The sequence below is a fragment of the Rhodococcus sp. X156 genome (assembly GCF_004006015.1).
GTDB lineage: Bacteria > Actinomycetota > Actinomycetes > Mycobacteriales > Mycobacteriaceae > X156.
The window spans coordinates 2,076,353-2,303,779 of sequence record NZ_CP034766.1; the positions used below are offsets into that span (position 1 = coordinate 2,076,353).

Below are 227,427 nucleotides of genomic sequence, written 5' to 3' on the forward strand. Positions count from 1 at the left end.
GGCCGCGGGGAAGGCGGCGTCCACCCCGAGCGCGTCCGGGTCGCCCAGCAGGTTGCCGCCGAGCGCGCCGATCACCGTGCCCAGGTTCCAGGCGAGGAACAGCAGCACCCCGGCGACGGCGAAAGCCAGCCGGGCGTGGGCGCGGTCGGGCTGGGCGCGGGTGAACGCGGTGGCCTCGTCGGTCATCAGGTGCGCACCCAGCAGGCGCCGCCACTTTGAACCGGAGAGCACGTCGGCCAGCACCAGGCCGTAGGGCAGGTGCCGGGCGTTGAGCACCAGGCCGCCGACGATCATCGCCACCGGGCCCGCGCCACCGGCCGCGGCGGCGAGCACCAGGAACTGCGCGCCCCCGGAGTACAGCAGCAGCGACATGGCCACCGTCTTGGCCACCGAGAGCCCGGTGGCCACCGCGACCGTGCCGAAGGACAGCCCCACCAGCGCGATGGCCAGCAGCAGCGGGGAGAGCCGCCTGGCGACCTGCCAGGGTGTCGGCAGGTCACCAGGGTGGTCGGGCGTCCTCGGCTGCTCGGGTGAGGCTGGTTCAGACAATCCGGAGGGGGCTACCAGCCGCGGGTGGACAGCCGGTGATCCACCGGCAGCTGCTCCACGTTGATGCCGACCATCGCCTCGCCCAGGCCGCGGGAGACCTTGGCCAGGGTGTCGGGGTCGTCGTGGAAGGTGGTGGCCTTGACGATGGCCTCCGCGCGCTGCGCGGGGTTGCCGGACTTGAAGATGCCCGAGCCGACGAAGACGCCGTCGGCGCCCAGCTGCATCATCATGGCCGCGTCGGCCGGGGTGGCGATGCCACCGGCGGTGAACAGCGTGACGGGCAGCTTGCCCGCGGCGGCGACCTCGGCCACCAGCTCGTAGGGGGCCTGCAGCTCCTTGGCGGCGACGTAGAGCTCGTCGGCGCGCAGCGTGGACAGCCGGCGGATCTCCGCGGAGATGGTGCGCATGTGCATGGTGGCGTTGGAGACGTCCCCCGTGCCGGCCTCACCCTTGGAGCGGATCATGGCCGCACCCTCGGTGATGCGGCGCAGGGCCTCGCCGAGGTTGGTGGCACCGCAGACGAAGGGCACGGTGAACTGCCACTTGTCGATGTGGTGGGCGTAGTCGGCCGGGGTGAGGACCTCGGACTCGTCGACGTAGTCCACGCCCAGGCTCTGCAGGATCTGCGCCTCGACGAAGTGACCGATGCGGGCCTTGGCCATCACCGGGATGCTGACCGAGGAGATGATGCTGTCGATCATGTCCGGGTCGCTCATCCGGGAGACGCCGCCCTCGGCGCGGATGTCGGCGGGGACGCGCTCCAGGGCCATCACGGCCACGGCGCCGGCGTCCTCGGCGATCTTGGCCTGCTCGGCGGTGACCACGTCCATGATGACGCCGCCCTTGAGCATCTCCGCCATGCCGCGCTTCACGCGGGCCGTGCCGGTTCCGCCTGCGGTGGACGGCTGAGGGGTGCTGGGCTGAGCGGTGCTCACGGTGTACTCCCGATCTCCTGCTGAGGCTTGGTGCCGGTCAGGCTCCATCGTAGGGGTTGGCGCCGACGTCCTCCGCCGACGTCCTCCGCCGGCGTCCGGCTCAGGGAATGCGCCTGAGCACCGGGCCCGGGGCGTCCGGTCCGGCCGCCGCCGCCGCGAGCGCCTCCGGCAGCAGCGCGGGCAGGCCCGGGGGGTACACCTGCTCCCCGCGGCCCTCCAGCTCGACCAGCTCCTCCGGCGTGCACCAGCGCGGCTGCGCGAACACCCGCTGCTCCAGCTCGGTGTAGCCGTCGGTGTGCGGCAGGAACGGCGGCACGCACGCCGCGAAGTACGTCTCGGCCGCCTCCACGGTGCGGCCCTCCAGCTCCAGCACGGTGCGCCGCCACCACAGCGGTCCGCGCAGCGCCGCGACGTCCAGCCGGTGACCGGTCTCCTCGGCCACCTCGCGCACCCCCGCCTCCACCAGCGACTCCCCCGGCTCCAGCCCCCCACCGGTGGTGATCCAGTAGTGGGTGTCCGGGGCGGTGGTGCTGGCCCCGCGCAGCATGAGCACCCGGCCGTCCGGGTCGAGCAGCAGCACCCGCGCGGCCGGGCGCTGGGGCGGGGCGGTCGCGTCGGCGACCTCGGCCTCGGCGATCTCGAAGTAGCGCGGTTGCGGCGCGGTGCCGCCCAGGCGGAACCAGCGCACCAGCCGTCGGCTGCGCAGCGCCTGGGTGTCGCGCACGGCGTCGTTGTAGAAGCGGCGGGCCAGCAGCACCCGGGTCTGGGCGTCGGCCAGCTCGGCGGCCAGCTGCGGCGAGAGCTGGTCCACCGGCACCTGGTCCAGCGCCACCGACAGCGCGTTCTCCACCGTCTCGCGGCGCTCGCGGTCGGTGCGCTCGGCCCCGGCGGCCAGGCTGGTGAGCCGGCGACCGTCCACCCGGGCACCCGGGGGCACCGCGAGGGCCACCGAGCGGGCCACCACGGCGCGCCGGGACAGGGCCGCCTCCAGCGCGATCCACGCCGAGTCCAGGCGCACGTGCAGCCGGTCGAGGCGGTGGGCGGTGCCGTAGCTCCACAGGGCGGCCAGCGCCACCAGCACGACCAGCGCCACGACCAGCAGCAGGGTCCAGGTGCTCACTGGTCCACCTCGTGCACCCGGTCGCGGCCGGCGGTGACGGTCTCGTAGACCTGCATCACCCGCTGGGCCACCACCTGCCAGTCGTAGCTCTGCACCGCCTCGCGCCCGGCGGCGACCAGCCGGGCCCGGCCCGGGGCGTCGCCGAGCATCTCGTGCAGGTGCCGCGCCCAGGCGGCGGAGTCGCCGGTGGGCACCAGCCGTCCGGCGGCCCCGTCGTTGAGCACCCGGCGGAAGGCGTCCAGGTCGCTGGCGGCCACCGCGGTGCCCGCGGACATGGCTTCCACCAGCACGATGCCGAAGCTCTCGCCGCCGGTGTTGGGTGCGCAGTAGACGTCGGCGCTGCGCAGCGCCGAGGCCTTCTCCTCGTCGCTGACCCGCCCGAGCAGCACCATCCGGCGGGACACCGCGCGGCCGGCGGCCTTGCGCAGCGCCGCCTCGTCGCCACCGCCGACCACCAGCACCTGCAGGTCGGGGTGGGCGGCCACCAGCTGGGGCAGCGCACCCAGCAGCACGGGCATGCCCTTGCGCGGCTCGTCGTAGCGACCGACGAAGGCCAGCGTGCCGCCCTCGCGGGGGAAGCCCGGCAGCGGCTGCGCGTCGGCGAAGGCGCGCACGTGCACGCCGTTGGGGATGAGCACTGCGTCGGAGCCGAGCGACTCCACCTGCCAGCGCCGGGCCAGGTCGGACACCGCGATGCGGCCGCTGATCTTCTCCAGGAACGGCTGCAGCACCGGCTGGAAGGTGCTGAGCACCCGCGAGCGGGTGGTGGAGGTGTGGAAGGTGGCGACGATGGGACCGTCGGCCACCGCCATCGCCCACATGGACAGGCTCGGCGCGTTGGGCTCGTGGATGTGCAGCACGTCGAAGGAGTTCTCCCCGATCCAGCGCCGCACCTTCGCCCAGTGGCTCGGCCCGAAGCTCAGCCGCGCCACCGACCCGTTGTAGGGCACGCCGATGGCCTTGCCGCCGTTGACCACGTACGACGGCAGCTGCGTGCCCTCCTCGGCCGGGGCCAGCACGCTGACCTCGTGGCCCTGGTCGATGAACACCGCGGCCAGCTCGGCGATGTGCGCCTGCACGCCGCCGGGCACGTCGAAGGAGTACGGGCAGACCATCCCGATCTTCATCGCTTCCCCGCCGCCTGGTCGGCGTGCCACAGCGGTTGCAGCATGTGCCAGTCGGCCGGGTGGGCGGCGATGCCCTCGGCGAAGCGGTCGGCCATGGCCTGCGTGGCGGCCTGCACGTCCAGGGCGGGGTCGACCGGCGGGTGCACCCGCATCCGCCACCCGCGCGGGGTGTACCAGCAGTGCGCCGGCAGCAGCGCCGCCCCGGTGCTGCGGGCCAGCCGCGCCGGACCCGCGGGCATGGTGGTCTTCTCGCCGAAGAAGCTGACGGTGATGCCCACGCCGCTGAGCTCGCGGTCGCCGAGCAGGCAGATGACGCCGCCGGAGCGCAGCCGGCGGACCAGCCCGCGCACCGGCGACTCCGCACCTCCGGTGAGCGGGAGGATCTCGAAGCCGAGGCTCTCCCGGTAAGCCACGAAGCGCTGGAACAGCCGCTCCGGCTTGAGCCGCTCCGCGACGGTGGTGAAGGTGCCGTGGGTGGCCGCCAGCCACACCCCGGCCACGTCCCAGTTCCCGCTGTGCGGCAGCGCGACGACGACGCCCTTGCCCCGGGCCAGGGCCGCGTCCAGGTGCTCCCGGCCCTCGATGTCGGCGGTGATGCTCGCGGCCAGCGCCGCCTTGTCCATGGCGGGCAGCCGGAACGCCTCCCGCCAGTAGCGGCCGTAGGAGCGCAGCGACTCGCGCACCAGCTGCTCGGGCACCTCCTCCGGGGTGACGCCCAGCACCCGGGCCAGGTTGCGGCGCAGCTGCTGGGTGCCCGGACCGCCCCAGCGCGCGGCCAGGCCCGCGCCGGCGTCGGCGAGGCGGGCGGCCACCGGCTCCGGCAGGGCGCGCACCACCCGCCATCCCGCCGCGTACCCCAGGTCGGCGGCGCGCTCAGCTGCCCGCACGGGTCAGACCGGGATCTGGTCGCGGGCGCCGTCGGCGTTGCGCACCGCCAGCAGCCGCTGAACCACGGTGAGCACGCTGGCCGCGGCCAGGAACCACACCGCGACGTGCACGGCCCACGGCAGACCCATCCCGGTGAGCCCGGCGCCGGTGAGCACGATGATCAACCGCTCGGGGCGCTCGATGAAGCCGGCGTGCGCCGCGAAGCCGCTGGCCTCGGCCCGGGCCTTGACGTAGGAGGTGACCTGGGAGGTGATCAGGCACAACAGCGCCGCGACGGCCAGCGGCCGGCTGTCCCCGGTGGTGAACGCCCACCAGGCCAGCGCGGCGAAGATGGCCCCGTCGGCGATGCGGTCGCAGGTGGCGTCCAGCACCGCCCCGAAGGGGGTTCCGCCGCCGCGCACCCGGGCCATCGCGCCGTCCAGCATGTCGAACATGACGAAGAACCAGATGACCAGCGCAGCAGCGAGCAGGTGGTCGGTGGGGAACAGCACCAGTGCGGCCACCACGCTGGCCACGGTGCCGATGATGGTGACCGCGTCCGGGGTGAGGCCGATGCGCACCAGCGACCGGGCCAGCGACATCGTGCCCTTGGACAGCGCCGACCTGGCGTACGTGCTGAACGCGCTCAACGTCTCATCTCCGCATCAGTGGATCCACCCGGGTTCTGCGGGGCGGCTGCGAGCAGGATAGTCGTTGACCTCACGCCAGTCGGCGCACCAGTGTTCGCTGCAGCACCTGCCGGCCCTGCTCGTCCACGGACGCGTGCTCCACCTCGACGCTGGCCTTGCGCCCCTTGAGCACCACCGTCATCACTCCGTTGTCGAACCACGGTCCGCCCTGCACGTCCCAGCGGATGGCGGGATCGCGCACCCCGGCGGCCCGGGCCAGCAGCCGCAGCGTCCCGGCCACGGCGGGGCGCTTGACCAGCTTGTTGACCACCTGGATGGGCTTGTTCAGCGGGTTGCGGAACGGCGACATGGTCAGCTGGTGCACCGCGGTGTCGCGCGGTTCCACGTCCTGCACCTGCGCCTCGGCCAGGTAGGAGCAGTGCACGTCGCCGGACAGCCACAGCACGCTCGCGGGGGGCTCCGGCAGGTGCGCGACGTCGGCGACGAGGGCCACCATGTCGTCGAAGGACTGCCGGAACGCCGCCCAGTGCTCCAGGTCCACCGCCAGCCGGATCTTCTCCCCCACCTTGGAACCCAGCTTGCCCCAGGCCCCCTGCGCGGTGGCCTCGTTCCAGCCCTCCAGGTGGTGCAGGCCCGGGAGCATGAGGAACGGCAGCGTGGACCCGATGAGCAGGTGCTGCACCGGCTTGCCCGACGGCAGCGGCTGCAGCGCCTGCTGCCGCGCCCACTCCCACTCGGCGGTGTCCATCATGGCGCGGTTGGCCGGGTCCAGCCGGCGTGAGCAGCGGGAGTCCAGCACCACCAGGCGGTTGCGCCCGAAGTCCCGGTGATAGCTCCACTGCATCGACTGCGGCTCGGTGTCGGCGCGCCAGGCGAAGTCGGCCAGCAGCTGCACCCGCTCGGCGTCCCCGGGGGCCTCGCGCACCGCCTGGTAGAGCTTGTCCTCGGCCAGCTCGGTGGGCGAGAGGTTGCCCAGGTGCTGGTACACCCAGTACGAGGAGAAGGCGCCGATCACGCGGGAGCGCCACCACGGCTCGGTGATGATCTGCTGGCGCCACGACCACGAGCTGTTCCAGTCGTCCCGCAGGTCGTGGTCGTCCAGGATCATGCAGGTGGGCAGGGTGGAGAGCAGCCAGCGGACGTGCTCGGAGCCCCAGGACTCGTGGTAGAGCCAGGTGTACTCCTCGAAGTCGCAAATCTCGTCCACGACCTCCTCGCCACCGGCGTCCACCCCGGGCGGGCCCTCGCCGGCGGCGCGGCGGGCGTGCAGCTTCTCCAGGATCGCCTCGGAGGGGTCGTCGGCGTACACCTGGTCGCCCACCAGCAGCAGCGCGTCCGGCCACTGGGCGTGGTCGAGCTCCTGCATGCGCAGTGCCATGGCCACCAGGGCGTCCGCGCCCAGCGCCGCGAGCTGGTCGGGGGTGTGGCCCTCGCCGCGCCGGCAGGACCCGAAGGCCAGGCGCACCGACTCCTCGTCGGAGGTGGTGCGCACCAGGCTCGCCGGCGCCCCGGGCAGCGGCCACACCTGCTGGTCGTCCAGCGAGACCGTGTAGGGCAGCTCGGCGTCGGCGGGCAGGCCGTCGAGCACCACCAGGGCGTAGTGGTGGCCGTGCAGGCTCCAGGTGGGCTCGGTGCGGCGGACGCCGTCGCACTCCACCGTCACCTGCACCGCGGTGTCGGTCTCCACCCACACGGTGGCCTGGTGGTCGTCGACGAACCGCAGCAGCGGCCCGAGCACGATGCCGGCCCGCTCGGCGGCGACGTCGGTGGTCTGCTCGTCGGTGTTCTGCTCGTCGTGGTTCACCAGGGTCACCCTAGCGACCGACGCTCGGGCGCTCAGTTCGGCGCGGGCCAGGCCTCGGCGAGCAGCTGCCGGGTCTCCCCCAGCAGCTGGGGCAGGACCTTGGTACCGCCGAGCACCGTGATGAAGTTCGCGTCGCCGCCCCAGCGGGGCACCACGTGCTGGTGCAGGTGTGCGGCAAGCGATCCCCCCGCCACCGAGCCCAGGTTGAGCCCCACGTTGAAGCCGTGCGGGCGGGAGACCTGGCGGACCACCCGGATGGCGTCGCGGGTGAGCGCCATCAGCTCGGCCGACTCCGCATCAGTGAGGTCCTCCAGCTCGGCCACGTGCCGGTAGGGCAGCACCATGAGGTGGCCGGGGTTGTACGGGTAGAGGTTGAGCACCGCGTACACGTGCTCACCGCGGGTCAGCACCAGCCCGTCCTCGTCGCTCATGGTCGGGATGACGCACAACGGGCACTCCGGCGCGGGAGCGCGCTCGCCCAGGTCGTCCTCCCCCACCGGGCTGGCGATGTAGGACATCCGGTGCGGGGTCCACAGGCGCTCCAGGCGATCGGGGGTCCCCACCCCGTGCTGGCGCAGCTCGGTCACTCCGCCTGCACCAGCTCGGTCTGTGCCTGCTCCCCCTGCGCCAGCTCGGCCTGCACCACCTCGGCAGTGGGCGAGGCGTTCTCCCGCCGCGCCACCCAGTCGGTGATCAGCGCCACGGCCCGCTCCACCGGCACGCCGTTGACCTGGGTGCCGTCGCGGAACCGGAAGCTCACCGCGCCGGCCTCCACGTCGCGCTCGCCGGCCAGCAGCATGAACGGCACCTTCTGGGTGGTGTGCGTGCGGATCTTCTTCTGCATCCGCTCGTCGCTGAGGTCCACGTCCACCCGGACGGCGTGGGTGCGCAGCTGCTTGGCCACGTCCAGCAGGTGGTCGGCGAAGGCCTCGGCCACCGGGATGCCCACCACCTGGACGGGGGCGAGCCACGCCGGGAAGGCGCCGCCATAGTGCTCGGTGAGCACCCCGAAGAAGCGCTCGATGGAGCCGAACAGGGCGCGGTGGATCATCACCGGACGCTTGCGGGAGCCGTCGTCGGAGGTGTACTCCAGCTCGAAGAGCTCGGGCAGGTTGAAGTCCACCTGGATGGTGGACATCTGCCAGGTGCGCCCGAGGGCGTCGCGCGCCTGCACGGACACCTTGGGGCCGTAGAAGGCCGCGCCGCCCGGGTCGGGCACCAGGTCCAGGCCGGAGCGCTCCGCGGCCACCCGCAGCGCCTCCGTGGCCTCCGCCCAGTTCTCGTCGGTGCCCACGTACTTGTCCTCGTTGCGGGTGGACAGCTCGAGGTAGAAGTCGTCCAGGCCGAAGTCGCGGAGCAGGCCGAGGACGAAGTCCAGCAGCGACGTCAGCTCTTCCTGCACCTGCTCGGGGGTGCAGAAGATGTGTGCGTCGTCCTGGGTGAAGCCGCGGGCGCGGGTGAGGCCGTGCACCACGCCGGACTTCTCGTTGCGGTAGACGGTGCCGAACTCGAACAGCCGCAGCGGCAGCTCGCGGTAGGAGCGCCCGCGCGACCGGAAGATCAGGTCGTGCATCGGGCAGTTCATCGGCTTGAGGTAGTAGTCCTGGCCCCGCTTGCGCAGGGTGCCGTCCTCGTTGTACTCCGCGTCCAGGTGCATCGGCGGGTACATGCCGTCGCGGTACCAGCTCAGGTGCCCGGAGACCTCGAACAGGCTGCCCTTGGTGATGTGCGGGGAGTAGACGAACTCGTAGCCCTCCTGCTCGTGCCGGATGCGGGAGTAGTCCTCCATGGCCCGGCGGATGATGCCGCCGCGGGGGTGGAAGACGGCCAGGCCGGAGCCGATCTCGTCCGGGAAGCTGAACAGGTCCAGCTCGGTGCCCAGGCGGCGGTGGTCGCGGCGCTCGGCCTCGGCCAGCAGGGTGAGGTGCGCGTCCAGGGCCTCGCTGGACTCCCAGGCGGTGCCGTACACGCGCTGCAGGCCGGCGTTGTTCTGGTCGCCGCGCCAGTAGGCCGCGGAGCTGCGGGTGAGTTTGAAGGCGGGGATGTGCTTGGTGGTGGGGATGTGCGGGCCGCGGCACAGGTCGGTCCACACCAGGTCACCGCTGCGCGGGTCGAGGTTGTCGTACATGGTCAGCTCGCCGGCGCCGACCTCCATGACCTCCGGGTCGTCGATGCCGGACTTGTCGCGGATCAGCTCGAGCTTGAACGGCTCGCCGGCCAGCTCCTGCTCGGCCTCGTCCACCTCGATCACGCGGCGGGAGAACCGCTGGGCGCCCTTGATGATCTGGCGCATCCGCTTCTCCAGCGCCGTCAGGTCCTCCGGGGTGAAGGGCCGTGGCATGGCGAAGTCGTAGTAGAAGCCGTCGGTGATCGGCGGGCCGACGCCCAGCCGCGCGTCCGGGAAGAGGTCCTGCACGGCCTGGGCCAGCACGTGGGCGCAGGAGTGCCGGATGACCATGCGGCCCTCGGGACTGCCTGCGGCGACGGCCGCCACCTCGGTGTCGGCGTCCGGGACCCAGGACAGGTCGCGCAGCTGGCCCTCGGCGTCCTTGACCACCACGATCGCCTCGGCACCCTTGCCCGGCAGTCCGGCCTCACGCACCGCGGTCCCGGCCGTGGTGCCCGCCGCAACTGTCACGTGCTGCGGGGCGGACTCGACTGGATGTGCCACGGTGCTGGGCTCCTTGTGCTGAACGACGCGGGGACCGGCGACGGGGTGCGTCACCGTTGTGTGCCCCGATGCTATCGGTGCCCGTCCGGGCGCCCGGCAGCAGACGCACGGGAGGCGGGAGCGAAGGTGGCGCGGAGGTCGGCAGGAGCCTGCCGGAGAGGTGAGGGTGGTCCCGGCTGGGTTCGAACCAGCGACCTTCCCGGTGTGAACGGGACGCTCTTCCACTGAGCCACGGGACCGTGCCTGACCCGGGTGAACCCTGGTCGGTCGGTGCGGTTGGGAACATTAACACGTCCCGCGGAGGGCCCTTGCAAGGGCCCTCCGCGGACGCCCTTGGGGCGGTCGGCTGGTCGGGTTCCAGACCCCGCTAGAGGGGTGACTGCACCCACCCGGCGTCATAGCCGACGAGGTCCGCCATGAGGGCCAGCGCGCCGATCAGCCACAGCGTGGTCAGCACGATCGCCGCAGTTCCCAGCCACGCCAGGGCCTGGATCCAGCGTGGCTGCGACGCCAGCCAGCGCGTCCAGCCGTAGTAGAACTTCTTGACCTGTGCCAGCACGCGCTGCGCCCAGGAGAACTCGCTGGCCAGGATGGCCAGCCCGGCGATGACCACGGCCCACCCCGGTCCGGGGTAGGGAATGAGGAGGATGCCCAGGCAGAGCACCAGCGTGCCCACCACGCCGGTGCTGATGCGGTACACCAGGTTCGCCGTGCGCCGGTGCCGCAGCCGCTCACGCCACCGTCGGTGCTTCTTCTGGGTGCGCACGAGCCAGCCGTCGTCGGGCTGCTCGACGCCCCGCTCCTCCCGCTCGTGCCGCGCACTCTCCTGCGCCGCAGTCTCCTGCCGCACAGTCTTCTGCGGCACGGTCTCCTGCCGCGCATCCTTCTGCGGCGGGGTCTCTGCTGGCACGGTCTGCTCGGTCATGGTCTCCTCTGGCAGGGCGTCCTGCCGCTCTGGTTGTCCGCTCACGCCGAGACCTGTCCGATCGCGACGATGGTGCCCGGGCTGGCCGGTTGGGCTCCTGCGGGCTCCACGGACACCGCGAACATCGGGAAGCTGGTGGGGTCGGACGTGGTCATCGGCGCCACCCCGAGGGCACCGGCGGGCGCCCCGGTAGTGGTCACTGGACCCAGCATCACCGGGCTGGTGTCACCGAGGCCGTTCATCCCCCACAACACGTACTGGCTGTTGGCGGCGGCGCCGGGCATGTTCATGGGCACCACCATGGTGCCGGAGTCTCCGGCCAGCAAGAGGGCCATCGGCGCACCGGTGAGGTCCTTCTCCCGCAGCGCCACCTTGCGCACCGACGGGTCGGACAGCGCGCTGACCACCTGGGGCTGGTCGAAGGCCGACACCGTGGGGGTGGTGCTGGTCGAGCCGTCGAAGACGTTCGCGCCGGCCCAGCCGGCCACCACTCCCACGCCGAGGACCAGCACGGCCGCCGCAGCGAGCAGCGCGCGCCGCGAACCTCCGAGCCAGCGCCCCGGTCCACCCCGGGTGGCTCCCCGCCCGCGCAGCGGGCCGCCGACGGGGCGGTGCGCGCCCGGGCTGCCGGGCGTGGTGCTGCCGCTCGGGCCTACACCAGGGACGCTCGTGGACGGCGCCGGCGAGGTCTGTCCGCCGCTGGTGCCTGACCCGCGCGCCAGCTCCAGCACCGAGGCCCGCAGGTGCTCGGGCGGATCAACCTGCTCCACGTCCGCGGCCAGCAGCAGCGCGATCTCCTCGGTCGCCTCGACCTCCTCCGCGCACTCCGCGCAGCCGGGCAGGTGGCGGGCGAAGAACGCCTCGTCCTCCGGCTCGAGGGCGTGCAGCGCCCAGCCGGTCGCCAGCTCGAGGTACTCGCAGCTGCCCTCTGCTTCGGTGCCCGTCCGGTCTGCGCCCATCCCGTGTGCGCCCATTCCCTCTGCGCCCATCCCCTCTGCGCCCATCCCCTCTGCGCCCATTCCCTCTGCGCTCACAGGCCCTGTCCTTCCACACGTGCTCCGCCGATGCCGAAGTCCAGCGCCATCGGGGCGAGCACCCCGCGGAGTCGTTGCGACGCCGCGAACATTCGTGACTTCACCGTGCCGAGCGGCACGCCGACGATCGAGGCGACCTCACGCTGGGTGTAGCCGCCGTAGTAGGCCAGCAGCATGGCGCGCGCCTGGTCCGGCGGGAGCGCTCCGATCGCTCGGCGCACGTCGTCGCCGAGCACGTTGTCGATCGCGCTGTGGTCGGCGCCGGGGTCGGCCAACCCCGTGGGCTCGGGGACCTCGTCGTCCATCACCACCTGGCGCCGACGGTGCACTCCCTCGCGACGGACCGCGTCCACCGCCTTGTGGTGCACCACCGTCAGCAGCCACGAGGCGAATGCCCCGCGGCCGGGCACGTAGCTGCCGGGCTCGCGCCACACCGAGAGGAACACCTCCTGCACGACGTCCTCAGCCAGCACCTCGTCCACGCAGATGCGTCGAGCCAGGGAGTAGGCCGGCTTGGCGTAGCGGTCGTAGAGCTCGGCCAGCGCAGACTCGTCGCCGGCGCCGATGCGCTCCACGATCCGCACGTCCTGGCGGGCCCGCTCCGGGTCCGGTGCCACTCGAGGTCGGCGAGGCGCAGCCGTGCGTGGGGGCTCCGGATCGTCTCCGTGCCCACCACGGGGGCTGCTCTCCACCACAGGCATGTTCCTCACGTCATGTCTTCGCACACAGGCAGTCCGATGGTTCACCCGCCGCGAGCGCGCCGGGTCTCCCCGGTTTGATCACCAGGGTACGGGGATCCGCCAGAACCACGACAAATGCACCAGCGGCGCGCAGGACCCGCCCCTGACCAGCACCAACTCGCGGGGGCCGGTCGTCGTCCATCCGCACGCCCACCAGGCCCGCAACACGGAGTGGCGCAGGCCATAATCGCGCCGTCGCGGCTGGTCAGCGGGGCGTTGGACCCGGCCGACGAACCGTGCGCCCCGGGAGGGGGCACCCCCGGTTTGGATATCGCTGGACCCCTCAGTTACTGTTCCTCTCGCACCGCCAAGCAGGGCCAACGCCCCGCAGGACGGAGCGAGTGCGGATGTAGCGCAGCTGGTAGCGCACAACCTTGCCAAGGTTGGGGTCGCGGGTTCGAATCCCGTCATCCGCTCGAGAGGCTGTAACTCGGGCTCTCCCGGCGGAGTGGCCGAGTGGCTTAGGCAAGGGCCTGCAAAGCCCTGTACACGGGTTCGATTCCCGTCTCCGCCTCGATCGAACGTTTACCTTAGGGCGATTAGCTCAGTGGGAGAGCGCTTCCCTGACACGGAAGAGGTCACTGGTTCAATCCCAGTATCGCCCACCATCTAGAAAAGCCCCTGACCTGCAGAAATGCAAGTCAGGGGCCTTTTTTGTTTGGCCCCGTGTCGGATACGTGTCGGATGGCACCTGGATCCGGTGGCTGGCCGCAGGCCTTCCGCCTCACCCGCCCGCGCGCCAAACAGGACGGGGCCAGCCCCGCTCCGCAAGGTGCGAGGCAGGCTCCGTCTGTGGGTGGCGCGCTCTGTCGCAGCTGGCGCACTTACCCCCTGTAGTTCGGGCAGACCCGCGTCACCGCCAACGACGACAGCCCGGGTACCTCATCCGTCGGCTGTACCTTGTCCGCCTTGAACGACAAGAACATCGGCACCACCGCGGACCCAGGCGTCGAGCCCGACTTGATGGCTGTGCATGTGTTCTGAAAGGCCAGGACGATCTCGTTATCAGTCCGCGCTACAGACAACGCAGGGAACCGCAAGCGAAACACCTCAACCAATGCAGACAGCGACTCGCTCGTCATGTCTAGTTGCGGATACTCGTCGACCTCGGCGACAGCGGTTGGCGTGGCCGCAGGCGGTGGTGCAGCCTCTTCCGAACTGCCGCCGCATCCGGCCACCATAACCCCAAACGTGCACAGCAACAGCACCATTCCGCGACGCATCCAACACTCCCCTTTGACAATAAGTGGCGCCGATGCGGGCGCACGGGCGGATGGGGTGCGGACGAACGCCAGTTCAGCCGGGCCTCCGTATCCCCGCGACTTAGCGGCGCCCGCCACGACAAGGAGGGGTAGTCATGGTGGGCGCCGCACGTCCGCCACAGGCAGAGCCAGTAGCGGCCGCTGCATCGTCGCACTGTGCGAGCGGTCGGTGCAGTCGTTTCGTGCCATAGCCGGCACAACGCGGCTGGTGGCCATCCCGAATGTCACCTGCGGATCGCCTGGGCCCACGACAGCCCCGCTCTCCGCGTGACCGGCGGACCCCGCCTCCCACCTCCGCGAGGGAAGGTCGTTTGCGTTGTGCCCCATGCCACAATGAGCCCCCAGCACACCCAGGGGAGCCCATGGACCGCACCAGCACCGTCGCCACACTCCTCGCCGAGGAGGAGGACTACTCCATCGCCCTCGCACGAGCAGAGACCCACAACCTGGCCCAGGCCGCCGAGGTATTCCGTGCGGAGCTGGAGCGCGTGCGCCGCGAGCTGACCAACCTCAGGGACCGGGCCGCCGCCGCCCAGCTCAAGGCCGACCTCGACCACGCCCTCGGAGATCTCGCCGACGCCGACGCCGACCTCATCCTCGTGATGCGCCGCCCGGATCAGACCGAGGCACTAGTCGACGAGCACGCACGTACCTCCGCGGCCGCCCGTCGCCGGGTCGCCCAGATCGGCGCAGCCATCCACGACCACTTCAAGCGCTGACGACCGACAGCTCACCTTGTCAACGCTAAACGACCTGAACATCGGCACCGCCGCAGCACCCGGCAAGCCTGACGTCGCTATCCGTGCTGAGGCCAGATTCTCTTGAGTTGCGACCGCACCCCGCCATCAACGACCTGAATACGCAGAGCGACAGCACGCGGACCCTTCAGCGGGGTCACGTTAAGGCGATGGTACGAAAGACTTTGAACCATCCGCGCCGTTTGCTGCCCTCAACCACGGCCACGGGCCGGGGGTGGCCGAGGTGCATCCCCCTGGGGGTGGGGTGCCTCGCCTCGCGTCGGAATCCTGGAACCGACGCGAGGCGGGCTAGACGCTGGCCACGGGGCGACCCAGCCGTGACCAGCGTCGGTCTCAGGCCGGTGGGGTCACGGTCATCTTCACGATGCGCGCCGGGTGCACAACGTTGGCGCCGAAGCGGAAGGTGCAGCGCAGCCCGATGCTGTCGGAGCCGAAGTACGCATGGTCAGACTGGGCCAAAATGACCTGCCCAACTGCGCTCACCACTGCCGCCTTGTCCAGTACCAGCAGCTTGCCGGTGCCTACGCTAGGCGAGACCAGCACGGGCACACCCAACAGCTGACGTGCGCCCGCCTCCACACCAGCACCGAGCAGGGCGGTGGCCGCGCCCGTCTGGGACTTGAGCTTGCTCAACGATGCCCAGGCGGTGGGGTCACAGACGATGTGAGTCGCGGTGCCGTAGTCAGCCTCAATGCCGGCGATGGCATCGACGAGCGTGTCCAGATTACTGGCGACCGCCCCACCGTTGGTGATGCCGGCGACGTTCAGCAGCCCGGCAGGCGGGGTGACCGCGGGTGAGGTGGGTGCCGCCTGGCTAATGAATGCAGCGTTGGCGGCGCGGGTCACCGCACGCGACAGGGACGCGGTGAGCAGGGTGCTGGCATCGGCCTGAGCGAGCTGCTCCCGGGAGACCCTGACGAGCTGGGCGACCTTGCCCGTCATTACGACGACCTCGGCCAGCTCGGGGTCGGCCTCGGCGATGTCGGCGCCCTCGGCGACGAACTGGGCGGTGGCGTCGTTGGCGTACGGCACGCGGACGGCAACGTCGTCACCTTCTACGGCGCCGGCCACGGTGGAGGCTTGCAGGATCAGGGCGTCTGGGACGACGTCGACCGCAGGGAAGCCTCGGACGTCCATGCTCCAGGCGGGCGAGCTGGTGCGGGTGGTCTCAACGGTCATGGTGGTGCCTCTCGTGGGTGGGGTGTGTTGTCACGCGGGAGGCTCTGCCTCTACCACGGCGCCCACCGGGGGCTAGCGGTGCCGGGGGGTGGTCCCAGACCACCGTTCCCGACACCGCCAGCATAGTCCTTTTAGGACCGGAGCGCGCTGTCCCACGCGGCGCGGCCTGTGGGGGCGGCCCCGACGCCGTGTGAGCCTTGGGAAGGATCGGCCTTGGGGGTGCGCGGCACGCGGGTGAGTCCCAGAGCGTCAGCCGCGGTGGTCACCGCCGTGGTGAGAGCGTCCGTGTCCAGGTGCCCATCGGTGAACAGCTCATCAACTGTGATACCCGCAGCCCACAGGGCTGCCGGCTTGGTCAGCCCGGCGGCGTCCTCGACGATCTGCTTGTGCGCGGCGGTGAGCTGGTCGCGCAGAGCGTCGCGCTCAGCCTCGGCCTCACGAAGCTGGCGGCGGTAGCGGGCTGCTTCCCGGCCGGGCTTGGCCTCCTCGCCGGTGTCCTCGGTGGGGGTCTCAGGCCCTGGCGTGTCTGTGTCCGCCACGGCCCCTTCCACGGGTGCTTCCACGGGCGGGGTCTCGTCCTGGGGGGTGCTGGGTGCTGGGGCGGTGTGGGTCATGGCTTGCTCCTTCTGGTTGATGACTGCGGTTGTGAGTGAGTCGGTAGGCCGGCGCCGTGGGGTCATTTCAGGGCTCTGGACAACGAGGCACCTCCCCCACGGCCAAGTGGTGTGGGCGGGTCGAGGTGCATCCCCCTGGGGGTAGGGGAAGCACGGCGGCCGTCCAGGCGTGAGTCAGTCACTGCTGGTCCGCTCGGTGCGGTGGCTCCACGATGCGGACGTGTGGAAGCTCGCCCGCAGCCACGTCGAGCGCGTCGGCTTCTCCGCGGGTGATGGTCACCCGGCTGGCGAACATGGTCATGGTGGTGGCTGGTCCTACCGCAATGGGCAGCCCGTCGGCGTCGCACACAACCTCACCGGGCACCGTGACCGGCATCGGCTGGTGGGCGCTGGCGTTGGCGTTGGCGGTGCGCAGCCACTCCCGGCTGAGCCCACCACCTCCCACCACGTCCCGGGGTGGGAGGTTGTTGAGCAGCGTGGCCAGCGCGTCGCGGGCGGGCTCGTGGTGTTCGTGGTCGGTCATCGGGTCACCTTCGGTTTGGTGTTCGGGGCAGTAGCGGGCTGGGGTGAGGAACGCGCAGCGAGGTGCGGCGCGGACGCTTGGGCGGTCACTCTGACCTAGGAGCCGCTCGCACACCGCGATGCGTGCGTCCAGCGAGTCCAGCCGGGCAGACAGCGCGCGGAGAGCTGCATCGCGGTCAGTCACGCAGCCGCCCCTGCTGTCTTACGACGCGCCGACTCCGTGGCGCATTGCCAGTGCATCTTGGTACTGCCAGTGACGGGATCTCCACACTCAGGGCAGGGGCGGGACGGCGCCGCCGGGTCGATCAGACGCTGGGCTTCCTTCGCACGAAAGCACTCGGGGTGACGCACCTTCCCGGCCGGCAGCCGCTCCCCACACTCGGGGCACAGGTTGCCGACGACGGGCGCCGTCGAGGGCACAGCGGAGCGACTGTCATGCCACTGGCGCCCGTGCGTGGCACGGCTGGAGCCACTGTCCTGACTGTCATCACTGGGGCTGTCACAACAAAGGTCAGCGCCAGTTGTGACAGTCGTGCCACCCCCACGTGCACGGGCGTCACCATCGGTGGCACCACTGTCGGGCAGCGACCAATAGGTCACCCGCGGGAATCCTTCGTCCGCGATCTTCACCCGCAACTTCTTGCGCGCCCGTTGCAGGGTGCGGTCGCTGAACCCGGCGACCTGCCCGGCCTTCTTGACCTCTGCGGACTTGGGGCGGGAGGTAGCGGTCAGGTACTCGCGGAGCCAATCGGCAGCATCATCACGTTCAGTGCGATCGTCGTCGGTGCCGCGGAGCAGTTCGCGGGCATCGTCGTCGGTGTCTCCGAGCCACTCAATCCGGCCGACCTCGGCGTCCCCATCCTCGGTGGAGACTGTCGCCGAGACGATCCGCGCCGCCGCGGACGAGGTGGTCGCGGCCAGGTTTTTCTTGGTGTTAGTGATGACCAGATCGCCGCTGTCCTCATTCTGCGCAACGGCCAGCACCGATCGCGCCACCTGTGACCACGCCACTGAGCCGAGGATCAGCTTCCCGGTGTCGGCGCCATCTCGTTTCCCGAAGTGACAGATGCCGATGACCGCGTAGCCGTTCTTCGCGGCCGATTGTGCAATCGGCTCTAGGAACTGGCGGACCTTTCGGTCATCGTGACCGTCGAGGCGAGAGTCCATCACCGACGTCGCTGCGTCTAGCACCACCATCTTGATCTGGTGCTGACGGATCACGTCCTCGACGGCGGCCATGTCCATCGGCAACACCACGTTGCCGTCGTCGGTGGTGTCTGTGTGCACGCCGAGGAAGAACACCCGGTCCATGTCCGCGCCCGCGGCCTTAAACCTCGGGGCGATGGTGTAGCCGGGGTCGTCCTCTGTCGCCACGTAAAGCACGTTCGCCGGGGTGCCCAGTAGCTCCCCCGCGAGAGCGCCCGTGGTGGCCTGAGCGCCGATATGCACGGCTAGCGTCGACTTGCCGAGGCCCTCCCGCCCCGCAAGCAGGTTCAGCCCCGCTAGCACCAACCAGTCCGTCATCAGCCACCGGACTCGCTTCAGCTTCACCTGCGACGCTGGAGTGACCACCAGACGCCGAAGGGGTAGCGCCTTCTGCGCAGCGGGAAGATCCGCCACGAGCACGAAGTCCGACAGCATGTGCCCGGCGGCCACATGGTCCGCCGCATCCTTGCCCGCCTTCGCGTGCACCACCTCGACCGTGCAGCCAAGATCGAGCAGCGTCACCCGTGCCGCGGCGGCATACTCACGGCCGGGCGCATCCTTGTCCGCGACGACCACCACCTGCGCACCGGCCAGCGGTGACGGGTCTACCTTGGCCCAGCTACTCGCCCCCATTGGCGAAGTAGTGGCCACGGCCCCCAGTGACTCGAGGGCGTGTACATCCTTCTCGCCCTCTGCCAGATAGATCGTGCTGCCCGCGGTGATCGCTGCGCGAACCTTGTCCAGCCGGTACAGCTCGCCCCTACCCTGAGGCACCCGGGACTGCCGGAAGTTCTTGTCCGGGCTGCGGTGCACCACCCGGCCGTCCCCGTAGGTGTACCTGACGCCCGCGGCCTCGTCGTACAGGTCGCGCATGGTCAGGTTCAGCGCGGCGAGTACATCGACGGTCTCGCACCCAGCGTGGCAGTGCACTAGGGCCTGCCCTTCGATCCCTCGCACGCTTAACGAAGGTGCGCGGTCCTCATGGGCTGGACACCGCGACGACCACGATCCACCCGACTGGCGAGGATCATGACCAGCGCAGCTGAGCGCGTCGACCACCCGTTCAGCGGCTACGCTCATCGGAGGCCACCTCCCCCTGGGTGCCGACCGCAGCCAGCACCTTCCCCTGCTTCGCGCAAACCGGGCCGAGCTGGAGGGCGACCGAGCGCGGAGAGGTGAGCGGCGCACCGCACGAGCGACAGGCGGTGACGATGATGTACCCAGACCTAACGAGACGGTGCGGGCCATCCTCTCCGATGATGCTGTCCGGACGGGGCCTTCCTATGGGTATGGTGAGCGCGGTTCCTACTTCCTCGCGGAGGTCTGATCCATTGCCCTCGCCGTCCCGCGTGTTGGCGCACGCGGATTCAGCGGCGAGGGCTTCTACGTCAATTGGCATCACGCGACCACCGCCGCGGGGATCGGTCGCATCATGGCGTCGATCTCATCCAAGCTCACCCTGATCAGCCTGGGCCCTGCGCGGAATCCCTGAATGTGCCCAGCCGCGATCCATCGACGAATTGTTTTGGGGTCCACGCCGACATACGCGGCAGCTCCCTGAATCGAATCGATCCGCTGGCCGCTGACGGTTCTGCTGTTTCGCATCGTCTTCTCCGTTGAGTTCGTCGGTGCCCAGGACCTCCGGGACATTCCAAGACAATCACGGACTCTGGCGCTACGGAACCGCCTTTGCGGCCCGTCCACAGAAGCGAACAACCTTGTGGACGGGCGTTCACAGCCGAAAAGACCGCGGAAACTACGCCTGCACTACCGCGAAGTACGTATCGGTACAGGCCCACGTCTACGGAAAGGGGGGTTTACGTGACTCCGCGACTATCGATGCCCCGCCCAGGGGGCACTTTTCTGATCCCCCTTCGGACACACGATCTACAGCAGTCCAGTCGCTGCCCGAATTGTGATGTAAGTCACTTGATAGTGATAGGTCGCCGGAGGCCTCAGACCGTGGCGGTACCGCTCGCCAGGGCTGACAGGGCCGCGGCAATTTGCGCATCTCTACCCTTGGCGGCGTGCTGGTAGCGCATCGCGGCCTGCGGAGTGGAGTGCCCCAGTCGGCCCATCAGCTCGGCGAGGGACGCGCCAGTCTGCGCGGCTAGCACCGCCCCGGTATGACGCAGGTCGTGCCAGCGCAGGTCGTCCCGCCCGGCAATCTTTCGGGCCCGGTAGAACACCTTGTAGAGCGTCGCGGGCGCCATCGTGCTCGTCCCATCAGCGGCCGGGAACAGCAGGCCATCCTTGCCGCCGGCGATGTTCTTTCTCAGATGCTCGCGAACCATCGGCATCAGGTGCGGCGGGATTGCCACGTCTCGCACTCCCGCTTCAGACTTGGGCGGGCCGATAATGACCTTTCCCTCTGCACGCACCGCTCCCCGACGGACATGGATCACGCCATTATTCAGGTCAATGTCTTTGCGGCGTAGCTCGACCAGCTCACCAAAGCGCAGCGCGCACCAGGAAGCGAACATCACCATCAGTCGGTAGCGCTCGGGCACCTCCTGCGCAATCGTCGCCAGCTCGGTCAAGGTGGCGGGCTCGACCTTCTTGACCCTGGCCGTCGTGCCAGCGCCCCGGATGTGACAAGGGTTGAGCGGGATCTTCTCGTCAGTGACGGCCGTGGCGAGGATCGTCCGCAGCAAGCCATAGGAGTGGCTGCGGAGCGTCGGCGTCTTCTTGTCCAGATCGGCGTACCAGTCGCGGACCGACTCGGAGGTGATCGCCTTCAACGGACGTTCGGCGAACGTAGGAAGGATCAGGTTGTCGAGCAGGTTCCGGTAGTGGGCGCGGGTGCGTGGCTTCAGGTCGCGGTGCTGCAACCACCTGCCTGCATATCCGCCGAACGTCAGCTCCCGGGGTGCATCGCTGAGCTTGCGCGGCGGGGTCCACTCGTCGCGGCTGATCTTGCGACGCTCCCCCACCAGCCAGGCCTCGGCGTCACCCCGGGTCTCATAGGTCACTGGGGCGTTGTGCAGGAGACCGTCGGGCCCGGTGTAACGGGCGCGATACCGCTTGCTCGGTAGGCGGGCGATCTGACCGAATCCGCGCTTGTCCCCTGCCATGATGGCCCCATCCGTGTCGGATACGTGTCGGATGAGAGTCTAAACCTGTCTCATTGCGTCCACTAGTGACAGCGCTACTGGACTCAATATCCCCTGGTCAGACGCCTACTGTGCAGGTCGGGACCAGTAACGCCAGCGTCCGCAAGAACTGGTTCAATCCCAGTATCGCCCACCACCAAGAAGACCCCCCGAGCTGCAGCAATGCGGTCGGGGGATTTTTTTGTGCCGGTGGCGTGCCTCGTAGGTGTCTCAGCGGAAGCGCAGCCTGTCTGATCGCGTGCTCTGACCGTGGGCACCACAATCCAACCAGCCCCTGGCAGCGTCGCGATGTCGACAGCGCCAGGGTGCATCGGGATGTACGCGCCGAGGGCCCCGGTCGCGCCGCGCTGACCGCGGGGTCACCGCCCGCCCAGGGCTCTGTGACACTGCGCCGCAACGGGACCGTGCCCCCCCGCCAGAAGCGCTCCACCCCACGCCCTGCACCCGGCCCCGCAGCCCGGTCCAGTTCGCGCTGGGTGTGTGGCTGCTGGCCTGCCTCCTGTCGCTGATCGCCGCCTGGCGTGCATCGCGACACCACTGGGAGTGGTCGAGGTAGCCGGCTCGGGCGACCGCTGGCAGTTCTTGGCCATCTTTCGCGACGACTCGCTCGTCCGCGGCCTCCACGGCGGCGTCGGCCAACGTCTCTCGGGTGACGGTGCCGTGGGTGCGGGTGCGCCCGTGCTGGACGACGTTGGAGCCGACGGTCAACATGCGGTAGGGCTAGTCGCTGGTGCCCCGGACAAGGGACAGCTCGCGGAGGGTGGCCTCGGCCTGTGCGCCCATGCCCTCATGTGGGCGGCACCCCCTGCCCATTGTCCCGCTCAGCTCCATCAGACACCGCAGGCCCGAACAATTCTCGCCAGGCGTGCACGAGCGCCGACACTTCGACACAGTGTGCGCCCACGAGGTTCGTCCACGAGACCCTGAAGAATGCTTTGCAGAACACCCCTTGCGATTCTCACATCATCGCGTAGAGTACTGAACAGCAGCACGCCACTGTGCCGCCGAATCCGACCTGAAAGGCTTTCCTGATGTTCGCGACCACCACGCAGTCGAAGCGCCTCGAGCGCTCCTTCGGCATGGCCGTGTGCTCAGCGAAAGCCCGCGTCACCCCGTTGAGCATGAGCGAGCTCGGCATCCGCCAGAACGAGACCATTCCGCACGCGGGGCGGCAGCATAGCGGCTGGCTGGAGGCAACCTGAATGCGAACCTGAGTGAGAAACCCAGGGTCACGTTCAGGACCGCCCCCAGCCGGGGGCGGTCCTTTTGCGTTGGGCAGAACCGACAGTCGGTAGACCCAGCGAAGGCCCCACGGGTGCACATAGTCCCAGGTCAGACCCCCACTCAGGCCATACCACCTGCTCCCCCGGGAATCCCTCCCGGCCACCACGACGAAAGGATCCGCTCTCGGACACCGCAGGACATGACCGCCCCCGGCCACACCGAGGAAATGCCTCGGTCGCATGACGCGCAGGGCTGCGTGAACGCCCCGAACATAGCTGCTTTGCTGCTGGGGAACATTGGTCGGAACGACTGCGAAAGAATCGTCCACGATCATCGGCAGGCCACGTGAACGTCGCCCCGTGAGGCCAGTCATCGGTGCTGAATGGTACGCATTACCCTAGGGCGTACTCCCTGGGGGAAGAAGGCACACCACGTGCCATTCTTCAGGGCAAGAACAACGTACAGACCGAATTGCTTCCTGCCATTGTTCAGCACGCCCTGCAGCGCCTCGGCATTGCGGGGTCAGGGGTTCAGCTCCCCTCCTCTCCACTCCCTGCCGTCCGCACCCGCGGTGGCACGGGCAGCGCCGTTGCCGGCGCTGCATTGCATCTCCGTCGTCCAGAGGTCAGGGCGCCGCACTTCACTGCGGAGACACGGGTTCGAGTCCCGTCGGAGATACCGACCGGCGTCCGTAGGGCGTCCGGTACTGGCGCGTAGCTCAGATGGATAGAGCGCTTCCTTGTTGAGGAAGAGGTCGGCGGTTCAAGTCCGTCCGCGTCAGCGTCGCCCGGGGGTGGCTGCACCCAGCAGCCACCCCCGGGCGCAACACGCCGCACTGTCACTGCGGAGAGGCGGGTTCAGCACCCGTCGGAGGTACCCCGGGGCGGCCGGGGACCGCAGCCACTCGTGCACACCAGTACCGCTCACCGCCAAGAAGACCCTCGGGCTGCAGGAATGCGGCCGGGGGTTTTGTCGTTTCCGGCGGCGTGTCTCGCCGTTGCCGACCACCCCAGCCGGGGCACCCGCTTAACGGAGTCCCCTCGCCTGAAGGCATCGAGGTGCGCCGCACCGCGCCACCACTCTGCGGTCCGGGCCGCTCGAGTCCGTACACTCCCCCGCCGAGTGCATCGGCGCCCGCAGCAGTGCACTGCAGTCGCCGAGCAGAGCGGCCTGCGGCGCCGCAACGAGCAGGGCGCGCCCTGCACCCCCACGGAGAACCGACATGACCCACGACGACCGCCTCCTCAGCAGGGTCCGCGCGATGCTCGCCCAGGCTGAGCACCCCAACACCGGCCCGCAGGAGGCTGAGGCCTTCACTGCCCGCGCCTTGGAGCTCATCGGCAAGTACGGCATCGACCAGGCCCTGCTCACCGCCGCCGACTGGGGACGCGAGCGGGTCGAGAGCCGCACGATCGGCCTCGCGGCGCCCTACGCCAGGCAGAAGGGCATGTTGCTCACCGTCGTCGCCAGCGCCTTGGGCGGCCGGGCAGGGTTCCGCAAGGCCCAGCGCGGACGCGAGGCCAGCGCGGTGGTCTACGCGATGACCGCGGACATGGAGCGCATCGAGCTGCTGTACACCTCGCTGCTGCTGCAGTCCGCGCGAGAGATGGCTCGCCTGCAGGTGCCGGCCGAGGAGAACCCGATCCCCTACCGGCGAGCCTGGCTGACCGGCTACGCCTCCACGGTCCTCACTCGCCTGGTGCAGGCGGAGAAGACCTCCCGGGAAGACGCCAAGTCCGGCGGCGCCACGGGTGTCGAGCTGGTCCTGGCCGACCGGTCCGCGCTGGTGGAGCACGCGATGAACGAGGCGCACCCGCAGCGGGAGACCACACGGCAGCCACGCCTGAGTGCCGCCGGCCTCAAGGCGGGCCGGCGAGCGGGTGCACGCGCCAACCTCGGCGGGCACGCCGTGCTCGACGACTCCCGCTCGACGCCGAGCGCTCGCTGACACCGAATCCTGATCAGCAGCACAGGGATCGGCGAGCCGGCGCACCTGCCCTCGACCGGGGGAAGTGTGAGCTGACGCCTGTAAAGTTCCCGGCGAACCACCGGACAACCGCAGCGCCGGCCGCCCTCAGCGTCACCGCGCACCCGCGACGTCTGCGTCGCAGCGCGAGCCTCGCCGTCGGTCGCACTCGTCTCTGTCCCACCTGCGGGGAACAGCTGGCTCCTCGCCGCACACCCGGTGGTTCGTCCACGTCCGACGAACCCGCCAGGAGACCTCCACGTGTGCATGGGCCGAACCCACGTGCTCAGCTCGACGGCCATCGGGCTGGCGTGCGCCGCTCCGCTGGCCCGCCACGTCGGGGAGCACCCGATGCCGGTGGCCACCCTGCTCGCGTTCGCCGCCATCGTCGGTGGCTTCGGAGTGCTGCCCGACCTCGACCACCCCCACGCCACCCTGGCGCGGACCCTCGGCCCGGTCACCAAGGCACTCTCCCGGGTCGTCAACAACCTCTCCGGCGGTCACCGCAGGGGCACCCACACCGTGTGGATGGCCCTGCTCATGGTCGGACTGGCCACGACGCTCGCCACCCGCTTCGGGCGGGACGCGCTGGTCCCCGTGGTGTTCGTCGGCTACTACCTGTTCGCGATGATCCTGCGCCTGTCCCCGAACCACCGCTCGGGCAAGGCCGAGCTGCTGTACGTGGTGGAGGCGGCCGCGGCGACCGCCGCGACGTACCAGCTGATCGAGGACTGGTGGTGGGTGCCCTACGCCGTGGGGTTCGGGGTGATCGGCCACATCGTCGGTGACATCCTCACCGTGGACGGCGTGCCGATCCTGTACCCGCTGCTGCCGAGGCTGGTGGTGCGCCTGCCGCTGCTGGGGCGCACCGACTCCGCCCTGGAGCGCAGTTTCGCGACGCTGCTGGTGCCGGCCATCGCGTGGATGGCGTTCGCCCTGTTCTTCGGCCAGCAGTGGTGGGACCTCGACTGGCTGAAGTCCCCACCGCAGACCTGGCAGGTCGCGGCCCTGCACTGAACGCGGCCAAACCTACCGCCGGACGCCCACATAAGTCGCAGGGGTTCCATCGCGGTCCGGGAAGCCGTCTGCACCGTGCAGACGTCGACGAAGCGTTCAAGGCATTTGTGCGCCACGACCGGGAGATACGCGGTAGCGACCACTTCAACGGAACCTTCGCCACCGAGTGCCAGGCGCACCTCGTCGGGGTGACATCCCCCAAGCGCGCCGTCAGCGAACGTTGGCAGCAGGTGTTGCTGTAGCCGCCTCCCGCACCACCGGCAGACCTCACGCTCCACCGCGCCCAGCCAGACCTCGATGAACTCCCCGCCCAGCCTCCGCGAGTTCGCTTGGCCACTCCAATCCCAGGGACTTCGCAACCGAGCAAGACGGTCCGCCAGCCCAGCAACGCTTCACCCGGGAGCCGGTACCAACCCAACGGTTAACCGCCGCATTGCGTGCCACAACCACGGACGTCTCTACTGAAGTTAGTCCTGCGGCACAGAAAGTTGAGAGCCGCCCGACACCGTGTCCCCACTGCAATTCCCCAGGATTTCCTCACCTAACATCAGTCAGCGAACCAATTTCCTACGGATGGGAAGCAAATCGAGGGGCTCACTGGAACCGTGCAAATCGAACATGGAAGTCGAGGGTGTGCGAATCGTTTGCGCGCCGCTCGCCCGTCAGCCCAGCCCAGGTCAACGGCCTGTTTGTCCGACTTGTCCAGAACGAATTCCAGGGCAGGAGAGGGTTAGAACAAGTACAGAGCGAGTCTGACGACTCCAGAGACACGAACTTCAGGTAGGGGCGGGGTGGATGTAGCGTCGAGTTCCTTTCCTGGCTCCGCTCCGGTGCCGGGCACCGGGAGACGCGGGATCCCCTCATTGGTGAGTCGAAGACGCCGACGCTGAAGCATATGCCCGGGCGACGACTCGGACATTTCTGTTGCCCCCTCGTGAGGGGAGGCCCTGCCCACACTCCACTGATCGCCGACTACACTCAAATCACACTCCCGGGGGCTCCGCGCTAACGTGCGGTAAAGAACTCGACTGCCGAATGGACCGCCTTGAGGCCCTCGAGAGTTACGGTGCCTCCCCGCGACTCGTAAGCCTGAAGCCAAACCGCCCCCGATGCCTCGACAATGCCACGCGCGAGTTCCGGTTTCGTCGCAGCCCGAGGTAGTCCTAACCCCAGTTGATCGTCCACCGATGCGAACAATTCCCGGGGCTCAGTTGAGCCGCTTGACATGTGGGGAGGGTCAACCTCGATGAGGACGGCGATAGCGTGCACGTAGTCAACCTTGTACCTCACCCGGCGCGCTCCGCAAGCTGGTCTCGGTATTCGAGCTCCAGGGACGCGATCAGGCTGGCCCACCGGTGCTCGGACAGGACCGGCAACTGCGACGGAAGCAAACCAGCAATTCGCACGCGCTCGAGCAAAATTGCCCGCGTTGCAACCTCCGCCCACCGCTTATCCTCAGGAAGGGTGCGCGGTATTGCCAGGACCGCTGTGGGATCGACATCAAGTCCCAGGAGCAGGCTCCATAGACGGGAATTGATGTCCCCGGCCTTGTGAGAAAAATTCTTTTCGAGGGTCACCTGGACAAGGTGTATCGGGAAGCCTGGGCGCCCGTCTGGAAACGGTCGCCACGCGACGACATCGACTCCCCCGTCCTTGCGCGCTGGGTCGCGGTACGCAGTTCCACCCTTGAGCCTCATCAGGTCGACGAGCCAGGGAATTGCCTGCGGGAACTCTGGTGGCCGCCCTGGCTCACCTGGGTAACCAAATCGAACGGCCTCGGCGCCCTCACCCAGAAGACTCCGGGCCGACTCGGTCACAACGATCTCGAATAGCTGCGCCGCCTCGGCCAACAGTTCGCGAGGAAGGACAACCAGCGGAATCCCAGTAGTTACAAGCAGCATGGCCCCGTACGGCGTGCGCTCCATCCCCGATCGCCTCTTGAAGCCAGAGTTCGTCACCTCGATGGGGTATCTGTCACCCAAGACTCTCGCCCGCCGGGCTACCGTCGACACCGCCAGTACCAGATCCGCGGGCCTCACGTTTAGCGAGGTGACCGATTTTTCATGCACCCAACTCATCGGACGAGCTCTCGACGTGCCGACGAGCAGCTCCAGTTCCAAGCAATCTGCAACCAGTTCTGACTCCACGGGCTTAGTGCTCCCCGCCGCCGCCTGACGATGAACTGCGCAAAGAGTCGACCGAGGTCTGCAACTCCTCGAGCAAGACTTGCACATCGCCGTCGTCGGCATGGTCGGCGATGTCAATCTCGGCTGCCTGGAGCGAGTTGCGGGCGGCACGCAACCGCTTGAGCAACCGCGCGCGCGTGTCCATGTCCGCATCGTCAATCTTCTGGAGCGCTACGGCCAAGGAGTTGCCCGCACGCAGTGCCGCGAGCCCGACGGGCGAACTGATCGCCCCTCCGAGCTTGTTGATGTCCCGCGAGTCCATCAGAACCTTGTCCGCCTTCGTGGTCCCGAACACCCACCCCAGCAGTTCCTTCAACTCGCTCGCCCGTTCGGAAGGAACTGGCTCCGCACCAGGCGAAAGGCGCGACCCTAACGGCGCACCAACAAAATCTCGCAACTTCGTGTTGCTCATTGCGACGGTTAGCAACGAAAAAGCCTCCTCCACGGGACCAGTCTCGATGCCGAGGCCGGCTGCTTGCTTTGCGATAGCCTGCTCTCGATACAGATTTCCGGCGCGGGTCTTCTCGATCCCAATCATCTTGGCTACCGCTGCGAAGGGGAGGCCATCGTCGTCAACTAGCTTCGCGACATATCGCGCTTGGGCGAACGGTGTCCAGCTCAAGATGCCTGAGATGTGCCTAAATCCGATGATGGGGACCACGGTTTCCCGTGACTCTACAACCACGACGGGTACCGCGGTCGCCAAAGACAACTCAGCCTTCATGGCGAGAAGGTCCCAGCGATCGGGGCTTGGAAACTGGCTTCGGATGGAAGCGTTTGCCAGTCCGATCAGTGCGGTAAGACGCCGGTTACCCTCAACGACGATCCACGCACCGTCCTCCGATTCGCTTGGTACGGCGATCAAGGGCTCGGATGCAAAGAACCCGTGACTCGCGATTGATTCAGCTACCGCGTAGGCTTCGAAACCGAGCTCGAGGTCTACCGCGAGGTCTTCCTGTGACGCACCCTTCAACATCTCAGGCAGCCGCGGGTTTTCAGGATCGAGCCGCAGGTCTCTGATTGCGATGTGCTCCTGCGTGCCCAATCTTCGATCCACCGCGTCAGTCATCTTCCTGCCTCCGGGCTGTCTGCATATCGGTGAGACGAATTGCTAAAGTGTGGACAGGAGCCATGTCTTGAAATTTCGGCACAACGAAGTGGACTTGAACGGCAACGGACGACGACCCACCTGGCGGTGTGGCGCGATCCCCGGGATATCCGTCCATCCGATGCGAGGTATCCCTGCCTTGGAACAGGTTTACGAAGCCTAGCTCGTCCCACTTGCGGGCGCGCGGGCCATCCCTCTGATCATCCATGAGCAGAACTGGAACGGTGGTCCCCCCGTCCATTCTTTTCAGGTGATCAAGTATGTCTTCACGGCGCCAACCCGCGCTGTACGAACTAAGCCGCCAAGGCTCAAGCAGATCGCTCAATATCTCATCCAGGGTCGCGTGAAGCGTTCGAAAAGCAAGTCTGCCAAACTGCACCCGATCGGCCTTGAGCAAGCCTAGCCTGCTGATGAGCGCCCCATTTACACTCCGGTCGGCCGGGGCCATGCTGGGTTGCCGCAGCGAGTGCCAGCCGTCGCCCGAAGCGTTGAATCTGTTTAGCGCACCAATAACGCCCGCCCGCGTGGGCTGCGCTTGGGTCGGTAGAAGAAGCCCGACTTCTCGTGCCCACCTGTGGACCGATCCTCCCCTGTCCAGGACGTCACGCAAACGCGCCCGCAAGTCGTACTCCGTGAATACGGTCTCCCGGAGGACCTTTAGCGTGCGCGGTGTGGCAAAAAACTGGCAGTAGGGCAGCAGCTCACCCCGGTACCCAAAGGCTCGGGCCCGCTGCTCCAAGGTGTCGACCTGGCTACTGGCTGGTCGGTTCATATACGTGACAGTGAGCCCCTCGACGGTAAAGCCCCGGTCAAGTTTGCTTCCACCGACGAGAATGTGAACAGGAGAAGCATTCCACTGGATCGCCTTGACGGCCGACTCCGAGTTCACCAGCCAACAGGTAGCCTCTCGCAGGGCGCGCCGCAGGTGAGGCAGCAACTGAACCGGATCCGGCAGGAGGGCACCCACCGTGACCAAGCGTGCGTACTCGTCGCGAAGGCCCCTCTCCACGTCGCCGAACACAACTGCGGCGTCGGTGCTCGCTGTCCACTTCTTCAGCACGCGCTGAAGAAGAAAGAAGTATCGATCCTGGACGTTGTTCCGTTGGGTGGAGTGGACAAGGAGACTCACCGGCTCCAGTCCTTCGTTCCGCCAGAGCAACGACGCAGCGCCAACCAGAAAGTTGGCGAGTGCGGCTTCAAGGCTGCGTGGCAGTCGCTGCGGGAGAACCTTCGGGGCCTGCTCATCGCTAGTCGGGATCGGCCTAATAACTGTCGGGGCGTGATCGACGAAAAACTCGCGTCCCCCCATGTACCCCGGACCCGGCTGCAAGAAGGTGACAAAATGAGGGAGTAGATGGTCATTGAGGTCGAGCAGCAGTGGCGCGTACGGCGTTGCTGTGTACTGGATGTACATATGAGTGTCGAGTACTGAGCGCAGCCCCGAGATCGCAGCATATGTGGCACTCTCCCCGCCCTTCTTCACCGCGGTGTTGAGGGATGCCTGATCCGCCTCGTCATCGATGACCAGCACGGGGCAGTCGGTAAGGTTCGCGTGGCCGAACGCAGAGGCAAGGTCGCTTATACGTTTAGCGTGCTTAATGGTTGGTACTAGAAGAATCCGACCGCGAGCCAACTCGCTGGCGACTCGCTGCCCGCCGGATGACCCCTTGAGCCCTCCAACCTCCTGCCACTTGTAGTCGCGTCGCCCTTCTATGAGCGCGTCACGGATTCGTCTTCCATTCTGATCGACAAGAATGTTCGTTCTGCCGAGAAGGGCGACGATGATCCGGTAGCCGGCGTCTGCTGCTGCCGCCGCTAGGCCGATGATGTTGGTGGTCTTGCCCGACTGGACGTATCCAAGGGCGAGCCCAGTGATCATGTCCGGCTTCTCACCAAGGGGCCCATGGGACAACACCTCATCCACGGACTCCCACAGTGCAACTCTCGCCGGCTCCGTGATGAACTCCGCGATTATTCGGTCGTAACGTTCACGTTCAGGTGCTCCCCTACCCTGAGGGCTCACAGCAGGGTATCCGCGTGCCGGGCCGCGGAGTCTCGGGATCTCGCCGCAGCGAAGACGAGTGCTCGGTCTACAGAAGAAGGCACGACAAATAACCTATCCGAACAGCGTTCATACCCCAAGCCGGTCGGCCCCCGTCGCACGAAGAGTAAGTACGAAGCCTGCCAACTGATCCCAGCGCCGCGAACAAGCCCCACCAACGTCAGGGTGCCTAGGTGTTGCGATGTCGGTCCCGCCGGTATCCCGTGAGCCACTACGGATCGAATCTTCACTTCGGAGTTTGACGAAGAGCGTCGGGATTGGGGGCGAGCATCTCTGGCTCATCGCTCGTCTGGAAACGGCGACCTAACGGCGGGCCAGCAGCCCCAGTACTTTCTACCACGGCGGTTACGGCACCCCGTGGGACAGGATGTGTAAGCGGAGACCGAGATTGCCCGGTTGCGCGCCCACCGTTTCGACGCTTCGGGGACAAGACCTAAGGGGTTGAACGGCCAAGGTCTCGGTTCGGCACAGGAGTCGACCAGTCGGGTCCAGCAGCTGATCACCGACCCACCCCGCACACTGGGCGCATGACTGACCTCTCCCCGCGCACCTTCTCAGCCGCATCCTGATCAACCGCTCCCCCGCCGACGTCTACGACCTGGTCGCCGACGTCGCCTGCACCGGCGAGTGGAGCCCCGTCTGCGTGGCCTACTGGTGGGACGAGGCGGGCCCGGCCGAGGTGGGCAAGTGGTTCAGCGGGCGCAACGTCACCCCGGAGCGCACCTGGGAGGCCCGCTCGCAGATCACCGTCGCCGACCGCGGCCGCGAACCGGCCTGGGCGGTCGGCGCGCAGATCGCCGACCGCACCGCGGCCGCGCACCGGGGCATTCCCGTCACCCTCGCGGCCATCAAGAACGTCGCTGAACGGGGCTGAGCCGGGACCGCCTTGGTGCACCGGCAGGGCGCGCATCCCCTACTGTGCCTGCATGGCAGCCGATGAGCAGGTTCTCGCGTCCTACATCCAGGCGTGGCGCAGCAGCGCTGACGACGTGCTGGAGCTGCTGCGCTCCCTGGACGCTGACGACTGGAGCCGGCCCACCGACCTGGCCGGCTGGGACGTGCACGCCGTCGCCGCGCACCTGGCCCACATCGAGGCCGAGCTGGCCGGTGTGCCGCAGCCGCGGGTGGACGTGCCCGACCTGCCGCACCTCACCGGGAAGATGTCGCGCTACACCGAGTCCGGCTGCATCGCGCGCGTCGACTGGACGCCGGGACAGATCATCGACGAGCTCGACTCCTCGGTTCAGGCGCGCGCCAAGAGCCTCGCCGCCAACCCGCCCAGCGACGCCGCCTCGCCCGCAGCGGTGACCCCGGGCGGGACCCCGTGGAGCTGGGAGGTGCTGCTGAGCAACCGCGTGGTGGACATGTGGATGCACGAGCAGGACATCCGGCGCGCCGTGGGCCGGCCGGGCCACCTGGACACCGCTGGTGCCGCGCACTGCGTCGGGGTGTTTTCCCGCGCCCTGCCCGTCGTGGTCGGCAAGCGGGTGGCACCCCCCGCCGGCACCGTCGTGGCGCTGGAGGTGTCCGGTCCGCACGGGTTCACCGCCGCGGTGGAGGTCGGCGAGGACGGCCGCGCCCGCACTCCGCAGCAGCCGCCCAGCTCGCCCACCGTCAGCCTGGCCATGGACACCGAGACCTTCACGATGCTCGGCGGTGGGCGCCGCAGCCCGGACGCGATGTCCGACCGCCTCACCATCGGCGGCGACCAGACTCTCGTCCTGCAGGTGCTCACCGCGCTGGCCGTGACTCCCTGACGGCAGGCTTTCGAGACGCTGACCAGCAGGAACACAGAAAACCGGATCTTCGGACACCTTCCGCGCAGGGGTCGCCATTCGTGTGGGCAACCGCTGCGAGCCTCCGTAGCCTCGACCGCATGCAGCGACCCAGGGCAGTCGGGGCCGGCCTTGCCGGTTGTGCACTTCTCACCGCGGGCCTTCTCGCAGCGGCACTGCTCGCCGCGATCCTGCCGCAGGCACGCTCGGCCGCCCCCGCGGATCCCGCCCCGCCCCGGGCCGGATCCAACCCCGTGACCGCTGCCGCTGCCGGTCCCCTGGCGGGCAAGCTCGTGGTGCTCGACCCCGGACACAACGGGGGCAACGCGGACAACCCCGACCCCCTCGACGAGCGGGTGCCCAACGGACGCGGCGGCACAGCCGGGTGCAACAGCACCGGGACCTCCACCGACGACAACTACGCCGAGCACGCCTTCAACTGGTCGGTGGCGCAGCACGCCCGGTCCCTGCTGGAGGACCAGGGGGCGTCCGTGCGGCTCACCCGGGGCGACAACGACGGCGTGGGCCCCTGCGTGGACCGCCGGGCCGCGATCGGCAACACCGCCGGCGCCGACGTGGTGGTGAGCATCCACGCCGACGGTGCCGACTCCGACGAGCACGGCTTCCACGTGATCTACAACGACCCGCCGCTCAACGACGCCCAGGCCGGACCCGCGGTGCGGCTGGCCTCCGTGCTGCGCGACGCCATGGTGGAGCAGGGCCACCAGCCGGCCACCTACCTGGCCGGTGCGGGCATCGCCACCCGCGACGACCTGGCCAACCTCAACCTCTCCACCCGACCCACCGTCCTCATTGAGTGCATCAACATGCGCAACCCGGTGGAGGCCGAACGGGCGGCCAGCGAGGAGGGTCGCGCCGACTACGCCCGCGGCATCGCCGAGGGGATCCGGCAGTACCTGGCCGGGGGCTGAGGCGTCGACCCGTAGTGTCCCCCGCGTGCTGACCAGGCGCGGGGCGGGCGGGCTCGTGCTGGCGGCCGTCCTGCTCACGGGCTGCCAGGGCGCGCAGACCCCCGCACCCGCCGAGGCACCGGCTCCGCTGACGACGGAGCTGTCCGTCCCCGCACCCAGCCCGCCGCCGGCCCCTGCCGCAAGCTCCGCCGCGCCGGCCGTGCGTCCGCTCACCGGAAAGCTGGTGGTGCTGGACCCGGGGCACAACGGCGGCACCGACCCCGCCGCCCTCAACGCGCAGGTGCCCAACGGTCGCGGCCGCACCAAGGCCTGCAACACCACCGGCACCTCCACCGCCGAGGGTTACGCCGAGCACGCGTTCACCTGGGCGCTGGCCCAGCAGGTGCAGCAGCTGCTGACCGCCCAGGGCGCGACGGTGCGCCTCACCCGCGACAGCGACAGCGGGCTGGGCCCGTGCGTGGACCAGCGCGCCGCCGCCGGTGCCGGTGCGGACGTGGTGGTGAGCCTGCACGGCGACGGGGCACCGCCCAGCGGCCGCGGGTTCCACGTGGCGTACTCCGCCCCGCCCCTGAGCGCCGTGCAGAGTGGCCCGTCGGTCCGGCTGGCCACCACGATGCGTGACGCGATGGTGGCCGGTGGGCTCACCCCGTCCACCTACCTGGGCAGCGACGGGCTCAACCCGCGGTCCGACCTCGCCGGGCTGAACCTCGCCACCGGCCCCGCCGTGCTGGTGGAGTGCGCCAACCTGCGCAACCCCGCCGAGGCTGCCGCGGTGTCCACCCCTGCTGGTCGCACGCCCTACGCGCGGGCCATCGCCGACGGCATCACCCGCTTCCTGACCACCGGCTGACCCCTGAGCGCGAGGAAGCCCCCCGCCGCGTTCGGCAGGGGGCTTCCTCGTGCAGTGCTCAGACCAGAGTGGTCAGCTCACGGCGACCGAGGGCGGGAAGCGGTCCCACACGCGGTGGGCGGAGAGCAGCTCCAGCACCCCGGCCAGCACGGCCTCGGCGTTGTCACCGACCACGACACCGGGCGTGCCCGGGACGCAGCCGGCCAGCGCCAGCGCCTGCTCGGCCTGGCCCCAGCCACCGATCGCCTTGGCGTGGCGGAAGGCCTCGCCCAGCATCAGCGTGACCCGGGGGTCGACGGTGTCGCTGAGGTGCGCCGGGTCGCCGGCCTTGGCGTCCAGGTTGTCCGTCGCGTCCGGAGCCACCGCGGGCGCACCCGCCAGCAGGATCGCGTCGAACTCGACGGAGCGGGCGGTGAGGAAGGTGCGCTGCGGCACGATCGTGTCCTTGCCCGTGCCCACCGCCCCGCCACGCGGGCCGATGACCAGCGGGACCATGCCGGCCTGCTGGATGGCGTCGCGCACCGTGGCGACCGCACCGAGGTCGCTGCTGTCGTCGGCGATGATGCCGATGATCCGGCCGTCAGACGGCCAGGTCTGGCCGATCTGGCTCAGCGCCGGGCTGGCCACCACGTCCGGCAGGTCCGCCGTCGGCGACGGCACGGGCATGCCGAGGCCGGTGGCCACGCCGGCGCACAGCACCGGGTCGACGTTGGCCAGCACCTGCAGGGTGCGCTCACGGACCGGGGTCTCGTAGCACTTGCCCAGCTCGAAGGTGAAGGACTGGATGATGTGCTCCTGCTCCACCGCGCTCATGCTCTTCCAGAACAGCCGAGGCTGGGTGAAGTGGTCGTCGAAGGACACCGGCAGCGCCCGGACCTTGGTGGCGTCGGGGGCCATCGGCTGCGGCACCTCGATGAAGGCGCCGCTGGCTGCGTCCGCCTCGGCGGGGTTGCCGCCGTCGAGGGAGTTGGGCCGGTAGGGCGCCACGCCACGGTGCACGGCGTGCTGGTGGAAGCCCTCCCGGAACATGTCGTTGACCGGCACGTGCGGCCGGTTCACCGGGATCTGGTTGAAGTTCGGTCCGCCCAGCCGGGTCAGCTGCGTGTCCAGGTAGGAGAAGTTGCGGCCCTGCAGCAGCGGGTCGTCGGTGCCGTCGATGCCGGGCACCAGGTGACCGGTGTGGAAGGCGATCTGCTCGGTCTCGGCGAAGAAGTTCGTGGTGTTGCCGTTGAGGGTCAGCTTGCCGATCGGCTGAACCGGGGCGAGCTCCTCGGGCACGATCTTCGTCGGGTCGAGCAGGTCGATGCCCTCGAAGGTCTGCTCCGGGGTGTCCGGGAAGACCTGCACGCCGAGCTCCCACTCGGGGAACGCGCCGCTCTCGATGGCGTCGGCCAGGTCGCGACGGTGGAAGTCGGGGTCGACACCGGCCGTCAGCTGCGCCTCCTCCCACAGCTGGGAGTGCACGCCCAGCTTGGGCTTCCAGTGGAACTTCACCAGCGTGGTCTCACCCTCGCCGTTGAGCAGGCGGAAGGTGTGGACGCCGAAGCCCTCCATGGTCCGGTAGGAGCGCGGGATGGCGCGGTCGGACATCTGCCACATGACGTGGTGGGTGGCCTCGGTGTGCAGCGAGACGAAGTCCCAGAACGTGTCGTGCGCGCTCTGGGCCTGCGGGATCTCGCGGTCCGGGTGGGGCTTGGCCGCGTGGATGATGTCCGGGAACTTGATCGCGTCCTGGATGAAGAACACCGGGATGTTGTTCGCGACCAGGTCGAAGTTGCCTTCCTGGGTGTAGAACTTCGTCGCGAAGCCTCGGGTGTCGCGCACCGTGTCGGCGGAGCCGCGGTTGCCGACGACCGTGGAGAAGCGGACGAAGACCGGGGTCTCCACGTCCTTGGCCAGGAAGCCGGCCTTGGTCAGGTTGGTGGCGGTGCCGTAGGACTGGAAGACGCCGTGCGCTCCCGTGCCGCGGGCGTGGACCACGCGCTCCGGGATGCGCTCGTGGTCGAAGTGCATGATCTTCTCGCGGAAGTGGTGGTCCTGCATGAGCAGGGGCCCACGCGGCCCGGCCTTGAGCGAGTGATCGGTGTCGGGCAGCCGGACGCCGGTGGCGGTGGTGAGGTACTCCCCGCCCTGCCCGCGCGCGTCGGCGGGGCCGTCGAGCGGCTTGCCGGTGGGCGAGCCCAGCGCGGGCTCGGTCTGGTCAGGCTTGGTGGGAAGCGGCGGCACCGGAGCGGTGGGCTCCTCGACCGTCGGCACTCCGCTGCCCGGCGCGCCGGGAATCGGCTCCGGGGGTACTGCCTTGGACTTGTCGAACATCAAGACCTCCAGCTCTCAGGCATGTCAGGGACATCTCTGGGGACAGTCAATGAGCGTTAGTCCGCACGTCCGATGACGGACGCGGCAAACGTGGGGACGCTGTGTGCTCAACGTCGGCTCTGATCAGATCACAGATCGACCGGGCGGACCCAGCGAAGCCCGACCGGAAGTGTTGCGCCACACGCGTGAAGTCGAGTCAGCGCCGGCCGGCGAGCTCGGGGTAGCGGGGGCCGGGAGGCGGCTGGATCCCGGCGGCCGGACGCCCGGGAAGGCACGCCACGGCAGCCAGCGCCACCGAGGCGACGTCCTCCACCAGCGCGGCCTGCCAGTCCGGCATCCGCCCCGCAGCCCAGCTGCGCCAGGCCGCGCCCGCGTGCGAGCCGGCGAAGGCGCCCAGTGCTCCCACCGTCGCCGGCACCAGCGGTTGCGCGTGCTCCCGCCGGGACAGGGCGACCGCCCCCGCGCCGCCGCTGGCCACTCGGCCGGCCAGTGCGGGAGGCGCCAGCCGGCTCGGTGTGGTGGGCAGCTTGTCCATCACCATCTCGCCGGCCACGCCCAGCACGGCGCCTCCGCGAGCCAGCCCCCCGGTGCGACGGCTGGACAGGGCCGGCCCGGCCAGCCCGAGCGAGCTGCGCCCTCCTGCCGCCACACCCAGCAGGGCCGAGCGGGTGAGCAGGCCGGCGGAGGCCCTGGTGGGGGCAGTGCCGACGCGCTCGGCAGGGGTGGGCTGGGCGTGGATCACCGAGCGCACCGCCAGCCCGTAGGCCAGGTGCGGCACCACGTCGCTCGCCCAGTCGCGGCCGCTCCAGGTGCGCGGGTCGCTCACCCGCAGCGCCGCCATGCCCAGGTCGCTCACCGCCATCGCCGCCGCGCCGGTGGCCACCGCACCCAGCGGCGCCGGGGGCGCGAAGCCGGCTGCCCGCGCCACGCTGGCCGCCACACCCACCGCCACGCCGGTGGCGATGCCGCTGAGCGCCCCGAGGGCGGTGCGGCGGTTGTCCCTGGTGGGCGCGTCCCCGGGGATGACCAGCCCTGCCTTGTCGGTGAGCGTGTCCACCGTGCGCTCGGGCGTGCTGCTGGCCGGCCGCCCGCGCACCGCCATGTCCAGGTAGGTCACCGCGTTGAGCGCGGCCACGCCGGCGCCTCCGGCCAGCAGCCCGCGCTTGATCACTGTGGCACCCATGGACGTGCTCCTTCTCCTCGGCGGGGGCCAGGCCCGGTGGAGACCGGACCCGGTGGTGCCCCACACCTTGCCCGGCGCCCTCGGTGCGCGCACGCCGACACGGTCGCCGCCCACAGGATCCACAAAGGACTGTCGGGGGGACTCAGGCGGGCCGTGGTGCCCTCACCCGGCGCTGCGGCACAGGGCGTCGGCGGCGTCCAGGGCCGCGCCCAGCCGCTGCGGCTGCAGCTGCACCAGGGTGGTCGAGCCATCGGCGCCGCTGGGCAGCCGCGCGACGGCCTGGGCGTCGAGGTCGTCCACGGCCGCCACCACCTCACCGAACACCGGCGCCGCCGTGGGGGCCGCGGCCGCGGCGTCGGTGGCGCCCTGGCGCACGCCGAGCAGCACGAACGCCGGAGCCGACGCCAGCACGGGCTCGGCCGCCGAGGTGACCACCTGCCGAGCGATCGTCGACGCCGCTCTGTAGCGGGCACAGGCCTGGGGCAGGCCCGGAGCGGCGGTTGGGCTGGTGGTGGGTGCAGCGCTCGCGGGGGCGGGTTGGCTCGTCTCCGAGCCGCCGCTGCCACAGGCCGACAGCACCACGAGCCCAGCCACCACCGGCAGGAGCACTCGTCCGTCCATGATCCTCGGTCGCCGCATGATCATTGTTCGCGGCGAGGACCCGCAGCGGTTCGGCGAGCAGGCTGCTCCCCGCACGCAGCCACCTGGACGGCGGCGCCCAAATCCCCAGCGCCTAGACGGCAGCCTCGAGGCGAGACAGCGCGACCAGCCGCGACGTCGCCCGCAGGTACTTCTTGCGGTAGCCGCCGTTGAGCATCTCCTCGGTGAAGATCTTGTCCAGCGGGGCACCGGAGACGGTGACCGGGATGTCGGCGTCGTAGAGCCGGTCGGCGAACACCACCAGCCGCAGCGCCATCGCCTGGTCGGCAGCGGCGTGCACGCCGGAGAGGTGCACAGCCGGCAGGTCGCGGACCAGCGCGCCGTAGCGGGAGGGGTGCAGCGTGGCCAGGTGGGCGCACAGGTCGTCGAAGGAGTCCAGCGTGGCGCCGGGGATGGCCTCCGCGGCGGCCACCAGCTCCTCCTCGGAGACCGGGTCGGGCGCCGGCGGCAGGTCGCGGTGGCGGTAGTCGGGCCCGTCCACGCGCAGCACCGTGAAGCGGTCGGACATCGTCTTGATCTCGCGCAGGAAGTCCTGCGCGGCGAAGCGGCCCTCACCGAGCTGGCCGGGCAGCGTGTTGGAGGTGGCCGCGACGTTGACGCCGGCGGCGCTCAGCTCGGCGAGCAGGCGCGTGATGACCATCGTGTCGCCCGGGTCGTCCAGCTCGAACTCGTCGATCGCCAGCAGGCGGTGGGTGGACAGCCGCTCCACGGTGGCCGCGAAGCCGAGCGCCCCCACCAGGTGGGTCAGCTCGACAAAGGTCCCGAAGGTCTTCGGGCTGGGCACCTCGTGCCACAGCGAGGCGAGGAGGTGGGTCTTGCCCACGCCGAAACCGCCGTCGAAGTACAGACCCGCACCGGTGACAGTCTTGGCCTTGCGGCCGAACAGACCCCGCTTGCCGGTCTGCTGCTCGTTGATCTGCCGGGCGAAGGCCTGGGCGGCCTCCACGGCCGCCGTCTGGCTCGGCTCGTCCGGGTCGGGGCGGTAGGTCTCGAAGCGCACGTCACCGAAGCGTCCCGGGGGCACCATGGCGGCGACCAGCTCGTCCTGGTTCAGGTGCGGACGGCGGTCGACGAGGTGGTCAGGCATCCACCCAGAATATCGGCGTGGTGTGATCAGGGACGTGCGAAAAATGCTGTCCGCCGGTGAGTCGTTGACCACACCAGGCGCTGCCGACTCAAACCAGGCCGACCTGTCCGACGCCGAGCTGCGGGCGCTCTACGCCTACCCGCCGGAGCTGGTGCGGCCCTGGGTGCGGGTGAACTTCGTGAGCAGCGTGGACGGCGCGGTGAGCGTGGACGGTCGCACCGCCGGGCTGGCCACCCCGTCGGACCAGAAGGTGTTCGCGCTGCTGCGCGAGCTGGCCGACGTCATCGTGGTGGGTGCGGGCACCGCGCGGGCGGAGGGCTACCGCGGGGCCCGGACCAACCCGGAGCTGCGCCGCGCCCGGGAGGCCCGCGGCCAGGCGCCCGTGCCGCCGATCGCTGTGGTCACCGCCAGCGGGAACCTGGCCGCCGATGCCCCGCTGTTCACCGACACCACCGTGGCGCCGCTGGTCATCACCACCACCCGCGGTGCCGAGGCTCACGGCGACGCGCTGCGGGCCGCCGGTGCCCAGGTGCACACCGCCGGGGTGGAGCGGGTGGAGCCGGCCACCCTGCTGGCCGTGCTGGCCGAGCAGGGCCTGTACCGGGTGCTCTGCGAGGGCGGACCAACCCTGTTCGGCGACCTGGTGACCGCCGACCTGGTGGACGAGGTGTGCCTGACCACCGCACCGCTGCTCGCCCTGGGCGGCGCCGGGCGCATCGCCACCGGCCCCGCCGGCGAGCCGCGCGGCCTGTCGCTGGGGCACGTGCTCTGCGACGACGACGCCACCATGCTGCTGCGCTGGGTGCGCCGACGCTAGTCTCGGTCGGTGATGGACGAGCCCACCGGCGACCGGCGCCGCAGCAGCCTGCGGGCCCAGCTGCGTGCGCTGCACCCGGACGTCGGTGGTGATCCCGAGCGCTTCGCCGAGGTGCTCGCCACCTACCGCCGCCTGTACGGCCCGGCCGCCGCCGAGCACGACCAGCGGGACTTCCGCGGCGACGTCCAGTTCACCTCCCGCCGCCGGGGTGCCCGGGCGGTGCTGGACGCCTGCGCCCACCCGGTGCGCACCCTGCACCGCCGGCGCCACGCCCCGCCTCGCGTGCGCTGAGCGCTCACCGCGGGCACACCCACGTTCTGGCATGCTGCCGGCGTGAGACGCGTCCCCGTGATCGTGCTGGCGGCAGCGCTGGTGACCGCCGCCGTCGCCGGGTGCAGCGCCGGCCCCTCCGACCGTCCCACCATCGCCGTCCGCAGCGATGCGCCGGCCTCCCCGAGCCCCAGCCCGAGCCCCGCCGCCGTCCCGCCGCTGCAGGCCCCGGTCACCGACCTCACCTGGCGCAGCTGCTCCAGCACCTGGCTGCAGCAGACCTCCCCCGCGCCGCTGCCCGCCGGGGTGACGCTGGAGTGCGCCACGCTCACGGCGCCGGTGGACGACCAGCTGCCGGACAGCCTCAGCCTGGGACTGGTGCGGGCCCGCACCGCCGACACCCCCCGCGAGGCGGCGCCGGTCGTGCTCACCACCGGCGCGGACGAGCCCTCCGGCACCGCCCTGGCGCGGTGGGCCCGGGCTGACGGAGCCGCGCTGCTGGCCCAGCACCCGGTGGTGGCGCTGGATCGTCGCGGCCTGGGCACCTCCGACCCGGTGTCCTGCCTGTCCGCCGCCCAGCGCACCGACATCACCACCGTGGACGCCTCCGGCCCCGACCCTTCCGCGCTGGACACCATCCAGCAGCTGGGTCGCACCAGCACCCAGTCCTGCACCGACGTGCTGAGCCCGGCGGAGCTGGGGTACGACGCCGCCCACGCCGCCGGCGACCTGGAGGTGCTGCGGACGGCATGGAAGGTGGACCGGCTGGCGCTGCTGGGCCTGGGCGACGGCGCCGCCGTGGCGCTGCGCTACAGCATCGCCCACCCCGACCACGTGTCGCGGCTGGTGCTGGACTCCCCCGCCTCCTACGGAGCCGACGCCGCCACAATGGCCAAGGAGCAGGCCACCGGCGCTGAGGCGGCGCTGCGGGCGTTCAGCACCCAGTGCGCGGCCACCCAGTGCCCCGCCGGGCCGGACGCCACCGCCACCGTGCTGGACGTGCTCAACCAGGCGCGCGCCCGCAACGGCCTGCCGGCGGCCGGGGGCAGCCTCGCCGCCGGGGCCATCCCCGGCCTCCTCGCTCGGGCGCTGTCCAGCCCCGACGGGGCGCGGGCCCTGCCGGCGGCGCTGGAGCGGGCCCGGGCCGGCGACGGCACCGCGCTGGCACAGCTGGGCTCCACCGGCGCGCCGCCGGGGCAGGTGGACGCCGAGCTCGTCGCCCGGTGCAGCGACGTGGCGCTGCGGCCCTCCGCCGAGCAGGTCTCCACCCTGCTGGCCCAGTGGCGCACCGAGATGCCGGTGTTCGGCGCCGACGCAGCGGCCCGGCTGCTGCTGTGCCTGTCCTGGCCCACCCCCGCCACCGCCCCACAGGTGCGTGAGCTCGGCGCCGTCCCGCCGGTGCTGGTGCTGGCACCCGCCGCCGACCCCGTCGCCGGGCCCAGCGGCGCCCCGGCCGCAGTGACCAGCGTGCAGCAGGCCGGCAGCGACGCCACCCTGGTGCGCTGGCAGGGCTACGGCCACCCGGTGCTGCCGGCGTCGGCCTGCGCACGCACTGCCGTGGCGGCCTACCTGGCTGACGGCACCCGCCCGCAGGCAGGCACCATCTGCCCGGCGTAGCGCTACGGTGGACCGCATGAGCGTCACCGGCCCCGACCCCGGCCGGGACGAGGACTGCCCGCTGGACCCACCGCTGCCGCCCGGCCGGTTCGCCGACGACCTGGTGGGCCTGGATCCCGACGACCCGGACGCGCAGGCCTTCGCCGCCCACCTCGACCGCATCGAGCGCTCCCGCCCCAGCTTCACCGTGGAGGGCTACCTCGCCGGGGTCGGCGACTTCGCCACCTCAGCCAACCGGGCGGGTGGGCTGCGGCGGCTGGTGGCCGTGACGGTGGTGGCGCTGGTGCTGCTGGGCGTGCTCTACGCGGTGTGGAACGCCCTCGTCGCGATCTCAGGGATGCTCTAGCGGCCCTGGGCCGTTTGCGCGGCCATCGATCGGCCCGATTGCGCCCAGAGTGAAGCGCCCACCTCCCCGGTGCGCGCACCGCGACGGCCGGACTAGCGTGGTCGCCATGAAAGACACGCACGCCACCCCTTCCGTCGTGCTCTCCGAGCAGGAGTGGAAGGAGAAGCTGACCCCCGCCGAGTACGAGGTGCTGCGCAAGGCGGGCACCGAGCGCCCGGGGGTGGGCGAGTACACCGACACCACCACCACCGGCGTCTACGAGTGCCGCGCCTGCGGCGCCGAGATCTTCCGCAGCGACACCAAGTTCGAGTCGCACTGCGGCTGGCCGTCCTTCTTCGCGCCCTCGGGCACCGACGCGGTGATCCTGCGCGACGACAGCACCCTGGGCATGAAGCGGACCGAGGTGATCTGCGCGTCCTGCCACAGCCACCTGGGCCACGTCTTCGAGGGTGAGGGCTACGCCACCCCCACCGACCAGCGCTACTGCATCAACAGCATCTCCATGCGCCTGGTGCCCAAGGAGAACGCCCAGCAGACCCCGGAGGCCTAGCCGGTACTCCCCAGAAAGACACAGCACCGCGCGGCAGGCCCGCGCGGTGCTGTGTTGTCTGGAGGCTGGCGGCGAGTGGCGCCGCTCAGGGCAGGTGCGAGACCAGCTCCGCCACCGGCACGCGCGGTCCGGTGAAGAACGGGACTTCCTCGCGCACGTGGCGCCGGGCGTCGGTGGCGCGCAGGTCACGCATGAGGTCCACGATGCGGTGCAGCTCGGGAGCCTCGAAGGCGAGCAGCCACTCGTAGTCGCCCAGTGCGAAGGAGGGCACGGTGTTGGCGCGGACGTCGGCGTAGCCGCGGGCGGCCTTGCCGTGGTCGGCCAGCATCTGGCGGCGCTCGGCGTCGGGCAGCAGGTACCACTCGTAGGAGCGGACGAACGGGTACAGGCACAGGTACTTGCCCGGCTCCTCCCCGGCGATGAAGGCCGGCAGGTGGCCCTTGTTGAACTCGGCAGGGCGGTGCAGGGCCGCGTTGGACCACACCGGGTCGCTCGCCCGGCCCAGCGCGGTGTCCCGACGCAGCCCGGAGTAGGCCTCCTGCAGCTGCTCGATGGTCTCGGCGTGGGTCCAGATCAGCCAGTCGGCGTCGGCCCGCATGCCGGCGACGTCGTAGATCCCGCGGACCACGACGCCCTTGCCCTCCAGGGAGTCCAGGAACTCCTGCGCCTCCTGCGCCACGGCGGCGCGGTCGTCCCCGAGAGCACCGGGGCGCGTCTTGAAGACCGAGAACATGGTGTAGCGGATCTGCGAGTTCAGCGCTGCGTAGTCGAGGTGTGCCATGGGGCCTATCGTGCCACCGCGGTCGAGCCCTCGGCACAGGTGGTGACGTGCTGCACGACACGCTCGGCGGCCGCCCGACCGGTGGCGATGCAGGCGGGCACGCCCACCCCGTGCAGCATCGATCCCGCGACGGCCAGCCCGGCCACCGCCGCCACCGCGTCCTCGATCTCCGCCACTCGGTCCAGGTGGCCGGGTCCGTACTGGGGCAGTCCCCCGCCCCAGCGCTGCACCACGGCGCCCAGCGGGACCGCGGTGATGCCGTGCACCTGCTCGAGGTCGGCCCGCACCTGGGCCAGCAGCGTGGCGTCGTCCACCTGCAGCGCCGCGGCGTCGCCGTAGCGACCCAGCGACGCCCGCAGCCGCAGCACCCCGTCGCCACCCAGGTGCGGCCACTTGCGGCTGGAGTGGGTGAAGGCCTTGGCGTGCAGCGCCTCCCCGGTGGCCACCAGCAGCCCCGACGTCGGCGGCAGCTGGGCGTCCACCTGCTCCCCGTCGTAGGCCAGCCCCACCACCACGCAGGAGGCGAGGGGGATGCCGGCGGCCGCGTGGGCCGCGCGCGGCGCCACGTCGGTGAGCAGCCGGCGGGCGGCGGGGGCGGGCACGGCCAGCACCACGGCGTCGAAGCGCTCGCGGCCGGCGTCCGCGGTGTCCACCCACCAGCCGGTGGCGTCGGTACCGACCGCGGTGACGGTGCAGCCGGTGCGCAGCCGGGCGGCGGCGGCCTCGCGCAGCGCCTCGAGCAGGCTGGTGTAGCCCTCGCGCAGCGCCCCGAACACCGGAACCCCGGGCTGGGGCTGCGGTGCCGCCTGCGCGGCCGCGGCGGTGAGGCTGGGGGCACCGGCGTCCAGGGCCGCGGCCACCGCGGGCACGGCGGCGCGCAGGCCGAGGGAGTCGGCGCTGCCGGAGTACACCCCGCCCAGCAGCGGGTCAACCGAGCGGGCCACCACCTCCGCACCCAGGCGCTCGCGGACCAGCTGCCCGACGGCGACGTCGCTGCCGGGCTCCCAGCGCAGCGGACGCTCGGGCTCGGCGGCCACCTGGCGCAGCGCGTCGTCGCTGAGCAGCCCGCGCACGGAGTCCACGCTGGAGGGGATGCCCATGACGCTGCGCGGGGGCAGGCCGTGCGGGCGGCCCCCGGCAAGCACGCTGGCCGGCACCGCTGCCGGGTGCACCAGCTGCTCAGCCAGACCGAGCTCGGCCAGCAGCGCCGGCACCTCGGGGCGGCGGGTGAGGAACGCCTCCGCCCCCACGTCGAAGCCACGTCCAGCCAGCTCCACGGTGCGCAGCACCCCGCCGATCCGCGCGGACTGCTCCAGCACGGTGATCTGCGCCCGCGGTCCCAGCAGGGTGCGCAGCCGCTGCGCCGCGGCCAGGCCGGAGATCCCAGCACCCACCACGGCGACCGAGGCTGAGCCGTGGTGGGTGCTGGGCGCAGACGGGGTGGTCATGCCCCGTGCACCAGCTCCACCACCCGGGTGAGCACGTCGGGGTCGGTGCTGGGCAGCACGCCGTGCCCCAAGTTCATGATGTGGCCGGTGGCCCCGGCAGCGAGCGCGGCGTCGGCGTCGGCCAGCACCCGCGCGACCTCCCGCTGCACGGCCTCGGGACCGGCGAAGAGCACGGCGGGGTCGAGGTTGCCCTGCAGCGCCTTGCCCGGCCCCACCCGGTCGACGGCGGTGCGCAGCGGCACCCGCCAGTCCACGCCCACCACGTCAGCGCCGGCCTCACCCATGGCCCCGAGCAGCTCGCCGGTGCCCACGCCGAAGTGGATGCGCGGCAGCCCGGCGGTGCCGACCGCCTCCAGCACCCGCGCGGAGTGCGGCAGCACGAACTCGCGGTAGTCGGCCAGCGACAGCGCACCCGCCCAGGAGTCGAACAGCTGCACCGCGTCCACGCCGGCCTCGACCTGGGCGGAGAGGAACGTGATGGTGGAGTCGGCCAGCCGGCCCAGGAGGGCGTGCCAGGTGGTGGGGTCGGCGTACATCAGCGCCTTGGTGCGCTCGTGGTTGCGGCTCGGCCCGCCTTCGATGAGGTAGGAGGCCAGGGTGAACGGGGCGCCGGCGAAGCCGATCAGCGGGGTCTCGCCCAGCTCGCCGACCAGCAGCCGCACGGCCTCGGCCACCGGGGCCAGCTGGTCCGGGGTGAGCGGGGGCAGCGCGGCGACGTCGGCACTGGTGCGCACCGGCTCGGCCACCACCGGACCGGTGCCGGCGACGATGTCCAGGTCAATGCCCGCGGCCTTGAGCGGCACCACGATGTCGGAGAACAAGATGGCGGCGTCCACGTGGTGTCGGCGCACCGGCTGCATGGTCACCTCGCACACCAGCTCGGGCGTGAAGCAGGCGTCGAGCATGCCGATGCCCTTCCGCGCCTCGCGGTACTCCGGCAGCGACCGGCCGGCCTGGCGCATGAACCAGATGGGGCGGTGGCTGGGCTGCTGACCGCGCGCCGCCGCCAGCAGCGGTGCGTCCGGCAGCGTGCGGCGGGCCCCGGTGGCGGGGATGACTGAGGTACTACCGTGGCTGTTCATCTCGGGGTCCATGCTGCCATGACGCGAGCCCGGCCCGGCGCCGCCACAGCCCCTCCGGCGCGACGGGTCCGACCGGCGCGCCTCCGGTCCGCGGGACCAGCCCGCGGCTAGCGTCCGTTCGTGTGACGATGTCCGGTGTGCTGGCCCAGCCAGAGGAGTTCCGCAAGGCAGTGTCCGCGCTGTCCGCTGCCTCGGCACGGGACGAGATCGAGCTCGGCCCCATCCGCCCGCCGCAGAAGCTGGCGCCCTACACATACGCCATCGGTGCCGAGGTCGAGGGCGCCGACGGCGAGCACAGCGAGGCGAGCGGCCGCCTGGTGCTGCTGCACGACCCGGACGGCCACGACGCCTGGAACGGCACCCTGCGCCTGGTCGCCTACATCCAGGCCGAGCTGGACGCCGACACCGCCAACGACCCGCTGCTGCCCGACGTGGGCTGGACCTGGCTGCTGGACGCCCTGGTGCAGAGTGGGGCGGACTACACCGCGCTGGGCGGCACGGTCACCGTGACGTCCTCGGTGCGCTTCGGCGACCTGGCCGGTCCGGCCCGCACCAACCAGCTGGAGCTGCGCGCGTCGTGGACGGCGAGCACCCCGGCGCTGGCCGCGCACGCCGACGCCTTCTGCGCTGCGCTCAGCTCGGCCGCCGGCCTGCCCCCGCTCGGCGTCCACTCCCTCCCGCCGCGCCGCGACTGACGCCCCGCACCGTGGTGGCCCCGCACCCGCCCGCAGCGTCGGGCGGCTCGCCCCGCGCCGTAGGGTCTGGTGCCGTGGTCGACAACCCTGAGCAGGCACGCACCGAGACCGACCCGTCCGCGCAGGAGCTGGCGCCCGACGCGGCGCTGGTGCCCAGTGCGGTGCCGCTGCTCACCCCCGCCGACGGCGTGCCCGACCTGGTGACGTCCGCCGGTGCGCTGACCGCGGTCGCCGAGCAGCTGGCTGCCGGCACGGGCCCGGTGGCGCTGGACGCCGAGCGAGCCTCCGGCTTCCGCTACTCCCAGCGCGCCTACCTGGTGCAGCTGCGCCGCCGCGGCGCCGGCTCGTTCCTGGTCGACCCCATCCCCGTTGCCAGTGACATGGCGCCACTGGCCGCCGCGCTGGACGGGCCCGAGTGGGTGCTGCACGCCGCCAGCCAGGACCTGCCCTGCCTGGCCGAGCTGGGCCTGCACCCCGCCTCGGTGTTCGACACCGAGCTGGCCGGGCGCCTCGCCGGCTTCGAGCGGGTGGGGCTGGCCGCGATGGTGGAGCGGGTGCTCGGTCTGGCGCTGACCAAGGGCCACGGCGCCGACGACTGGTCCAAGCGGCCGCTGCCGCACGACTGGCTGGTGTACGCCGCGCTGGACGTGGAGGTGCTGCTGGAGCTGCGCGACGCCCTGGCCGCCGAGCTGGCCGAGCAGGGCAAGACCGAGTGGGCCCGCCAGGAGTTCGAGCACGTGCGCACCGCCGGTGGCCCCAAGCCCAAGCCCGACCGGTGGCGGCGCACCTCCGGGATCCACAAGGTGCGCAAGCCCCGTCAGCTGGCCGCGATCCGCGAGCTGTGGCTGGAGCGGGACAAGGTGGCCGCCGCCCGTGACATCGCCCCGGGCCGGGTGCTGCCCGACGCCGCGATCGTCAGCGCCGCGGTGGCCGATCCCACCGACGTCGGCGCGCTCACCACGCTGCCGGTCTTTGGCGGTCGCGCCCAGCGGCGGCAGGCCCGTACCTGGCTGACCGCGCTGGAGCGGGCCCGCGCGCTGCCCGCCGACCAGCTGCCCACCGTCACCGCCCAGCACGAGGGCCCGCCGCCGGTGAGCCGCTGGTCCGACCGCGACCCCGACGCCGCAGCCCGGATGACCGCCGCCCGCAGCGCGCTCACAACCCTCAGCGAGCAGCACCGGGTGCCGGCGGAGAACCTGCTGCTGCCCGACCTGCTGCGCCGGGTCTGCTGGAGCCCGCCCGCCGACCTGGACGTCGCCGCGGTGGCGGAGGTGCTGCGCGCCGGTGGCGCCCGGCCGTGGCAGCGCGAGCTGCTGGCCGAGCCGCTGGCCCAGGCGCTGCGCAGCACCGCCGACACCGCCGAGGCTGTCCCGGGCAGCAGCTAGCCAGCCGTTTCGGAGCTGCCGGCCGGTCCGGTCGGTGGCGCGGGCGGCAGCGTCACCGTCACCTCCAGGCCCCCACCGGGCACGGGCGCCCCGTGCACGGTGCCCGCGTGCGCCTGCACCACCGCGGCCACGATGGCCAGGCCCAGGCCCGACCCCCGGTGCGCGGTGCGGCCGGTGCCCCCGCGGTGGAACGGCTCGAACAGCGCGGCCACCTCGTGGGCGGCCACGGGCGGCCCGGACGAGGTGACCGTCAGCACCACCGCGCCGGTGGCCGCCACCTCGGTGCGCACCCGCAGCCACCCGCCGGGGACGTTGTGGCGCACCCCGTTCTCCACCAGGTTGCCCACCACCCGGGCCAGCAGTGCCGGGTCCCCGATCGTCGTCGCCGGCTGCAGCTGGCGGGTGACGGTGACCTGGCGCGCAGCCCGCTCCGGCTCCACCGCCGCCAGCGCCGGCGCCACCAGCGGGACCAGGTCCACCCGCTCGTGCACGGCCAGACCTGTCGCGCTGGTGCGGGCCACCATGAGCAGGCCCGCCACCATCGCCTCGGCGCGGTCGGTGGCGTCGCGCAGCACCTCCCCCATCCGGCGCAGCTCGGCGGCGTCGGCGAACGGGTCGGCCAGCGTCACGTCCACCTCGGTGCGCATCACTGCCAGCGGGGTGCGCAGCTCGTGGCTGGCGTCGGCGACAAACCGCTGCTGGGCCTCGAAGGACTGCTGCAGCCGATCGAGCATCCGGTCGAAGGCCTCGGCCAACCGGCCCACCTCGTCGCGGGGACCGGCGGCACCGGCGAGGCGGGTGCGCTCGTGCAGGGTGGTCTGGGACAGCGCCTGGGCCGTGGCGGTCACGTCGGTGAGGGGCCGCAGCACCCGACCGGTCAGCGTCCACGCCAGCAGGGCCGCCGCGGCGACCACCAGCAGCACCGCCACCGAGCCGTGGCCCAGGACGTCGGCCTGGGCCTGGTCGCGCACGGTGGCCAGCAGCACCTCGGGGGTGGTGACCACGCCGTCCACCACCACGGGCGCAGACGCGGGCAGCACCGCCACCGGCGACGAGGTGCGTCCGGCCAGCACCCAGGCCAGCAGCACCAGCACCAGGCTCATCCCCGCGACCAGCGCGGTGGCCAGCAGCGTCAGCCGCAGCCGCAGACCCACGGGGGGCTCAGTCCTGCACGGGCAGGCGGTAGCCCGACCCCACCACCGTGTCGATCACGCCGGGCTCACCCAGCTTCTTGCGCAGGGTCATCATCGTCACCCGCACCGTGGTGGTGAACGGGTCGGCGTTCTCGTCCCACACCCGCTCCAGCAGCTCCTCGCTGCTCACCACCGCGCCCTGCGCGGCCATGAGCACCTCCAGGACGCCGAACTCCTTGCGCGTGAGCTCCACCAGCCGGCCGTCGCGGTGGATGGTGCGACGGGCGGGATCCAGCTCCAGGTCGCCCACCACCATCGTCGGCGGGGTGGCCGGGGTGGTGCGCCGGCCCAGCGCCCGCACCCGGGCCACCAGCTCGGGGAACGCGAAGGGCTTGGTGAGGTAGTCGTCGGCACCCATGGCCAGCCCGGACACCGTGTCGGCCACGCTGTCGCTGGCGGTGAGCATCAGCACCCGGCTGATCCCGCCGCCGGCCACCAGCTCCTGGCAGAGCGCGTCGCCGGAGACACCGGGCAGGTCGCGGTCGAGCACCACCACGTCGTAGCGGGTCACCGACGCCTTCTCCTGGCCGGCGAGGCCGTCCAGGGCGACGTCCACCGCCATGCCCTCACGCCGCAGTCCCCTGGCCACGGCCTCAGCCAACGGCTCCTCGTCCTCCACCACCAGAATGCGCACCCGCCCAGACTGCCACGTCAGCCTGTGACCTTTCTGAGACGCACCTGCGCAGGGGTGCCGGAGAGCCCTGCGGGCTAGTGCCGCTCGGACTCGCCGGTCTCCTGCTGGTCGCTCTCCGGGGCGCCGGAGAGCACGTCGGTGGACATCGCGGCGACCCAGCCGGTGATCTTGCGGGACAGGTGCTGGGCGGTGAGGTCGACGTCGGCCAGCACCTGCCCGCGCGAGGCGTGGTCCTGGAACTGCTGCGGGACGCCGAGGTCGCGGCAGGGCACGTCGACCTCCGCGGTGCGCAGGCGCTGCGAGACCGCCGAGCCGACGCCGCCGTGCACGCCGCCGTCCTCCAGCGTCAGCACCAGCCGGTGCCCGCGGGCCAGCTCCACCAGGTCCTCGCTCACCGGCAGCACCCAGCGCGGGTCCACCACGGTGACGCCGATGCCCTGCTTGGCCAGGCCCTGCGCGGTCTGCAGCGCCAGGTCGGCGAAGGCACCGACCGCCACCAGCAGCACGTCGCGGGCGTCGTCGGTGTCCGGGCGCAGCAGCACGTCCGTGCCGCCGGGCAGGCGCTCCAGGGCCGGCACCTGCTCGGGGACGGCGCCCTTGGGGAAGCGCAGCGCGGTGGGCCCGTCGGTGACGTCGAGCGCCTCGGTGAGCTCCTCGCGCAGGGTCTGCGCGTCCCGCGGGGCGGCCACCTGCATGCCCGGCACCACGCCGAGCAGGGAGAGGTCCCACATGCCGTTGTGGCTGGCCCCGTCGGAGCCGGTGATGCCCGCCCGGTCCAGCACCAGGGTGACCGGCTGGCGCAGCAGCGCGACGTCCATCAGCAGCTGGTCGAACCCGCGGTTGAGGAAGGTGGCGTAGACCGCCACCACCGGGTGCATGCCACCCAGGGCCAGGCCGGCCGCGGAGGTCATCGCGTGCTGCTCGGCGATGCCCACGTCGAAGCACCGGTCCGGGTACTTCTCGGCGAACGGGGTGAGCCCGGTGGGACCGGGCATGGCGGCGGTGATGGCCACCAGCTCCGGGCGCAGCGCGCCGTGGGCGACCATCTCGGCGGCGAACACCGACGTCCAGCCCTGCGGTGCGGTGCCCACCGGCGCGCCGGTGATGGGGTCGATGATGCCGGTGGAGTGCATCTGGTCGGCCTCGTGGTTCTCCGCGGGGGCGAAGCCCATCCCCTTGCGGGTGACCGCGTGCACGATCACCGGGCCGCCGAAGGCCTTGGCGCGGCGAAGCGCGGCCTCCATCATCTGCTGGTCGTGCCCGTCCACCGGACCGAGGTACTTGATGCCCAGGTCGGCGAACATCGCCTGCGGGCTCACCGCGTCCTTGATGCCGACCTTCATCCCGTGCAGCAGCGCGTAGGCGGAGCGACCCACCCAGGGCAGGCGCTGCACGGTCCTGCGGCCGGTGGCCAGCGCCTTCTCGTAGGCCGGCTGCACCCGCAGCGCGGCGAGGTGGTTGGCCAGCCCGCCGATGGTGGGCGAGTAGGAGCGGCCGTTGTCGTTGACCACGATGACCACCGAGCGGTCCTGGCCGGCGGCGATGTTGTTCAGCGCCTCCCAGCACATGCCCCCGGTGAGCGCGCCGTCACCGACCACCGCCACCACGTGCCGGCGCTGCTTGCGCAGCTGGAAGGCCTTGGCCAGCCCGTCAGCGTAGGACAGCGCCGCCGAGGCGTGGCTGGACTCCACCCAGTCGTGCTCGCTCTCCGCGCGCGAGGGGTAGCCGGACAGGCCGTCCTTCATGCGGAGGGTGTCGAAGCCGCCTTGGCGGCCGGTGACGATCTTGTGCACGTAGGCCTGGTGACCGGTGTCGAAGATCAGCGGGTCCGACGGGGAGTCGAACACCCGGTGCAGCGCGAGCGTCAGCTCCACCACACCGAGGTTCGGCCCCAGGTGGCCGCCGGTGGCGGCCACCTTCTGCACGAGGAACTCACGGATCTCGGTCGCGAGCACGCGGAGCTCGGCCAGGTCCAGGCGCCGGAGATCGGCGGGCGACTGGACACCTCGCAACAGGCTCACAGCACTCACAACCCTCCGAGAAGACGACAGAACCCGTCCCACTCTACGTAGCGCTGGAGCGGACGGCCCCCGCCGCCAGCAGCGCGTCAACCTCGTCCGTCCCTACGCCCCAGTCGATCAAAGCGGCCCGGGTGTGCTGGCCCGGGTGCGGTGCCGGAGAGCGCACCGAGCTGGGGGTGCGGGTCAGCCGGGGGGCCGGTCCGGGCTGCGTCATGCCGGCGACCTGGACGAACGAGCCCCGAGCGACGGCGTGCGGGTGGGTGACGGCCTCGGCCGGGGAGAGCACCGGCGCCACGCAGGCGTCGGTGCCGTCGAAGACCTTGGTCCACTCCTCGCGGGTGCGGCTGGCGAAGATCGTGGTGAAGGTCTCGGTCAGCGCGGGCCAGCTGGACGGGTCGTTGCGGTCGGCGACGTCGCCGGCGCCCAGGCCCAGCCCGGTGAGCAGCTGGTCGTAGAACTGCGGCTCGATGGCCCCGACGGCCATGAACTGCCCGTCGGCGCAGGTGTAGCAGCGGTAGAACGGGGCGCTGCCGTCGAGCATGGCGCCGCCGCGCTCGGTGGGCCAGAAGCCGCTGGCCTGCCAGCCGTGCAGCATGGAGGTGAGCATGGCCGCGCCCTCGCTCATGGCGGTGTCCACCACCTGGCCGCGCCCGGAGCTCTGCCGCTCGTACAGCGCGGCGAGCACGCCGGCCACCAGCATCATCGCGCCGCCGCCGAAGTCTGCCACGTAGTTCACCGGCGGCACGGGCGGACCGTCCATCGGACCGATCGGGTGCAGCGCCCCGGAGTAGGCGAGGTAGGTGAGGTCGTGCCCGGCGGCCTGGCTCAGCGGACCGTCCTGGCCGTAGCCGGTGAGCCGGGCGAAGATCAGTCCGGGGTTGCGCTCGGCGCACTGCTCGGGGCCGAAGCCCAGCCGCTCGCAGACACCGGGGCGGAAGCCCTCCACCAGGACGTCGGCCTGCGCGGCCAGCTGCAGCACCACCTCCACGCCGGCGGGGTCCTTGAGGTCCACCGCCACCGAGCGCCGGCCGCGGCCCAGCGGGTCCAGCGGCGGGTCGGCGGGAGCGGTGCCGCCGACCGCGGTCGCGCGGTCCACCCGCAGCACCTCCGCCCCCATGTCGGCGAGCATCGTGACCGCGAACGGCCCCGGCGCCAGGCTGGCGATCTCCAGCACCTTCAGTCCCTGCAGCGGTCCGGCCACGATGTGATCCCACTCTCGTTCAGGCAGCACTTACGGTCAGCGCAGACGGTATCTGGTGTGACCCACGCCGCTGTCAGGCACCTCCACTGAGCGGACTGCCTTGGTAGCGGTTGCCGACGCAGCGGGCTCCGCTTGGGCGTACTTGCAGACGCCCCACGGAGTCAGCGCTGGAACAGGGCGATGCACTCCACGTGGTGGGTCATCGGGAAGGCGTCGAAGGCGCGCAGCACGCTCAGCCGGTAGCCCTGCGCGCCCAGGAGGGCCACGTCGCGGCCCAGCGCCGCCGGGTCGCACGCCACGTAGACGATGCGGGTGGGCTCGGCCGCGGTGATCGCCTCCACCACCGATCGTCCGGCTCCGCTGCGCGGCGGGTCGAGCACCACCACGTCCACCGGCACGGGCAGCGTCCGCAGCTGCTGCTCCACCTGCCCGGCCACCATGCGCACCTGCGGCAGGTCGGCCAGCGCCGCGGTGCCGTCGGCCACCGCCTGGCGGGAGGACTCCACCGCCACCACGGTGCCCGCAGCCCCCACCTGCTCGGCCAGCACCGCGGAGAACAGGCCCACCCCGCTGTAGAGGTCCCAGGCCGTGCCGCCCGTCGGGGCGTCGGCCAGCTCGGCAACCACCTGCGCGTAGACCTCGGCCGCGCCCACGTGGGCCTGCCAGAAGCCGTCGGCGGACACCGCCCAGGTGCGCCCCGCGGCCTGCTCGGTGGCGGTGGCGCTGCCGCGGCGCAGCTGGGCCACCGGGCGCGGCTTGCGCCGGCCGCGCTGCGGGCGCTGCGGGGTGGTCAGCTCCACCACGTGCTGCTCCCCCGCGCCGTCGCGCACCACCTGCAGGTCCGCACCGGGGGTCCACTGCTGGCCCACCACGTCGTCCAGGGCGTGCGGCACCGCCTGCGGGCAGCCCAGCACCGGGATCACGTCGTTGCTGCGGTGTGGGTGAAAGCCCGGCTGTCCGTCGGCGGTCACCGCCATCCGCACCCGGCTGCGCCAGCCCAGGCCGTCGGGCGCGCCGGGCAGCTCCTCCACCACGACGTCCTCGGCGGTCAGGTCCAGCCCGCCGAGGCGGCGCAGCTGCTCGGCCACCACCATGGCCTTCATCTGCCGCTGGGCGGGCAGCGCGGCGTGCTGGAAGTCGCAGCCACCGCAGCCGCCGGGACCGGCCACCGGGCAGCGTGGCACCACCCGGTCGGGCGAGGCGGTGAGGACCGCCACGGCGTCGGCACGACAGAACGACCCGCCGCGGTCCTCGGTGACCAGCGCGCGCACCCGCTCGCCGGGCAGGCCGTGGCGGACGAACACCACCCGACCCTCGTGCCGGGCCACGCAGAACCCGCCGTGCCCGGGGGCGCCGAGCTCCAGCTCCAGCGTCTCCCCCGTCCAGTCCAGGCTCTCCCCCGGTGCTGCCGTGCTGCTCATCGTGGTGCCGTCCTGCTCGTCGTGGTGCTCATCCTGGAGCTCATCGTGGTGCCGTCCGCTCGTCGAATCCGCGCCGGGACGCCCCCGGCGTCACCGACGGTGAGTCGGTCTTGCCGCCCTTCTGCGACGACGTCAGCTGCCACGGCACGCTGGTCACCATCACGCCGGGCTGGAACAGCAGCCGGCTCTTCAGCCGCAGCGCGCTCTGGTTGTGCAGCAGCTGCTCCCACCAGTGCCCCACCACGTACTCCGGCACGTACACCGTCACCACGTCGCGCGGGGACTCCCGGCGCACCCGGCTCACGTAGTCCAGGACCGGTCGGGTGATTTCCCGGTAGGGCGACTCCACCACCTTCAGCGGCACCGGGATGTTGCGGGCGTTCCACTCCCGCACCAGCGCCCGGGTGTCCTTGTCGTCGACGTTCACCGTCACCGCCTCCAGCACGTCCGGCCGGGTCACCCGGGCGTAGGCCAGCGCCCGGATGGTCGGCTTGTGCAGCTTGGAGACGAGCACGATGGAGTGGTTGCGGCTGGGCAGCACCTGTTCACCCTCCGCCGACTCCAGCTCCACCGCCACCCGCTGGTAGTGCCGGTGGATCATCGTCATCATCAGGTAGAGCATGCCCATCGCCAGGATCGCGATCCACGCACCCGCCAGGAACTTGGTGAGCAGCACGATCACCAGCACGGCACCGGTCATGGTCATGCCCACCGCGTTGATGGTCTGGGACCGCCGCATCCCTCGACGCGCCATCGGGTCGGTCTCCACCTGCATCAGCCGGCTCCAGTGCCGAACCATGCCGAACTGGCTCACCGTGAAGGAGACGAACACCCCCACCACGTACAGGTTGAGCAGCGAGGTGACGCTGGCCTGGAAGGACACCACCAGCACGATCGCGGCGGCGGCGAGGAAGACGATGCCGTTGGAGAAGGCCAGCCGGTCGCCACGGGTGTGCAGCTGGCGCGGGAGGTAGCGGTCCTGGGCCAGGATCGAGCCGAGCACCGGGAAGCCGTTGAACGCGGTGTTGGCCGCCAGGGCCAGCACCAGGCCGGTGACGGCCGCGATGAAGTAGAAGCCCGGGGAGAAGCCGGAGAACACGGCCTGCGCGATCTGCGCCACCAAGGTCTTCTGCTCGTAGCCGGCGGGGGCTCCGTGCAGCTGGGTGGCCGGGTCCTCGGCGATGCGCACGTCGGTGAGCACCGCCAGGCTGACCAGGCCCAGCAGCATGGTCACCGAGATGACGCCGAGCAGCAGCAGCGTGGTGGCCGCGTTCTTGGACTTGGGCTTGCGGAAGGCGGGCACCCCGTTGCTGATGGCCTCCACCCCGGTGAGTGCCGCCGAGCCCTGGCTGAACGCGCGCAGTAGCAGGAAGGCCAGCGCGAACCCGGTGAGCTCGCTGCCGTGCTCGGGGACCAGCTCGAAGCTGGCCGACTCCGCCTGCACGTCGTCGCCGAGCAGCAGGATCCGGCTCAGTCCCCAGGCGATCATCACCAGCATGCCGCCCATGAAGGCGTAGGTCGGCAGCGCGAAGGCGGTGCCGGACTCGCGCAGCCCGCGCAGGTTCACCGCGGTGAGCAGGATGATCGCCGCCACGGCGAAGGTCACCTTGTGGGTGGCGATGAACGGCACGGCCGAGCCGATGTTGTCCGCGGCGGAGGAGATCGAGACGGCGACGGTGAGCGTGTAGTCGACCAGCAGCGCGCTGGCGACGGTGAGCCCGGCCGGCTTGCCGATGTTCACCGTGGCCACCTCGTAGTCGCCACCGCCGGAGGGGTAGGCGTGCACGTTCTGGCGGTAGCTGGTGACCACCACGAGCATCACCACCGCCACCACGAGGCCGATCCACGGCGCGTAGGTGTACGCCGCCAGCCCGGACACCGAGAGCATCAGGAAGATCTCTTGCGGTGCGTAGGCCACCGACGACATGGCGTCGGACGCGAACACCGGTAGCGCGAGCCTTTTGGGCAGCAGCGTGTCGCTCAGGGTGTCGCTGCGGAAGGGGCGGCCAAGCAGCAGGCGCTTGGCCACGCTCGAGATGGTGGGCACGAGGGTGAAGCGTAGGCCCCCAGCGCGTCAGCACCGGCCGGGCTGGCCACGGTTGCGCAGCGGCTGGCTGTAGCGTTCGCTACTTCCGGGAGCCACCAGCTGGAGGTCAGCACAAGTGCACGTCGTCATCATGGGCTGTGGGCGCGTCGGGTCGTCGCTTGCGGCCGGGCTCGAGCGCCTCGGCCACGACGTCGCGGTGATCGACCGCGACGCCCTGTCCTTCCGTCGCCTCGGCGCCGACTTCGCCGGCCGACAGATCACCGGCATGGGCTTTGACCGGGACGTGCTCATCGCCGCCGGCATCGAGCGGGCCGGCGCGTTCGCCGCGGTCTCCAGCGGTGACAACTCCAACATCATCTCCGCCCGGGTGGCCCGGGAGAACTTCGGCGTGGAGCGGGTGGTGGCCCGGATCTACGACGCCAAGCGGGCCGCGGTGTACGAGCGGCTGGGCATCCCCACCGTCGCCACCGTGCCCTGGACCACCGACCGCTTCCTGCGCACCCTGATGCAGGACAGCAGCTCCACCGCCTGGCGTGATCCCTCCGGCACCGTCGCGGTGCTCGAGGTCACCCTGCACGAGGACTGGGCGGGCCGGCGCGTCACCGACCTGGAGCAGACCATCGGCGCCCGCGTCGCGTTCATCCTGCGCTTCGGCGTCGGTGTGCTGCCCGACCGGCGCACGGTGGTGCAGGCCGACGACCAGGTGTACGTGGCCGCGGTCGCCGGCACTGTCGCCGAGGCCTCGGTGCTCGCCGCCGCGCCGCCGCCGGAGGAGTGAGCGCATGACGAGCCAGCCGAGCACGGGCAGCCACGACCACCGACAGGAGCAGGACACATGAGGGTCGCCATCGCCGGAGCAGGCAAGGTGGGCCGCTCGATCGCCAGGGAGCTGGTGGAGAACGACCACGAGGTGATGCTCATCGAGCGCGACCTCTCCCACATCGACGGCAGCGCGGTCCCCGCCGCGGAGTGGGTGCATGCCGACGCCTGCGAGCTGGCTTCCCTGGAGGAGGCGGGGCTGCAGGACTGCGAGGTGGTCATCGCCACCACCGGTGACGACAAGGCCAACCTGGTGGTCAGCCTGCTGGCCAAGACGGAGTTCGCGGTCCGCCGCGTGGTGGCCCGCGTGAACGAGCCGCGCAACGAGTGGCTGTTCACCGAGGCCTGGGGCGTCGACGTGGCGGTCTCCACCCCGCGCATGCTGGCCGCGATGGTCGAGGAGGCGGTGTCCGTCGGCGACCTGGTGCGCCTGATGACGCTGCGCCAGGGCCAGGCCAACCTGGTGGAGGTGACGCTGCCGCTGGACACCCCGTTGGCGGGCAAGCCGGTGAGCAGCCTGCAGCTGCCCCGCGACGCCGCGCTGGTGACCGTGCTGCGCGGCGGCCGGGTGATCGTGCCGCTGCCCGACGACTCCTTCGAGGGCGGCGACGAGCTGCTGTTCGTGGCCTCGGTCGAGGTGGAGGACCAGATCCGCACCGCGCTCAAGCGCTGAGCGAGACCCGGGGCGTCAGTCTCGCTGCTGCGGCCCCGCGCTGGGCTGGCCCGGCGGCTCGGGGGGCGCTGGTGCGACCGGGGGCGTCCCAGCCTCGATGATGCGGTCGGCTCGGCGCACGCAGGCGAAGGTCACCAGCAGCGCCAGGCCGTACAGCGGCAGGCCCATGCCGATCCGCGCGGTGGCCAGCCAGCCCTCCTGGTCGTTGCCGTAGAGCCACTGCTGCACCACGAAGCGCGCTCCGAAGACCGCCACCCAGGCCAGCGTGGCCACGTCGTAGGCGCGGACCGCGCCCCGGTGCGCGCGCCAGGCCCAGCCGTGCCCGTTGAGGAACGACCACACCACGCCCACCAGCGGCCACCGCACCAGCACCGACAGCGCGAAGAGCGCTCCGTAGACCAGGCTCGTGTAGATGCCCAGCAGGAAGTAGCCCTTGGCCGTGCCGGTGCGGTGGGCGATGTAGGCGGCGATGGCCACGCCGAAGAGTCCGGAGATCGCCGGCTGGACGCCTTCCTTGCGCACCGCCCGCAGCACGGCGATGGCGGCCGCGGTCCCCACCGCGGACCAGATGGCCGGGGTCAGGCTCGTCAGCGAGTTCACGACGACGAAGACCACCACGGGCAGGCTGGAGGCGAGCACTCCGCTGGTGCCGCCCATCTGCTCCAGCAGGGTCTTCTGGACCGGCGACGTCACCGGCGGTGCCGGGGGCTCGGGAGGTGTGCGGGAACCAGCAGCTGGATCGCTACTGCCCACACTGCAGCTCGTAGTGCGGGTTGTAGAGCACCTTGGCGCCGTTGCGCTCGGCGAGGCGACCGCGCACCTGCACGGTGCGGCCCGCCTCGATGCCGGGAATGCGGCGGCGGCCGATCCACACCAGGGTGATGCCGTCGGTGCCGTCGAAGAGCTCGGCCTCCAGGCTGGCGTCGCACCCGGCCGGGCTGCCCTCGGTGCTGCGGAGGCGCCCGAGCACGGTGACCTCCTCGCCCCGCGAGCAGTCGCAGGCCCGGCGAGCGCCGGCGGCCTCCGAGGTCTGGGTGATCTCATGGGCGTCGAGCTCGGCGACGTCGGTGGTGAGGCGGCGGGCGAGCCGCCGGAAGTAGCCGGCCTCGGTGCTGGCCATGGGGCGCTCCGTTGCGCTTGAGGAGGTACCTGGGACGGTCCCAGGTGTTGGGCTTGGTGAGCCTAACGCTCCCTGTGTACACCGCGTAACCCCAACCGGGAAGGATCGGGTGCATGCCCGAAATCGGACACCGTCCCCCGCCCCGCGCGGTGCTGCTGCCCGGCACCGGCTCGGACGCCGACTTCGTCCGCCGGGCGTTCGGAAAAGCGCTCGCCGCCTGCGGGATCGACCTGGTGGCGGTCGAGCCCGACCCGGTCGACGTGGTGGCCGGCTACCGCGCAGCACTGGACGCTGCGGCGCGGGACTGTCACGGAGCGCTACTTGTGGGGGGCGTCTCACTTGGGGCCACCGTGGCGGCAGGCTGGGCCCGGGAGCACCCAGGAGTCCTCAGTGGCCTGCTGGTCGCGCTGCCGGCGTGGCTGGGCGAGCCGGGTGACGCGCCCGCCGCGCTCAGTGCCCGCTTCTCCGCCCGGCGCCTGCGGGAGCACGGTCTGGAGGCGGTGCTGGCCGAGGTGAACGCCTCCACACCGCCGTGGCTGTCCGCGGAGCTGAGCCGCGCCTGGCGCCGGCAGTGGCCCGCTCTGCCCACGGCCATGGACCACGCTGCCACCGCTGTGGGGCCCACGGCGACGGAGCTGGCCGAGCTGGGTGTGCCGACGGGCGTGGCGGGCGCGGTGGACGACCCGGTGCACCCGCTCGCGGTGGCCCAGCAGTGGGTGGCCTGCGCCCCTGCGGCCGTGCTGGACACGGTGACGCTGGCCGAGCTGGGCGCCGACCCCGGGGTGCTGGGGACCGCGTGCGTGCGGGCCTGGCAGGCCGCCCGCGCGGTGTCGGCAGCGCGGGCCGTCCGCTAGCTGTTCTGGGGGGAGCTCGGCTGACCGGACGAGTCCGGAGCGTCCGACTCCTCACCAGCCGGTCCCTGGGCGCCAGCGTCCTGCTGGGCGCGGGCCGCCTCCAGCTGGTCGGCCAGCACGGTGGGCAGGCGCACCGGCAGCGGCGAGCGGACCGGCAGCGGCTCGGTGCCGCGCACCACCACGGTGTCCCGCAGCAGCGCACGGGCCACGTCGGCCAGCTCGGCCTGCTTCTCGTCCGGGCCGGCGGCGACGCAGCGCACCATCCAGCGCGGACCGTCCACGCCGATGAACCGCATGGTGGCGCCGGCGCCCACGCCGATCACCTCACGGCCCCAGTGGCCGTCCTCGAGGCGAACCTCGGCGCCGTCGTCCTTGAGGGACTGGGCCAGCTCGCCGAGCACCTCGCGCCACATGCCCTCGCTGCGCGGCGCGGCGAAGGCGGCGATGGTGATGCGGCCGACCTCGGTGAGCAGGTGCAGCGCCCGCAGGGTGCCGTCCTCCTCCATCTCCACCTGGATCTGGGCGCCCTCCAGCAGCGGCACCCGCACCGACCCCAGGTCGAGGCGACCGTCGGCCTCCGGCTCGGCGTCGACCTCGCTGCTGTCGTAGGGGCCGTCGGCGGGGATGTCCGCGTCGTCGTCCGCCTGCTCGGCCAGCAGGTCCTCGGGAATGTCGGTCACGGTGGCCTCGGCCTCCGCCTCGCTCGCCCGCTTGTTGCGCCGCCCAAACATCGTCACTGCCCCTCAGTCGTGGTGCTACCCAGTGTGCTCATGCCGGTGGAGCCGTGCCCACCAGCTCCGCGTTCGGTGTCAGCGAGCTCGTCCACCTCGACGAAGCTGACCTGCGCCACCCGCTGCACCAGCAGCTGGGCGACCCGGTCTCCGCGCTGCAGCTCGATCGTGGCGGAACGGTCGTGGTTGACCAGGCACACCTTGATCTCCCCGCGGTAGCCGGCGTCGATGGTGCCTGGTGCGTTGAGCACGCCCAGTCCCAGGCGGGCCGCCAGGCCGGAGCGGGGGTGCACCAGGCCCACGTAGCCGGGCGGCAGCGCCAGAGCCAGGCCGGTGCCCACCAGCACCCGCTCACCCGGCTCCAGCCGCACCTCGTCCAGGGTGCACAGGTCCACGCCGGCGTCGTCGGCGTGCGCCCGACGGGGCACCACCGCGTCCGGGTGCAGTCGCCGCAGCGCGACCTCGAGCTGCTCGGGAGCGGCATGGACGGCAGAGGGGGATGGCACGGCGGCCGAGACTACCCTGGGGACCATGGCCGAACCTGCATCACCAGCCAGCTCCACGACCGGAGCGGGCGCAACCACCCGCGGCGCCTACACCGAGCGGCTGTGGGTCCCGTGGTGGTGGTGGCCGCTGGGCATCTTCGTGGCCGCCCTGCTGGCCGCCGAGGTGCACATGGGCGCACCGGGAGTGCGTGCGTGGCTGCCCTACGTCGTGCTGGTGCCGTTCGCGGCCTGGACGCTGGTCCGCATGGGCTCGCTGCGGCTGTCGGTGCGCGACGGCGAGCTCCGGGTGGGCGACGCCCACATCCCGGTGTCGCTGATCGCCCGTGCGGCGCCGGTGCCGGCCACCGCCAAGCGCGCCGCCATGGGCCGCCAGCTCGACCCGGCGGCCTACGTGCAGCACCGCACCTGGGTGCCCACCATGGTGCTGCTGGTGCTGGACGACCCCGACGACCCGACGCCGTACTGGCTGGTCAGCACCCGCCACCCGGACCGCGTCATCGCCGCGCTGCAGGAGGCTGGCCTGGGCGCCGAGCGCGACTGAGCACACCCGCACGACAAGAGGGGGAGGCCTGCAGCTGCAGGCCTCCCCCTCTTGTGTGCGCCGTCCCTCGGTGGTGCAGGGCGCGGGCGGCAGTGCGCCTCAGGCCGCGCAGTCGCGGCAGATCGGCATGCCCTTGCGCTCGCCGGCGAAGCGGCTGCGGTGGTGCACCAGGAAGCAGCTGGAGCAGGTGAACTCGTCCGCCTGCTTGGGCACCACCCGCACCGACAGCTCCTCACCGGAGAGGTCTGCGCCGGGAAGCTCGAAGGACTCCGCGGTGTCGGTCTCGTCGACGTCGACGGCCGAGGACTGCGCCTCGTTGCGTCGCGCCTTGAGCTCCTCGAGCGAGTCCTCGGATATGTCGTCGGACTCCGTGCGTCGTGGAGCGTCGTAGTCTTGTGCCATCTTTGTTCCCCTGTCCTGCCTGTCTCTCGTGCTGCCCGTGTGTTGCCCGGCCGTGCTGGTGGTGCGCCCGCTGGGGAGTTGGTGCCCGGTGCGGTGGTGTCCTGAGCTGGTCTCGCGAAGCTGACACCTCAGAGCAGGCTCGTCACCTGTTCGGCGTTCGCCAGGTGTGGCTGCTCAACGTTCAGGTGACCTTCCTTGTGCCCGGCCGCCAGTGTGATCTACGTCACGCTTTTCGCGTGCTCGGGGAAGACATCGTGGCGGGCGGAGCGGCTGGACCATAGCCGACGAACCTGAACGGCAGGTGAGATGTGCCCGATTCCCGGCCAGAAGAGCCTGTGTTTCGTGGCACACCCGGTTCCCGGCGGTGGACGGGGCGCGGTTGTACGGTGCGCGGATGAGCAGCGAGCAGACCGCCCAGCCCCGTCCGCCGGCCGTGGACACCGTGCGCGAGGGCGCTCCCCCGGAGGTGGTCGGACCCTGGCTCGCCCAGCAGCTGGACGACCCGCGGTGGGCCACCTGCGACGTCACGCCCATCGGCGACGGCCGCTCCAACCTCACCTTCGGCGTGCACAGCCCGGCCGGCTCGGTGGTGCTGCGGCGGCCGCCGCTGGGCTCGGTGGCCGCCACCGCGCACGACATGGGCCGGGAGCGCACCGTCCTCACCGCGCTGGCCGGAACCGCCGTGCCCGTCCCCCAGGTGCTGGCCGGGCAGCGCGAGGCCGACCTGCTCGGCGCCCCCTTCTACGTGATGGAGCTGGTCGAGGGCACCGTGCCCACCGGCGCCGAGGGCGACGCCTGGGCTGATCGGCCGGGCGTCCGCGCGCGGGCGGGTGCGGCGATGGTGAACTGCCTGGCCGAGCTGCACAGCATCGACCCGTCCTCGGTCGGGCTGGCCGAGTTCGGCCGGCCGGAGGGCTTCATGGCCCGGCAGCTGCGCCGCTGGAGCGCCCAGTGGGAGACCTGGCGCGACGGGCTGGCCGCCGCCTCGGGCAGTGACAGCCCCCGCCCGGAGCTCACCCGGCTCGCCGAGCGCCTCAGCGTCGCGGTGCCCACCTCGGCCGGCGCCAGCATCGTGCACGGCGACTACCGGCTGGAGAACATGATCTTCGCCCCCGAGGACCCCGCCCAGGTCCGCGCGGTGCTGGACTGGGAGATGTCCACCCTGGGGGATCCGCTGTCCGACCTGGGGCTGATGTTCATCTACTGGCACCAGGCCGAGGAGCAGGACGTGTGGCGCGCGGCCCAGGTGCTGCCCAGCGTCACTCGGCTGCCCGGCTTCCCCACCCGCATCGAGCTGCTGCACCACTACGCGCACCGACGCGACCTCGACCCGCAGGCCCTGGAGCAGGACATCCAGTTCTACGTGGCGTTCGGCGCCTTCAAGCTGGCGGTGGTGCTGGCCGGCGTTGCCGCCCGCGCCAACGCCGGCGCGGCCGACGCCCGCACCGCCGCCGGCATCCTCACCGCCCTGGACCCGCTGGTGGCGCTGGGCCACCACGTCCTCGACCACGGCGTCCGCTAGACACGCCCGGACGGGCCCGCGCCGGGACACTGCGCCGGCCCGCGCCCGCGGCCACCTAGTCTGGTCGCGGGAACCGCGGGTACCTGGCCCTGCGCCGGCACCGGGCGGACCCTTCACCTGGCCGTGGCGGGGGCAGCGCTGCTCAGCAGCGGTCTGTCGCAGCAGCCCTCACGCGGCGGAACGAAAGGGCAGGACACGCGGTGGTTTCGCTGAGCACGGGAAGTCGGTCGCCGGGCGGCCCTCCGGGAGCGCACGACGGGTACCAACGTCGTCGCCCCCTGCCGGCCATTGCGCTGCTCGTCGTGCTGAGCGTGCTGGTGCTGGTGGTGTGGGTGCAGGTGCTCACCCAGAGCAGCACGGCGGCGGACACCTCGGTCTGCCCCGAGCCCACCCCCGCCGGGGACAACGCCGGCATCGAGGTGGGTGTGCCGCAGACCGAGCAGGGCACCAAGATCACCTCGGCCGACCTGGCCGCGGCTCCGCCGTCCGCGCCCCAGGCCGCCCAGGTGCGGGTGCTCAACGCCAACGGTCAGCGCGGGCAGGCCTCGCTGGTGGCCGCGCAGCTGGCCCAGCTCGGCTTCACCCCGGCGCCGGACATGGCCTCCGGCAACGACACGGTGTTCACCGCGCAGGACATGCGCTGCCAGGCCCAGGTCCGCTTCGGCGAGGCCGGCAAGCCGGCGGCACGCACCCTGCAGCTGCTGGTGCCCTGCGCCGAGCTGGTGCAGGACGACCGCAAGGACCAGACGGTCGACCTGGCGCTGGGCACGGTGTTCAGCTCGCTCAGCTCCGACGCCGACGTGACCGCGGCGCTGACGGCGCTGTCCAAGCACGCCGCCGACCCGCAGACCCCGGCGCCGGACTCCACCGAGCTGGCCCAGGCCCTCTCGGTCAGCTGCTGAGACCAGCCCCGGTCAGGGCATCGGGCCGCTCCAGGCCCGCTCCACCAGGCTCAGCACTGCCGCGGACACGCCCGGGGCCGCCGCGAAGGTGAGCTCGCCGTGGCTGCCGGGGGCGGTGGCCGGGGGCGGGCGCACGTCCGCGCCGGCCTCGGCGGCGATCAGCACCCCCGCCCCCCAGTCCCACGGGCTCAGCCCGTGCTCGTAGTAGGCGTCCAGCCAGCCCGCCGCCACCGCGCACAGGTCCAGCGCCGCCGAACCCACCCGGCGCACGTCGCGCACCTGCGGCAGCAGCTCGGCCACCACCGCGCCCTGGGTGACGCGGCGCCTGGCCTGGTAGCCGAACCCGGTGGCCACCAGGGCCAGCGCGGGGTCGGTCACGTCGTTGCAGCGCAGCGGCTGGCCGTCCAGGGTCGCGCCGGCCCCCAGCGCCGCGGAGAACACCCGCCCGCTGCTCACCTCCACCACTGCGCCGGCGATGCTCTGCCCGTCGCGCTGCACCGCCACCGACACCGCGTAGAAGGGCAGCCCGTAGAGGAAGTTCACGGTTCCGTCGATGGGGTCGATCAGCCAGCGCAGACCGTCGACGGCTGCATCCCCGCCCTCCTCCTCGCCCAGCACCGCGTCCCCGGGTCGCAGCCGCCCCAGCTCGGACCGGATGAGCTGCTCGGACTCGGTGTCAGCCAGCGTCACCGGATCGGTGCCGGAGGTCTTGGTGCGCACCGTCCCGCTGCCGAGCACCTCCGCACGGCGGCGGGCCACCAGCTCGGCGGCGGCGGTGGCGACCTGGACGGCGACCTCGCGGAGCTCGACCCCCAGTGGATCGGGGCGCTGGGAGCCGGCGGTGGGGTGAGTCATGCCGCCATCGCAGCACACCACGGGCCAGCGCGCCCTGACCTGGCCCTCGTGGTGCGGGCGACGACGGGCCCGGCACGAACTAGGGTCAGGGCGACCACACCTGCACCGAGGAGCCGATGACGATGACGACCACCACGGCGGACGTGCCCGCGGACCAACGGGCTTTCGGTATCGACGTCGGCGGCACCGGCATCAAGGGCGGCATCGTCGACCTGTCGACCGGCGCGCTGATCGGGGAGCGGCTCAAGATCGCCACCCCCCAGCCCGCCACGCCAGCCGCGGTGGCGGAGACCGCCGCGGAGCTGACCCGCCGGTTCGAGTGGGACGGCCCGGTGGGGCTCACCCTGCCGTCGGTGGTCAAGGACGGTGTCGCGCTGACGGCAGCCAACATCGACAAGGCGTGGATCGGCACGGACGCCCGCGCACTGTTCAGCGAGGCGCTGGGCGGGCGAGCGGTGCGGGTGCTCAACGACGCCGACGCCGCCGGGCTGGCGGAGTACCACTACGGCGCGGGCAAGGACGTCAGCGGGCTGGTGATCCTGCTGACCTTCGGCACCGGCATCGGCTCGGCGATCATCCACGACGGGGTGCTGCTGCCCAACACCGAGTTCGGCCACATGGAGCTCGACGGCGACGACGCCGAGCACTCCGCGGCCGCGTCGGTGCGAGACGAGCGTCACCTGAGCTGGGACGAGTGGACCCCCTACGTCTCGCGGTTCCTGCGCAAGATGGAGGACCTGTTCTGGCCCGACCTGTTCATCGCCGGCGGCGGGGTGAGCCGCAAGGGCCACAAGTGGATCCCCCTGCTCGACAACCGCACGAACGTGGTGGCCGCGACCTTGAAGAACACCGCGGGCATCGTGGGCGCGGCGATGGCGGTTGCGGCGGACCTCCCAAACTGACCGGAGCGGGTAACCAGCCAGGAGTCGCTACAATGGGTTGATGTCTGCGGCCGACGCCGGGACACACCCACATGACCTCTCCGCCGAAAGCACCTCGGCGTGACGCCGCACGAACAGTCGCGAAAGGGCATACGTGGCAGCCACAAACACCCGTCAGACCGCAGCGGAGACGAGCGCGGCTGAGCCGACCGCCGTCAAGGCACCCGCGAAGAAGGCGGCCCGCAGCACGACTGCCTCGAAGCCTGCGGCGACCGCCAAGGCCGCGGCCGGCGCCAAGGCTGCGGCCGGCGCCAAGGCCCCCGCCAAGGCCCCCGCCAAGCGGACCGCCAAGGCCAAGGCCACCGCCGAGAAGCAGGCCGACGCCGGACCCAAGGTCGTGGACCTGGCCGCCGGTCGCTCCGCCGACCTGCCGGACAGCGACGTCGCCCCGGAGAACGACGTCGTCGAGGTGCTCGCCGTCGGCGCTGCCGGTGACGACGACAAGGACGAGGTGGACCTCGAGCCGTCTGCGGCCGACAAGGCCTCCGGCGACTTCGTCTGGGACGAGGAGGAGTCCGAGGCCCTGCGCCAGGCGCGCAAGGACGCCGAGCTCACCGCCTCGGCCGACTCCGTCCGCGCCTACCTCAAGCAGATCGGCAAGGTCGCCCTCCTCAACGCCGAGGAGGAGGTCGAGCTGGCCAAGCGCATCGAGGCCGGCCTGTTCGCCGTCGAGCGCATGCGCCTCATCGCCGAGAAGGGCGAGAAGCTCCCCGTCGCCCAGCGCCGTGACCTGTCCTGGGTGATCCGGGACGGCAACCGCGCCAAGAACCACCTGCTCGAGGCCAACCTCCGCCTGGTGGTCTCGCTGGCCAAGCGCTACACCGGTCGCGGCATGGCGTTCCTGGACCTCATCCAGGAGGGCAACCTCGGCCTGATCCGCGCGGTGGAGAAGTTCGACTACACCAAGGGCTACAAGTTCTCCACCTACGCCACCTGGTGGATCCGCCAGGCCATCACCCGCGCCATGGCCGACCAGGCTCGCACCATCCGCATCCCGGTGCACATGGTCGAGGTCATCAACAAGCTCGGGCGCATCCAGCGCGAGCTCCTGCAGGACCTGGGCCGCGAGCCCACTCCGGAGGAGCTGGCCAAGGAGATGGACATCACCCCGGAGAAGGTGCTGGAGATCCAGCAGTACGCCCGGGAGCCCATCAGCCTCGACCAGACCATCGGCGACGAGGGCGACAGCCAGCTCGGTGACTTCATCGAGGACTCCGAGGCCGTGGTGGCCGTGGACGCCGTCAGCTTCACGCTGCTGCAGGACCAGCTCCAGTCGGTGCTGGCCACCCTCAGCGAGCGCGAGGCGGGGGTGGTGCGGCTGCGCTTCGGCCTCACCGACGGCCAGCCCCGCACCCTGGACGAGATCGGCCAGGTCTACGGCGTGACGCGTGAGCGCATCCGCCAGATCGAGTCCAAGACCATGTCCAAGCTGCGCCACCCCTCCCGCTCCCAGGTGCTGCGCGACTACCTGGACTAGCCCCCTTGGGGCGTCTGCAAGTACCACCCAGCGCGCCCCACCCGGTCTGCACCCGCTACCAACCGTCGTCCGCGTCCCGCGGGCGGCGGTTGGCTGCGTGTGGGGGCAGATCGCCCGCGCCAGCCGTGCACCGGGGACCCCGGTCGCCGCTGCGGCCCGCCGCCATAGGATGGGCCCATGCCTCATTTCGACGTTGTAGTCCTTGGTGCCGGTCCCGGCGGGTACGTGGCGGCCATCCGCGCCGCCCAGCTCGGCAAGAGCGTGGCCGTGATCGAGGAGAAGTACTGGGGAGGGGTCTGCCTCAACGTGGGCTGCATCCCCTCCAAGGCGTTGCTGCGCAACGCTGAGCTGGCCCACCTGGTCACCAAGGAGGCCAAGACCTTCGGCATCAGCGGCGAGGTCTCCTTCGACTACGGCGTCGCCTTCGACCGCAGCCGCAGCGTCGCCGACGGCCGCGTCAAGGGCGTCCACTTCCTGATGAAGAAGAACAAGATCACCGAGCTGGACGGCATCGGTCGCTTCACCGACAAGAAGACCATCGAGGTGGAGCTGTCCAAGGGCGGCACCGAGACGGTCACCTTCGACGACGTGATCATCGCCACCGGCGCCTCCACCAAGCTGCTCCCCGGGACGTCGCTGTCCGAGCGCGTGGTCACCTACGAGGAGCAGATCACCAACCGCGACCTGCCCGGCAGCGTGATCATCGCCGGCGCCGGGGCCATCGGTGTGGAGTTCGCCTACGTGCTGTCCAACTACGGCGTGAAGGTCACCGTGGTGGAGTTCCTCGACCGGCTGCTGCCGCTGGAGGACGTGGACGTGTCCAAGGAGCTGGGCAAGCGCTACCGCAAGCTCGGCGTCGAGGTGCTCACCTCCACCCGGGTGGAGAAGATCGACGACTCCGGCGACCAGGTGACGGTCACCGTCACCGACAGCAAGGGCACCCGCGACCTGCAGGCCGACAAGGTCATCCAGGCCATCGGCTTCCAGCCTCGGGTGGAGGGCTACGGCCTGGACACGCTGGGCGTCAAGCTCACCGAGCGCGGCGCCATCGAGATCGACGACTACATGCGCACCAACGTCGAGCACGTGTACGCCATCGGCGACGTCACCGCCAAGCTGATGCTCGCCCACGTCGCCGAGGCCCAGGGTGTGGTGGCCGCGGAGACCATCGCCGAGGCCGAGACCATGACGCTGGAGTACCCGATGATGCCGCGGGCCACCTTCTGCCAGCCGCAGGTGGCCAGCTTCGGCTACACCGAGGCGCAGGCCCGCGAGATGGCCGACCAGAAGGGCTGGAAGGTCAAGGTCGCCCAGTTCCCCTTCACCGCCAACGGCAAGGCCCACGGCCTCGCGGAGCCCAACGGCTTCGTCAAGGTGATCGCCGACGAGACCTACGGCGAGCTGCTGGGTGCGCACCTGATCGGACCCGAGGTCACCGAGCTGCTGCCCGAGCTGACCCTGGCGCAGAAGTGGGACCTCACCGCTGCCGAGCTGGCCCGCAACGTGCACGCGCACCCGACGCTCAGCGAGGCGCTGCAGGAGACCTTTCACGGCCTCACCGGGCACATGATCAACTTCTGAGCTCCGCTCGCCACGCAGCAGGCGGCGCACCCCATCCGGGTGCGTCGCCTGCTGTGCTTCCGGGGACCCGGCACCACAGGGTCTGGCGGCTACGGCTCGGCCGGCTCAGGGGCGCCGAAGCGCCCGTCGGGGCCCGGCCGGTACGCGAGGACCCCGACCACCGCCGAGACCGGCAGCGGGGCGTACAGGTGCGGGAAGCGCATCGACTCGGGGTCACCCGGCACCCCCGGCTCCCAGCGCACCTCACCGGTGAGCCGCTGGGGGTCCACCCGCAGCAGCAGCACGTCCGCTCTGCCGGCGAAGAGCCGGTTCGCCGGCAGCGCCACCTGCTCGGGGGTGGACAGGTGCACGAACGGGCCCGGGTGGGCAGGGATCTCCCCCACCTGCTGGGCACGCACCCAGTCGTCCTCGAGCACCAGGTGCAGCAGCTCGCGCTCGGCCACCTAGTCGGCCCCGTGCCCGGGTGCGATCTCCTCGCCGGCGCGCACCGGTCCGGGCGGCGTGCCGTCGCCGAAGGGCCGCCCGCCCAGCTCCTCGCGGTGGTGGGCGGTGAGCCAGCCGCGCAGGTCCGGGCCCTGCGGCACGACCTGGGTGGGGTTGAGGTCGGTGTGCACCACGTAGTAGTGCTGCTTGATCTGCACGAAGTCGATGGTGTCGCCGAAGCCCGGTGTCTGGAACAGGTCGCGGGCGTAGCCCCACAGCGCCGGCATCTCGCTGAGCTTCTGCCGGTTGGCCTTGAAGTGCCCGTGGTAGACGGGGTCGAAGCGCGCCAGGGTGGTGAACAGCCGGACGTCGGCCTCGGTGATGGTGTCGCCGACGAGATAGCGCTGCCCGCTCAGGCGCTCCTCCAGCCAGTCCAGCGCCGTCCACAGCCGGTCGTACGCCTGGTCGTAGGCCTCCTGCGAGCCGGCGAAGCCGCACCGGTACACCCCGTTGTTGACCTCGGTGAACACCCGCTTGTTCACCTCGGCCAGCTCGTCCAGGTGCTCCTGGGGCAGCAGGTCGGGGGCGCCGTCGCGGTGGAAGTCGGTCCACTCGGTGGAGAAGTCCTCGGTGATCTGCGGGTAGTCGTTGGTGACCACCTTGCCGGTGGGCACGTCCACGATGGCAGGCACGGTGATGCCCCGCGCGTAGTCCGGGAACCGCGCGAAGTAGGCCTCCTGCAGGCGCTCGATGCCCAGCACCGGGTCCTTCCCGCCGGGGTCGAGGTCGAAGCGCCAGCTGCGCTTGTCGTGCGTGGGTCCGGGCAGCGCCAGGGAGATCGCGTCCTCCAGGCCCAGCAGCCGCCGCACGATGACGGTGCGGTTGGCCCACGGGCACGCCCGGGCGGCGACCAGCCGGTAGCGCCCGGCCTCCACCGGGTAGCCGTCGCGGCCGTCCCGGGTGATGCGCGTCTGGATGTAGGCGGTGTCGCGGGTGAACTCCTTGCCGCCCGTGACGTAGGCGCCGGCCGTGCTGTGCTCGTCCCTGGTGTCCCGGTCGTGCTCGCTGGACACGGTCTCGCTCATGGCCTGCTCCTGTGCTGGTCGCCGGAGGTGGCCGCCGCGTCGGCAGCCCCCTGTACCGCGAACCTACCGGTGCCGGCTGTCGGCCTGCGGGGGCGTCCGGAGGTTGCGCTGAGAGCGAAACGCGCACGCGTGCGCGAGCCCCTCGACGGACCACAAGTTGGTGGTCTCGGCCCCCTGACGGCGCTCCGACCTGGGGTTTCGCCCCCGCCGGACAGTGGGACCCCGGTAGGGCGTGCGACCGGCCACAACACGACGAGCGGGGGAACAGAACACGCCGGCCGAACGTCTGACAGAGTGCAAGGACATCAGAACGACTGTCACGAGCTTCCATGGGTGGCTACTGGTGGTTTGCAGCGAGCACACTAGGGCGTCTGCGCGAGCGGGCGTCAGGACGGAGGACACATGACCGGGACCTTGACGATCCCCGAGATCACCGCCACCGACCGGTGCGACCGGTGCGGTGCGGGCGCACGTGTCCGCGTGATGCTGCCCTCGGGCGGCGAGCTTCTCTTCTGCGGGCACCACGGTCACGAGCACGAGGCGCGTCTGCGCGACATGGACGCGACCATCGTGGAGGGAGCTCCGGTCTCCTGACCAGAGCCTGAACCAGCAGGGGCACCCACCGACGCGGTGGGTGCCCCTGCTGCTGTCTGCGGACCCGCTTCCCTGGCAGGCCGGCGGGCGCGGCTAGGCCGGCTCGTAGGTGAGGCAGCTGGCCATGTCAGCGCCGCCCTCGGCGCCGATGCGCACGGCGTCGGCGCTGCACTCCAGGTTGGTGTTGTGCGTGCAGTCCACGCGTTGGCAGGCACCCACCTGGGCCTGGGCCCGCGGCAGCCCGCCCTTGGTGGTCAGCGGGATGAAGGTGCCGCAGTCGGCGGTGCCGTTCTGCCCGTGGACGTTGATGGCAAAGGCGTGACACCCGTGCTCGTTGTAGGAACAGCTGCTGACCGTGCAGTCGGCGACCTGGGGCATCTCGAGCGTGGCCATGGGAACCTCCGAGCGGAGAACGTCGGGTGAGCGTGCGACCTCCTCGACGGTAGCCACGCCCACCGTCGCCCACCAGCAAGGTGAGCCTCCCCTGACCAGCAGGTTCACTCCACCCGGAGTGCAGCTACCACTTGCGCAGCAAGGCGATTCGCTCGTTCAGCTGCTCCACGGTGGCCATCGCGGTGGGCGGCCCGCCGCACTTCTCCCGCAGGTCGCGGTGGATCACCCCGTGCGGCTGCCCGGTGCGGTGGTTGCGCATCGCCACCAGCGTGTTCAGCTCGCGGCGCAGCGCGGCCAGCTTGGCGGCGGTGTCAGCGGTGCGCACCGGCGCCGGGGCGGGTGCGGCCGGCTCGGGCGCGCGGCTGTCGAGCTGCTCGCTCTGCCGCTTGCGCAGCAGGTCGCGCATCTGGGTGGGGTCCAGCAGGCCCGGCAGCCCCAGGTAGTCGGCCTCCTCGTCGCTGCCGGAGAACGCCGCGGTCCCGAAGCTGGAGCCGTCGTAGATCACCTGGTCCAGCTCGGCGTCGGCGCCCAGGGAGGTGAAGGACTGCTCCTCCTCCCCCGGCTCGTCCTGCTGCTTGTTGGCCTGGGCGAGCAGCTGGTCGTCCAGCCCCTCCGGCTCGCGGTGCGGCTTGCCCAGCACGTGGTCGCGCTGCGCCTCCAGCTGGCTGGCCAGGTCCAGCAGCACGGGCACCGAGGGCAGGAAGACGCTGGCGGTCTCCCCCTTGCGGCGCGAGCGCACGAAGCGGCCGATGGCCTGGGCGAAGTACAGCGGCGTGGCCGCGGACGTCGCGTAGACGCCGACGGCCAGGCGGGGGACGTCCACGCCCTCGCTCACCATCCGCACGGCGACCATCCACCGCTCGTTGCTCTGCGCGAAGGAGGAGATGCGCGCCGAGGATCCCGGGTCGTCGGAGAGCACCAGGGCGGGAGCCACGCCGGTGATGGCGGTGAGCAGCTCGGCGTAGGCGCGGGCCATGGTCTGGTCAGTGGCGATCACCAGCCCGCCGGCGTCCTCCATGCCGCCGGCGCGCAGCTGGCCCAACCGGGTGTCGGCGGCGTGCAGCACCGCCGGGATCCAGTCGCCGCCGGGATCCAGCGCGGTGCGCCAGGCCCGGGCCGTCTGCTCGGCGGTGAGCGGCTCGCCCAGCCGCGCGGTGAACTCCTCGCCGGCACTGGTGCGCCAGCGGGCCTCGCCGGAGTACGCCAGGAACACCACCGGGCGCACCACGCCGTCCTTGAGCGCGTCGGCGTAGCCGTAGGTGTGGTCGGCCTTGGATCGGTCGAAGCCGTCCGGTCCGGGCTCGTAGGTGACGAACGGGATGGGGCTGTCGTCGCTGCGGAACGGCGTACCGGTCAGCGCCAGGCGCCGGGTGGCGGGGTCGAAGGCCTCCCGCACCGCGTCGCCCCAGCTCTTGGCGTCGCCGCCGTGGTGGATCTCGTCCAAGATCACCAGGGTGCGCCGGCTGTCGGTGCGGGCGCGGTGCTTGAAGGGGTGCGCGGCCACCTGGGCGTAGGTCACCACCACGCCCTGGTAGTCGCCCGACGTCTGACCGGTGGAGTTGCTGAAGCGGGAGTCCAGGGCGATGCCGGCCATCCCGGCGGCCGCGGCCCACTGGTGCTTGAGGTGCTCGGTGGGCGCGACCACGGTCACCTGGTCGATGGTGCGGTCGCGCAGCAGCTCGCTGGCCACCCGCAGCCCGAAGGTCGTCTTTCCGGCGCCCGGGGTGGCCACGGCCAGGAAGTCCTGCGGCTTGGTGGCCAGGTAGCGCGACAGCGCGCGTCGCTGCCAGGCACGCAGCGGCGCCGCCTTGGGCTGCACGTCAACGACGTCACCTACGTCATCGGCATCCAGCACGGTGACAACCAACTCCCTCACGATCACGACATGAATTCCCGGCGCGGTCCGCGCTGCGCAGCAGCACCCGGCGCCGTGCAGAGGGTAGTCGTCGACCGGCAGTGGTCCCCGTCACGACGCCCGTGCCCGCGGTGATCGTGGCGCGGGTCGTGCCTGCAGCGGTCCGGCGGGCGACACGACGGTGCGTAACCGGCCAACCGCGGTGCGGTAGTGAATCCTGGGGGGATCATGGACTCCCCCACCAGCCGGCCCAGCGACCTGTCGGTGCGTCCCGCCGCGCGCGGACCGCACCGGCTGCTGTGGCGAACCGTGACGAAGGCGTGGGGCGACTCGATCTTCGGCCGCGCCGCACAGGCGGCCTTCTGGCAGACGCTGTCGCTGCCGCCGCTGCTGCTGGGCCTGCTCGGCTCCATCGGCTACATCGGTGGCTGGTTCGGCCCCGACACCGTCGAGGTGGTGCAGTCCAAGATCCTCACGTTCTGCCGCAGCACGTTCAGCCCGTCGGTGGTGGACCAGATCATCGCCCCGACCGTGAGCGACGTCCTGCTGCGCGGCCGCGCCGACATCGTGTCGCTGGGCTTCCTGCTGTCGCTGTGGGCAGGGTCCTCGGCGGTCTCCTCGTTCGTGGACTCCATCGTGCTGGCCCACAACCAGCACAACGAGCGCAACCCCGTGTGGCAGCGGATCTTCGCGCTGCTGCTCTACGTGGTGGCGCTGGTGCTGGCGGTGTTCACCGTGCCGCTGCTGGCCCTGGGGCCCGGCCTGGTGTCGGAGCGGGTGCCCGAGACGTGGCGGCAGACCACCGAGACGCTGATCCAGTCGGTCTACTACCCGACGGTCGGGGTGATCGCCCTGATTGCGCTGGCCACGCTGTACAAGTTCGCGCTGCCGCGCTCGCTGCCGTGGCACCGGATGATCCCCGGCGCGATCTTCGCCGGGGCGTTCTTCCTGGCCGCCGCGGCGGGGCTGCGGATGTACTTCAGCTGGGTGACCAGCACCGGCTACACCTACGGCGCGCTGGCCAGTCCCATCGCGTTCCTGCTGTTCACGTTCTTCTTGGGCTTCGCGGTGGTGCTGGGCGCGGAGTTCAACGCCACCGTGCAGGAGTTCTGGCCGGCCAAGGCCACCCGCCTGGACCAGATGCGCGAGCGCATCCAGCTGCGGGGCCGCTCCGACGACGGTGACGGCCCCGAGGAGGACGGCCCCGAGGAGGCTGGCACGGCGGAGGACAGCACGGCCGGTCCGGGAACCCACGTGTCGGTTCCGACAGACGGTGCCTCGCCAGTGCCCGAGCCCAGCGACACGGCCCGAGTCCGAGCGGCAGGCGGCGGTCCGGCTGCCACTGCGTCGTCCCGGGTGCGCGTCGCCGGCCGAGGCGGCGCCCCCACCGCCGCCCGAGACGCGACCACCAGCACGCTGGGGCGGCTGGGCACGCGCATCACCACGCCGCGCACCCTCAGCTTCACGCCCTCAGGCGTGCCGAGAGCTCAGTCGTCGCCGCCGGGACGCAGGCCCTCGTAGACCTTCTTGCAGTCCGGGCACACCGGGGAGCCCGGCTTGGCCGACCGCGTGACCGGGAAGACCTCGCCGCAGAGAGCCACCACGTGGGTGCCCATGACGGCGCTCTCCGCGATCTTGTTCTTCTTGACGTAGTGGAAGACCTTGGGCGTGTCGTCGCCGGTCGTCTCGCGCTCGCGGGTGTCCGGCGCGACCGTGGTCTGCGTGGACAGGGTGGGGTTCAGGGTCTGGGTGCTCACAGCGACCATGATGCCGCACCCAGGCACCAGCGTCACCCCTCGGTCAGGCGTCGCGCACGCCCCATCCCGCCGTGGCTGGAGCTCAGCCCTCGATGACGTCGCGACGGGCGGGCTCGATGGCCGGACGGTCGCTGCCGTCGCCGTAGCGGTAGTGGTTCAGGTACTCCTGCTTCTGCGCCGGACCGTCGTTGGCGATGAGCACGGCCATCCACGGCAGCGGCACCGAGATGAGGATGACCGCCAGGGGCAGCCAGGGATTCTCGAAGATGGAGTACAGGACCGCGGCGATGACCAGGGCCGGGATGCGGAAGGCCATCATGATCGCGTACTTGCGGACGCGGGCCTTGTGCTGCTCGTCGTAGGAGCGCTGTGCGGCGGTGATGAGCACCGCGTCGTCGCGGCCACCGCCTCGTCCGGCAAATCCGTGTTCGGCCATTGGTTCAGTGTCCCACCGCGCCGAGAAGATCGCACCCGTCAGGGGCATCACAGCACCGGCCCCGGGGCGGGCCGCGCTCCCCGGGTGCGCGCTGAGCACAATGCGCCCATGAGTGATGCCCGCACGAGCGCTGCCCCCGTCCCGGACCTGGTGCCCCTGTGCGCCGACCTGCGCACCGCGTTCCTGCGTGCCGGCTTCCACACCGACGGCGTGCTGGCGCTGCTGGGCGCGGACGTCAACGCCGCCCTCGGCCGCAACGAGGCGGTGCCGGTGCGCCGGGTGCTGGACCGCCAGGGCTCCACCGATCCCGGCGGGCAGTCCCTGGCCACGCTGGTGCGGCTGTTCCTGCTCGGCGACACCTGCCCCGAGTCGGCGGCCGCGGCGGCGCTGGCGCCGCTGGACCTCGACGCCGCCGTGGCCGGCGGGCTGCTGCAGCGCCACGGAGGTGCGGTGCGCGCGGCGCTGGACGTGCGGCCGCTGGACACCGGGGCGGGCACCCGCTGGGTGGTGTCGGACCTGGACGCCGACCGGGGTGAGCTGGCCGGGGACCGGGAGTACGTGCCGGGGGTGGGGCAGGCCTCGGTGTCGCTGCTGCAGGCCATCCCCGCGCTGGCACCGGCCACCGCGCTGGACCTGGGCACCGGCTGCGGGGTGCAGGCCCTGCAGGTGGGCGAGCACGCCGGTGCCGTGACCGCGACCGACGTCAGCCCGCGCGCCCTGGCCATGGCCGCGGCCACCTTCGCCCTGAACCAGGTGTCGGTGGAGCTGTTGGCCGGGTCGTGGTTCGAGCCGGTGGCCGGGCGCCGATTCGACCAGGTGGTGGCAAACCCGCCGTTCGTGGTGGGCCCCGCCGAGGTGCACAGCGTCTACCGCGACTCCGGGCTCGACCTCGACGGCGCCAGCGAGCTGGTGATCCGTGGCATCCCCGAGCACCTCAACCCCGGGGGCACCGCCACCCTGCTGGCGTCGTGGGTGCACGTGCGCGGGCAGGACTGGCGGCAGCGGGTGGCGTCGTGGCTGCCTGAGCACGGCATCGACGCCTGGGTGGTGCAGCGCGACGTCGCCGAGCCCGCCCTCTACGTGAGCACCTGGCTGCGCGACGGCGGGCTGGACCCGCGCACCGGCGAGGGCGCCCGCCGCTACGACGCCTGGCTGGAGCACCTGGAGCGCTCCGAGGTCACCGGCATCGGGTTCGGGTACGTGACGCTGCGGGCCACCGACGCGCCGTCGGACGTGCTCGCCGAGGACCTGCTGCACCCGTTCACCGACCCGCTGGGCCCCGAGGCGCAGGCGTACCTGGCCCGGGTGGCGTGGCTGCGCGAGCACGACCTGCTCGACGCGCAGCTGGCCGTGGCGCCCGGGGTGGTGCTGCAGCGGGTGGCTGTCGCCACCGATGAAGGATGGAAGCCGTTGGTGGCCAGGGTGACTCGCACCGACGGTCCGCGCTGGGAGCACGAGGTGGACGAGCTCGCGGTCTCGCTGCTGGCGGGGCTGCGCCCGGACGGGCTTCCGCTCGGGGAGCTGGTGGGGATGTTGGAGCTGGCTCACGGCGAGGACGAGGGCGCGCTGACCGGCCCCGCCACCGCCCTGGTGCACGACCTGCTGCGACACGGCCTGGTGCTCCCGGCGGACCTGGCTGGCGACACACCGACCCGGTGATGGTGGTGATCATCTGCGGCGCGTCGTTGTAGCGTGAGCCGCCTTACGCCCGGCTCAGTCAACGTCGACGAGCGCTCTGCGCGTCTCGGCGACAGCTGTGCCCGGCACCATTGACTTGATCGTCAGGAGCTGCGGAATGGCTGGGCTCACCCTGTCGGGGATCGGCAAGGTCTACGACGACGGCACCCGTGCGGTGCGCGACCTCACCATCGACATCGCCGACGGCGAGCTGATCGTCTTCGTCGGCCCCTCCGGCTGTGGCAAGACCACGGCGCTGCGGATGGTCGCCGGGCTGGAGAACATCAGCGAGGGCGAGCTGCGCATCGGCGACCGGGTGGTGAACTCGGTGCCGCCGCGCGACCGCGACGTCGCCATGGTCTTCCAGTCCTACGCGCTGTACCCGCACCTGTCGGTGCGCGACAACATCGCGTTCGGCCTGAAGCTGCGCAAGATGCCCAAGGCGGAGATCCGCAAGCGGGTGGAGGAGGCGGCTCGGGTCCTCGACCTCACCGACTACCTCGACCGCAAGCCGCGCAACCTCTCCGGTGGCCAGCGCCAGCGGGTGGCCATGGGCCGGGCGATCGTGCGCGAGCCCCAGGTGTTCCTGATGGACGAGCCGCTGTCCAACCTCGACGCCAAGCTCCGGGTGCAGATGCGCACCGAGATCGCGCGGCTGCAGCGCGACCTGGCCGTGACCACCATCTACGTCACCCACGACCAGACCGAGGCGATGACGCTGGGCCACCGGGTGGCGGTCATGCGCAAGGGCGAGCTGCAGCAGATCGCCCCGCCCCAGGAGCTCTACGACCGCCCCCGCAACATCTTCGTGGCCGGCTTCATCGGCTCCCCCGCGATGAACCTGCTGATGGGCACCCTCTCCCGGGGTGCCGACGACGCGCTGCAGCTGCAGCTGGGCTCGCAGTCGCTGCCGCTGCCCGCCTCGGTGCTCGCCGCGCGACCGGCGCTGGCCGAGCACGTGGACCGCAAGGTGGTGGTGGGCGTGCGGCCGGAGGACCTGGACGACGCGTCGCTGCGCCCCGGTGCCGACGAGGCGACCCTGCAGGTGGTGGCCGAGCTCATCGAGCCGCTGGGCTCGGACCTGGTGGTGCACCTGGGCCTGGACGCGGAGTCCGCGGCCACCGTCGCCGACCTCGCGGACCTGGCCGACCTCGACGAGCTGCCCGGTGGGGACTCCTCCGTGGGCCGCGACGGTGCAACCGCCACCATGGTCGCCCGGTTCAACCCTCGCAGCGACGTCAGCGTCGGCACACCGGTCACGGTGCGCGTCGACACCGAGCGCCTGCACTTCTTCGACCCGAGCAGCGGACTCGGAATCTGGGCAGCCGAGCCCGACCCCGGACCCGGCGCCGACACTAGGGAGGAAATCGCATGAGATCGCACCGCAAGAGATTCCTGGCGCTGGGAGCGCTCGTCACCGGGGCTGCGCTGCTCGCCGCCTGCTCGTCGAGCCAGGAGTCCTCCTCCAGCTCGTCGTCGGCCAGCCCCACCACGTCCTCCAGCGCCTCGGCGCTGCCGCAGCTCAACGGCCAGGAGTTCGCCATCCTGGGCCCCTGGACCAAGGACGAGCAGGTCACCTTCCAGAAGGTGATCGACGACTTCAACGCCAAGACCGGCGCCAAGGGCACCTACACCTCCGGTGGCGACGACGTGCCGACCATCCTGGGTACCAAGGTCGCCGGTGGCGCCCCGCCGGACGTCGCGGTGATCGCCTCCCCCGGCACGGTGGAGAAGTTCGCCAAGGAGGGCAAGCTCAAGCCCGCCAACCCGCAGGTGCAGGCGGCCGTGGGCGCCAACTACAGCCCGCTGTGGACCGAGCTGGGCAGCGTCGACGGCAAGCTCTACAGCGTCTACGCCGACGCCTCCAACAAGTCCACCTTCTGGTACTCCACCAAGGCCTTCGAGACCGCGGGCGTCACCGACGAGCCGAAGACCTGGGACGACCTGGTGAAGACCGCCCAGACGCTGGCCGACTCCGGCGTCCAGGTGCCGATCGCCGTCGCCGGTGGCGACGGCTGGACCCTGACCGACTGGTTCGAGAACGTCTACATCCGCACCGCGGGCCTGGACAGCTACGACAAGCTGACCAAGCACGAGATCCCGTGGACCGACCCGTCGGTGACCAAGGCGCTGGAGACCCTGAAGAAGATCTGGGGCAACAAGGCGCTGGTCGGTGACCCGGCCACCGCGCTGCAGACCAGCTTCACCCAGTCGGTGGCCAACACCTTCAAGAACGACGCCCCCTCGGCCATGGTCTACGAGGCCAGCTTCGTGGCCACCCAGATCGGCCAGGAGGTGCCCACCGCCAAGGTCGGCACCGACGCCAAGTTCTTCCCGTTCCCCGAGATCGACGGCTCCCCGCAGTCGGTCGTCGGTGGCGGTGACGCGGTGGTGGCCTTCACCGACAACCCCGCCGCGCAGGCGTTCCTGCAGTACATGGCCTCCACCGACGCCGCCAAGCTCATGGTGTCCAGCGAGGGCAGTGGCTTCGCCTCGGCCAACAAGACGCTGCAGGCGTCGGACTACCCGAACGAGACCCTGGCCAAGGTCGGGGCGGACATCGTCGCCGCCGGTGACAAGTTCCGCTTCGACATGTCCGACCAGACGCCCTCGGCGTTCGGCGGCACCAAGGGCCAGGGGCAGTGGAAGGCTCTGCAGGACTTCCTGGGCAACGGTGACGTCGCCGCCGCCCAGGCCCAGCTGGAGTCGGCCGCCAAGGCCGCCTACAAGTAGCTCCTCCCCGCTGCCGGTGAACCAGCCGGCAGGACATCCGATCACGAGGCAGGACGAGCACCGATGAGCCAGGACGCAGGGACGACGAGCGCTGACGTGCTCGTCAGGGCGGAACCAGACGTCGTCCCTGCGTCCCGGTCTCGGGGCGCAGGGCGCGGCAAGCGGGCGCACCCGCCCGGCGAGGGGCGCTGGCTGGCCTACGCGTTCCTGGGGCCGGCGCTGGTGCTGCTCGCCGCGGTCCTGCTCTACCCGATCGGCTACTCCCTGGCCCGCAGCTTCTTCAGCGACGCCGGCGGCGGCTGGGGCGACTGGGTGGGGCTGGACAACTACACGGCCCTGTTCACCAACCCGGACAACTTCACCGCGGTCAAGAACAACATCATCTGGATCGTGGTGGCGCCCACGGTGGTCACCATCGTGGGCCTGCTCTTCGCGGTGCTCAGCGAGCGGGTCCGCTGGGGCACCGCGTTCAAGCTCATCCTGTTCATGCCCATGGCCATCTCGTTCCTGGCCTCGGGCATCACCTTCCAGATGATCTACTCCGACCAGCCCACCCGTGGGCTGGCCAACGCGGTCGCGGTGGGCGTGCACGACACGTTCAGCCCGGCCGCCTCCTACCCCACCGTCAAGCCTCGCCCGGTCGCCGGGCTCGAGGGCGCGGAGGGAAGCGACTACACCTCCACCGCCGCCGTCGCCGCCGGCACCCCGGTGCTGCTGCCGATGGTGGGGCTGCCGGTGGCCAACCCACCCGCCGACGCGGCCCCGGCCGCACCGGCCCCGAACGGCGCGGGCCTGCACGGCACGGTGTGGAACGACTTCGCCGCCGGCGGTGGCGGCACCGTGGGCAGCATCGACTCCGGCGAGCTGGGCCTGCCGGGCCTGGAGATCCAGGCCGTCCGCGACGGCGCAGTGGTGGAGACCGCCACCGTCAGCGCCGACGGCACCTTCTCCTTCCCCTCCCTCACCGAGGGCAGCTACCAGCTGCGCCTGCCGGCCAGCAACTTCGCCGCGCCCTACGGTGGGCTGAACTGGCTGGGGCCCGACCTCATCACCCCGGCCATCCTCATCGCCTACCTGTGGGTGTGGGCCGGCTTCGCCATGGTCCTCATCGCCTCCGGGCTGGCCGCCATCCCCCGCGACGTGCTCGAGGCCGCCCGGATCGACGGCGCCACCGAGTGGCAGGTGTTCCGCCGGGTCACCGCGCCGCTGCTGGCCCCGGTGCTGATGGTGGTGTTCGTGACGCTGGTGATCAACGTGCTCAAGATCTTCGACCTGGTCTACGTGATGACCCAGGGCACCGGCAGCGGTCCGGCCGCCACCGTGCTCGCCGTGCAGATGTACAACCTGTACGCCAACGGCAGCTACGGCAGCTCCAGCGCCATCGGCATCGCGCTGGTGCTGCTGGTGCTGCCCGCCATGCTGTTCAACATCCGCCGGTTCCGAACGGAGCAGAGTTGACCACCGCAGGCACCGACCTCGTCACCGGCCGCGGGCGCACGCTGCCCCAGCGCATCGTCGCCCGGCTCACCAGCGGCACGGCCACCATCGTGCTGGTCGTCATCGCGCTGGTCTGGCTGCTGCCCACCTTCGGGCTGCTGGTCCAGTCGGTGCGCAACAAGGAGTTCTACTCCTCCGGCGGGTGGTGGCAGGCGCTGCTGCACCCCGCCCAGCTCACCGCCGACAACTACTCGGCGCTGCTGTCCACCTCGGCGATCACCGACTCCTTCCTGAACACCGTCAAGATCACCGTCCCGTCCACCCTGCTGGTGGTGCTCATCGGCGCCCTGGCCGGCTACGCCTTCGCGTGGCTGGAGTTCCCCGGCCGCGACTGGCTGTTCATCGCCGTCATCGCGCTGCTGGTGGTGCCCATCCAGGTGGCGCTGATCCCGGTGGTCAAGCTGTTCAGCACGGTGGGCATCTACGGCTCGGTCACCGGCCTGGTGGTCTTCCACGTGGCGTTCGGCCTGCCGTTCGCCATCTTCCTGTTCCGCAACTACTTCGCCGGCATCCCCAAGGACCTGCTGGAGGCGGCGCGGATGGACGGCGCCGGCGAGCTGCGCATCTTCCTCACGGTGATCCTGCCGCTGGGCCTGCCGGCCATCGCCTCGCTGGCCATCTTCCAGTTCCTCTGGGTGTGGAACGACCTGCTGGTGGCGCTGGTGTTCTCCGACTCCTCCACCCAGCCGCTCACCGTGGCGCTGTCCTCCCAGATGCGGGCATTCGGCGCCAGCATCGACATCCTGGCCCCCGGCGCGTTCCTGTCGCTCATCGTCCCGCTCGGGGTGTTCTTCGCCTTCCAGCGGTACTTCGTGCAGGGCGTGATGGCGGGCTCGGTCAAGTAGCCGGACGGGACCAGGAGTGCGCGCCGTCATCTCCCGGGTGAGCAGCGCCTCGGTCACCGTGGACGGCGAGCTGGTGGCGGAGCTGGCGGGCCCGGGGCTGCTGGTGCTGCTGGCCGTCGCCAGGGACGACCAGCCCGCGGCAGCGGCCACCATGGCCCGCAAGATCGCCGAGCTGCGCCTGCTGCGCGAGGAGCGCTCGGTGGCCGACACCGGCGCCGGGGTGCTGGTGGTCAGCCAGTTCACCCTCTACGGCGACACCCGCAAGGGCCGGCGCCCGTCCTGGTCAGCCGCGGCCGCCCCCGAGCACGCCACCGCGCTGATCCAGCGGGTGCTCGCCGAGCTGGCCCAGCGCGGGGTGCCCGCCGCCACGGGTCGCTTCGGCGCCGACATGGCGGTGGCGTCGGTCAACGACGGCCCGTTCACGGTGCTGGTGGACTGCTGACGCACGTTCGCCCGGCGGCGGCAAAGATCGTCCGCGTGCCGCGGTGCGTCTCACAATCGGACTCTCAGGAACTTCTCAGCCCGAGCGAGCGTTTGCCCAGGTCACAGCGGGTGTGACGCGGTGAGACAGGGAACTAATCACCGCCGTCCCGTCGTTGAAGTCAGTGAGAACCAACGACACGGAGGCGCACCATGACATCTGCCACCACCACCTCCACGGGAACCGCAAAGTCCATGTCCGACGGCGACCTGGACGCCCAGAGCCCCGCAGCCGACCTGGTCCGCGTGTACCTCAACGGGATCGGACGCACCGCGCTGCTGACTGCTGCTGACGAGGTGGAGCTGTCGAAGCGCATCGAGGCCGGGCTCTACGCCCAGCACCTGCTCAGCGAGGGCACCAAGATCAGCCCGGCCCGCAAGCGAGACCTGAACACCCTGGTCCGCGAGGGCCACGCCGCCCGCCAGCGCCTGCTGGAGGCCAACCTGCGGCTGGTCGTCTCGCTGGCCAAGCGCTACACCGGCCGCGGGATGCCCCTGCTCGACCTGATCCAGGAGGGCAACCTCGGCCTCATCCGGGCGATGGAGAAGTTTGACTACGCCAAGGGCTTCAAGTTCTCCACCTACGCCACCTGGTGGATCCGCCAGGCCATCACCCGCGGCATGGCCGACCAGAGCCGCACCATCCGGCTGCCCGTCCACCTGGTGGAGCAGGTGAACAAGCTCGCCCGGATCAAGCGGGAGCTGCACCAGCAGCTGGGCCGGGAGGCCACCGACGAGGAGCTCGCCATTGAGGCAGGCATCCCGGAGCACAAGATCGCCGACCTGCTCGACCACAGCCGGGACCCGGTGAGCCTGGACATGCCGGTGGGCAGCGACGAGGAGGCCCCGCTGGGAGACTTCATCGAGGACGCCGACGCCACCGACGCGGAGAGCGCGGTGATCTCCGGACTGCTGCACTCCGACATCTTCTCGGTGCTCGCCACCCTGGACGAGCGCGAGCAGCAGGTCATCCGGCTGCGCTTCGGCCTGGACGACGGACAGCCCCGCACCCTGGACCAGATCGGCAAGCTCTTCGGACTCTCCCGGGAGCGGGTCCGCCAGATCGAGCGCGAGGTGATGGGCAAGCTGCGTGCCGGCGACCGCGCGGAGCGGCTGCGCTCCTACGCCAGCTAGCCAGCACGGCCCGACGAGGCCGGGACCCGCACGGGCCCTGGCCTCGTCGGCCGTCCGTGGCCGTGCGGGAGGCCTCCGCCGCTCCGGTAGCGTGCCTGTCCATGACGAGCGTGCCCCCCTTCACCGAGCTGCTGCCCCTCACCGACAACGGCACCGAGTACCGCCTCGTCAGCACCGAGGGGGTGCGCCGGGTGGACACCGAGCTGGGCTCGTTCCTGCAGGTGTCCCCGGAGGCGCTGACCACCCTGGCCAAGGCGGCCATCACCGACATCCAGCACCTGCTGCGCACCAGCCACCTCAAGCAGCTGCGCGCCATCGTGGACGACCCGGAGGCCAGCGGCAACGACCGCTTCGTGGCCATGGACCTGCTGCGCAACGCCTGCGTCGCCGCGGGCAAGGTGCTGCCGATGTGCCAGGACACCGGCACCGCCATCGTGATGGGCAAGAAGGGTGAGCGGGTGCTCACCGGCGGTGGGGACGAGGCCGCGCTGTCGGAGGGCATCCGGCAGGCCTACGCCGAGCTGAACCTGCGCTACTCGCAGATGGCCCCGCTGACCATGTGGGAGGAGCGCAACACCGGCACCAACCTGCCCGCCCAGATCGACCTCAACGCCGTCGACGGCGACGCCTACCACTTCCTGGTGATGGCCAAGGGCGGTGGCAGCGCCAACAAGACGTTCCTCTACCAGGAGACCAAGGCGGTGCTCAACCCGCGCCGCCTGGCCATGTTCCTGGACGAGAAGCTGCGCTCGCTGGGCACCGCGGCGTGCCCGCCCTACCACCTGGCCATCGTCGTCGGTGGGCTGTCGGCCGAGCAGAACCTCAAGGTGGCCAAGCTGGCGTCGGCGCGCTACCTGGACACCCTGCCCACCGAGGGCTCTGCGGCCGGGCACGCCTTCCGGGACACCGACCTGGAGGAGCAGGTGCTGGAGATGACCCGCCAGTTCGGCATCGGCGCCCAGTTCGGCGGCAAGTACTTCTGCCACGACGTCCGGGTGATCCGGCTGCCCCGCCACGGCGCCTCGCTGCCCATCGGCCTGGCCGTGAGCTGCTCGGCCGACCGCCAGGCCAAGGCCAAGATCACCGCCGACGGCATCTTCCTGGAGCAGCTGGAGCGCGACCCCGCGCAGTTCCTGCCCGAGGTGACCGACGAGGACCTCTCCGACGAGGTCGTGCAGATCGACCTCACCCGCCCCATGTCAGAGATCCAGGCGACGCTGAGCGCACTGCCGGTGAAGACCCGGCTGTCGCTGACCGGCCCGCTGGTGGTGGCCCGGGACATCGCGCACGCCAAGATCGCCGAGCGGCTGGAGGCCGGCGAGCCCATGCCGCAGTACCTGCGCGACCACCCGGTGTACTACGCCGGCCCGGCCAAGACGCCCGAGGGCTACGCCTCCGGGTCCTTCGGCCCCACCACCGCGGGCCGGATGGACGCCTACGTGGCGCAGTTCCAGGCCGCCGGCGGGTCCATGGTGATGCTGGCCAAGGGCAACCGCAGCAAGCAGGTCACCGAGGCCTGCTCCACCCACGGCGGGTTCTACCTGGGCTCCATCGGTGGCCCGGCCGCCCGCCTCGCCCAGGACTGCATCACCTCGGTGGAGGTGCTGGAGTACCCCGAGCTGGGCATGGAGGCGGTGTGGAAGATCGAGGTGCAGGACTTCCCCGCGTTCATCGTGGTGGACGACAAGGGCAACGACTTCTTCGCCGGCACCTCCCAGCCCACCCTGCAGATCAGCTTCCGCCGCTAGTCGAGCAGCACGCCGCTAGCCCAGCACCGGGGCGCTAGCGCAGCCGGCGCGGGCCCAGGTCGGCCCGCGTCGGCTCCGGTCCGATGCGCACCCGGGCCGCGGTCACCGACGCGCCGTCCGGCGAGGCCAGGATCGGGCCGCAGGAGAGCTCGCGGATCTGGCTGACGTGCTCGGCCAGCGCGGCCACCTGGCCCACCACGAGGGCCAGGGAGTCCAGGTCCGCGGGCTCGCTGCCCCGGTAGCCGGTGAGCAGCGGCGCAGCCTTGGGCGCGCGGATCAGCTCCTCCGGCGAGGTCAGGGGCAGCACCCGGTACGCGCGGTCGCCCAGCAGGTCGGAGATCACCCCGGACAGGCCGAAGGAGATCAGCGACCCGAACGACGGGTCGTCCTGCACCGCCACCGTGCAGTTGATGCCCTTGCCCGCCATCTGCTGCACGTACACCGAGCTGTTGCCGGACACCTCCCGCAGGTCGTCGTAGGCGATGCGCACCGCGTCGTCGCTGCTCACGTCCAGGCGCACCCCGATGAGGTCGGAGCGGTCGCGCCACTGCTCCCCCATCGCCTTGACCGCCACCGGGAAGCCCAGCTCGTGCGCGGCGGCGACGGCCTGGTCGGCGTCGTGGGCGACCCGGAAGGCCGCCACCTCCACCCCGTAGGTGTCCAGCAGCGCCGCGGCCTCGTCGTCGGTGAGCCAGCGCCCCTCCGGGGCGTCGGCCAGCCAGCCCTGCACCAGCTCACGGGCCCGGGCCACGTCCACCAGCTCAGGGTGGGCCAGCGGCTCCGGGTCCGGGCCGGGGCGCTCGCGCCACTGGGCGTAGCGCACCGCCCGCGACAGCGCCAGCGCCGCCCGCTCCGGGCCGGGGTAGGAGGGCACCGAGCCGCGCGCGGGCTGCCCGTCCGCGCCAAGCACGGCCAGGGAGTCCGGAATGCCCTCGGCGGCGAGGAAGGTGGTGACCACCGGCTTGCGCGAGCCGGCCAGCGTCTCCCGCAGGGCGGTGGCGAACTCGGTGCCGGGGATGGCCACCGGCGGCACGAACACCGCGATCAGCGCGTCCACGTCGTCGGCGGCCAGCGCGTCGCCCACGGCCTTGGCGAACTCCTGCGGGGTGGCGCTGGCGCCCACGTCCACCGGGTCGCCCACCACGGTGAGCCCGCGGCTGCGGGCGGCGTCGGCGCCCAGCACACCCAGCGCCGTGGAGTTGCCCACCACGGCCACCCGCGGACCCGCAGGCAGCGGTTGGTAGGCGAGCAGCAGGGCGCAGTCGAAGAGCTGGGCGATGGACTCCACCCGGATGACGCCGGCCTCCTCGAACAGCGCCTGCACGCTCGCCTCGTCCACCTCCACGCTGGTGGCCGCCAGGCCGGCGGGCACCGCGTGGCGGCCGCTCTTGACCACGATCACCGGCTTGTTGCGGGCCAGGCGCCGGGCCAGGCGGGAGAACTTGCGCGGGTTGCCGAAGCTCTCCAGGTACAGCAGCACCACGTCGGTGGCCGGGTCGGAGTCCCAGTACTGCAGCAGGTCGTTGCCGGAGATGTCGGCGCGGTTGCCGGCCGAGACGAAGGTGGACAACCCCAGGCCACGCTCGGCGGCGGCGGCGAGGATGGCGATGCCCAGGGCGCCGGACTGGCAGAAGAAGCCCACCCGCCCGGCCGGCGGCAGCACCGGGGCCAGGGTGGCGTTGAGCGCCACCTCGGGGTCGGTGTTGGCCACGCCGAGGGCGCTGGGGCCGACCACCCGCATGCCGTGGGCGCGGGCGGCCTCCACCATGCGTCGCTCGGCGGCCAGGCCCTCGGGCCCAGCCTCGCTGAAGCCGGCGGAGATCACCACCAGCGCCTTGACGCCCTTGGCCAGGCAGTCGTCGAGCACGGCCTCCACCCCGCTGGCGGGCACCGCCACCACCGCCAGGTCCACCGGGTCGGGGATGTCGGAGACCGCGGCGTAGGCGCGGATGCCCTGCACGGAGCGGTTCTCCGCGTTGACCGGGTACACCGGCCCGGTGAACCCCGCCCGCAGCAGGTTCACCAGCACCGCGTGGCCCACCTTGAACCGGTCGGTGGAGGCGCCGATGACCGCGACCGAGGACGGGTGCAGCACGTTGTGCACGCTGCGGGCCTCCGAGGCGCGCTCCCGGAAGTTGCGCACGGTGAGCAGGGCCTCGGAGGGGTCGACGGCGAACTCCAGGTGCAGCACACCACCGTCGAAGGAGCGCTTGATCTGGTAGCCGGCCTGCTTGAACACCCCGAGCATGCTGCGGTTCTCCGACAGCACCTCCGCCACGAACGTGCGGATGCCGCACTCGGCCGCCGCCGCGGCGAGGTGCTCCAGCAGCACCGACCCCAGCCCGCGGCCCTGGTGGGCGTCGGCCACCACGAAGGCCACCTCGGCGGAGTGCCCGTCGCCGACGTTGGTGAGCCGCTCGTAGCGGCCCACGGCGATGATCTCCCCGCCCAGCAGCACCACGAACGCCACCCGGTCGTGGTGGTCGACGGTGGAGAAGCGGGCCAGGTCGCGGGCCGACATGGTGGGGTACGGACCGAAGTAGCGCAGGTAGCGGGTGCGCTCGGAGAGCTGGCTGTGGAAGCGGACCAGGTCGTCGGCCAGGTCCGGGGTCATCGGCCGCAGGTGCACCGTGCCGCCGTCGGAGGCCAGCGCGTCACCCTCCCAGTGCTTGGGGTAGTGGTAGGGGTCGATCTCCTCGGCCACCTCGACCTTGTCATCCATGGTGGACATCCTTACTCCTCAGTCCCCCTGCTCGGTCCCGCGATCTCAGTCTCGAGGGTCCTCCGGGTCCAGCCCGAGAAGCGGGAACACCGCACGTCGCGTGTCGCGAATCATGGTGTCCACCTTGGTCGTTGCTGGATCTCCGCTGGCAGCCACGCCGTCCCAGGGCTGGTGGGTGACGTCGGTGCCGTCACCCATGGTGGTGGGTACCGGCACCTGCGGCGAGAGCGTGGCCACGTGGGCGGTCCAGTCTGCGGGCACCTGCCGCTCCACGGCGACGTCGCGGTCGAGCACCGCGGCGAGCAGGTGCGTCCACGAGCGGGGCACCACCCGCAGCAGCCCGTAGCCGCCGCCGCCCATCGCCAGCCACCGCCCCTCCGCAGTCTCCTCGGCCAGCGCCCGCAGCGCCTGGAAGATGGCCCGGTGCCCGTCCACGCTCAGGCGCAGGTCAGCCAGCGGGTCCTCGCGGTGGGTGTCCACCCCGCACTGGGTGACCAGCACCTGCGGGCGGAAGGCGCGCAGCACCCCGGGAACGACGGCGTGGAAGGCCCGCAGCCACGACTGGTCGTCGGTGCCGGGCATCAGCGGCAGGTTGACGGTGCTGCCGGCCGCCTCGCCCCGGCCGACCTCCTGGGGCCAGCCGGTGCCGGGCCACAGCGTGGCGGGGTGCTGGTGCAGGGACAGGGTGAGCACCCGCGGGTCGTGCACGAACGCCGCCTGCACCCCGTCGCCGTGGTGGACGTCCACGTCCACGTAGGCGATGCGGTCGTAGCCGTGGTCGAGCAGCCAGGAGATGGCGATGGCGGGGTCGTTGTAGACGCAGAACCCGGAGGCTGCGTCGGCCATGGCGTGGTGCAGGCCGCCGCCGAGGGAGACCGCCCGGCGCGTGCGGCCGGCGGCGATCTCCCGCGCGGCGGCCAGCGAGCCGCCGGTGAGCAGCGCGCTGGACTCGTGCATGTGCTCGAAGATGGGGTTGTCCTCGGTGCCCAGGCCATGGTTGACCGCCTGCAGCTGGGTGGGCGCGCCCTTGACCGCCGCCAGGTAGGCCGGGGTGTGGATGCGCAGCAGGTCGTCGTCGGTGGCCGCCTGCGGCCGGATGGTCTCCACCCCGTCCAACAGACCCAGCCCGCGGGACAGCCGCATGGTCAGGTCCAGCCGGATGGGGTCGAGCGGGTGGTCCTCGCTCAGCTTGTAGCTGAGGTAGTCACTGGTCCACACGACTGCAGCTGGCGCCTGGCTCATGCCGGCGACGCTACTGTCTGGCAGCCGCCAGCGGGATCGCGGCGTGCCGGGCGAGCGTCTCGCCACAGCCTTCGTCGGATGACCACCCCGGTACATATACTCGTGGACAACGAAGGGGTGTGAGCGTGAACGACCTGGTCGACACCACGGAAATGTACCTGCGGACCATCTACGAGCTCGAGGAAGAGGGCGTCACCCCGCTGCGCGCCCGCATTGCCGAGCGCCTGGAGCAGAGTGGCCCGACCGTGAGCCAGACCGTGGCGCGCATGGAGCGGGACGGCCTGCTCGCCGTGGCCCAGGACCGTCACCTGGAGCTGACGCCCGAGGGCCGTGCCGTGGCTATCGCGGTGATGCGCAAGCACCGGCTGGCCGAGCGACTGCTGGTGGACGTCATCGGGCTCGCCTGGGAAGAGGTGCACGCCGAGGCCTGCCGCTGGGAGCACGTGATGAGCGAGGGCGTGGAGCGCCGCCTGGTGGAGGTGCTCGACCACCCCACGACCTCCCCCTACGGCAACCCGATCCCCGGCCTGGCCGACCTCGGAGGCACCCCGAGCCCCGTCAACGGCGCCACGCTGGTCCGGCTCACCGACGCCGCCGGCAAGGCCCCGGTGGCCGTGGTGGTGCGCCGCATCTCCGAGCACGTGCAGACCGACGCCGGGGTGATGGCCCAGCTGCGCCAGGCCGGCGTGGTGCCCGACGCCCGGGTCACCGTGGAGCGCACCCGCACCGGGGTGGAGATCACCGTCACCGGGCACACCACCGCCCACCTGCCCACCGAGATGGCGCACGCCGTCCAGGTGGAGCTGGTCGACGCAGCCGCTCCGGCCGCCAGCTAGCCCGCGACACCGCTCACCGCGACGCCGCTCGCCGCCGGGGCACCGGCGGGGCCACCCAGCCACGCCAGGAACCGCAAGCCCGCCCGTCCCACCAGGAAGTAGGTCGTCGTGAAGCTGCTCGTCACCGGAGGGGCCGGCTACGTCGGCAGCGTGTGCACCGACCTGCTGGTGGAGCGCGGTCACGACGTCACCGTGCTGGACAACCTCTCCACCGGGCACCGCGACGCGGTCTCCCCCGCCGCCCGCTTCGTGGAGGGCGACGTGGCCACCGACGCCCACGCGCTGCTGGCCGAGGGCATGGACGGCGTGCTGCACTTCGCCGCCAAGTCGCTGGTCGGCGAGTCGGTGGAGCGCCCCGAGCTGTACTGGTTCGGCAACGTGGTGACCAGCCTGCAGCTGCTGGAGGCGGTGCGGGCCACCGGCGTGCCGCGGCTGGTGTTCTCCTCCACCGCTGCCACCTACGGCGAGCCCGAGACCAACCCGATCACCGAGGACGCGCCCACCCGGCCCACCAACCCCTACGGCGCGAGCAAGCTGGCGATCGACCACGCCATCACCTCCTACGCCAACGCCCACGGCCTGGCGGCGGTGAGCCTGCGCTACTTCAACGTGGCCGGCGCCCACGGCGGCTACGGCGAGCGGCACACCGTGGAGACGCACCTGATCCCGCTGGTGCTGCAGGTGGCCAGCGGCGATCGCGAGCACATCACCGTCTACGGCGACGACTGGCCGACCGCGGACGGCACCTGCCTGCGCGACTACATCCACGTGCGCGACCTCGCCGAGGCGCACCTGCTGGCCCTGGAGCACGCCGAGGCGGGGCGGCACAGCATCTACAACCTGGGCACCGGCACCGGTTTCTCCGTGCTGGAGGTCATCGAGGCCTGCCGCCGGGTGACCGGCCACCCCATCCCCGCGCAGGTGGCTGCTCGCCGCGCCGGCGACCCGGCCGTGCTGGTGGCCTCCAGCGCGCGAGCGGCCGCCGAGCTCGGCTGGAAGCCGTCGCGGCCCGAGCTGGACACCATCGTGGCCGACGCGTGGTCCCTCATCCAGCAGCGGACGGCCCAGCCGGGAGCGTGACCCCGAGGTCGGCGGCGACCTCGATCGCGGTGTCGGCCAGCTCGCGCACCGCCTCCGGGCGCAGACCCCCGGCCAGGGCGGCCTCCAGCAGCCCCGCCATGCGGTGCCCGGGGTCGGCCTCCAGCGCCGCGCGCAGCGCGACCCCCGCCAGCGGGCCCTCGCCGCGCACGTAGCAGCCGTAGGCGACCAGCACCGCCGGCTCCGCCTTCTCCGGCGCGGGCAGCAGCCGGCACAGCTGCAGCCACAGCGACTCGGCCGCCGCGGCGTGCTCGCCCACCGCCAGGGCGAAGCAGGCGTCGCGCACCAGCGGATCCGCCAGCGCCACCCCCAGCCGGGCCGCCTCGTCGGCGTCCACCGCGGCACCGTCCTCGGTGCGGGCCACCGCGGCCAGCACCGCCTCCAGGTCCTCCCGCACCGCCCGCTGGCCCCAGGTCTGCCGCGCCTGCAGCGACTCCTCCAGCGCCCGGTCGACCAGCTGGGCGCACCGCCGGCACTCGTCGGCGTCGCCACCACCCAGCAGCGCGTCCAGCTCCTCGCGGCCCCCGTGGATCACCCGTCCGTGCGCCACGTGCGCGGCGGCGGCCGGGCAGCTCTGCGGGTCGGGCAGCACACCGGCATCCGTTCGCCACCGGCCATCGACACCGCCGGACGTCCGGTCCCGGCTCCACCACGGTGCACCGGCCGCGACGACCGCCACGCCGTGCACCCCCAGCACCGCCGTGCCCACCGCCTCGCAGGCGGGCACCAGCTCAGCCAGGAGGTCGGCGTGGGCGTCCGGGCGCCGGGACCGGTCGTCGACCACCACCAGGATCACCGCCACCGTGCCGCGCCGGGCGCACTGCACCGACAGCTCCTCGGTGAGCGCCAGGACGTGCCCCGGCTCGGCCTGGTGCGGGTGCGGCAGGTCCACCCGCATCACCAGTCCCACCCGGGCGCCGGTGGGCCCCTCCAGGCAGAGCAGGACCAGTGAGCGCTGGGGCACGAAGCCCAGCAGGGCGGGCAGCGAGGCGATCAGCTCGCCTGGCTCGGCGATGCGGATGGTGCTCGGGGGCGAGTCGGCTGAGGTGGTCATGGCGTGACCCTGCCGCCCGGGCACGACGGGCAATGGCCACCCACCCCACGCTGTGGACACTCCGGGCGGAGTGTGGACCACAGTCGTGGCGGGGGCGGCCGTTGCGGTGACGTGTCGGGCCTGCCTGCTAGCCGGGCGAGACCCGGCAGGTGGCCTCAGCTGCCGCGGGCGATCCACTCCTGCAGGTGTGGGGCCTCGCTGCCGATGGTCGTGCCGTCGCCGTGGCCGGTGAGCACCGTGGTGTCCTCGGGCAGGGCGAACAGCCGGTCCCGGATGGAGCCGATGATGGTCGGGAAGTCCGAGTACGACCGCCCGGTGGCGCCGGGGCCGCCGGAGAACAAGGTGTCGCCGGTGCACAGCACGCCCGCCTCGGGCAGGTACAGGCACGAGCTGCCCGGGGAGTGCCCTGGCGTGTGCAGCACCTGGATCTCGGTGCCGGCCACCGAGATGCGCTGCCCGTCGGACAGCTCGCCGTGCTGCACGCCCGGGTGGGTCATGTCCCACAGCACCTGGTCGGCCGGGTGCAGCAGCACCGGGGCGTCGAGCTGCTCGCCCAGCTGCGGTGCGACCGTCACGTGGTCGTCGTGGCCGTGCGTGCACACCACTGCCAGCACGCGGCGGCCACCCACGGCGTCGATGATCGGCTGGGCGTCGTGGGCGGCGTCGACCACCACCACCTCGGAGTCGTCCCCGATCAGCCAGATGTTGTTGTCCACGTCCCAGGTGCCGCCGTCGAGGCTGAAGGTGCCGGAGGTGACCACGTGGTCCACGCGCACGCTCACAGCATCACCACCGAGCGCAGCGCGCCGCCGGAGTGGATGGTGGTGAAGGCCTGCTCCACGTCCTCCAGGCTGATCCGCTCGGTGACGAAGCGCTCCAGCGGCAGCCGGCCCTGCTGGTACAGGTCCACCAGGACCGGGAAGTCCCGCTCGGGCAGGCAGTCGCCGTACCACGACGACTTCAGCGAGCCGCCGTGGGAGAACAGGTCCACCAGGGGCATCTCGATCTGCATCTCCGGCGTGGGCACCCCCACCAGCACCACGGTGCCGGCCAGGTCACGGGCGTAGAAGGCCTGCTTCCAGGTCTCCGGACGACCCACCGCGTCGATCACCACGTCCGCGCCGAAACCGTCGGTGAGCTCCTGCACCGCGGTCACCACGTCGTCCACGGCGGAGGCGTCGATGGTGTGGGTGGCACCGAGGTCGGTGGCCCACTCCAGCTTCTTGGGGTCGCGGTCGATGGCGATGATCTTCGACGCCCCGGCCAGGCGGGCACCGGCGATCGCCGCGTCGCCCACGCCGCCGCAGCCGATCACCGCCACCGAGTCACCCCGGCTGACGTTGCCGGTGTTCACCGCCGCACCGATCCCGGCCATCACGCCGCAGCCGAGCAGGCCCACCACGGCGGGATCGGCCGAGGCGTCCACCTTGGTGCACTGGCCAGCCGCGACGAGGGTCTTGTCGGCGAAGGAGCCGATGCCCAGCGCCGGGGTGAGCTCGGTGCCGTCCTCCAGCGTCATCTTCTGCGTGGCGTTGTGGGTGTTGAAGCAGTACCACGGGCGGCCACGCTTGCAGGCCCGGCACTCCCCGCACACCGCGCGCCAGTTGAGCACCACGAAGTCGCCCGGCTGCACGTGCGTGACGCCCTCGCCGATCGACTCCACCACGCCGGCCGCCTCGTGGCCCAGCAGGAAGGGGAACTCGTCGTTGATCCCGCCGTCGCGGTAGGTCAGGTCGGTGTGGCAGACGCCGCAGGCCTGCACGTCCACGACCACCTCGCCGGGACCAGGGTCGGGAACGGTGATGGTCACCAGCTCCACCGGGGCACCCTTGCTCCGGGCGATCACTCCGCGTACCTGCTGGGGCATGTGCTGCCACCTCTCTCGACTTGGGCGGGAAGACCTGCGGCTCGGACAGAGCCGACGTCGCCGACCATCGTCCCAGAACCCGCACCAGGCGCGCGGACCGCGGTGACGGCCACCCACCACCCACCGGGAACGGCCCTCGCCGTCGCCGACGCGTGCGGGCTAGAACTAGGCCCCGACCCTCGCCTCCCCACCGCTCAGGAGCCCGCCGTGCCCGCACCCGACCAGCTGCGCGACGTCGTCGCCACTTACATCGCCTCCGTCACCGCCGGGGACGTCGACACGATCGTCGGCCTCTACGCCGACGACGCCACCCTGGAGGACCCCTACGGCGGCTCGGTGCGGCGCGGCCGCGAGGAGATCGCCACCCACTACAGCGGCATGGCGGGGATGAAGCTGGAGGCCGAGCTGGTGACCGTGCGCGCGGTCGCCGACACCGCGGCGTTCCAGCTGGACGTGCGCATGCACGCCGGCAGCCGGGTCACCACCATCTCCAGCATCGACGTGATGACCTTCGACGAGCAGGGCCGCATCACGGCCATGCGCGCCTACTGGGGCAACGACGACGTGGCCGTCTCCGACGACCCTGCGGGTGCGTAAGAGCGGCGTTACCGTCCCGTAAGGACTTCTCTTCGCCCCGGGCCGGCACCTGCTGCTCCGGTAGCGTCACACACTCACCGTCGGAAGGACTTCCATGACCGACAGCGCGACGATCGACGAGGTGCCGGCCCCGGTCGAGGCGGAGGACGAGGCCAACGACTACGACCTGGTGGTGATCGGCTCCGGCCCCGGAGGGCAGAAGGCGGCGATCGCTGCGGCCAAGCTGGGCAAGCGGGTTGCCGTCGTGGAGAAGGTCAGGATGCTCGGCGGGGTGTGCACCAACACCGGCACCATCCCGTCCAAGACCATGCGCGAGGCCGTGCTCTACCTCACCGGCATGAACGAGCGCACGCTCTACGGCGACAGCTACCGGGTGAAGTCCGACATCACGGTGGACGACCTGCTGGCGCGCACGCAGCACACCATCGGCAAGGACACCCAGACGGTGCGGTCCCAGCTGATGCGCAACCGGGTGGACCTGCTCACCGGCACCGCGCACTTCAGCGACCCGCACACCGTGGTGGTCGACGGGGAGAACAAGCGCGAGCACACCACCGTCCGGGCGGCCAAGATCGTCATCGCCACCGGCACCCGGCCAGCCCGGCCGGCGGACGTGGAGTTCGACGACGAGCGGGTGCTGGACTCCGACGGCATCCTCCACCTGACCAAGATCCCCGCCAGCATGGTCGTGGTGGGCGCCGGCGTGGTGGGCATCGAGTACGCCTCCATGTTCGCCGCCCTGGGCACCCGGGTCACCGTGGTGGAGCAGCGGGCCGGGATGCTGGCGTTCTGCGACTCCGAGATCGTGGAGTCGCTGAAGTTCCACCTGCGCGACCTGGCGGTCACCTTCCGCTTCGGCGAGGAGGTCACCAAGGTGACCAAGGGCAGCCGCGGCACGGTGACCACGCTGGCCAGCGGCAAGCGCATCCCCGCCGAGACGGTGATGTACTCCGCCGGCCGGCAGGGCCTCACCGACGAGCTCAAGCTGAAGGCGGCGGGGCTGAAGGCGGACAAGCGCGGCCGCATCGCGGTGGACGAGCACTACCGCACCGAGGTCGACCACATCTACGCCGTCGGCGACGTCATCGGCTTCCCCGCCCTGGCGGCGACGTCCATGGACCAGGGTCGCCTGGCCGCCTACCACGCCTTCGGCGAGCCCACGCCGAAGGACCTGGGCCTGCAGCCTATCGGCATCTACTCCATCCCCGAGGTCTCCTACGTGGGCAAGACCGAGGTGCAGCTCACCGAGTCGTCGGTGCCCTACGAGGTGGGCACCGCCCGCTACCGCGAGCTCGCCCGCGGGCAGATCACCGGCGACGCCTACGGGATGCTCAAGCTGTTGGTCTCCACCGAGGACCGCACCCTGCTCGGCGTGCACGTCTTCGGCTCCGGCGCCACCGACCTGGTGCACATCGGCCAGGCGGTGATGGGGTGTGGTGGCACGGTGGACTACCTGGTGGACGCGGTGTTCAACTACCCCACCCTCTCCGAGGCCTACAAGGTGGCGGCGCTGGACGTCACCAACAAGATCCGCGCGCTCAACGCCTTCTCCAGCTGAGGCCTGCTCCAGCTGAGCGGGTCGCCCCGCCGGCTGTGACGGGTCTCGCCTCCTCGGGCGAGACGCGGGCGGGACGGAATGCGGCACCGCAGCCCGACGTTGGGGGACAATGTAGGGACGTGACGGAAGGTGACGAACCACCCATGACCAACGACGAGAGCTCCCCCATGTACGAACTTGAGTTCCCCTCCCCCGAGCTGACGGGTGCGGACGGGAGCGGTCCGGTGCTGGTGCACGGGATGGAAGGCTTCTCCGACGCCGGGCACGCGGTCCGCATCGCCACCACGCACCTGCGCGAGTCGATGGAGACCGACCTGGTCGCCAGCTTCGACATCGACGCGCTGCTGGACTACCGCTCCCGCCGGCCGATGATGGGCTTCGAGGGCGACCACTTCGCCAGCTACGCCGAGCCCACGCTGAACCTGTACTCGGTCAAGGACGCCACCGGCACCCCGTTCCTGCTCCTGGCCGGCATGGAGCCCGACCTGAAGTGGGAGCGGTTCATCACCGCGGTCCGGATGCTGTCGGAGCGCTTCGGCGTGCGCCGCACCATCGGCCTCAACGCCATCCCCATGGCGGTGCCGCACACCCGCCCCACCGGGGTCACCGCGCACGGCACCTCCACCGACCTGGTCCGTGGCTACGAGCCGTGGGTGGGCAACGTGCAGGTTCCGGCCAGCGCGGCCTCGCTGCTCGAGCTGCGCCTGGGCGAGGCGGGGCACGAGGCGATGGGCTTCGCCGTGCACGTGCCGCACTACCTCACCCAGACCGACTACCCCGAGGCCGCGCTCACCCTGCTGTCGCACCTGAGCGACGCCTCCGGGTTGACGCTGCCCACCGAGGAGCTCACCGAGGCCGCAGCTCGGGTGCGCGAGCAGATCGACGCGCAGGTGACCGCCTCGGAGGAGGTGGCCACCGTGGTGCAGGCCCTGGAGCGCCAGTACGACGCCTACGTCGGCTCGCAGGAGCGGACCTCGCTGCTGGCGGCCAACGGCGAGCTGCCCACCGGTGACGAGCTGGGGGCCGAGCTCGAGCGCTTCCTCGCCCAGAACGCCGGGCAGGACCCCTCCTCCGGCGACGGCCCCGAGGGGCTGTAGCCGGAGCAGGGTCTGCCCGCGGCAGGTCAGCTGGCGAAGCGCTGCTGCAGCTTCTCCAGGGTGCGGGTGATGCCGGTGCCGTTCATCTTGGGCACGCCGACGAGCTCGAGCGCCTTGGGCAGCACGTGGGTGCCGTAGCTGAAGGTCTCCACCACCTCGGTCTGCCCGGGCGAGACCGGGGCGAGCTCCCACCGCCAGGTGTGACCCATGGGGTGGCGCCACTCGATCACGCGGTCGGGCTCGAAGTCCACGACGGTGCTGGTGATGCGGTAGGGCACCCCGTACATCTTCATGCTCACCGAGAACTTGGCGCCCTTGCTGAGCGTGTCGGGTGCCTTCACCGAGTCGCGAACCGTGCCGGACCCGTCCAGCTCGCCGTGGCGTCGCGGGTCCGCCGCGAGGGCGAAGACCTCGGCGGGGGTGGCGTCCACCACGACTCGTCGGGAGACCCTGCGCGGGCCTGTTTCCACTGTGGTCACCTGTGTGTCAGCCATCTCGTCAACCTAGCCAACTTCACCCGCGATCGCCCGCCGCGCCACCGCCAGCGCCCGGCAGGGCACGATAGGTACCACCATGACAACTCCCGCTCCGGCCACCCTGACCGCCCGGATCCCCAGCTCGCCCGACGAGGACTCCCTGTTCGAGGCCTTCACCGAGTGGACCCAGGAGCGCGGGATCACCCTCTACCCCGCGCAGGAGGAGGCGGTGCTGGAGATCGTCTCCGGCTCGCACGTCGTCCTGGCCACCCCCACCGGGTCGGGGAAGTCGATGGTGGCCATCGGCGCGCACTTCGCGGCGATGGCGGCCAAGAAGCGCACCTTCTACACCGCCCCCATCAAGGCGCTGGTGAGCGAGAAGTTCTTCGCCCTGTGCGAGGTGTTCGGCGCGGAGAACGTCGGCATGATGACCGGCGACGCCGCGGTGAACTCCAGCGCGCCGATCATCTGTGCCACCGCCGAGATCGTGGCCAACCTCGCGCTGCGCGAGGGCGCCGGGGCGGACATCGGCCAGGTGGTGATGGACGAGTTCCACTTCTACTCCGAGCCCGACCGCGGCTGGGCCTGGCAGGTGCCGCTCATCGAGCTGCCCGACGCGCAGTTCGTCCTCATGTCCGCGACCCTCGGCGACGTCAGCTTCTTCGTGGACGACCTGCAGCGCCGCACCGGCCGGGAGGTGGCCGTGGTCAGCGGCACCGAGCGCCCGGTGCCGCTGATGTTCTCCTACGTCAACACCCCGCTGCAGGAGACCATCGAGGAGCTCGTCGCCACCAACCAGGCGCCGGTCTACGTCGTGCACTTCACCCAGGCCTCCGCGCTGGAGCGGGCCCAGGCGCTCACCAGCGTCAAGCTGTGCACCAAGGCGGAGAAGGACGCCGTGGCCGAGATGATCGGTGGCTTCCGCTTCTCCACCGGCTTCGGCAAGACGCTCTCGCGGCTGGTGCGGATGGGCATCGGCGTGCACCACGCCGGGATGCTGCCCAAGTACCGCCGGCTGGTGGAGCGCCTGGCCCAGGCCGGCCTGCTCAAGGTCATCTGCGGCACCGACACCCTCGGGGTGGGCATCAACGTGCCCATCCGCACCGTGCTGTTCACCGGTCTCACCAAGTACGACGGGGTGCGCACCCGGCACCTGCGGGCGCGGGAGTTCCACCAGATCGCCGGCCGGGCCGGGCGTGCGGGCTACGACACGCTGGGCACCGTGGTGGTGCAGGCCCCCGAGCACGACGTGGAGAACGCCCGGCTGGTGGCCAAGGCCGGCGACGACCCCAAGAAGCTCAAGCGGGTGCAGCGCAAGAAGGCGCCGGAGGGTTTCGTCTCCTGGGGCCGGCCCACCTTCGACCGCCTGGTGGCCGCCGACCCCGAGCAGCTCACCTCCCGGTTCTCGGTGAGCAACTCCATGCTGCTCAACGTGATCAGCCGTCCGGGCGACGCCTTCGCCGCGATGCGCCACCTCATCACCGACAACCACGAGAGCCCCGCCCAGCAGCGCAAGCACGCGCTGTCGGCCATCCGGCTCTACCGCAGCCTGCGCGACGCCGGCATCGTGCGGGTGCTGCCCGAGCCTGACGCACACGGCCGCACCGTGGCGCTGACGGTGGACCTGCAGCGCGACTTCGCGCTGAACCAGGCGCTGTCGCCGTTCGCGCTGGCGGTGCTGGAGCTGCTCGACCCGGCCTCGCCCACCTACGCCCTGGACGTGGTGTCGGTGATCGAGTCGACGCTGGACGACCCCCGCCAGGTGCTCATGGCCCAGCAGCACGCCGCCCGTGGTGAGGCGGTGGCGGCGATGAAGGCCGAGGGCATCGAGTACGAGGAGCGGATGGAGCTGCTGGAGGAGGTCACCTGGCCCAAGCCACTGGCCGAGGAGCTGCTCTACCCGGCGTTCGAAACCTACCGACAGGGCCACCCGTGGGTGAGCGAGCTCAACCTGTCGCCCAAGTCGGTGGTGCGCGACATGGTGGAGCACTCCATGACCTTCACCGAGCTGGTCAGCCACTACAACCTGGGCCGCTCCGAGGGCCTGGTGCTGCGCTACCTGACCGACGCCTACCGGGCGCTGCGCCAGACGGTTCCCGAGGACGCCCGCACCGAGGAGCTCGCCGACCTCACCGAGTGGCTCGGCGAGCTGATCCGCGGGGTGGACTCCAGCCTGCTCGACGAGTGGGAGGCCCTGCAGAACCCGGAGAGCGTCCCGCACGAGCAGCCGCTGGACGACGCTCCCCGGTCGATCACCGCCAACACCCGCAGCTTCCGGGTGCTGGTGCGCAACGCCCTGTTCCGCCGCATCCAGCTGGCCGCGCGCGAGCAGTGGGACGCCCTGGACGACCTCGATCCGGACGTGGACTGGGCGGGCTCGCTGGAGGAGTACTTCGACGACCACGACGAGATCGGCACCGGCCCTGACGCCCGCGGCCCCCAGCTGTTCCAGGTGGAGCAGAATCCCGGCACGTGGAAGGTGCGCCAGGTGCTGGCCGACCCCGCCGGCGACCACGACTGGGCGGTGCTGGCCGAGGTCGACCTGGCCGCCTCCGACGAGAAGGGAGAGGTCGCGCTCACCGTCACCGCTGTGCAGCGGATGTGACGGCGGGCGCGACCCCTCCCAGGGTCGGGCTCTCGTGCTGAACCTAGATGCTCGTGCTGAAACTAGATGCTCGTGCCGAACCTAGATGCGGCGAGCGGTGTTGTACTCCAGGTACTGGATCGGCGTGTACTTCACGCCCTGGCCGGCGGTGGGGGCGTTGAGCACGTTGCCCTTGCCGTCGTAGATGCCCACGTGCGAGACCGGGCTGTAGAAGAACACCAGGTCCCCGGCCTTGAGGTCGCCCTTGGCGACGTGGCTGCCCACCGTGGCCTGCTGCGCCGCCGTGCGCGGGATGTTGATCCCGATCTGCCGGAAGGCCCAGGAGGTCAGGCCGGAGCAGTCGAAGGTGCTCGGGCCGTTGGCGCCCCACACGTAGGGCGCACCCAGCTTGGTGGCCGCCACGGCCAGCGCCTTCTGCCCCGCCGAGGACGGTGCCGAGGTGGTGTGCGCGGCCGGCGCCACCGCGGCCGCGGCGTTGCCGATCACCCGGGTCGCTCCGGTCTTGGCGTTCCAGATGATCGACCCGCCCTGGAAGTCGCTGCGCTTGCCCTCGCTCACCTTGTACTCGTCGGAGGTCGGGTAGCCCAGGGCGCCGGTCTCCCAGCCCATGCTCTTCCAGCGGTCCCGGATCGCGCCGTGCACCTCGTGCGCCCCCGTGGCGTGCGACCAGTAGATGCTGCCGCCCTGGAAGTGGTTGAACGAGCCGGTGTGCTTGGCCGTGCCCCACTCGTCGTTCAGCGGAAAGCCCAGGAAGGACCCGCTGGCTCCCATGTTGTAGTAGTGCTCGCGGATGAGGCCCTTGACGCTGTGGGCGCCGGACTTGTCGCTCCAGTAGACAGCGCCACCGGCGAAGCCCTGGGCACGACCGCCCGGCACCGCATGCTCGTCGTCCACACAGTGCCCGAGATAGGACTTGTTGCCCCCGGCGCCGTGCCAGGTGCTGCCGATCTCCCCGTAGGGCTGGCACGCCGGAGCCGCCTGTGCCGCACCCTGCCCGATACCGACTCCAGCGACTGCGCCAGCGGCCACGGCAGCCAGCGTGATCATGTCTCGCAGGCGGTTCTTTACACCCATGTCGTTCCCCAGTCACTCTTCGTCAGTGCGTGGCTACGCATCGTTTGGAGTACGTGACGGTAACGGATCGTGACCTCAGCCCAGGGGACCTTCGCCCGGTCAGCGGCCACGCCGCGGGGGCACTGCGGGACTCAGGCTTGCGCCCAGCCGCGGCCGGGTGTCACTATCCGCAGCGGGGTAGTTGGTTTCTGCACGTAATAGAAAAAGGACAGAGTGGGCATGGGGCGAGCGACGCGAGGCCACTCCGGACCGACCGCACCTGTCGCCGCCCCCGGCGCCGCTCCAGGCATGACTCACCGACAGGTGATGGAAGCCTTGTCGGGCTTGTTGCTTGCCATGTTCGTCACCGCGCTGGCATCCACAGTGGTGGCCAACGCGCTGCCCACCATCATCCCTGACCTGCACGGCAGCGACGCCGCCTACAGCTGGGTGGTCACCTCCACGTTGCTGGCGATGACCGTCTCCACGCCGCTGTGGGGCAAGCTCGCCGACCTGTTCTCCAAGAAGCTGCTGATGCAGCTTGCACTTGTGATATTCACCATCGCCTCGGTTGCGGCCGGCATGTCGGCGTCCACCGGGATGCTGCTCACCTGCCGGGCGTTCCAGGGCGTCGGGGCCGGCGGGGTCGCCGCGCTCACCCAGGTGGTGCTCGCCGCGATGGTGTCCCCGCGCGAGCGCGGTCGCTACAGCGGCTACCTCGGCGGGACGTACGCCCTGGCCACCGTGAGCGGGCCCCTGATCGGCGGCGTCCTGGTGGACACCAGCTGGCTCGGCTGGCGGTGGTGCTTCTACGTGGTGATCCCCTTCGCCGTGGCCGGGATCGTGGTGCTGCAGCGCACCCTGGTGCTGCCCGTGCAGCGCCGGCCGGTGCGCATCGACTACCTCGGGGCCCTCCTCATCAGCGCGGGGGTCTCGGCGCTGCTGATCTGGGTGAGCCTGGCCGGCAAGCGCTTCGCGTGGGCCTCCCCCACCACGGCAGTGCTGGTCAGCGGCGGGGTGCTGCTGCTGGCGATCGCCGTGGTGGTGGAGACGCGGGTGGCCGAGCCGCTGCTGCCGCTGAACCGGCTGCGCGGACGCACCGTCGTGCTGGCCACCGTGGCCTCCACCCTGGTCGGGGTGGTGATGTTCGCCTGCACGGTCTTCCTCAGCCAGTACTTCCAGGTCAGCCAGGGCGTGTCGCCCACCAAGGCGGGGATGCTCACCCTGCCCTTCATCGGGGGCATGTTCGTCGCCTCCACGGTGGTGGGCCGGCTGGTCAGCGCCTTCGGCTACTGGAAGCGCTACCTCGTGCTCGGCGCGGTCCTGCTGGTCGCTGGTCTCGCCGCGATGGCCACCGTCCGCGAGGACACGTCCTACCTGGTCCTCGCCCTGGCGATGTGCAGCCTGGGCACGGCGATGGGCCTGCTCATGCAGAACCTCATCCTGGCGGTGCAGAACACCGTGGACATGCGCGACATCGGTGCCGCCAGCTCCGGCGTGATGTTCTTCCGCACCCTTGGCGGTGCGGCGGGCGTGTCGGCCCTCGGCGCCCTGCTGGCCACCCGCGCCGCCCACCACGCCCGGGGCACCGGTGCGCTGCAGCCAGGCGGCGGCGGTGCGCTGCCCGACGTGGCCGCGCTGCCCGAGGCGACCCGCGCGGTGGTGCAGTCGGCCTACGGCCACGGCACCGGGGACCTCTTCCTGGTGGCCACCCCACTGGGGATCCTCACGCTGATCTGCATCCTGCTCATCCGGGAGGTGCCGCTGCGCAAGACCGTGGACGCCAGCCCCACCGGGCCCACCGCGGACGCCCCCGCCGCCGGGGCCGCACCGACCGCGGCGGCGCCGCCGGCCCTCGGTGCGCCTCCCGGTACCCTGTCTGGGGCATGACCTCCACCTCTCCCGCACCCCGCGCCACCCCGTCGGTGGCAGAGCTGCGCGCGCGCCTGCCCGAGCTGGCGCTGCGTGACCAGCGCCGGCTGCGCAGCCGGTTGGAGCGGGCCCGCAAGGGCAGGGACCCTGCCCGCGCGCTGGAGCAGGTGGCCCGCGAGGTCGACGCCGCCGAGCTGCGGGTGGCCGGGCGCCGGGCTGCGGTGCCGGCCATCACCTATCCCGAGCAGCTGCCGGTCAGCCAGCGCCGCGACGACATCGCCGAGGCCATCCGCGACCACCAGGTGGTGGTGGTGGCCGGGGAGACCGGGTCCGGCAAGACCACCCAGCTGCCCAAGATCTGCCTGGAGCTGGGTCGCGGCGTGCTGGGCACCATCGGGCACACCCAGCCCCGGCGCATCGCCGCCCGCACCGTGGCCGAGCGGATCGCCGAGGAGCTGGACACCGAGCTCGGTGGCGCCGTGGGCTACACCGTCCGCTTCCACGACCAGGCCGGCGACACCACCCTGGTCAAGCTGATGACCGACGGGATCCTGCTCGCCGAGATCCAGCGCGACCCGCTGCTGCAGCGCTACGACACCCTCATCATCGACGAGGCGCACGAGCGCAGCCTGAACATCGACTTCATCCTGGGCTACCTCAAGGAGCTGCTGCCGCGCCGGCGCGACCTCAAGGTCATCATCACCTCGGCCACCATCGACCCGCAGCGCTTCGCCGAGCACTTCGCCACCGACGCAGGGCCGGCGCCGATCATCGAGGTCAGCGGACGCACCTTCCCGGTGGAGGTGCGCTACCGGCCGCTGACGGTGGAGGTGGGCGAGCAGAGCATCGACCGCGACCCGGTGGACGCGGTGTGCGAGGCGGTGGAGGAGCTGGGCGAGGCCGGTGACGGCGACGTGCTGGTGTTCCTCTCCGGCGAGCGGGAGATCCGCGACACCGCCGACGCGCTGCGCGAGCGCAACCTGCGCGGCACCGAGATCCTGCCGCTGTACGCCCGGCTCACCGCCGCCGAGCAGCACCGGGTGTTCACTCCCCCGGCCCCGGGCACCCGCCGCCGGGTGGTGCTGGCCACCAACGTCGCCGAGACCTCGCTGACCGTGCCCGGCATCCGGTACGTGGTCGACCCGGGCACCGCCCGCATCTCCCGCTACAGCGTGCGCACCAAGGTGCAGCGCCTGCCCATCGAGCCGATCAGCCAGGCCTCGGCCAACCAGCGGGCCGGCCGCTGCGGCCGGGTGGCCGACGGCATCTGCATCCGGCTGTACTCCGAGGAGGACTTCCAGTCCCGCCCGGAGTTCACCGACCCGGAGATCCTGCGCACCAACCTCGCGTCGGTGATCCTGCAGATGAGCGCCCTGGGCCTCGGCGACATCGCCGCGTTCCCGTTCGTGGAGCCACCGGACGCCCGCAGCATCCGCGACGGCGTGGCCCTGCTGGAGGAGCTGGGCGCGCTGCAGCCCGGTGAGCCCGACCCCCGCAAGCGACTCACCGCCTCCGGCCGCGAGCTGGCGCAGCTGCCGGTGGACCCGCGGATGGCCCGCATGCTCTCCCAGGCCCACCGCAACGGCTGCCTGGCCGAGGCGCTGGTGATCGTGGCGGCGCTGTCGATCCAGGACCCCCGGGAGCGCCCCACCGAGCACCAGCAGGCGGCGGATGAGCGCCACGCCCGCTTCGCCGACCCCACCTCGGACTTCCTGGCCTTCCTCAACCTGTGGAACCACCTGCGCGAGCAGCGCACCGAGCTGAGCAGCAACCAGTTCCGCCGGCAGTGCAAGGCCGACTTCCTGCACTACCTGCGCATCCGGGAGTGGCAGGACCTGCACGGGCAGCTGCGCTCCATCACCAAGCAGCTGGGGTGGACGCCCAACACCTCCCCGGCCGCCCCCAACGCGGTGCACCAGGCGCTGCTGGCCGGCCTGCTCAGCCACGTCGGGCTCAAGGAGGGCGAGAAGCGCGAGTACCTCGGAGCCCGAGGGGCCCACTTCGCGGTGTGGCCGGGCTCCGCGCTGGCCCGCAAGCCCCCGCGCTGGGTGATGGTGGGCGAGCTGGTGGAGACCAGCCGGCTGTGGGGACGCACCGCCGCACGCATCGAGCCGGAGTGGGCCGAGGAGCTGGCCCCACACCTGGTCAAGCGCACCTACTCCGAGCCGCACTGGTCCATCAAGCGGCAGTCGGTGATGGCCTACGAGCGGGTCACCCTCTACGGCATCCCCCTGGTGGCCCAGCGCCCGGTGCAGTACGGGCGCATCGACCCGGAGGTCTCCCGCGAGCTGTTCATCCGGCACGCCCTGGTGCAGGGCGAGTGGCGCACCCAGCACCGGTTCTTCCACGCCAACCGCGAGCTGCTCGAGGACGTCGCCGAGCTGGAGAGTCGAGCACGGCGGCGCGACATCGTCGTCGACGACGAGACGCTGTTCGAGTTCTACGACGCCCGGGTGGGCAAGGAGGTGGTCTCCGCCCGCCACTTCGACACCTGGTGGAAGAAGGCGCGCCGGGAGGACCCCGAGCTGCTGACGTTCACCCCCGAGGTGGTCACCAACCCGGCGGCGGCACCGGTGCTGGAGGGCGAGTACCCCGACGCCTGGCGGCAGGGCGAGATCCTGCTGCCGCTGAGCTACTCCTTCGAGCCGGGCGGCAACGCCGACGGGGTCACCGTGCAGGTGCCGCTGCCGCTGCTCAACCAGGTGCGCCCGCTGGGCTTCGACTGGCTGGTGGCCGGCATGCGCCACGAGCTGGTGACCGCGCTGATCAAGACCTTGCCCAAGCAGCTGCGCCGCAACGTGGTGCCGGCGCCGGACTACGCCACCGCCGTGCTGGACCGGGTCAAGCCGCGCAGCGCTCCCCTCACCGATGCCGTGGCCGACGCCCTGTGGTCGCTCAGCGGCACGGAGATCCCGCCCAGCGCCTTCGACCTGGACGCCCTGCCCGACCACCTGCGGATGACCTTCCGGGTGGTGGACACCGCCGGCGCCACGCTGGCCGAGGGCAAGGACCTGGAGGCGCTGCGCCGCCGGTTGCAGCCCAACGTGCGCACCGCGGTCAGCCAGGCGGTCTCCGGCGTGGAGCGCTCCGGGCTCACCGCCTGGAGCATCGGCGAGCTCCCGCGCAGCGTGGCGCACGCCGTGGGCGGACAGACCGTGCGCGGCTACCCCGCCCTGGTGGACACCGGCGACGCCGTGGCGGTGCAGGTGCTGCCCAGCGCCGCCGAGCAGCGCCGCGCCATGGCCGCCGGTCTGCGCCGCATGCTGCTGCTGGCGGTGCCCAGCCCCAGCAAGTCGGTGGTGGCGCGACTGAGCAACGCCGACCGGCTCGCGCTGAGCCAGAACCCGCACGGCAGCGTCGCCGCGCTGCTCGCCGACTGCACCGCCGCCGCGGTGGACGCGCTCGTGGCCGAGGCCGGTGGCCCGGTGTGGAGCGAAGCCGGCTTCGCCGCGCTGCGGGACCGGGTGCGCGGCGAGCTGTCCGAGCGGGTGTTCGCCGTGCTCACCGCGGTGCGCCCGGTGCTGGCCGCCGCCCAGCAGCTGCGCCTTACCCTGGCCGGCGCCCGGGGCGAGCCCGCCGAGGACGTGGCGCAGCAGCTGGCCGACCTGGTGCACGCCGGGTTCGTCACCGAGGTGGGCCAGCGACGCCTGCCCGACCTGGCGCGCTACCTCACCGCGGCGCAGCGCCGGCTGGAGTCGCTGCCCGGCAGCGCCAACCGCGACCGCGACGCCATGGTGGTGCTCAACCGGGTGCGCACCGAGCACGCCCAGCTGCTGGCGTCGCTGTCGCCGGACCGCCACGACGACCCCGACGTCGCCGAGCTGCGCTGGATGATCGAGGAGCTGCGGGTCAGCCTGTTCGCGCAGACCCTGCGCACCGCCTACCCGATCTCGGAGAAGCGCATCTACAAGGCCATGGACGCCCTCCCCGCCTGATCCCGCTCCCGGGGCGTCTCCAGGTCCCTCCTCGACCTGGCAGGGGCGGAGAAGGTGCGACAAGACCTGAACGCCCACCGGGGTCGGCACGGCGCCGAGCAACCCCGGAAACGACTGATCGCCCCCGGCCGGTGGCCGAGGGCGATCAGTGGGGCACGTTGCTGCTAGTGCTTCTCCGGGCCCATGTGGTACTCGAAGACCATCCCGGCCGCGGTGAGGATGACGACCACACCAGCCAGCACGATCATCCACACGTGGTAGAAGGCCAGGGAGATCGCCATCATGCCCGCGGCGGCGGCCACGACGACCGGCCAGTAGCTGCCCGGGCTGAAGAAGCCGAGGTCACCGGCACCATCAGAGATCTCAGCGTCGCCGTAGTCCTCCGGACGCAGGGCCAGCCGTCGGGCGACGAACCGGAAGTAGGTGCCGACGATGAGCGAGAGCCCAGCGCTGAGGGCCAGCGCCGTGGTACCGATCGGCTCCTGGGAGAGCACTCCGTAGATCACCGCGACGATGAGGAAGAACGCGGTGAGCAGCTCGAAGATGCGCGCTTCGATTCTCATGGGTCAGTCCACGTCTCTCTTGTCAGTTGCCGTCGGCGACGGTCGCCTGGCGAGCGTCACGCTTGGTGTCGAACGGGATGGTCGACGTGGAGACCGGGCTGCACAGCTCACCGCAGGCGGTGTCCTGCTTGCCCAGCTCGCTCAGCGCGCCGGCCGTGGTGTACGGAGCGTTGGTCGCGGGGTCGACCTGCTTGCGCAGCGCGACGTAGCGGTCGAACAGCTCGGGGCTGACGGCGCGGACCTCGAAGTTCATCGCCGAGTGGTAGGTGCCGCACATCTCGGCGCAGCGGCCGACGAAGGCACCTTCCTTGTCGATGCTGGAGATCTGGAAGACGTTCTGGCTGTCGTTCTTCTCCGGGTGCGGGAACACGTCACGCTTGAAGAGGAACTCCGGGACCCAGAAGGCGTGGATGACGTCAGCCGACTCGATGGTGAACTCCACCCGCTGGCCCGTGGGCAGCACCAGGATCGGCACCTCCTCGCTGGAGCCGATGGTGGTGACCTCGCCGCCAGAGGGGGTGTCCCCCTCCTCCGGGTAGCTGAACTCCCAGTTCCACTGGAAAGCAGTGACGTTCACCTTGACGTCCGGGTCGGCCTGCACGTCGGTGACCTTATTCTGCGTGATGACCGTGAAGTAGAAGAGCACGGCGATCATGAGGAACGGGATGACGGTGTAGACGACCTCGAGAGGGAGGTTGTACTGCGTCTGGCGGGGGAACTCCTCCGCACCCTTCTTCTTGCGGTGGAAGGTGATGGTCCAGAACATCAGGCCCCACACCAGCAGACCCACGACCAGGGCGGCGATGACCGACCACGTCCACAGCTCACGCATGTCCTCGGCCTCAGGCGTGATGCCCTCGGGCCAGCCGAAGCGGAGCACTTCCTCCGATGAACACCCGGACACCAGAACTGCGGTCAGCGCGAGCAGCGCCGCGAGCCCTGTACGGGTCGCCCGACGACGGGTGTTCCCACTCTGCGCCACGTCCACGCCCTCCTAGTCACAAACCCCAGCAGGTCTGCCGGGGTGGCGAAAGACTATCGCAGCCCGCCGCGCACGCGCGCCGTGGGTTCGCCCGGTGCGGCGCCGTGTCCCGGCGGCCCGTGGTGACTGTTCGCGAGGGCAGCAAGCGGCATACTGAGACCGTCGTCGGTCGCCCTGGCGATCCTCCCGACCAACTTGATTGAGGTGCTCTTACAGCGTGTGCGGACTGCTTGGACTTCTGACCTCCTCGGCTGACGCCGCCGACCATGCCAACGCGGTCGCCGCCGCCATGCACTGCCAGCGCCACCGCGGTCCGGACGAGACCGGCAGCTGGCACGACGAGGACCTGGCACTCGGCTTCAACCGCCTCTCCATCATCGACGTCGCGCACTCCCACCAGCCGCTGCGCTGGGGGCCGCCGGAGTCGCCGGACCGCTACGCCATCGCCTTCAACGGCGAGGTCTACAACTACGTCGAGCTCCGCGAGGAGCTGGAGCGCGAGCACGGTGTGGTGTTCACCACCCAGGGTGACACAGAGCCGATCGTGGCTGCCTTCCACCACTGGGGCCCAGACGCCGTCACCCGGCTGCGGGGGATGTTCGTCTTCGGAATCTGGGACACCCAGACCCGCGAGCTCTTCCTGGCCCGCGACCCGTTCGGCATCAAGCCCTGCTTCCTGGCCACCTCCGCCGCCGGCACCGCGTTCAGCAGCGAGAAGAAGAGCCTGCTGGAGCTGGCCTCGGCGATGGAGCTGGACACCGGCCTGGACCAGCGGGCGCTGCAGCACTACCTGGCGCTGCAGTACGTGCCCGAGCCGGAGACCCTGCACGCCCAGATCAGCAAGCTGGAGTCGGGCTGCTGGGCCGTGGTGCGCCCCGGCAAGGACCCGGAGATCACCCGCTACTTCCACGCCGAGCTCTCCGTGGTGCCCTTCGCCAAGGGCGACGCCACCCGGCGCTACGCGGAGATCTCCGAGGCGCTGCAGGACTCGGTGGCCAAGCACATGCGCGCCGACGTCACCGTGGGCGCGTTCCTCTCCGGCGGGATCGACTCCACCGCCATCGCAGCGCTGGCCAAGCGGCACAACCCCGACCTGATCACCTTCACCACCGGGTTCGAGCGGGAGGGCTACTCCGAGGTGGACGTGGCTGCGGAGTCCGCCGCCGCCATCGGTGTGCGCCACGTGGTGCGCACCGTGGGCCCGGAGGAGTTCGCCGCCGCGCTGCCCCAGATCGTCTGGTACCTCGACGACCCGGTGGCCGACCCCGCGCTGGTGCCGCTGTGGTTCGTGGCCAAGGAGGCCCGCAAGCACGTCAAGGTGGTGCTCTCCGGCGAGGGCGCCGACGAGCTGTTCGGTGGCTACACCATCTACCGCGAGCCGCTGTCGCTGGCACCGTTCGAGCACCTGCCGCGTGGCCTGCGCCGCGGGCTGGGCCAGCTGTCCAAGCGCATCCCGGACGGCCGCCGCGGCAAGGACCTGCTCCGCCGCGGGGCGCTGACCCTGGAGGAGCGCTACTACGGCAACGCGCGCAACTTCCGCGACGACGAGCTGCAGACGGTGCTGCGCGACTTCAACCCCGGCTGGGGCCACACCGACGTCACCGCCTCGCTCTACGCCCAGACCGAGGGCTGGGACCCGGTGGCCCGGATGCAGCACCTGGACCTGTTCACCTGGCTGCGCGGGGACATCCTGGTCAAGGCGGACAAGGTGACCATGGCCAACTCCTTGGAGCTGCGGGTGCCGTTCCTGGACACCAGGGTCTTCGAGGTGGCCTCGGCGCTGCCGCACCAGCAGAAGATCACCAAGGACACCACCAAGTACGCGCTGCGCCGGGCGCTGGAGGACATCGTGCCCGCGCACGTCCTGCAGCGGCCCAAGCTGGGCTTCCCGGTGCCGCTCAAGCACTGGCTGCGCGGCACCGAGCTCAACGCCTGGGCCCGCGACATCGTCACCCAGTCGGGCACCGACCACCTGCTGGACAAGGCCGCGGTGCTGCGGATGCTGGACGAGCACCAGGCCGGCACCACCGACCACAGCCGGCGCATCTGGACGGTGCTGGTGTTCATGCTCTGGCACGGCATCTTCGTGGAGCAGCGGATCAACCCGGAGATCTCCGACCAGCAGTACCCCGTGCTGCTCTAGCCCAGCACCCGCCACGACGAGCAGGGCCCGGACACCGCGTGGTGTCCGGGCCCTGCTCGGTCTCAGGTGTCCAGCGCTAGACGGGCAGGAGGGCGCCGAGCTCCTCGGCCGCCTCGTCGCCGTAGGCGCCCCGCAGGCGCGCGAGCGCCGCGTCGCGGTCCAGGGTCCACTCCTGGGTGCCCACCGTCTCCAGCACCAGCACCGCGATGAGCGAGCCCAGCTGGGCGGCGCGCTGCAGGCTCAGCCCGGCGCTGCGGGCGGTGAGGAAGCCCGCACGGAAGGCGTCGCCCACGCCGGTGGGGTCGGTCTTGTCGGTCTCGGGCACCACTCCCACGTGCAGCGACGTGCCGTCGGCGCTGACGATCTCCACGCCCTTGTGGCCCAGCGTGGTCACCCGCATGCCCACCTGGTCGAGCACCTCGGCCTCGGTGAGCCCGGTCTTGCGCAGCAGCAGGTCCCACTCGTAGTCGTTGGTGAACAGGTACGTCGCGCCCTCGATCAGCCGGCGGGCCTGGTCACCGTCGAGGCGGGCCAGCTGCTGGGACGGGTCGGCGGCGAAGGGGATGCCCAGCGCGCGGCAGCCGTCGCTGTGGCGCAGCATCGCGTCCGGGTCGTCGGCGCCGACGAGCACCAGCTCCAGCTCGCCGTGCTTGTCCAGCAGCGGGCCCAGCTCGATGTCGCGGGCCTCGGCCATCGCCCCGGAGTAGAACGAGGCGATCTGCGCCATGTCCACGTCGGTGGTGCACACGAAGCGCGCGGTGTGCGCGGTCTCGGAGACGCGCACCGCCGTGCAGTCCACGCCGTGGCGCTCCAGCCAGGCGCGGTAGTCGGCGAAGTCGGCGCCCACCGCCCCCACCAGCAGCGGGTTGCCGCCGAGCACCCCCATGGCGAAGCAGATGTTGCCGGCCACCCCGCCGCGGCGGATCACCAGCTCGTCGACGAGGAAGCTGAGCGACACCTTGTCCAGGCGGTCGGCGACCAGCTGCTCGGAGAAGCGTCCGGGGAACTTCATCAGGTGATCGGTAGCGATGGAACCGGCAACGGCGATCGTCACGGTGGCAAGACCTTTCCAGTGTGGAGCGCGAGTCTGTCTACCGTACGGGCACCGTGGTGCGGACACGACCGAGGACCGCCACCCACGGGGGGTGACGGTCCTCGGAAGCTCTGCCGGCTCGCGCCGTGCCCGGCCCGGCTAGGGGGCCGCTGGACTCAGTTGAACGAGTCGCCGCAGGCGCAGGAGCCGCCCGCGTTCGGGTTGTCGATCGTGAAGCCCTGCTTCTCGATGGTGTCCACGAAGTCGATGGAGGCACCGTCGACGTAGGGGGCGCTCATCCGGTCGACCGCGAGGTCGATGCCGTCGTAGCTCTTGACGAGGTCACCGTCGAGGGTGCGGTCGTCGAAGAACAGCTGGTAGCGCAGGCCCGCGCAACCACCCGGCTGGACAGCGATGCGCAGCGCCAGGTCGTCCCGGCCCTCCTGCTCGAGCAGCGCCTTCGCCTTGCTGGCGGCGGCCTCAGTCATGATCACACCATGGGTGGTGGTGGTCTCGTCCTGAACGCTCATGGGTCTCCCTCAGCTCGTGCTATTGGCTTTGCCTGGGCTAACGGTACTCCGCCTCCTGGCATTCCCTCACCCTGTGACCGGTACGTCCTGCCACCAGCACTGGTGACCGTCGTGGAGCTCTCGCCTACCCTGGTGCTGTGAAACTCCTGCGCCGACGCACGCCCACTCCCTCCGACACCGTGGAACCCACGGTCTCCGAGCCGGAGGTCGTGAACGGCAAGGGGCGCCCCACGCCCAAGCGGCGCGACGCCGAGGGCCGCCGCCGCGGACCGGTCCCCCCGCCCCCGGTCACCCAGCGCGAGGCCTACAAGCGCTCCAAGACCACCAAGGGCGCCAAGACCACCAAGTCGGAGCGACGCCAGGCCGCGGCGGAGCGGCGCGAGCGGATGATGTCCGGCGACGACCGCTTCGTGCTGGCCCGCGACCGTGGTCCGGCCAAGGCGCTGGCCCGCGACGTGGTGGACGGGCGCCGCAACATCACCGGGCTGTTCATGCCGCTGGCGCTGGTGGTGGTGCTCACCTTCATGATCCCGTCGCTGCAGAACGTCGTGGCCATCGGGATGCTGCTCATCATGATCGTGATGGCGGTGGAGGGTGTGTACCTGGGCAGGCTGGTCTCGGCCCGGGTGCACGAGCGCTACCCCGACGACACCACCAGCGGGCTGCGGCTGGGCTGGTACTCCTTCATCCGCGCCTCCCAGATTCGCCGCCTGCGGGCGCCGCGTCCCCGGGTCAAGCCCGGCGACCCGGTCTAGCCGCTCCCCCCGCCGGCCCGTCAGGCCGGGTCCAGGCCCATCGGTCCGTAGACCTTGGTGTCGCCGTCCAGCAGCACCACCTGGTGCACGCCGGCGCCGGCCAGCTCCTCCCAGCTGTCGCTGAACCAGGCCTCGGCCTCGGCGGCGTCGTCGAACTCCAGGTCCGGGCCCGCCACGGGGTGGCCCGCACTGTCCTCGTAGCGCCAGCGGTGTGCCATCGGTGTGCTCCTCCTGCGTGCGAGCTGCCCCGGTCGGGCGACCCTGGGGTGTGCCCAGACCGTAGCGGCGGCGCCGGGTGGCCGTGCCGCCGACCACGTCGTCGCGCACGGTAGCGTGCCCGGACGTGCGGACACTGGTGCTGGGCGGGGCCCGATCGGGCAAGTCCGCGCACGCCGAGCAGCTGCTGGGCACCGGGCCGGTGCGGTACGTGGCCACCGCCGCCGACCGCCCGCAGGACTCCGACTGGGCCGCGCGCATCGCCACCCACCGCGCACGCCGCCCCGCGCACTGGCTGACCGTGGAGGACGCCGACCTGGTGGCCGTGCTGGACGGTGCCGTCGCCGGCGACGTGGTGCTGGTGGACGACCTGGGCACCTGGCTCACCCGCGAGCTCGACGAGGCCGGCGCCTGGGAGTCCCCGCGCGGCACGCTGGCCCCCCGCTGCGCGGAGCTGGTGCGGGCCGTGGCCGGCTGCGCCGCCCGCCTGGTGCTGGTGACCCCCGAGGTGGGCATGGGCGTGGTGCCCGCCACCGTGTCCGGCCGGCTGTTCCGCGACGAGGTCGGTGCGCTCAACGGTGCCGTGGCCGCGGTGTGCGACGAGGTGCTGCTCGTGGTCGCCGGGCTGCCGCTCCGGCTGCGCTAGCCCAGTGACCCCGTACCCCGACCGCCGCACGTTCCCCACCCGTCCACCGAGAGGCTGCCCGTGAGCACCGACTTTCCCCCCGTCGCCCCGCCCGACGAGCAGGCGCACCGCGAGGCCGTGGCCCGTCAGCTGCAGCTGACCAAGCCCGCCGGCTCGCTCGGCCGGCTGGAGGAGCTGGGCGTGTGGATCGCCGCCTGCCAGGGCACCTGTCCCCCGCAGCCCATCACCCGCGCCCGCGTGGTGGTCTTCGCCGGTGACCACGGGGTGGCCGCGCACGGGGTGTCGGCCTACCCGGCCGAGGTCACCCCGCAGATGCTGGACAACATCCTCGCCGGCGGTGCCGCGGTGAACGTGATCGCCGCCGCCGCAGGGGCGACGGTGCGCGTGGTGGACGTGGCCGTGAACGTGGACACCGCCGACGTGGTCTCCGGCGGCAAGATCCGCCGCGGCTCCGGTCGCATCGACCGGGAGGACGCCCTCACCGCCCAGGAGTGCGCCGACGCCATCGCCCTGGGCCGGCGGCTGGCCGACGAGGAGGTGGACTCCGGCGCGGACCTGCTCATCGCCGGCGACCTGGGCATCGGCAACACCACGCCCGCCGCGGTGCTGATCTCCGCGCTCACCGGCGCCGAGCCGGTCACCGTCATCGGCCGTGGCACCGGGGTGGACGACAACGGCTGGATGCGCAAGGCCGCCGTGGTCCGCGACGCCCGCCGCCGGGCGATGGCCGTGGTGGACCACCCCGAGGCCCTGCTGCGCAGCGTCGGCGGCGCGGACTTCGCCGCCATGGCCGGCTTCCTGGCCCAGGCCGCGGTCCGCCGCACCCCGGCCATCCTGGACGGCATGGTGGTGACCGCCGCCGCGCTGGTCGCCGAGCGCCTGGCCCCCGGCGCCAAGGCCTGGTGGGTGGCCGGGCACCGCTCCGCCGAGCCCGCGCACGAGCTGGCCCTGGGCCGCCTCGGCCTGGTACCGCTGCTGGACCTGGAGATGCGCCTGGGCGAGGGCTCGGGCGCGGTCACCGCACTGCCGCTGGTGCAGTCCGCGGTGCGCATCCTCACCGACATGGCCAGCTTCGACAGCGCCGGCGTGGCCGGGCCCGCGGGTGATCCCGCTCCCGCCCCGGCGATCCCCTCCTCCGAGCGGTGAGCGCCACCCCAGCGGACTCGGCCCGGCTGGCGCTGTCCTGGCTGACCGTCGCCCCCGTGCGCGGCCCCGAGCAGGTCGACCGGCGGGTGGCCGGCGGCGCGATCACCGTGGCGCCCGTGGTGGGGCTGCTGCTGGGCGCGGTCACCGCGGGCCTGCTGTGGGTGCTGGGCGAGGCGCAGGCCCCGGCGCTGCTGGCCGGGCTGCTCGCGGTGGGCTGGCTGGCCCTGGCCACCCGCGGGATGCACCTGGACGGGCTGGCCGACACCGTGGACGGGCTGGGCTGCTACGGCCCGCCCGAGCGGGCGCTGAGCGTGATGCGCGACGGCAGCACCGGACCGTTCGCGGTGGTGGCGCTGGTGCTGGTGCTCGGCGTGCAGGCAGTAGGGCTAAGCACGCTCGCCGTCGAGGGCCGCTGGTGGGCGGTAGTGCTGGCGGTGGCGGCCGGACGAGTGGCCGTGGGCTGGGCCTGTCGCCGCGGCGTGGCCGCCGCCCGCCCGGAGGGGCTGGGCGCGCTGGTGGCCGGCACCCAGCCGGTGGCCGTGCCGCTGGCGTGGGGCGCGGTGCTGCTGGTGGCCTCCGCCGCGGCGGTGGACGGGCGCTGGTGGCAGGGCCCGGTGGCGGTGCTGGTGGGGGTCGCGGTCGCCGCGGCGCTGTCCTGGCACACCACCCGTCGCTTCGGCGGCGTCACCGGTGACGTGCTGGGGGCCTGCTCGGAGAGCGTGGTCACCGCGACCGTGCTGGTCCTCGCCCTGGGCGCCTAGCCCAGGGCACGCGGCCTGCGCCCTGCCGGGACGGTCAGCTCTTGATGACCTGCATCCAGCCGTGGGTGTCGGCGACGTCGCCGCGCTGGATGCCGGTGAGCGTGGCCCGCAGCTGGGACGTGACCGGCCCGGTGACCTCGTCGGAGATGGTGAACTCGCCACCGGCGTGCTTGACCCGACCGACCGGGGTGATGACCGCGGCCGTGCCGCAGGCGAACACCTCGGTGATGTCCCCGGAGGCGGCGCCCTTCTCCCACTCCTCGGTGGAGATGCGGCGCTCGGTCACCGGCAGGCCCATGTCCTGGGCCAGCTGCAGCAGCGAGCTGCGGGTGATGCCGGGCAGCAGCGAGCCGGACAGCTCGGGGGTGACCACCTGGGCGTCGGCGCCGGAGCCGAGGACGAAGAACAGGTTCATCCCGCCCATCTCCTCCACCCAGCGGCGCTCGGTGGCGTCCAGCCACACCACCTGGTCGCAGCCCTCGTCCGCGGCCTGGGCCTGGGCGAGCAGCGAGGCGGCGTAGTTGCCCGCGAACTTGGCGGCACCGGTGCCGCCGGGAGCGGCCCGCACGTACTCGGTGGACAGCCACACGCTCACCGGCTTGACCCCACCCTTGAAGTAGGCCCCCGCCGGTGAGGCGATGAGCAGGTAGCGGTACTCCCGCGCCGGGCGCACGCCGAGGCCGCCCTCGGTGGCGAACAGGAACGGGCGCAGATACAGCGACTCCTCACCGCCGGCGGCGGGCACCCACGCCTCGTCCGCCTCCAGCAGCGCGGCGATGGAGCCCATGAACAGCTCCTCGGGCAGCTCGGGCATGGCCAGGCGCCGGGCGGAGGTGCGGAAGCGCTCGGCGTTGGCGGTGGGGCGGAAGGAGCTGATGGTGCCGTCCGCGTGGCGGTAGGCCTTGAGGCCCTCGAAGATCGCCTGCCCGTAGTGCAGCACCATCGCCGAGGGGTCCAGCTCGATGGGGCTGTAGGGCAGCACCTGCGCGTCGTGCCAGCCCCGCTCCTCGGTGTAGCTGATGCTCACCATGTGGTCGGTGAAGTGCGCGCCGAAACCCGGAGCAGCGAGAATGTCCGCACGCGTCTGCTCCGAGGCGGGGGACGGGTGCGGAGCTCGGGTGAAGGTGGCGGGCGCGTTCATGCCCTGCACGGTAGTACCCGCCGGTCAGCGGGTGTGCGCCGGGACGAACGGTGGCGCCACCACCTCGCAGGGCAGGCTGCGCCCGCGCACGTCCACCACCACCTGGCTGCCTGGGGACAGGCCCGCGGCGGTGTCCAGCAGCGCCAGCGCGATGCCGGTGCGCAGGGTCGGCGAGAATGTCCCGGAGGTGGTGCGGCCGACCAGCACGCCGTCGACGAGCACCGGCATGTCCGCCCGTGGCACACCGCGCCCGCTGGCCCGCAGGCCCCAGGTACGGCGCACCGGACCGGTCGCCTTCTCCGCCTCCAGCGCCTGCTTGCCCCAGAACTCCGGCTTGCCCCAGCCGACGGCCCAGCCCGCCCGCGCCTGCACGGGGGTGATGTCGGCGGTGAGCTCGTGGCCGTGCAGCGGGTAGCCCATCTCGGTGCGCAGCGTGTCCCGGGCACCGAGCCCGCACGGCTGTCCCCCGAGCGGCTCGGCCGCGGCCAGCAGCGCGGCGAACAGCTCGGCGGTGTCGGCCCACCGCGGCAGCAGCTCGTAGCCGTGCTCACCGGTGTAGCCGGTGCGGCACACCCGCACCGCCCGGCCCTGCCACTGCGCGTCGGCGAAGGCCATGTAGTCCATGTCCTGCGGCAGGCCCAGCTGGGCGAGCACCTCCGCCGAGCGGGGACCCTGCACGGCCAGCACGCCGTGGCCGGTGTGCTCGTCGGTGACGGTGACCCCCGCGGGCGCCGCCGCGGACAGCGCGTCACAGACGGCGGCGGTGTTCGCGGCGTTGGGCACCAGGAACACCTCGTCGTCGCTCACCAGGTAGGCGATGAGGTCGTCCACCACGCCGCCGTCGGGGGTGCAGCACAGGGTGTACTGCGCCTGGCCGGGGCTGATGCGGCCCAGGTCGTTGGTGAGGCAGCGGTTGACCAGCTCGGCCGCGCCCGGTCCGCGCACCGCGGCCTTGCCCAGGTGGCTGACGTCGAACACCCCGACGGCCTCGCGCACGCTGGTGTGCTCGGCGACCACCCCGGCGTAGGACACCGGCATCTCCCAGCCGCCGAACGGGGCGAAGGTGGCGCCCAGCGCGACGTGCTGGTCGCGCACCGGGCTCTGGCGCAGCTGGCTCGACTGTTGGTCCACGTGCTGACGGTATCCCGCGGTGCCGGCGCGAACCGCTGGCGGCAGCCCGGACGCCGCTGCCGGCCCGGCACTAGCATCACGGGACAGAGACACGCGCTGTTCCCGCAGACCATCCCAAGGAGTCACCACGTGAGCGCTCAACCAGCCAAGGCCCTGCCCACCACCCCCGAGCTGCGGCTGGTCGAGGAGGTCGAGGGCGGCGTCGACGTGCTGGTCGTCGGGCTGCTGAAGGGCTCCAACGGCGACTCCCCCAGCCCGGAGCTGGTGGGCGCGGACGTGCTCGGGGGCAGCGAGCTGCTCGCCGAGCTCGCCGTCCTCGGTGCCACCGGCTCGGCCGGTGAGGTGACCAAGCTGCCGACTCGGGGTGCGGTGGGCGCCGCCACGCTGCTCGCGGTCGGGCTCGGCGCGCTAGAGGAGGGCACCAGCGCCCCCACCGGCGAGCAGGTCCGTCGCGCCGCCGGCGTGGCCGCGCGCGCGCTGGCCGGCACCGCCCGCGCCGCCACCACGTTGTCCACGGTGGACCTGGGCGCCACCGCGGAGGGCGTCATCCTGGGCAGCTACGTGTTCACCGCGTACAAGTCCGAGGCGGGCAAGGCGCCGCTGGCCCGGATGGACCTGGTGGTCCCGGACGCCGCCGACTCCGCCGCCAAGGCCGCGCTGGCCCGCTCCACGGCGATCGGCGGTGCAGTGGCCACCGCCCGCGAGCTGATCAACACCCCGCCCAACGACCTGTTTCCCGCCTCCTTCGCCGACCGGGCCGCCGCCCTGGGCAAGGCCGCCGGGCTCAAGGTCGAGGTCCTGGACGAGAAGGCCCTGGCCAAGGGGGGCTACGGCGGCCTGCTCGGGGTGGGGCAGGGCTCCAGCCGGCCCCCGCGCCTGGTGCGGCTGTCCTACACCGGGGGCAAGCGGGGCAAGCCCTCGGTGGCGCTGGTCGGCAAGGGCATCACCTTCGACACCGGTGGCATCTCCATCAAGCCCGCCGCCGGGATGGACGCGATGACCTCCGACATGTCCGGTGCTGCTGCCGTGGTCGCCACCGTGGTGCTGGCCGCACAGCTCGCGCTGCCCATCAACGTGACCGCCACCGTGCCGATGGCGGAGAACATGCCCTCCGGCACCGCGCAGCGCCCCGGCGACGTGCTCACCCAGTACGGCGGCACCACGGTGGAGGTGCTCAACACCGACGCAGAGGGCCGCCTCGTGCTGGCCGACGCGATCGTGCGGGCCTGCGAGGACAACCCCGACTACCTCATCGACACCGCCACCCTCACCGGCGCGCAGATGGTCGCCCTGGGCAACCGCACCCCCGGCGTGATGGGCACCGAGTCCTTCCGGGACCGCGTCGCGGTGATCTCCCGCGAGGTGGGCGAGGGCGGCTGGGCCATGCCGCTGCCCGCCGAGCTGCGCGCCGAGCTGGACTCCCCCATCGCCGACCTGGCCAACGTCGCGGGCAACCGCTGGGCGGGCATGCTGGTGGCCGGCACCTACCTCAAGGAGTTCGTGGCCGACGGGGTGCAGTGGGCGCACATCGACATCGCCGGCCCGTCGTACAACACCGGCAGCCCGCACGGCTACACCGGCAAGGGCGGCACCGGCGTTCCGGTGCGCACCATGATCGCCGTCCTGGAGGACATCGCCGAGCACGGCTGATCCGCTCGCGGCGGGGACTCGCGTCAGCAAAGGCCCAGGTCAGCCCCCGGACAACCCGGCCGCCCGCCTGCGCACGATGCGCAGGCGGGCGTCGTGGTCCCGCATCCGCTGCGGGTAGCCCACCCGGTGCACGTCGTACACCGGGATCCTCAGGTCCTTGCCCAGCCGGCGCGCCGCGTCGGGGCCGTCGACGCGGCGGCGCGTCCACTCCCCGTCGTGGGCCACCAGCACCACCGTCATCCCGGTCACCGCGGTGGCCGGCTCGACGTAGGCCTCCACCCCGAGGTGCTCGCGCGCCCATGACCGCAGGTGACGCCCGTCCGCGGGCTCGGCCCGCTGCCACCGGTTGATCGCCGTCACGTCGCGGCGTCGCCGCCTGAACATCCCCACCGTGTGTCCCCCGGTCACGTCTGCTCGCACTGCCGTTGTGGCACTGAGCGGGTCGATAGTGCCACCTCGCCACCCGGCCGAGTTGGAGAAGTGAAAGGATGACCGGGCACCTGCTGCACCACCCGTCCCACCGGCGAGACGCCGCACTTCCGGTGCTGGACAGCAGGACGTGCGGCGACGACGAAGAGGAGACGATGTTGAGCGAAGCCACCGACCTGGTGATCCTCGGCGGAGGTTCCGGCGGGTACGCCTGCGCGCTGCGCGCGGCCGAGCTGGGCCTCACGGTCACGATGATCGACAACGACAAGGTGGGTGGCACCTGCTTGCACAAGGGCTGCATCCCGACCAAGGCCCTGCTGCACGCGGCCGAGGTGGCCGACTCCGCCCGTGAGGGTGACGCCTTCGGGGTGAAGACCTCCCTCGAGGGCATCGACATGAGCGGCGTCAACTCCTACAAGGACGGCGTGATCGCCAAGCTCTACAAGGGACTGCAGGGCCTGGTCAAGAGCCGCAAGATCACCGTCGTGGAGGGCACCGGCCGGCTGGTCGACAACACCACGGTGGAGGTGGACGGCGAGCGCTACACCGCCACCAAGGCCGTCGTGCTGGCCACCGGCTCCTACGCCCGCAGCCTGCCCGACCTGGAGATCACCGGTCGCGTGGTCACCAGCGACCAGGCGCTCAACCTCGACTACGTGCCCGAGCGGGTGGTGGTGCTCGGTGGCGGCGTGATCGGCGTGGAGTTCGCCAGCGTGTGGCGCTCCTTCGGCGCGGAGGTCACCGTGGTGGAGGCGCTGCCCCGCCTGGTCGCGCTGGAGGACGAGTGGTCCTCCAAGCAGCTCGAGCGGGCGTTCCGCAAGCGTGGCATCACCTTCAAGACCGGCGTGAAGTTCACCGGCGTGGAGCAGTCCGACTCCGGCGTCACGGTCAGCCTGGAGAAGGGCGACCCCCTCGAGGCCGACCTGCTGCTGGTGGCCGTGGGTCGCGGACCCCGCACCGCCGACATCGGCTTCGCCGAGGCCGGCGTGGAGATGGATCGCGGCTTCGTCCTCACCGACGAGCACCTCAAGACCAGCCTGGACGGCGTCTACGCCGTGGGCGACATCGTCCCCGGCCTGCAGCTGGCCCACCGGGGCTTCGCCCAGGGCGTCTACCTGGCCGAGCACCTCGCCGGCCTGGAGCCGGCGCCGATCGACGAGACCGGGATCCCCCGCGTCACCTACTCCAACCCCGAGGTCGCCTCGGTCGGGCTCACCGAGTCCCAGGCCAAGGAGAAGTTCGGCGAGGTCAGCACCGTCGTCTACGACCTCGCCGGCAACGGCAAGAGCCAGATTCTCAAGACCGCCGGCGGCGTCAAGCTCATCCGTGCCGGCGGCAAGGACGAGCAAGGTCCCGTGGTGGGCGTGCACATGGTGGGCGCCCGCGTCGGAGAGCTCGTCGGGGAGGCCCAGCTGGTCTACAACTGGGAGGCCTACGCCGACGACGTTGCCCAGCTCATCCACGCCCACCCCACCCAGTCAGAGGCTTTCGGCGAGGCGCACCTGGCGCTGGCCGGCAAGCCCCTGCACGCACACTCCTAACCACCGTTAACAGCTTCACTCCGCTACGACTGACGAGGAGTCAGACGAAATGGCCTTCTCCGTCCAGATGCCGGCCCTCGGTGAGAGCGTCACCGAGGGCACCGTCACCCGCTGGCTCAAGCAGGAGGGCGACACGGTAGCCGTCGACGAGCCGCTGCTCGAGGTCTCCACCGACAAGGTCGACACCGAGATCCCCTCGCCGGCCGCCGGCGTGCTGCAGCGCATCGTCGCCGCCGAGGACGAGACGGTCGAGATCGGCGCCGAGCTCGCCGTCATCGCCGAGGAGGGTGAGTCCACCGACGACGGTGGAGACTCCGCCGACGACACCGCCGAGCAGGACAGCACCGAGGACGAGGACTCCGCTCCGGAGCCCGAGGCCGAGGAGTCCGGCGCCGAGGAGTCGAGCACCGAGGAGTCCGGCGCAGAGGAGTCCAGCCAGGACCAGGACGAGGCTGAGCAGGCACCGGCCGGTGGCGCCAAGCCCAACAAGGGTGGCTCCGGCACCGACGTGACCATGCCCGAGCTGGGCGAGAGCGTCACCGAGGGCATCATCACCCGCTGGCTCAAGCAGGTCGGTGACGAGGTCGCCGTGGACGAGCCCCTGGTGGAGATCTCCACCGACAAGGTCGACACCGAGATCCCCTCCCCCGTGGCCGGCGTGCTCCTGGAGCAGACCGCCGCCGAGGACGACACCGTCGAGGTCGGCGGGGTGCTGGGCAAGATCGGCTCCGCCGACGACGCCTCCGCCGGGGCCGACGACACCGACGACAGCGAGCCCGAGCAGGAGACTGCCGAGGGCGAGGCCACCCAGGACGAGACGGCGCAGCGCGCCGAGACCGACGACGCCGCGGAGGAGGCCGCCGAGGAGCAGGAGGCGGCCGAGCCGGCCAAGGCCGAGTCCAAGCCCGCCGAAGCCAAGCCTGCTGACTCCAAGCCTGCCGACTCCAAGCCGGACGCGAGCACCTCGGCTGGGGACAAGGGCTCCGCGCCCTACGTGACCCCGCTGGTGCGCAAGCTCGCCAACCAGAAGGGCGTGGACCTCGACTCGCTCACCGGCACCGGGGTGGGTGGCCGCATCCGCAAGCAGGACGTGCTCGCCGCCGCCGAGGCCAAGGACGCCGACTCCCAGCAGGCCGCTCCGGCCGAGGAGGCCGCCAGCACCAGCGACACCGGCCGCTCCCCCGCGGCCACCGCTGGCGTGCGTCCCGAGCTGGCCGCCCTGCGTGGCACCAAGCAGAAGGCCAACCGGATCCGGCAGATCACCGCCACCAAGACGCGGGAGTCGCTGCAGACCACCGCGCAGCTCACCCAGACCTTCGAGGTCGACATGTCTCGGGTGGCGGCGCTGCGCACGCGGGCCAAGGCCTCGTTCCAGAAGTCCGAGGGCGTCAACCTGACGTTCCTGCCGTTCTTCGCCAAGGCCGTGGTGGAGGCGCTCAAGGCGCATCCCAACGTCAACGCCTCCTACAACGAGGACGCCAAGGAGATCACCTACCACGGCGCGGTGCACCTGGCGATCGCCGTGGACACCCCCAACGGGCTGCTCTCCCCGGTGATCCACAACGCCGGCGACCTGTCCCTGGCTGGGCTGGCCCGGGCCATCGCCGACCTGGCCGACCGCACCCGCAACAACAAGCTCAAGCCCGACGAGCTCTCCGGCGGCACGTTCACCATCACCAACATCGGCAGCCAGGGCGCCCTGTTCGACACCCCGATCCTGGTCCCGCCGCAGGCGGGCATGCTCGGCACGGGCGCCATCGTCAAGCGGCCGGTCGTGGTCACCGACGAGCTCGGCAACGACTCGCTGGCGATCCGGTCGATGTGCTTCCTGCCGCTCACCTACGACCACCGCCTCATCGACGGTGCCGACGCCGGACGCTTCCTGACCACGGTCAAGCAGCGACTGGAGGACGCAGCGTTCGAGGCTGACCTCGGTCTGTAGCGCCACGATGCGCGTGGTCGTCGCCGGCTCCTCCGGCCTGATCGGCACAGCCCTGGTGGCTCACCTGCGCGCAGGTGGGCACGAGGTGCTGCGGCTGGTCCGGCGCACGGCGGGAGCCGGCGACGAGCACGAGTGGGACCCTGCGGCCGGCCACGGTGCCGACGCCGCGCTCGACGGCGCCGACGCCGTGGTGAACCTCTGCGGCGTCGGCATCGGCGACAAGCGCTGGACCGGCAGCTACAAGCAGCAGATCCGGGACAGCCGCATCGCCCCTACCGAGGTGCTGGCCCGGGCAGTGCTCGCCCAGGGCGTGCCCACCTTCCTCAGCGCCAGTGCCGTCGGCTACTACGGCGACACCGGCGACGCGGTGGTCACCGAGGCGTCCCCGGCCGGACCGGACTTCCTCTCCCAGGTCTGCGCCGACTGGGAGGGCGCCGCCCTGCCCGCGGCAGCGGCCGCCCGCGTGGTGCTGCTGCGCACCGGGCTGGTCCTCGCCCCCAGCGGCGGACTGCTGGGCCGGCTCAAGCCGCTGTACTCCCTGGGCCTGGGCGGGCGCCTGGGCAGCGGCCGGCAGTACTACCCGTGGGTCTCCCTGGACGACCAGGTCGCCGCCATCGCCTTCGCGCTGGAGAACCCAGCCATCTCCGGCCCGATGAACGTCACCGGGCCCGCGCCGGTCACCAACGCCGAGTTCTCCCGTGCGCTCGCCGCGGTGCTGCACCGCCCCGCCCCGTGGGTGGTGCCCGGCTTCGCCCTGCGCGCCGTCCTCGGGGAGTTCGCCACCGAGGGCGTGCTGGCCGGGCAGCGGGCCGTGCCCGCGGTGCTGCAGCAGGCCGGCTACCGGTTCCGGCACGCTGACGTGGCGTCCGCCCTACGGGCAGCCTGCCGCTGAGCGCGCCGGGCGTAGCGTGTGCGCCCATGAGCGCACCCACCCGTTCGCTGCGGGCCGGCCACGACGCCGTGGTGGTCTCCCGGCACGGACTCCTCGACTACACCGAGGCCCTGGCCCTGCAGCGCGCCCACGCTGCGGCCCGCGCCGACGGCACCGGTGCGGACACGCTGATGCTGCTGGAGCACCCGCCGGTGTACACCGCGGGGCGGCGCACCACCGACGAGGAGCGCCCCACCGACGGCACCCCGGTGATCGACGTGGACCGCGGCGGCAAGATCACCTGGCACGGCCCCGGCCAGCTGGTCGGCTACCCCATCATCGGGCTGGCCGAGCCGCTCGACGTGGTGGACTACGTCCGGCGCCTGGAGCAGGCCCTGATCACCGTCTGCGACGACCTCGGCGTGCCCACGGGACGCGTGGACGGCCGGTCCGGGGTGTGGCTGGCGGCCACCAGCACCCAGCCCGAGCGCAAGATCGCCGCCATCGGCGTGCGGGTGCAGCGCGGGGTCACCCTGCACGGGTTCGCCCTCAACTGCAGTGCCGACCTGCGCAGCTTCGACAGCATCGTTCCGTGCGGCATCACCGACGCCGGGGTCACCTCGCTCACCCGCGAGCTGAACCGGCAGGTCGAGCCCGCCGACGTGGTCGACGCCGTCACCACCGCGGTGCTGGCCGCGCTCGAGGGTGCGCTGCCGCTGACCGAGCGGGACCTGCCGCGGCGCCCCCTGCAGGTACCCGGCCTTGACCTGCACCTGGGTTCCCTGGCCAGCAGCCAACCCTGATCACAGGGTATGCATAGAGAATGAACGTTCGAGCGACGCGCCCCACGTGGACCGAGATCGACATGCTGGACCAGAGCGGCCGCACCATCGTGGTGACCGGTGGGACTGGGGCGCTGGGTCTGCGGTCGGCCTGTGCGCTGGCCGAGCGTGGGGGCAAGGTGCTCATCACCGCCCGCAACCCCGAGCGGGGGGCTGCTGCGCTCGAGGAGGTCACCGCCTGCGCCACCGGGCAGCGCCCCGAGCTGGTGCAGCTCGACCTGGGGGACCTCAGCTCGGTGCGCCACGCCGCGGCCGACATCCGCGAGCGCACCGGTGACTCCGTGCACGCGCTGATCAACAACGCCGGCATCATGGCTCCGCCGCTGACCCTCACGGTGGACGGCTTCGAGTCACAGTGGGCCACCAACCACCTGGGCCACGCTGCGCTCACCTGGCTGCTCTACCCCGCGCTGACCGCCACCCAGGGCGCTCGGGTGGTCACCGTCTCCAGCGTCACCGCACGCTTCGCCAAGATCTCCCCGCTGCGACTGGACGCGCAGAGCCGCGGCGCCGACTACAACCCGCAGTCCGCCTACTCCCGCTCCAAGCTGGCCAACCTGCTCTTCGCCTTCGAGCTGCACCGCCGTCTGCGGGTGGATGCCCCGCACGTGCTGAGCGTGGCTGCGCACCCCGGCTTTGCCGCCACCAACCTGGCCAACAGCATGCAGCGCGGCCCGCGCAGCCTCACCGGCCGCGTCACGGAGTTCGGCATCGGCCTGCTGGGCCAGACGCCTCGCCGGGGTGCGCTGCCCCAGCTCTACGCGGCCACCGCGCCCGGAGTGCTCAGTGGCGAGTACTACGGCCCCTCCGGACTCGGGCAGCTGCGCGGCGCCCCAGAGCTCATCGGGCCCTCCCCCGTCGCCCAGGACGAGCGGCTGGCCAAGGTGGTGTGGTCGCTCAGCGGGCAGCAGTCCGGCATCGTTCCCGCGCCCAGCCTCATCCACCCGTCGGGACCGTCCAACCGCATCTCGCACGGCTGACTCGCCGCCCCAGGGGTGTCCGTTCGCCGGGCGTAGGATCCGGGACGTGACTGTGGCACCAGAGGGACGCAAGCTTCTCCGCATCGAGACCCGCAACGCCGAGACGCCGATCGAGCGCAAGCCGAGCTGGATCCGCACCACCGCGAAGATGGGCCCCCAGTTCACCGAGCTCAAGGGCCTGGTGAAGCGGGAGGGCCTGCACACGGTGTGCGAGGAGGCGGGCTGTCCCAACATCTACGAGTGCTGGGAAGACCGCGAGGCGACCTTCCTGATCGGCGGCGAGCAGTGCACCCGCCGCTGCGACTTCTGCCAGATCGACACCGGCAAGCCCGCCGCGCTCGACCGCGACGAGCCGCGCCGGGTGGCCGAGAGCGTGCAGGCGATGGGCCTGCGCTACTCCACCATCACCGGCGTCGCCCGCGACGACCTGCCCGACGGCGGTGCGTGGCTGTACGCCGAGACCGTCCGCCGCATCCACCACCTCAACCCGGACACCGGCGTGGAGCTGCTCATCCCTGACTTCACCGCCCAGCCCGACCAGCTGGCCGAGGTCTTCTCCTCCCGCCCGGAGGTGCTGGCCCACAACGTGGAGACCGTGCCCCGGATCTTCAAGCGGATCCGTCCCGCCTTCCGCTACCAGCGCTCGCTGGACGTCATCACCGCCGCCCGCGAGGACGGCCTGGTCACCAAGTCCAACCTGATCCTGGGCATGGGCGAGACCTTCGACGAGGTGATCGAGGCGATGTCGGACCTGCAGCAGGCCGGCTGCGAGATCCTCACCATCACCCAGTACCTGCGGCCCAGCCCGCTGCACCACCCCGTGGACCGCTGGGTCAAGCCGGAGGAGTTCATCGCTCACTCCGAGGCGGCCACCGCCATGGGCTTCTCCGCCGTGATGTCCGGGCCGCTGGTGCGCTCCAGCTACCGCGCCGGACGGCTGTTCACCCAGGCCGTCACCCACCGGGGCGACGCCGTGCCGGAGAACCTGCGCCACCTCGCCGAGGCCGGCACGGCCCGCCAGGAGGCCAGCGCGCTGCTCGCGCGCTGACTCCGGGCCACCGGCGGCGAGCGGAGGGTGCCTCCGCCGTATCCTGGGAGGCATGGCGAAGGGCAAGCCCGACAAGGCGGCAAAAGCAGAGGCTCGGCGCGTGCGCAAGCAGGCGTCGAAGGAGCGTCGTGGCCAGATGTGGCAGGCGTTCCAGATGCAGCGCAAGGAGGACAAGGCGCTGCTGCCGATCCTGGTGGGCACCGTGGTGCTCACCACCCTGGTGCTCTTCGGGCTCGGCTACCTCATCGGCATCCAGTGGCTCACGCTGCCGTTCGGCCTCGTCATGGGTGTGCTCATCGCGTTCGTCGTGTTCGGCCGCCGCCTGCAGCGCAGCGTCTACACCAAGGCTGAGGGCCAGCCCGGTGCCGCCGGGTGGGCGCTGGAGAACATGCGTGGCGCGTGGCGGGTCAAGTCCGCCGTCGCTGCCACCACCCAGTTCGACGCCGTGCACCGCGTGGTCGGGCGTCCCGGCGTCATCCTGGTCGCCGAGGGTGCCCCGCACCGGGTGAAGGGCCTGCTGGCGCAGGAGAAGAAGAAGGTCGCCCGCCTGGTCGGCGACACCCCCATCTACGACATCGTGGTGGGCAACGAGGAGGGCCAGGTTCCGCTGAGCAAGCTGCAGCGGCACGTGGCCAAGCTGCCTCGCAACATCGACACCAAGCGGATGGACACCATCGACTCCCGGCTGTCGGCACTGAGCTCGCGCGGCGGTGGCCCGGCCATCCCCAAGGGCCCCAACCCCGCCGGCGCCAAGATCCGCAACCCGCAGCGCACCGCCCGCCGCCGCTAGGACACCCGGGTGCCGGGGCCCGGTCAGCGCGGGATCAGCGGGAGCGGATCACGGCGGTGCTGGTGAGCCGGTCCTGCACGCCGCGGCCGTCGCCGTCGGTGAACAGCGCCGGCAGCACGAGCCCCACCAGGGCGACGCGCACGACGGAGCGCCACAGCCCCACCGGCGCCTCCCGGTCGACGCGGGCCACCCCGATGCCCACGGCGGCCTGGCCGGGCGTCATCGAGAACAAGGCCACCGAGATGATCGACACAACCGCCCAGACGGCCAAGTTCCAGGACATCGAACCGATCGCCGCGGCGACCACCGTGGCGATGGCCCAGTCGATGGCCAGCCCCCCGGCCCGACGGCCCACGGTGGCCAGCGCACGTGGCCCAGTCTCGGGCAGCCCCAAGCGTTCTCCCCGGTAGCGTGCGGGCTTGCCGTCGGCTCCCATGGGCAGCCCCGCTGCCGATCCGGACAGCCAGGAACCGGTAATTCGTGCCATGCGGTCCAGGGTAGGCGGGCCCGCACGGGGCAGGGACCACCCCTCCCGCCCCGTCCCCGTAACATTGGCGAAACATACGGTTGACTACCGGGCAACAAGGCCTGTTTACAGTCAGAGCCCGTTGCAAACCCGCACGCTCTTGCCGCGCGGGACCGAGCGAAGGAGCCACTAGGTTGTTCAAAAATTCTGAAGAGGTCCTGAAGTACCTGGCTGACGAGGACATCGAGTACGTCGACATCAGGTTCTGTGACCTGCCCGGCGTGATGCAGCACTTCACCGTGCCGGCCAAGGCCTTCACCCAGGACGTCTTCGACGACGGCCTCGCCTTCGACGGCTCCTCGGTGCGTGGATTCCAGTCCATCCACGAGTCCGACATGATGCTGCTGCCCGACCCGGCGACGGCGCACCTGGACCCGTTCCGTGCCGCCAAGACGCTGAACATGAGCTTCTTCGTGCACGACCCGTTCACCCGCGAGTCCTACAGCCGCGATCCCCGCAACGTCGCCCGCAAGGCCGAGGAGTACCTGGCCAGCACCGGCATCGCCGACACCTGCTTCTTCGGGGCCGAGGCCGAGTTCTACATCTTCGACTCGGTCACCTTCGACTCCCAGCCCAACGGCACGTTCTACAAGCTCGACGCCGAGGCGGGCTGGTGGAACACCGGCCGCGAGAACGAGCTGGACGGTTCCCCCAACCTGGGGCACAAGACCCGCTACAAGGGTGGCTACTTCCCCGTGGCCCCGGCCGACCACTACGTCGACCTGCGCGACACGATGTCCACCAACCTGCAGAACGCCGGCTTCGAGCTGGAGCGCCTGCACAGCGAGGTGGGCTCCGGCGGCCAGGCCGAGATCAACTACAAGTTCAACACCCTGCTGCACGCAGCCGACGACGTGATGCGCTTCAAGTACATCATCAAGAACACCGCCAAGGCCGCGGGCAAGACGGTGACGTTCATGCCCAAGCCGCTCTTCGGTGACAACGGCTCCGGCATGCACTGCCACCAGTCGCTGTGGAAGGACGGCGTGCCGCTGTTCCACGACGAGGCCGGCTACGCGGGCCTGTCCGACGTCGCCCGGCACTACATCGGCGGCATCCTGCACCACGCCCCGAGCCTGCTGGCGTTCACCAACCCGACGGTGAACTCCTACCACCGCCTGGTGCCGGGCTACGAGGCGCCGATCAACCTGGTGTACTCCCAGCGCAACCGCTCGGCGTGTGTCCGCATCCCGATCACGGGCAACAACCCCAAGGCCAAGCGCATCGAGTTCCGCTCCCCCGACTCCTCGGGCAACCCGTACCTGGCCTTCGCCGCCATGATGATGGCTGGCCTGGACGGGGTGAAGAACAAGATCGAGCCCGCCGCCCCGGTGGACAAGGACCTCTACGAGCTGCCGCCCGAGGAGGCCAAGGACATCGCGCAGGCTCCGACCTCGCTGCCCGCCGTGATCGACCGCCTCGAGGCCGACCACGACTACCTGCTCGAGGGTGGTGTCTTCACGCCCGACCTCATCGAGACCTGGATCGAGATGAAGCGCACCAACGAGATCGACCCCGTCCGGCTGCGCCCGCACCCGTACGAGTTCTCCCTGTACTACGACTGCTGAGCACCTGAGCTGATCGACCGAGAGCCCGCACCAGTCCTGGTGCGGGCTCTCGGCGTTGGTGTGCGTGGAGGGTGGCGCGATGTTCTCGACGGCGGGACTGCTGATCGGGGTGGCCGTGCTCGGCCCGAGCCTGCTGCTCCTGGTCGCACCGCCCCAGGAGGGCCTGGCGGCACTGGGTGCGGGCACCACCACCACCGACCGGGTGCTCACCGTGCTGGAGCGGCTGGGCCAGGCGGGGGTGCTGGTGGCGCTGGTGCTGTCCGGCGACCGGTACTCCGCGCCGCTGGACGGCTGGTTCGCCGTGGGCGCGGCGCTGCTGGCCGGCTACTACGCGCTGTGGCTGCGGTACCTGCTGCGCGGACGGCACCTGGCGCTGCTGTTCGGCCCGCTCGCCGGGGTGCCGGTGCCGCTGGCGGTGCTGCCGGTGCTTGCCCTGGGCTGCGCAGCGGCGTGGGGTCGCTCGGTGTGGCTGGGCACAGCCGTGGTGGTGCTGGCGGCCGGGCACTGGCCCACCAGCTGGCGCACCTGGCGGCGGCTCGAGCAGCCGACCGCCGCCTCGGCGTGAGCTCCTAGCCGCGGGTGGGCACCACGATGGGCACCTGGGTGCGGGGATGGCGGATGACGTCGATGGACACCCCGTAGAGCTCGGAGAGCAGGTCGGGGCGCAGCACCTCCTCGGGGCTGCCACAGCCCACCACCCGCCCGTCACCGAGCACCACCACGCGGTCGGCGTGCACCGCGGCCGCGGACAGGTCGTGCAGCACCACCACCACGGCGCAGCCCTGCTCGGCGCGGCGGCGCATCAGGTCCATCACCGCCTCCTGGTGGCCGATGTCCAGCGCCGCGGTGGGCTCGTCCAGCAGCAGCACCTGGGTGTCCTGGGCCAGCACCCGGGCCAGCGCCACCCGGGCGCGCTCGCCGCCGGAGAGCTCGGTGAACCGGCGCTGGTCGAGGTGGGCGACGTCGGCTGCGGCCATCGACGCGGCGATGATGCGCTCGTCGTCAGCGGGCATGCTGGTCGCCGCCCAGGGGTGGCGCCCCATCGCCACCACCTCGTGGGCGCTGAAGGGAAAGCCCACCCCGTGCTGCTGCGGCAGCACCGCGCGGCGCCGGGCCCGCTCCCCGTCGGAGAACTGGCTGAGCGCGCGCTGGTGCAGCCGCACGGCGCCGGCTGCGGGTGCCACGTCGCCGGCGAGCACGCCGAGGGCGGTGGACTTGCCCGCCCCGTTGGGACCCACCAGCACCAGCACCTCCCCGGCCCGCACCTGCACCGTGAAGTCGTCCAGCACGGTGCGCCCCCCGCGGCGCACCACCACCCCGGCGCAGCTGAGCAGTGGGGTCCCGGCCGGCGCGGTCGCCGGTGCACCCTCGGGGGCACGCCCGAACGGCAGGCGCATCACGACCAGCCGCCCTGGCGAGCACGGGTACGCAGGATCAGCACGAAGAACACCGGACCGCCCACCAGCGCGGTGAGCATGCCCAGCGGGAGGTCAGCGTTGTGCACCAGGGTGCGGGCGCCCATGTCGGCCACCAGCAGCACCAGGGCACCGGCGACCGCGCTGGCGGGCACCAGCAGCCGGTGGCCGGGGCCGACCAGCATGCGCACCGCGTGCGGCACCACCAGGCCGACGAAGGCGATGATGCCGGTGAACGCCACGGCGGCGGCCACCAGCAGCGCGACCAGGGCGACCACGGACAGCCGCAGCCGCTCCACGTTCACGCCGAGGTGGCGCGCGGGGGCCTCCCCCAGGGCCAGCAGGTCCAGCTGGTGCGACAGCAGCACGGCTCCGAGAGCTCCGAGCACGATGGGTCCGGTGGCGAGGGCCACCGCCTCCCAGGTGGCGCTGCCCAGGGTGCCCAGCTGCCAGAACACGATCTGGTCGCGGGCGGTGGGTGAGCTGATGTAGGTGAACAGCGCGATCAGTCCGCCGGCGACGGCGTTGATGGCCACGCCCGCCAGCACCAGCGTGATCACGTCGGTGCGCTGGTGGGAGCGCGCCATCGCGTAGACCAGCATGGTGGTGAGCAGGCCACCGACGAAGGCGGCGCCGGCCACGCCCCACACCGCGGTGCCGGCGCCGCCGATGACGATGGCGGCACTGGCACCCACCGCCGCACCGGAGGACACCCCGATGACGCCGGGCTCGGCCAGGGGGTTGGCGAAGGCGCCCTGCAGCAGGGCCCCCGCGCAGCCCAGCGCCGCCCCGACCAGCAGCCCCAGCGCCACCCGCGGGAAGCGGACGTGCCAGAGGGTGTCGGTGGCCGCCGGGTGGGCGGGGCTGTCCAGCCAGTCCAGGCCCACCCCGTGCAGCAGCACGCCGAGCACCTCGGTGGGCGAGGTGGGGACCTGCCCGATGCAGGCGGCGAGGATGGCCGCGGCCACCGTGGCCAGCACCAGGACAGGCAGCAGCGTGCGGCGCAGCGTGGGCTGCAGCCGCCCGCGGCGGGACCCGCCGCGCGCCGGCGTGGCCGGCACGGTGGCCGGTGCGGCCTCCCCCACGCGCTGCGGACGCACCCTCTGGGTCGTCACTGTCCGGCGCTGCGGTGCACTGCCTCGCCCAGCGCCCGGATGACGTCACCGGTGTCGGCGCCGAAGCTGAGCAGGTCGGTGTCGTCCATGACCACCACGCGCCGGTTCTGCCCGGCCGGGGTCTGGGCGATGCCCGGCACCTGCAGCAGGCCGTCGATGCCGCCCACCGACTCCAGCCCGTGCGTCATCAGCAGCAGCACGTCCGGCTTCGCCACGATCAGCGCCTCGGGGGTGATGGGGGTGTAGGCGGTGCCGAGGCCGGAGTCCACCCCGGCGTCGACCTCGCCGATCGCGGCGATCAGCTCGTCGGCCCCGGAGCCCTTGCCGCCCATCATCGCCACCGAGGTGCCGCGCAGGTACAGGAACGCCACCCGCTCCCCCGTGGCGCGCTGGCGGGCCTGGGCGGTCGCGTCGGTGATGGCGGTGGCGGCGTGCTCGGCGAGCTGGCGGCCCTGGTCGGGAACGCCCAGCGCCGTCCCGACCGCGGCCACGAGCCCGCCTACGCCCGCGACCGTCCGGTCACCGGGGAAGGTCACCACCGGGATGCCCGCGTCACGCAGCTGCTGCACGGCCGAGCGAGGGCCGATGCTGCCGTCGGTGAGCACCACGGTGGGTCGCAGGCCCAGCACGGCCTCGGCGTTGAGCTGGTGGCCGCCGGGGGTGATCACCGGCAGGTCGTGCACCTCGGGGAAGTCGGTGGCCAGGTCGCGGCCCACCAGCCGCTCCCCCAGGCCGAGCGCGAACACCGTCTGCCCCAGGGTGCCGTTGCGGTCCACGGCGACGATGCGATCGGCCGAGGTGACGGTGACCGGGCTGCCGTCGGCCGAGGCCACCGTCACCGGCAGCGTCGGCGCAGCTGTGGTGGCGACGATGCGTGGTGACTCCTGGGCCAGCGTCGCCGTGACCGGTGCGGAGGAGGAGGAGGCGGTGTCCCCGGCCGCCGAGCAGCCGGCCAGCACGGCGCCGGTCAGCAGCACGACGGCGACTGCTCGGAGGGGCCGGGAACGGACCCGGGCGGGGCTGGTGCGGTGCACGGCCGAGCTCACCGGGTGGCGGGGTGGCCGCCGACGTGGGCGTCGAGGTCCACGAAGAGCGCCTGGTTGAGCCCGAACGCCACGATCGCCTCCGCCACCACGCGCTGCGCACCGTCCTCGTCCACGTCCAGCGCGTCGAGCTTGGCCCGGTAGGCGTCCTTGTACGGCTTGGTCTTCGGGATCAGCGGGAAGTCGTAGAACTCCAGGCCCTCGTGCGTCAGACCCAGGTGTTCCTGCAGCTTGCGGCGCATGATCTGTCCACCCGAGAGATCGCCGAGGTAGCGGGTGTAGTGGTGCGCCACGAAGGCCAGCGGGTCCTTCGCCGCCACCGTCTCCAGCCGGTCGACGTAGGCCGAGGTCGCCGCCAGCGGGGTGACCGCCGCGCGCCAGCCAGGCTCCCCGAAGAGGTGGTCGAGGTCGCGCTCGAGAGCCGCCAGCCGCAGCAGTGCCTGGTCCACGAAGACCCCGGCGAGCGGGTCGTCGGCCAGTCGCTCACCGGCCCGCTCCAGCGCCCGGTAGAGGAACCAGGACTGCACCAGCAGCTCGCGGTAGTCCGCCTGGCTGAGGTGTCCCTCCACCAGGTTGGTGACGAAGTCCTGGCTCTCGGCCTGCTCGTGGACGGCCCGGGTCTCGTCCTTGAGCCGAGCGGCGAGGGACTGGGTCATGGCGGTCTCCCTTGAGTCAGCGCCAGGCGAGCGACGACCGCCGGCCCCGGTGCCAGAGTGATATAAGTAAACCCATCCTAACTGAGTGAAGCCTAACCTAATGGCGATCTTTCCACTGGCCGGTCAGGACCCTCGGCCCCGCTGCCCACCCTCACCACTGGAGCCCCCGATGAACCGTCGCACCGCCGCCACCGCCCTGGCCACCCTCTCGACGGGCGCCCTGCTCGGCCTCGCCCCCGGCACCGCCCTCGCCGCCGAGAACGTCGACCTCACGGTGACCAAGTCCGCGGACGTGCAGCCGGGCGAGAAGCTCACCGTCAGCGGCACCGGCGCCGACCCGCAGGCCGGCTACTACGTCGCGCTGTGCGCCGCCGGCACCACCAGCCCCAAGGGGCCCGACTGCCTGGGTGACCGCACCCAGCCCGGCACCCAGGTGTGGCTGAGCAACTCCCCCGGCGCCACGGCCAAGCTGGGCGCCGACGGCACGTTCAGCACCGAGCTGACCGTCCTCGCCAACGGCACCACCTCCACCGGCAAGGCCATCGACTGCACCACCACCGCCTGCGAGGTCACGCTCTTCCACGACCACCGCAACGGCTTCGACACCGTCGCGACCGTGCCGCTGAAGCTCGCCGCAGCCAGCTCGAGCAGCGCCACCTCCGCCACCTCGGCCACCAGCACCCCGTCCGCCGGCGCCCCCGCAGACTCCGCCACCACCAACACCGCGGCGGAGTCCGAGGACAGCAGCAGCGCCACCGGCTGGATCATCGGCGGGGTGGTCGTGGTGGTCGCTGCTGCCGCGGCCGCCCTGTATGTCCGGTCCCGGCGAAACGTCGGCTGAGCGGGCGAGATCGGCAGCGACGGCGTCTGCGGTGCGCCGTACGGTGGGGGGTCGTGACCAGTACCGGCGCCGACTCCGGCGCACCCAGCCCGCGCGATGACCAGACGGGTGCCACCTCCCGCAGCAGCGGGGCGGTGCGCACCGACCAGGCGGCGAGCACGCGACCGCACGTCAACCCGTGGCTGTCGCTGACGGCCACCCTGATCGCGGTGTTCATGCAGCTGCTGGACGTGTCGATCGTGAACGTGGCGCTGCCGAGCATCTCCACCGAGCTGGGTGCGTCCTTCTCCACCCTGCAGCTGGTGATCACCGCCTACACGCTGGCCTTCGCCTGCACCCTGATCACCGCCGCCCGGCTGGGTGACCTCTACGGCCGGCGCAAGGTCTTCCTGCTCGCGCTCGCCTCGTTCACCATCGCCTCGGTGCTCTGCGGCATCGCGCAGAGCCCGGTGGAGCTGATCGGGGCCCGCTTCCTGCAGGGGCTCACCGCCGGGATGATGCTTGCGCAGACGCTGGCCATCATCACCTCCACCTTCCCCGCCGAGCAGCGCGGCAAGGTGTTCGGCATCTACGGCGCCACCATCGGGATGGCCACCATCCTGGGCCCGACCCTGGGCGGCGCCCTCATCTCCTGGGACGTCCTCGGCCTGGAGTGGCGGGCGATCTTCCTGGTCAACGTGCCGCTCGGGATCATCGCGCTGCTGTTCGGCTACCGACACCTGGTGGACAGCCGCGCGGAGTCCGCTCAACGCCTCGACCTGCCCGGCGTGGGGCTGTCGGTGCTGGGCCTGTTCCTGGTGGTCTACCCGCTGGCGGAGGGCCGTGAGCGGGACTGGCCCACCTGGTTGGTGCTGATGCTGGTGGCGTCGGTGCCGGTGCTGCTGGGCTTCGTGCTCCACGAGTACCGCCGTGGGCGGCGCAACGACTCCCCGCTGGTGGAGCTGCGAGTGTTCCGGGACCGCGCGTTCAGCGTGGGCTGTGTGATGGCGCTGCTGTTCTTCAGCTGCCTCATCTCGTTCTTCTTCACCATCTCCCTCACCCTGCAGGCGGGCTTCGGGTTCACCGCCCTGCACTCGGGCCTGATGACGCTGCCGTTCGCGCTCGGCTCGGCCGTGGCCTCGGGCTCGTCCAACAAGGTGGCCCAGAAGCTGGGCAGCCGGGTGCTCATCGTGGGTGCCGGTGTGCTGGCGGTGGGGCTGCTGTCGCTGTCGGTGGTGATGAACCAGCAGGGCACCTCTCCGCACTGGCTGGCCTACGCCGCACCGCTGCTGGTCTCCGGCGCCGGTCTGGGGCTGTTCATCGCTCCGCTGCAGACCATCATCCTGTCGGAGGTCAAGCAGGAGCACGCCGGCTCCGCCTCGGGGCTGCTGCCCACCTTCCAGCAGCTCGGCGGCTCGGTGGGGCTGGCGGTGATCGGCGTGCTGTTCTTCACCTTCATCGGCAACCAGGGACAGGCCGCGGTGCAGAAGGTCACCCCGGAGCTCACCCAGCAGGTGGCCGCGAGCGGGCTGCCCACGCCGGCGCAGTCGGAGATCATCGGCTCGTTCGGCACCTGCGCCGAGCGGCGGCTGTCGTCGGCCGATCCCACCTCGGCGCCGCCCGGGTGCGAGCCCGCCACCGCCATCCCGGGCAGCCCACAGGCGCAGGTGGGCCCGGCGCTGGCCGCGGCGGGCAAGGAGGTGGGTGGCCAGGCGTTCCTGCAGGGCCAGCGCCGCACGCTGTGGGTGTTCTCCGGGGTGCTGGTGGTGGTGATGGCGCTCGCGCTGGCGCTGCCCCGCCGCACCTCCGGCCACGGCGGGCCCTCCCGCGGCACCGCCGCCTGAGCACGGTCCGGGGCGCAACCGCCGCGCCCCGGACCCACCATCAGGTGCTCAGGTGCCGAAGGAGTGCTCCACCACGCCGCGGGCGCGCCGGGTGACCTTGCGGTAGTGGTCCATGAAGGCGCCTGGGTCGTCGTCGGACCAGCCGGCGGCCGTGGCCACCGCGGCCAGCACCCGCCCCGGACCGGGCAGCTGGTCGGCGGGCTTGCCCCGCACCAGCACCAGCGCGTTGCGGGCCAGGGTGGCGGTCAGCCACGCCGTGCGCAGGGTCTCCGCGTCGGCGGCCGACAGCAGCTCGGCCGCACCGGCGGCCTCCAGCGCCTGCAGGGTGGAGGTGGTGCGCAGCGACGCGATCTCGTGGCCGAAGCGCAGCTGCAGCAGCTGCACCGTCCACTCCACGTCGGCGAGCCCACCGCGCCCGAGCTTGGTGTGGGTGGCCGGATCGGCGCCGCGCGGCAGCCGCTCGGAGTCCACCCGGGCCTTGATCCGGCGGATCTCCCGGATGGTGGCGGCGTCCACCCCGCCGTCGGGGTAGCGCACGTCGTCCACCATGGCGCAGAAGCGCTCGCCCAGCTCCCGGTCGCCGGCCACCGCGCGGGCCCGCAGCAGGGCCTGCGCCTCCCACGGCGCCGACCACTGCTGGTAGTAGGAGCGGTAGGAGGACAGCGTCCGCACCATCGGGCCGCTGCGGCCCTCCGGACGCAGCCCGGTGTCCACCTCCAGCGGCGGGTCGGAGCTGGCCTTGGCCAGCAGCGCGCGCACCTTGTCGGCCACCCGCGACGCCCACCGCACCGCGGTCTGCTCGTCGGCGTCTCCCCGGGGCTCACAGACGAAGAGCACGTCGGCGTCCGAGCCGTAGCCCAGCTCGGCGCCGCCCAGGCGGCCCATGCCGATCACCGCGATGGCCGCCGGGGCCTCGCCGTCACCGCGGGCCTCGGCGGCCACCGAGCTCAGCGCGGCGTCGAGCACCGCCGCCCACACCGAGGACAGCGCGGCGCAGACCTGGGGGACGTCGAGCAGCCCCAGCAGGTCGGCGCTGGCCACCCGGGCCAGCTCGTGGCGACGCAGCCCGCGGGCCGCCTCCACCGCGCGCTGTGGGTCGCGGTGGCGCCCGGCGCTCACCTGCAGGCTCTGCGCGACGTCGGCGGGCTCCACCTCCAGCAGCCGCGGCCCGCTGGGGCTGTCGGCGTAGAGGCGGAGCACCTCCGGTGCCCGGATGAGCAGGTCGGGCAGGTAGCTGGAGGTGCCCAGCACCCGCATCAGCCGCTTGGCCACCGCGCCCTCGTCGCGCAGCGTCCGCAAGTACCAGGGGGTCTCCCCCAGCGCGTCGGACAGCCGCCGGTAGGCCAGCAGCCCGCCGTCGGGGTTGGGGGTGTCGGCCAGCCAGCCCAGCAGGATCGGCAGCAGCACCGTCTGCAGCTGGCTGCGTCGTGAGGACCCCGCGGTGAGCGCGCGCAGGTGGTTCAGCGCGCTCTCCGGGGAGGTGTAGCCCAGCGCGGCCAGCTGGCGGGCGGCGGAGTCCTCCGACAGCCGCAGCTCCTCCGGCTCCGAGCGGGCCACCGCCTCCAGCAGCGGGCGGTAGAAGAGCTTCTGGTGCAGCCGGCGCACCCGCACCGCGTTGCGCCGGATCTCCGCGGCCAGCACCCCGGCGGCGTCGGTGCGACCGTCCGGGCGCACGTGCGCCGCCCGGGCCAGCCAGCGCATCGCGGCGGCGTCGTCGGGGTCGGGCAGGGTGTGCGTGCGCCGCATCTGCTGCAGCTGCAGGCGGTGCTCGAGCAGGCGCAGGAACTCGTAGGAGGCGGTGAGGTTGGCGCCGTCCTCGCGGCCGACGTAGCCGCTGGAGGACAGCGCGCCCAGGGCGTCCACGGTGGACTGCACGTGCAGCGCCTCGTCGAAGCGGCCGTGCACCAGCTGCAGCAGCTGGACGGCGAACTCCACGTCGCGCAGGCTGCCGCTGCCCAGCTTGATCTCGCGGTCGCGCAGCTCGGCGGGCACGTTCTGCTCCACCCGGCGGCGCATCGCCTGCACCTCGGGCACGAAGTCCTCCCGCTGCGAGGCCGTCCACACCATCGGCGAGACCGCGTCGATGTACTCCTGGCCCAGGGCCATGTCGCCGGTCATCGCTCGGGCCTTGAGCAGGGCCTGGAACTCCCAGGTCTTCGCCCAGCGCTGGTAGTAGGCCAGGTGCGACTCCACCGTGCGCACCAGCGCCCCGGAGCGGCCCTCCGGACGCAGCCCGGCGTCCACCTCGAAGAAGGCGCTGCTGCCGATGCGGACCATCGCGCCGGCCAGCCGGTTGGCGACCGCGTCGGCGGGCTCGCCCACGAAGATCACGTCCACGTCGCTGACGTAGTTGAGCTCGCGGGCCCCGCACTTGCCCATGGCGATCACCGCGAGCCGGGTGCTGCAGGGCTCGTCCCCGCACACCTCGGCCACGGCCACGGCCAGGGCGGCGGTGAGCGCGGCGTCGGCCAGGTTGGCCAGGTGCAGGCCCACCTCCTTGTACGGCAGGACGGGCAGGTCCTCCACGGTGGCGGCCAGGTCGGCAGCGGCGAGCACCAGGGTGCGGTCGCGGTAGGCCGTGCGCAGCGCCGCCACGGCGTCGGAGCCGGTGAGCAGCGACCGCCACAGCGCGCTGCCGGGCTCGGGCTTGGCGTGCACGACGCCGAGCAGCTCTTCCTGCAGCTGCTCCACGCCCGGCAGCTCGATGTGCTCACCGGCCAGCAGCTGCCAGGTGTCGCCGTGGGCCACCAGGTGGTCGCTCAGCGCCGTTGAAGAGCCCAGGACGCCGAACAGCCTGCCGCGCAACGGCTTCTCGGTGAGCAGCCGCTTCGACAGCTCTTCCCAGCGCGACTCGGAAGACTCCGACAGGCGCTCCAGGCCGCGCAGGGCCAGGTCTGCGTCGGGCGAGCGGGACAGCGCCCAGAGCACCTCACGGTGCTTGTCGGTGGTCCAGCCCAGCTTGGCCAGCACGTCCGCTGCACCCGGGTCGATCAGTCCCAGCCGGCCGGGGGTGGGCAGAGCCGAGCGGTAGCGATCAGAAGTTGTCACGACTCTCCGAGCAGGGGTAGGTCGATCCGCGTGGACTTCGGGCGGTGCGCGTCGGCGATCCCGACGAACGTGGCGACGATCGGCCGCCACGTCTCGGCGAGGTCGGCGTGGCCGTCCTCGAGCACGCCCGGTTGGTGCTGTGCCGGCGGCATGGTGGCCGCGGTCTCCGGGTTCTCCGTCATCCACCGGCGCACCAGCTCCGGCGTGGTCTCGATGTGGAACTGCAGGCCCCACGCCGTCGCACCCACGCGGTAGGCCTGGTTCGGGCAGCGCTGCCCGGCCACCAGCAGCGTGGCGTCGGCGGGCAGGCGGTGCACCTCGTCGGCGTGGAACTGCAGCACGTCGGGAGTGAAGGGCAGGGTGGCCAGCAGTGGGTCGGCCGCGGCGGCGTCCCGCTTGGCCACCAGCCGCAGGCCCGCCTCGGGACCGTCGGGCATGCGGCGCACGTCGCCACCCGTGGCCAGCGCCAGCAGCTGGGCACCCAGGCAGATCCCCAGCACCGGGGTGCCGGTGCGGACCGCGGCGCCGAGCAGGGCGCGCACGTCGGCCAGCCACGGGTGCTCGGCGTCGTCGGCGGCGCCCATCGCCCCGCCCAGGCAGACCAGCGCGCCCACCCCGGCGAGGTCGGCCGGCACCGGCTCACCGGCGAAGGGCCGCACCAGCCGGAGGTCCGCACCCGCCTCGACCAACCAGTCCTGCATCGGTCCGAGCGGATCGTCCGCCGCCGGCTGCAGGACGAGGACAGTGCTCACGGGCAGAGCCTAGCCACCAGCCGTGCCGCCGCTACAGGTTGAGGTAGGTCTTGAGCTCGTACGGCGTCACGTTGCGCCGGTAGCTGTCCCACTCCGCGCGCTTGTTTCGCAGGAAGTAGTCAAAGACGTGCTCGCCCAAGGCATCTGCCACCAGCTCCGAGCTCTCCATCAGCCGCAGCGCCTCGCTGAGGTTCTGCGGCAGCTCCTGGTAGCCCATCGCTCGGCGCTCGGCCTCGCTCAGCGAGGACACGTCGTCCTCCGACGCCGGCGGCAGCTCGTAGCCCTCCTCGATGCCCTTGAGCCCGGCCGCCAGCATCACGGCGAAGGTCAGGTAGGGGTTGCACGCGGAGTCCGGGGTACGGATCTCGATGCGTCGCGAGGAGGCCTTGCCCGGGGTGTACATCGGCACCCGGACCAGGGCGGAGCGGTTGGCCGCGCCCCACGCGGAAGCGGTGGGTGCCTCCCCGCCGGTGATCAGGCGCTTGTAGGAGTTCACCCACTGGTTGGTGACGGCACACAGCTCGGGGGCGTGGCGCAGGATTCCGCCGATGAACGCCTTGCCGGTGGCGCTGAGCTGGTTGGGGTCGTCGGGGTCGTGGAAGGCGTTGGTGTCGCCCTCGAACAGGCTCATGTGGGTGTGCATCGCCGAGCCGGCCTCGTCACGGAAGGGCTTGGGCATGAACGAGGCGCGCACTCCCTCGTTGATGGCCACCTCCTTGATGACGTAGCGGAAGGTCATCACGTTGTCGGCCATGCTTAGCGCGTCGGCGTAGCGCAGGTCGATCTCCTGCTGGCCGGGGGCGGCCTCGTGGTGGCTGAACTCCACCGAGATGCCCATGGACTCCAGCGCCTCGATGGCGTGGCGGCGGAAGTTCGGCGCCTCGTCGTTGACGGCCTGGTCGAAGTAGCCGCCGGAGTCCGCCGGGATCGGCACCGAGCCGTCGACGGGTCCCGGGCGCAGCAGGAAGAACTCGATCTCCGGGTGCACGTAGCAGGTGAAGCCCATGGCCTTGGCCCGGTTGAGCTGGCGGCGCAGCACGTGGCGCGGGTCGGCCCAGGACGGCGAGCCGTCGGGCATGACGATGTCGCAGAAGATGCGGGCGGAGTGCTGCTCGCCGCCATCGGAGTCCACCCAGGGCAGGATCTGGAACGTGGACGGGTCGGGCTTGGCCACGGTGTCGGCCTCCGACACCCGCGAGAAGCCCTCCACCGACGAGCCGTCGAAGCCGATGCCCTCCGCGAAGGCGCCCTCCAGCTCGGCAGGGGCGATCGCCACCGACTTGAGGTAGCCGAGCACGTCGGTAAACCACAGGCGCACGAACTTGATGTCGCGCTCTTCCAGGGTGCGGAGCACGAACTCCTGCTGACGATCCATAGCGGTGACCCTAGGCATTCCGGGTTACAAGCGTGTGTCGAGGGTCCTTGAGCGTCAGCACCGGGTGCCCTCCTCCGGCAGCTTCAGGTCCTCCAGGTAGGCGGTGACCACCTCGTCCACGCAGGACTGGCCCTGCAGCGCAACGGTGTGCTGGTTGCCCTCAAAGCTGAGCAGGCGGGCCTGCAGCTGGCGGGCCAGGTCGACCCCGGCCGCGTACGGGGTGGCGGGGTCGCCGGTGGTGGAGATGACCAGAACCTCCGGCAGGTCCGGGGCGCTGACCGGGTGCGGGGTGGACGTGGCGGGGACCCGCCAGAACGCGCAGGTGTCCAGCGCGGCGGCCCCGGTGGCACGGCCGTCGTCCAGGAACGGCGCGACCTTGCGGTACTGGGCCTCGGCGGCGTCGTTGGTGGCGCGGTCGGTCAGCGGCGGGTCGTCCACGCACCGGATGGCGTTGAAGGCGTCGTTGGTGTTGTTGTACGAGCCGTCGGCGTTGCGGCCCTCGTAGAGGTCGGCCAGCGCCAGCAGGGTGTCGCCCTTGCCCGCGGCGAGCTGGGCCAGCCCGGCCCGCAGCGCGCTCCACAGCTGCGGGGAGTACAGCGCCTGCAGCGTGCCGGTCTGGGAGTCGGCGTAGCTGAGCCCGCGCGGGTCCCTGGTGGTCACGGGGGCGGCGACGAGCGGGTTGACCAGCTGGCGGTAGCGGACCACCGCCGCCTCCGGGACTGGTCCCAGCGGGCAGTCGCTGAGCTTGACGCAGTCGGCGACGAACGCGTCGAACGCGCCCTGGAAGCCCTGGCCCTGCAGCACCAGCTCCTGCACCGGGTCGGCCATCGGGTCGACGGCGCCGTCGAGCACCAGGGCGCGCACGTTGGCCGGGAACGCCTCGGCGTAGGCCGTGCCGATGCGGGTGCCGTAGGAGTAGCCCAGGTAGGTCAGCTTCTGCTCGCCGAGCACCGAGCGCAGCACGTCCATGTCCTTGACCACCTCACGGGTGCCGACGTGGGCGAGCACGTCCACCCCGACCCGGTCGGCGCAGGTGTTGGCGTAGTCCTTGGCCACCTGCTCGCTGCGGGCGATGCCGGCCGGGGAGGTGTCCACGTCCACCAGCGCGCGGCGGGCGTCGTTCTCCGGCCCGGTCAGGCAGGTCACCGCCGGCTCTGACGCGCCGACCCCGCGCGGGTCGAAGCCGACGAGGTCGAAGTGCTCCCCGACCGGGGTGCCGGCGACCGCCGAGGCCAGGTCGGCGGCCAGGCCCATGCCCGAGGCCCCCGGTCCGCCGGGGTTGACCACCAGCGACCCGGTGCGGGCCCCGCTGGCCGCCTTGCGCAGCACGCCCACCGTCACCTGCCGGCCCGCCGGCTGGGCGTAGTCCAGCGGCACGGTCATCCGGGCGCACTCCAGCCCGTCGGCGGCGTAGGCCTGCTGGCTGTCCGGGCTGACCGCGAACTTCTCGCAGTCGCCCCAGGTGAGCGTCTGGGCGTAGAACTCCCCCAGCCCCTCCGGCACCGGGCCCACCGGCATGCCCGGGCTGGCCGAGACGCTCGGCGGGCCGGCGACCACCGGCTCCCCACCGTCGGCGGCGCAGCCGGTCAGCGCCAGCACCACGGCCCCACCCACGGCGATCCCGGCGGCCACCCGGCGGGTGCGGGGGCGCTGCCGCCACGGACGGGGCGGGCTCGGGGCGGGCGGGCTCGGGTGGCGCAGCGTCATGGGAGCGATCGTGCCACGCCCGCACCCGCACAGTGGTGACCCGACAGGGCCGCTCACCGTCGGTGCCCCCATGCGCACCCGCCGATTAGGCTCACGCCCATGCCTCAGCTGCGACTGGCCCTCGCCCAGGTCAACCCGTGCGTCGGCGACCTGAGCGGCAACACCGACCTGGTGCTCGAGTGGACCCGGCGCGCCGTGCAGGGCGGTGCCCACGTGGTGCTGCTGCCGGAGATGGTGCTCACCGGGTACCCGGTGGAGGACCTGGCGCTGCGTCGCTCGTTCGCAGCGGCCTCGCGCCAGGCGCTGGACGCCCTGGCCGGCCGGCTGGCCGAGGCGGGCTGCGGCGACGCCTGCGTGGTGGTCGGCTACCTCGACCACGACGACCAGGGCGCCCGCAACTGCGCCGCGGTGCTGCAGGACGGCGTGGTGCAGGCCCGCTACACCAAGCACCACCTGCCCAACTACGGCGTCTTCGACGAGTTCCGCTACTTCGCCGCCGGCGACGACCTGCCGGTGCTGCGGGTGCACGGCCTGGACCTGGGCATCGTGATCTGCGAGGACATCTGGCAGGACCACGGCCCGGTGGCCGCCTACGGCGAGGCGGGGGTGGACCTGCTGCTGTGCCTGAACGGCTCGCCCTACGAGCGCAGCAAGGACGACACCCGCGGCGCGCTGGTGGCCCGGCGCGCGGCCGAGGCGGGCGCGGCGATCGCCTACGTCAACCTGGTGGGCGGACAGGACGAGCTGGTCTTCGACGGCGACTCCATGGTGGTGAACGCTGCCGGTGACGTCCTGGCGCGGGCGCCGCAGTTCAGCGAGCACCTGCTGCTGGTGGACGTGGACCTGGCCGCCGGCGGCGAGCGCGCGCAGGCGGTGCCGGGCTGGCAGCTGCAGCGGGTGACGCTGTCGCCGGAGCCGCTGCCGGCGTGGGAGCCGCAGCAGGCCCCGGTGGTGGCAGCACTGTCGGAGCCGGCGGAGGTGTGGGGCGCGCTGGTCACCGGGCTGCGCGACTACGTGCACAAGAACCACTTCGCCTCGGTGGTGCTGGGCCTGTCCGGGGGCATCGACTCGGCGGTGGTGGCCGCGCTGGCGGTGGACGCGCTCGGCCCGGACGCGGTGCACGGGGTGTCGCTGCCGTCGTCGTACTCCTCCGAGCACTCCCGCTCCGACGCCGACGACCTGGCCAAGCGCACCGGGCTGCACTACCGGGTGGAGCCGATCGCGCCGCTGGTGGACGCCTTCGTCCAGCAGCTGCACCTCACCGGGCTGGCCGAGGAGAACGTGCAGGCCCGCTGCCGCGGTGTGACGCTGATGGGGCTGTCCAACGCCGAGGGCCACCTGGTGCTGGCCACCGGCAACAAGAGCGAGCTCGCGGTGGGCTACTCCACCATCTACGGCGACGCCGTGGGCGGGTTCGCCCCGATCAAGGACGTGCCCAAGACGATGGTGTGGGAGCTGGCGCGGTGGCGCAACGCCGCGGCCGCCGAGCGCGGGGAGACCCCGCCCATCCCCGACGCGTCGATCACCAAGGAGCCCTCGGCCGAGCTGCGGCCGGGCCAGCTCGACAGCGACTCGCTGCCGGACTACGCGGTGCTGGACGAGATCCTGGCCCGCTACGTGGAGGGCGACGCCAGCTTCGCGGAGATGGTGGCCGACGGCTTCGACCCCGAGCTGGTGGAGGACGTGGTGCGCAAGGTCGACCGCGCGGAGTACAAGCGGCGCCAGTACCCGCCGGGCACCAAGATCGGCGTCAAGGCCTTCGGCCGGGACCGCCGGCTGCCGCTGACCAACAGCTGGCGCGAGCGCGCCCCGGAGCAGCAAACGTGACGAAGGTCGCTCCCGTGCGGAACCTGACGCTGCGAGTGGCACGATTTGCGCTGTCAGCACCGTGCAACCCGGGGACCCGACGAGGGCCTCGAGGGAGGATGGACAACGATGTCCGCAACCAGCCACGACCAGACCCAGCCCGCCGAGACCCCGCCCACCGAGACCCAACCCGCTGAGACCCAGCCCTACGGCGGCACCCCGGCTGAGCCCCAGCGCCGCGGCAAGACCCGCACGCACCACATCGCGGCGATGAAGGAGCGTGGCGAGCGCTGGGCCATGCTCACCGCCTACGACTACTCCAGCGCCAAGATCTTCGACGAGGCCGGCATCCCGGTGCTCCTGGTGGGCGACTCCGCCGCCAACGTGGTCTACGGCTACGAGACCACCGTCCCGGTGACCGTGGACGAGCTGCTGCCGCTGGTGCGCGGCGTGGTCCGGGGCGCTCCGCACGCCCTGGTGGTGGCCGACCTGCCCTTCGGCACCTACGAGGCCGGCCCGGAGCAGGCCGTCGCCACTGCGGTGCGCTTCCTCAAGGAGGGCCTGGCCCACGCGGTGAAGCTGGAGGGCGGCGAGCGGGTGGCCCCGCAGATCGCCGCGATCACCGCCGCGGGGATCCCGGTGATGGCCCACATCGGCTTCACCCCGCAGAGCGTCAACGGCCTGGGCGGCTTCCGGGTGCAGGGCCGCGGCAGCGGTGCCGACCAGCTGGTCGCCGACGCCCTCGCCGTGCAGGATGCCGGTGCGTTCTCCGTGGTGATGGAGATGGTCCCGGCCCACCTGGCCGAGGAGATCACGGCCAAGCTGGGCATCGCCACCGTCGGCATCGGGGCCGGCCCGGCCTGCGACGGCCAGGTGCTGGTGTGGCAGGACATGGCCGGGATGAGCTCGGGAAAGGGCCCCAAGTTCGTCAAGCGCTTCGGCGAGGTGGGCAGCGCCCTGGGCGACGCCGCGTCGGCCTACGCCGAGGAGGTCCGGGCCGGGTCCTTCCCCGCCCCGGAGCACTGCTTCTAGCCAGGGCGAGCCGCACGCCGCCGGGGCGCACCCGTGCCCGGTGGCGCGCGGCCCACGCTCCCGCCGAGCGATGCGGGCAACCCGGGAGCAAAGCCGCTGGTCACCCCGCTGCCACCCGGGTAGACGTTTCAGTGGACAGTCGTGCATCATGGCCCCACCCAGTCCTGTGAACTGCATCACGCAGACCTGAGTGCCGTTGGTCATCCGATCACGAGGGGGCTCCCGCCGTGCCAGCAAGATCCGTACCACTGCCGCAACTGCGTCGGCGCACCTGGACGGCGGCGGGCGCCGCAGCTGCAGCGCTGGGCGCCACGGCCATGGAGGTCCGTCGCCGGATGCAGGAGACCAAGGATCCCGCCGCCGCGCTGCACCCGGACGTGGACCTGCTGCGCGGCGCCGCCTCCCGGCTCACCACTCCCCTGCTGCCCGACGACTACCTGCACCTGCTCAACCCGCTGTGGTCGGCGCGGGAGCTGCGCGGCAAGGTGGTCAAGGTGGTGAAGGAGACCGACACCGCCGCCACGCTGGTGATCAAGCCCGGCTGGGGCTGGTCCTTCGACTACAAGCCCGGCCAGTACGTCGGGATCGCCACCCAGCTGGAGGGCCACTGGTACTGGCGCTCGTACTCGTTGACGTCCTCGCCGCGCCGCGACCAGGGCCACATCTCCATCACCGTGAAGGCCACGCCGGAGGGCTTCGTCTCCAACCACCTGGTCAACGGGGTGGAGCCGGGCTCCATCGTGCGGCTGGCCTCTCCCAAGGGCGACTTCACCCTGCCCGACCCGCCCCCGGCGAAGGCGCTGTTCCTCACCGCGGGCAGCGGCATCACCCCGGTGATGGGCATGCTGCGCACCCTCAAGCGGCGCGGCGGCATGACGGACATCCTGCTCATCCACTCCGCCCCCGACGCCGCGGACATGCTCTTCCGCGAGGAGCTGAAGCAGCTGGAGGCGGACTTCCCGACCTTCCGGCTGCACGAGCAGCTCACCAGGGAGAAGGGCAAGCTGCAGCTCAAGGACCTCGGCGAGGTCTGCCCGGACTGGACGGAGCGCCAGACCTGGGCGTGCGGTCCGGCGCCGATGCTGGACTCCGCCGAGGAGCACTGGAAGCAGCACAACCTGTCCGAGCAGCTGCACATGGAGCGATTCACGGTGGCGCTGTCGGGGGGCGGCGGCGAGGGCGGCACGGTCACCTACCAGGTGTCCGACAAGACCATCGAGGTGGACGGGGCCACCACGCTGCTGGACGCCGGCGAGAAGGCCGGCATCCAGATGCCCTTCGGCTGCCGGATGGGCATCTGCCAGTCCTGCGTGGTGCCGCTGCTGGAGGGCAGCGTGCGCGACCTGCGCTCGGGGCAGGACCACCACGAGGGCGACCGAATTCAGACTTGCGTCTCCGCTGCCGCGGGCGACTGCGTACTCGAAGCTTAGGGGAGAAGAGCATGGCAATCACCGACATCAAGGCCTACGCGCACCTGACCGAGGCCGACGTGGAGAACCTCGGCCGAGAGCTGGACGCGATCCGGCGCGACGTGGAGGAGTCCCGCGGCGACAAGGACGCCGCCTACATCCGCAAGGCGATCCAGCTGCAGCGCGGCCTGGCCGCCGGTGGCCGCATCACCCTCTTCGCCAGCGCCTTCCCACCCGCCTGGGTGGCCGGCACCGCCATGCTCGGCGCGGCCAAGATCATCGAGAACATGGAGCTGGGCCACAACATCATCCACGGCCAGTGGGACTGGATGAACGACCCGGAGATCCACTCCACCAGCTGGGAGTGGGACACCACGTGCCCGTCCTCGCACTGGAAGCACTCGCACAACTACATCCACCACAAGTACACCAACGTCGTCGGCAAGGACAACGACGTGGGCTACGGCATCCTGCGCGTCACCCGGGACCAGAAGTGGCACCCCATCAACCTGGGGCAGCCGCTCTACAACGCCATGCTGGCCACGCTGTTCCAGTACGGGGTTGCCCTGCACGACCTGAACATCGAGGCGATCCGCAAGCGGGAGAAGCCGCTGAGCGAGGCCTGGGCCCAGCTGAAGGTGATCGGCCGCAAGGTCGGCAAGCAGATGGGCAAGGACTACGTGGTCTACCCCCTGCTCACCGGCCCCGCGTTCGTCTCCACGCTCACCGCCAACGCCACGGCCAACCTCATCCGCAACCTGTGGTCCTACACGGTGATCTTCTGCGGCCACTTCCCCGACCGCGCGGAGAAGTTCACCGAGGCCGAGCTGGAGCGGGAGACCCCGCCGGAGTGGTACCTGCGTCAGCTGCTGGGCTCGGCCAACTTCCGCGGCGGCAAGCTCATGACGTTCATGAGCGGCAACCTGAACTACCAGATCGAGCACCACCTGTTCCCCGACCTGCCCAGCAACCGCTACATCGAGATCGCCGAGCGGGTGAAGGCGCTGTGCGAGAAGTACCAGCTGCCGTACACCACCGGCTCGCTGGCCCACCAGTACTGGCAGACGCTGCGCACCATCTGGAAGCTGTCGCTGCCGGACCGCTTCCTCACGGCCACTGCCGACGACGCACCGGAGACGGCCTCGGAGCGCAAGTACGAGCTGCGTGCGGTGGCCTGAGCAGCTGACCAGCCAGGCGCTGGGGTGACCTCGGCCGGGCTGAAGAAGGCCGAGGTCACCCGGGGGTCTTCCTCCTCACCTCTCGCCGCACCTGACGAGAGGTGAGCCGCGCCTTCGGGGAGCCCAGGGGCGGGAACTTCAGGCTGAGCACCGCAGCCAGCGTGAAGTAGCTGCGGACCAGGCGGAAGAGCAGGTACTCGGGCACGTAGAGCACCGCACGCGGTCGGCGCAGCAGCAGGCACACGGCGACCGCGAACAGCGCCGGCAGGCCGATCACCATCGCCAGCACCGGCTCCCAGCGCAGCCCGGTGAAGGTGCCCGAGAAGACGCCGAACGTGAGGAGCGCGAACAGCAGGACCGGAAGCAGCATCGCGCGGCGCGCGGCGTTCCACAGGGCGAAGGGGAGCACGACGGCGCCGGCCATCGAGCCCTGCCGCAGCAGCGCCCGCCGGTGGTGGGCAGCGACGTGGTAGGTGCTGCGGAACCACCGGATCCGCTGCTCGGTCAGGTGGGCCCAGGTGAGGGGTACCTCGGCGTGGTAGACGGCGCGCGGCTCGACGAGGCACCGGTAGCCCAGCGAGTTCATCCGCATGCAGATGTCGGTGTCCTCGCCGTTCATCCCCTGGCTGATCGGACCGGTCTCCGCGAGGGCCGAGCCTCGGTACGCCGTGAGCATGCCCGGGATCCCCACGATCCCGTCGTAGCCCAGCCGTGCGACCTGGTAGAACCCGTGTCGCAGGAGCGCCTCGACCAGGCGGACCCGATCGATGAAGGTCTCGTTCTTCGCCGGCAGCGGCAGCCCACCCACCGCACCCACCCGGTCGTCGTGGAAGTGCCGCACGACCTGCTCGAGGCAGTGGTCGCTGATCACGGTGTCGGCGTCGATGCGGACCACGAAGGGTTCCGTGAGCCGGTCCAGGCCGTAGTTCAGGGCCCTGGCCTTGCCCGGTGTCGGACAGGACAGCATGCTCGAGCTCAGGTGGTGGGCGCGGCCCATGGCTCGCTCGGCGATCCTGGCGGTGTCGTCGGTGGAGACGTTGTCCACCACGTACAGGTGCACCGACGCTGCGTAGACCCCAGCCGCACGGTCGACCGCAGCGATCGTCTCGGCGATACCGTGGGCTTCGTTGTGCGCTGGGATCAGCACCCCGATCGGCGGTGCGAACCGGACCTGGCGGGACCGGGCGACCAGCACGACACCGATGCCGGCTGCGATGAGCACGATCACCTGTTGCACCAGGAAGATTCCGGGGCCGACGCCGCCGAGCAGGGCGACCTCCCGCATCCCGGACAGGACGGGACCGAATCGCTGCGCGACCAGGGCTGCCAGGGCCCCCGCGATGCTCAACGGCACCAGCAACCGGACCCAGGCCACGGCGCGGATCCGGGCCGTTGCCGCTGGGGCTGGCGCGGGGTCCGGCAGGTGGGCGTTGCGCAGCACGACCACCGGGAACAGCGCCAGTCCCACGATCGCCGCCGTGATCTGCTGGACGGCCACTGGCGGCGAGAGGGCGGGGACCTGGCCAGCGGCCAGCGCGGCGAGGTCCACGGCGAGGGCGGCCAGCAGCACACCACCGCACAGCTCGACCAGCACCAGCAGGCGACGCCAGAGGTTGGTGGCCAGGCTGAGGCTGAACACAACGAAGAAGACCAGGACGAACACCCGAACCGGGATCGTCGCTCGATCGCCCGAGGCGGAGAACACGACGATGTCGCGGCTGTCCTCCAGGTAGCCCAACCCGACCAGGACGGTGATCGCCAGCAGCGCCAGCAGGCTCAGGGCCACGAACGAGACCAGGCAGCTGTTCACCGCCCGCGGCGACCGGTTCAGGGAGTACTCCTCCGGCGCGCTGTCCACCGAGCGGTAGTGCTCGAGGACCGCCTCCGGGGCGGTGAGCTCCTCGAGCCCGGAGTCGGCCTGGCCTGACCCGCCCCTCGCCGGGGCGCTCACCGGGTGATCACCTCGGGCTCTCCGCGCGCACCTCGGGGGAGCTCACCACCTGGCCGGTCCTGCTCACCACGAACCCGCCACCGCCTTCGGTGACCAAGCGGGCCTCCTCACGCCCGTACGCCGGGACGCGCGTGCCCGGGTCGCCCACCGTGGTGAGCACCATGCCGCGCGAGCCCGGCCCGCGCACGCACTGCAGCACGATCCCGTCCCTGAAGGAGGAGAGATCGAAACCGCCGGAGCGGATCCTGCCGTCCGCCACGGTGACCAGGGTGGAGACGCCGGCGGGGGGTGGCCCGAAGAACAGGAAGGGTCTCGCCCCGGGGGCGCCGTCCCACACGAAGGCGGCGTCTTGTCGCCAGCCGCTGAACTCGGCCAGCGTCGACACCAGCCCGGCGAGCGACACGGTCGGGTCCTGGAGGCTGGCGGCCGGCACGATCACGTCGAACCCGCCGGCGTACTGCGCGGGCACGGCCGTGAAGCCGGCGCCGTCCCCCCGAGCGCCAGCGACGACTGCTTGAGCAGCTGGACGTCGTAGGAGGTCTGACGCACGTTGCACCCGCCGAGGTCACGGTCGCGGATCAGGGTCACGACGACCTCGTTGCGCACCCGCTGGGCGCTGGCCGGCAGCGGTGCCACCGCCGACTGCCGGCCGGCACTCAACGACGAGCTGGCGACCAGCTCGTCGTTGAGTCGCACCTCCACCAGCCAGCGGGCGTCGGCAGTGGTGGCTGGGATCAGCATCGCGAGACCGAACGAGGTGGGAACGGCGCCTCCGGGGAGGTCGGCCAGGGAGTACGGAATCCGCCAGCTCCGACGGTCGGTGATCTGCTGCACCGAGGTGTCCACCCCGAGGGAGTCCAGGGTGACCGGGCCAGCGCCGCTCCGCTCGAGCCGCACGGTCCTGGGGGCGGTGGACCCGGCGTCGGCGGTGGTGACCGTGCTCGTGGTGAGGAAGGTCGGGACCACGTCGGCCGCGGGCTCCACCACGCCGAGCGTCGCCTCGTCGGCGCGCTCGCCCACCCGCACCGAACCGTCGTCGGTCCCCGCGACCCAGTCGAGGGTGGCGAGCACGTCGGGGGGCCCGAGAAGCACCGGCGTGCCCCTGCCACCCTCCCCGTCCCCGCCGTCGGGGACCTGCGCGGAGTAGGACACGACACGTCCCTGCTGGGTGAGGAACGCGCCCAGGCGCGCGGCGGTCTCGTACCACTCCCGGGAGCGGGCCCCGGGCGGGAGGACCAGGGTCACCTCGTGGTTGATCCCCGCGACCACGTCGCGCACCGTGCGCAGCGGCTCGTCCAGCGTGCCCCGGACCCGGGTGCGATCCGGGTCGAGCACCACCAGTGCGCCGAGCTCGGTGGTGATGTTGCAGAACCGCTGGTCGAGGCTGCCGGTGGTGCGGACCTGCACCGTGAGCGAGCCGTCCTCGGCCAGCGACTCGGGCAGGTCGATGTCGGCGTCGAGCGCGTGCTCGCCGGCCTCGAGCTGGTCGACGTACACGGCCTCGCCGTCGACCAGCACGCGCAGGAAGTCCGTGCTCGCCTCGGCGACCTGGGTGTGACCGCGCAAGTTCAGCACCAGGTCGTCGACCCGGGAGTCGACCGGCACCGGGACGGTGAAGCTCTGCGACGTCGTGGTGTCGTCACTGAGACGGATCCCGTTCGTCTCGCCGATGTCGAGCAGGCTCGCGGAGAAGGCCCGGTCGACGGGCACGTCGTCCTCCTCGTCCTGGGTGAACCAGGCCGGGCGCAGCAGGGCGACACCGCCCACGACGAGCGCCGCGACGAGGAGGAAGACCAGGGCACCGATCGGCAGCCAGGTTCGCCGCCCACTCACTGCCCTTCCTCCGCCGCGGCCCGCCGGTCCCGGGTCCAGAAGGACTCGGCCCGGATCTTCGAGCGGTCGCAGCGATCGGCGTACCTGGTGGCGATCTCGATGGACTCCTGCATCAGCCCCTCGCTGACCAGGATCGGCTGGAACCCGAGCGCCCGCAGGTTGCTGTTGCGCAGGGCCAGCTCGTTCGCGGCGGCCTCGACCCGGGGGTTGGAGACGTGGTCGATCGACCCGTCGAGCATCCCGGCCACGAGTCGGGCGAGGTCCTCCACGCGCAGCGTCTCGGCGAGCTGGTTCATGATCCGAACCCGGCCCTTGACCTGGTCCGCGGACTCGACGGCCAGCCGGACGCAGCGCACGGAGTCCGCGATGTTGATGAACGCGCGGGTCTGGCCGCCGGTGCCGTGCACCGTGAGTGGGTAGCCGATGGCCGCCTGCATCAGGAACCGGTTGAGCACGGTGCCGAAGTCACCGTCGTAGTCGAACCGGTTGACCAGTCGGTCGTCGAGGCGGGTGTCGTCGGTCTGGGTGCCCCACACGATGCCCTGGTGGAGGTCGGTCACCCGCAGGTTGTCGTTCTCGGCGTAGTACTGCAGCAGCAGCTGATCCATCGACTTCGTCAGGTGGTAGACGCTGCCGGGCTTGGTCGGGTACAGGATCTCCCGCGTGACCGTCCCGCCGCACCGGTCGGGATAGGTCACCTCGAGGTAGCCCTCGGGCAGGTCGACCGGGGAGGTCTCGTACCCGTAGACGCCGGTGGTGCCGAGGTGGACCAGGTGGGCGTCCAGCCGCGCCTCGACGAGACCGGTGAGCACGTTGTGCGTGGCGTTGACGTTGTTGTCGACCGTGTACCGCTTGTGGCCGCTGTCCTCCATCGAGTACGGCGCGGAGCGCTGCTCGGCGAAGTGGACCACTGCGTCTGGACGCAGCCCGTCCAGCACGGCCAGCAGCCGGTCGTAGTCCTGAGCGAGGTCGAGATCCTCGTACCCGATCCCGAGGCCGGTGGCTTCTTCCCAGGCCGCCAGCCGTTCGGCGATCGGGGCGATCGGGGTCAGCGACTGCACCCCGAGCTCGTCGTCGGTCCGCCGCCGCACCAGGTTGTCGACGATGGTCACCTCGTGGCCCGCGCGGGACAGGTGCACCGCACTGGGCCACCCGCAGAAACCATCTCCCCCGAGCACAAGAACCTTCATCGCCTGCCCCTCGCTGTGGGATGCCATCCAGCGTAGGTCGGCCGCGGAGACCGAGTCGGCCGTCGGTCGCCGGACCGGTCATCCCGGACAGCTAGGCGTTGGGGGCGCCGCCCACGAAGTCCCGGACCCTGTTCCACCGAGCCTCGTAGGCGGCGTCGAAGCGCTGCTCGGCGCGGGCCCGGCGACGAGGGCGCTCGCGGTAGCGGCGCTGCGCCCACCAGGACCGGGGCTTGGCCAGCCGCAGCGCCCCCGCCAGCCCCACCGGTGGGACGAACACCGCCACCACGCCGGTGAGCACCTTGGCCTTGAGCAGGCAGACCACGGCCAGCACCAGGTCGACGACGAGCAGGGCGACCGAGCCCCACCAGGCGGCGGTCAGCGGGGCGCCGGAGACGAAGTCAGCGCCGCCCACGAGCAGACCGGTGGTGGCCAGCACGCAGAACATGGCGTCCACCGACTTGCGGCCGTCCTCGGTCCAGTAGACGTCCTCCAGGTGCAGCCACAGGGCGAACTCGTCGAAGGTCAGGCTCACCCCGATGCCGAACAGGGCGGCGAACACGTGCAGCGCGGCCCCCTCCGGGGTGGCGCCGATGAGGCCGAGCCCGGCGAGCAGCATCAGCGCGATGCCGAACACCTGGTGGTGGACGTGCACCCCGCCGATGGTGAGGTCGTTGAGCGCCCCGCCCGGGGTGGTGCGCGCGCGGATGTGCCGGGTGACGTAGCGGGTGCCGAGGAAGGTGACCAGCACCGCGAGGAACATGGTCATCAGCGGGCGGGTCATCGAGTCGTCACCGAGGTCGACGTTGATCTCCTGTGCCAGGACCGTCACCGCTACCCCCGGGATCGTCGCTAGGTGGTCAGCTGCTCGCCGAGCAGGGTGTGGGCCGCCAGCAGCGACGGACCCCACCAGGTGAGGTGGCGGCCGGAGACCAGCACCGACGGCATCGTGGGAAAGTGCTGCGGGCCGTCGTCGGCGGTGAACTCGTAGGGCTCGTCGGGCAGCACGGCCAGCTCGGCGCCCTGCAGCTCGGCGAGCGGCGGGCGTGGGTAGCGCTCCTCGTGGTCGGCGAAGGCGTTGCCCACCCCCAGCCGCAGGAGCACGTCCCCGGCGAAGGTGTCGCGGCCCAGCACCACCCAGGGCTTGCGCCACACCGGCACCACCGCCACCACCCGGGTGGGTGGCACCGTCGACCACAGCTGCTCGGCCTCCGGCAGCCAGATGGGCACGGCGAGGCTCAGCGCCTCGGTGAACATCCGGCGCAGCGCGAGCAGCGCCTGCGGCACCGACGCGGCCGCGGCGGTGGTCCACACCGGGACCCCGGCCGCCCGCAGCTCCAGCACGTCCTGCTCGCGGTTCTCCTCGGCGTTGGCCAGCACCAGGTCTGGCTCGCACGCCAGCACCGCCGCCACCGAGGGGTACTTCGAGCCACCCACCCGGGCCACGTCCAGCCCGGCCGGGTGCACGCAGTAGTCGGTGGCACCGACCAGCAGACCGGAGTCGGCAAGGCACTCGGTGATCGACGGCACCAGGCTCACCACCCGCCGGGGCGGCTGGGCCAGGTGGACGGGCGCGGCCAGGTCGTCGCGCAGCCCGGAGCCGGCGGTCACACCGGCTCCGCCTGGGCGAAGACCACTGAGCGGGTGGCCGGGTCGGCGGTGGTGAGCACCGCCGTGACGTGCGTTCCGGGGTCGAGCAGGCCAGTGCAGGCAGCCAGCCGCGGGGGCTGCTCGATGAACACCTCGCCGTGCTCCTCCTCGTCGGCGCTGCGCACGGCGACCGCGGGGAAGGACTCGCCCACCCGGGAGGCGAGCACCGTCGCGGTGGTGAGGTCGACGCAGGAGTCGTCCACCTGGCGCACCACCGCGTCGGAGCTGTCCATCACGGCCGGCAGGGAGAGCAGCACCTCCCGCACCCACTCCGGGACCGGCTGGCCCTGGCTGGCGGCCAGGCACACCTCGGTGGCGTAGCGGTCGACCACCCGCCGCAGCGGGGCGGTGACGTTGGCGTAGGGCACGCCGAGCCCGTAGTGGGTGGTGGCGGCGGGCGGCTCGCCGTCGAAGGCGGCATAGGTGGCCCCGGCCAGCAGCGCACCAGCGGCGCGCTCGAGCACCAGGGTGGTGGGCGCGGCCTGGTCGAGGTTGGCCAGCACCTCCCCCACGGGGGCCTCCAGCGGCCAGGTCACGCCCAGCGCGCGGGCCCGGGCCCGCAGCCGCGCCACGGTGGTGGCCGCCGGCTCAGGGACGACGCGCAGGATGCCGGTCCCGACCTCCAGCATCATCGCCGCCGCGCAGGCACCCACCAGCAGCGCCAGCTCCGCCTTCCAGTCGTCGACGTCGCTGCGGCGGCGCACGCTCAGCTGCCAGCGGTGCTCCCCGGGCAGCTCCCGCACCTCCTGCTCGGGCTGGCGCAGGGCGATCACACCACGGTCGCGGGCCGCGGACTGGCGCAGCCGGCCCAGCTCGGGCAGCGCCGCCAGGGAGGGGTGCAGCTCGGCGGAGCCGTCCACGCTGCGCTGCACCTCGTCGTAGCTGAAGCTCCCCACCGACCGCACCACGGCACGGCGCACCGAGCTGTCCACCACCTGCGCGTCGTCGTCCAGCTCGATCCGCCACAGCACGGCGGGGCGAAGCAGGTCCGGCAGCAGGCTGGCGGCACGCTCGGTGAGCACCGCGGGGTGCAGCGGCACGGAGCCGCCAGGCAGCGGCACGCTCTGGCCGCGGCGGCGCGCCTCGGTGTCCAGCGAGCCACCGGGGGTGACGAGGGCGGCCACGTCGGAGACCGCCACGTGCAGCAGGAACCCGGCCGAGGTCCGCTCCACCTGGAAGGCCTGGTCGATCTCGCGGGCGCCGGCCTGGTCCAGGCTGACCAGCGCGAGGCCGGTGGCGTCGTCCCGGTCGGCCCACGGGACGGTGGCCCACACGGGGTCGGTCGGCGGCACGTCCTGGGCGGCGGTCACCGCGGCCAGAGCTGCCTCGGCCTCGGCCAGCGCATAGCTCGGGAAGTCGACGCTCAGCCCGAGCTCGTCACCGATGGCCGAGAAGTCGAAGGCAGGCGCAATGATCCGCGTCGTCGGCACAGCGTGAGGCTAGCCCGCGGGCTCAGCCGTTCCACTCACGGTCGGCGGCATCGGCTGCCTCGTTGCGGGCCCGCACCGTCGTCAGCGCCGCCTCGGCGGCCGCCTTGGTCGGATAAGGACCCATGCGGTCCAGCGCGGGCGCGTCCTTGCCCCGCCGCACCGAGTGGTCAGAGAGGGAGTAGTACCACTGGTCGTCGTCATCACTCATGGGCCCAGCATGACACCGGCCGCCACCGCCGGGAAGTGCTCCTCCCCCGGACCACTCACCGCGCGGGATGGTTGCTGCGTCCCTACGGTTTCCGGGTGCCCGTTCCCCAGCCTCACCGCCGCCCGCGCCAGGAGTTCCCGTGACCGACGACAGCAGCGCAGCCCACGAGCCCGACGCCAGGGACAACGACACCGAGGACTCCGTGGACGACGCCTTCGAGCGCCTCGTCGACGAGGGCGACGAGCGGCTGTCCCGGCCGCTGTCGGCACTGGTGGGCACCGGCCTGCTCGGCGGCGTGGACGTGGGCACCGGGATGCTGGCCTACTTCGTGGTGCACCACCTCACCCACAGCACGCTGCTGGCCGGGATCGCGTTCTCGGTGGGGTTCGTGGCCCTGCTCATGGCGCACAGCGAGCTGTTCACCGAGAACTTCCTGGTACCGGTGACCACCGTGGTCGCCGGGCACCGCCCGGTGTGGTCGCTGGTGCGGCTGTGGGGCATCACCCTGGTGACCAACCTGATCGGCGGGTGGGTGGTGGCCTGGCTGATCATCACCGCGCGGCCGGACCTGCGGTCGACGGCGGTGGAGGTCTCCAACCACTACTTCGCGCTCGGCTTCAGCCTGAGCTCCTTCGCCCTCGCGGTGCTGGCGGGGCTGGTGATCACGTTGATGACCCGGATGCAGCACGCCGCCGACAGCCTGGGGGTGCAGATCGTGCCCGCCATCCTGTTCGGCTCCCTGCTGGCCGGTGGGCAGCTGTTCCACTCGGTGCTGGACTCGCTGTTCATGTTCGCCGGCCTGCACTCCGGCTCCGGGTACGGCTACCTGGACTGGCTCGGGGCGCTGGGCTGGTCGGCACTGGGCAACCTGGTGGGCGGGCTGGGCCTGGTCACGTCCATCCGCCTGCTGCGCACCAAGAACCGGCTGCAGCGGGAGCGTCAGAAGACCAAGGGCTGACGCCCCGCCGCACCAGTCGGGTCAGGCGGCTGCCGCGGTGGGCATCAGGCGGCTGCCGCCGCGGGCACCTCAGCCAGCACCACCAGCGGCTCGCCGGCCACCACCTCGGTGGCGGTGCCCACCAGCACCTGCTCCACCACCCCGTCGGTCGGGGCGCGCACCACGGTCTCCATCTTCATCGCCTCCAGCGACAGCAGCGACTGTCCGGCCACCACCTGCTCCCCCACGGCGACGTCGACACGCCACACGTTGGACACGAAGGGTGCCTCCACCACGGTGGCGCCCTCGGGCACCACCAGCTGGGTGGCGTCGACGGCCACGGCGGGCTCGGCGGTCTGCCGGTCGAACTCGCCGCTGGCCTGCCAGGCGGTGCGCTCGGCCTCGAACGCGGTGGCCTGCTGGGCCCGGAAGTCCGCGATCGAGCCGGCGTTGGCGTCCAGGAACCGCTGGTGCTCGGCCAGGGAGAACTCGCCCTCGGTGATGTCCACCGTGCCGCGTCCGGCCGCGAGGTCGGCACGCAGGTCGAGCAGCTCCTCCGGCTCCACCGGGTACCAGGAGATCTTGTCGAAGAACCGCAGCAGCCACGGCGAGCCCGCCTGGAACGGGGAGCCGTCCAGCCCGGCGTGGTAGCGGCTCCACACCTGGGTGGTGCGCCCGACGAACTGGTATCCGCCGGGGCCCTCCATGCCGTAGATGCACAGGTAGGCCCCGCCGATGCCGACGGCGTTCTCCGGGGTCCAGGTGCGGGCCGGGTTGTACTTGGTGGTGACCAGGCGGTGGCGGGGGTCCAGCGGGGTGGCCACCGGCGCCCCCAGGTAGACGTCGCCCAGGCCGAGCACCAGGTACTCGGCGTCGAAGACGGTGCGGTAGACGTCGTCGGTGTGCGCCAGGCCGTTGATGCGCCGGATGAACTCGATGTTCCAGGGGCACCACGGGGCGTCGTCGCGCACGCCGCTCATGTAGCGCTGGATGGCCTCGCGGGTGGCCGGGTCGTCCCAGGACAGCGGCAGTCGCACGGTGCGGCTGGGCACCACCAGCTCCTGCGCCGAGGGGATCTGCGCCTCCAGCTCCAGCACCAGCCCCACCAGGGTGCGCACCGGAAGCACGTCCGGGTCGACGTGCACCTGCAGCGAGCGGATGCCCGGGGTGAGGTCGAGGATGCCGGGGCGGTTCACCTCCACCAGCCGCTGGTGCAGGGCGTGCACCCGGGCGCGCAGGCCGAGGTCGAGCACGATGTCGCCCAGCTCCACCAGCACGTTGTCGTCCCCGGAGCGGCGCACCGTGATCGAGGGCAGCCCGTCGCCGCGCGGGTCGCGGTGCAGCACCCCGGAGTCGCCGTCGCCACCGGTGCTGGCCACGGCGACGGTGGCGGCGCCGCGGGTGGCGCTGAGGTCCCGCGGGGAGGGTGCGGCGGCCACCTGCACCGGGACGAAGCGCACGGTGTCCCCCGGCGCCAGCTGGCCCAGCTTCCACCGGTCGGCGGTGACCACGGTGACCGGGCAGACGAAGCCCCCCAGGCTGGGGCCGTCCGGGCCGAGCAGGATCGGGGTGTCGCCGGTGAAGTCCAGCGCGCCGATGGCGTAGGCGTTGTCGTGGATGTTGGACGGGTGCAGCCCCGCCTCCCCGCCGTCGGTGCGCGCCCACTGCGGCGTGGGCCCCACCAGGCGCACGCCGGTGCGTGCGGAGTTGAAGTGCACCTCGTAGCTGGTCTCCAGCAGCGTGGCGATGTCGTCGGGGGTGAAGAACTCCGGGGCACCGTGCGGGCCCTCGGTCACCGCCAGCTGCCAGCTGCGGGTCATCGCGGGACGGACGTCAGCAGCCACCCCAGTGGTGGCCTGTGCTTCGGTGGCGTGCGCGCGCAGCACGTCGGCGGGGCGCAGCGCGCGCCCGGCGTGCCCGCCGAACTGGCCGAGGGTGAAGGTGGCCGCGCTGCCCAGGTACGCCGGCACGTCCAGTCCGCCGGCGACGAGGACGTAGGTGCGCAGCCCGCCGCTGCCGGTGGGCGTGCCGTCCACCGTGCCGACGTCGAGCACCCCGCCGGCGGGCACGCGCACCGGCTGCCACTGCGGCACCGGATCGCCGTCCACGGTCACCGCCACCTCCGCACCGGTGACGCAGACGTCGGTGGCGTGGGTGAAGCGCAGGGCGGGCCCGGAGACGGTGCACTCCAGGCCGGGCGCGCCCTCGTCGTTGCCCAGCGCGGTGTTGCCCAGCCGGAAGGACAGGTCGTCCATCGGCCCGCTGGGTGGGACCCCCACCTGCCACAGGCCGACGCGGCCGGGCCAGTCCTGCACGGTGGTCATCAGCCCGGCCCGCTCCACCTCGATGCGCGGGGTGGGGTCGGTGACGTCGGCCAGGGTGGCGGTGCTGTGCGCGGCGGCGCGGACCACGGGGTGGGACACGATGGCGCGCAGCAGCCCCAGGTTGGTCTCGATGCCGTCCATCCGGGTCTGTGCCAGCGCCGCACCGAGGGCGTCCAGCGCGGCGTCGCGCGTGCCTCCGGCGGTGATCACCTTGGCCAGCAGCGGGTCGTAGCTGGTGGAGACGTCGCTGCCGCTGCGCACCCAGCCGTCCACCCGCACCCCGGGCAGGTCCGGCAGCGCCACGTGCGTGAGCGTGCCGGCGCTGGGCCGGAAGTCGTGGTGCGGGTCCTCGGCGTAGACGCGAGCCTCCACGGCCGCACCGGACACCGGCACGGACCCGTCGGGGTAGGCGTCCAGGAAGGTGGTGTCGCCCTGCGCCGCGCGCAGCATCCAGGCCACCAGGTCCACCCCGGTGACCGACTCGGTGACCGGGTGCTCCACCTGCAGCCGGGCGTTGACCTCCAGGAACGACGCCTCCCCGCGGACGGGGTCGTAGACGAACTCCACGGTGCCGGCGGAGCGGTAGCCCACCGCGGCGCACAGGGCGCGGGAGGTGTCGTGCAGGCGGGTGCGCAGCGCCTCGTCCAGGTCGGGCGCGGGCGCCTCCTCCACCACCTTCTGGTTGCGCCGCTGCAGCGAGCAGTCGCGGTCGCCCAGGGTGAGCACGCGGCCGGTGCCGTCGCCGAACACCTGCACCTCCACGTGCCGGGCGTTCTCCACGTAGCGCTCGGCGAACACCCCGGTGGAGCTGAAGCTCTGCGCCGCCTGGCGCACCACGGTGCGGTACGCCTCGCGCAGCTCGTCGTCGCTGCGGCACACGGTCATGCCGATCCCGCCACCGCCGCCGGTGGCCTTGAGCATCAGCGGGTAGCCGATCTCGGCCGCCGCGGCCAGGGCGGCGTCGACGTCGGCCAGCAGCTCGCTGCCGGCGATCATCGGCACGCCGGCGGCGCGGGCGGCGGCCCGGGCGGTGTGCTTGGTGCCGAACAGGCGCAGCTGCTCGGGGGTGGGGCCGACGAAGACCAGGCCCGCCGCCTGCACGGCCTCGGCGAAGTCGGCGTCCTCGGAGAGGAACCCGTAGCCGGGGTGCACCGCGCCCGCACCGGTGGCGGCCGCGGCGGCCAGGATCGCCTGCGGGCGCAGGTAGGACTCCGCCGCGGGCGCGGCGCCGATGTGCACCGCCTCGTCGGCCAGCCGCACGTGCTCGGCGCCGCGGTCGGCCTCGGAGTACACCGCCACCGTGCGCAGGCCCAGCTCGCGGGCGGAGCGGATGATGCGGCAGGCGATCTCGCCGCGGTTGGCCACCAGCAGCGTGTCGAAGGCGGGCGCGCCCATCAGGACTCCTCGGTGATGATCATGCGGACCGGGGTGGGGTCGAAGCCGTTGCAGGGGTTGTTCACCTGCGGGCAGTTGGACACCAGCACCAGGGTGTCCACGTCGGCGCGCAGGGCCAGGCGCTTGCCGGGGCCGGAGCGGCCGTCGACGATGCCCAGGCTGCCGTCGGGGTCGACCGGGACGTTCATGAAGAAGTTGACGTTGGGCGCCAGGTCACGCTTGCCCAGGCCCCAGCGGGAGCCCTCGGCCAGGAAGTTCTCCACGCAGGCGTGCTGGTGCTTGGTCTGGTGGCCGTAGCGCAGGGTGTTGGACTCCTGCGAGCACGCCCCGCCCACGGTGTCGTGCTGGCCCACCTCGTCGGCGACGATCGTCATCAGCGCGGTGGAGTCACCGGCGCGCAGCACGCTGCCGGTGGACAGGAAGATGTTGCGCTGCGCGGCGATGGTGGTGGCCGCGCAGTAGCGGCGGGTGTGGTCGGCGGCGGCGTAGAACAGGGTGTCCACGGCCTGGTTGCCGCGCAGGTCGACGATGGTGAGCACCTGCCCGGCGCGCACCACGGCCGACCAGGGAGCGCGGGCCGCCACCACGGAGTCGGCGAGCACGGTGCCCGGCACCAGGGCCAGGTCCTCGGGGCGGGCGGTCTCGGGGTTTGTGGCGGTGGTCATCAGGCGTCCTCTCCGGAGTGGGCGGCGGTCCAGGTGTCCTCGGTGTTGAGCACCGCGCGGGCGTACTCGGGGTCGGGGTTGGGCAGCTCGGCCAGCTCGGCGGGTGCCCGCCAGGCCAGCACCTCCAGCGACGTGGTGCCGAAGGTCTCGGCGGGGTCCAGCGGGTGCGCGGTGTTGGCGATGAGCACCACCAGCGGCAGGTGCAGCAGCAGGTCCACCGCGGTGTCCGGTCCGGCGCTGCCGGTGCTGAGCAGCTCACCGGTGGGACTCACCCGCACGCCGTGGAAGAACGACACCGAGGGGCCGAGGTCGCGCGGGGTGAGCCCGTGCTTGGCGGCGGCCAGGGTGAGCAGCTCGCGTCCGGCGGGGCTGGCGGTGTGCGGGGCACCCGCGCCGTAGCGGGCGGTGTTGGACTCCAGCGTGGTGGTGCCGCAGAGCGCGTCGTGGTGGGCGGAGGTGTCGGACACCACCGTGGCCAGCACCCGGCCCTGGTCGGACAGCAGCGGGTGCCCGTGGCCGAGGTAGGCCTGCCACGGCACCTTCACCGTGTCGGCCATGGCGTAGCGCTCCCACGGCGCGTCGGCGCGGTGGAGCAGCACGTGCGCGCAGGCCGAACCGGCGACGTCGCGCAGCCGCAGCCGGGTGCCCCGGGCCAGCACCTTGGCGGTGTAGCGCCCGCCCGGCACCGTCTCGGCCCAGGTGAGGCGGGAGGGATCGACGTCGGCGGGTGGGGTGGGCCAGCTGCTGGCCGGCAGCACCGGCATGGCGTCGGTGACGGCCCCGGCCTGGGCGCGGGCGTGGGCCCGGGCGGCCGCCGTGGTGGCCGTGCTGCTGGTGACCGTGCTGCTGGTGGAGGTGCTGGATACCGTCTCGGCGCTCATCGTGCTCCTGTCCGTCAAGGTCGACCGCCCCGTATTTCCTGTCAGATGACAGTTTTGCGGGGCGATGTGTGCCGGACGTGTCTGCTGCGTGACGGCCACGGGTCGCTGTGTAACGGTGTCGTTTCCTGCACCGGAGCCGTGCCCGCGGCACCCGGGCAGGGGCGCCGGGCGCGCGCGGCGCGCTGGCACAATGACTCTCATGTCCACCGCCGGGCCAGGCCGACCGCGGCTGGCCGCGCCGCGTCGCCCGGGTCGCACCACCCGCGCGGAGATCCTCGACGCCGCCGCCGAGCTGTTCGTCAGCCACGGCTTCTCGGCCACCTCCACCCGCAGCATCGCCGAGGCCGTGGGCATCCGGCAGGCCTCGCTGTACCACCACTTCGCCACCAAGGAGCACCTGCTCACCGCGCTGCTGGCCGACACCGTAGACGCCCCCAACCGGGTGGCCACGCAGCTGCTGGAGCGCTCCTCCGACCCGGCCGACGTGCGGCTGTACGCGCTGTGCCTGTTCGACGCCGGACACCTCAACGCCGGCCGGTGGAACCTGGGTGCGCTGTACCTGCTGCCCGAGCTGCGGGGGGAGCAGTTCGCCGACTTCCGCGGCCAGCGCCAGGTGCTGCGGGAGCGCTACCACCGGCTGGCCTCGGCGGCGCTGGCCGAGCTGCGGCCCGGGCCCGGTGACACGGCGACCCTGCTGGCCGAGCTGCCCTTTCGCATCGTGGAGTCGGTGATCGACGTCCGCTCCGACGCCGACTCACCCGACCCGGGGCAGCCGGTGATCCTCCCGGCCCAGCTGGTGGCGGAGACCTGCCTGCGCGCCGTCGGCCACGCCGGGCCGGACACGGAGCTGTGCCGCCAGGCGCAGGAGCTGCTCACCGAGCTCGACGTCGCCCTGCCCTGATCCTGGGTCCTGCTCGCCTGGGCCGGACCGGTGCGCGGGGCTGTTCCGGCCTGCTCGCGTGGTCACGTCACACGAACGCAACGTGGCGGGCAATCACTTACCCACTCGAAACACGCCCTCAACTCCCCGGGTTCATCTGCTGGCTTCAATACCTGTCAGTCGAACGAAAACCCCTCGCAGCCCTGGGAGCGTGCCCGTGCTCGTGCAGACCACCGCCGTCGGACCCTGGCCCCAAGGTCCACCCGCCGACGCCAGCGTCCCCCAGCCCACCGAGCTCAACGGTGTGCTCAACCGCGACCTCATCGCCTGGCACGGCGGTGGGTCGGACACCACCACCACGGTCACCTGGCTGCAGGCCGACGGCTACTACGCGGACCTGCGCCAGCCCGCGGAGCGGCCGAGCTTCGCGGGGGTGAGCTGTCTGCGCGAGCTCACCGCCGAGCACGTCGGCTGGATGGTGCGCCAGGAGGCCTTCGCCGGCCGGCTGCTGCAGTCCACGGTGGATCCTGCGCACTACACGTGGGAGCGGGCCGTGGACTTCTCGCCCGCCCCGGCCGGGATCGACCACGGCACCCTGCACCGCGAGGGCGCGCTGCTGGTGGAGCGTGGCCTGGACCTGCCCTACCTGGAGCTGTGGAAGCACACCGAGCAGCACCAACCCGGCGACAGCGCCACCCTGGTGCTGGCCGATCCGGAGACCGGAGCCACCGCGCTGCTGCTGCGCACCGGCAACCGCTTCGCCCTGGTCCGCCCGCGCCCCGTGGCGGTGGAGCGGTTCCTGCGGCCCGACGAGCTGACCGACCCGGACGCGCTGCGCCAGGCCCAGGACCAGCTCGACTGCGAGGTCTCCCTGGGGACCGTGCGGCCGGACGGCTGGGTGATCGACCGCTCCACGCTGCCGTTCAAGGTCGGCTCCACCGCCGCCTTCACCGTCAGCGCCGCCCGCGACACCGTCCACCTGCACGACCTCTCCCCCGCCGGGCAGGCCTCCCTTCGCCGCTGGGTGGTCACCGACGTCGTGGGCGACCCCAGCCTGCTCACCCCCGCCTAGCCCCGACCACCCCGCCTCCACCCACCACAGGGGGAACCATGACCGCCACCCTTCCCAGCCTGGCCCCGCCCGCGACCCAGCGCGACGACCTGGGCGAGTTCGGCTACGAGCAGCAGCTGCACCGCAAGCTCGGCTCGTTCGCCTCCTTCGCTGCCGGCTTCTCCTTCATCTCGGTGCTCACCACCGTCTTCCAGCTCGCCGGGCTCGGCTTCTCCTTCGGTGGGCCGGCCTTCATCTGGGCCTGGCCGCTGGTGCTCGGCGGTCAGCTGCTGGTGGCGCTGTGCTTCGCCGAGCTGGCCGCTCGCTTCCCCATCTCCGGGGCGATCTACCAGTGGACCACCCGCATGTCCAACAGCACCTACGGCTGGTTCGCCGGCTGGATCATGATCGTCGGGCAGACGGTGGTGATGACCGCCGCCGCCATCGCCCTGCAGGTGGTGCTGCCCTCGGTGTGGTCGGGCTTCCAGGTGATCGGCGACGACCCTGACATCACCTCCACCTCGGGGGCGCAGAACGCCATGCTGCTGGCCGGTGGGCTAATCGTGGCCACCACCGTCATCAACATCATCGGCGTGCGGCTGATGGCCGTGGTGAACAACGTGGGCGTCACCTGCGAGATCGTCGGCGCGCTGGTGATCATCGGCCTGCTGCTCACCCACACCAACCGCGGCACCGAGGTGGTCTTCGACCTCGGCTCGGTGTCCTCCTCCGGCTACTTCGGCGCATTCCTGTGCGCCTCGTTCACCGCCGCCTACGTGATGATCGGCTTCGACAGCGCCGGCGAGCTGTCCGAGGAGACCCGCGACGCCCGCCGGGTGGCGCCCCGGACGATGCTGCGCGCGCTGCTGGCCGCCGGCCTGCTCGGTGGAGCGCTGCTGATGGCGCTGCTGCTGGCCGCGCCGAGCCTCACCGACGGCCGCTTCGCCAGCGAGGGCCCGGCCTACGTGATCAGCGCGCTGTTCACCGGCCTCACCGGGCACGTGCTGCTGCTGATGGTGGCCATCGCGATCTGCGTGGCCACCCTGGCGGTGCAGACCTCGGGCTCGCGGATGTTGTTCTCCATGGCCCGCGACGGCAAGATGCCGCTGGCCAAGACCCTGGCGCACGTGCCGAGCAGCACCGGCACCCCGGTGTACGCCGCCACCGCGATCGGCCTCGGCGCCATCGGGGTGCTGGCGCTCAACCTCGGCCCGCACTCGGCGTTCATCAACCTGGAGTCCACCTGCATCGCCCTGGTGTACCTGGCCTACCTGATGCTCACCACGGCCATGCTGGTGCAGCGGCTGCGGGGCAACCCGCTGCTCGCCGCGCACGTGGTGGACGAGCAGGGCGCGGCGGTGTTCAGCCTCGGCCGCTGGGGCCTGCCGGTGAACGTCGCCGCGGTGCTCTACGGGCTGGCCATGCTGGTGAACCTGGCGTGGCCGCGCCAGGAGATCTACGACCCCGAGGGCGGCAGCTGGTACATGCAGTACTTCGCCATCCTGTTCACGCTGGGCACCGCGGCGGTGGGGGTGCTGCTGTACTGGGCCAGCCAGCGCCGCCCGGAGCCGGTCGCGGAGCCGGTGCTCGCGGGCTGACCGGATCACCACGTGGGGCAACAAGGGCCCTGAACGCCCCTTTTTCCGGCTCCGCCGGGGCGTTCAGGGCCCTTGTTGCCCTTCTAGCGATGGCTGGAGCGCAGCAGCACGACGGTGAGCACGACCCACAGGATCAGCCCGAACCCGACCCCCTCGAGCGCGGCTGACGACCACGCCTCGTCCTCCGTGACCTGCACGAGCGTCAGCAGAGCTCCTGCAGTGATCCCGCCGACGAGGCTGCCGACCACAACCCGGCTGCGGTAGTGACGTGGTCTCGCTGCCAACCCAGCCGTATCGGCGCTGGCTACGGCTGCGCGAGTGCCAGGCACCACTCGTTGCCCTCGGGGTCGAGCATCACCTGGAACGCCCCGGCGACGTCGCGCTGGACCTCCCCCACACGGTGGGCACCCAGAGCCTCGGCCGCCAGGGTGGCCACCTCCAGGTCGCGCACGTCGATGTCCAGGTGCAGCCGGTTCTTGCCGGTCTTGGCCTCGGGCACCCGCTGGAAGGCCAGCCGCGTGGAGCCGGGCGGATCGACGTAGGCCCAGTCGTCGCTGCGCACCCGCGGCTGCCCACCCAGCACTCCCGACCAGAAGCGGACCAGAGCGGCCGGATCAGCGCAGTCGACGACCACCGCGTCGATGTGTCCGATCATGGTTCGACGATAGCCACGGACGGTGCCTGACTCGGTGGCACGCCGCTGGGAGGGGACCGATCGTGCACGCGCAGCTCCGTCCGGGTCGCCAGCTACAGCCCCGCACCGCTCAGGGGCGGGCGACGGGACCCTCGCAGTCCACGTACGGATTCTCACCGGTCACCCGCTGCTCCTCGACCACGCTGCCGTTGACCAGGATGCGGCAGGCGATAGTGCCGGTGCCGATCATCAGCCCGGACAGCGACGTCATGACAGCGTCCTTGCTGTGGAGCGTTCTTGACCAGGGCAACGGTTCCAGCTCTTCCAGAGCGATGCTCTTCCCGTTCCAGTAGACGATGCTGCCAGCCAGGGCCCCGTCGCCCGTCACCTCGTACACCACCGTGATGGTCTTCGCACCCGTCTCGGGCTCGGTTGGGAGCTCGGTTCCACTGGGCCCAGCCGAGGGCGGTCCCGTGGTGACCGGCGCCTGGACCGACGTGCTCGGCGCGGCGGAGGTGTCCGACCCGCCGCCGCCCACGCTCACCACCACGACGAGCAACACGACCAGCACGAGCACTGCTCCCCCGGTGATCCACGGCCACGTCGCCCGCTTGCTCGCCGGAGGGGGATGTCCGTGGGGAGCCCAACCATCCTGCGGCGGAGGGCCTTCAGGTGGGCCCCACTGGGGTCGAGGTGGTTGGTTCACGTGTCCCCCGTTGCTCGCACCGATGACCTGGACATCATGCGGCACAACCACTCTGGGCGGCTGACGAACCGATGGGGGACGAGCTGGCCTGTAAGCCGGATCCTGTGCCTCGACGTGCTCCGAGGAGCGCGTCGAGCGGCGACCATCCATCTGGGTACATCGTCACCGATGCCCTCACGCGGTCCACCCGCAGGCTCGGGCGAGCAGCCCTCAAGCACCTGCGCAGCGGAACCTGCCGACCGAGGTCGACCGGTACCGCCTTTGACCTTGCTCCGGGTGGGGTTTACCTAGCCGCCCCGGTCACCCGGGGCGCTGGTGCGCTCTTACCGCACCGTTTCACCCTTACCAGTGCACGCACTGGCGGTCTGTTTTCTGTGGCACTGTCCCGCGGGTCACCCCGGGTTGCCGTTAACAACCACCCTGCTCTGCGGAGTCCGGACTTTCCTCGGCGACGGGCCTGGCAGCAGGTGCTGCCGGTTCCCGTCAACGCGGCCGCCCGGCCAGCTCGTCCGCCCAGCACTCTACTTGCCCGCAGGGTCCGGGTCCGCCACCCAACACCGTCCGTTTCTCACATTGTGAGAATCGATTCTCACTTCACGAGACAGCGCGGCACAATGGGTCCATGAGCTCCGCCGCGGCCTCCCCCAGTCGCTATCGCTGGGTGGTGCTCGGCGCCGGCACCCTCGCACAGGCCTCCACCGCCGCGGTGTTCCTCGGCCTGGCCTCGGTCACTCCGCTGCTGCGCGAGACCTACGCCCTCAGCGTCTCCGGCGTCGGCCTGCTGCTCGGGCTCATCTCCGCCGGCATCCTGCTCACCCTCCTGCCGTGGGGCATGCTCACCGACCGCGTGGGCGAGCGTCCGGTGATCGTCGCCGGACTGGTCGGCGCCGCCGCCTCGCTGGGCGCGCTGTCGCTGACAACGTCCGCGATCGCAGCCGCGCTCCTGCTGCTGCTCGCCGGCGCCTTCGGGGCCAGCGTCAACGCCGCCAGCGGCCGGGCCGTGCTCACCTGGTTCCCCGTGCGCGGACGGGGCGTGGCCATGGGGGTGCGCCAGTCGGCGGTGCCGCTGGGCGCGGCCGTCGCCGCCGCGGTGCTGCCGGGCATCGGCGAGACGCACGGGCTGCCCACGGTGTTTCGCACCCTGGCGGCGGTGTGCCTGCTCAGCGCCGTGCTGGCCGCGGCGACGATCCACGACCCGGCAGGCACGGTTCGCCGCCCGGCCGGGCGCACGCCGATCAGCCGGATGCTGGGCCAGCGCAGCCTGCTGCGGCTGTCCGCGGCCAGCGGCCTGCTGGTGGTGCCCCAGTTCACCCTGGGCGCGCTGCTGGTGGAGTACCTGCACGACGACAAGACGGTGGCGCTCACCGCGGCGGCGGCCACGCTGTCGGTGGCCCAGCTGGCCTCGGCGGCGGGCCGCCTAGCGGTGGGTGCGTGGTCGGACCGGGTGGGCAGCCGGGTGCGTCCACTACGGACGCTCGGCTTGTGCACGGCCGCCTGCTTCCTGCTGATCGCCGTGCTGGACGTGGTGGTGAGTGGGCCGACGCTGGTGGTGCTGGCGCCCGTCCTGGTGGTCGGCACCGTGCTGGCCACCTGCTGGAACGGGCTCGCCTTCACCCTGGCCGGCGAGATCGCGCCGCCCGGGCAGGCCGCGGCCGCCATGAGCGTGCAGAACTCTGCGAACTACCTGGCCGCGACGCTCACCCCGGCGCTGGCCGGCGCCGTGGCGGCGGGGCTGGGCTGGGCCGCGGTGTTCGCGCTGGCCGGGGTGTCGGCGCTGGGATCTGCCGCACTACTGCACCCACGCCGGCTGGCCCGCGCCGTCACTCGGACTCCGCGGTACACGAGGGCTTCGAGGAAATCGTCAACAGAAGCGGGTGACCCCAAGCGGGCCTAACGCAACCAGTAGGACTATCTGTGCCGGAGTCCCGCGAGCCCAACGCACGACCCATCATGGAGGAACTACGGCGGCCCACCGGAGTTGTTCTTACGACGCATATCCAGGATGTGAAGCTTTCGCTTCATGACACCTGCATCGCCCATGCGGAGCTGGCGCATGTGGGCGAGACGGTTTCTAACACTGGTCAATTCCGATCCGATTCGGTGCCACTCTTCTCCCCCGCACCCCAGGAAAAGTCCCGGCTTCGGCCCCGCCACAGACTCTGCCAACTCAAGCAATACACCGAGAGTGAGCCAATCGAGGGGGGAACGCAAATGTTCGATGCTTGTGGCACGCGGATGACCGTCAAAGCGTGCCAGTTCCAGGATCGATGACGCACGACTGGCCAACACCTTTGTAGCCCAATCCGATCCAACGTTCTCCTCGAAATGGACACGAAGATCATACCTCAGCCGCCGTTCAAAACTGTAGAATTCCTGAATTAGTGCAACCCAATCCTCGGACGGATCGAACTGAGAATCAAGCGTTAGCGCGAGCGCGTCGGACCAGATCACTTTGTTGTGGAATGGCAGCAAGTCAACCTTACCGTCTGCCGAGACGCGAAGCACTCCCGCACCTTTCAGTGCCCGCGTATCCGTGAATCTGCTCAAATCAGATTCATTTGGATCGAAGATCTCGCAATCGTGCACCCAGAAACTTAGTTCACTTGCGAGTTCCTGCCCCAGTTCCGCAAAGACATCACAGGCCAGCGAATACTCCGCCTTTCGAGCCGCCTTGACCTTTTCGTTTCCTGACAGCGCCCCGGCAAGTTCAATCTGAAGGAAATCGTCGAGGAGCCTGCGACTTCCGTTTGCATGGCGAATTAGGTTGGCTAGAGAACTGTCCGAGACCGGACTACGGCGAAGAATCCACTCTCCGGCGCGGGGGTCCGTAAGCGGCGGAAGTCGCACATGGGTGGCGTCCGCAAAGAGGGAACTACCCACAAGAGAAGGAAAGGATAGAGGGGGGCGGCCGGAGGTTACCAGAACTGATGCACCGCTCTCGTTCGCCCTCTGAAGAGCCGGGCGCAGTCGTGACAATTCACCCTCTTCTTCATTTCTTGTCAGAATCGATTCCAAGTCAAGAATCAGTCCGACGTCGTCACTGCTCGCATGGTTCACCCACTCCACTGCTTGTTGCATCGTGGAGATTACTGTCGTTCGACGATGTTTAGCCGCGAGGGATTCACCTAACTGCTGCGCCATGTCGTCCGCACGATGAAACGCACCGACATGCGAATAGACTAACACACCGCGGGGCGTCAACTTCTGCACGATCTCATGGTAGCCACACACCTGATCCATTAGATGGAACCACCCTCTCGAAGCAATCGCGCCACAATGCCTAGCTCCATTCGATTTGGCACAGGACCGACCAGGAGGTTTAACTCAATTAGTCTATTGACCTCGCGGGGGTATATTCCAAGAAGCTCTTCCTTGGTCGCGTCACCCCGCGCGAACATCTCAAGCAAGCCACATTCGGTAGGGTAGTGCCGCTGCGTGCTACGGTAGGATTCGGCGATACGTTCCGATATAGACCGCTTCCATTCTGACCGAGCCCGGTCGACATCATCTGTATCCAGTGGTTCTTCAAAGTCGTCGATCTTCACACCAGCGACGACCTGAGCCGCGAGCGTCCGGTGCAGAAATACGTTTCCTTCAGTCTCACGGAACAATGCCAAAAGAGCGGGCTCGGTCCAGCGCAAACCCATGCGGATACCGACTTCGACCGTAAGCGTGCGAATTTCCGCTTGACTCATCGGTGGAACGTAAAACACCTTTGCCCATGAATAGAATGGGTTTTCGACCCCGTAGATGTCACCTCGATGAATCAGCGCACTGGTGATTCCTGAAAGAATCACTGCAAAGTTTGAATTCTCCTGGACCAGGCTTCTTAGAGCTCCGAGGATCTCCGGAACCTCCGGCCGCCCGCCTCGAGATAGAGCCTCTGAGTCTCCGATAAGATACTCAATCTCATCGAGGGCAAGCACGATTCTGATGCCACTTCGCTTCGCATCGATGATGCTTGCACCGACCGCCCGGCGCAATTCTCCGATTGATGCATCGGGGGAAAGATCTGTGATTTCTTTAGTGCGTACTCGACTCGGCCTGAGCGCCGCGAGAAACGCCTGGCGAAGATCCTGTACAAATTCCGAACCAAGGCGTGGGCTAGAACTGGGTAGCGTCTCCAGGTCACGGAGTATGAAAATCCTACTTTGCTCTCCACCTTCTTGGAAACGCTGGCCAACTTCCTTCACTAGCGAAGTCTTGCCGGTTTTACGAAGCCCGAATACGCCAAAAACCCGACCTTCTCTGGTCTCCTCGAGCAACTCGGTCAAAAGTTGCCGGCGCCCGAAAAACGCCTTTCCCGTTACCGGGAGTGTTTCTTCGTACAGATTTCTCCGCGCGATTCGACGGGCAAGCATCATGATGATCTGCAGAGGGAGATCGCCACGCCACGGCAAGGCGATGCCAATAACGCTACCGTCTTGAGACCAACTGTCGAGCTTCCTCTCCCCTGCTGGATCTCTAGAGCTGATTAGGAAGAGGTGGTCCTCCGCAGCCCGGTCTTTCGGCAATTCCCCAAGGTGCCGTTCAAAACGGGCGAACGTTCGTGGTTGCAGGTCAGTAAATGGCGTATAGAGAACCATGACCTCTCGTGTTAATCCGAAGCGTGCCTCGATCTTCGGACCGAATCGGACCAAAGCAGTCCAAGTTCCATCGCCGTTGTCTCGCGCGTATGAGAAGTCCGAGTTAAGCGTCTTCAACGCATCGCGGTGCTCTGATGCGACCGGGTACGCCCTACACAGCGCTTGCACAAATGTCACCGTCGCAGGATCCTTGAGCTGAAACCGATCGGCATCCTGACGTTGGTGCACCTTGCCCCCGCAAACTATGTTTTCGAGAAACTATGTCCTCGATTCTCGGTCGAGGTGGGATGCTACCGCAGCGGAAGGATTCTCGGGCAGTTCGCCACGCAACTGAATACCCTCGCCCGGTCGTGGCAACCTCCCACCTGCGTAACCCGTGCGGCAGGCGCCTGGTGCTTATTCGCTCGATGCGATAGCACCTGTTTCGTGTCAGCAAAGGGGGTTGTCCGATCTCTGCCCCGCACCGCGGCGTGAAAACCCGTTGCCCACCGCACCAGCGCAGGCGCACACTGGCGTCCGCTCCTGTTCCCGTCGTGAGGATCCCCCGGTGAAGCTGCTCGACGATCGCGCGCCCTCCCTGCGCTGACCTCCGTCGACTCGCCGTTCCACGGCTCCGGTGTCAGCGCGCCCGCTGACCGTCCAGGAGCCCCATGTCTGCCTCTCGCGCCACCACGTCCAGCCCTGCCGCCGTCACGCTCACCGACGTCGGCCTGACCTGGCCGGACGGGACCACCACCCTGCGCGGGATCACCGGGACCTTCGGCTCCGGCCGCACCGGGCTGACCGGCCGCAACGGCTCCGGCAAGTCCACGTTGCTTCGCCTGGTCGCCGGCCTGCTCTCCCCCACCACCGGACGCATCGTTCGCTCCGGTGACGTCGGCTACCTGCCGCAGACGCTCACCCTGGACGCCCGCGCCACCCTGGCCGAGCTGCTCGGCATCAGCGGCCAGCTGGCCGCGCTGCGCGCAATCGAGTCCGGCGACGTCGCCGAGCACCACTTCGCGGTGGTCGGCGACGACTGGGACCTGCCCACCCGCGCCGCCTACGCCCTGCGCGCCGCCGGGCTGGACGGCGCCGACCTCGACCGGCGGGTGGACCAGGTCTCCGGCGGCGAGGCCGTGCTGGTGGCCACCGCAGGGCTGCGCCTGCGCCGCACTCCGATCACCCTGCTGGACGAGCCGACCAACAACCTCGACCGCGCCGCCCGGGCCCGCCTTGCCGACCTGGTGCGCACCTGGTCGGGTGCGCTGGTCGTGGTCAGCCACGACCGCGCCCTGCTGGAGCTGATGGACGACACCGCCGAGCTCTTCGAGGGTCGGCTCAGCGTGTTCGGCGGCCCCTACAGCGCCTGGCTGGCCCACCTCGAGCAGGAGCAGGCGGCCGCGGCGCAGGCCGAGCGGGCCGCGCAGCAGGTGGTGCGCACCGAGAAGCGCCAGCGCGTCGAGGCCGAGACCACGCTGGCGCACCGCGTCCGCAACGGTCGGACCGCCTACGAGAACAAGCGGGTGCCCAAGATCTTGATGAACCAACGCAAGAGCAACGCCCAGGTCTCCGCCGGACGGCTGCGCACCGAGAAGGCCGGCAAGGTGCGCAGCGCGGAGGACACCCTGGCCGCAGCCAGCGCCCGGGTGCGCGACCAGGAGCACGTGCACGTCGACCTGCCCGACCCGGACGTGCCCCGCTCCCGCCGCATCGCCGAGCTGCAGGACGCGTCCGGAGCAACCGTCCTCATCCAGGGCCCGGAACGTGTTGCCCTCACCGGCCCCAACGGCGTCGGCAAGACCACGCTGCTGGAGGCGCTGGTGCACGGCGCCGCAACACCGCCGGACCGCGCCGGCGGCACCCTGCTCACCGACCGCGTCGGCTACCTGCCGCAGCGCCTGGACGGCCTCGACGACGACGCCACCGCGCTGGAGAACGTGCGTGCAGCAGCACCCCAGGCGGAACCCGGCACCATCCGCGGCCGCCTGGCCCGCTTTCGGCTGCGCGCCGACGCCGTCGAGCGCCCGGTGGGGACCCTCTCTGGCGGCGAGCGATTCCGGGTGGCGCTGGCTCGGCTGCTGCTGGCCGAGCCCCCGCCCCAGCTGCTGGTGCTCGACGAGCCCACCAACAACCTCGACCAGCACACCGTGGACCAGCTGGTCGACGCCCTGCGCGGCTACCGCGGAGCCGCGCTGGTGGTCAGCCACGACGACGACCTGCTGGGTCGCCTGGACCTCACCACCACCCTGGTCCTCGACGCCGAGGGCGGACTCACCCGAGTGGACAGGTGATCCGCGCGGGCGCCTGCTCAGGCGCCCCCGATGCCCGCGACCGCGAGCAGCGCCACCGCGGCGACGCCCGTGGCAGTGCGCAAGAGGTTCCACCGGTTCCAGCGCCCCTCGAAGTGCCCGCGCGCGTCCGTGCACTGCGCCTCGGAGGTGACGGGCGCCGCGTCGAGCGCGCGGTTCAGCGGCACGTTCGCCGCGGCGGTGATCACGAAGGTGGCCACCGAGCAGGCGGCGCCGGCGACCAGCCACGGCACCGAGACGTTCCTGCTGGCATCGTGCGGCAGCGCCACAGCAGCGACGGCGGCCAGCGGCGCCAGCGCGAACACCAGCAGGAACCCGGCGTTGAGGATCGCGGAGTTGATCGCGCGGAAGACAGTGACGTAGGAGCGGTCGTCCACCCGGTGCAGGGCCAGGCTGATGGCGCAGCTGAACGCGAAGAACACCCCGGCCAGCAGCCCGTTGGCGACCACGGCAACCACGAGGGCGGGGGTGGAGAGCCACGAGCCGAGCGTCGACATCACCGGACCTCCTCCTCGTCTGTGCCGCAAGGCTAGTCAGTCGCCGAGGAACCGAAGAACCTCGCCGGCGACCCGCTCGGGTGCGTCCTCCATGACGAAGTGCCCGGCCTCGGGGATCACGACCAGCTCGGAGCCGGGGATGTCGGCGTGCAGCCGGTGTGCGTAGGCGACCGGCTGCCACTGGTCCTGCTCGCCCCAGACGATGCGGACCGGCATCGCCAGCGTGCCGAGCTGGTCGGTGATCTCCTCGGTGTAGGTGGAGTCGTAGTGCCGCACCTGGTGCTCGAAGAACGACGCCCGCCCGACGGCCGACTGGTGCGGGGCGAGGTAGGCCTGCAGAGTTTCGCCGGTCATCAGCCCGGTGTCGTGGACGGTCATGCGCAGCTGGTCGGTGAGCAGCTGGTCGAGCTCGTCCTGCGGCAGACCGGCGTAGTCGTCCAGGTGCTCGTCGATGATCTTCTGCCAGGTGGACGACGGCCAGGAGTCGTAGCTCACGGTGTCGAGCACCATGAGTCGACGTACCCGCTCCGGGTGGGCGAGGGCGAAGCGGAGCCCGATCGCTCCCCCGATGTCGTGCGCGATGATCGTCGCCTGCGTCACACCGAGCCCGTCGAGCACGGCCCCGAGCAGCTCGGTCTGCCCGGCCACCGAGGTGTCGGCGGCAACCGGACGCTCGGAGCTCCCGTAGCCGAGCAGGTCGTAGGCGATGGTGCGGTAGCCGGCCTGCTCCACCCGAGGCACCACCGCCCGCCACTCGTAGGAGTGCGACGGCGTCCCGTGGATGAGCACGACAACCTCGCCCTCCCCGTGGTCGCGGTAGGCGATCCGCGCTCCGCGGACGATGAGCGAGTCGGTGATCAAGGACATGGCGCGGCCTCCCCAGGCAGGTAAACAGATCTGTCACCCTCAGCATAAACAGATCTGTTTCCTCATGTCCTAGGCTGGGTGCATGAGCGTGGTGCGCACGGAGAAGGCTGCGCAGGTCCTGCGGGCGGCTGCGGAGCTGTTCTACGCCCACGGCATCCACGCGGTGGGAGTAGACACCATCGCCGCTGCGGCGGGTGTCTCCAAGAAGACGCTGTACGAGCGCTTCGGCTCCAAGGACCGGCTGGTGGCGGAATACCTGGCTGAGCGCGACGCGCAGTGGCACTCGTTCCTGCAGGAACGCCTGAGGGAGACTGACCCCGCACCCGTGGAGCAGGTGGTGGCCGTCTTCCGCGCCGCGGCCGAGTGGGCGGCGCAGCGGGGCGGCAAGGGGTGCGCGATGGTCAACGCCCACGCCGAGATCAGCGACCCTGCCCATCCCGCCCACGCGGCGATCGTCGGCCAGAAGCGGTGGATGCTGGAGCTGTTCCGCGAGCTGGCGGTCCAGGCGGGCGCGGCGGAGCCGGACGAGGTGGCCGAGACCCTGATGCTGCTGCACGAGGGCGCCGTCGTCTCTGCCGGCATGAGCACCTTTGCCGGTGCGTTCGACCGAGCCGCCACCGCCGCACGGAGACTGATGGTGAGCCCGGCTCGTCGCCGGTGACGCCCGTTCCGGCTGGCTAGAGTCAGCAGCCGTGTCCGCCGCCCAGATGACGCTGCTGGCACTGGTCGGCGTGATCTCCGGTGCGGCCAACGCCATCGCCGGCGGTGGCTCGCTGATCGTGTTCCCGGCGCTGCTCGCCGTGGGCCTGCCGCCGCTGGATGCCAACGTCACCAACTCCATCGCCCAGTGGCCCAGCTACTTCGGTGCCACGGTGGGCCAGCGCGCCGACCTGCAGGGCCAGGCGGCCCGGCTGCGGCTGGTGGTGCCGCTGGCGGCCGCGGGCGCGTTCACCGGGGCGGTGCTGCTGCTGGTCCTGTCCAGCGCGGTGTTCGACACCGTGGTGCCGGTGCTGGTGCTGGCCGCCAGCGCGCTGATGGCCCTGCAGCCGCGGATCACGCACTGGACCGGTGACCCCCAGCCCGGGGACCCCGACCGCACGGTGGCCCTGGGCCTGTCCGTCTTCGTCGCCACGCTCTACGGCGGCTACTTCGGCGGTGCGCTGGGCATCATCATGATGGCGCTGCTGGCGGTGACCGCCAACGACACCCTGCGCCGGCTCAACGCGGTGAAGGTGGCGCTGTCCATGGTGGCGGCAACCGCCGCGCTGGCGGTCTTCGCCCTCGGCGCCCCGGTGCACTGGGGCTGGGTGGCGGTGATCGGCCCGGCCACGCTGGTGGGCGGCTACGCCGGCGCCAAGATCGCCCAGCGGATGCACGCCGCGGTGCTGCGCTGGTCGGTGGTGGTGCTCGGGGTGGCGGTGGGCGCCTACCTGGTGGTGACCTGAGCGTGCTGGCGCTCGCGCTGCTGGCGGTGGTGCTGGTGTTCACCGTGGCCGCCCCACACCGGTGGCCGGAGGCGGTGGCGGCCGTGCCCGCCGCGGTGCTCACCGTGGCGGTGGGCGCGCTGTCCCCGGCCCAGGCCTGGGAGCAGGTGCGCGAGCTCGGCCCCACCGTCGGCTTCCTGGCGGCGGTGCTGGTGCTGGCGCACCTGGCCGACGTGCACGGAGTGTTCCGCTGGGTCGGCGCGCTGCTGGCCGGCGGGGCCCGCGGGCAGCCGCGGCGGCTGCTGAGCCTGGTGTTCGTGGCCGCCTCGCTCACCACCGCGGTGCTCAGCCTGGACGCCACCGTGGTGCTGCTGACCCCGGCGGTGCTGGCCACCACGCTCCGGCTGCGGGTGCCGGCCCGTCCGCACGTCTACGCCACCGCGCACCTGGCCAACTCCGCGTCGCTGCTGCTGCCGGTCTCCAACCTCACCAACCTGCTGGCCTTCTCCGCCAGCGGGCTCAGCTTCCTGGGCTTCGCGGCGCTGATGGCGTTGCCGTGGCTGGTGGTGGTGGCCCTGGAGCTGGTGCTGTTCCGGCTGTTCTTCGCTGCTGATCTCCGTCCGCGCCCTGCCCTCGAGCTCCCCGTGGAGCCGGCCCCCACCCCGCGGCTCGCCCTGGTGGTGCTCGCGCTCACCCTCGTCGGGTTCGCGGTGTCCGGGCTGGTCGGGGTGGGGCCGGGGTGGGTGGCGGCGGTGGGCGCTGCGGTCCTGGCGGTGCCCGCGCTGGCGAACCGCAGCACCTCCGCGCCCCGGCTGGTGCGCGAGGCTGCGCCGTTGTTTTGCCTGTTCGTGCTGGCCCTGGGGGTGGTGGTGGGCGGGGTGACCGCTGGCGGGCTCGGGGAGCTGGTGGGCGAGCTGGTGCCAGAACACCCCACGCTGCTGGCCCTGCTGGGCACTGCGGTGCTGGCCGCAGTGGCGGCCAACGTGGTGAACAACCTGCCCGCCACGCTGCTGCTGCTGGCCGTGCTCGGAACCACCGCCGACCCGGGGCTGGTGCTGGCGGTGCTGCTGGGGGTGAACATCGGCCCCAACCTCACCTACGTGGGCTCGCTGGCCACCCTGCTGTGGCGGCGGGTGCTGCGCAGCCGCGGGGTGGCGCCGTCGCTGCGCACGTTCACCGTGCTGGGCCTTCTCACCGTGCCGCTCACGCTGCCCGCGGCCGTCCTCGCGCTGTGGCTGGGCCTGCAGCTGCGGTGAGGGCTCGACTCAGCTGGTGGGAGCGTTGACCAGCCGCACGCTGCTGCCGCCGTCGGGGTAGAACTCCGCGGTGCTCAGCGACGCCAGGTCCAGGTGCAGCCGGAACAGCAGCGACGGGCCGCAGTCCAGGGCCAGGCGCAGCAGCGTCTTGATCGGCGTGACGTGGCTGACCACCAGCAGGGTGGCCCCGGGGTGCGCGGCCACCAGCTCGTCGCGCGCCGCCTGCACCCGCTGGTGCACCTCGTCGAAGCTCTCCCCGCCGGGAGGAGCCACCGAGGTGTCCCCCAGCCAGCGGCGGTGCAGCTCGGGGTCGCGCTCGGCGGCCTCGCGGAAGGTCAGCCCCTCCCACTCGCCGAAGTCGGTCTCGGTCAGGCCCTCGTGCACGGTGACGTCCAGACCCAGCTCCTGCGCCGCGGCGGCGGCGGTCTGGCGGGCACGCCCCAGCGGGGAGGACACCACGGCGGTGATCCCCCCGAGGCCGGCTACGTGCTTGGCTGCGGCGGCGGCCTGCTCGCGGCCCACCGCGGTCAGCTCGGGGTTGCCGCGCCCGGAGTAGCGCCGGTCCACCGACAGTGCCGTCTGCCCGTGGCGCAGCAGCAGCAGCCGGGTGGGCGTGCCCACGGCGCCGGTCCAGCCGGGAGACGCGGGCTTGGCTGCGGCGACCGGGGTTACGGCCGCGGACGTGGCTGCCGGTGCGATCCCGGCCGCGGCGTCCATGGCCTGGTTGGCCAACCGGTCGGCGTGGGAGTTCTGGGCCCGCGGGATCCAGGTGAAGCCCACCCGGGAGAGCTGCGCCACCAGCTCCTTGGCCTCAGCGGCCAGCGGGATCATGTCCGGGTGCTTGATCTTCCAGCGCCCGGACATCTGCTCCACCACCAGCTTGGAGTCCATCCGCACGTCCACCTCGTGGGCACCGAGCTCGATGGCGGCCTGCAGCCCCGCGATGAGCCCGCGGTACTCCGCGACGTTGTTGGTGGTGCGCCCCAGCGCCTCCTTGCGCTCGGCCAGCACCGTGCGCGCACCGTCAGCGCTGAGCACCACCGCGCCGTAGCCGGCGGGCCCGGGGTTGCCCCGCGAGCCTCCGTCGGCCTCCACCAGCACGTGGGCCAAGCTCACAGACCGGACTCCTTGGTGCGCACCAGGATGGCGCCGCACTCCTCGCAGCGCAGCACCAGCTCGGGCGGGGCAGCGGCGAAGCGAGCCATCACGCTGCGGTCCAGCTCCATCCGGCAGGCACCGCAACGGCGGGCCTGCAGCAGGGCCGCACCGGCACCGCGGGAGGCGCGCTGGCGCTCGTAGACGGTGAGCAGCTCGGCCGGGAAGCGGGGCAGCTGCTGGGCGCGCTGCTCGATGCAGCGCCTCTCGGCGGTGTCCAGGTCGGCCAGCGCCTCGTCGCGCTGGCGGGCGGCCTCGTTCAGCTCGTCCTCGACCTTGCTCAGCTGCGCGCCGGCGTGCTCGTGGTCGGCGGCGCTGGCCTCGCGCTGCTCCATCACCTCGAGCAGCTCGTCCTCCAGGATCCCCTGCCGGCGGGTGAGGGTCTCCAGCTCGTGCTGCAGCTCGGTCATCTGCTTGGGGGTGACGGTGCCGCCCTCGAGGAGCTTGCGGTCGCGGTCCTCGCGGCTGCGCACCGCCTCCACCTCGCGCTCGAGCTTGCGGATGTCGCGGTCGAGGTCTTCCACCTGCATCTGCACGGCCACGGCGGCGTCCTTGCGGGCCTGTCGCTCGGTCTCCAGACGCTCCACCTCCTGCGCCTCGGGCAGGGTGCGGCGCCGGTGGGTGATGCGCGCCAGCTCGGCGTCGGTCGCGGCCAAGTCCAGCAGCGTGCGCTGCACGGCGGGGTCGACGTTCACTCGATGGGCTCCAATGTGTTGGTGTGTCCGGTGCCGCAGCCCACGGTCCAGGGGTCGGTGCGCAGCTGCGACACGCGCGTGCTCACCCTATCCCCGAACGCGGCCTGCACCACGCCCTGCGCCTGTGCGCACCACGGCTGCTCGCTGGCCCAGTGCGCCACGTCCACCAGGGCCGGCCCGCCGGTGCGCAGGTGCTCGTCGGCGGGGTGGTGGCGCAGGTCGGCGGTGAGGAACACGTCCGCCCCCAGCCGGGCCACGGTGCCCAGCAGGGAGTCGCCAGCGCCACCGCACACCGCCACCCGCTGCACCTGCCGATCGGGGTCGCCGGCAGCCCGCACGCCCCACACCGTGGCCGGCAGCGCGGCGGCGGCACGGGCGGTGAACTCCCGCAGCGTCTCGGCCTCGGCCAGCTCACCCAGGCGGCCCAGCCCCTGCGACGACGGCCGCGGCGCCACTTCCAGCACGTCGTAGGCCGGCTCCTCGTAGGGGTGGGCCCACACCAGGGACGCCACCACCTGCGCGCGCAGCCGCCGCGGGGCCACTACCTCGATGCGGGTCTCGGCCACCTCGGTCAGCTCCCCGACCTCGCCGATCGAGGGCAGCGAACCTCCGCCGGGCAGGAACTGCCCGGTGCCGGTGACGGAGAACGCCGCCCGGCTGTAGGCACCCAGCTCGCCGGCCCCGGCGGAGAACAGCGCCGCCTTGACCCGCTCCACGTCCGCCCCCTGCGGGACCATCGTGACGATCTTGTCCAGGGCCGGCTCGGGCTCGGCCTCCAGCGGACCCAGCACGCGCAGCCCCAGCCGCTCGGCGAGGGCGTCGGACACCCCGGGGTCGGCGGCGTCGGCGTTGGTGTGGGCGCTGAACAGCGCGCAGCCTCCGCGGATCAGCCGGGTCAGCAGCGCCCCCTTGGCGGTGTCGGCCCCCACGCCGGTCACTCCGCGCAGCAGCAGCGGGTGGTGCACCACCAGGGCCTGCGCACCCCACTCCAGCGCCTCGTCCACCACGGCCTCGGTGGCGTCGACGGCGAAGAGCACCCGGCCCACCGGGTCGGCGGGGTCGCCGCACACCAGCCCGACGGCGTCCCAGTCCTGGGCCAGCTCCGGCGGGTAGGCGGCGTCCAGGGTGGCCACCAGGTCAGCCACCCGCACGCCGTTGTCTGCTGCGCTCATCGGAGCACCTCCGTCATCGTCTCGGTCAGCCGGTGGGCGTCTGCGCTGCTGCGCACCGCCACCCGCAGGTAGTCAGGTCCCAGCCCGGGGAAGGTGTCGCCGCGGCGCACCGCGATGCCGCGGGTGCGCAGCTCGCGGCGCACCCGCTCGCCGTCGGGCACGCGCAGCAGCAGGAACGGTCCCTGCGCGGGCCCGCACAGCCACGGCGCCAGCAGGGCCGCCATCTCGGCGCGCTCGACGGCGATCGCCTCCGCCTCCCGCTGCGTCCACGCCACGGCGTCGGGCTCGCAGCAGGCGCGAATGGCCTCCAGCTGCAGAGTGCCCAGCGGCCAGTGTGGACGTCCGCGCGCCAGCCGGGGCAACAGGTCGGGCGGGCCCAGCACGTAGCCGGCGCGCAGCCCGGCCAGCGCCCAGGTCTTGGTGAGGCTGCGCAGCACCAGCACGTCCGGCAGCCGCTGGCCGGCCAGGCTCTGCGGCTCACCGGGCACCGCGTCGGCGAAGGCCTCGTCCACCACCACCACCCGGTTCGCGCGGCGCAGGCCCAGCACCTGCTCGGCGGGGTGCAGCACCGAGGTGGGGTTGGTGGGGTTGCCCAGCACCACCAGATCGGCCTCCGCGGGCACCGCCGCGCCGGCCAGCTGCCACGGCGGGGCCAGCACCACGCGCTGCACGGGCACGTCGGCCTCCCGCAGCGCCAGCTCGGGCTCGGTGAAGGAGGGGTGCACCACGGCGGCCAGGCGCGGGCGCAGCCGCGGCAGCAGCGCGAAGCCCTCGGCCGCACCGGCCAGCAGCAGCACCTCGTCGGGGCGGCGGCCGTGCCGGGCGGCGACCTGCTCGCGGGTGGCCAGCTCCTCGGCCGCACTGGGGTACGCACCCAGGTCGTCCAGGCGGGCGGCGAGGCGCTCGCGCAGCCACGCCGGCGGCGCCGTGCCCCGGACGTTCACCGCGAAGTCCAGCAGACCCGGCTCGGCGTCGACGTCGCCGTGGTGGCGCAGGGCCCGGTAGTCCAGTGCTGTGCAGTCCGGCCCAGTGGTGTCCTCCACGGCCACGACCCTACGGCCCGCCCTCGCCTGCCTGACGTGCCAGGGACCACACCTGGCGGAGGCGGCGCCCGGGCCACCGTGGCCTACCGTGGAACCGTGCGCCGACTGCGAACTCTGCTCAAACCGGGCTGGCTGGCCCTGGCCGTGGTGGTCGCCGGGTTCGCCTACATGTGCTTCACCGTGCTGGCGCCGTGGCAGCTGGACAAGAACTCCAGCACCGAGCAGCGCAACGACCAGATCAACGCCTCCTTCTCCGCCGAGCCGGTGGAGCTGGCCGAGGTGGTGCCGGGCACCGAGGCGCCGGAGAGCACCGACGAGTGGCGTCGCGTCACGGTCACCGGCGCCTACCTGACCGACGACCAGGTGCTCGCCCGCCTGCGCTCGGTGCTGGGCCAGCCCGCCTACGAGGTGCTCACCCCGTTCCGGGTCACCGAGGGCGTGCTGACCAACCAGGTGGTGCTGGTCAACCGCGGCTTCGTCCGCCCGATCCAGGGCACCCAGCCCCCGGCCATCACCGCCCCGCCGAGCGAGACCGTGAGGCTGGAGGCGCGCATCCGCCTGGACGAGCGCCCGCAGCCGCGACCGAGCTTCGACGACGGCGGAGTGCGGCAGATTTACGGCGTCAACGCCGGCCAGGTGGGCGAGGTGACCGGGCTGACCGTTCGCCCGGGCTACCTGCAGCTGGGCGACAACCAGCCCGGGGTCCTCGAGGCGCTGCCGCTGCCCCAGCTGGACGCGGGACCCTACCTGTCCTACGGCCTGCAGTGGATCGCGTTCGGCATCATGGCGCCGCTGGGCCTGGGCTACTTCGTGTGGGCCGAGCTCCGCGAGCGGCGGGACAACAAGCGGCGGATCGACCCCGCTGCCACCCCCGAGCCGGAGCTCTCACCGCAGCCGCAGCCTGCCCCGGAGCCGGTCTCCACCCTGGCCGACCGCTACGGCAAGCGCCGCTGAGGCGAGCACCGCCCCACCCTGCACCAGCCGGGACAGCCGCACCGCCCGCCGCAGGTCCGCCACCGTCGGTGCCGCGCCGTGCCCCAGCAGCGGCCGCTGCTGCACCCCGTACGGGTAGGGCGTCGCCCCACCCAGCTGCACGCCCAGCGCGCCGGCGGCGGAGGCCTCCACCACCCCGGCGTTGGGGCTGGGGTGCGCTGCGCCGTCCCGACGCCACGCCCGCACCGCCTGCCGCGGTGAGCCGCCCACCAGCGGCGCGGCCGCCACGGTGAGCACCCCGGCCAGCCGAGCCGGAGCCAGGTTGAGCCCGTCGTCCAGCCGCGCCGCGGCCCACCCGAAGCGCTCGTAGCGCGGCGAGTGGTGCCCGATCATGGCGTCCAGGGTGTTGGCGGCGCGGTAGACCAGCAGGCCGGGCACCCCAGCCAGCGCACCCCACACCAGCGGGGCCACCGTGGCGTCAGAGGTGTTCTCCGCCACCGACTCCACCGTGGCGCGGGCCAGGCCGGCGGCGTCCAGCGCCGAAGGGTCGCGCCCGCACAGGGAGGGCAGCCGCCGGCGGGCGGCGTCCAGGTCGTCGGCGGTCAGCTCGGTGGCCATGGCCGAGCCCTCCCGCAGCAGCGAGGTGCCACCCAGCACCGCCCAGGTGGCGGCGGCCGTGGCCAGCACGTGCCCCATCCCGCGCCGGGGCGCCAGCAGGCCCAGGCCCGCGGCGCCGGCCACCAGGACGCCGACGTGCAGCGCGCCGGCGGGGCGGGAGTCGCGGTAGGTCAGCCGCTCCAGGGCCGCGGCGGTGGAGCCGAAGCCGGCCACCGGGTGCCAGCGACGGGGGTCGCCGAGAGCACGGTCGAGGGCCAGGCCGAGCAGCAGACCGACCGCGCGGCGGCTGCCCGCGGTGGTGGAGACGAGAGCGGGCACGGCCGACACGGTACCGACCCGGCGGGCACGCCCGCGTGGGGCGGCCCCGGAGGAACAACGTGGTGGGCGCGATAGGGATCGAACCTACGACCGCCTGTGTGTAAGACAGGTGCTCTACCGCTGAGCTACACGCCCGTGCACACCCCGGCCGGAGCCGCGGCGTGCAGTGATCAACTCTGAGCGCTCACGCCGGCAGCGCTGCCAGCGCCTTGTCCCACGCGGACTGGTCGCGGGCCTCGCCGGGGCCGTTCATCTCAGCGAACCGGATGACGCCCTGCTTGTCGATGACGAACGTGCCCCGGTTGGCGAAGCCGGTCGCGTCGTTGAACACGCCGTAGGCCTGGGCAACCTCGCCGTGCGGCCAGAAGTCGGCCAGCAGCGGGAAGGTGTAGCCCTGGTCGGCGGCCCAGACCTTCAGCGAGGGCGCGGAACCGACCGAGACGGCGAGCACGACGGTGTCGTCGTTCTGGAACTTGGGGAGGTCGTCGCGCACCTGGCAGAGCTCGCCCTGGCAGGTTCCCGTGAACGGCAGGGGGTAGAAGACCAGCAGGACGTTCTTGTCACCCCGGTAGGAGGACAGCGTCACTTCCTGGTTGTTCTGGTCCTTGAGGGTGAAATCAGGTGCAGTCGTACCGACGTCGAGCGTCATGGAAGTCCTCTCCGTACCGCGGAGCCGCCATGGTGCAGCGGCGTCCGGGCGCACCCTGCGCCCCGCAAAAGCCTAGCGGGACGGGCCGGAGACTCCACGCACGGCTGAGACTCCACCCGGTGGTCACCCGACCGGCAGGATCAGCGCTTGGCCTTGGTCCGAGGCTGCACCAGACGGTTGGCGGTCCAGTCACCCAGGTTCATCGTCAGCGTCTGCGTCAACCCTGCGGTGGGCGCGGCCTCAGCGATCTCGCTCGGCTCGACGTGCCCGTTGACGCCGGTCTTGGGGCTCAGCACCCACACCACGCCGTCGTCGGCCAGCGGTCCGATGGCGTCCACCAACGCGTCGACCAGGTCGCCGTCACCGTCCCGCCACCACAGCAGCGCCACGTCGATGACCTCGTCGGTGTCCTCGTCGACCAGCTCGCTGCCGGACTGCTGCTCCACGATCGCCCGCAGGGAATCGTCGGTGTCCTCGTCCCAGCCAATCTCCTGCACCACCATCCCGTGCACAATTCCGAGCTTCTCGGCGTCATTTCGGGAATCCCCCGCGGCGACCACGGTGCGGTCCTCCTTCAGTTGGTGCTCAGGAACGGCGGTCGCCGCACCTCGTGTCGTGTTGCTCGTGTCAGGTGAGCGAACAGGCTCAGGCCCCCAGACGCAAGCCGAGACAGGATATTGAGACAGCGCCCTCCACACCAGCACCCGGGGCACGACCTAGGAGGTGCAGGAGGTCTTGATCTTGTCGAGGTGGGCGTTGTAGTCGTTCTTGGCGGCGTTGAACGGCGCCGACATCCGCTGCGGGATCGCCGCGATCACCGCGTCCAGCGAGGTGGCCATCAGCGGCAGCTCGGTGGTCAGCAGGTCAGTGGCCGGCAGCCGCTCCACGCCGGGGACGGTGCGCAGCTGTTGCGGCAGGGGCCCGAGCTTGTCGAGCGCGGCGGTCTCGGCAGCGACCAGCTCCGGGGTGACCCCCTTGCCGGCGTTGGCCACCGTGAGGAAGTCGTTCACGGCCTTGGTGGCCGCGTTGGTGAGCTGCGGGATGCGCCCGCACACCACGAGGCGGTCCCCGACGGCAACGACGGTGGGCGGCACACCCGTGGCGGATGCAGCGGTGCTGGTCGGGCGCGTGGTGGTGGGGCGCGCCGTGGTGGTGGTCGTCGCGGTGGCTGAGGTGGTGCCCCGGGCCACGGCCAGCGCGGGGTCGGGCTTCGCCTCGCCGTCCACCTGGCTGGTGCAGGCCGCCCCGGCGCCGACCACGAGGAGCGCACCCACCAGAGCCGCCGTTGACCCCACTCGTGTCCTGCCCATCAGTCCCACCCGCTCTGCTCGTTCGCCGAATGCCCCAGGAGAGCAACGATGCTCGTGCCAGCACCCCCGCTCCGGCGAGGACGCTACCCGCTGGTAGGGATCCCCATCGCACCTTGACCACTACATGCGGCACGATTGAGCATGGGACACACCGACTCCGTCGCTGCTGCCCCCGCCGTCCGCACCACGGACGCGTCCGGCACCGGGCTCACCCCAAGGCCCGTGCCCACCCAGAGTGAGGAGCACACCGTGGCCGAGCGATCGAGCGCCCCGTCGGAGCTTGGCGGGAGCGACACGCCCGCGAAGGGTCCGGCACGGGTTCGTGTCATCCGGGAAGGTGTCGGTTCCTACCTCCCCGACATCGACCCCGAGGAGACGGCCGAGTGGCTGGAGTCCTTTGACGCGATGCTCAGCGAGGCCGGTCCGCAGCGCGCCCGCTACCTGATGCTCCGGCTGCTCGAGCGCGCCGGTGACGCCCGGGTGGCCCTGCCGTCGCTGACCTCCACCGACTACGTCAACACCATCCCCACCGAGAACGAGCCGTGGTTCCCCGGCGACGAGGAGGTGGAGCGCCGCTACCGCGCCTGGATCCGCTGGAACGCCGCGGTGATGGTGCACCGGGCGCAGCGCCCGGGCGTCGGCGTCGGCGGACACATCTCCACCTACGCCAGCTCCGCAGCGCTGTACGAGGTGGGCTTCAACCACTTCTTCCGCGGCCGCGACCACCCCGGTGGCGGCGACCAGGTCTTCATCCAGGGCCACGCCTCCCCCGGCATCTACGCCCGCGCGTTCCTCGAGGGCCGGCTCTCCGCCGAGCAGCTCGACGGCTTCCGCCAGGAGTACAGCCACGCCGGCGAGAGCGGCGGCCTGCCGTCGTACCCGCACCCCCGGCTGCTGCCGGACTTCTGGGAGTTCCCCACGGTGTCCATGGGCCTCGGCCCGATGAACGCCATCTACCAGGCTCGCTTCAACAAGTACCTGCAGCACCGCAGCATCAAGGACACCTCCGACCAGCACGTGTGGGCCTTCCTCGGTGACGGCGAGATGGACGAGCCGGAGTCGCGCGGGCTGGTGCACGTGGCGGCCACCGACCAGCTGGACAACCTCACGTTCGTCGTCAACTGCAACCTGCAGCGCCTGGACGGGCCGGTGCGCGGCAACGGCAAGATCATCCAGGAGCTGGAGAGCTTCTTCCGTGGCGCCGGCTGGAACGTCATCAAGGTGGTGTGGGGCCGGGAGTGGGACAGCCTGCTGCACGCCGACCGCGACGGTGCGCTGGTCAACCTGATGAACAGCACCCCCGACGGTGACTACCAGACCTACAAGGCCAACGACGGCGGCTACGTCCGCGAGCACTTCTTCGGGCGCGACCCGCGCACCAAGGAGCTGGTCGACCCGATGACCGACTCCGAGATCTGGAACCTCAAGCGCGGTGGGCACGACTACCGCAAGGTGCACGCCGCCTACGCCGCCGCGATGGCGCACAAGGGCCAGCCCACGGTCATCCTGGCCAAGACCATCAAGGGCTACGGGCTGGGCACGCACTTCGAGGGCCGCAACGCCACGCACCAGATGAAGAAGCTGACCCTCGACGACCTCAAGCACCTGCGCGACAGCCAGCACATCCCGATCAGCGACGAGGACCTCGAGCGCGACCCGTACCTGCCGCCGTACTACCACCCCGGCGCCGACGCCCCGGAGATCAAGTACCTGCGGGAGCGCCGCCGGGTGCTGGGCGGCTACCTGCCCACCCGCAAGGTGACGGCGAACAACCCGCCGCTGCCCGAGGACAAGACCTACGACGTGGTCAAGCGCGGCTCGGGCAAGCAGGAGGTGGCCACCACCATGGCCTTCGTCCGGCTGCTCAAGGAGCTGATGCGGGACAAGGGGTGGGGCAAGCGGTTCGTCCCGATCATCCCCGACGAGGCGCGCACCTTCGGCATGGACTCGATGTTCCCCACGCTGAAGATCTACAACCCCAACGGCCAGCTGTACACCTCGGTGGACGCCGACCTGATGCTCGCCTACAAGGAGAGCGAGGTCGGCCAGATCCTGCACGAGGGGATCAACGAGGCGGGCTCGACGGCCGCGTTCACCGCGGTCGGCACCTCCTACGCCACCCACGGCGAGCCGATGATCCCGATCTACATCTTCTACTCGATGTTCGGCTTCCAGCGCACGGGCGACGGGCTGTGGGCCGCCGCCGACCAGATGGCCCGCGGCTTCGCCCTGGGGGCCACTGCCGGGCGCACCACCCTCACCGGTGAGGGCCTGCAGCACGCCGACGGCCACTCGCTGCTGCTGGCGGCGAGCAACCCCGCGGTCGTCGCCTACGACCCGGCCTACGGCTACGAGATCGGCCACATCGTGCGCGAGGGCCTGCGCCGGATGTACGGCGACGGCGGCCCGGACGGCGCCGGCGAGAACGTCTTCTACTACCTCACCGTCTACAACGAGCCCTACCAGCAGCCGGCCGAGCCCGAGGACGTCGACGTGGAGGGCATCCTCCGCGGCATCCACCGGGTGAGCACCGCGCCGGCGGGAACGGGTCCGCGCGCGCAGATCCTCGCCTCCGGCGTGGCCCTGCCGTGGGCGATGAAGGCCCAGCAGCTGCTGGCCGACGACTGGGACGTGGCGGCGGACGTGTGGTCGGTGACGTCGTGGAACGAGCTGCACCGCGACGGCGTGGAGTGCGAGCGCGAGGCGCTGCGCCACCCCGAGGCGGACAAGCGCGTGCCCTACGTGACCGAGGCGCTGACCGACCTGGCCGGACCCGTGGTCGCGGTGTCGGACTGGATGCGCGCGGTGCCGGACATGATCCGCCAGTGGGTGCCCAACGAGTACATCACCCTGGGCACCGACGGGTTCGGCTTCTCCGACACCCGACCGGCGGCCCGCCGGGTGTTCAACGTGGACGCCGAGTCGGTCGTGGTGGCCGTGCTGTCCTCGCTGGCCGAGTCCGGCGACGTGCCCGAGAAGGCACCGGTCGAGGCGGCCGCGCAGTACAAGATCGACGACCCCCGCGCGGCCGGCCCCTCCACCGGCGACACCGGCGTCGCCTGAGCGGGTAGCTCCGCACTCTCCGAGGCCGTGCGATCAGGAGCCGTAGCTCTCCTGGTGCACGGCCTCGCTGAGCGGGCGGCGGCTGCGCCAGCCGAAGCGCTCCAGGTCGGGCACCTCCTGGCGCCGGGCCACGTGGCCCACGCACAGCCAGCCGATGGGTCGCACCGGCTCGGCCACCCCCACCAGCTCGGCGAGCACCTCCTCGTCGTAGAAGCTCACCCAGCCCACCCCGAGCCCCTCGGCCGTGGCGGCCAGCCACAGGTTCTGCACGGCCAGCACGGTGGAGAACAGGCCGGTGTCGGCCACGGTGTGCCGGCCCAGCACGTGCTGGCCGCCGCGGCTCTGGTCGTGGGTGACCACCACGCCCAACCCGCTCTCCTGGATGCCCTCCACCTTGATGGGGTCGAAGGTGGTGGCCCGCTCGGGCGGCAGCGTGGCAGCGAACTCCCGGCGCTTGGCGGCCACGTGCTCGGCGAAGCGGTGCAGGGTCTGCGGCCGGCGCACCAGGACGAAGTCCCACGGCTGGGTCATGCCGACGCTGGGCGCGGCGTGCGCGGCGGTCAGCACCCGGTGCAGCACGTCCTCGGCCACCGCTTCTCCGGTGAACTCAGCCCGGACGTCCCGGCGCATCCGGATGGCGTCGTAGAGGGTGGTGGTGGGCTCGGCGCTGGGGGTGGACCCGGAGCTGTCGCGACGTTCGGCCGTCATCGGAGCCACGCTAGCCCAGCGCCCACACCCCGGTCACGGCGCTGCGCGCGCCGGTCAGCGGGAGTGACAGCACTGCGCGCCCCGAGGAAGTCCTCGGGGCGCGCAGTGGAGGGCGTCAGCCCAGCCCTACTTCATCCAGGCCTTACTTCATCCAGGCCTTACTTCATCCAAGCCTTGTCGAACAGGATGATCCCGTCCAGGCTCGGCTTGAGGCCGTGCACCGAGGTCTGCCACGGGATCAGCGCGGCCTGCGTGCCCCAGGTGAGGAACGGCACGGTCTCGTTCATCAGCTTCTGGATCTCCGCGATGGCGGTGCGCTTGTCCGCGTCGGTGCTCGCCGACTTCACCTTCACCAGCGCGGCGTCCATGGCCGCGTTCTTGTAGCCCATGGAGTTGGTGTCGGAGTCACTGGCCAGGGTGCTGGCGAGGCGGATCTGCGGAGCCGCCTCCCACAGGCTGAACGACCCGCGGCTGATGTCGTAGTCGTTGTCGACGTAGATCCGCTTGGTCAGCTCGGTGACGTTGTTGGCGTAGCTGATCTCCACGGTGAACCCGACGGCCTGCAGCATCGCCTGGACGGCGAGCGCCTGCGCCTGGGCCTTGGGCTCCATGAAGCCGGCGTAGGTGAGGCGACCGTCGTACCCGTCCTTCTTCGCCTCCTCGAGCAGCTGCTTGGCCTTCTCCGGGTCGTAGCCCAGCCCACGGACGTCGGTGTGCCAGCGCGACCACTCGGGGAAGAGGTCGGCGCCGGGCATGCCCTTGCCGGCGTACACCCGCTGGTCGATGGCCTCGGGGTTGACCGCGTAGGCCATCGCCTGGCGAATGCGCACGTCGGCGCCCGGGCGACCCGGACGGTGGTTGATCACGCCCACGTTGCCCAGCGCACCGGTGTCCACGAAGGCAGGCGCGTTCATCGCCGTGATCTGCTCGGTGGCCTCCGGGTTGCGCAGGTAGATCATCTGCACGCCACCGGACTTGAAGGCGTCGACCTTGGCCTGCTCACCGGCGATGTTCACGAAGCGCAGCGTGCTGATGTTCGGCTCGCCACCCCAGTAACCCGGGTTGGCCTTGAGGACCAGCTCGTTCTGCGGAGACAGCCGCTCGACGGTGTACGGACCTGCCCCGATCGGGGTGAACTTCCCGCTCTGCATCGAGCTGGGCGCCACGATGACGCCCGGCCCGGAGGACAGCATCGCCCAGAACTCCGGCCACGCCTCGGTGAGGGTGAACACCACGGTGCTGGGGGTGGGTGACTCCATCTTGGACACCCCGGTCTTGAACAGCTGGCTGTTCAGGCCCCGCTTGTCCAGGTACCGCTGGATGCTCCAGAGCACGGCCTGCCCGTTCAGGGGCGTGCCGTCGCTGAACGTCACGCCGTCGCGCAGGGTCAGCGTCCAGGTCTTCTGGTCCTCGCTGACGTCCACGGCCTTGGCCAGCTGCGGCTCGTACTTGTCCGTCTGGGCGTCGTAGCGCACCAGCAGGTCGTAGACCGCGGCCAGCTCGGTGCCGCCGGTGGATCCGGTCGCGTAGGTGACGAGCGGGTCCAGGGTGGACACCGGGGCGTAGGTGGCATAGCTGAGCGTGCCGCCGCGGACCGGCTCGCCGCCGTCGCCCTGCTCACCGACGAGCCCGACCCGCACGGCAGGGCCGTCCTGGGCGGTCTTGTCGCCGCTGCTCTCGGTGCCGCCGGCGCACCCGGCGAGCAGCAGGCTGCCCACCACGGTGGCTGCAGCCATCCGGCTCCAGCGCGTCCTCGTCAGACGGGTCATCGATGTTCCTCCTCCAGACGTGCAGGACCGGTGCGCGACGCCTGGTGAGACGTGCATCACGCACCGGAGATTGCCGCAATCCTGGTGATGCGGACCACACCTCGGCGGTTCGCCTCCCACTCACCGGAATGCGCCTGGGGTTGTGCCGCCCTCCCCTGCGCGCCGTTGCGCGTCGGCAGGCGCTACCTTGCCGAGGGTGTCCCCCTCCGCGTCCCGCCCCTCCGCGCCCCTGCCCAGCCGGCTGATCCGCAAGCTCGAGCTGTCCTCCGGCGAGTACTCGGTGCAGGCGATCGCGGCGATGCACGAGACGCTGCCCTTCTTCGAGGAGCTCGGCGCGGACGTCCGCGCCAGCGTGGCCCTGGTGGTGCAGACCGGCGTCACCAACTTCGTCCGCTGGCTGCGTGACCCCGACTCCGCGGTGCAGCTGACCACCCAGGCCTTCGGCGCGGTCCCCCCCGAGCTGATGAAGCAGGTCAGCCTGCGGCAGACCGTGGACATGGTGCGCACCGCCACCGGGGTCTTCGAGCGCTACCTGCCCGCGCTGGCCTACGACGACGAGCAGCGGGTGGCCCTCACCGAGGCGGTGCTGCGCTACAGCCGGGAGATCGCCTTCTCCGCGGCCACCGTCTACGCCTCGGCGGCGGAGTCCCGGGGGGCCTGGGACGCGCGCCTGGAAGCCCTGGTGGTGGACGGGGTGGTGCGTGGCGACGCCGACGAGTCCTTGTTGTCCCGCGCGTCGGCGCTGGGCTGGGACCTCGGCTCGCTGGCCACCGTGCTGGTGGGCAACCCGCCCGACGACGAGGGCCTGGCACTGGTGGGTGCGGTGCACGCCGCGGCCGCCGAGCACGGACGCAACGCCCTGGTCGGGGTGCAGGGCTCGCGGCTGGTGGTGATCGTGAGCGGCCGGCTGCAGCCCGCCCTGCTCGACGACCTCGCGGCCTGCTTCGCCGCAGGGCCGGTGGTGGTGGGCCCGACGTCGAGCTCGGTGGGGGCGGCGCACCGCAGCGCCCTGGAGGCGATGGCGGGGTTGCGCGCCGTCCCCGCCTGGCCCGCCGCACCGCGCCCGGTGCTCGCCGCCGACCTCCTGCCCGAGCGCGTGCTCGCCGGGGACCCCTACGCAGAGCGCGCCCTGCTGCAGGGCGTGGTGCACCCCCTGGACGAGGCCGGCGGGTCGCTGGCCAGCACCCTGCAGGCCTACCTGGAGGGGGGCGGCGCCATCGAGAGCTGCGCGCGGTCGTTGTTCGTCCACGCCAACACGGTGCGCTACCGACTGCGAAAAGTGGCAGAGATCACGCACCGCGAACCGAGCGTTCCGCGCGACGCGTACGTCCTGCGCGTTGCCCTGGCCGTCGGCCGACTCACCGAGTCTCGCCCCTCTGCCTAGCGATTCATCCGCGCCCAGCCACGACGTCCGCGCACGTCAGCGACTCGCCCGCCCGCCAAGGACGCCCACTGCGGTTGCCCGCCCGGATGGCGCGGCACACCGACCGCCCCGGGACCGTTGTAGGAATCCCACAACACCGAGCCGCAGACTTGGTGCCCCAGAACGGGGACCTGCTGCACCCGGACCGTGTTTCCTGATGTCCGTGATCGCCTTACTCGCACCCGGCCAGGGCTCGCAAGCTCCCGGCATGCTCGAACCGTGGCTGGCGCTGCCCGGCGCACCAGAGCGAGTGGCGGCGTGGTCGGCTGCCGCTGACCTCGACCTCGCCCGGCTGGGCACCACCGCGACCGCCGAGGAGATCACCGACACCGCGGTCACCCAGCCGCTGGTCGTGGCCCTCGCGCTGCTGGCCTACGAGGAGCTCGAGCGTCGTGGCGAGCTGCCCAGCGAGGTGCTGACCGCCGGACACTCCGTGGGTGAGCTGGCCGCCGCCGCCATCGCCGGGGTCTTCTCCCCCGACGACGCGGTCGCGCTGGCCGCCGTTCGCGGTGCGGCCATGGGGGCCGCCTGCGCCGCCGAGGCCACCGGCATGGCGGCCGTGCTCGGCGGCGACGCCGCGGAGGTCACCGCCCGCCTGGACGAGCTGGGCCTGGTCCCGGCCAACCAGAACGCCAAGGGCCAGGTGGTTGCCGCTGGACTGCTCACCGCCCTGGACGCCCTCGAGGCCGACCCGCCGGCCAAGGCCCGGATCCGCCGGCTCAGCGTCGCCGGCGCCTTCCACACGCCCTACATGGCCTCCGCGCAGGACGCCGTCGCCGAGCGCGTCGCCGCCATCACCCCGCACGACCCGGTCCGCCCCCTGCTGTCCAACGCCGACGGCCAGGTGGTCCACAGTGGCCAGGACGTGCTGCGACGACTGGTCACCCAGGTGACCAACCCGGTGCGCTGGGACGCGTGCATGGCCACCATGGCCGAGCTCGGCGCCACCGCCCTGGTGGAGCTGCCGCCGTCCGGGGCGCTGGTGGGCATGGCCAAGCGGGAGCTGCGCGGCACCCCGACCCTGGCCCTGAAGACCCCGGACGACCTCGCTGCGCTCACCGCCCTCGCGGTGACCCAGTGAGCCCCGCGCTCCAGCTGGCGGCACCTGTCGTCGGAGCCCGCCTGCTGGGCGTCGGCAGCTACCAGCCGGCCCGCGTGGTCACCAACGACGAGCTGGCCCTGACCATCGACACCACCGACGAGTGGGTCCGCTCCCGCGTCGGCGTGGTCAGCAGGCACCTGGCCGACCCCGCCGAGCTGCTGGTCGACATGGCCACCTCCGCCGCCGCAGCGGCAATCGCTGATGCGGGCCTGGTGCCGGCCGACGTCGACACGGTCATCGTGGCCACCTGCACCATGCCCACCTCGGTGCCCAACGCCGCCGCCCGCGTGGCCACCGGCCTGGGCGTCAACGGCATCGGCGCGTTCGACGTGAACGCCGCCTGCGCCGGGTTCACCTACGGCCTGGCCGTCGCCGCCGACCTGGTCCGCTCCGGCAGCGCCCGCACCGTCGTGGTGGTGGGCGCGGAGAAGTTCACCGACTGGGTCGACCCGCAGGACCGCTCCACCGCCATCATCTTCGCCGACGGAGCCGGTGCCGCCGTGATCGGCGCAGCCGACGCCGAGCACCCCGCCGGCATCGGTCCGGTGGTGTGGGGCAGCTCGGGCGACATGGCCGACGTGATCAGCATCCCCGACCGCACCGCGTTCCTGCAGCAGGAGGGCCAGACGGTCTTCCGCTGGGCCACCACCAAGATTGCGCCGGTGGCGCTGGCCGCCATCGAGCGCGCCGGGATCAAGCCGGGCGACATCGACGTGCTGATCCCCCACCAAGCCAACCTGCGCATCCTCGAGGCCATCGCCAAGGCCCTGCGCAAGGAGGGCGCGCGGGACGAGATGGTCCTCGCGCGCGACATCATCAGCTCGGGCAACACCTCGGCTGCATCTATACCCATGGCACTGGACCACCTCCGCACGGAGGGGACGGTGCGCAGCGGCGACGTGGCCCTGCTCGTCGGCTTCGGCGCCGGACTGTGCTTCGCAGCCCAAGTTGTGCTGCTGCCATGATCTTGCGGTTCTACCCAACACCAGAAGGGAATCACCACCTGTGAGCAACGAAGAGATCACCTCCGGCTTGGCCGAGATCATCGAGGAGGTCGTCGGCATCGAGGCGTCCGAGGTGACCGTGGACAAGTCCTTCGTGGACGACCTGGACATCGACTCGCTGTCGATGGTCGAGATCGCGGTCCAGACCGAGGACAAGTACGGCGTCAAGATCCCGGACGACGAGCTCGCCAACCTGAAGACGGTCGGCGACGCCGTGAACTACATCGCGAAGAACAAGTGACGTCTTTCTCCAGCACTCCCGGTGACGGCGCCCCCCAGGGGGTCGTCGTCACCGGGCTCGGTGCCACCACACCCCTGGGCGGGGACGTCGCCTCCACCTGGTCCGGCCTGCTCGAGGCCCGCAGCGGCATCGCGCCGATGCACCAGGAGTGGGTCACCAAGTTCGACCTGCCCGTCACCATCGCCGCCCAGCTCGCGGTGCAGCCCACCGAGATCCTCACCCGCGTCGAGGCTCGCCGCCTGGACCGCTGCCAGCAGCTCGCCGTGGTCGCCTCCCGCGAGGCCTGGGCTCACGCCGGTGCCCCCGAGGTCGACCCCGAGCGTCTCGCCGTGGTCGTCGGCACCGGCATCGGCGGCGCCAACACCCTGCTCGACCAGGACGACCTGCTGGAGGGCCACGGCCTCCGCAAGGTCTCCCCCCTCACCATCCCGATGCTCATGCCCAACGGTGCGGCCGCAGCGGTCGGCCTGGAGCGCGGCGCCCGCGCCGGCGTGCACGCCCCGGTCTCCGCCTGCGCCTCCGGCGCCGAGGCGCTGGCCTGGGGCTGGCGGATGATCATGACCGGCGAGGCCGACGTGGTCATCGCCGGCGGCACCGAGTCGTGCATCGCCGCCATCCCGTTCGCCGGCTTCTCCCAGATGCGCGCGATGAGCACCCGCAACGACGACCCGACCGGGGCCTCGCGGCCCTTCGACGTCGACCGCGACGGCTTCGTCCTCGGCGAGGGCGCCGGCATCGTGGTGCTGGAGCGGGCCGAGTTCGCCGCTGCCCGCGGCGCGACCATCCTCGGGCGGCTGGCTGGCGTCGGCACCACCTCCGACGCCTTCCACATCACCGCCTCCCCGCCGGATGGCGAGGGCCAGTCCCGCGCCATGCGCAAGGCGCTCGCCACCGCTGGCATCTCCGCCGCCGACGTGGGCCACGTCAACGCGCACGCCACGTCCACCCCGATCGGCGACGCCGCCGAGGCGGCATCGATCCGCGGTGCCATCGGCGAGCACGCCGCGGTCACCGCCCCCAAGTCGTCGCTGGGCCACCTGCTCGGCGCGGCCGGTGCGGTGGAGTCCATCGTCACGGTGCTCTCGATCCGCGAGGGGGTCATCCCGCCGACTGCCAACCTGCACAACCAGGACCCGGCCATCGATCTCGACGTGGTCACGGGGTCGCCGCGCAAGGTGACCATCGACGCGGCGATCAACAACTCCTTCGGGTTCGGCGGGCACAACGTCGCGCTCGCCTTCACCCGCGTCTGACCAGCTCTGTGAACCTCTCTCTCCCGAACTGAGAGTCCGACCCGACCTGGGCCTGGCTCCCGCTGTCTGCCCAGGAGCACCCATGACCGCACTTGCCCACACCGAGGCAGCACCCCTCGAGGAGCTGGACCCGCGCGACCCGCTGGTCCGCCTCGAGAACTTTTTCGACCCCGGCACCGTCGTGCTGCTCCGCCCGCGCGACACCTCCGGGGTGCTGGCCGCCCGCGGGCTCGTGGACGGCGCCAAGGCGGTGGCCTTCTGCACCGACGCCACCAAGATGGGTGGCGCGATGGGTTCGGCGGGCTGCCTGCACATCGTCGAGGCCATCGACAAGGCCACCAAGGAGCGCTGCCCGGTGATCGGGCTGTGGCACTCCGGTGGTGCCCGGCTGGCCGAGGGCGTGGAGGCGCTGGACGCCGTGGGCCTGGTGTTCGCGGCCATGGTGCGCGCCTCGGGGAAGGTGCCCCAGATCTCGGTGGTGCTCGGCCCTGCTGCCGGCGGTGCCGCCTACGGGCCGGCGCTGACCGACGTGGTGATCATGGCGCCGGAGGGGCGGGTGTTCGTCACCGGACCGGACGTGGTGCGCAGCGTCACCGGCGAGCAGGTGGACATGGCCGCGCTCGGGGGCCCGGAGGCGCACGGCAAGAAGTCGGGCGTGGTGCACGTGCTGGCCGAGGACGAGCCGGACGCCCTGCAGCGGGCACGCCGCTTCGTGGGGCTGTTCGCGCGGCCGGGCATCTTCGACATGGCCAAGGCCGCGGTGCAGACCGACCTCGGCGTGGTGCTCCCTGTCGCCCGCCAGCGGGCCTACGACGTCCACCCGCTGCTGTGGGAGCTGCTGGACGACACCGCCGAGGGCATCTCCTCCTTCGAGGAGATGCAGCCCAAGTGGGCGCCCAACGTGGTGATCGGGCTGGGCCGGCTGGCTGGACGCACCGTGGGTGTGGTGGCCAACAACCCGCTGCGCCTGGGCGGCTGCCTGAACTCCGAGAGCGCCGAGAAGGCGTCCCGGTTCGTGCGGATGTGCGACGCCTTCGGGGTGCCCCTGGTGGTCATCGTGGACGTGCCCGGCTACCTGCCCGGCGTCGGCCAGGAGTGGGACGGGGTGGTGCGCCGCGGCGCCAAGCTGCTGCACGCCTTCGCCGAGGCGATCGTGCCGCGGGTGACCCTGGTGACCCGCAAGGCCTATGGCGGCGCCTACATCGCCATGAACGCCAAGTCCCTGGGCGCTACCGCCGTCTACGCCTGGCCCAACGCCGAGGTCGCCGTGATGGGGGCCAAGGCCGCGGTGGGCATCCTGCACCGCAAGGCGCTGGCCGCCGCGTCGGAGGAGGACCGCGAGGCCCTGCACCAGCGGCTCGCCACCGAGCACGAGGAGATCGCCGGCGGGGTGAACCGTGCCATCGCCATCGGGGTGGTGGATGACGTCATCGACCCCGCCGACACCCGGCGGCGCATCGCCGAGACCCTGGCGTCGGCCCCGGCCGGCCGCGGCGCACACGGCAACATTCCGCTGTAGCCGCCGGGGGCAGGCAACCACCACCTCGTGGGGCGTTCAGGTTCCTGAGCGCCCCACAGGCGTCTCTCCAGGGGCGACAAGGGCCCGCAACGCCGGGTGAGCCTCCACCCCCGAGGCCGGCGTCAGCCGACGCTGCGGCGCAGCCAGGTGACCTCGAGGCCCTCGCCGCTGCAGCGGTAGGGCTCCAGCGCCTCGTCCCAGGCCGCGCCCAGCGCGCTGTCCAGCTCGGCGGCAAGCCGCTCGGAGTCGGCGCCCGCGGCGGCCATCATGGCCCGCAGGCGCTGCTCGCCGAGCACCACGTCGCCGTTGGCGCTGGTGCTGCCGTGCCACAGGCCCAGACCGGGCACGTGGCTGAACCGCTCGCCGTCCACGCCGAGGCTCGGGTCCTCGGTGACCTCGAAGCGCAGCATCGGCCACGCACGCAGCGCACTGGCCAGCCGCGCCCCCGTGCCCACTGGGCCGACCCACGAACAGGTCGCCTTCAGCTGCCCGGACAGCGCGGGCTGCTCGGTCCACCGCAAGCCGGCGCGCGTGTTCAGCGCGGCCGACAACGCCCACTCGACGTGTGGGCACACCGCAGCGGGGGACGAGTGGACGTAGACCACGCCCATCGTTCCCTCTGCGCACTGCTCTGACATGCCCACAAGTCCACCTCCGGCTCAGACGAGGTACGTCTTCCCCAACGACCTCGGTCCCGAAGCTGACACGTGCGCGTGTGCCGCAGCGCACTCAGTGTGCCCTGCGGTGCCCCTGTTACGCCAGTGACAGTTCTCTCAGGAAAAGAAATGGAATCTCCCCTTCTAACATCACTGTCCGTATGTTAGACATCACTGTGCGTCGGCGTGTTGGGCGACGGTGCACAACCCGCCCATGTCGCCGAGCGCGGAGCCCGCTCGAAAGGGCGCCCGCTCGTCGGTGAACGGTGCACCCGAGCGTTTCTCCGGGTGGCACGCACGAAACGCTGAGAATGCACCGCCGCTGACCACGCACGCCGTACCGAGAGAGGGTGCCATGAAGGCTCTCCCTAAGTCCCCCCGCCGATTCCGCTTCCGCACCGCGGCCACAATGACCCTCGCCTCAGCCTTTCTGCTGGGGCTGACCGGAACCGCCGCAGCACAGATATCCGGGGTCGACGCGGCGTCCTACCAGCACCCCAACGGGCAGAGCATCAACTGGTCCGCGGTCAAGAACCAGGGCGGGCAGTCCTTTGCCATCGTGAAGGCCACCGAGGGAAACTGCGGCTACGTCAACCCTTACTTCCGCAACGATGCGGTCGGCGTGAAGAACGCCGGGATGTACCTGGGCACCTACCACTACGCGCGCCCCACCGTGCAGGCCGGGGACCGCTACGCCTCTGCGGAGCAGCAGGCCAACTGCTACCTGGACACGATCGGCGACTACGCCAAGGTGGGGCACCTGCCGCCCGCGCTGGACTACGAGGACACCGGCTCCCAGCTCGGCGCGACCGACCTGGTCAACTGGGCGCAGCGCTGGCTGGACACCGTCGAGCGCCGCACCGGCCGGGTGCCCCTGGTCTACGCCGCACGCTGGTACTGGTCGGAGTACCTGAACAACACCACCCAGTTCGCCCGCTACCCGCTGTGGGCCGCGCACTACAACACCTCGATCTCCGCGCCCACCCTCTTCGGCGGCTGGACCTCGTGGAAGATCTGGCAGTACAGCGACACCGGCCGGATCGCCGGCATCAACGCCAACGTCGACATGAACCGCTTCTCCGGCGACGCCAACGCCCTGGCCCGGCTCGCCGGCAGCAGCGGCGGCGGGGCGGCCCCGGTCCCCCCCAAGACCGCCGACCTGCAGGTGACCCTCCAGGCTCCGCTGAACGTGGCCCCGGGGCAGAGCTTCACCGCCACCGTCACCGCGACCAACCACGGGCCCGCCAGCTCGCCGGCCGCGACCGTCAGCGTGATCCCGCTGGGCGCGTTCACCACCACCAGCACCGGTGGCGGCACCGCGGCGGGCCCGAACACCGACCTGACCGTTCCGGCACTGGCCGCGGGCAAGAACAAGACGTTCCCGCTCACCATCACCGCCAACGGCGGGCTCGGTGCGCTCATCGCCATCAGCCTGCCCTCCCCCGCCGACCCCGACTTCTTCAACAACATCGGCTTCGCGCCGGTGCTGTCCTTCTGAGAGGCTCTCCCCATGAGCAGCCATCCCGACCGTGACCCGGACCCGCGCAGTGACGACAGCCCTGAGCTGACGCCAGGACCGGAGGACAAGGGCGGTCACGGCGGGATGGCCACTCGCGAGGTGGAGGCGGAAACCCCGGGCGCACCCCACCGCGACTGACCTGGGCAAACACCCTCTGTAATTTAGTATTGACAGGGCGTAGTTCTTTCCACTATTCTCCCCGTTTTCCCTCGCCGCAGCGCCTGGGTCCGCTACTTTGCTGTCACTGTTGTCAGCAAGGGGGACTCAATGCACAGTGGACAAAAACGGGCCTGGGGGCACCGTGTTCGGAAGATGGTTCCGGCCATGGCGATCGCGGTGGCGGCGGTCACGACCACAGTGGTCGCCCCGCCGGCCGCGGTGGCGGCGCCGATGGTGCCGACGCCCGTCGCCGACCCGTTCTTCGCCGCGCCGGCCAACCTGGCCGCGCTGGCGCCGGGTGAGGTGATCCGGTCTCGACCGGTGACCATCCAGCTCTACAGCTATCCGGTATCCGGCTACCAGCTGGTCTACCGGTCCAACGACAGCCAGCAGAACCCTATCGCCGCAGCGACCACCGTGCTGCTGCCGGCCGACAACGGTCCGCGGCGGGTGGTCTCCTTCCAGGCCATCATCAACTCCATCAGCCCCGACTGCGCGCCGTCCCAGACGCTGCCCACCCGACGGTTCGGCGAGGAGTTCCACCTCGCGCTGCTGCTGCTGCTGGGCTACACCGTGACGGTCCCCGACCACGAGGGACCCAACGCCGCCTACGGCGCGGGGCGTCTCTCCGGGCAGGTGGTCCTCGACGGTGCCCGGGCGGTGCGGGGCTTCACCCCGCTGGGCATCGTCGGGCCCGACACTCCGTTCGGGCTGTGGGGGTACTCCGGCGGCGGACAGGCCACCGCGTGGGCCGCGCAGCTGCACGGCGCCTACGCGCCTGACCTGAACATCGTGGGCAGCGCCGAGGGCGGCGTCTCCTACGACCTCAACGACATCGCCCGCCGCAACGACGGGTCCGGCGCGTCGGGGCTGCTGCTGCGCTCCACCATCGGCCTCGGCCGGGAGTACCCGGATGCCGGCATCGAGGACCTGCTCAACGCCGAGGGGCAGAAGGTGCGGGACCAGCTGGCCACGGCGTGCGGCGACAGCACCAACTGGATCGGCGCGAACCGGCGGATCGACGAGCTCACCGTCACGCCCAACGCACTGGGCACCCCGGGCGTCCAGAATGCACTGGCGGACAACACCCTCGGTGGCAGCCCGCCGAAGTCGCCGGTGCTGATCTACCACGCGTTCATCGACATCCCGGTGCCCACCGAGGGCGCCGACCGGCTCGTCGGGCTGTACTGCGCGCAGGGGGCCGTCGTGGAGTCCCAGCGGATTCCGTGGCCCGACCACGGACTCCTGGCGATCCTGGGCATCCCGAGCGCCTTGGGCTTCCTGGGCGCCCGGTTCGGAGGGGCACCACCGGTCAACGTCTGCTGACCCACCACGCGCAGGGGGCCGGCTCACCCATGGGTGAGCCGGCCCCCTGCGTCGTGCAGGTGCGGACTACATCGCCGCGAGCGGCTCGCTGCCGGACCAGTCGTGGCCCCAGTAGCTGTCGGCGGTGATCTCCTCGCCGGAGTAGGTGCTCTGGTCGACCGTCATGCCCTCGGTGCCGAACTCGATGTCCCAGCCACCGGGTGCCCGCACGTAGAAGGACACCATCTTGTCGTTGGTGTGGCGGCCCAGGGTGGAGGACAGCGAGAACCCGTCCTTGGCCACGCGGTCCAGAGCCTGGCCCACGGCGTCGAGGGTGTCCACCTCCACCATGATGTGGATCAGGCCCGGGTCGCCGGACTTCTGGGTGGGGGCGAGCGCCAGGCTGTGGTGACGCTCGTTGACCCCCAGGAAGCGGACCCGGATGGCGCCGTACTCCGGCGGGGTGGGCAGGCGGAAGGCGCCACGCGGGTAGAAGCCGAGCACCTCGGTGTAGAAGTCGAAGGTGCCGTTGAAGTCCTGCGCCGGCAGCACCACGTGACCCAGGCCCTGCGAGCCGGTGACGAACTTGGCGCCGTAGGGGGTGACGACGGGGCTGTGGTCGAGCACCGCGCCGTGGAAGATCTCGATGGCGGCGCCGGCCGGGTCGGTGAAGGCGATGACCTCCTCGACGCGGCGGGCGTCGGCCTCGGCGAGCGACAGCTGGGTCACCTCGACGCCCGCCTTCTCCAGGCGCTCGCGCACCCGCACCAGCGCGGCGTGGTCACCCACCTCCCAGCCCACGTTGACGACGCCGTCGGACTCAGCCGGGACGACGATGATGCGGGCGGCGCGCTCGTCCATGCGCAGGTACATCGCCTTCTCGTCGGGGCCGCTGCCCTCGGCGAAGCCCAGCACCTTGAAGGCGAAGGTGCGCCAGCGCTCCATGTCGGCGGTCTGGATCTTGACGTAGCCGAGGCCCTTGATGTCGGTCATCGTGTCTCCGTGTCTGTGGTGGAAGGTGCTGGTCAGAGAGAAATCAGATCATGGCGCGCAGCGCGCCCTGCGGCTCCGCGCCGAGCCGGCTCAGGGAGGCGGCGTGGAACACCGTGCTGGGAACGTGGATCGCGTGGTGCTGTCCGGCGTGGGCGTCCCGCCAGAACCGCTGCAGCGGCTTGTCCATCCGCAGGGCGTTGCCGCCACAGCGCGGGTAGATCTGGTCGATGGCGTTGACCGCGGTCCAGGCGGCGCGCACCTGGGTCTGGCGGCCAGCGGCGCGCTCCTCGAAGCCGACGGTCTTGCCGGCGTCGACCTTGTCCCAGATGCGGTCGACGTTGGCCAGCAGGCTGTCCCGGGCAGCGCGGAGGTCCGCAGTGGCCTGGCCGAAGTGGTACAGGGTGTAGGGGTCGTCCTTGATGGCCGTGCCCGAGGCGCCGATGCGGTCGGCCTGGTACTCGTTGGCGTGGTGCAGCAGACCCTCGCAGATGCCGAGCGTGGCCGAGGTGATGCCCAGCGGGAACATGGTGGACCAGGGCATGAGGTACAGCGTCTCGGTGCGTCCGTACTTGCGTGCCGCGGTGCCGTCGCAGACCTCTTCCCACTCCATCACCCGGTAGTCGGGCACGAAGGCGTCCTTGACCACGACGTCCTTGGAGCCGGTGCCGCGCAGGCCCACGACGTCCCAGGAGTCGTCGATGATCTGGTAGTCGGTGCGCGGGATGATCACGTGCAGCATCTTCGGCGGCATGACCATGCTGCCGTCGGGGTTGCAGGCGAAGGCACCGAGAAAGGCCCAGTCGCAGTGGTCGGTGCCTGAGGAGAACTGCCAGCGGCCGGAGAACTGGTAGCCGCCGTCCACCGGCACGCAGGTGCCGCCGGGCATGTACGGCGAGGCCATCCAGGTGTTCTCGTCCTCGCCCCAGATCTCCTGCTGCACCTTGGGGTCGGCGTAGGCCAGCTGCCACGGGTGCACACCGACGATGCCGTTCACCCAGCCCGCGGAGGGGTTGATGGAGGCGGTGCGCATCACCGTCTCGGCGAACTCCCGCGGGTGCACCTCCAGGCCGCCGAACTCCTTGGGCTGGAGCATGCGGATGGAGCCGGCGTCCTTCATCTTCTTCGCGGAGTCGTCGGCCAGGCGACCGATGCGCTCAGCCTCCTCGCCCTCGACGAAGAGGGCATCCGCGTGCTCGTTGATGCGGGCGAGAACCTCGTAGCTCATGCAGTCGTCCTTCTGGGGGTGTCCGTGCCGGATGCTGCCGGAAGGTGCCGGCTCGCGCGCGGCGTGAAGGCTGGCGCGGCGCCCGGCGCCAGGGCGCGGTCCCGGACGACGTCGTCGGTGACGTGCATCAGTTCCTCCGCGGGGCCGCTCACGACGGCACTGGACAGTGCGTCTCGGCCATCGTGGCCCTGTGGGAGGTGAGGTAGCCGGCTCGTCCCGTTCAGCGGGAGCGGCGCGGCGGACGGCCCGCACCCTCGGCGGGGCAGGCTGTGCGTGGGGCAGGTCGGACTTGAACCGACGGCTGGCGGATTATGAGTCCGCTGCTCTAACCAGCTGAGCTACTGCCCCAGGTAGTGGACGGCTGGACGAGCCAGCCCTGAGCACACTAGCTGGGGACTGGCTCTGGAGTGGTGGCTCCCCCGACTGGACTCGAACCAGTAACCTGCCGATTAACAGTCGGCTGCTCTGCCAATTGAGCTACAGGGGACCGCAGTGCGCCGCTCCGGTGCTGCGTGGGGCGACGGGTTGAAACCTTAGCGCACGCCCCAGGGGGCCTCGCACCGGGCCAGGTTACCTCCGCCCGCGGTGCCCTGTACGACGCCGTACGGCAAGATGGACCGGGGCAGACGCACCGAGCGAGAGGGACCACCGACGATGATCGGGTATGTGATCGTGGCCGCGACCGGATACGTCATGGGCACCAAGGCCGGGCGCGAGCGCTACGAGCTGATCAACCGCAACTACCAGCGGATCGCCAACAGCCCCACCACGCGCAAGCTGGCCGTCATCGCGCGCGACGTGGCGCGGGACAAGCTGCTGGTGGCGCTGGACGCCCCGTCGACCAGGCAGCTGGAGCCGCTGGACGCCGACGGCACGGTGTACGTGGAGAAGCAGCGCGGCGCCGCGCGCACCACCACCGGTCCCACCCAGCCCTAGCGCGGCAGCTGCTCCGCCACCGAGGCGGCGATGTCGGCCACCACCTCGGCATCGGTGCCCCGGTCGACCCGCACCTGCAGCACCACCCCGTCGCGCCCGGGCACCGCGCGCTGCACGAACCACGCGCCGCCCCCGGGCAGCGCCTTGTGGTGGGTGGAGCGGATGCTCGACGTCACTCGCTGCTGCACCACCTGGGGCAGCTTGCCGGGCCGCTCCAGCGCGTAGCTGTGCCGCTCCGCGTCGGCCAGCAGCACGGCCCGTCCCGCCTGCCCGGTGACCTCGGCGACCACCAGCTCCAGCGCGGCGCCGTCCCAGGTGGCCTTGCTCACCAGGTGCCAGTCCAGCCGGCGCGGGCCGGCATCCCCCGGCACCCACAACCCCAGCCGCGTCGCCACCAGGTGCCCCTCGCGCAGGGGCGCCGCCACCAGCACCTCCTCCTGCGCCTCCAGCGTGCCCACCGAGCCCTCGGGAACCGGGACCCGGTGCAGCAGCCGGTCGAGCAGGCTCACCCCACGCCCTGCTCGCCGTTGGTCTGCTCCAGCAGTCCGCGCCGGTACTGCTCGAGGGCGACCAGGTCGCCGAAGAGGTTGTGGTACTCGTCCGGGTCGTCCGCCGGTGAGATGCGCTGCAGCCGCGACTTCAGCTCGGCCACCTGCTTGCCCACCCAGACCTCCTGCAGCCGCGACAGCACGCTCTGCACGTACCGGGGCTCGTCGGTGGTGGTGATCCGCAGCGGCTCCACCGACAGCTCGGTGAGCAGCGACCGCACGGTGGGCGCGGCCACCTGGTGGGCGACGGCGTCCATCCAGGCCGCGCCACCCAGCCCGGCGGCGGTGCCGCCGGCGGCGCCGATCGCGGCGTGCAGGGCCACGTAGGCGGGGTGGTCGAAGGTCTCCGGGGGCAGCGAGTCGAACACCGGCCCGGCCACGGCGGGCAGCTGCAGCGCGGCCTTGAGCGCCTCGCGCTGCACCCACAACCGCGGGTCGGCCGGGTTGGGCCGAGCCGGCCCCTCCGGTGCGGCCACGGCCTCCACGGCGCGCGTGCGGCGCGGGCGCACCGGCCGCTCCCCCGCGCTCTCCCGCACCCGGCGCAGCACGTCGGCGGTCTCGTCCCAGCCGATCCAGCCGGCGAGCTGGCGGGCGTACTCGTCGCGCAGCGCCACGTCCTTGATGCGGGCCACCACCGGCGCGGTGCGGCGCAGCGCCTCCACCCGGCCCTCGGCGGTCTCCAGGTCGTGCTCGGCCAGCAGCGCCTTGACGGCGAAGGCGAACATCGGGGTCCGCCGGGCCACCAGGTCACGCACCGCGGCGTCGCCAGAGGCCTGCCGCAGCTCGCACGGGTCCTGTCCGGCCGGGGCCACCGCGATGAACGTCTGGGCAGCGAACTTCTGGTCGCTGTCGAAGGCCTTGAGCGCCGCGGCCTGTCCGGCCTTGTCGCCGTCGAAGGTGTAGATCACCTCGCCGCGAAAGTAGGAGTCGTCCATCAGCAGCCGGCGCAGCACCCCCATGTGCTCCTCGCCGAAGGCGGTGCCGCAGGTGGCCACCGCGGTGGTCACCCCAGCCAGGTGCATGGCCATCACGTCGGTGTAGCCCTCCACGATGACCACCTGGTGGCGCTTGGCGATCTCCCGCTTGGCCAGGTCCAGCCCGAAGAGCACCTGTGACTTCTTGTAGAGCATGGTGTCGGAGGTGTTGACGTACTTCGCCTCGAGGGTGTCGTCGTCGTAGAGCTTGCGGGCGCCGAAGCCAATGACGTCGCCGCCGAGGTTGCGCAGCGGCCACAGCAGCCGGCGGCGGAAGCGGTCGATCGGGCCGCGCTTGCCCTCGAAGGCCAGGCCCGCCTCGATGAGCTCCTTGGCCTCGAAGCCCTTGTTCAGCAGGTGCTTGGTGAGGGTGTCCCAGCCGCCGGGCGCGTAGCCGCAGCCGAAGGTCAGCCACGCCGCGGCGTCGAAGTTGCGCTCCACGAGGTAGGCGCGGGCGGCCTCGGCGTCGGGCTCGCGCAGCCGGGCGGCGTAGAACTCCTGCGCCGCGGCGTTGGCCGCCACCAGCCGGGCCCGGGTACCGCGGTCGCGGTGCACGGTGGTGCCGCCGCCCTCGTAGGTGATCTTGTAGCCCACCCGGTCGGCCAGGCGCTCCACCGTCTCCACGAAGCTGAGGTGCTCCACGTTCTGGATGAAGCTGATGGCGTCACCGCCCTCGCCGCAGCCGAAGCAGTGGTAGGTGCCGTGCTCGGGCCGGACGTTGAACGAGGGGCTCTTCTCGTCGTGGAAGGGGCACAGGCCCTTCAGCGAGCCGCTGCCCGCAGGCTTGAGCGCCACGTAGTCGCCGACGATCTCGTCGATGCGGGTGCGCTCACGAATCTCCGCGATGTCACGTTCGGGGATTCGGCCAGCCACGCCCTGGAGTCTAGGACCCGGCACCAGCGAGGGGCGACCACCTCCGCCTCGCTCAGGCACACTGCCCTGGTGAGCGTCACACCTGACGCGCTGGCCCAGCGCTTCGTCGAGCACCGGCCACACCTGCTGGCGGTCGGCTACCGGCTCACCGGCAGCATCGCCGACGCCGAGGACGCCGTGCAGGAGGCGTGGCTGCGCCTGGCCGGTCTGGGTGCCGACGCTGCGACGGAGATCACCAACCTGCCCGCCTGGCTCACCACCGTGGTCAGCCACCTCTGCCTGGACCGGCTCCGCTCGGCCGCGGCGCGCCGCGAGACCTACCCCGGCCCGTGGCTGCCCGAGCCGGTGGTCACCTCCCTGGACGCCGCGGGCGCCGACCCGCTGGAGCGGCTGGTGCACGACGACGACGTGCGCCTGGCCGTGCTGGTGGTGCTGGACACCCTCAGCCCGGAGCAGCGGGTGGCGTACGTGCTGCACGACGCCTTCGGGGTGCCCTTTGCCGACGTGGCCGCGACGCTGGGCTGCACGGTGGCCGCGGCCCGCCAGCACGCCTCCCGCGGCCGGCGGCGGCTGGCCGAGGCCGGCCCAGCTCCGCGCACCGTGCCCGCCGCCCAGCAGCAGCTGGTGGGCGAGCTCTTTGCGGCGCTGGCCACCGGGGACGTGCCCGCGGTGACCGCGCTGCTGCACCCCGACGTGGCGCTCACCGGCGACGGCGGCGGCCGGGCGCGCACCGCGCTGAAGGTGGTGGTCGGGGCCGAGAAGGTGGCACGGTTCCTGCTCGGCCTGGTGCACAAGTACGGCTACGACCAGGCCCGGGCGGTGCCGGTGCTGGTCAACGGCGAGCTGGGGCTGGTGCTGCCGGCTGACCCAGGCGACGCCGAGCACGCGGCCACCGGCACGCACGTGGTCACCCTGGACGTGCGCGACGGGGTGATCACCGCGATCTACGACGTGGCCAACCCGGACAAGCTGCGCCACCTGCCCGCCTGAGCGCGCCAGCTCACGGCCGCGGCCCTGGGCTGGCGACGGGCACCGCGCACGCCGACCCGCTGGTGAAGCCCTGGTCGGTGATGCCCAGGGCGGCGTTGCCCCGTGCCCGGGCGTTCTCGAGCGCCACCAGGTAGGTGAGCTCCAGCAGCCCGGCGTGGCCCAGCCGGCGGTCCAGCTCGGCCACCTGCTCGTCGGTGACAGTGACCGGCAGCGCCGTCATGGCCCCGGCGTAGTCCAGCGCCAGCCGCTCGGTGTCGGTGTACAGCGGCGAGGTGGCGTAGTCGTCGAGGTGGCGCAGCCGGTCGGCGTCCAGCCCGCGGTGCAGGGCGAGCATCGCGCCGAAGTCGACGCACCACGAGCAGCCCACCACCGTGGCGGTGCGGTGCTGGACCAGCTCGCGCAGGCTCGGCTCCAGCACGGTGGCCGCCCGCTCCACCGCCGTCTCGTGGACCGCGGAGGCCAGCATCAGTCGTCGGTGGTGCCCGGCCACCGCCACCGGCTCGGGCACCGCCCCGAAGCGCCGGCGGGCGTAGGCGTGCACCACCCGGTTGAGCAGTCCGGCACCACGGCTGGGCACAGCAGGAACACGAGGCACGGTCGTCATCTCCTCCGGCTGGGCCCACCCGGTGTGGGCCGCACACCCTCCCGACGAGGCGGTGCACCCGGACGTGACACCGGCACCCCACTTCCGCTGTTGTGTGATGTGGCTCACTGGCATGATCGGCCCATGCGCGGACTGATGCAGGACTACCCGCTCACCATCGACTCCCTCTTCCGGCGGGCGGAGACGCTCTACCCGGACCGGGAGCTGGTCAGCGCCGGCCCGGCGCCGGTCCGCACCACCTACGGGCAGTGGGCCGAGCGCACCCGACGGGTCGGCGGGATGCTGGACACCCTGGGCCTGAGCCCGGACGCCCGGGTGGGCACCTTCGCGTGGAACTCCACCCGCCACCTGGAGCTGTACTTCGCCGCCCCGTGCACCGGGCGCGTGCTGCACACCCTGAACATCCGGCTGTTTCCCGAGCAGCTCACCTACGTGGCCGACCACGCCGGGGACGAGGTGGTGTTCGTGGACCGCTCGCTGCTGACTCTGCTGGCACCGCTGCTGAACTCCATCCCGTCGGTCACCAACGTGGTGGTGATGGACGACGGCGCTGGCCCCGACGCGGCGGACGTGGTGATCACCACCGCCGAGGTGCACGACTACGAGGACCTATTGAGCCAGTGCGACCCGGTGGACTTCCACGTCGACGACGAGCTGCAGGCCGCCGCCATGTGCTACACCAGCGGCACCACCGGCAACCCCAAGGGCGTCGTCTACTCCCACCGGTCCACCTGGCTGCACTCGATGTCGATGATGACCACCGCCGCGATGGCGGTGGCCGAGAGCGACGTCATCCTGCCGGTGGTGCCGATGTTCCACGCCAACGCCTGGGGCCTGGCGCACGCCGCGCCGATGGCCGGGGCGTCGCTGGTGCTGCCCGGTGCGGACCTGTCGCCGCAGTCGCTGCTGCAGCTGATGATCGACGAGCGGGTGACCCTCGCCGCCGGGGTGCCCACCATCTGGGCGGGCATGCGGCCCCTGCTCGCCGACGTCACGCTGCCCGCGCTGCGCGCCGTGCTGTGCGGCGGCTCGGCGGTGCCCGAGGCGCTCGCCGAGCTCTACCGCACCACCCTGGGCGTGCCGGTGCTGCAGGCCTGGGGCATGACCGAGACCCACCCGGTGGCCAGCGTCGGGCACGTCCCGCACCGCCAGCACCAGGCCGGCGACGCCGCCCAGGCCGCCCTGCGGGCCCGCCAGGGCACCCCGGTGCCCGGCGTGGAGCTGCGCATCGTGGAGCCGGGCGCCACCACCCCGCTGCCCTGGGACGACGTCACCAGCGGGGAGCTGCAGGTGCGGGGGCCGTGGGCGGCGGCCGGCTACCACCGCCCCGACCCGGGGGTGGAGCTGATGACCGCGGACGGGTGGATGCGCACCGGCGACGTGGCCTGCGTGGACGCCTTCGGCAACGTGCGCGTGGTGGACCGCACCAAGGACCTGGTGAAGTCCGGCGGCGAGTGGATCAGCTCGGTGGAGCTGGAGAACCACCTGATGGCGCACCCCGGCGTGGCCGAGGCGGCGGTGATCGGCATCGCCCACCCCAAGTGGGACGAGCGCCCGCTGGCCTGCGTGGTGCGCTCGGACGGCTCCAGCGTCACCGCCGAGGAGCTGCTGGAGCACCTGGGCCCGCGGGTGGCCCGGTGGTGGCTGCCCGACGCCATCGAGTTCATCGACGAGGTGCCCAAGACCAGTGTCGGCAAGTTCTCCAAGAAGGACCTGCGCACGGAGTTCGCCGACTACCAGCTGCCCGACTGAGCGGCCTCAGGAGCTGAGCAGGCCGCCCTCGCGCAGCATCCGCTCCAGCCGAGCCTCGGTGCACGAGGCGATCTGGTCCAGCACCACCCGGCGGCGGGCGGCGTCGTCGGCGGCGTGGCGCCAGTGGTCGGCGAACATCGGGTCCAGCGCCGGCTCCCCCGCCGCCAGCAGCAGCTGCACCGCCGCGTGCACCCACTCCCGCTGCCGGTTCTGCTCGGCCAGGCGCACCGGGTCGCTCATCACGTACCGCAGCGCCATCGCCTTGAGCACCGCCACCTCTCCGGCCACCACCGGCGGCACCGACAGGTCGGCCGCGTAGCGGGTGAGTGCACCGTCGCCCGCCACCGTCCGCGTCCCGGTGACCGCGGCGGAGGCGAAGCGGCCCACCAGCTCGCTGGTGAGCCGCTTGAGCGACACCGAGGCGGTGAGCGAGCCGTCGTAGGGCCACACCGCGGCCACCACCGGCAGGTGCGCCAGTCCCGCAGCCGCCTCGATCAGCACCCCCTCGTCGGCCTCGCGGACGTAGCGCCGCGCCAGCTGGGCCAGCACCCGCTGCTCGCTGGGCACGCCCAGGGCCCGCAGGTCGATGCGGCCGGCGATGATGCCGTCCTCCACGTCGTGCACCGAGTAGGCGACGTCGTCGGCCCAGTCCATCACCTGGGCCTCCAGGCACCGGCGGCCCTGCGGCGCTCCCTCGCGCACCCAGGCCAGCGCCTCGGCGTCGTCGTCGTAGGCGCCGTACTTCACCTCCCCGTCCCGGCGCAACCACGGGTACTTGATGGCGGCGTCCAGGGCGGCACGGGTGAGGTTGAGCCCGGCGCTGCGGCCGGTCTCGTCGAGCACCTTGGGCTCCAGGCGGGTGAGGATGCGCAGGTTCTGGGCGTTGCCCTCGAAGCCGCCGCAGCTGGTGGCCGCCTCGTTGAGGGCCTGCTCCCCGTTGTGGCCGTACGGCGGGTGGCCGATGTCGTGGGCGAGCCCGGCAGCGTCCACCACGTCGGGGTCACAGCCCAGCTCCAGGGCGATGCCCCGGCCGATCTGGGCCACCTCCAGCGAGTGGGTCAGCCGGGTGCGCGGGGTGTCGCCGTCGCGCGGACCGACCACCTGCGTCTTGTCGGCCAGGCGGCGCAGCGCGGCGGAGTGCAGCACCCGGGCCCGGTCGCGGGCGAAGTCCGAGCGCGAGCCCGGGGCGGCGCCGGACAGCGCGGCCTGCTTGGGGGCCTCCAGCACCCGGCGGGCCACCGAGTGCTCGTCGTAGGCCGGCACGGCGGCTGCCACGACTACCAGTTCGCCGTGGTCTCGAACAGCGTGGTGGGCGCGTCGGTGAGCCGGTAGTACAGCAGCGCCCCCGTCTCGCGCATGATGCCCTGGAACTGGCTCTCCCTGGTGAGCACCGACGGGCCCTGCCGGGTGGGCGAGGACTGCGCGTGCAGGCCCTCGTTCTCGGCCATCGCCAAGGTGCGGGCGGAGTGCCAGGGGTCGCTGACCACCACCACCCTGCTGAGGTTGTCCGCCCGCATCAGCTCCGCCACCGCCTTGATGCTGCCCAGCGTGTCGGCGCCGTCCTCCACCGCCGCGATGGCGCTGGCCGGCACCCCGGCGTCGACCAGGTAGCGGCGTCCGGAGGCGGCCTCGGTGAACTCGTCGCCGGGCTGCTTGCCGCCCACGGTGATCACCAGCGGCGCCACCCCCTCGGCGTAGAGCGCCCTGGCGTGCTCCAGGCGGGCGGCGAAGACCGCGGACGGGGTGCCGTCGTACTGGGCGGCCCCCAGCACGAGCAGCGCGTCGGCCGGCGTGCGGTCGTCGTCGCGGGCCACCTGCCACACCCGCAGCGCGGTGCCACACACCAGCACGACAGCCATGACGAGGGTGCCCACCACCAGGCGCACGGCCCAGGCCCCCAGTGCACTTCGGCGTCGCATGCTCACGCCTTGATCCTGCCAGTGGTTGCGGAGAGGGCTCTGGGAGCGCGCCCAGAACGGACCGAGATGATCTCGGCCACCACCGACACCGCGGTCTCCGCCGGGGTGCGCGCACCGAGGTCCAGGCCCACCGGCCCGTGGATGCGGGCCAGCTCCTCCTCGGTGGCGCCGGCCCCCAGCAGCCGCTCGCGGCGCGCGGCCTGGGCGTGCCGCGAGCCCAGCGCCCCGGCGAAGCCGGGCCCCCGCGCGGTGCGCAGCAGGGCGCCGTCGAAGGCTGGGTCGTGGTCGAGCACCACCACGGCGTCGGCCGCGGTGAGCCCGGCCACCGTCTGCTCGGTCTCGGCCACCCCGGTGCGCACCAGCACGTCCCAGTCCAGCAGCCGAGCCTGGGCGCCGAGGGCGTCGGCCAGCGCTCCCCCACCCACCAGCACCAGCCGGCTGCGCGGCACCAGCACGTCCACCAGCGCCTGCCCGCCGTCGGTCAGCTCGACGGTCTCGGTGCAGCTGCGGCCGAGGCGCAGCAGCCCGCGCACCGCAGCCAGCGCCGGCTCGGGGTCGTCCAGCTCGGTGCTGACCTGCTCGGCGTCGCGACCGGCGGTGACCACCAGCCCGGCCGGCGCGGACAACAGCGCGACCGGGGAGCCGGCGAGGAAGCCGTCTGCCACCAGCTCGGCGGCCGCGTCCGGGAGCAGGTGGGCGTGCAGGGTGGCCCGTCCCGCGCAGGCCAGCCCGCTGCGCGCGGCGTTGCTCTCGTCCACGGCGACCTCAGCCTGGCGCGCGACGCCGTCGGCGAGCACCTGGGCCGCCAGCCCCCGGGCCTGCTCGTCGGCCGCTCCGGACAGCAGGCTGCCGTGCAGCTCCGCGCCGTCGCTGAGCAGCAGCTGGGTGGGCGCGGTGGCGCCGAAGCCGTGCACCTCGCTCACCCGCACCACGCACACCGGGGTGTCGTTCAGCCGCCAGCGGGTGAGGGCAGCGCCCAGGTCCACGAGTTCAGCCATGCCTCCATCGTGCCCTACCCGCGCACCAACCCTGTTGCCCGGCAACGGCGTCCTGCCGGCCTGCAGGGCTGCGCGCAAACCCCCGCTCCGCCAGGCGTGGCGCGCCTAGAATCCGCCCATGCATCCTCTGGCCGCGATCGCGCGCGCAATCGGCACCAAGCCGTGGTTGATGAAGATCGAGCCGGCCATCCCGCGGGTGGAGCGGTGGCTGGCCCGGCTCACCCACGGCCGGATCACCCTGTTGCGCCTGGCCGGCCTGCCGGGGGTGCGGATCACCGTGCCGGGCCGCACCAGCGGCAAGCCGCGCACCACCAACCTGCTCTGCGTGCCCCACGGCGACTCGTTCATCGTCAACGGCTCCAACTGGGGCCGGCCCCAGCACCCGGCGTGGACGGCGAACCTGATGGCCGCCGACACCGCGGAGGTGTTCTTCGAGGGCGACACCTTCACCTGCCAGGTGCGCCAGGTCACCGGCGAGGAGCGTGCCAGGCTGTGGCCGCTGATGCTGCAGGTGTGGCCCGGGTACCGGATGGAGCACGAGATGTCCGGCCGGGAGTCGCGGGTGTTCGTGCTCACGCCGGTCGCAGCCAGCGCCGCTGCCTGAGCAGCGCGGGCCGCGACCGGAGGTGAGTCAGGGCGTCAGCAGCCGATGAGCCGTGCGGCCAGGTAGTTCTCCACCTGGTCCAGCGCCACCCGCTCCTGCGCCATGGAGTCCCGCTCGCGCACGGTGACGGCCTGGTCGTCGAGGGTGTCGAAGTCCACGGTCAGGCAGAACGGCGTGCCGATCTCGTCCTGGCGGCGGTAGCGGCGGCCGATGGCTCCGGCGTCGTCGAACTCCACGTTCCAGTGCTCGCGCAGCTTCGCGGCCAGCTCCTTGGCCTTGGGCGTCAGGTCGGCGTTGCGGCTCAGCGGCAGCACGGCGGCCTTCACCGGCGCCAGCCGGCGGTCCAGCCGCAGCACCACGCGCTTGTCCACCCCGCCCTTGGCGTTGGGCGCCTCGTCCTCGGTGTAGGCGTCCAGCAGGAAGGCCATCATGGCCCGGCCCACGCCGGCTGCCGGCTCGATGACGTAGGGGGTGTAGCGGGTGCCGGTGGCCTGCTCGAAGTAGTCCAGCGAGGTGCCGGAGGCCTCGGAGTGGGTGCGCAGGTCGAAGTCGGTGCGGTTGGCCACCCCCTCGAGCTCGCCCCACTCGCTGCCGCCGAAGCGGAAGCGGTACTCGATGTCGGCGGTGCGGGTGGAGTAGTGCGACAGCTTCTCCTTGGGGTGCTCGAAGAGCCGCAGGTTGTCCGGGTTGATGCCCAGGTCGGTGTACCAGCGAGTGCGCTCCTCCAGCCAGTACTCGTGCCACTCCGCGTCGGTGCCGGGCTCGACGAAGAACTCCATCTCCATCTGCTCGAACTCGCGGGTGCGGAAGATGAAGTTGCCTGGGGTGATCTCGTTGCGGAAGCTCTTGCCGATCTGGCCGATGCCGAACGGCGGCTTGCGCCGCGACGCCGTGAGCACGTTGGCGAAGTTCACGAAGATGCCCTGCGCGGTCTCTGGGCGCAGGTAGTGCAGGCCCTCCTCGGAGTCCACCGGGCCGAGGAAGGTCTTGAGCAGGCCGGAGAAGGCGCGTGGCTCGGTCCACTCGCCGCGGGTGCCGCAGCTGGCGCAGACGATGTCGGCCAGGCCGTTCTCCGGCTCGCGGCCCTTCTTCTCGGTGTACTCCTCCACGAGGTGGTCCTCGCGGTAGCGCTTGTGGCACTGCAGGCACTCCACCAGCGGGTCGGAGAAGGTGGCCACGTGGCCGGAGGCCTCCCAGACCTGGCGGGGCAGGATCACCGAGGAGTCGATGCCCACCACGTCGTCGCGGCGGGTGACCATGGACCGCCACCACTGGCGCTTGATGTTCTCCTTCAGCTCCACCCCCAGCGGCCCGTAGTCCCAGGCCGAGCGGGTGCCGCCGTAGATCTCCCCGCTGGGGAACACGAAGCCCCGTCGCTTGCAGAGGCTGACGACGGTATCGATGGGGGACGACTTGGCAGCCACTGAGATGAGCTCCATACAGGTATCGACGACGACGCGGTTGAACCCCAGACTATCCGGCGCACCAGGCGCACCTGTCCGGCTCCCCACCCGGTTTGTCGGCGCTCACTACGATGGGGGTCCACTCGTGATTTCACGACATCGGAGGCATTGGTGACCATCGAGGCAGAAGCGGTGCGGCACGCCGCCCACCGCACGCCGGTGGCCGCGGTGCCGCCCAAGGAGATCCTCGCCGGCGCGGGCGACCTGCTGCGCGCCCTGGCCGCCCCCGTGCGCATCGCCATCGTGCTGCAGCTGCGGGAGTCGCCGCGCTCGGTGCACGAGCTGGTGGAGGCGCTCGCGTTCTCCCAGCCCCTGGTCAGCCAGCACCTGCGGGTGCTCAAGGCGGCGGGCGTGGTGCACGGGGAGCGTGCCGGTCGCGAGGTGGTCTACAGCCTGGTGGACGAGCACCTGTCGCACATCGTGATCGACGCCGTCGCGCACGCCGAGGAGGACTGAGTGGCCGAGTCGACCAGGGGCGGCACCCGTGCGGCGGAGGTCCGCTCGCCCGAGGTGGGGGTGCGCGCCACCAAGCAGCGCAGCGCCATCTCCAGCCTGCTTGACGCCACCGAGGAGTTCCGCTCCGCCCAGGACCTGCACGAGCAGCTGCGCCGCCGCGGCGAGGGCATCGGGCTGACCACGGTGTACCGGACGCTGCAGAGCCTGGCCGACGCCGGCTCGGTGGACGTGCTGCGCAACGACAACGGCGAGGCGGTCTACCGCCGCTGCTCCTCCGGGCACCACCACCACCTGGTCTGCCGGCACTGCGGCGCCACCGTGGAGGTGGAGGGCCCGGTGGTGGAGCGCTGGGCGCAGACGGTGGCCACCGAGCACGGGTTCAGCGACGTCAGCCACACCGTCGAGGTCTTCGGCACCTGCCGGGCCTGCGCAGAGTCCCCGGACGCCGCGGGCTAGCAGCGCCCCGAGGAGACCCCGACCTAGCTGGCGGCCAGCACCTCGGTGCGCGCGTGCGAGGCGGCGGAGAGCACCAGCAGCAGCAGCGTGGCCAGGGCTTCGGTGTCCAGCCCCGCGGCCGGGAAGGCGTAGCGCAGGGTCACGTCGGCGCGGTCGCCGTCGTCGAGCAGCCCCAGCGCACCGAACTGCACGTTGGCACCGGCCCGGGCCACCGCCGCGTCCAGCACCGCACTGCGGTCGAGGTCCCACGCGATGACGCAGGTGACCGACAGCACCACCAGCCCCTCGGCCAGCTCGATGGCCTGCGCCGCGCAGGGCACCTCCCCGTGCGCGAAGGCCAGTGCTCCGCTGGGGTCGACCGCCACGTCCACGTACCGCTCCAGGGCGGTGCGGGCCTCGGCGAGCAGCTCAGGGGCGGTGCTCACTGCGCGACTCCCGTCGCGGCGCTCACTGCGCGACTCCCGTCGCGGTGCTCACTGCGGCTCCTGTGGCGCCCGCTCGGGCACCCCGCCGAAGCGTCGGTCGCGGGAGGCGTACTCCACGCACGCCGCCCACAGGTCGCGGCGGTCGAAGTCCGGGAACAGGGTGTGCTGAAAGACCATCTCCGCGTACGCCGACTGCCACAGCAGGAAGTTGGAGGTGCGCAGCTCGCCGGAGGGCCGCAGGAACAGGTCCACGTCGGGCATGTCCGGCTCGTCGAGGTGGCGGGCGAGCATCTTCTCGTCCACCTTCTCCGGGTTGATCTCCCCGGCGGCGACCCGGCGGGCGATCTCCCGGGCGGCGTCGGCGATCTCCGCCCGCCCGCCGTAGTTCACGCACATGGTCAGGGTGAGCACGGAGTTGCCCGCGGTGAGCTGCTCGGCGGTCTCCAGCTCGTTGATCACGCTGCGCCACAACCGAGGCCGCCGACCGGCCCAGCGCACCCGCACGCCCATCTCGTTCATCTCGTCGCGGCGCCGGCGGATGACGTCGCGGTTGAAGCCCATCAGGAAGCGCACCTCCTCGGGGCTGCGCTTCCAGTTCTCGGTGGAGAAGGCGTACACCGACAACCACTCCACGCCCAGCTCGATGGCACCGCTCACCACGTCCATCAGCACGGCCTCGCCGCGCTCGTGCCCGGCGGTGCGGGGCAGCCCGCGCTCCTGGGCCCAGCGGCCGTTTCCGTCCATCACCAGGGCGACGTGGCGGGGCACCAGCTCCGGCTGCAGCAGCGGGGGCAGGGCGCCGGAGGGGTGCGGATCTGGCGGACGGACCGTCCGCTCAGACGCGGTGCGCAGACGTCGGCGTGGGATCACGGTGCCCATCCTGCCGGAGGGTGTCTGGGGTGTCGGTCTCCGGACCGGCCACCGGGGCGGGCGCGTGGTGCGGACGGCTGCGCTCGATCAGCGGCAGGGTGCGCAGCTGGCGCTCCAGGTGCCACTGCAGGTGCGCGGCCACCAGCCCGCTGGCCTGGCGGCGGACGCTGCTGGTGACGTCCTCGGTGGTCGACCACTGCCCGTGCAGCAGGGCCAGCATCAGCTCGATCACCTCGGGGCTCGGGGTGGCCGAGCCGGCCGGGCGGCAGTGCACGCAGACCGCACCGCCGGCGGCCACGTGGAAGGCCCGGTGTGGTCCGGGGGCTGCGCAGCGCGCGCACTCCGCCAGCGCCGGTGCCCAGCCCGCGAACGCCATGGCCCGCAGCAGGAAGGCGTCGAGCACCAGCTCCGGAGCACGGTCACCGGCGGCCAGCGCGCGCAGGGCGCCGACGGTGAGCAGGTGCAGCCGCAGCACCGGCGTGCGCTCCTCGCTGGCCAGCCGCTCCGCGGTCTCCAGCACGGCGCAGCCGGTGGTGTAGCGGGTGTAGTCGGCGGCCAGCGGGCTGCTGAAGGCGTCCAGGGTCTGCACCTGGGTGATGATGTCGAGGTTGCGGCCGGGGTAGAGCTGCACGTCGATGTGCTCGAAGGGCTCCAGACGGGCGCCGAACTTCGACCGGGTGCGGCGGATGCCCTTGGCCACCCCGCGGACCACGCCGTGCTGGCGGGTGAGCAGGGTGATGATGCGGTCGGCCTCCCCCAGCTTGTGCTGCCGGAGCACCACCGCGTTGTCTCGGTAGAGCCTCACGCTGCCATCGTCGCACTCCGGCCGTCGCGCTTCACCATCGCTAGACCTGCAGCCCGGTGAACGGCGCCCACGGCAGGTTGCGCACCACGAACCAGGTCAGCGTGACCACCAGCGCCACCCTGGGCGCCCAGCTGACGTGCTGCCAGGAGCGCACCAGGTGGCCACGGCGCAGGCTCAGCACCCAGGCGCCCCACGCCCACACCATCATTGCCACCGCCACCAGGGCGACAGCGTTGTACCGCAGCGCACCCGTGACGTCACCGTGCAACAGCGTGTAGACCATCCGCATGCCGCCGCAGCCGGGGCAGGTGAGGCCCAGCAGCGCGTTGGTCGGGCACACCGGCAGCACGCCACCCGGCGTGGTGGGGTCGGCAAGCCACAGCAGTGCGCACCCGGCCGCGGCGGCCGCCGCCGCACCGGCCGGCGCGAGCCAGCGGGAGCGGTCGGCCGGCGGGGCCGAGAACGGGTGCGCGGTGCTCACGGCATTGCCTCCGGTGGTGCTGCGACTGACCGGACCAATCTAGCGAGCGGCCCCGACAGCGTTGGTGCCGTCGACGCGCTGCCTAGCTGCTGGTGTCGGTGTCCAGCTCAAAGCTGGCGAAACCGGCGGCGATCCCGATGACGTACAACACCAGGAACCCAACGGTGGTGCAGGCCGCGTAGATGGCGAACTTCTTGGCCTGGTCGGCCGACGCCCGGGCGGCGTCGTGCTGGCCCTGCGCCCACAGCGAGCTGACCTGGGTCGCCTTGACGATCGAGACGACGCCCAGCGGCAGGCAGCAGAACACGGTGGACAGGATCGCCCACACCAGGTGGTTGTCCGGCGCCGCCATCGGCGCCCCGTACCCGCCCTGGCCGGAGCCGCCCTGACCGTAGCCACCCTGGTCATAGCCACCCTGGCCGTAGCCGGGCTGGCCCTGCCCGTGCTGCTCCTTGTCCCAGCCTGAGCCCGGTCCGTTGGACGTGGTCATCGCTTCCCCCCCAGCGCGCGGTGGTCGCCCTCGGCGACCGGTCACCGAAAGTTACTGTGCCGCAACGTCGGTGGCAACCCCCGGGGTCAGTACCGCTGCGGGCTGAAGTACGCCTTGGCGGCGGGTCGGTACATGAGCACGATGGCCGCGACCACGACCACCGCGGACACCAGGTTGACCACCGCGGCCAGGCCCGAGCCCTGGCTCAGGCTGAACACCGAGGACAGCACCCCGACGACGCCGAGCACCGTGAGCACGATGCGCGCCCAGTTGCGCCCGGCCCGCATCTTGAACACGAACAGCAGCTGCAGGGCCAGGATGATCAGCCCGATCACCGCGATCGACACCACGGTGGCGTTGACGACGGCGTCCACGTCAGCCGGTGCACTGCCCTCCGCGATCAGGTCCTGCTTGAGCTTGTCCCGGTCGGTGGCCAGCAGCCCGACGACGGTGCCGATCAGCCCGATCACGATGCTGGCCAGCCAGAGCTTCCACGCCTTGTCCACGTCGGCGGGCACGGTGCGGGGCTGCTGCCCGGGGTCGTTGCTGCCCGGCATCGGCCCGAGGTTGCCGGGGCCACCCGGGTAGGCAGGGGTGCCGGAGGGATGCTGCGGGCCGTCGGTCATGAGGGTCTCCAGGGGACGCAGGGAAAGGAGGACACCCCGAAACTACCCAGGAGAACCGGACATCGGGCCCAACGACGTCCCACGGCGTGGCTAGAACCCCAGCTTGCCCATCTGCTTGGGGTCGCGCTGCCAGTCCTTGGCCAGCTTGACGTGCAGGTCGAGGTAGATGCGGACACCAAACATGTTCTCGATCTGCTGGCGGGCCTCGGTGCCCACGTCGCGCAGCCGCGAGCCGCCCTTGCCGATGACGATGGACTTCTGGCTCTGGCGCTCCACGTACAGCAGCGCCCGCAGGTCCCACAGGTCCTTGCTGCCCTCGCGCGGGGCGAACTCGTCGATCACCACGGCCAGGCTGTGCGGCAGCTCGTCGCCGAGGCCTTCCAGCGCGGCCTCGCGGATCAGCTCGGCCATCATCTTCTGGTCGGACTCGTCGGTGATCTCGTCCTCGGGGTAGAGCTTGGGCCCCTCGGGCAGGTGCGCGGCCAGCACGTCGGCCAGCACGTTCACCTGCTCGTCCTTGACCGCGGAGACCGGTACCACCTCGGCCTCCTCGCCCAGCAGCGCCGACACCGCCATCAGCTGCTGCATCACCTGCTGCCGGCCCACCTTGTCGATCTTGGTGACCACGCCGACCACCGGCACCCGCGGGGCGACGTGGCGCAGCTGCTGCAGGATCCAGCGGTCGCCGGGGCCGATCTTCTCGTCGGCGGGGATGCACAGCCCGATGACGTCGACCTCGGAGTAGGTGTCCTTGACCAGGTCGTTGAGCCGCTGGCCGAGCAGCGTGCGCGGGCGGTGCAGCCCCGGGGTGTCCACCAGCACCAGCTGCGCCTCGGGGCGGTGGATGATGCCGCGGATGGTGTGCCGGGTGGTCTGCGGCCGGCTGGAGGTGATGGCCACCTTGGTGCCCACCAGAGCGTTGGTGAGGGTGGACTTGCCGGTGTTGGGCCGGCCCACCAGGCAGGCGAAGCCCGACCGGTGCGGCGCCACGGACTGCTCGGTGTCAGGCACCGGTGACCTCCTGGACGGTGCCGGTGCGGTCGGCGCGCAGCAGCAGCGCCTTCGGCGACAGGTCGCGCACCGCCTGGGCGCCGTCGGGGTCGAGCACGTCGGCGCCGGTGACCACCGCGGCCGCCTCCAGCCCGTCCACCCCGCTGGCCACCGCGGCGGCGACCGCGGCCTGCAGGGCGGTCAGCGACAGCGACGGCAGCGCCACGGTGGACGCGGCGTAGGTGCGCCCGTCGGTGTCGCGCACGGCGGCACCCTCGGCGGCACCGGTGCGGCCCATCGAGGAGCGGGCCAGCGTCACCAGCTTGGCGTCGTCGGGGTCGATCGGGCCGTGCTCAGCCACCGTAGGGGCTCCTGTCCTCTGCTGACGTCAGCTCCGGGGTTCGGTCGGAGCCGTCTGACCTGTCTGGGTGTAGTCGATCTGGGTGGTGCTCGCCGCCGTCGTCCGGCTGGTCGCGGCGCACCACGACGGTGCCCACCCGCACCCGCCCACGGATCTCCGGGCCGGCCTCCGCGCGCAGCACCAGCCCGTGGGTGGTGACCTCGGAGCCGGGCAGCGGCACGCGGCCGAGCACCTGCCCGAGCAGCCCGCCCACCGACTCCACGTCCTCGGCGGGCAGCTCGATGCCGAACACCTCGCCCAGGTCCTCCACCGACAGCCGCGCGGAGACCCGCACCGCACCGTCGTCGAGGTACTCCACCGGGGGGCGCTCGTCGGTGTCGTACTCGTCGGCGATCTCCCCGACGATCTCCTCCAGGATGTCCTCGATGGTGATCAGCCCGGCGACGCCGCCGTACTCGTCCACCAGGATGGCCATGTGGTGGCGGCCCAGCTGCATGTCGCTGAGCAGCTCGTCCACCGTCTTGGAGTCGGGGACGAACACCGCCTCGCGCATCAGCTCGCGCACCGGCTCGCCGCGCTCGCCATCGCGCAGGGTGAACGAGCGCTGCACCAGGTCCTTGAGGAAGACGATGCCGAGCACGTCGTCGGGGCCCTCGCCCACCACCGGGATGCGGGAGTGGCCGCTGCGCACGGCCAGGGACATGGCCTGGCGCATGGTCTTGTCCTGCTCGATCCAGATCATGTCCGTGCGCGGGACCATCACCTCGCGGGCGATGGTGTCGCCGAGGTCGAAGACGGACTGGATCATCCGTCGCTCCCCCGCGTCCACCACGCCACCCTGCTGCGCCATGTCCACGAGCTCGCGCAGCTCCACCTCGGAGGAGAACGGGCCCTGGCGGAAGCCGCGGCCGGGGGTGATGGCGTTGCCGACCAGGATCAGCAGCTTGCTCAACGGGTCGAGCACCGTGCCGAAGATCTTCAGCGGGGCCGCGGCCACCAGGCCGATGCGGTAGGCGTGCTGGCGGCCCAGGGTGCGGGGGCCGACGCCGATCACCACGTAGCTGACCACGGCCATCACCGCGGCGGCGATGAGCACGGCGAGGGCGGTGGACACCCAGCTGGCCACCGCGACGGCCACCAGCACGGTGGCGGTGGCCTCGCAGGCCACCCGCAGCAGCACCAGCAGGTTGACGTAGCGCGGGCGGTCGCCGACCACCTCGAGCAGCTTGGGGGCACCGGGGCGCTCGTTGCGGGCCAGCTCGGCCACCTGCGCGTGCGAGACGGTGCTCAGGGCGGCGTCCAGCGCGGCGAAGAGGCCGGCGAGCGGGACGAGCACGATGGCGGCGAGGAGCATGGCAAGCGATCCGCTCACCGGGCGCGGCCTCCATCGTCGTCCAGCCCCACGGTGCCCAGCAGCCGCTGGTCGGCGGCGTCGAGCACCGCTTGCCGGGCCGCGCGCCGGCGGTCGGTGTGGAAGTCGGCCAGCAGGCGGTCCTGCAGGCCGAACATCTCGCGCTTCTCCTCGGGCTCGGCGTGGTCGTAGCCCAGCAGGTGCAGCACCCCGTGCACGGTGAGCATCCGCAGCTCCTCGGCCAGGGTCTTGCCGGCCTGCTCCGCCTGGTCGGCGGCGAAAGCCGGGCAGAGCACGATGTCACCGAGCATGGACGGGCCAGGGTCGGCCGCGTCGGGCCGACCGCCGGGGCGCATCTCGTCCATCGGGAAGGACATCACGTCGGTGGGGCCGGGCAGGTCCATCCACTGCTCGTGCAGGGTGGCCATGGAGGCGTTGTCCACCAGCACCATGGACAGCTCGGCGGCGGGATGCACCTGCATGCGCTCCAGCGCGAAGCCGGCGACGGCGACCAGGTCGGCCTCGTCCACCTCGACGCCGGACTCGTTGGCGATCTCGATGCTCATCGGCGGGTCCCGCGTCGCTGGCCGCCGCTGCGGTGCGCCGGGGTGTGGCCGACCGACTCCGGTCGGGTCTCCGCCTCGAAGCGCTCGTAGGCGTCGACGATGTCGGACACCAGGCGGTGGCGGACCACGTCGTTGCTGGTCAGCGTGGAGAAGTGCACGTCGTCCACGCCGTCGAGGATCTCCCGGACCACCCGCAGCCCCGAGGACGCCCCACCGGGCAGGTCGACCTGGGTGACGTCGCCGGTGACCACGATCTTGGATCCGAAGCCGAGCCGGGTGAGGAACATCTTCATCTGCTCGGCCGTGGTGTTCTGCGCCTCGTCCAAGATGATGAACGCGTCGTTGAGCGTGCGCCCGCGCATGTAGGCCAGCGGAGCGACCTCGATGGTGCCCGCCTCCATCAGCTTGGGGATGGCCTCGCGGTCCATCATGTCGTGCAGCGCGTCGTAGAGCGGGCGCAGGTACGGGTCGATCTTCTCGTTCAGCGTGCCCGGCAGGAAGCCCAGCCGCTCCCCCGCCTCCACCGCGGGACGGGTGAGGATGATGCGGCTGACCTGCTTGCTCTGCAGGGCGTGCACCGCCTTGGCCATGGCCAGGTAGGTCTTGCCGGTGCCGGCGGGGCCGATGCCGAAGACGATGGTGTGGGTGTCGATGGCGTCGACGTAGTGCTTCTGGTTCAGCGTCTTGGGCCGGATGGTCTTGCCGCGGCGCGAGAGGATGTCCAGGCTGAGCACCTCGGCGGGCGAGGCGGCCGTGTTGGCCTCCAGCATGCCCACCGTCCGGCGCACGCCGTCCGAGGTCAGCTCGGGGTTGCGCAGGGCCATGGCCA

The 227,427-nt window shown here is 71.7% G+C and carries 208 protein-coding genes, 9 tRNA genes and 1 other RNA gene (2 of these 218 only partly in view); 94 read left to right on the top strand and 124 right to left on the bottom strand.

What is annotated here, in order from left to right:
* From ELX43_RS09805 to ELX43_RS09865, 13 genes are all read right to left on the bottom strand, one after another.
* Window positions 1-549, bottom strand: the 5' portion of a protein-coding gene (locus ELX43_RS09805) for an AzlC family ABC transporter permease (RefSeq protein ID WP_206517987.1). The gene continues 165 nt to the left of window position 1, outside the view; 549 of the gene's 714 nt are visible here — the first part of the coding sequence; it begins with the start codon at window positions 547-549; the stop codon falls past the left edge of the window.
* Between the two features lie 11 nt (window positions 550-560).
* Window positions 561-1,484 carry a pyridoxal 5'-phosphate synthase lyase subunit PdxS gene (gene pdxS, locus ELX43_RS09810; protein ID WP_127783240.1) on the bottom strand — a complete coding sequence of 308 codons (924 nt, stop codon included), beginning with the start codon at window positions 1,482-1,484 and terminating at the stop codon, window positions 561-563.
* Window positions 1,485-1,584: 100 nt separating this feature from the next.
* Entirely contained in the window at window positions 1,585-2,604 is a 1,020-nt protein-coding gene (locus ELX43_RS09815) for an NUDIX domain-containing protein (protein WP_127783242.1), read from the bottom strand.
* Window positions 2,601-3,731, bottom strand: a complete 1,131-nt coding sequence (locus ELX43_RS09820) for a glycosyltransferase family 4 protein (RefSeq protein ID WP_127783244.1) — start codon at window positions 3,729-3,731, stop codon at window positions 2,601-2,603. The genes ELX43_RS09815 and ELX43_RS09820 overlap by 4 nt, the downstream gene beginning before the upstream one ends.
* Window positions 3,728-4,618 carry a phosphatidylinositol mannoside acyltransferase gene (locus ELX43_RS09825; protein ID WP_127783245.1) on the bottom strand — a complete coding sequence of 297 codons (891 nt, stop codon included), beginning with the start codon at window positions 4,616-4,618 and terminating at the stop codon, window positions 3,728-3,730. The genes ELX43_RS09820 and ELX43_RS09825 overlap by 4 nt, the downstream gene beginning before the upstream one ends.
* 3 nt (window positions 4,619-4,621) lie before the next feature.
* Window positions 4,622-5,248 (bottom strand): phosphatidylinositol phosphate synthase, encoded by a 627-nt coding sequence (pgsA, locus tag ELX43_RS09830; protein ID WP_346773845.1) that lies wholly within the window; start codon window positions 5,246-5,248, stop codon window positions 4,622-4,624.
* A gap of 70 nt (window positions 5,249-5,318) precedes the next feature.
* Window positions 5,319-7,052, bottom strand: a complete 1,734-nt coding sequence (locus tag ELX43_RS09835; RefSeq protein ID WP_127783247.1) for an alkaline phosphatase D family protein — start codon at window positions 7,050-7,052, stop codon at window positions 5,319-5,321.
* A 32-nt stretch (window positions 7,053-7,084) separates the two neighbouring features.
* Window positions 7,085-7,639 (bottom strand): HIT domain-containing protein, encoded by a 555-nt coding sequence (locus tag ELX43_RS09840; protein WP_241248882.1) that lies wholly within the window; start codon window positions 7,637-7,639, stop codon window positions 7,085-7,087.
* Window positions 7,636-9,723, bottom strand: coding sequence for a threonine--tRNA ligase (thrS, locus tag ELX43_RS09845; RefSeq protein ID WP_127783248.1), 2,088 nt, complete (start codon window positions 9,721-9,723; stop codon window positions 7,636-7,638). The genes ELX43_RS09840 and thrS overlap by 4 nt, the downstream gene beginning before the upstream one ends.
* Window positions 9,724-9,890: 167 nt before the next feature.
* Window positions 9,891-9,962: transfer RNA gene (locus tag ELX43_RS09850), tRNA-Val, on the bottom strand.
* A 128-nt stretch (window positions 9,963-10,090) separates the two neighbouring features.
* Entirely contained in the window at window positions 10,091-10,693 is a 603-nt protein-coding gene (locus tag ELX43_RS09855; protein WP_241248883.1) for a TIGR02611 family protein, read from the bottom strand.
* Window positions 10,690-11,682, bottom strand: coding sequence for an anti-sigma factor (locus ELX43_RS09860; RefSeq protein ID WP_127783250.1), 993 nt, complete (start codon window positions 11,680-11,682; stop codon window positions 10,690-10,692). The genes ELX43_RS09855 and ELX43_RS09860 overlap by 4 nt, the downstream gene beginning before the upstream one ends.
* Window positions 11,679-12,299 carry an RNA polymerase sigma factor gene (locus ELX43_RS09865; RefSeq protein WP_206517988.1) on the bottom strand — a complete coding sequence of 207 codons (621 nt, stop codon included), beginning with the start codon at window positions 12,297-12,299 and terminating at the stop codon, window positions 11,679-11,681. Before ELX43_RS09865 ends, ELX43_RS09860 begins: the two co-directional genes overlap by 4 nt.
* Window positions 12,300-12,765: 466 nt before the next feature.
* On the opposite strand from ELX43_RS09865, the gene ELX43_RS09870 reads away from it, so the two are divergent.
* The 3 genes from ELX43_RS09870 (at window position 12,766) to ELX43_RS09880 (ending at window position 13,030) form a co-directional block, all read left to right on the top strand.
* A tRNA-Gly gene (locus tag ELX43_RS09870) sits at window positions 12,766-12,838 on the top strand.
* A gap of 26 nt (window positions 12,839-12,864) precedes the next feature.
* Window positions 12,865-12,936: transfer RNA gene (locus tag ELX43_RS09875), tRNA-Cys, on the top strand.
* Window positions 12,937-12,955: 19 nt separating this feature from the next.
* Window positions 12,956-13,030 (top strand) — tRNA-Val (locus ELX43_RS09880).
* A 216-nt stretch (window positions 13,031-13,246) separates the two neighbouring features.
* On the opposite strand, the gene ELX43_RS09885 is transcribed toward ELX43_RS09880, so the two are convergent.
* The gene (locus tag ELX43_RS09885) at window positions 13,247-13,645 is read right to left on the bottom strand and encodes a hypothetical protein (protein WP_164860629.1); all 399 of its coding nucleotides are present in this window, start codon (window positions 13,643-13,645) and stop codon (window positions 13,247-13,249) included.
* A 401-nt stretch (window positions 13,646-14,046) separates the two neighbouring features.
* Here ELX43_RS09885 and ELX43_RS09890 point away from each other — a divergent pair, with 401 nt between their 5' ends.
* Entirely contained in the window at window positions 14,047-14,403 is a 357-nt protein-coding gene (locus ELX43_RS09890) for a hypothetical protein (protein ID WP_127783254.1), read from the top strand.
* 372 nt (window positions 14,404-14,775) lie between these two features.
* On the opposite strand, the gene ELX43_RS09895 is transcribed toward ELX43_RS09890, so the two are convergent.
* The 6 genes from ELX43_RS09895 to ELX43_RS09920 form a co-directional block, all read right to left on the bottom strand.
* The gene (locus tag ELX43_RS09895) at window positions 14,776-15,621 is read right to left on the bottom strand and encodes a phage major capsid protein (protein WP_127783256.1); all 846 of its coding nucleotides are present in this window, start codon (window positions 15,619-15,621) and stop codon (window positions 14,776-14,778) included.
* 131 nt (window positions 15,622-15,752) lie between these two features.
* Window positions 15,753-16,235: a hypothetical protein gene (locus ELX43_RS09900; RefSeq protein ID WP_127783258.1), complete on the bottom strand. Its 483-nt coding sequence runs from the start codon at window positions 16,233-16,235 to the stop codon at window positions 15,753-15,755.
* Between the two features lie 178 nt (window positions 16,236-16,413).
* Window positions 16,414-16,758 carry a hypothetical protein gene (locus tag ELX43_RS09905; RefSeq protein WP_127783259.1) on the bottom strand — a complete coding sequence of 115 codons (345 nt, stop codon included), beginning with the start codon at window positions 16,756-16,758 and terminating at the stop codon, window positions 16,414-16,416.
* A 179-nt stretch (window positions 16,759-16,937) separates the two neighbouring features.
* Window positions 16,938-19,043, bottom strand: coding sequence for an AAA family ATPase (locus tag ELX43_RS09910; RefSeq protein ID WP_164860630.1), 2,106 nt, complete (start codon window positions 19,041-19,043; stop codon window positions 16,938-16,940).
* A gap of 318 nt (window positions 19,044-19,361) precedes the next feature.
* Window positions 19,362-19,613, bottom strand: a complete 252-nt coding sequence (locus tag ELX43_RS09915) for a helix-turn-helix domain-containing protein (protein WP_346773846.1) — start codon at window positions 19,611-19,613, stop codon at window positions 19,362-19,364.
* 305 nt (window positions 19,614-19,918) lie between these two features.
* A complete protein-coding gene (locus ELX43_RS09920; RefSeq protein ID WP_127783264.1) occupies window positions 19,919-21,037 on the bottom strand; it encodes a site-specific integrase in 1,119 nt (372 codons plus the stop codon).
* A 1,070-nt stretch (window positions 21,038-22,107) separates the two neighbouring features.
* Here ELX43_RS09920 and ELX43_RS17620 point away from each other — a divergent pair.
* The 5 genes from ELX43_RS17620 (at window position 22,108) to ELX43_RS09940 (ending at window position 25,283) form a co-directional block, all read left to right on the top strand.
* The gene (locus ELX43_RS17620; protein ID WP_164860631.1) at window positions 22,108-22,278 is read left to right on the top strand and encodes a hypothetical protein; all 171 of its coding nucleotides are present in this window, start codon (window positions 22,108-22,110) and stop codon (window positions 22,276-22,278) included.
* 629 nt (window positions 22,279-22,907) lie between these two features.
* Window positions 22,908-22,978, top strand: a tRNA-OTHER gene (locus tag ELX43_RS09925).
* 29 nt (window positions 22,979-23,007) lie between these two features.
* A tRNA-Asn gene (locus tag ELX43_RS09930) sits at window positions 23,008-23,081 on the top strand.
* A 441-nt stretch (window positions 23,082-23,522) separates the two neighbouring features.
* Window positions 23,523-24,248, top strand: a complete 726-nt coding sequence (locus ELX43_RS09935; RefSeq protein ID WP_127783266.1) for a DUF2786 domain-containing protein — start codon at window positions 23,523-23,525, stop codon at window positions 24,246-24,248.
* Window positions 24,249-24,533: 285 nt separating this feature from the next.
* A complete protein-coding gene (locus ELX43_RS09940) occupies window positions 24,534-25,283 on the top strand; it encodes a metal-dependent hydrolase (RefSeq protein WP_127783268.1) in 750 nt (249 codons plus the stop codon).
* Between the two features lie 1,286 nt (window positions 25,284-26,569).
* Here the strand turns inward: ELX43_RS09940 and ELX43_RS09945 are convergent.
* The 3 genes from ELX43_RS09945 to ELX43_RS09955 are packed head-to-tail and all read right to left on the bottom strand — an operon-like array spanning window position 26,570 to window position 30,501.
* The gene (locus ELX43_RS09945) at window positions 26,570-27,403 is read right to left on the bottom strand and encodes a hypothetical protein (protein WP_127783270.1); all 834 of its coding nucleotides are present in this window, start codon (window positions 27,401-27,403) and stop codon (window positions 26,570-26,572) included.
* Window positions 27,404-27,434: 31 nt separating this feature from the next.
* Window positions 27,435-28,538, bottom strand: a complete 1,104-nt coding sequence (locus ELX43_RS09950; protein WP_127783271.1) for a hypothetical protein — start codon at window positions 28,536-28,538, stop codon at window positions 27,435-27,437.
* A complete protein-coding gene (locus tag ELX43_RS09955; protein ID WP_127783273.1) occupies window positions 28,531-30,501 on the bottom strand; it encodes a Z1 domain-containing protein in 1,971 nt (656 codons plus the stop codon). Before ELX43_RS09955 ends, ELX43_RS09950 begins: the two co-directional genes overlap by 8 nt.
* Before the next feature lie 736 nt (window positions 30,502-31,237).
* Between ELX43_RS09955 and ELX43_RS09960 the strand changes: the two genes are divergently transcribed.
* The 4 genes from ELX43_RS09960 (at window position 31,238) to ELX43_RS09980 (ending at window position 34,196) form a co-directional block, all read left to right on the top strand.
* The gene (locus ELX43_RS09960) at window positions 31,238-31,513 is read left to right on the top strand and encodes a hypothetical protein (protein WP_346773872.1); all 276 of its coding nucleotides are present in this window, start codon (window positions 31,238-31,240) and stop codon (window positions 31,511-31,513) included.
* Window positions 31,514-31,565: 52 nt separating this feature from the next.
* On the top strand, window positions 31,566-32,396 hold the full coding sequence (locus ELX43_RS09965) for a maleylpyruvate isomerase family mycothiol-dependent enzyme (protein ID WP_127783277.1): 831 nt from the start codon (window positions 31,566-31,568) through the stop codon (window positions 32,394-32,396).
* A 272-nt stretch (window positions 32,397-32,668) separates the two neighbouring features.
* Window positions 32,669-33,346, top strand: coding sequence for an N-acetylmuramoyl-L-alanine amidase (locus ELX43_RS09970; RefSeq protein ID WP_241248884.1), 678 nt, complete (start codon window positions 32,669-32,671; stop codon window positions 33,344-33,346).
* Window positions 33,347-33,371: 25 nt separating this feature from the next.
* Entirely contained in the window at window positions 33,372-34,196 is an 825-nt protein-coding gene (locus ELX43_RS09980; RefSeq protein WP_241248885.1) for an N-acetylmuramoyl-L-alanine amidase, read from the top strand.
* Between the two features lie 72 nt (window positions 34,197-34,268).
* On the opposite strand, the gene ELX43_RS09985 is transcribed toward ELX43_RS09980, so the two are convergent.
* The 4 genes from ELX43_RS09985 to zapE all read right to left on the bottom strand — a co-directional run bounded on the left by ELX43_RS09985 (window position 34,269) and on the right by zapE (window position 39,442).
* Window positions 34,269-36,512, bottom strand: a complete 2,244-nt coding sequence (locus ELX43_RS09985) for a catalase (RefSeq protein WP_127783281.1) — start codon at window positions 36,510-36,512, stop codon at window positions 34,269-34,271.
* Window positions 36,513-36,708: 196 nt separating this feature from the next.
* On the bottom strand, window positions 36,709-37,695 hold the full coding sequence (locus tag ELX43_RS17780) for a hypothetical protein (protein WP_206517989.1): 987 nt from the start codon (window positions 37,693-37,695) through the stop codon (window positions 36,709-36,711).
* A 162-nt stretch (window positions 37,696-37,857) separates the two neighbouring features.
* Window positions 37,858-38,316 carry a hypothetical protein gene (locus ELX43_RS09995; protein WP_127783283.1) on the bottom strand — a complete coding sequence of 153 codons (459 nt, stop codon included), beginning with the start codon at window positions 38,314-38,316 and terminating at the stop codon, window positions 37,858-37,860.
* A 112-nt stretch (window positions 38,317-38,428) separates the two neighbouring features.
* Window positions 38,429-39,442, bottom strand: a complete 1,014-nt coding sequence (zapE, locus tag ELX43_RS10000; protein WP_127783285.1) for a cell division protein ZapE — start codon at window positions 39,440-39,442, stop codon at window positions 38,429-38,431.
* Window positions 39,443-39,506: 64 nt separating this feature from the next.
* Here zapE and ELX43_RS10005 point away from each other — a divergent pair, with 64 nt between their 5' ends.
* From ELX43_RS10005 to msrB, 5 genes are all read left to right on the top strand, one after another.
* Window positions 39,507-40,259 (top strand): pyrimidine reductase family protein, encoded by a 753-nt coding sequence (locus tag ELX43_RS10005; protein WP_241248886.1) that lies wholly within the window; start codon window positions 39,507-39,509, stop codon window positions 40,257-40,259.
* A 12-nt stretch (window positions 40,260-40,271) separates the two neighbouring features.
* Window positions 40,272-40,550 (top strand): hypothetical protein, encoded by a 279-nt coding sequence (locus ELX43_RS10010; RefSeq protein WP_127783287.1) that lies wholly within the window; start codon window positions 40,272-40,274, stop codon window positions 40,548-40,550.
* Between the two features lie 42 nt (window positions 40,551-40,592).
* A complete protein-coding gene (locus tag ELX43_RS10015) occupies window positions 40,593-42,146 on the top strand; it encodes an alpha/beta hydrolase (RefSeq protein WP_127783289.1) in 1,554 nt (517 codons plus the stop codon).
* Between the two features lie 16 nt (window positions 42,147-42,162).
* Window positions 42,163-42,492 (top strand): hypothetical protein, encoded by a 330-nt coding sequence (locus ELX43_RS10020; protein WP_206517990.1) that lies wholly within the window; start codon window positions 42,163-42,165, stop codon window positions 42,490-42,492.
* Between the two features lie 106 nt (window positions 42,493-42,598).
* Window positions 42,599-43,042 (top strand): peptide-methionine (R)-S-oxide reductase MsrB, encoded by a 444-nt coding sequence (gene msrB / locus ELX43_RS10025; RefSeq protein ID WP_127783290.1) that lies wholly within the window; start codon window positions 42,599-42,601, stop codon window positions 43,040-43,042.
* Window positions 43,043-43,127: 85 nt separating this feature from the next.
* On the opposite strand, the gene hemQ is transcribed toward msrB, so the two are convergent.
* From hemQ to hemE, 3 genes are read right to left on the bottom strand one after another with little or no spacing between them, the layout of a single operon-like run.
* Window positions 43,128-43,823, bottom strand: a complete 696-nt coding sequence (gene hemQ, locus ELX43_RS10030) for a hydrogen peroxide-dependent heme synthase (protein ID WP_127783293.1) — start codon at window positions 43,821-43,823, stop codon at window positions 43,128-43,130.
* Between the two features lie 5 nt (window positions 43,824-43,828).
* Complete coding sequence (locus ELX43_RS10035) at window positions 43,829-45,271, bottom strand: protoporphyrinogen oxidase (protein ID WP_127783295.1); 1,443 nt, start codon at window positions 45,269-45,271, stop codon at window positions 43,829-43,831.
* Window positions 45,268-46,365, bottom strand: a complete 1,098-nt coding sequence (gene hemE, locus ELX43_RS10040) for a uroporphyrinogen decarboxylase (protein ID WP_241248887.1) — start codon at window positions 46,363-46,365, stop codon at window positions 45,268-45,270. Before hemE ends, ELX43_RS10035 begins: the two co-directional genes overlap by 4 nt.
* A gap of 116 nt (window positions 46,366-46,481) precedes the next feature.
* Between hemE and ELX43_RS10045 the strand changes: the two genes are divergently transcribed.
* Window positions 46,482-47,048 (top strand): DUF3000 domain-containing protein, encoded by a 567-nt coding sequence (locus ELX43_RS10045; RefSeq protein WP_127784805.1) that lies wholly within the window; start codon window positions 46,482-46,484, stop codon window positions 47,046-47,048.
* A gap of 128 nt (window positions 47,049-47,176) precedes the next feature.
* Entirely contained in the window at window positions 47,177-48,433 is a 1,257-nt protein-coding gene (locus ELX43_RS10050) for a ribonuclease D (RefSeq protein WP_206518231.1), read from the top strand.
* On the opposite strand, the gene ELX43_RS10055 is transcribed toward ELX43_RS10050, so the two are convergent.
* The 6 genes from ELX43_RS10055 to ELX43_RS10080 all read right to left on the bottom strand — a co-directional run bounded on the left by ELX43_RS10055 (window position 48,430) and on the right by ELX43_RS10080 (window position 56,950).
* Window positions 48,430-49,587: a HAMP domain-containing sensor histidine kinase gene (locus ELX43_RS10055; protein ID WP_241248888.1), complete on the bottom strand. Its 1,158-nt coding sequence runs from the start codon at window positions 49,585-49,587 to the stop codon at window positions 48,430-48,432. The two genes, ELX43_RS10050 and ELX43_RS10055, sit on opposite strands and share 4 nt — an antisense overlap.
* A 7-nt stretch (window positions 49,588-49,594) precedes the next feature.
* Window positions 49,595-50,260 carry a response regulator transcription factor gene (locus ELX43_RS10060; protein WP_127783296.1) on the bottom strand — a complete coding sequence of 222 codons (666 nt, stop codon included), beginning with the start codon at window positions 50,258-50,260 and terminating at the stop codon, window positions 49,595-49,597.
* 74 nt (window positions 50,261-50,334) lie between these two features.
* Window positions 50,335-52,275 (bottom strand): 1-deoxy-D-xylulose-5-phosphate synthase, encoded by a 1,941-nt coding sequence (gene dxs / locus ELX43_RS10065; RefSeq protein WP_206518232.1) that lies wholly within the window; start codon window positions 52,273-52,275, stop codon window positions 50,335-50,337.
* A 49-nt stretch (window positions 52,276-52,324) separates the two neighbouring features.
* On the bottom strand, window positions 52,325-53,482 hold the full coding sequence (locus ELX43_RS10070) for a CaiB/BaiF CoA-transferase family protein (protein WP_241248889.1): 1,158 nt from the start codon (window positions 53,480-53,482) through the stop codon (window positions 52,325-52,327).
* Between the two features lie 161 nt (window positions 53,483-53,643).
* Window positions 53,644-54,903, bottom strand: coding sequence for a TRAM domain-containing protein (locus ELX43_RS10075; RefSeq protein ID WP_127783300.1), 1,260 nt, complete (start codon window positions 54,901-54,903; stop codon window positions 53,644-53,646).
* 40 nt (window positions 54,904-54,943) lie between these two features.
* The gene (locus ELX43_RS10080; protein WP_127783302.1) at window positions 54,944-56,950 is read right to left on the bottom strand and encodes an APC family permease; all 2,007 of its coding nucleotides are present in this window, start codon (window positions 56,948-56,950) and stop codon (window positions 54,944-54,946) included.
* A gap of 115 nt (window positions 56,951-57,065) precedes the next feature.
* On the opposite strand from ELX43_RS10080, the gene ELX43_RS10085 reads away from it, so the two are divergent.
* Entirely contained in the window at window positions 57,066-57,728 is a 663-nt protein-coding gene (locus ELX43_RS10085; RefSeq protein WP_127783304.1) for a TrkA family potassium uptake protein, read from the top strand.
* A gap of 57 nt (window positions 57,729-57,785) precedes the next feature.
* Window positions 57,786-58,442: a TrkA family potassium uptake protein gene (locus ELX43_RS10090; RefSeq protein ID WP_127783306.1), complete on the top strand. Its 657-nt coding sequence runs from the start codon at window positions 57,786-57,788 to the stop codon at window positions 58,440-58,442.
* 15 nt (window positions 58,443-58,457) lie between these two features.
* Here the strand turns inward: ELX43_RS10090 and ELX43_RS10095 are convergent, their stop codons facing one another.
* Both ELX43_RS10095 and ELX43_RS10100 read right to left on the bottom strand, forming a co-directional pair.
* The gene (locus ELX43_RS10095; RefSeq protein ID WP_127783308.1) at window positions 58,458-59,135 is read right to left on the bottom strand and encodes a DUF3159 domain-containing protein; all 678 of its coding nucleotides are present in this window, start codon (window positions 59,133-59,135) and stop codon (window positions 58,458-58,460) included.
* 49 nt (window positions 59,136-59,184) lie between these two features.
* On the bottom strand, window positions 59,185-59,562 hold the full coding sequence (locus ELX43_RS10100) for an OB-fold nucleic acid binding domain-containing protein (protein WP_127783310.1): 378 nt from the start codon (window positions 59,560-59,562) through the stop codon (window positions 59,185-59,187).
* 113 nt (window positions 59,563-59,675) lie between these two features.
* Here ELX43_RS10100 and ELX43_RS10105 point away from each other — a divergent pair, with 113 nt between their 5' ends.
* Window positions 59,676-60,416 carry an alpha/beta hydrolase gene (locus ELX43_RS10105; protein WP_127783312.1) on the top strand — a complete coding sequence of 247 codons (741 nt, stop codon included), beginning with the start codon at window positions 59,676-59,678 and terminating at the stop codon, window positions 60,414-60,416.
* Here the strand turns inward: ELX43_RS10105 and ELX43_RS10110 are convergent.
* Together ELX43_RS10110 and dut are read right to left on the bottom strand one after the other, a co-directional pair.
* Window positions 60,413-61,147, bottom strand: coding sequence for a DUF3710 domain-containing protein (locus ELX43_RS10110; protein ID WP_127784809.1), 735 nt, complete (start codon window positions 61,145-61,147; stop codon window positions 60,413-60,415). The genes ELX43_RS10105 and ELX43_RS10110 overlap by 4 nt on opposite strands.
* Window positions 61,148-61,149: 2 nt before the next feature.
* Window positions 61,150-61,653 carry a dUTP diphosphatase gene (dut, locus tag ELX43_RS10115; protein WP_241248890.1) on the bottom strand — a complete coding sequence of 168 codons (504 nt, stop codon included), beginning with the start codon at window positions 61,651-61,653 and terminating at the stop codon, window positions 61,150-61,152.
* A gap of 25 nt (window positions 61,654-61,678) precedes the next feature.
* Here dut and ELX43_RS10120 point away from each other — a divergent pair, with 25 nt between their 5' ends.
* A complete protein-coding gene (locus tag ELX43_RS10120) occupies window positions 61,679-62,194 on the top strand; it encodes a DUF3093 domain-containing protein (RefSeq protein ID WP_127783316.1) in 516 nt (171 codons plus the stop codon).
* A 99-nt stretch (window positions 62,195-62,293) separates the two neighbouring features.
* On the opposite strand, the gene ELX43_RS10125 is transcribed toward ELX43_RS10120, so the two are convergent.
* Window positions 62,294-62,596, bottom strand: a complete 303-nt coding sequence (locus ELX43_RS10125) for a DUF4193 domain-containing protein (RefSeq protein WP_127783318.1) — start codon at window positions 62,594-62,596, stop codon at window positions 62,294-62,296.
* Between the two features lie 394 nt (window positions 62,597-62,990).
* On the opposite strand from ELX43_RS10125, the gene ELX43_RS10130 reads away from it, so the two are divergent.
* Together ELX43_RS10130 and cei are read left to right on the top strand one after the other, a co-directional pair.
* On the top strand, window positions 62,991-64,118 hold the full coding sequence (locus ELX43_RS10130; RefSeq protein WP_127783320.1) for a phosphotransferase family protein: 1,128 nt from the start codon (window positions 62,991-62,993) through the stop codon (window positions 64,116-64,118).
* Between the two features lie 200 nt (window positions 64,119-64,318).
* Window positions 64,319-65,020 (top strand): envelope integrity protein Cei, encoded by a 702-nt coding sequence (gene cei / locus ELX43_RS10135; RefSeq protein WP_277601695.1) that lies wholly within the window; start codon window positions 64,319-64,321, stop codon window positions 65,018-65,020.
* Between the two features lie 12 nt (window positions 65,021-65,032).
* Here cei and ELX43_RS10140 read toward each other — a convergent pair whose 3' ends face one another.
* Window positions 65,033-65,875, bottom strand: coding sequence for an inositol monophosphatase family protein (locus ELX43_RS10140; RefSeq protein WP_127783322.1), 843 nt, complete (start codon window positions 65,873-65,875; stop codon window positions 65,033-65,035).
* 122 nt (window positions 65,876-65,997) lie between these two features.
* On the opposite strand from ELX43_RS10140, the gene ppgK reads away from it, so the two are divergent.
* From ppgK to lpdA (ELX43_RS10155), 3 genes are all read left to right on the top strand, one after another.
* Window positions 65,998-66,777 carry a polyphosphate--glucose phosphotransferase gene (gene ppgK / locus ELX43_RS10145; RefSeq protein ID WP_206517991.1) on the top strand — a complete coding sequence of 260 codons (780 nt, stop codon included), beginning with the start codon at window positions 65,998-66,000 and terminating at the stop codon, window positions 66,775-66,777.
* Window positions 66,778-66,910: 133 nt separating this feature from the next.
* A complete protein-coding gene (locus ELX43_RS10150; protein WP_127783326.1) occupies window positions 66,911-68,293 on the top strand; it encodes an RNA polymerase sigma factor in 1,383 nt (460 codons plus the stop codon).
* Window positions 68,294-68,470: 177 nt separating this feature from the next.
* The gene (lpdA, locus tag ELX43_RS10155) at window positions 68,471-69,874 is read left to right on the top strand and encodes a dihydrolipoyl dehydrogenase (protein ID WP_127783328.1); all 1,404 of its coding nucleotides are present in this window, start codon (window positions 68,471-68,473) and stop codon (window positions 69,872-69,874) included.
* A gap of 89 nt (window positions 69,875-69,963) precedes the next feature.
* On the opposite strand, the gene ELX43_RS10160 is transcribed toward lpdA (ELX43_RS10155), so the two are convergent.
* Together ELX43_RS10160 and ELX43_RS10165 are read right to left on the bottom strand one after the other, a co-directional pair.
* A complete protein-coding gene (locus ELX43_RS10160; protein ID WP_164860632.1) occupies window positions 69,964-70,317 on the bottom strand; it encodes a DUF952 domain-containing protein in 354 nt (117 codons plus the stop codon).
* Window positions 70,318-71,382 carry a glutathione S-transferase C-terminal domain-containing protein gene (locus ELX43_RS10165; protein ID WP_127783330.1) on the bottom strand — a complete coding sequence of 355 codons (1,065 nt, stop codon included), beginning with the start codon at window positions 71,380-71,382 and terminating at the stop codon, window positions 70,318-70,320.
* Window positions 71,383-71,784: 402 nt separating this feature from the next.
* Here ELX43_RS10165 and ELX43_RS10170 point away from each other — a divergent pair, with 402 nt between their 5' ends.
* Complete coding sequence (locus ELX43_RS10170) at window positions 71,785-71,976, top strand: hypothetical protein (protein ID WP_127783332.1); 192 nt, start codon at window positions 71,785-71,787, stop codon at window positions 71,974-71,976.
* A gap of 93 nt (window positions 71,977-72,069) precedes the next feature.
* On the opposite strand, the gene ELX43_RS10175 is transcribed toward ELX43_RS10170, so the two are convergent.
* Window positions 72,070-72,369: a DUF1540 domain-containing protein gene (locus tag ELX43_RS10175; RefSeq protein WP_127783333.1), complete on the bottom strand. Its 300-nt coding sequence runs from the start codon at window positions 72,367-72,369 to the stop codon at window positions 72,070-72,072.
* A 124-nt stretch (window positions 72,370-72,493) separates the two neighbouring features.
* Complete coding sequence (locus tag ELX43_RS10180; RefSeq protein ID WP_127784812.1) at window positions 72,494-74,224, bottom strand: DEAD/DEAH box helicase; 1,731 nt, start codon at window positions 74,222-74,224, stop codon at window positions 72,494-72,496.
* 228 nt (window positions 74,225-74,452) lie between these two features.
* Between ELX43_RS10180 and ELX43_RS10185 the strand changes: the two genes are divergently transcribed.
* On the top strand, window positions 74,453-75,745 hold the full coding sequence (locus tag ELX43_RS10185; protein WP_127783334.1) for a YhjD/YihY/BrkB family envelope integrity protein: 1,293 nt from the start codon (window positions 74,453-74,455) through the stop codon (window positions 75,743-75,745).
* Here ELX43_RS10185 and ELX43_RS10190 read toward each other — a convergent pair.
* Window positions 75,712-75,954, bottom strand: a complete 243-nt coding sequence (locus ELX43_RS10190) for a DUF3039 domain-containing protein (protein ID WP_127784813.1) — start codon at window positions 75,952-75,954, stop codon at window positions 75,712-75,714. The two genes, ELX43_RS10185 and ELX43_RS10190, sit on opposite strands and share 34 nt — an antisense overlap.
* A 109-nt stretch (window positions 75,955-76,063) precedes the next feature.
* Complete coding sequence (locus tag ELX43_RS10195) at window positions 76,064-76,417, bottom strand: DUF3099 domain-containing protein (protein WP_127783335.1); 354 nt, start codon at window positions 76,415-76,417, stop codon at window positions 76,064-76,066.
* A 108-nt stretch (window positions 76,418-76,525) separates the two neighbouring features.
* Here ELX43_RS10195 and ELX43_RS10200 point away from each other — a divergent pair, with 108 nt between their 5' ends.
* The 8 genes from ELX43_RS10200 (at window position 76,526) to ELX43_RS10235 (ending at window position 86,531) form a co-directional block, all read left to right on the top strand.
* On the top strand, window positions 76,526-78,076 hold the full coding sequence (locus ELX43_RS10200) for a methyltransferase (RefSeq protein ID WP_127783336.1): 1,551 nt from the start codon (window positions 76,526-76,528) through the stop codon (window positions 78,074-78,076).
* Between the two features lie 136 nt (window positions 78,077-78,212).
* Window positions 78,213-79,469, top strand: coding sequence for a sn-glycerol-3-phosphate ABC transporter ATP-binding protein UgpC (gene ugpC / locus ELX43_RS10205; protein WP_127783337.1), 1,257 nt, complete (start codon window positions 78,213-78,215; stop codon window positions 79,467-79,469).
* Window positions 79,466-80,827, top strand: a complete 1,362-nt coding sequence (locus ELX43_RS10210; protein ID WP_127783338.1) for an extracellular solute-binding protein — start codon at window positions 79,466-79,468, stop codon at window positions 80,825-80,827. Before ugpC ends, ELX43_RS10210 begins: the two co-directional genes overlap by 4 nt.
* Window positions 80,828-80,890: 63 nt before the next feature.
* Window positions 80,891-82,285, top strand: a complete 1,395-nt coding sequence (locus ELX43_RS10215; protein ID WP_127783339.1) for an ABC transporter permease subunit — start codon at window positions 80,891-80,893, stop codon at window positions 82,283-82,285.
* Window positions 82,282-83,169, top strand: a complete 888-nt coding sequence (locus ELX43_RS10220) for a carbohydrate ABC transporter permease (RefSeq protein WP_127783340.1) — start codon at window positions 82,282-82,284, stop codon at window positions 83,167-83,169. Before ELX43_RS10215 ends, ELX43_RS10220 begins: the two co-directional genes overlap by 4 nt.
* Before the next feature lie 16 nt (window positions 83,170-83,185).
* The gene (gene dtd, locus ELX43_RS10225) at window positions 83,186-83,611 is read left to right on the top strand and encodes a D-aminoacyl-tRNA deacylase (protein ID WP_127783341.1); all 426 of its coding nucleotides are present in this window, start codon (window positions 83,186-83,188) and stop codon (window positions 83,609-83,611) included.
* Between the two features lie 191 nt (window positions 83,612-83,802).
* Window positions 83,803-84,783: a sigma-70 family RNA polymerase sigma factor gene (locus tag ELX43_RS10230; protein WP_127783342.1), complete on the top strand. Its 981-nt coding sequence runs from the start codon at window positions 83,803-83,805 to the stop codon at window positions 84,781-84,783.
* A gap of 101 nt (window positions 84,784-84,884) precedes the next feature.
* Window positions 84,885-86,531 (top strand): fumarate hydratase, encoded by a 1,647-nt coding sequence (locus ELX43_RS10235; RefSeq protein WP_127783343.1) that lies wholly within the window; start codon window positions 84,885-84,887, stop codon window positions 86,529-86,531.
* 34 nt (window positions 86,532-86,565) lie between these two features.
* Here the strand turns inward: ELX43_RS10235 and ELX43_RS10240 are convergent, their stop codons facing one another.
* On the bottom strand, window positions 86,566-89,262 hold the full coding sequence (locus ELX43_RS10240) for a bifunctional GNAT family N-acetyltransferase/acetate--CoA ligase family protein (protein ID WP_127783344.1): 2,697 nt from the start codon (window positions 89,260-89,262) through the stop codon (window positions 86,566-86,568).
* Window positions 89,263-89,298: 36 nt separating this feature from the next.
* Entirely contained in the window at window positions 89,299-90,495 is a 1,197-nt protein-coding gene (locus ELX43_RS10245; protein ID WP_127783345.1) for an acetoin utilization protein AcuC, read from the bottom strand.
* A gap of 125 nt (window positions 90,496-90,620) precedes the next feature.
* On the opposite strand from ELX43_RS10245, the gene ELX43_RS10250 reads away from it, so the two are divergent.
* Complete coding sequence (locus tag ELX43_RS10250; protein WP_127784814.1) at window positions 90,621-91,331, top strand: metal-dependent transcriptional regulator; 711 nt, start codon at window positions 90,621-90,623, stop codon at window positions 91,329-91,331.
* Between the two features lie 108 nt (window positions 91,332-91,439).
* Window positions 91,440-92,411 (top strand): UDP-glucose 4-epimerase GalE, encoded by a 972-nt coding sequence (gene galE, locus ELX43_RS10255; RefSeq protein ID WP_127783346.1) that lies wholly within the window; start codon window positions 91,440-91,442, stop codon window positions 92,409-92,411.
* Here galE and ELX43_RS10260 read toward each other — a convergent pair.
* From ELX43_RS10260 to ELX43_RS10270, 3 genes are all read right to left on the bottom strand, one after another.
* Window positions 92,377-93,483: a DUF4192 domain-containing protein gene (locus tag ELX43_RS10260; protein ID WP_127783347.1), complete on the bottom strand. Its 1,107-nt coding sequence runs from the start codon at window positions 93,481-93,483 to the stop codon at window positions 92,377-92,379. The genes galE and ELX43_RS10260 overlap by 35 nt on opposite strands.
* Before the next feature lie 155 nt (window positions 93,484-93,638).
* A complete protein-coding gene (locus ELX43_RS10265) occupies window positions 93,639-94,265 on the bottom strand; it encodes an MBL fold metallo-hydrolase (RefSeq protein WP_127783348.1) in 627 nt (208 codons plus the stop codon).
* Window positions 94,262-95,350, bottom strand: a complete 1,089-nt coding sequence (locus tag ELX43_RS10270) for an S-(hydroxymethyl)mycothiol dehydrogenase (RefSeq protein WP_127783349.1) — start codon at window positions 95,348-95,350, stop codon at window positions 94,262-94,264. The genes ELX43_RS10265 and ELX43_RS10270 overlap by 4 nt, the downstream gene beginning before the upstream one ends.
* 207 nt (window positions 95,351-95,557) lie before the next feature.
* On the opposite strand from ELX43_RS10270, the gene ELX43_RS10275 reads away from it, so the two are divergent.
* The 3 genes from ELX43_RS10275 to ELX43_RS10285 all read left to right on the top strand — a co-directional run bounded on the left by ELX43_RS10275 (window position 95,558) and on the right by ELX43_RS10285 (window position 98,602).
* On the top strand, window positions 95,558-95,947 hold the full coding sequence (locus ELX43_RS10275; RefSeq protein ID WP_127783350.1) for a nuclear transport factor 2 family protein: 390 nt from the start codon (window positions 95,558-95,560) through the stop codon (window positions 95,945-95,947).
* A gap of 94 nt (window positions 95,948-96,041) precedes the next feature.
* On the top strand, window positions 96,042-97,505 hold the full coding sequence (sthA, locus tag ELX43_RS10280; protein WP_127783351.1) for a Si-specific NAD(P)(+) transhydrogenase: 1,464 nt from the start codon (window positions 96,042-96,044) through the stop codon (window positions 97,503-97,505).
* A gap of 143 nt (window positions 97,506-97,648) precedes the next feature.
* The gene (locus ELX43_RS10285) at window positions 97,649-98,602 is read left to right on the top strand and encodes a PAC2 family protein (RefSeq protein ID WP_206517992.1); all 954 of its coding nucleotides are present in this window, start codon (window positions 97,649-97,651) and stop codon (window positions 98,600-98,602) included.
* Between the two features lie 26 nt (window positions 98,603-98,628).
* Here ELX43_RS10285 and ELX43_RS10290 read toward each other — a convergent pair whose 3' ends face one another.
* Window positions 98,629-99,096, bottom strand: a complete 468-nt coding sequence (locus ELX43_RS10290; protein ID WP_127783352.1) for an SRPBCC family protein — start codon at window positions 99,094-99,096, stop codon at window positions 98,629-98,631.
* A 79-nt stretch (window positions 99,097-99,175) separates the two neighbouring features.
* Between ELX43_RS10290 and ELX43_RS10295 the strand changes: the two genes are divergently transcribed.
* Window positions 99,176-101,683 carry a DUF3516 domain-containing protein gene (locus tag ELX43_RS10295; protein WP_127783353.1) on the top strand — a complete coding sequence of 836 codons (2,508 nt, stop codon included), beginning with the start codon at window positions 99,176-99,178 and terminating at the stop codon, window positions 101,681-101,683.
* Window positions 101,684-101,764: 81 nt separating this feature from the next.
* Here ELX43_RS10295 and ELX43_RS10300 read toward each other — a convergent pair whose 3' ends face one another.
* Window positions 101,765-102,730 (bottom strand): NlpC/P60 family protein, encoded by a 966-nt coding sequence (locus tag ELX43_RS10300; RefSeq protein ID WP_164860633.1) that lies wholly within the window; start codon window positions 102,728-102,730, stop codon window positions 101,765-101,767.
* 333 nt (window positions 102,731-103,063) lie between these two features.
* Here ELX43_RS10300 and ELX43_RS10305 point away from each other — a divergent pair, with 333 nt between their 5' ends.
* On the top strand, window positions 103,064-104,626 hold the full coding sequence (locus ELX43_RS10305; protein WP_241248892.1) for an MDR family MFS transporter: 1,563 nt from the start codon (window positions 103,064-103,066) through the stop codon (window positions 104,624-104,626).
* Window positions 104,623-108,543 (top strand): ATP-dependent RNA helicase HrpA, encoded by a 3,921-nt coding sequence (hrpA, locus tag ELX43_RS10310; protein ID WP_127783356.1) that lies wholly within the window; start codon window positions 104,623-104,625, stop codon window positions 108,541-108,543. Before ELX43_RS10305 ends, hrpA begins: the two co-directional genes overlap by 4 nt.
* A 164-nt stretch (window positions 108,544-108,707) precedes the next feature.
* Here the strand turns inward: hrpA and ELX43_RS10315 are convergent, their stop codons facing one another.
* Both ELX43_RS10315 and coxB read right to left on the bottom strand, forming a co-directional pair.
* On the bottom strand, window positions 108,708-109,106 hold the full coding sequence (locus ELX43_RS10315; protein WP_127783357.1) for a cytochrome c oxidase subunit 4: 399 nt from the start codon (window positions 109,104-109,106) through the stop codon (window positions 108,708-108,710).
* A 22-nt stretch (window positions 109,107-109,128) separates the two neighbouring features.
* Complete coding sequence (coxB, locus tag ELX43_RS10320; protein WP_127783358.1) at window positions 109,129-110,094, bottom strand: cytochrome c oxidase subunit II; 966 nt, start codon at window positions 110,092-110,094, stop codon at window positions 109,129-109,131.
* 211 nt (window positions 110,095-110,305) lie between these two features.
* On the opposite strand from coxB, the gene asnB reads away from it, so the two are divergent.
* Window positions 110,306-112,231, top strand: a complete 1,926-nt coding sequence (asnB, locus tag ELX43_RS10325) for an asparagine synthase (glutamine-hydrolyzing) (RefSeq protein WP_127783359.1) — start codon at window positions 110,306-110,308, stop codon at window positions 112,229-112,231.
* A 76-nt stretch (window positions 112,232-112,307) separates the two neighbouring features.
* On the opposite strand, the gene ELX43_RS10330 is transcribed toward asnB, so the two are convergent.
* On the bottom strand, window positions 112,308-113,285 hold the full coding sequence (locus ELX43_RS10330; RefSeq protein WP_127783360.1) for a carbohydrate kinase family protein: 978 nt from the start codon (window positions 113,283-113,285) through the stop codon (window positions 112,308-112,310).
* 155 nt (window positions 113,286-113,440) lie between these two features.
* On the bottom strand, window positions 113,441-113,794 hold the full coding sequence (locus ELX43_RS10335; RefSeq protein WP_127783361.1) for an iron-sulfur cluster assembly accessory protein: 354 nt from the start codon (window positions 113,792-113,794) through the stop codon (window positions 113,441-113,443).
* Window positions 113,795-113,931: 137 nt separating this feature from the next.
* Here ELX43_RS10335 and ELX43_RS10340 point away from each other — a divergent pair, with 137 nt between their 5' ends.
* The gene (locus ELX43_RS10340) at window positions 113,932-114,549 is read left to right on the top strand and encodes a DUF3043 domain-containing protein (RefSeq protein WP_127783362.1); all 618 of its coding nucleotides are present in this window, start codon (window positions 113,932-113,934) and stop codon (window positions 114,547-114,549) included.
* 20 nt (window positions 114,550-114,569) lie between these two features.
* Here the strand turns inward: ELX43_RS10340 and ELX43_RS10345 are convergent, their stop codons facing one another.
* On the bottom strand, window positions 114,570-114,767 hold the full coding sequence (locus tag ELX43_RS10345) for a hypothetical protein (RefSeq protein WP_127783363.1): 198 nt from the start codon (window positions 114,765-114,767) through the stop codon (window positions 114,570-114,572).
* Between the two features lie 125 nt (window positions 114,768-114,892).
* Here ELX43_RS10345 and cobU point away from each other — a divergent pair, with 125 nt between their 5' ends.
* The 3 genes from cobU to ELX43_RS10360 are packed head-to-tail and all read left to right on the top strand — an operon-like array spanning window position 114,893 to window position 117,318.
* The gene (gene cobU / locus ELX43_RS10350; RefSeq protein ID WP_241248893.1) at window positions 114,893-115,411 is read left to right on the top strand and encodes a bifunctional adenosylcobinamide kinase/adenosylcobinamide-phosphate guanylyltransferase; all 519 of its coding nucleotides are present in this window, start codon (window positions 114,893-114,895) and stop codon (window positions 115,409-115,411) included.
* Window positions 115,412-115,471: 60 nt separating this feature from the next.
* Window positions 115,472-116,557 carry a nicotinate-nucleotide--dimethylbenzimidazole phosphoribosyltransferase gene (gene cobT, locus ELX43_RS10355; protein WP_127783364.1) on the top strand — a complete coding sequence of 362 codons (1,086 nt, stop codon included), beginning with the start codon at window positions 115,472-115,474 and terminating at the stop codon, window positions 116,555-116,557.
* Entirely contained in the window at window positions 116,554-117,318 is a 765-nt protein-coding gene (locus ELX43_RS10360) for an adenosylcobinamide-GDP ribazoletransferase (RefSeq protein ID WP_127783365.1), read from the top strand. The genes cobT and ELX43_RS10360 overlap by 4 nt, the downstream gene beginning before the upstream one ends.
* A 34-nt stretch (window positions 117,319-117,352) precedes the next feature.
* Here the strand turns inward: ELX43_RS10360 and ELX43_RS10365 are convergent, their stop codons facing one another.
* Together ELX43_RS10365 and gcvT are read right to left on the bottom strand one after the other, a co-directional pair.
* A complete protein-coding gene (locus tag ELX43_RS10365; protein ID WP_127783366.1) occupies window positions 117,353-118,459 on the bottom strand; it encodes a branched-chain amino acid aminotransferase in 1,107 nt (368 codons plus the stop codon).
* Window positions 118,460-118,483: 24 nt separating this feature from the next.
* Window positions 118,484-119,590, bottom strand: a complete 1,107-nt coding sequence (gcvT, locus tag ELX43_RS10370; RefSeq protein ID WP_127783367.1) for a glycine cleavage system aminomethyltransferase GcvT — start codon at window positions 119,588-119,590, stop codon at window positions 118,484-118,486.
* Between the two features lie 153 nt (window positions 119,591-119,743).
* On the opposite strand from gcvT, the gene ELX43_RS10375 reads away from it, so the two are divergent.
* A complete protein-coding gene (locus tag ELX43_RS10375; RefSeq protein WP_241249899.1) occupies window positions 119,744-121,240 on the top strand; it encodes a leucyl aminopeptidase in 1,497 nt (498 codons plus the stop codon).
* A 39-nt stretch (window positions 121,241-121,279) separates the two neighbouring features.
* Here ELX43_RS10375 and ELX43_RS10380 read toward each other — a convergent pair whose 3' ends face one another.
* On the bottom strand, window positions 121,280-121,630 hold the full coding sequence (locus ELX43_RS10380) for an oxidoreductase (protein WP_206518234.1): 351 nt from the start codon (window positions 121,628-121,630) through the stop codon (window positions 121,280-121,282).
* A gap of 194 nt (window positions 121,631-121,824) precedes the next feature.
* Here ELX43_RS10380 and lpdA (ELX43_RS10385) point away from each other — a divergent pair, with 194 nt between their 5' ends.
* The 7 genes from lpdA (ELX43_RS10385) to ELX43_RS10415 are packed head-to-tail and all read left to right on the top strand — an operon-like array spanning window position 121,825 to window position 129,683.
* A complete protein-coding gene (gene lpdA / locus ELX43_RS10385; RefSeq protein WP_127783369.1) occupies window positions 121,825-123,210 on the top strand; it encodes a dihydrolipoyl dehydrogenase in 1,386 nt (461 codons plus the stop codon).
* A 49-nt stretch (window positions 123,211-123,259) separates the two neighbouring features.
* Complete coding sequence (gene sucB / locus ELX43_RS10390) at window positions 123,260-125,152, top strand: 2-oxoglutarate dehydrogenase, E2 component, dihydrolipoamide succinyltransferase (RefSeq protein WP_127783370.1); 1,893 nt, start codon at window positions 123,260-123,262, stop codon at window positions 125,150-125,152.
* A 7-nt stretch (window positions 125,153-125,159) separates the two neighbouring features.
* Window positions 125,160-126,044: a TIGR01777 family oxidoreductase gene (locus ELX43_RS10395; RefSeq protein WP_127783371.1), complete on the top strand. Its 885-nt coding sequence runs from the start codon at window positions 125,160-125,162 to the stop codon at window positions 126,042-126,044.
* Window positions 126,045-126,070: 26 nt separating this feature from the next.
* Complete coding sequence (gene lipB / locus ELX43_RS10400) at window positions 126,071-126,826, top strand: lipoyl(octanoyl) transferase LipB (protein WP_127783372.1); 756 nt, start codon at window positions 126,071-126,073, stop codon at window positions 126,824-126,826.
* 20 nt (window positions 126,827-126,846) lie between these two features.
* Window positions 126,847-127,845 (top strand): oxidoreductase, encoded by a 999-nt coding sequence (locus ELX43_RS10405; protein ID WP_127783373.1) that lies wholly within the window; start codon window positions 126,847-126,849, stop codon window positions 127,843-127,845.
* A gap of 46 nt (window positions 127,846-127,891) precedes the next feature.
* Window positions 127,892-128,893, top strand: coding sequence for a lipoyl synthase (gene lipA / locus ELX43_RS10410; protein ID WP_127783374.1), 1,002 nt, complete (start codon window positions 127,892-127,894; stop codon window positions 128,891-128,893).
* A gap of 52 nt (window positions 128,894-128,945) precedes the next feature.
* Window positions 128,946-129,683, top strand: a complete 738-nt coding sequence (locus ELX43_RS10415; protein WP_127783375.1) for a DUF4191 domain-containing protein — start codon at window positions 128,946-128,948, stop codon at window positions 129,681-129,683.
* Window positions 129,684-129,717: 34 nt separating this feature from the next.
* Here ELX43_RS10415 and ELX43_RS10420 read toward each other — a convergent pair whose 3' ends face one another.
* Window positions 129,718-130,170, bottom strand: a complete 453-nt coding sequence (locus ELX43_RS10420; RefSeq protein WP_127783376.1) for an RDD family protein — start codon at window positions 130,168-130,170, stop codon at window positions 129,718-129,720.
* A gap of 173 nt (window positions 130,171-130,343) precedes the next feature.
* Here ELX43_RS10420 and glnA point away from each other — a divergent pair, with 173 nt between their 5' ends.
* Both glnA and ELX43_RS10430 read left to right on the top strand, forming a co-directional pair.
* The gene (glnA, locus tag ELX43_RS10425; RefSeq protein ID WP_127783377.1) at window positions 130,344-131,777 is read left to right on the top strand and encodes a type I glutamate--ammonia ligase; all 1,434 of its coding nucleotides are present in this window, start codon (window positions 130,344-130,346) and stop codon (window positions 131,775-131,777) included.
* 79 nt (window positions 131,778-131,856) lie between these two features.
* Window positions 131,857-132,342 carry a hypothetical protein gene (locus tag ELX43_RS10430; protein WP_241248894.1) on the top strand — a complete coding sequence of 162 codons (486 nt, stop codon included), beginning with the start codon at window positions 131,857-131,859 and terminating at the stop codon, window positions 132,340-132,342.
* 4 nt (window positions 132,343-132,346) lie between these two features.
* Here the strand turns inward: ELX43_RS10430 and ELX43_RS10435 are convergent, their stop codons facing one another.
* From ELX43_RS10435 to ELX43_RS10450, 4 genes are all read right to left on the bottom strand, one after another.
* Window positions 132,347-133,174, bottom strand: coding sequence for a heme ABC transporter ATP-binding protein (locus ELX43_RS10435; RefSeq protein WP_127783378.1), 828 nt, complete (start codon window positions 133,172-133,174; stop codon window positions 132,347-132,349).
* Window positions 133,174-134,211 (bottom strand): iron ABC transporter permease, encoded by a 1,038-nt coding sequence (locus ELX43_RS10440; RefSeq protein ID WP_241249900.1) that lies wholly within the window; start codon window positions 134,209-134,211, stop codon window positions 133,174-133,176. The genes ELX43_RS10435 and ELX43_RS10440 overlap by 1 nt, the downstream gene beginning before the upstream one ends.
* Before the next feature lie 92 nt (window positions 134,212-134,303).
* Entirely contained in the window at window positions 134,304-135,284 is a 981-nt protein-coding gene (locus ELX43_RS10445; protein WP_241248895.1) for an ABC transporter substrate-binding protein, read from the bottom strand.
* 65 nt (window positions 135,285-135,349) lie between these two features.
* Window positions 135,350-136,006 carry a biliverdin-producing heme oxygenase gene (locus ELX43_RS10450; protein WP_127783379.1) on the bottom strand — a complete coding sequence of 219 codons (657 nt, stop codon included), beginning with the start codon at window positions 136,004-136,006 and terminating at the stop codon, window positions 135,350-135,352.
* A gap of 169 nt (window positions 136,007-136,175) precedes the next feature.
* Here ELX43_RS10450 and ELX43_RS10455 point away from each other — a divergent pair, with 169 nt between their 5' ends.
* A complete protein-coding gene (locus tag ELX43_RS10455; RefSeq protein ID WP_164860634.1) occupies window positions 136,176-136,847 on the top strand; it encodes a neocarzinostatin apoprotein domain-containing protein in 672 nt (223 codons plus the stop codon).
* Between the two features lie 53 nt (window positions 136,848-136,900).
* Entirely contained in the window at window positions 136,901-138,670 is a 1,770-nt protein-coding gene (locus ELX43_RS10460) for an MFS transporter (protein WP_241248896.1), read from the top strand.
* A 48-nt stretch (window positions 138,671-138,718) separates the two neighbouring features.
* Here the strand turns inward: ELX43_RS10460 and ELX43_RS10465 are convergent, their stop codons facing one another.
* From ELX43_RS10465 to ELX43_RS10480, 4 genes are read right to left on the bottom strand one after another with little or no spacing between them, the layout of a single operon-like run.
* Window positions 138,719-141,718, bottom strand: a complete 3,000-nt coding sequence (locus tag ELX43_RS10465; protein ID WP_127783381.1) for a bifunctional [glutamine synthetase] adenylyltransferase/[glutamine synthetase]-adenylyl-L-tyrosine phosphorylase — start codon at window positions 141,716-141,718, stop codon at window positions 138,719-138,721.
* Complete coding sequence (locus tag ELX43_RS10470; RefSeq protein WP_127783382.1) at window positions 141,715-142,470, bottom strand: type 1 glutamine amidotransferase; 756 nt, start codon at window positions 142,468-142,470, stop codon at window positions 141,715-141,717. The genes ELX43_RS10465 and ELX43_RS10470 overlap by 4 nt, the downstream gene beginning before the upstream one ends.
* Window positions 142,471-142,501: 31 nt before the next feature.
* The gene (locus ELX43_RS10475) at window positions 142,502-143,845 is read right to left on the bottom strand and encodes a glutamine synthetase family protein (protein WP_127783383.1); all 1,344 of its coding nucleotides are present in this window, start codon (window positions 143,843-143,845) and stop codon (window positions 142,502-142,504) included.
* A 54-nt stretch (window positions 143,846-143,899) separates the two neighbouring features.
* The gene (locus ELX43_RS10480) at window positions 143,900-145,552 is read right to left on the bottom strand and encodes an alpha/beta hydrolase (RefSeq protein WP_127783384.1); all 1,653 of its coding nucleotides are present in this window, start codon (window positions 145,550-145,552) and stop codon (window positions 143,900-143,902) included.
* Between the two features lie 99 nt (window positions 145,553-145,651).
* Here ELX43_RS10480 and ELX43_RS10485 point away from each other — a divergent pair, with 99 nt between their 5' ends.
* From ELX43_RS10485 to ELX43_RS10500, 4 genes are all read left to right on the top strand, one after another.
* Window positions 145,652-147,379 (top strand): NAD+ synthase, encoded by a 1,728-nt coding sequence (locus ELX43_RS10485; RefSeq protein ID WP_127783385.1) that lies wholly within the window; start codon window positions 145,652-145,654, stop codon window positions 147,377-147,379.
* A 108-nt stretch (window positions 147,380-147,487) separates the two neighbouring features.
* Window positions 147,488-148,390: a 3-methyl-2-oxobutanoate hydroxymethyltransferase gene (gene panB / locus ELX43_RS10490; protein ID WP_127783386.1), complete on the top strand. Its 903-nt coding sequence runs from the start codon at window positions 147,488-147,490 to the stop codon at window positions 148,388-148,390.
* 335 nt (window positions 148,391-148,725) lie between these two features.
* Window positions 148,726-149,820 carry a ferredoxin reductase gene (locus ELX43_RS10495; RefSeq protein WP_241248897.1) on the top strand — a complete coding sequence of 365 codons (1,095 nt, stop codon included), beginning with the start codon at window positions 148,726-148,728 and terminating at the stop codon, window positions 149,818-149,820.
* 11 nt (window positions 149,821-149,831) lie between these two features.
* Entirely contained in the window at window positions 149,832-150,977 is a 1,146-nt protein-coding gene (locus ELX43_RS10500) for a fatty acid desaturase (protein WP_127783388.1), read from the top strand.
* Window positions 150,978-151,032: 55 nt separating this feature from the next.
* On the opposite strand, the gene ELX43_RS10505 is transcribed toward ELX43_RS10500, so the two are convergent.
* The 8 genes from ELX43_RS10505 to ELX43_RS10540 all read right to left on the bottom strand — a co-directional run bounded on the left by ELX43_RS10505 (window position 151,033) and on the right by ELX43_RS10540 (window position 159,236).
* Complete coding sequence (locus ELX43_RS10505; protein WP_127783389.1) at window positions 151,033-152,928, bottom strand: glycosyltransferase family 2 protein; 1,896 nt, start codon at window positions 152,926-152,928, stop codon at window positions 151,033-151,035.
* A gap of 7 nt (window positions 152,929-152,935) precedes the next feature.
* Entirely contained in the window at window positions 152,936-153,397 is a 462-nt protein-coding gene (locus ELX43_RS10510; protein WP_127783390.1) for a hypothetical protein, read from the bottom strand.
* Window positions 153,364-154,761 (bottom strand): hypothetical protein, encoded by a 1,398-nt coding sequence (locus tag ELX43_RS10515; protein WP_127783391.1) that lies wholly within the window; start codon window positions 154,759-154,761, stop codon window positions 153,364-153,366. Before ELX43_RS10515 ends, ELX43_RS10510 begins: the two co-directional genes overlap by 34 nt.
* Window positions 154,758-155,951, bottom strand: coding sequence for an NAD-dependent epimerase/dehydratase family protein (locus ELX43_RS10520; RefSeq protein ID WP_127783392.1), 1,194 nt, complete (start codon window positions 155,949-155,951; stop codon window positions 154,758-154,760). Before ELX43_RS10520 ends, ELX43_RS10515 begins: the two co-directional genes overlap by 4 nt.
* A 91-nt stretch (window positions 155,952-156,042) precedes the next feature.
* A complete protein-coding gene (locus ELX43_RS10525) occupies window positions 156,043-156,780 on the bottom strand; it encodes a hypothetical protein (RefSeq protein ID WP_206517994.1) in 738 nt (245 codons plus the stop codon).
* A gap of 20 nt (window positions 156,781-156,800) precedes the next feature.
* A complete protein-coding gene (locus tag ELX43_RS10530; protein ID WP_206517995.1) occupies window positions 156,801-157,559 on the bottom strand; it encodes a helical backbone metal receptor in 759 nt (252 codons plus the stop codon).
* A complete protein-coding gene (locus tag ELX43_RS10535) occupies window positions 157,556-159,028 on the bottom strand; it encodes an RNB domain-containing ribonuclease (protein ID WP_127783393.1) in 1,473 nt (490 codons plus the stop codon). Before ELX43_RS10535 ends, ELX43_RS10530 begins: the two co-directional genes overlap by 4 nt.
* Window positions 159,029-159,050: 22 nt before the next feature.
* A complete protein-coding gene (locus ELX43_RS10540) occupies window positions 159,051-159,236 on the bottom strand; it encodes a hypothetical protein (protein ID WP_127783394.1) in 186 nt (61 codons plus the stop codon).
* A gap of 139 nt (window positions 159,237-159,375) precedes the next feature.
* On the opposite strand from ELX43_RS10540, the gene ELX43_RS10545 reads away from it, so the two are divergent.
* Window positions 159,376-160,194 (top strand): formate/nitrite transporter family protein, encoded by an 819-nt coding sequence (locus ELX43_RS10545; protein WP_241248898.1) that lies wholly within the window; start codon window positions 159,376-159,378, stop codon window positions 160,192-160,194.
* A gap of 44 nt (window positions 160,195-160,238) precedes the next feature.
* On the opposite strand, the gene uca is transcribed toward ELX43_RS10545, so the two are convergent.
* From uca to ELX43_RS10560, 3 genes are read right to left on the bottom strand one after another with little or no spacing between them, the layout of a single operon-like run.
* Window positions 160,239-163,892, bottom strand: a complete 3,654-nt coding sequence (uca, locus tag ELX43_RS10550) for an urea carboxylase (protein ID WP_127783396.1) — start codon at window positions 163,890-163,892, stop codon at window positions 160,239-160,241.
* Entirely contained in the window at window positions 163,892-164,557 is a 666-nt protein-coding gene (locus ELX43_RS10555) for an urea amidolyase associated protein UAAP2 (RefSeq protein WP_127783397.1), read from the bottom strand. The genes uca and ELX43_RS10555 overlap by 1 nt, the downstream gene beginning before the upstream one ends.
* Window positions 164,557-165,438 carry an urea amidolyase associated protein UAAP1 gene (locus tag ELX43_RS10560; protein WP_127783398.1) on the bottom strand — a complete coding sequence of 294 codons (882 nt, stop codon included), beginning with the start codon at window positions 165,436-165,438 and terminating at the stop codon, window positions 164,557-164,559. The genes ELX43_RS10555 and ELX43_RS10560 overlap by 1 nt, the downstream gene beginning before the upstream one ends.
* A gap of 199 nt (window positions 165,439-165,637) precedes the next feature.
* Between ELX43_RS10560 and ELX43_RS10565 the strand changes: the two genes are divergently transcribed.
* The 3 genes from ELX43_RS10565 to ELX43_RS10575 all read left to right on the top strand — a co-directional run bounded on the left by ELX43_RS10565 (window position 165,638) and on the right by ELX43_RS10575 (window position 168,967).
* Window positions 165,638-166,339, top strand: a complete 702-nt coding sequence (locus tag ELX43_RS10565) for a TetR/AcrR family transcriptional regulator (protein ID WP_127783399.1) — start codon at window positions 165,638-165,640, stop codon at window positions 166,337-166,339.
* Between the two features lie 190 nt (window positions 166,340-166,529).
* Complete coding sequence (locus ELX43_RS10570) at window positions 166,530-167,390, top strand: hypothetical protein (RefSeq protein ID WP_127783400.1); 861 nt, start codon at window positions 166,530-166,532, stop codon at window positions 167,388-167,390.
* 38 nt (window positions 167,391-167,428) lie between these two features.
* Window positions 167,429-168,967: an amino acid permease gene (locus tag ELX43_RS10575; protein ID WP_127783401.1), complete on the top strand. Its 1,539-nt coding sequence runs from the start codon at window positions 167,429-167,431 to the stop codon at window positions 168,965-168,967.
* A gap of 304 nt (window positions 168,968-169,271) precedes the next feature.
* On the opposite strand, the gene ELX43_RS10580 is transcribed toward ELX43_RS10575, so the two are convergent.
* From ELX43_RS10580 to rnpB, 3 genes are all read right to left on the bottom strand, one after another.
* Window positions 169,272-169,622 (bottom strand): VOC family protein, encoded by a 351-nt coding sequence (locus ELX43_RS10580; RefSeq protein WP_127783402.1) that lies wholly within the window; start codon window positions 169,620-169,622, stop codon window positions 169,272-169,274.
* Window positions 169,623-169,731: 109 nt separating this feature from the next.
* Entirely contained in the window at window positions 169,732-170,178 is a 447-nt protein-coding gene (locus ELX43_RS10585; RefSeq protein WP_164860635.1) for an MmpS family transport accessory protein, read from the bottom strand.
* Window positions 170,179-170,382: 204 nt separating this feature from the next.
* An RNA gene (gene rnpB, locus ELX43_RS10590) (RNase P RNA component class A) lies at window positions 170,383-170,815 on the bottom strand.
* A gap of 114 nt (window positions 170,816-170,929) precedes the next feature.
* Here rnpB and ELX43_RS10595 point away from each other — a divergent pair.
* Window positions 170,930-172,201, top strand: a complete 1,272-nt coding sequence (locus ELX43_RS10595; protein ID WP_127783404.1) for an MFS transporter — start codon at window positions 170,930-170,932, stop codon at window positions 172,199-172,201.
* A 65-nt stretch (window positions 172,202-172,266) separates the two neighbouring features.
* Here the strand turns inward: ELX43_RS10595 and ELX43_RS10600 are convergent, their stop codons facing one another.
* Both ELX43_RS10600 and ELX43_RS10605 read right to left on the bottom strand, forming a co-directional pair.
* Window positions 172,267-173,517, bottom strand: a complete 1,251-nt coding sequence (locus ELX43_RS10600) for a hypothetical protein (protein ID WP_127783405.1) — start codon at window positions 173,515-173,517, stop codon at window positions 172,267-172,269.
* Window positions 173,518-173,546: 29 nt separating this feature from the next.
* Window positions 173,547-174,893: an AAA family ATPase gene (locus ELX43_RS10605; protein ID WP_127783406.1), complete on the bottom strand. Its 1,347-nt coding sequence runs from the start codon at window positions 174,891-174,893 to the stop codon at window positions 173,547-173,549.
* A gap of 650 nt (window positions 174,894-175,543) precedes the next feature.
* Between ELX43_RS10605 and ELX43_RS10610 the strand changes: the two genes are divergently transcribed.
* Window positions 175,544-177,166, top strand: a complete 1,623-nt coding sequence (locus ELX43_RS10610; protein ID WP_127783407.1) for an ATP-binding cassette domain-containing protein — start codon at window positions 175,544-175,546, stop codon at window positions 177,164-177,166.
* A gap of 17 nt (window positions 177,167-177,183) precedes the next feature.
* On the opposite strand, the gene ELX43_RS10615 is transcribed toward ELX43_RS10610, so the two are convergent.
* Together ELX43_RS10615 and ELX43_RS10620 are read right to left on the bottom strand one after the other, a co-directional pair.
* On the bottom strand, window positions 177,184-177,681 hold the full coding sequence (locus tag ELX43_RS10615; RefSeq protein ID WP_127783408.1) for an anthrone oxygenase family protein: 498 nt from the start codon (window positions 177,679-177,681) through the stop codon (window positions 177,184-177,186).
* Window positions 177,682-177,717: 36 nt separating this feature from the next.
* Window positions 177,718-178,548, bottom strand: a complete 831-nt coding sequence (locus ELX43_RS10620) for an alpha/beta hydrolase (RefSeq protein WP_127783409.1) — start codon at window positions 178,546-178,548, stop codon at window positions 177,718-177,720.
* Window positions 178,549-178,630: 82 nt separating this feature from the next.
* Between ELX43_RS10620 and ELX43_RS10625 the strand changes: the two genes are divergently transcribed.
* From ELX43_RS10625 to ELX43_RS10635, 3 genes are read left to right on the top strand one after another with little or no spacing between them, the layout of a single operon-like run.
* Window positions 178,631-179,209, top strand: a complete 579-nt coding sequence (locus tag ELX43_RS10625) for a TetR/AcrR family transcriptional regulator (RefSeq protein WP_127783410.1) — start codon at window positions 178,631-178,633, stop codon at window positions 179,207-179,209.
* Between the two features lie 31 nt (window positions 179,210-179,240).
* A complete protein-coding gene (locus tag ELX43_RS10630) occupies window positions 179,241-179,993 on the top strand; it encodes a sulfite exporter TauE/SafE family protein (RefSeq protein WP_206517996.1) in 753 nt (250 codons plus the stop codon).
* Entirely contained in the window at window positions 179,990-181,228 is a 1,239-nt protein-coding gene (locus ELX43_RS10635) for an ArsB/NhaD family transporter (protein ID WP_127783411.1), read from the top strand. The genes ELX43_RS10630 and ELX43_RS10635 overlap by 4 nt, the downstream gene beginning before the upstream one ends.
* 9 nt (window positions 181,229-181,237) lie before the next feature.
* On the opposite strand, the gene ELX43_RS10640 is transcribed toward ELX43_RS10635, so the two are convergent.
* From ELX43_RS10640 to cobC, 4 genes are read right to left on the bottom strand one after another with little or no spacing between them, the layout of a single operon-like run.
* Complete coding sequence (locus ELX43_RS10640; protein WP_127783412.1) at window positions 181,238-182,344, bottom strand: bifunctional RNase H/acid phosphatase; 1,107 nt, start codon at window positions 182,342-182,344, stop codon at window positions 181,238-181,240.
* The gene (locus tag ELX43_RS10645; RefSeq protein WP_127783413.1) at window positions 182,341-183,078 is read right to left on the bottom strand and encodes a C4-type zinc ribbon domain-containing protein; all 738 of its coding nucleotides are present in this window, start codon (window positions 183,076-183,078) and stop codon (window positions 182,341-182,343) included. Before ELX43_RS10645 ends, ELX43_RS10640 begins: the two co-directional genes overlap by 4 nt.
* Window positions 183,075-184,250 (bottom strand): Nif3-like dinuclear metal center hexameric protein, encoded by a 1,176-nt coding sequence (locus ELX43_RS10650; RefSeq protein WP_127783414.1) that lies wholly within the window; start codon window positions 184,248-184,250, stop codon window positions 183,075-183,077. Before ELX43_RS10650 ends, ELX43_RS10645 begins: the two co-directional genes overlap by 4 nt.
* Complete coding sequence (cobC, locus tag ELX43_RS10655; RefSeq protein ID WP_127783415.1) at window positions 184,247-185,293, bottom strand: Rv2231c family pyridoxal phosphate-dependent protein CobC; 1,047 nt, start codon at window positions 185,291-185,293, stop codon at window positions 184,247-184,249. The genes ELX43_RS10650 and cobC overlap by 4 nt, the downstream gene beginning before the upstream one ends.
* Before the next feature lie 96 nt (window positions 185,294-185,389).
* On the opposite strand from cobC, the gene ELX43_RS10660 reads away from it, so the two are divergent.
* Window positions 185,390-186,247, top strand: coding sequence for an SURF1 family protein (locus ELX43_RS10660; RefSeq protein WP_127783416.1), 858 nt, complete (start codon window positions 185,390-185,392; stop codon window positions 186,245-186,247).
* On the opposite strand, the gene ELX43_RS10665 is transcribed toward ELX43_RS10660, so the two are convergent.
* From ELX43_RS10665 to ELX43_RS10685, 5 genes are all read right to left on the bottom strand, one after another.
* Entirely contained in the window at window positions 186,179-187,162 is a 984-nt protein-coding gene (locus ELX43_RS10665; protein WP_127783417.1) for a cobalamin biosynthesis protein, read from the bottom strand. The genes ELX43_RS10660 and ELX43_RS10665 overlap by 69 nt on opposite strands.
* A gap of 60 nt (window positions 187,163-187,222) precedes the next feature.
* Window positions 187,223-187,297, bottom strand: a tRNA-Val gene (locus ELX43_RS10670).
* Window positions 187,298-187,346: 49 nt separating this feature from the next.
* Entirely contained in the window at window positions 187,347-187,811 is a 465-nt protein-coding gene (locus ELX43_RS10675) for a peroxiredoxin (RefSeq protein WP_127783418.1), read from the bottom strand.
* A 140-nt stretch (window positions 187,812-187,951) separates the two neighbouring features.
* On the bottom strand, window positions 187,952-188,371 hold the full coding sequence (locus ELX43_RS10680; RefSeq protein ID WP_127783419.1) for a DUF3052 domain-containing protein: 420 nt from the start codon (window positions 188,369-188,371) through the stop codon (window positions 187,952-187,954).
* A gap of 156 nt (window positions 188,372-188,527) precedes the next feature.
* A complete protein-coding gene (locus tag ELX43_RS10685) occupies window positions 188,528-189,085 on the bottom strand; it encodes a hypothetical protein (protein ID WP_127783420.1) in 558 nt (185 codons plus the stop codon).
* A 177-nt stretch (window positions 189,086-189,262) separates the two neighbouring features.
* On the opposite strand from ELX43_RS10685, the gene aceE reads away from it, so the two are divergent.
* Window positions 189,263-192,184: a pyruvate dehydrogenase (acetyl-transferring), homodimeric type gene (gene aceE / locus ELX43_RS10690; protein ID WP_127783421.1), complete on the top strand. Its 2,922-nt coding sequence runs from the start codon at window positions 189,263-189,265 to the stop codon at window positions 192,182-192,184.
* 33 nt (window positions 192,185-192,217) lie between these two features.
* On the opposite strand, the gene bluB is transcribed toward aceE, so the two are convergent.
* Both bluB and ELX43_RS10700 read right to left on the bottom strand, forming a co-directional pair.
* Entirely contained in the window at window positions 192,218-192,892 is a 675-nt protein-coding gene (gene bluB, locus ELX43_RS10695) for a 5,6-dimethylbenzimidazole synthase (protein WP_127783422.1), read from the bottom strand.
* Between the two features lie 158 nt (window positions 192,893-193,050).
* A complete protein-coding gene (locus ELX43_RS10700) occupies window positions 193,051-194,661 on the bottom strand; it encodes an ABC transporter substrate-binding protein (protein WP_127783423.1) in 1,611 nt (536 codons plus the stop codon).
* 196 nt (window positions 194,662-194,857) lie between these two features.
* Between ELX43_RS10700 and ELX43_RS10705 the strand changes: the two genes are divergently transcribed.
* The 6 genes from ELX43_RS10705 to ELX43_RS10730 all read left to right on the top strand — a co-directional run bounded on the left by ELX43_RS10705 (window position 194,858) and on the right by ELX43_RS10730 (window position 201,203).
* On the top strand, window positions 194,858-196,045 hold the full coding sequence (locus ELX43_RS10705; RefSeq protein WP_206517997.1) for a helix-turn-helix domain-containing protein: 1,188 nt from the start codon (window positions 194,858-194,860) through the stop codon (window positions 196,043-196,045).
* A gap of 202 nt (window positions 196,046-196,247) precedes the next feature.
* Complete coding sequence (locus ELX43_RS10710; RefSeq protein WP_127783424.1) at window positions 196,248-197,165, top strand: ACP S-malonyltransferase; 918 nt, start codon at window positions 196,248-196,250, stop codon at window positions 197,163-197,165.
* Window positions 197,162-198,151, top strand: a complete 990-nt coding sequence (locus tag ELX43_RS10715; RefSeq protein WP_127783425.1) for a beta-ketoacyl-ACP synthase 3 — start codon at window positions 197,162-197,164, stop codon at window positions 198,149-198,151. Before ELX43_RS10710 ends, ELX43_RS10715 begins: the two co-directional genes overlap by 4 nt.
* Before the next feature lie 40 nt (window positions 198,152-198,191).
* Entirely contained in the window at window positions 198,192-198,431 is a 240-nt protein-coding gene (locus ELX43_RS10720) for an acyl carrier protein (protein WP_127783426.1), read from the top strand.
* The gene (locus tag ELX43_RS10725; RefSeq protein ID WP_127783427.1) at window positions 198,428-199,684 is read left to right on the top strand and encodes a beta-ketoacyl-ACP synthase II; all 1,257 of its coding nucleotides are present in this window, start codon (window positions 198,428-198,430) and stop codon (window positions 199,682-199,684) included. The genes ELX43_RS10720 and ELX43_RS10725 overlap by 4 nt, the downstream gene beginning before the upstream one ends.
* Before the next feature lie 82 nt (window positions 199,685-199,766).
* Window positions 199,767-201,203, top strand: a complete 1,437-nt coding sequence (locus ELX43_RS10730; RefSeq protein WP_127783428.1) for a carboxyl transferase domain-containing protein — start codon at window positions 199,767-199,769, stop codon at window positions 201,201-201,203.
* Between the two features lie 122 nt (window positions 201,204-201,325).
* Here ELX43_RS10730 and ELX43_RS10735 read toward each other — a convergent pair whose 3' ends face one another.
* The gene (locus tag ELX43_RS10735; RefSeq protein ID WP_127783429.1) at window positions 201,326-201,841 is read right to left on the bottom strand and encodes a DUF3145 domain-containing protein; all 516 of its coding nucleotides are present in this window, start codon (window positions 201,839-201,841) and stop codon (window positions 201,326-201,328) included.
* A 427-nt stretch (window positions 201,842-202,268) separates the two neighbouring features.
* On the opposite strand from ELX43_RS10735, the gene ELX43_RS10740 reads away from it, so the two are divergent.
* From ELX43_RS10740 to ELX43_RS10745, 3 genes are all read left to right on the top strand, one after another.
* Window positions 202,269-203,357 (top strand): GH25 family lysozyme, encoded by a 1,089-nt coding sequence (locus ELX43_RS10740; protein ID WP_164860636.1) that lies wholly within the window; start codon window positions 202,269-202,271, stop codon window positions 203,355-203,357.
* A 12-nt stretch (window positions 203,358-203,369) separates the two neighbouring features.
* Complete coding sequence (locus ELX43_RS17625) at window positions 203,370-203,516, top strand: hypothetical protein (protein WP_164860637.1); 147 nt, start codon at window positions 203,370-203,372, stop codon at window positions 203,514-203,516.
* Window positions 203,517-203,702: 186 nt separating this feature from the next.
* Window positions 203,703-204,863 carry a lipase family protein gene (locus tag ELX43_RS10745; RefSeq protein ID WP_164860638.1) on the top strand — a complete coding sequence of 387 codons (1,161 nt, stop codon included), beginning with the start codon at window positions 203,703-203,705 and terminating at the stop codon, window positions 204,861-204,863.
* Window positions 204,864-204,929: 66 nt separating this feature from the next.
* Here the strand turns inward: ELX43_RS10745 and bphC are convergent, their stop codons facing one another.
* From bphC to ELX43_RS10765, 4 genes are all read right to left on the bottom strand, one after another.
* Complete coding sequence (gene bphC / locus ELX43_RS10750) at window positions 204,930-205,835, bottom strand: biphenyl-2,3-diol 1,2-dioxygenase (RefSeq protein WP_127783432.1); 906 nt, start codon at window positions 205,833-205,835, stop codon at window positions 204,930-204,932.
* A 43-nt stretch (window positions 205,836-205,878) separates the two neighbouring features.
* Window positions 205,879-207,060 carry an acyl-CoA dehydrogenase family protein gene (locus tag ELX43_RS10755; RefSeq protein ID WP_127783433.1) on the bottom strand — a complete coding sequence of 394 codons (1,182 nt, stop codon included), beginning with the start codon at window positions 207,058-207,060 and terminating at the stop codon, window positions 205,879-205,881.
* A 274-nt stretch (window positions 207,061-207,334) separates the two neighbouring features.
* Window positions 207,335-207,408: transfer RNA gene (locus ELX43_RS10760), tRNA-Ile, on the bottom strand.
* Between the two features lie 63 nt (window positions 207,409-207,471).
* Window positions 207,472-207,547, bottom strand: a tRNA-Asn gene (locus tag ELX43_RS10765).
* Window positions 207,548-207,714: 167 nt separating this feature from the next.
* Between ELX43_RS10765 and ELX43_RS10770 the strand changes: the two genes are divergently transcribed.
* Complete coding sequence (locus ELX43_RS10770) at window positions 207,715-207,996, top strand: hypothetical protein (protein WP_127783434.1); 282 nt, start codon at window positions 207,715-207,717, stop codon at window positions 207,994-207,996.
* Here ELX43_RS10770 and ELX43_RS17630 read toward each other — a convergent pair.
* Together ELX43_RS17630 and dnaG are read right to left on the bottom strand one after the other, a co-directional pair.
* A complete protein-coding gene (locus ELX43_RS17630) occupies window positions 207,993-208,505 on the bottom strand; it encodes a hypothetical protein (protein WP_164860639.1) in 513 nt (170 codons plus the stop codon). The genes ELX43_RS10770 and ELX43_RS17630 overlap by 4 nt on opposite strands.
* The gene (dnaG, locus tag ELX43_RS10780; RefSeq protein WP_127783435.1) at window positions 208,502-210,391 is read right to left on the bottom strand and encodes a DNA primase; all 1,890 of its coding nucleotides are present in this window, start codon (window positions 210,389-210,391) and stop codon (window positions 208,502-208,504) included. Before dnaG ends, ELX43_RS17630 begins: the two co-directional genes overlap by 4 nt.
* A 69-nt stretch (window positions 210,392-210,460) precedes the next feature.
* Here dnaG and ELX43_RS10785 point away from each other — a divergent pair, with 69 nt between their 5' ends.
* Window positions 210,461-211,381, top strand: coding sequence for a sigma-70 family RNA polymerase sigma factor (locus ELX43_RS10785; RefSeq protein WP_127783436.1), 921 nt, complete (start codon window positions 210,461-210,463; stop codon window positions 211,379-211,381).
* A gap of 10 nt (window positions 211,382-211,391) precedes the next feature.
* On the opposite strand, the gene ELX43_RS10790 is transcribed toward ELX43_RS10785, so the two are convergent.
* Window positions 211,392-211,985, bottom strand: coding sequence for a carboxymuconolactone decarboxylase family protein (locus ELX43_RS10790; protein WP_206517999.1), 594 nt, complete (start codon window positions 211,983-211,985; stop codon window positions 211,392-211,394).
* Between the two features lie 123 nt (window positions 211,986-212,108).
* On the opposite strand from ELX43_RS10790, the gene ELX43_RS10795 reads away from it, so the two are divergent.
* Window positions 212,109-213,737: a long-chain fatty acid--CoA ligase gene (locus ELX43_RS10795; protein WP_127783437.1), complete on the top strand. Its 1,629-nt coding sequence runs from the start codon at window positions 212,109-212,111 to the stop codon at window positions 213,735-213,737.
* Window positions 213,738-213,743: 6 nt separating this feature from the next.
* Here ELX43_RS10795 and ELX43_RS10800 read toward each other — a convergent pair whose 3' ends face one another.
* Genes ELX43_RS10800 through ELX43_RS10810 form a run of 3 tightly spaced genes read right to left on the bottom strand, consistent with a single transcriptional unit; the run spans window position 213,744 to window position 216,654 of the window.
* Complete coding sequence (locus ELX43_RS10800) at window positions 213,744-215,000, bottom strand: deoxyguanosinetriphosphate triphosphohydrolase (RefSeq protein ID WP_127784827.1); 1,257 nt, start codon at window positions 214,998-215,000, stop codon at window positions 213,744-213,746.
* A 14-nt stretch (window positions 215,001-215,014) separates the two neighbouring features.
* Window positions 215,015-215,656 carry a YdcF family protein gene (locus tag ELX43_RS10805; RefSeq protein ID WP_127784828.1) on the bottom strand — a complete coding sequence of 214 codons (642 nt, stop codon included), beginning with the start codon at window positions 215,654-215,656 and terminating at the stop codon, window positions 215,015-215,017.
* Between the two features lie 2 nt (window positions 215,657-215,658).
* Window positions 215,659-216,654: an XdhC family protein gene (locus tag ELX43_RS10810; RefSeq protein ID WP_127783438.1), complete on the bottom strand. Its 996-nt coding sequence runs from the start codon at window positions 216,652-216,654 to the stop codon at window positions 215,659-215,661.
* Window positions 216,655-216,772: 118 nt separating this feature from the next.
* On the opposite strand from ELX43_RS10810, the gene ELX43_RS10815 reads away from it, so the two are divergent.
* A complete protein-coding gene (locus tag ELX43_RS10815) occupies window positions 216,773-217,258 on the top strand; it encodes a nitroreductase family deazaflavin-dependent oxidoreductase (RefSeq protein WP_241248901.1) in 486 nt (161 codons plus the stop codon).
* 35 nt (window positions 217,259-217,293) lie between these two features.
* On the opposite strand, the gene ELX43_RS10820 is transcribed toward ELX43_RS10815, so the two are convergent.
* Window positions 217,294-218,697 (bottom strand): glycine--tRNA ligase, encoded by a 1,404-nt coding sequence (locus ELX43_RS10820; protein WP_206518000.1) that lies wholly within the window; start codon window positions 218,695-218,697, stop codon window positions 217,294-217,296.
* Window positions 218,698-218,832: 135 nt separating this feature from the next.
* On the opposite strand from ELX43_RS10820, the gene ELX43_RS10825 reads away from it, so the two are divergent.
* Together ELX43_RS10825 and ELX43_RS10830 are read left to right on the top strand one after the other, a co-directional pair.
* Window positions 218,833-219,177, top strand: coding sequence for a metalloregulator ArsR/SmtB family transcription factor (locus ELX43_RS10825; protein WP_127783440.1), 345 nt, complete (start codon window positions 218,833-218,835; stop codon window positions 219,175-219,177).
* Complete coding sequence (locus ELX43_RS10830; protein ID WP_277601696.1) at window positions 219,178-219,633, top strand: Fur family transcriptional regulator; 456 nt, start codon at window positions 219,178-219,180, stop codon at window positions 219,631-219,633.
* A gap of 23 nt (window positions 219,634-219,656) precedes the next feature.
* On the opposite strand, the gene ELX43_RS10835 is transcribed toward ELX43_RS10830, so the two are convergent.
* The 11 genes from ELX43_RS10835 to ELX43_RS10885 form a co-directional block, all read right to left on the bottom strand.
* Window positions 219,657-220,058 (bottom strand): hypothetical protein, encoded by a 402-nt coding sequence (locus ELX43_RS10835; RefSeq protein WP_127783441.1) that lies wholly within the window; start codon window positions 220,056-220,058, stop codon window positions 219,657-219,659.
* A gap of 48 nt (window positions 220,059-220,106) precedes the next feature.
* Window positions 220,107-220,937 (bottom strand): isoprenyl transferase, encoded by an 831-nt coding sequence (locus ELX43_RS10840; protein WP_206518001.1) that lies wholly within the window; start codon window positions 220,935-220,937, stop codon window positions 220,107-220,109.
* A complete protein-coding gene (recO, locus tag ELX43_RS10845; RefSeq protein WP_127783442.1) occupies window positions 220,894-221,733 on the bottom strand; it encodes a DNA repair protein RecO in 840 nt (279 codons plus the stop codon). The genes ELX43_RS10840 and recO overlap by 44 nt, the downstream gene beginning before the upstream one ends.
* 40 nt (window positions 221,734-221,773) lie before the next feature.
* The gene (locus ELX43_RS10850; RefSeq protein ID WP_346773873.1) at window positions 221,774-222,118 is read right to left on the bottom strand and encodes a DUF2752 domain-containing protein; all 345 of its coding nucleotides are present in this window, start codon (window positions 222,116-222,118) and stop codon (window positions 221,774-221,776) included.
* 178 nt (window positions 222,119-222,296) lie between these two features.
* Entirely contained in the window at window positions 222,297-222,704 is a 408-nt protein-coding gene (locus tag ELX43_RS10855; protein ID WP_127783444.1) for a CD225/dispanin family protein, read from the bottom strand.
* An 86-nt stretch (window positions 222,705-222,790) separates the two neighbouring features.
* Entirely contained in the window at window positions 222,791-223,330 is a 540-nt protein-coding gene (locus ELX43_RS10860) for a hypothetical protein (RefSeq protein ID WP_127783445.1), read from the bottom strand.
* A 90-nt stretch (window positions 223,331-223,420) separates the two neighbouring features.
* Entirely contained in the window at window positions 223,421-224,341 is a 921-nt protein-coding gene (era, locus tag ELX43_RS10865; protein ID WP_241248902.1) for a GTPase Era, read from the bottom strand.
* Entirely contained in the window at window positions 224,334-224,618 is a 285-nt protein-coding gene (locus ELX43_RS10870; protein ID WP_164860707.1) for a cytidine deaminase, read from the bottom strand. Before ELX43_RS10870 ends, era begins: the two co-directional genes overlap by 8 nt.
* A gap of 55 nt (window positions 224,619-224,673) precedes the next feature.
* Window positions 224,674-226,053, bottom strand: coding sequence for a hemolysin family protein (locus tag ELX43_RS10875; RefSeq protein ID WP_127783447.1), 1,380 nt, complete (start codon window positions 226,051-226,053; stop codon window positions 224,674-224,676).
* Window positions 226,050-226,598 carry an rRNA maturation RNase YbeY gene (ybeY, locus tag ELX43_RS10880; RefSeq protein WP_127783448.1) on the bottom strand — a complete coding sequence of 183 codons (549 nt, stop codon included), beginning with the start codon at window positions 226,596-226,598 and terminating at the stop codon, window positions 226,050-226,052. The genes ELX43_RS10875 and ybeY overlap by 4 nt, the downstream gene beginning before the upstream one ends.
* Window positions 226,595-227,427: the 3' portion of a PhoH family protein gene (locus ELX43_RS10885; RefSeq protein WP_127783449.1), read on the bottom strand. It continues 190 nt past the right edge of the window; 833 of the gene's 1,023 nt are visible here — the last part of the coding sequence; its start codon lies off the right edge, out of view; the stop codon is at window positions 226,595-226,597. The genes ybeY and ELX43_RS10885 overlap by 4 nt, the downstream gene beginning before the upstream one ends.

What these genes read in the sequence shown, in the direction of transcription:
- ELX43_RS09820 (WP_127783244.1), bottom strand. Translation starts at nt 3,731, where the DNA reads ATGAAGATCGGGATGGTCTGCCCGTACTCCTTCGACGTGCCCGGCGGC.
- ELX43_RS09885 (WP_164860629.1), bottom strand. Translation starts at nt 13,645, where the DNA reads ATGCGTCGCGGAATGGTGCTGTTGCTGTGCACGTTTGGGGTTATGGTG.
- ELX43_RS09890 (WP_127783254.1), top strand. Translation starts at nt 14,047, where the DNA reads ATGGACCGCACCAGCACCGTCGCCACACTCCTCGCCGAGGAGGAGGAC.
- ELX43_RS09895 (WP_127783256.1), bottom strand. Translation starts at nt 15,621, where the DNA reads ATGACCGTTGAGACCACCCGCACCAGCTCGCCCGCCTGGAGCATGGAC.
- ELX43_RS09900 (WP_127783258.1), bottom strand. Translation starts at nt 16,235, where the DNA reads ATGACCCACACCGCCCCAGCACCCAGCACCCCCCAGGACGAGACCCCG.
- ELX43_RS09905 (WP_127783259.1), bottom strand. Translation starts at nt 16,758, where the DNA reads ATGACCGACCACGAACACCACGAGCCCGCCCGCGACGCGCTGGCCACG.
- ELX43_RS09910 (WP_164860630.1), bottom strand. Translation starts at nt 19,043, where the DNA reads ATGAGCGTAGCCGCTGAACGGGTGGTCGACGCGCTCAGCTGCGCTGGT.
- ELX43_RS09915 (WP_346773846.1), bottom strand. Translation starts at nt 19,613, where the DNA reads ATGTCCCGGAGGTCCTGGGCACCGACGAACTCAACGGAGAAGACGATG.
- ELX43_RS09920 (WP_127783264.1), bottom strand. Translation starts at nt 21,037, where the DNA reads ATGGCAGGGGACAAGCGCGGATTCGGTCAGATCGCCCGCCTACCGAGC.
- ELX43_RS17620 (WP_164860631.1), top strand. Translation starts at nt 22,108, where the DNA reads ATGTTCGCGACCACCACGCAGTCGAAGCGCCTCGAGCGCTCCTTCGGC.
- ELX43_RS09935 (WP_127783266.1), top strand. Translation starts at nt 23,523, where the DNA reads ATGACCCACGACGACCGCCTCCTCAGCAGGGTCCGCGCGATGCTCGCC.
- ELX43_RS09940 (WP_127783268.1), top strand. Translation starts at nt 24,534, where the DNA reads ATGGGCCGAACCCACGTGCTCAGCTCGACGGCCATCGGGCTGGCGTGC.
- ELX43_RS09950 (WP_127783271.1), bottom strand. Translation starts at nt 28,538, where the DNA reads ATGACTGACGCGGTGGATCGAAGATTGGGCACGCAGGAGCACATCGCA.
- ELX43_RS09965 (WP_127783277.1), top strand. Translation starts at nt 31,566, where the DNA reads ATGGCAGCCGATGAGCAGGTTCTCGCGTCCTACATCCAGGCGTGGCGC.
- ELX43_RS09985 (WP_127783281.1), bottom strand. Translation starts at nt 36,512, where the DNA reads ATGTTCGACAAGTCCAAGGCAGTACCCCCGGAGCCGATTCCCGGCGCG.
- ELX43_RS17780 (WP_206517989.1), bottom strand. Translation starts at nt 37,695, where the DNA reads ATGGGTGCCACAGTGATCAAGCGCGGGCTGCTGGCCGGAGGCGCCGGC.
- ELX43_RS09995 (WP_127783283.1), bottom strand. Translation starts at nt 38,316, where the DNA reads ATGGACGGACGAGTGCTCCTGCCGGTGGTGGCTGGGCTCGTGGTGCTG.
- zapE (WP_127783285.1), bottom strand. Translation starts at nt 39,442, where the DNA reads ATGCCTGACCACCTCGTCGACCGCCGTCCGCACCTGAACCAGGACGAG.
- ELX43_RS10010 (WP_127783287.1), top strand. Translation starts at nt 40,272, where the DNA reads ATGGACGAGCCCACCGGCGACCGGCGCCGCAGCAGCCTGCGGGCCCAG.
- ELX43_RS10020 (WP_206517990.1), top strand. Translation starts at nt 42,163, where the DNA reads ATGAGCGTCACCGGCCCCGACCCCGGCCGGGACGAGGACTGCCCGCTG.
- msrB (WP_127783290.1), top strand. Translation starts at nt 42,599, where the DNA reads ATGAAAGACACGCACGCCACCCCTTCCGTCGTGCTCTCCGAGCAGGAG.
- hemQ (WP_127783293.1), bottom strand. Translation starts at nt 43,823, where the DNA reads ATGGCACACCTCGACTACGCAGCGCTGAACTCGCAGATCCGCTACACC.
- ELX43_RS10035 (WP_127783295.1), bottom strand. Translation starts at nt 45,271, where the DNA reads ATGACCACCCCGTCTGCGCCCAGCACCCACCACGGCTCAGCCTCGGTC.
- hemE (WP_241248887.1), bottom strand. Translation starts at nt 46,365, where the DNA reads ATGGACCCCGAGATGAACAGCCACGGTAGTACCTCAGTCATCCCCGCC.
- ELX43_RS10045 (WP_127784805.1), top strand. Translation starts at nt 46,482, where the DNA reads ATGTCCGGTGTGCTGGCCCAGCCAGAGGAGTTCCGCAAGGCAGTGTCC.
- ELX43_RS10075 (WP_127783300.1), bottom strand. Translation starts at nt 54,903, where the DNA reads ATGAGCAGCACGGCAGCACCGGGGGAGAGCCTGGACTGGACGGGGGAG.
- ELX43_RS10090 (WP_127783306.1), top strand. Translation starts at nt 57,786, where the DNA reads ATGAGGGTCGCCATCGCCGGAGCAGGCAAGGTGGGCCGCTCGATCGCC.
- ELX43_RS10100 (WP_127783310.1), bottom strand. Translation starts at nt 59,562, where the DNA reads ATGGCCAGCACCGAGGCCGGCTACTTCCGGCGGCTCGCCCGCCGCCTC.
- ELX43_RS10105 (WP_127783312.1), top strand. Translation starts at nt 59,676, where the DNA reads ATGCCCGAAATCGGACACCGTCCCCCGCCCCGCGCGGTGCTGCTGCCC.
- ELX43_RS10110 (WP_127784809.1), bottom strand. Translation starts at nt 61,147, where the DNA reads ATGTTTGGGCGGCGCAACAAGCGGGCGAGCGAGGCGGAGGCCGAGGCC.
- ELX43_RS10120 (WP_127783316.1), top strand. Translation starts at nt 61,679, where the DNA reads ATGGCCGAACCTGCATCACCAGCCAGCTCCACGACCGGAGCGGGCGCA.
- ELX43_RS10125 (WP_127783318.1), bottom strand. Translation starts at nt 62,596, where the DNA reads ATGGCACAAGACTACGACGCTCCACGACGCACGGAGTCCGACGACATA.
- ELX43_RS10130 (WP_127783320.1), top strand. Translation starts at nt 62,991, where the DNA reads ATGAGCAGCGAGCAGACCGCCCAGCCCCGTCCGCCGGCCGTGGACACC.
- ELX43_RS10140 (WP_127783322.1), bottom strand. Translation starts at nt 65,875, where the DNA reads ATGACTCACCCCACCGCCGGCTCCCAGCGCCCCGATCCACTGGGGGTC.
- ppgK (WP_206517991.1), top strand. Translation starts at nt 65,998, where the DNA reads ATGACGACCACCACGGCGGACGTGCCCGCGGACCAACGGGCTTTCGGT.
- lpdA (WP_127783328.1), top strand. Translation starts at nt 68,471, where the DNA reads ATGCCTCATTTCGACGTTGTAGTCCTTGGTGCCGGTCCCGGCGGGTAC.
- ELX43_RS10165 (WP_127783330.1), bottom strand. Translation starts at nt 71,382, where the DNA reads ATGAGCGAGACCGTGTCCAGCGAGCACGACCGGGACACCAGGGACGAG.
- ELX43_RS10170 (WP_127783332.1), top strand. Translation starts at nt 71,785, where the DNA reads ATGACCGGGACCTTGACGATCCCCGAGATCACCGCCACCGACCGGTGC.
- ELX43_RS10175 (WP_127783333.1), bottom strand. Translation starts at nt 72,369, where the DNA reads ATGGCCACGCTCGAGATGCCCCAGGTCGCCGACTGCACGGTCAGCAGC.
- ELX43_RS10185 (WP_127783334.1), top strand. Translation starts at nt 74,453, where the DNA reads ATGGACTCCCCCACCAGCCGGCCCAGCGACCTGTCGGTGCGTCCCGCC.
- ELX43_RS10195 (WP_127783335.1), bottom strand. Translation starts at nt 76,417, where the DNA reads ATGGCCGAACACGGATTTGCCGGACGAGGCGGTGGCCGCGACGACGCG.
- ELX43_RS10200 (WP_127783336.1), top strand. Translation starts at nt 76,526, where the DNA reads ATGAGTGATGCCCGCACGAGCGCTGCCCCCGTCCCGGACCTGGTGCCC.
- ugpC (WP_127783337.1), top strand. Translation starts at nt 78,213, where the DNA reads ATGGCTGGGCTCACCCTGTCGGGGATCGGCAAGGTCTACGACGACGGC.
- ELX43_RS10210 (WP_127783338.1), top strand. Translation starts at nt 79,466, where the DNA reads ATGAGATCGCACCGCAAGAGATTCCTGGCGCTGGGAGCGCTCGTCACC.
- ELX43_RS10215 (WP_127783339.1), top strand. Translation starts at nt 80,891, where the DNA reads ATGAGCCAGGACGCAGGGACGACGAGCGCTGACGTGCTCGTCAGGGCG.
- ELX43_RS10230 (WP_127783342.1), top strand. Translation starts at nt 83,803, where the DNA reads ATGACATCTGCCACCACCACCTCCACGGGAACCGCAAAGTCCATGTCC.
- ELX43_RS10235 (WP_127783343.1), top strand. Translation starts at nt 84,885, where the DNA reads ATGACGAGCGTGCCCCCCTTCACCGAGCTGCTGCCCCTCACCGACAAC.
- ELX43_RS10240 (WP_127783344.1), bottom strand. Translation starts at nt 89,262, where the DNA reads ATGTCCACCATGGATGACAAGGTCGAGGTGGCCGAGGAGATCGACCCC.
- ELX43_RS10245 (WP_127783345.1), bottom strand. Translation starts at nt 90,495, where the DNA reads ATGAGCCAGGCGCCAGCTGCAGTCGTGTGGACCAGTGACTACCTCAGC.
- ELX43_RS10260 (WP_127783347.1), bottom strand. Translation starts at nt 93,483, where the DNA reads ATGACCACCTCAGCCGACTCGCCCCCGAGCACCATCCGCATCGCCGAG.
- ELX43_RS10270 (WP_127783349.1), bottom strand. Translation starts at nt 95,350, where the DNA reads ATGCCCCAGCAGGTACGCGGAGTGATCGCCCGGAGCAAGGGTGCCCCG.
- sthA (WP_127783351.1), top strand. Translation starts at nt 96,042, where the DNA reads ATGACCGACAGCGCGACGATCGACGAGGTGCCGGCCCCGGTCGAGGCG.
- ELX43_RS10285 (WP_206517992.1), top strand. Translation starts at nt 97,649, where the DNA reads ATGACCAACGACGAGAGCTCCCCCATGTACGAACTTGAGTTCCCCTCC.
- ELX43_RS10290 (WP_127783352.1), bottom strand. Translation starts at nt 99,096, where the DNA reads ATGGCTGACACACAGGTGACCACAGTGGAAACAGGCCCGCGCAGGGTC.
- ELX43_RS10295 (WP_127783353.1), top strand. Translation starts at nt 99,176, where the DNA reads ATGACAACTCCCGCTCCGGCCACCCTGACCGCCCGGATCCCCAGCTCG.
- ELX43_RS10300 (WP_164860633.1), bottom strand. Translation starts at nt 102,730, where the DNA reads ATGATCACGCTGGCTGCCGTGGCCGCTGGCGCAGTCGCTGGAGTCGGT.
- ELX43_RS10305 (WP_241248892.1), top strand. Translation starts at nt 103,064, where the DNA reads ATGGAAGCCTTGTCGGGCTTGTTGCTTGCCATGTTCGTCACCGCGCTG.
- hrpA (WP_127783356.1), top strand. Translation starts at nt 104,623, where the DNA reads ATGACCTCCACCTCTCCCGCACCCCGCGCCACCCCGTCGGTGGCAGAG.
- ELX43_RS10315 (WP_127783357.1), bottom strand. Translation starts at nt 109,106, where the DNA reads ATGAGAATCGAAGCGCGCATCTTCGAGCTGCTCACCGCGTTCTTCCTC.
- ELX43_RS10335 (WP_127783361.1), bottom strand. Translation starts at nt 113,794, where the DNA reads ATGAGCGTTCAGGACGAGACCACCACCACCCATGGTGTGATCATGACT.
- ELX43_RS10345 (WP_127783363.1), bottom strand. Translation starts at nt 114,767, where the DNA reads ATGGCACACCGCTGGCGCTACGAGGACAGTGCGGGCCACCCCGTGGCG.
- ELX43_RS10365 (WP_127783366.1), bottom strand. Translation starts at nt 118,459, where the DNA reads ATGAACGCGCCCGCCACCTTCACCCGAGCTCCGCACCCGTCCCCCGCC.
- lpdA (WP_127783369.1), top strand. Translation starts at nt 121,825, where the DNA reads ATGTTGAGCGAAGCCACCGACCTGGTGATCCTCGGCGGAGGTTCCGGC.
- sucB (WP_127783370.1), top strand. Translation starts at nt 123,260, where the DNA reads ATGGCCTTCTCCGTCCAGATGCCGGCCCTCGGTGAGAGCGTCACCGAG.
- ELX43_RS10395 (WP_127783371.1), top strand. Translation starts at nt 125,160, where the DNA reads ATGCGCGTGGTCGTCGCCGGCTCCTCCGGCCTGATCGGCACAGCCCTG.
- lipB (WP_127783372.1), top strand. Translation starts at nt 126,071, where the DNA reads ATGAGCGCACCCACCCGTTCGCTGCGGGCCGGCCACGACGCCGTGGTG.
- ELX43_RS10405 (WP_127783373.1), top strand. Translation starts at nt 126,847, where the DNA reads ATGAACGTTCGAGCGACGCGCCCCACGTGGACCGAGATCGACATGCTG.
- ELX43_RS10415 (WP_127783375.1), top strand. Translation starts at nt 128,946, where the DNA reads ATGGCGAAGGGCAAGCCCGACAAGGCGGCAAAAGCAGAGGCTCGGCGC.
- ELX43_RS10420 (WP_127783376.1), bottom strand. Translation starts at nt 130,170, where the DNA reads ATGGCACGAATTACCGGTTCCTGGCTGTCCGGATCGGCAGCGGGGCTG.
- ELX43_RS10430 (WP_241248894.1), top strand. Translation starts at nt 131,857, where the DNA reads ATGTTCTCGACGGCGGGACTGCTGATCGGGGTGGCCGTGCTCGGCCCG.
- ELX43_RS10435 (WP_127783378.1), bottom strand. Translation starts at nt 133,174, where the DNA reads ATGCGCCTGCCGTTCGGGCGTGCCCCCGAGGGTGCACCGGCGACCGCG.
- ELX43_RS10450 (WP_127783379.1), bottom strand. Translation starts at nt 136,006, where the DNA reads ATGACCCAGTCCCTCGCCGCTCGGCTCAAGGACGAGACCCGGGCCGTC.
- ELX43_RS10455 (WP_164860634.1), top strand. Translation starts at nt 136,176, where the DNA reads ATGAACCGTCGCACCGCCGCCACCGCCCTGGCCACCCTCTCGACGGGC.
- ELX43_RS10475 (WP_127783383.1), bottom strand. Translation starts at nt 143,845, where the DNA reads ATGGATCGTCAGCAGGAGTTCGTGCTCCGCACCCTGGAAGAGCGCGAC.
- ELX43_RS10480 (WP_127783384.1), bottom strand. Translation starts at nt 145,552, where the DNA reads ATGACGCTGCGCCACCCGAGCCCGCCCGCCCCGAGCCCGCCCCGTCCG.
- ELX43_RS10485 (WP_127783385.1), top strand. Translation starts at nt 145,652, where the DNA reads ATGCCTCAGCTGCGACTGGCCCTCGCCCAGGTCAACCCGTGCGTCGGC.
- panB (WP_127783386.1), top strand. Translation starts at nt 147,488, where the DNA reads ATGTCCGCAACCAGCCACGACCAGACCCAGCCCGCCGAGACCCCGCCC.
- ELX43_RS10495 (WP_241248897.1), top strand. Translation starts at nt 148,726, where the DNA reads ATGCAGGAGACCAAGGATCCCGCCGCCGCGCTGCACCCGGACGTGGAC.
- ELX43_RS10500 (WP_127783388.1), top strand. Translation starts at nt 149,832, where the DNA reads ATGGCAATCACCGACATCAAGGCCTACGCGCACCTGACCGAGGCCGAC.
- ELX43_RS10520 (WP_127783392.1), bottom strand. Translation starts at nt 155,951, where the DNA reads ATGAAGGTTCTTGTGCTCGGGGGAGATGGTTTCTGCGGGTGGCCCAGT.
- ELX43_RS10540 (WP_127783394.1), bottom strand. Translation starts at nt 159,236, where the DNA reads ATGAGTGATGACGACGACCAGTGGTACTACTCCCTCTCTGACCACTCG.
- uca (WP_127783396.1), bottom strand. Translation starts at nt 163,892, where the DNA reads ATGGGCGCGCCCGCCTTCGACACGCTGCTGGTGGCCAACCGCGGCGAG.
- ELX43_RS10555 (WP_127783397.1), bottom strand. Translation starts at nt 164,557, where the DNA reads ATGACCACCGCCACAAACCCCGAGACCGCCCGCCCCGAGGACCTGGCC.
- ELX43_RS10560 (WP_127783398.1), bottom strand. Translation starts at nt 165,438, where the DNA reads ATGAGCGCCGAGACGGTATCCAGCACCTCCACCAGCAGCACGGTCACC.
- ELX43_RS10565 (WP_127783399.1), top strand. Translation starts at nt 165,638, where the DNA reads ATGTCCACCGCCGGGCCAGGCCGACCGCGGCTGGCCGCGCCGCGTCGC.
- ELX43_RS10575 (WP_127783401.1), top strand. Translation starts at nt 167,429, where the DNA reads ATGACCGCCACCCTTCCCAGCCTGGCCCCGCCCGCGACCCAGCGCGAC.
- ELX43_RS10580 (WP_127783402.1), bottom strand. Translation starts at nt 169,622, where the DNA reads ATGATCGGACACATCGACGCGGTGGTCGTCGACTGCGCTGATCCGGCC.
- ELX43_RS10595 (WP_127783404.1), top strand. Translation starts at nt 170,930, where the DNA reads ATGAGCTCCGCCGCGGCCTCCCCCAGTCGCTATCGCTGGGTGGTGCTC.
- ELX43_RS10605 (WP_127783406.1), bottom strand. Translation starts at nt 174,893, where the DNA reads ATGGTTCTCTATACGCCATTTACTGACCTGCAACCACGAACGTTCGCC.
- ELX43_RS10610 (WP_127783407.1), top strand. Translation starts at nt 175,544, where the DNA reads ATGTCTGCCTCTCGCGCCACCACGTCCAGCCCTGCCGCCGTCACGCTC.
- ELX43_RS10615 (WP_127783408.1), bottom strand. Translation starts at nt 177,681, where the DNA reads ATGTCGACGCTCGGCTCGTGGCTCTCCACCCCCGCCCTCGTGGTTGCC.
- ELX43_RS10620 (WP_127783409.1), bottom strand. Translation starts at nt 178,548, where the DNA reads ATGTCCTTGATCACCGACTCGCTCATCGTCCGCGGAGCGCGGATCGCC.
- ELX43_RS10625 (WP_127783410.1), top strand. Translation starts at nt 178,631, where the DNA reads ATGAGCGTGGTGCGCACGGAGAAGGCTGCGCAGGTCCTGCGGGCGGCT.
- ELX43_RS10650 (WP_127783414.1), bottom strand. Translation starts at nt 184,250, where the DNA reads ATGAGCGCAGCAGACAACGGCGTGCGGGTGGCTGACCTGGTGGCCACC.
- ELX43_RS10675 (WP_127783418.1), bottom strand. Translation starts at nt 187,811, where the DNA reads ATGACGCTCGACGTCGGTACGACTGCACCTGATTTCACCCTCAAGGAC.
- aceE (WP_127783421.1), top strand. Translation starts at nt 189,263, where the DNA reads ATGGGACACACCGACTCCGTCGCTGCTGCCCCCGCCGTCCGCACCACG.
- bluB (WP_127783422.1), bottom strand. Translation starts at nt 192,892, where the DNA reads ATGACGGCCGAACGTCGCGACAGCTCCGGGTCCACCCCCAGCGCCGAG.
- ELX43_RS10700 (WP_127783423.1), bottom strand. Translation starts at nt 194,661, where the DNA reads ATGACCCGTCTGACGAGGACGCGCTGGAGCCGGATGGCTGCAGCCACC.
- ELX43_RS10730 (WP_127783428.1), top strand. Translation starts at nt 199,767, where the DNA reads ATGACCGCACTTGCCCACACCGAGGCAGCACCCCTCGAGGAGCTGGAC.
- ELX43_RS10735 (WP_127783429.1), bottom strand. Translation starts at nt 201,841, where the DNA reads ATGTCAGAGCAGTGCGCAGAGGGAACGATGGGCGTGGTCTACGTCCAC.
- ELX43_RS10740 (WP_164860636.1), top strand. Translation starts at nt 202,269, where the DNA reads ATGACCCTCGCCTCAGCCTTTCTGCTGGGGCTGACCGGAACCGCCGCA.
- ELX43_RS17625 (WP_164860637.1), top strand. Translation starts at nt 203,370, where the DNA reads ATGAGCAGCCATCCCGACCGTGACCCGGACCCGCGCAGTGACGACAGC.
- ELX43_RS10745 (WP_164860638.1), top strand. Translation starts at nt 203,703, where the DNA reads ATGGCGATCGCGGTGGCGGCGGTCACGACCACAGTGGTCGCCCCGCCG.
- bphC (WP_127783432.1), bottom strand. Translation starts at nt 205,835, where the DNA reads ATGACCGACATCAAGGGCCTCGGCTACGTCAAGATCCAGACCGCCGAC.
- ELX43_RS10755 (WP_127783433.1), bottom strand. Translation starts at nt 207,060, where the DNA reads ATGAGCTACGAGGTTCTCGCCCGCATCAACGAGCACGCGGATGCCCTC.
- ELX43_RS10770 (WP_127783434.1), top strand. Translation starts at nt 207,715, where the DNA reads ATGATCGGGTATGTGATCGTGGCCGCGACCGGATACGTCATGGGCACC.
- ELX43_RS10790 (WP_206517999.1), bottom strand. Translation starts at nt 211,985, where the DNA reads ATGACGACCGTGCCTCGTGTTCCTGCTGTGCCCAGCCGTGGTGCCGGA.
- ELX43_RS10795 (WP_127783437.1), top strand. Translation starts at nt 212,109, where the DNA reads ATGCGCGGACTGATGCAGGACTACCCGCTCACCATCGACTCCCTCTTC.
- ELX43_RS10805 (WP_127784828.1), bottom strand. Translation starts at nt 215,656, where the DNA reads ATGCGACGCCGAAGTGCACTGGGGGCCTGGGCCGTGCGCCTGGTGGTG.
- ELX43_RS10810 (WP_127783438.1), bottom strand. Translation starts at nt 216,654, where the DNA reads ATGGCTGAACTCGTGGACCTGGGCGCTGCCCTCACCCGCTGGCGGCTG.
- ELX43_RS10815 (WP_241248901.1), top strand. Translation starts at nt 216,773, where the DNA reads ATGCATCCTCTGGCCGCGATCGCGCGCGCAATCGGCACCAAGCCGTGG.
- ELX43_RS10820 (WP_206518000.1), bottom strand. Translation starts at nt 218,697, where the DNA reads ATGGAGCTCATCTCAGTGGCTGCCAAGTCGTCCCCCATCGATACCGTC.
- ELX43_RS10840 (WP_206518001.1), bottom strand. Translation starts at nt 220,937, where the DNA reads ATGGGCACCGTGATCCCACGCCGACGTCTGCGCACCGCGTCTGAGCGG.
- ELX43_RS10855 (WP_127783444.1), bottom strand. Translation starts at nt 222,704, where the DNA reads ATGACCACGTCCAACGGACCGGGCTCAGGCTGGGACAAGGAGCAGCAC.
- ELX43_RS10860 (WP_127783445.1), bottom strand. Translation starts at nt 223,330, where the DNA reads ATGACCGACGGCCCGCAGCATCCCTCCGGCACCCCTGCCTACCCGGGT.
- ELX43_RS10870 (WP_164860707.1), bottom strand. Translation starts at nt 224,618, where the DNA reads ATGGGCCGCACCGGTGCCGCCGAGGGTGCCGCCGTGCGCGACACCGAC.
- ybeY (WP_127783448.1), bottom strand. Translation starts at nt 226,598, where the DNA reads ATGAGCATCGAGATCGCCAACGAGTCCGGCGTCGAGGTGGACGAGGCC.